Here is a 230,686-nt window from a genome sequence, read left to right on the forward strand (position 1 = left end):
AGCGGAGCTTTTCCAGCTTGTCGTGCTTGAGAAAGAACCGCACGACACCGTTACAGAGGGCGCAGACGCCGTCGTAGAGGACTAATGCCCGGCCTTCGATCTCAATGTGTTCCCGCTCGGTCATGTCTTTATGATAAGCCTCCTATACTTAGGACATGTCACGGATTCGTACTCGCTCGCGTCAGTTGCAGCTTCGTGCTGAGAGATTTTTACCAGGGGGCGTTGATTCGCCGGTGCGGGCGTTCCGTGCGGTGGGGGGTGATCCTCCGTTTGTGACCCATGCGGAGGGCGCTTACCTGTTCGACGCAGACGGGAACAGATATTTGGATTTCTTTGGTTCATGGGGGCCGATGATCCTGGGGCACGCGTTTCCGCCGGTTGTAGACGCGATTCAGCAGGCTGCGGCAAAAGGGGCGAGTTTTGGGGCTTCGACAGCTGCGGAGGCCGATCTGGCAGAGCTGGTTACGCGGTGTTTTGCTTCTGTGGAGAAGCTGCGGTTTGTCAGCTCGGGGACCGAGGCTTGTATGTCAGCGATACGGCTGGCGCGTGGATTTACGGGGCGTAACTTCGTTGTGAAGTTCGAGGGGTGCTATCACGGACACTCGGACGCGATGCTGGTGAAGGCTGGAAGTGGGGTTGCGACGCTGGGAATTCCCGGCTCGGCTGGCGTCCCAGCGGAGACGGCGATGCATACTTTGGCGCTGCCGTACAACGACTTAGAGGCGGTGCGAGCGGTGTTTGAGGCGCGGCCGGATGAGATTGCTTGCGTCATCGTAGAGCCGGTGGTGGGCAATGCCGGGACCATCGCTCCTGGGGCGGGGTATCTGCAGGGGCTGCGGCAGATTACGGCGGAGTTTGGGGCTCTGCTGATTCTGGACGAGGTTATGACCGGTTTTCGGCTGTCGCTGGGCGGGGCGCAGCAGGTATATGGCGTGACGCCGGATTTGACCACGCTTGGGAAGATTATTGGCGGAGGTTTGCCTTGTGGGGCGTTTGGTGGAAGGGCGGATGTGATGGAGTTTTTAGCGCCGCTGGGACCGGTCTATCAGGCGGGGACGCTGAGTGGGAATCCGCTGGCGATGGCGGCTGGTATTGCGACTTTGGGGCATTTGATTCGGCATGAGGAAGAGATTTATCTGGGGCTGGAGAGCACGACTGCGCGGATCGCTGAGGGTGTTGCCGGGGTGGCTCGGGAGGCTGGGGTTTCGGTGACTACGAACCGCGTTGGGTCAATGCTTACGTGGTTTTTTACGGATCATCCCGTTACTGATTTTGCCTCGGCTGCGACGTCAGATACGAGTGCTTTTGGGGGTTTTCACCGGGCGATGATGGACGCGGGGGTTTGGCTGCCTCCGAGTCAGTTTGAGGCGGCGTTCGTCTCTACGGCCCATGGGGAGACCGAGGTTGGAATGGTTCTGGAGGCGGCTCGGACGGCCTTTGCTTCGAGGTAATTTGGGGAGCTTTTCCGGGCTGTTTTCGTGAAAAATGCGCGGATTTTTTTGCGGGTGGCTGGCGGAGGAAGACCTGCGTTTTTGCTGGGCTTTTTGAAGGGGGTTGGCTAAAAGTTGGTGGCAAAACGTGGTGATTTGGTGGTGAATTTGTGGTGAGATGCGTGGTGGATGTGGAGTTTTAGCACCACGCTTTTGGGATTCGAAAAATACGCCAACTTTTCGAGATTTATTTTTGGCTGGCATTGAGATGTGGCTTGGGAGACTTGTCGATGCCAGATTTGTGCTGGCCGCTGAGTGCGAATTCGCCAGGTCGGCCTTCCAGCGTATCTGCGAAAAACCGGTTATGAGGGAGAGGCTTACTTGTGTTCCGGTTCGTAAAGAGAAGATCGTTTTCAGGGCTGATCCTCTGCTCAATCCCGATAATTGCATCGGTTTCCTAAACGATTGCACCACAAACCCTTTTTCTGAGTAGGAGGCCAAGGTGCACCGCCACGGTCGAGTATCCATCCCTGAATACTGCTTTCGTTTCCGCAATCGTCTTCCGATAGAGCCTGCCATCGAAGGATGTCGTACCATTGCTGTCCGAACTGGAGACCGCCGCATTGACAAGAATAACTACTTTTCCGGCTGTTATCTGGCTGCTTGCGGCGGCTCTCACAGGTGCCTTTCTTTGGCAAATGCTTGCGGTCACCAACCGAGAAGTCATTACCAACGATGAAGGTTTTCACACTTATGCAGGCTATCGCTATTGGCAATGCGCTGATTTTGGAGTGAATCCGGAGCATCCCCCGCTCGCGAAGATGGTTGCCGGCTTGGCGCTTCGAATCGCGAAGATTCCGGCTCCGAGTGGGCCTTGTCCGGTAGTCTCGACGGCTAAGGGGGCAGGATATGCAGACTCGGCGGAGTGGCTTTACGGCTCCACGGGTCCGGGAGCGGCAGCGAAGATCGATCGAGTAATTCCACTCGCACGTCGCGGGATGGCGACATTTGCATTGCTTCTGGCGCTAACAGCCTTCTTCTTCACCCGAAGAATGTTGGGTGATGTCACCGCTCTGGTAAGCCTCGCTCTCATCACTTTCGAGCCGACCCTTGTAGCACATGGCTCACTCGTCACCACGGACATGGCGCTTTCAGCTACGAGCCTTCTCGCAGTGACATCATTTTTCTTGTTTCACCGGCGGCGCACTCTTCCGATGCTTCTCCTGGCCGGGCTCTGCTGTGGCTTGGCTCTCTCCGTGAAGCATTCAGGAGTTCTGATCATCCCAACACTTCTGCTCCTGGCCTTCGCGGAGCTCGTGTTTGATTGGAACCGCGGTGAGCAGTCGCGAACCAGCAAAGTATTGAAGGAAGCATCGGCCGTCCTTTTCATTGTTTTTTTAGGTTTCGGAGTTCTTTGGGCAACGTATCACTTCCGCTATGCGGCCAGACCAGATGGGGCGCAGATGACCACGTCCCTGAACGACTTCATCGCCGACACACGAGCTAAGGAAAATCACAGCGTCATCCTGAAGACGATCCCATTTCTTGGGCATCACCACCTACTGCCAGAGGCGTATCTTTACGGCTTCGTTGATGTCCTCAGCATCTCCGATCCTGGCCAATCTGCATTTCTGTTCGGGCATCTGTATCCCCATGGTGTTCCCCAATACTTCCCATCCGTCATCCTGATCAAAACCACACTTGGAATGATCGGCCTCTCTCTCCTTTCGCTTCTTGCGTTCAAAAAACGCAGTTTCGACATACGACCCATTTACTTTCTCGCTCCCAGCCTGGTGTGGCTACTTGCGGGCATGGTGAGCACACTGAACATCGGATATCGCCACATCCTTCCTGTAATCGCGCCAGCTTGTTGTCTGATAGGGGTGGCGACCGTTCACCTTTGGCGAACAAACGGACGCTTCGTGCGTTCCGCTATCGCAATCCTGATGGTGGCGCACGTCACTTCGTCGCTTGCCGCATTTCCAAACGAGCTCGCTTATGGCAACGAAATTTTCGGAGGAGTTTCAAACAGCCACAATCTCCTCACCGATTCAAACAATGATTGGGGGCAGGCTCTCCCACAGGTCGCAACGTGGTTGAAAGACAATCGAGTCTCCGATTGTTCGTTCGCCTACGACGGCTTCGCAAGGCCGGGCCATTCAGGCATCGGTTGCCATCGCATCATCGCCAATCTCTTCGAGCTGAATGGAGATAAGGGCGAAGCGCAGTTGTCCAGGGTCCAGTCCGGAACCTTCATCATCAGTGGGCTCAGCTGGTCCGGCATCGAGTGGGAGCGTCCTGATCTGAACCCATATGAGGTGTTTCAGAAAGCTAAGCCGCGCGCCGTCATTGGTGGTGCTGACATCATCTACACCGGGACATTCGATATGAGCAGAGTGATCGCCATCAACCAACTCGCTGAAGCGATGAGCCTGAATGGCGAGAAACAGTTTTCTCAAGCGCTCGAACCAGCCAGATTCGCAACGCATGAGATGCCCACGAGCGCATTTGCACACCTGGCGCTTGCAAATGCGTTGGCTGGAGTCGGTCTGAATGATCAGGCCCATCAGGAATACCAGGAAGCCGAAACAATCGCGGCTTCCCAACCAGAATGGTATTTCCTTCAGAGAGCCGAGATTCGTGCAGGCCTCGCTGCCAGTGCCCATGCCTCCCGATAACTACCGAATTGTCGGCTTATGGGAATCCTGGTTGTCACCGTTGCCCCTTACACCGGCACTTCTCGATGCCGCACAGCATGGGACAGGCGAGCGAGATCGATTTGTTCATGATCCAAGCAGGGTGATGCAGGTGGTTGCCTTCTCGGCTTCTCGTCTTTCTCGTTCTTCGACTGGCAGATGGGTGATGACAATCTTTTTACAGAATCTGTGAGGAAAGAAGGATCATCCCGTCAGGGAAGAAGCATCCGGATACCGGGCCGTCGATTGCTTGTCGACGTCCAGTGTCGACTCAGGTCGATGCGGAGCATCAGCATCATCTTGTGCGCGCGAAGTCCCGCGCTACCTACTGCCCTATCGGTCCTTACCTCACGACGGGCATCGATCCAATGAACGTCGACTTGTGGACGAAGGTCAACGGCAACTATGAGCAGCAAGGAAATACAAGCGACATGATATTTCCCGTCTACGAGATGCTTGCCTATTTCTCACACCATATGCGATTGCTTCCGGGCGATATTTTGGCGACAGGAACTCCGCCGGGTGTAGGCATGGGCAAAAATCGATTTCTGGCTGACGGCGACATTCTGGAGTGTGGCGTCGACCATCTGGGCGCACAACGTCATGAGATTGTGCCCTGAAGAACCGAAAACAATCGGGGCGCGAGAGGTGGTCGCCGCTATTCATCACCTGATGTTCAGGAAGCCGCGATAGTTGTAGGGTTCGAAATCGTTCCGTAGGGAAGTCATTCCGGTGCGACAGTCTGCCTGAATGGTGAGTTCAGGCGGGCTGTGTGGCTGCGGGCTTTGGTTCCATCCAGAGCTTGCCTACTGCGATGAGGACGATGAGCATTCCGGCGCAGAGGGCGAAGACCTGGCGGACGCCGATGTATCGGCTCAGAAGTCCGGAGAGGACCAGGCCGGAGATCTGGGCGGTGAAGATGATGGACATGAAGGTGGAACCTACGCGGCCCATCAGCTCGGGTGGGGTTGCTTTCTGGAAGAGGGTCTGTGAGGGCACGATGATGCCGGCGACCGAGAAGCCGATGATGAGGTTGCCGAGGATGGTCGACCAGAGATGTGGGAGGAGGGTGAGGATCACGAGACCGACCGCGATGCCGCACAAGCCGGAGTAGACGAGGATAGTGTCTCGCAGCTTCTTGCCAAAGGTGTTGAGGCCGTTGATGCCGACCAGCATGCCGATGCCGATCATCGCTGAGGCGATGGCGAAGGATTTGGTCGATGCGTGGAGCGAGTCGCGTACGTAGATGGCGATGAGCGGGCCGAAGCATCCGAGGACGAACATACCGGCGGCCATCGCGAGGATGACGAAGAGGAGAGCGGCGTGGTGGACGATGAAGTTGATGCCCTGCTTCATGTCGAGCCAGACTTTGGCGATGGCGGAGGCCTCGGTTGAGTCTGGCGTGGGTGAGGCGGCTTTCGGGCCGGGAGCCATGAAGGTGACTGAGGCGATCAGCAGCGCAGAGCCAACGAAGCTTATGGAGTCGAAGGCGTAGCAGCTGCGGGCTCCGAGGTAGGAGACCATGACGCCTGCGAGAGCGGGACCGACGATGCGCATGCCGAACATGACCTGCTGCATGAGCGCGTTTGCAGAGCGAAGGCCATGCAGTGGTACGGCGGAGCGGATGGCGACTCCCTGGGCTGGGCCGAAGAAGCTGGAGATGACGCTAATGGCGGCGAGGATCGCGTAGAAGTGCCAGATCTGCGTGGCGAAGATGAGGAGGAGGCAGAGGGCGGCACGGATGGAGTCGCTTGAGACCATGGTGGGCTTGAGCGGCCAGCGGTCGACGAAGACTCCGGCTAGGATGCCGAGGACTGCGATGGGAAGCATGTAGGCGATCTGGACGCCGGTGACCTGCTGGGCGTTGGCGTGCAGCTTGAAGGTGATGACGTTGATGACGGCGAAGAGAGCGAGGAAATCGCCGAAGACTGAGATGATCTGGGCGTACCAGAGACGGCGCATCATGGGGACGCGGAGGACGTCTCCCATGGATAACGGCGCCGGGAGTTCGGGGTCGATTACGGGTGGCGCGGTCTGCGACGCGGCGGCCGGGTTGGGGGAGGTTGTGCTCATGTGGAGTCTGTCTATGTTACGTGAGGTGGGTGGCAGACGTTCGCTTAAATTGCAGGATTTTTATGGGTACCAACCGATGCTCGATGAAGGAATTGGCGATTGCGCAACGACTGCCCGCTGCCATCTTATTGCGCAGAGCTTTAAGATCGCCTGGTGTCGGAGAAGCTGTTAGCGTCCAGGTACGATTGAACGAGAACGGCACCTTGTGGTCACGATGCATCACGGTTATCCCGCCAGCGCTACGTGGCCTATCGAGGGAGATTTGCGAGGAATGCGTTCATCTCGCTAATCACCTGGCTCTCATTCGATTTGAAGATGAAATGGTCGGCATGGTCAAGCCTGACGACCCTGGCTTGTGGAATGGCGGCCTGAAAGGCGTCAGCCTGAGCAGAAGAAGTTTCTGCCTGGCTTTGTGAATTTCTATAAATAGCTAAAACAGGGACGTGGATGGCTGTGTACTTTTGCGTCCCGTTGACAATTGCCAAAAGGATCGGCGGCGCGGTCGGAGCGTTTGCCGGTCGTGGTGGTGGCGGAGGTTGCAGAGATAGCCTTTTGTTGAGAGCCTTCAGATCGAGGTCGAAGCGAGCAACTGACGCCTCTGCATTAGCAAAATCGGAGGGAGTTTGCAGCGTCGCAGCAAAGAGAAGATCAAGCTGATGCTGAACGTCCTTGGCATCGATGATCATGTCCCCCAGGGCCGGTGAGTAAAGTGCGTGAGAGTATCCGGCTTCTAAATAGATCAAACCCGAAACCTTTTCGGGATAACGGCTGGCAACTGAACTCAACTCCTGGCCTGCTATCGAATGCCCTACAAGTACGGGCCGGATGATCTTCAAAGCGTCAAGAACGGCTAATACGTCATCTCCGAGACGATCGGCGGAGTAATTGTCCTTGGTGGGGATCGGAGCGCTTGAAGCGCCGAAGCCACGTCGGCTGATCGCATAGACGTGGTACGACGGAGAGAACTTCGGCGCAAAGGTCTCGAATTCATGAGCGTCCAAACCCAAGCCAGATAAGAAGACAAGAGATCGGCCAGTGCCTCCCCAATCAAGGACTTCAAGTTTGACGTTAGGCTCGACAGTAACAAGCTGAACTTTGTATTGAGGTGCCTCCGGCTTCGATGCCTGTTGCGCGTGTAGAACCGTGGATAAGAATGCGTTGAAGATCAGGCAGGCTGTCAGTCTTTGCAGCGACTTTCGTTCATGTGCGTTAGACATGCAGGTAGGGTCTCGGCCCCTCATGATCAGGTTTTAGTATTTGGTATTTGACTTTGACTTGTCCGAAAAGTCGCCATCTCGAAAAAAATAACTGCCCCTGCAGCTTTGCCGGATGTTGCGACAGGCGTTCGGTTAAATCGCGGGATTTATGTGCTCGGAGATCTATGAAACGACTTAGTGCAAGTGCAACAGCAGATTCCTTCCCCTTCGGCTTCGCTCAGGGTGCGGAATGACAACAAAAAAGGCAGATGCAAGTGGAGATCTATTTAGAAGAAATGTTCCAGTGGTCGACGGTGACGAATTTTTTTTGGGGTTGGGTTTGGTAGTGGCGGAGTAGAAGGCCGGTGGCTTCGATGGTGGGGAGGCGTGGCTGGCCGAGGCCTGCCTGGCCGCCGTCGTGGAGGACTATGTTGGAGGCACGGTGGTGGCGTTGGGCCTGTTCGATGCCGCGGATGGTGCGGGCGGCGATCTCGCCTGCTCCGATGGGCTTCCAGTCGCCGGGGAGGATATTCCAGTGGACGGTGGTGAGGCCCAGCTCGCGGGCGATGCGAAAGACGACGGGGCGGCGCGCTCCGTGTGGGGGGCGAAGGTAGCGGACGGGAGTGCCGAGGGTGTCTTCGATGGCGGCGTTGCAGCTTTGCAGCTCTTCGCGGATGCGTGAGGCGGATTGCCAGGCGAGCCAGGGGTGCGTCATGGTGTGGTTGCCGATGAGATGGCCGGCGGATGCGATGGCGCGAGCGATGTGAGGGCGTTGGCGGACGTAGTTGCCGATGAGGAAGAAGGTGGCGTGGACGTTGTGCTGGGCGAGGACGTCGAGGAGGCGTTCAGTGGCGAGGTCGTTGGGGCCGTCGTCGTAGGTGAGGGCGATCTCGTCGGGGTTCGATCCGGCGATGAGGAGCTTGCCGAAGAGCTGGGACTGCGCGGAGAGTGCGGCGTAGGTGATGGTGCCGGCTGCTGCGGTCGCGGCGGCGAGGAGAGCGGCGGTCGTTTGTGCTTGATTCATCCTGCCTCCTCCTCCTCTGCTCATTATAGGGAGACGGTAACTGTTGATCGGCCTGAGGTTCTGTTGGAGGCTCCAGTGGAACAGACGAAACGCCCGGAATCGGGCTCGAACGAATATCACTCGATTCGGAAATTGATTGCTTTATGGGGTTGAATTGCCTAGTATTGCGCGCGAATCATTCAGCTTGTTCTGGGTTCCGGGGAGTTCGTTCCCGGGCAGTCATGCTTGAGATTTATTCAGGCATGTTTGTCCGCTTTGCGGCCAACGTTACTCTCGTGAATACGCGAGAGGAGTTCGCTGATCGCTCACCGCCTTCGCTTCTCTCACGTTCGAACTTGAGGAGAAAACTCTATGAAGCTGCCATTCTGTTGTCAGTCTGTTGTGCTCCCTCTGTTGCTTGTTGGTTTGGTAAATGGTGTGACACCGTCTGTCTCGGCACAGGACAAGACGATCGTGAGTCCGAAGATATTGTCGATTACGCGTGAGTTCACCAAGCCGGGCAAGGAGGGTGGGCCGCATGAGAAGACAGAGGGCGATTTTGTTAAGGCGATGTCGCAGGCCAAGGCTACGGACTACTACTACGCTCTGGCGTCGCTTTCGGGGCGGCCACGTGTTCTGTTTCTGAGTGCTTACCCGAGCTTTGCGGAGATGGAGGCGCAACGAAAGAGTGTGAATAGCAATGCTGCTCTTTCCTCTGAGCTGGACAAGGTGAACGAGGCCGACGGCGATCTGCTTGCCGAGACGGATTCGAGTGTGTGGATGCGGCGGGATGATCTCAGTCTGAATCCGGGTTATCGGGTTGGGTCGCGCTATGAGACGATCAGCCAGTTTGTGGTTCGGCCGGGACACTACGATGAGTGGGTGGAGCTGGTGAAGCTGGTGCTCGCCGCTTATAAGAAGGGCGTGCCGGATGCTCACTGGGGGATGTATGAGGAGCTTTATGGAACAGGAGGCAATGCCTTCATTGTGGTTACGACGCTGCACGACGGGGCGGAGATCGACGCGAACTTTGCAAAGGATGAAAAGTTCATCGAGGCGTTGGGGCCGGACGGATTGAAGAAGCTGGAGTCGCTGGAGGCTTCGTGCGTCGAGTCGCGAATTAACAATATCTTCCGAATCGCACCGAAGATAAGCTATCCGACTCCAGCGATGGTGCAGGCTGAGCCGGATTTCTGGACGCCGAAGCCGTAGTTGTTTGTGGTGTGCAAAGGAAGAGCCCTGCGCTGGTTGGCGCAGGGCTCTTTTTGTGCAGGCTATGTTTGGTTTATGGCAATTTCACCCTTGGTGTAGAGACTGCAAACGCAGATTCCCTTCGGGAATGACAAACAAAAGCGAAAGCGGCTCCACACCAGTTGCGGCGTTGCTCTAGTAGAGGATCTTCAGTCCGAATTGGAAGATGCGCGGCTCGAAGGTGCTGGTGATCTGTCCACCGGTGGTGGGGCTGTTGAGTTGAGCTGCAGCGGTTGCGGTGGCTGGTGTGCTGAGAGTGCCGCCGAGACCGCTTGCAGGAAGGTAGAGGTTGGTGTGGTTGAAGATGTTGTAGGCCTCGGTGCGGAACTCGACTTTGAGGCTATCGATTGGGGTGTTGAACTTCTTGTTGAGGGCGAGGTCGGTCTGGTAGAAGGCCGGCGTGCGACCCGGGTTGCGTGAAGCATTGCCGAATGGGCTGGCCATAGCGCCGCTGCTGTTGGTGGTTGCAGGAAGAGTGAACGCGGCAAGGTTGATGTACTGGATGAAGCCGCTGCTCAGCTTGGTCTTCTTGATGGTGGGCTGACCGGCGACGACGTTGGGGCGATACTCGTTGGCTCCCCGGAAGGTTGAGCCGATTTGAGGCGAGACCGCATTGGCTGAGTTGGGAGAGTAGCCGATGTTGAATGGCGTGCCACCCTGCATGGTGTTGATGGCGCTGATCTGCCAGCCACCGAGGACGATGTTGGTGAAGGCGTTGCTGCTGTTGAGGAACTGACGGCCGCGCCCAAAGGGCAGATCGTATACGAGGCTGGTGACGTTCGCGATGGGCAGGTTGTAGTCGGACTGACTGTAGTCGGCGGCGATGTTGTTGGCGTCCTGCGGCGAGGGCGAGTTGCCTTCGAGCGAGGCGCTGGCATTATCGAGCGAGTGCGACCAGGTGAAGGAGTTCAGGAGGCTGAGCCCGGCGACGAAGCGCTGCTCGTAACGAACCTGCAGAGCGTCGTAGTGGGAGTAGAACTCGTTGAGGGCGGTGGTGATGTCGCTGGGCCAGTTGCCGTAAGGGCGGGCGAATCCGTTGGAGGGGTTTTTCTGGTTGCCGTTGAGGAAGCCCTGGAGCTTCGAGCCGTGGTTGCCAACGTAGGCGATGTCGAGGAGCGTGTTCTTGGCGAGCTCTTGCTGCACGCTGAGGAAGTAGCTCTGGACGTAGCTGTCGCGGGTGTTCTTGGGGACCCAGGTGATGTTGTCGGTTGCAGGATTGAAGTTGGTGGCGATTCCGTTGGGGAAGCCCTGGTCGGTGGTGACGTAGCAGCTTGCAGCAGCTCCGCCTACAGGGCAGTGGTTGGCGGCGGTTGGCGCCTTCTGAGTGACGGAGACGAACTGGGCCTGCGGGGCGTTGATGGCGAGGATATCGCCCGAGCCTGCGCGGGTGTAGTGGACATAGCTGGTGCCGTAGCCGCCGCGGATAGAGGTACGCGGTGTGGCGGCGTAGGCAAAGCCGAGGCGGGGAGCGAAGTCGTTGAGGTCAGGGTTGACGAGGGTGTTGCCGTAGACGCCGCCGCCGGAGAATGGAGTGATGCCGTTGCCGGCCACAGCGCCGGGGCTAAGGGTGAGGACGGTCTGAGAGATGGGATCGAAGTTGGAGATGTAGTTATGCTGCTCGGAGTAGGGCGAGCCGTACTCCCAACGGACGCCGAGGTTGAGGGTGAGCTTGTTGCTGGCCTTCCAGTCGTCCTGGGCGTAGACGCTTTGGAGGGTCTGGCGAAGGTGGGCGACGAAGAGGTTTGCGAGGGAGTAGTTGTTGGTGGTGCCGAAGAGGAAGTCGGCCCAGTAGTTGTCCGCTACAGCGCCGCTGATGTTGAGGCAGTTGGGATTGGTTGCGGTCTTTACGCCGTTGACGGTGGTGCTGGGGCAGAGGCTGAAGCCCTGCGCGTAGCTGAAAGAGCCGTAGAGGGGATTGTTGTCGTTGACGGCCATCCAGATGTGCTCGTACTCATAGCCGAATTTGAGGGAGTGTTTGCCTTTGACCCAGGTGAAGTTGACCTTAGGATCGAGCAGGGCGGGGTTCTGCCACTGGGGGTTGGTGCTCTGACGGCCGAACGAGGTGAAGCCGCCGCTGATGCTGGTGGAGGGAAGGCCGCCGGCGACGATGGGGTCGGAGGGAAGGCCAGGAATGGAGATGGCGTTGTCGCCGATGGAGAGAGAGAACTTGCCGGCTTTGGTGCGGGAGAGGCCCACGCGCGCATCGAGGACCTTGTTGGCGCCGATGAGGTGGGTGTAGCCGAGGGCGACCTGCTGGTCGAGGACGCGGATGGTGCCGTTGGTCTGGCCGTCGAGGGGAAGCGGGAAGACGGGGTGGTTGACTCCGGTCTCTTTGCGATCGCTGACGCGGAGGAACCAGGAGTTGTTGGCGTTCTGCTGGTAGTCGAGACGAAGGTCGCCTTTGTCTGAGTTGTCGGTGAAGGGAACCTGCGTTGCGTAGTTGTTCTGGTCAAGGCCGGTGGTGGCGAGACCGGTGCCCTGGGTGGGGATCTGCTTGAAGAAGCCGATGATCTGCTGCGAGACGGGATTGATGGCTGAGGCGGGGATCGGTGAGCCGGCGGGGTAGACCTGGCCGGTGATGGGGTTTTGAACAGCTACGACAAGGTTGCCGTTGAGTTCGTTCGTCGTAGGGACGGTGTTGACGCTGAGTGGCTTGAGTACCTGGCGGAAGCCTTCGTAGTCGACGAAGTAGAAGAGCTTGTCCTTGATGATGGGACCGCCGAAGTTGACGCCGAACTGGTTGCGGTTGAAGGTGGGCTTCTTGAAGGGGACGACGTTTCCGCTGGCGCCGATGAGAGTGGGTTTGAAGTATCCGGCTGCGTTGAGGTCGGTGTTGCGGATGAACTCGTATACGGTGGCGTGGAAGCGATTGGTCCCGCTGTTGGAGGCGACGTTGATGGTGGCGCCGGAGGAGCGGCCGTACTCTGCGCTCTCGTTGTTGGTGACGATCTGGAACTGGGCGACTGAGTCGGGCGGGACGGCGATGATCTGGTTGTCGAAGCCCTGGTTGCTCTCGCCGTAGGCGTTGTTGTCCATACCGTCGAGGAGGAAGTTGTTGAACATGCTGCGCTGGCCGTTGACGTTGTAGGCGCCGGCGCGGACGAGCGAGTTGATGGAGCTGGTGGTGGCGGCGGTGGGGGCCTGGCGGACGCCGGTGACGAGGCCGAGGAGGTCCGAGTAGTTGCGGCTGACGAGTGGGTAAGCGGCGCTCTGATACTGAGTGATGATCTGGCCGCGCTGGCTGGATTCGGTTTCAACCTGAAGGGCGACGTCGCTGACTTCGACGGTGGTCGCGGTGGAACCTAGCTGGAGGCTGAGGTCGATGCGTTCGCGTCCGCCGACGGTGATGGTGATGTTGTTGGCGACGGCGTTTGCAAAACCGCTGGCGCTGGCCGAGATGGTGTAAACGCCGACGTGGAGGGATGGAAACTCGTAGTCGCCTGAGGCGTTGGTTACACCTTTGGCTGCGACGGCGGTGGCGTTGTTGGTGATGGTTACTGCCGCGCCCGGGACTGCGGCACCAGTGGAGTCGTGGATGGTTCCTACGAGACTGCCGTTTTCATATTGAGCGTGGAGGTGGGTGCTCAGGAGCAGGAATAAAATGGCCGCCAGAAGGTTGGAAACGAGTGAGACTTTTTTTTTGTGCATAGCCCTAAGTTTTAGGGCAATCGGTTAATCTCCGATCAAAGGAGTGTTACTGAGATATTACATATCTAAAAAGTGCAGTGAACTCTTACTGCCGTCAACGACAATGTGCGAATAACGGTACCTGCGGCGGTCAGTCGGGTATGTCGAATCCGAGGTCTCGCATCATCTTGTTGGTGACTTCGTAGTCCTGTTCGGGGTCGGGTCTGACGTCTCTGCCGGTGTCGGAGCTGTCGAAGGAGTGGAGATAGAGCCCGGCTTTGAGGAAGGCGCCTTCGAGCTGAACCAGACTGCGGAAGACGGATTTGAGGGGACTGTCTATGTGGGTGATGTCGCCGATGCGCTCGTATTGGAGGATGTATCCGCCTGGGTGGCTGGGGTCGGGATGGAGTTTGAATCGTACCTGGTAGGTGTTCTGCGGCGACATTGCTTCCCTCCGAGGTTGGCTTACGCTTCGATGCCGGTGAGTGTGGCTGAGGGTTATTTCTTTGCGTGCTCTTTGAGGAGGGCGAGGACCTCTTCGGCGTGGCCGGCGGGCTTGACTTCGTCGAAGATGTGGATGAGGCGCTGGTCGGGACCTATGAGGTAGGTGGTTCGCTTGACGCCTTTGACTAGCTTGCCGTACATGTTTTTCGGCTTGACGAGGTCGTAGCGGTTGATGAGCTCCATGTCGGGGTCGGCGAGGAGGTCGTAGGGTAGGTCGTACTTGTCTTTGAATTTTTTCTGGTCTTTGACTGTGTCGCGGGAGATGCCGAGGACGACGATGCCTTTTTTCTGGAACTGCTCGAAGGCGTCGCGGAAGCCGCAGGATTCGATGGTGCAGCCTGGGGTGTCGGCGCGGGGGTAGAAGAAGAGGACTACGGGTTTGTTTTTGAAGTCGGTGAGGGAGACCTCTTTGCCGTCTTGATTTTGGAGGGTGAAGTTTTCTACTTTGTCGTTGATCTGCATGCGGGTCCTCTGTTCATTTCGGGCTCAAACTTTATTGCAAGTATCTCATCTGGCCTGATCAAGTTGTCGGTATTATGGCTACGATGACAACGCAGAACGGTGATTATGCTGGCCGCTGCTTGAGTATGCTGTTCGTACTTACGGTGCTGCTGGGCGTGGGGGCTGTAGAACAGGCTTTCGGACAGGAGACGGGCTCGGTGACGGGCCACTTGTATTGTGCGGATACGCACACCGTCTGCCGGTTCGGCAGTGTGACGATTCAGAGTGTGCCTGCAAAGAAGAAAGATGGCGCACCGCCGGGTGACAAGCATGCCTATTCTTCACCGACGGATATGGACGGGGTCTTTGAGATCGATGGTGCCGCTGCAGGGGAGTATTACATTTTGGGGCGGTGCGCGGGATATGTGACGCCGTACGACGTTCTGGTCGCGGAGACGTCAGGCTCAGTGACGGGTGACAATGAGGGGCTGAAGTATGCATTGAATCTGGTAACGGTGGCTGCGGGGCGAACGACGTCGACTTCCTTGACGATTCAGCGGGGCGCTTCTATCTCTGGCACCGTTCTCTATGACGATGGTTCGCCCGCGGAAAACCTTCCAGTCAAACTGCTTTGGCGAAATGCAAAGCAGACGTGGGTGCGATTCGCAAACAGTGCGAACGATAGCACGACGTCTGTACTAGGACTGGACAGCGTGCAGACGGACGATCGCGGGAGATTTCGAGAGGCGGGTCTACCGCCGGGCACATATTCGGTGATGATTGGTCTGCGCGAAGTGACGTGGAAAGCAAAGCAGATTACCGGTAGTAGTGAGATGGATATGAGGGTGACAAAGGGTGACGGGCTAAAGGTGTACTTTGGCGATAAGTACAGGCTTCGGGAGACTCTTCCGATCGTTCTGCATGACGGCGAGGATCGGACTGGCGTTGATGTGACAATTCCGGCCAATGGACTGCATATCGTTCGAGGACTGGTGAGTGCAAAGGCTGATGGGAGTGTGGTGGAAAAAGGTACGGTGCAGTTACTCGACCCGGAGGACAAGGCGGTTGTGCGCGAGGCAGATATTGCGAACAATGGGACATTCGTCTTTCACTATGTTGTGAATGGCTCCTACGTGGTGAAGGTCAGTGGAGAAGATGGCGGATCGAAGACGGGTGACTTCGATCCGGTTACACGGAATCTGCTGGTGGAGGAAGACGTACTGGATTTGAACTTCGCGCTAAACGCCACAGCCAAGCACTAGCTGGCGGTCAGGGAGGCGAGTGTTTTTTCCAGGGAGGCGGAGTCTTCTACGTGGGAGGTTTTTTGGTTGCGGTCGATTTGGCGCATGAGGCCGGAGAGGACTTTGCCGGGGCCTACTTCGATGAAGTGGGTTGCGCCCTGGGCGATGAGGAGCTGGATGCACTCGACCCAGCGGACGGAGCCGGTGACCTGACGGATGAGGCAGTCGGGGACTTCGGCGCGGCGATGGAGGAGACGGGCGTCGACGTTGGAGGCGACGGGGAAGGCCGGGTCGTGGAAGGTGACGGCTTCGAGGGTGGTGGCGAGGGCGTCCTGCGCGGGCTGCATGAGGTCGCAGTGGAAGGGTGCGCTGACCTGAAGCATGATGGTGCGCTTGGCTCCGGCTTGCTTGCAGAGGTCGGCGGCGAGCTCGACGGCTGCGGTGGCGCCGGAGATGACGGTCTGGTCGGGGGAGTTGAGGTTGGCGGGGGAGACGACGGCGTCGTTGGGGGAGAAGTCTTTTGCGGCGGGAGTGTTGGGGAGCGGGGTGAGGTCGTCGGAGACCTGGGCGCAGATGTCGTTGATGAGGGCGGCGGAGAGGCCAAGGATAGCGGCCATTGCGCCTACGCCCGGGGGGACGGCTTGCTGCATGAACTGGCCGCGGGAACGGACGGTGCGGACGGCTTCGGCGAAGGAGAAGGTTCCGGCGGCGACGTGGGCGGAGTACTCGCCGAGGGAGTGGCCGGCGGCGAAGGTCGGGGTGACGCCTTTCTCGGCAAGAATGCTGGCGGCGGCTACGGAGACGGTGAGGATGGCGGGTTGGGTGTGCTCGGTGAGCTTGAGCTGGTCTTCGGGGCCTTCGAAGATGAGTTTGGAGAGGGGGAAGCCGAGGGCTTCGTCTGCCTCGTCGAAGATGGCGCGGGCGGTGGGGAAGTTGTCGTAGAGATCGCGTCCCATGCCTACGGATTGGGACCCCTGACCGGGGAAGAGGAAGGCTAGTTTCGGTGTACTCATCGATGACGATGGTAAACGATGGAGGGTTTGCGAGGCGACCGTCGATGGTGCGGAGCAGAGTCGAGCTAGATGCCGAGGCCGAAGTCTACGTCCTGCTCGTCGCCGGAGTGGGCGTAGAAGTCATAGGGGGTGCGGCGGTTGAACTTGTAGCGCTGGCGTAGTTCGCGGCCGATGAAGAGGCCAATCGCGACGGCTCCGAGGCCGGCGGAGATCCAGCCTACGGTCTTGATGATGGCCGACTCTTCGTAGTCGCCCTCTTCCTGCTTGAGGCGGGGAAAGGGCAGGGGGTCAGTGACCGGGAGATCCTCGGTGTTGGTGTCGCCGGCCGGAGGCTTGGAACGGAACATCATGCTATGGATGATATCGCAGGTTCGCGAGAGTTTGGGAGAAGTGACGGTTGAGTTGTGCTGCTTCGGTGGCATTGACCTGTTGGACGCGAACTATGCGATAAGGTTGCCGGGCGTGTTGCTTGTTCGGTTCATTGCGGGAATTGCACTCAAGGATAGGACGGCAAGAGCAACCGCAGATCCCCTTCGGGGATGGCAACCAAAAAACGGGCAACGACAACGGCAACAGCAGATTCCTCCGCTGTGCTGCGGAATGACAACAAAGGGGCGAACAGTCTGCCACCACGACCGCTACTGCCACCACGACCGCTACTGCCACCACGACCGCTACTGCCACCACGACCGCTACTGCCACCACGACCGCTACTGCCACCACGACCGCTGCTGCCACCACGACCGCTGCTGCCACCACGACCGGTATTGCAACCACGACCGGTAATGCAACCGCTAATGCTACCGCGGCCGTGACCGCTGCTGCAGCCGCAAGCGCTTAGGTGACGTCGACCTGGTGAAAGCCGAGGCTGTAGAGGAGGGTGGTGACGGTTGCGCGGGCGTTTTTGCGGGCGGTGTCGAGGATGCCGTCGGCGAGGGCGGCTTGCTGGAGCTGCTGCTCGGCCTTGACGCGGGTGTCGGACTCGAGGTTCTGGTCAGCGGGCACGAGGAGGCCAGTGGAGCGGGCGTAGACGCGGGTGTGCTGGTTGTCGAGCGTGGTGACGAAGAGTTGAGAGGCGGGGAGGGTGACGTGGATGGACTGGCCGCCGTCCTTGTTTTCTATGCGGACGTCTTCGGGTTTGAGTTGGCCGAGATCGATTCCGGCGATCGACTGGCCGTGGACGACGAGGAGGAGACGGTCGCCGGCGAGGAGGTCGGGGAGGACGGGGCTGGATTTGGAGCCTTCGACGACGGTGTCGATGGAGTAGACGACGGTTTCGAGGCGGTTGAGACGTTGAATGCGCTGGACGACGGCGGGGACGGATGTGTCGAAGGTGGTGGAGCGACCTGTGATTGCGGTGGCGACACGCGCGAGAATGCCGGTGGTGGCCTGACGGATAAATACTGCGAGCGCGACGGCGCCAAGGATAAGCGAGAGCAGGACGACGAGGAGGGTTCCGGAGGAGCTGCGGCCTGAGGAGTATTGAGTGGTCATGTAATTGGGATGCTACTACCGATGAGCGGCAGGATGGACTGCGATAGTGATGGGTCGATCATTTCGTGCGTATGCGATGTAGCGACGTTGATCGCGATATGCCAGGCCGCTACGTATCTTCTGCGTGGCGGACAGTATTTTTACATCTGAGAGGTCTGAGCAATGACGGACGGTGAAACTTTAATTTTGAGACGCTGTCTATGAATTAATGATGAAGAAATATTTGACGTTTCGGTCTCTACTGCTGTCTTTCTTGTTTTGTTTTATGGCATGGATCGGGGGCTGCACGTCGCAGAGCAACACCGCACCAGCGAGTTCGACGATCGCGGCTGGTCCGCAACCAGCTTCTGCAGTATGGGCGGCGGCCTGGGGCAACTCACCGGAAAATGCTCTCCAGTCAGTTGAAAATCCGGGGGGAAGTGAGCAGAGTTTTCGAATGCTGTTTTATCCGACGCTTGCGGGAACGGAGGAGCGGCTTCATTTCTCGAACTTCTTTGGGACGAGTCCGGTTACGATTGGCGCCGCACGTCTGGCGATCAGCCCCGAGGGTACGGCAGTTGTCGATTCAGGTCATGATGTGGCTGTGACGTTTGGCGGATCCTCGTCGGTAACGATTCCGGCTGGGGCGATCATTATGTCGGATCCGGTGCGGCTGACTTATAGCTTCGGACAGCGGCTTGCCGTTTCCATGTATGTGAAGGGAACCTTCGCTCCCCTGACACAACACGACTCGCAGGTGACGACGAACTATGAGACACCGGTAAACGCAGGGGACACAACAACCGATACAGCGGGAACGTCGTTCAGCAAACCGGTCACTGAGTGGTACCTGCTGAGCGGAATGGATGTGCTTGGGGCGTATCAGGGCACGGTTGTTCTGTTTGGCAGCTCGTCGATTGATGGACACAACTCAAATTACGGAGATACGAACTCGTATCCGACGGCGAACACTGTGGTTTCAGGTCAGGATAACGATCGACCTTCGGACTGGCTGGCACGGCAGTTGCAGGCGGCGGGCTATCAATTAGGTGTGCTGAATGCTGGAGTGCTGAATGATGCGGCTGGACCTACCATTGTTGATACACCTGCGTTGGGTACTCAGGACGGCATCGATCGGATGAATCGGGACGTTTTGCAGCAGACGAATGTGAAAGCCGTGGTGATCTATCTTGGATCGATTGATGTACGGGCGCCCGAATGCAAGTTAGCTCCGGATATAGAGAAGTCGCTGACTCAGCTGATTGCAATGGCGGCGGAAGCAAACGTGCGGGTCGTGATGGCCACGCTGCCGCCGTCGGTCTATTGTCCGAATCCAGCATCACCTAGCTTCGGGCCGATTCCAACAGCAGCTGATCCTTATGGGGGCGAGGGAGATCCACCGACCAATGGAGGGATGGTGACGCGTAACCTTGTGAACGCCTGGATTCGCTCGACTGCTGTGAATTTGCCAGGTGTTGTCGGCGTTGCGGACTTCGACAAGGTGCTGGCCGATCCGGCGCACCCCGACTTTATGATTCCGAATTTAAACTCGGGCGACAACTTTCATCCGAACGGCGTTGGGTATGGGGTGCAGTCCAGCGCAATCCCGTTGAATCTGCTACTCGCACCTGCAAGCAACTAGAAACTTGCAGGTGCGGCGCGCCTGGTGTGTCAGGGTTTGAGGTAGGTTTCGAAGTGCCAGAGGATGCGGGCAAAGAGTTCGTCGCGGGCTGACTGACCTGCGATGGAGTGCGTCTTGCGCGGGAAGAGCTGCAGGTCGTAGGGGATGCCAGCGTCGATGAGGGGCTGGATGAACTGGATGGTGTTTGCCATGTGGACGTTGTCGTCGCCGGTGCCTTGTGCGATGAGGAGACGGCCCTTTAGTTTGGCGGCGTTGGTGATGGGTGAGTCGATGGTGTAGACGTCGTTTGCATCAGGCTTCGCGTCACTTGCATTGGGCTTTGCGGTGTTTGCTTCAGGCTTCGCCGGGGGGATGCCGAGGTAGCGCTCGGTGTAGATGGAGTCGTAGTTGCGCCAGTCGGTGACGGGGGCTACGGCGACGCCGGCGCGGATGCGGTCGGTGTGGGTCATGGCGTAGAGGGTGAAGGTGCCGCCCCAGCTCCATCCCCACCAGCCAATGCGCTTGGGGTCGAGCTGCGGATATTGGGCGAGGACCTGGTCGAGGGCGGCCATCTGGTCGGAGAATTGGACAGGGCCAAAGTTGCGGTAGGCGGCTTGCTGGAAGTCACGTCCGCGTCCGCCGCTTCCGCGAGCGTCGACGTCGAGGACTGCGAAGCCGTGCTGGGCGAGGAGCTCATTGAAGGCCTCACCGCCCCATGAGTTGCGGATGCTGCTCTCGGGCGTTGGGCCGTCGTAGGGATTCAGGATGAGAGGAACAGAGGCCTTGGCGGTGGTGGATGGAGTGGTGAGGCGACCGTAGAGCTTGGTCTTGCCGTCGGCGGCGATGACGGAGACGATGGCGCTGGTGACGCCGCTGGCTTTCACGGTTGGTTTCGACTTCCAATAGGGCGTGCAGGTTTTGCCGACGGTGCAGAGGCTGATGACGGGTGGGGTGGTGGCGTCGCTGTAGTAGTCGTTGAAGTGGGTGCCGTCGGGAGAGGTGCGGGTGCCGTGGGTGCCGCGACCGACGGTGAGCTGCTCTTTGGAGGTGCCGTCGAGCTTGATGGACCAGAGATTGTCTTCGAGAGGGGAGGTTTCGTTGGAGGAGTAGAAGACGGTGTCGGATTTTTCGTCGATGCTGTCGATGGATTCGACTTCGAAGTCACCAGTGGTGAGCTGACGGGTGAGGGTGGCGTCGGCGTCGAGGGGATGGTGTTCGTTGAAGCTGTAGAGGTAGAGGTGAGAGTGTCCGTCGCGCCAGCTCATGATGACGAAGCGGCCGTGGGGGAGGATGTTGAGGTCAGTGCTGAAGTCGAGATATTTGGTGTCGGTGTCGGTGTAGACGAGGCGGGTTTTGCCGGAGTGGGCGTCGGCGAAGTAGAGGTTGAGGTGCTGCTGGTCGCGAGTGAGGACTTCAATGTAGACGGTGGAGGGGTCGACCCAGCCGAAGCGGGGGATGTAGTCGTTGCTGGGGCTGAAGGGGACTTCGATGAACTTCGTCTTGCCGCCTTTGGTGGGGACGATGCCGACGCGGACGGCGGGGTTGGGGTCGCCGGGCTGCGGGTAGCGCTGGTTGTCGATGGTGGCGTGGGTTGGGATCCAGTCGGTGATGGGGTACTGGGGAACTTTGGCTTCGTCCATCTGGAGGTAGGCGATGGATTTGGAGTCGGGTGACCAGAAGTAGTTGCTGCGAACGTCAAGCTCTTCGAGGTAGACCCAATCGACCTCACCGTTGAGGAGGGTGTCGACGGTGTCGTGAGTGAGGGGCGTCTCTTTGCCTGCGGCGACAGGGTGGACGTATAGGTTGTGGTTGTGGAGGTAGGAGACCGATTTCGCGTCGGGAGAGAACTTGGGATCGTCGCCGGAGCCTTCGTGGGTGTCGACGATGAGAGTGCCGGTGCCGGCGGCGATGTCGTAGAGCCAGAGACGGCCGCCGTTGTCGAGGAGAAGATGTTTGGAGTCGGCGGCCCAGATGTAGGCGGACATGCCGTAGCGGGCGCGGTGGTCTGCGTCTTTTTCGTTGACGTCGGCGGAGGTGAGTTTGCTGAGCTGCTCGGCGGTGGCGAGGACGCTGGCGTGGTTAGTGGCGGCGTCGATCTGCACGATGTCGCCGGTTTTGCCGGTCGTGTCGTCTTCGGAGGCGATGTAGGTGAGGAGCTTGCCGTCGGGGCTCCATTCCGTTCCGTGGGGAGGGGTGCCGGTGAGATTTTTGTTGGCGTCGGCGATGGTGCGGATGCCGGAATCGTTCGCGGTTGCGGTTTGGGCGATGGCGGCGGTTGTTGAAAGGCAGAGAAGGAGAGCGGCAGCTTGCATGGGGCTGGACATAGGTTGCACAAGTCTACAAGGAGGTGCGATGCCGCGAAAGCATCCAGCGCTTATTGGGCGGTCGATATTGGGCTTGATCGATTGGGCCGTGGTTCACACGCTGTGAGGCGGAGAGTCTTCAGGAGACCAGTTGTGAGAATGTCGGACACAGATGCGAAGGGACGAGAAACAGCATCTTGTACCAGAGGCTCTCCTCATCCGACGAGGTGAACTCTCGAAAGGCAACCTTCATGGTGGAGCGGTCCCGAGTGTAACCGAAGATTCTGTAGTTCCAATCGGCGCAGAGCTGTCTTGATTGGCCGGTGTAGCCACACTCCGTCAGAATAAGCGGTTGATCGCGGACGACGAGATTTTGCATGCCGCGCAGAATCTCAATGTCGTTCTCCTCGGCGTCAATTTTTACAACCGAGACATCGATCTCTGGCCGCTCGGCGACGAAGGTATCTACGGTAGCGACTTTGACTGACATCGAGGAGGGTAAAGCCTGGTTGGGGACGAGACTGCTGGTCTCTGCGCCACCTCCCTGATGAAGAGTGGCGGTGCCGTCCTTGGAAGAGACGGCAATATCTATTACCTCAACGTTGCCTGCAAGAGAAGCGTTGTTGCGGAGGCTGGGAAGGTTTCTTGGATCGGGTTCAAAGGCATAAACGCGGCGAACGTGGCTTGAAAGATAGGCCGAGTAGTAGCCGATGTGGGCGCCGATGTCGAGAAAATCCTGGTTGGCGTGGGCGAAGCGGGTCAGGAGAGACTCGGACCCCCAATCGATGTCTCCGTTGGTGACATAGGCTTCGGCCGCACTTGCGCTGTGCCTTGGGATGACCATCCAAGTGCCGGTAGGCAGGCGCAGGCGGGAGTCAACTTTGAGCAAGCGTTTGCGAAACTGCAGGCGGGAGTAACGGCTGAACCACTTAAAAGAACCAACGGACCGAATAAAGGCAACGTTTAGCATCGACAAGCTCCATTTAGCTTAGTTGCAGGTTGCTACTCGGCAGAATTGTTTCAATTTTTGAAAGCTACGGCAAAGACACTTCCGTGTTATTCCATCTATGTGTACGAACAGGTTACTCGTTTTTTGCTTATAGTGAGCTGGCACGCGAGGTCGAATTATCTTCGCCGGAGGCGTTCGCGGCGTAACTGGTTTGCTGCCTGTTTCGATAGCTTGCGGCGATGAAGTCGCGGAAGAGTGGGTGCGGCTCGAGCGGCTTGGATTTGAACTCCGGGTGGAACTGGCAGCCGAGGAAGAAGGGGTGCGTCGGGATCTCGACTATTTCGACGTAGGTGGCGTCGGGCGTGGTGCCGGTGAGGCGGAGGCCGCCGCCGGTGAGGATGGCTTCGTACTCGCGGTTAAACTCGTAGCGGTGACGGTGACGTTCGCTGATCTCGGTTTTGCCGTAGGCGTGTGCGGCGAGTGAGTCGGGTTCCATGACACAGTCCCAGGCACCGAGGCGCATGGTTCCACCCATCTCTTCGACGCCAGTGAGCTCGCGGAGTTTGTAGATGATGCGGTAGGGGGTGGCGGGGTCGAACTCGCCAGAGTTGGCGTCCTTGAGGCCGCAGACGTTGCGGGCGTACTCGATGCAGGCGGTCTGCATGCCGAGACAGATGCCGAAGTAGGGGACGGCCTCTTCGCGGGCGTAGCGGATGGCGTTGAGCATGCCCTCGATGCCGCGCTTGCCGAAGCCACCGGGGACGAGGATGCCGTCGAAGTCGGCTAATTGATGGCGATAGTCGAGGGTGGGGCGGCCTTCGGCGTCTTTTGTTTCGAGGCCTTCGGCTTCGATCCAGGTGACGCGAAGTTTGAGGTTGTGGGCTAGGGCGCCGTGGACGAGAGCTTCCTTAAGGGACTTGTAGGAGTCTTCGTACTCGACGTATTTGCCGACGATGGCGATGGAGACCTCGTCTTTGGGGTTGTAGGCGCGGCGGACGATGTCCTGCCACTTGGAGAGATCGGCGGGCTTGGCTTCGATGCGAAGGTACTTGAGGGCCAGGGCGTCTACGCCCTCGGCGGCGAAGGTGAGGGGGACCTCGTAGATGCTGGCTACGTCGCGGGCAGCGATGACGGCTGGCTCTTCGACGTTGCAGAAGAGTGCGATCTTGTTGCGCATCTCGCGGGGTACGGCGCGGTCGGAGCGGCAGAGGAGGATGTCGGGCTGGATACCGATGGAGAGCATCTCTTTGACGGAGTGCTGAGTGGGCTTGGTTTTCAGCTCCTGTGCGGCGGCGATCCAAGGGATGAGGGTGACGTGGACGAAGCAGGTGTTCTCACGGCCGAGATCCTGACGCATCTGGCGGATGGCTTCGAGGAAGGGGAGTGACTCGATGTCGCCTACGGTGCCGCCGATTTCGACGATGGCGACTTCGCAGTCCGCGGCGACCTTGCGCATGGCGTTTTTGATCTCGTTGGTGACGTGGGGGATGACCTGGACGGTCTTGCCGAGGTAGTCGCCGCGACGCTCTTTGGTGATGATCTGCTCGTAGATGCGGCCGGTGGTGAGATTGTTGTCGCGGGTGAGCTTGGCGTGGGTGAAGCGCTCGTAGTGGCCGAGGTCGAGGTCGGTTTCGGCGCCGTCGTCGGTGACGAAGACCTCTCCGTGCTGGAAGGGCGACATGGTGCCGGGGTCGACGTTGAGGTAGGGGTCAAACTTCATGAGGTTGACCTTGATGCCGCGGGCCTCGAGCAGGCAGCCGATAGAGGCTGCGGCGAGACCCTTGCCGAGCGAAGACACGACTCCGCCAGTTACGAAGATGTACTTTGCAGACATGTCCGCGACCTCTTTAGATGTATTTGAAATTTGTGCAGGATGGGCACGGTTAAGTATCGCAGGGTCGGGGCCCGGAAGCAATGGGTTGACTTTTGCGGAATCTTCCGGGTAACAGAGACGACAGCGTGCGGTTTTAGGGGCGGGTGGCGGACGAGGGTACGGCGGGAGGTGGGATGCCGCGGGAGATTTTCTTGATGAGGAACTCCTGGAAGAGACTTCCGATCGCTCCGCCAGCGGTACCGATGAGTGCGTTTCCGATAGTGAGGCCAGCACCGTTTCTGTCCGAGGCGGGATAGTAGATGTTTGAGATTCCGGCGGCGGCGAGGTTGCCCAGGACGTTGGAGTAGTTGGGTTGCCACTTCCCGTTGTCGCCTTTGCAGATGACGACGGTGGAGATGGCATACAGGGCGCGAGAGGTGATGGTACCTGTGCCCTTGTAGAAGTAGCGCGGGTCCTGATGGAAGATGGAGGGGAGGATTGCGCCGCCGATGAAGGTGCCTATGACAGCGTCGCTGTAAGAGGCACCGAAGCGTTTTGCATAACCTTGTGCGCCTTGTCCATATCCGTCGAAGGCATCATCCGCTTGCTCGACTCCTGCGATGACTGCGGAGATGCCAATGGTGACGGGGTCAATGGATGCGCGGGTGGCGAGGCGGAACTTCTGGCCGGCGGAGAGAGGAGCGGCATTCCATGTGTAGGTGACGTAGAAGTTTGGAATGACGCCGAAGACGCGCTGCTTTTCCTCCAGCAGGATCTGCTCTTCTGCAATGTCATGTTGCGTGAAGGTCACTTCTACGTCTGTCTTGGCCGACTCGATTTGCATGGTGACGTCGGGGACTTCATAGGTCTGGCCGGGCAGGAGCGCAGTGTCGCTTGAGACCCAGGTGGCGAATCCTTTTGACATTATTTTGAGCTTGAATGTTCCAGAAGTGACATCCGTGAATTTGTAAAAACCGGTGCTGTCAGTCGTTACCGTTCGCTGAGCCTTAGAGTCGGCTAGTTCCAGCGTTACCAGAGCATTCTCAATTTGTGCTCCGTTGGCGTCCAGCACTGTGCCGCTGACGGTGGCAGATTGTTGGTTTGCGGTTTGTGGGCTGACCGTCTGCAGGCCGGGGGCATCTGGCAGTTCGTCATCGAGAAACTTCATCGCTGCCACTTGTCGTGTGGATTCTTCTGTTGTTACATCGGTGGCTGACTTGCTGGCCGGGGGTGCGGTCGTTTCAGTATGCGATTGCGCGTGTATGTTCGTGCTAAGCATTGCGCTTAGCACGATGGTCAAGATGAACGGGCCCGGGTTGCGCAATCGTTGCATATCAGCTGTATTCCATTTTATTTTCGGCCGGTTCAAAAGATTGACGGATGAGCAGCCGAGTTAGTTGAACTGTTTCATCTTTGCCCGATAGCCGGGGATTGCACAATCACCCGACCGTATCTCTTTGCGAATGATCACAGAGTTAGACGCGATGTTGGCGATCTTGCTTCAAGAGTGGACGAAGAGGCTGCTGATGTCTTTGGATTCGAGTACTGATTTGGGGAAACCGTTTTTTGCGATCAGGAGCATGGCGCGGCCGACTTGCTCGGTCGTGAGAATTTGACGCGGGAAGAGGCTGCGCAAGAGGGGGAGGATCGGCGTCAGGACCTGGTAGAAGATTCGGTACGACTTTGTCTTTGAGACGATTCCGTGGAGAGGCTGGATGAATCCGATACGGAACATGTAGGCGGCTTTGAAGGGGAGTTTGAGGATGTCGTTTTCGGTTCTGCCTTTTACTCGAGCCCACATGATGCGGCCGCTCTCGGTGCTGTCGGTTCCGGAGCCGGAGACATAGACGAATGTCATGGAGGGGTTGAGCTTCGCTAACGTTGTGGCGGCGGCGAGGGTGAAGTCGTGGGTGATGCGAGTGTAATCGGCCTCGGACATGCCGGACGATGCGACGCCAAGACAGAAGAAGCAGGCGTCCAGGCCGGTGAGTTCGGACTCGACCGCGGAGTAGTTGGTGAAATCGGGTAGAACGAGCTCTCGAAGTTTGGGGTTGGTTGGTGTGGTTGCGGTGCGGACGACGGAGATGACGTTATTTACGTCGGGATCGAGCAGGCACTCGCGCAAGGCGCTCTGGCCGACCATTCCGGTTGCTCCGAAGAGAACTACGTTCATCTGCTACCCCTTGTTCGAATGTAACGTGCACGGAGCTATCGCCGCTGATGAAGCGATAGGTCCATGCTACAGGTCTATTCGGAGGGAGTTTGGTGAGATTGCAGAACGGGTGTGGCTGGATTGCGGATGTTGGGGTTGGTTGCGCCTAATTCAACGACTGCCATCTGTCCATCTGTCAGGATCTCGTCTCCGGTTCCGTTGGCGGTCTTCTTTGGAATGTGAGGGCGATCGACCAGAGAGTATGAGGGACGAGGTTCTGAACCCGTTCGGCATGCGTGTCACCTCTGATTTTAGGAGCCCAATTTGGTGCGAAGGGGATGATGCGTTTGGCGATGGCAGCCAGAGCAGACATATCATCCCTGAGATGATGGGTGAACCATATATGACAGATACGGCTGTGGGCAGAGGTTGGATTGATCTTCAGGTGTGGGCGATGCGGAGGATGGACTCGCTGAGCCGTCGCTCTGTTGGACCGCTGCATTTGACGACGGGCGAGCGCGGTGAACGGGAGGCATTGTTTCATCTGCGAAAGATCGGCTATACCGTTGTGGCGAGACGATGGACGAGTGCCAAGTTGCTGGGCGATATCGACCTGGTGGGATGGGATGGGCCGACGTTGTGCTTTGTCGAGGTGAAGACGCGGAGTGGGCGGGATGCGATGCCGGCGGAGTCGGCGGTGGATCGGGATAAGCGTGAGATGCTGCGGAAGATGGCGCGAGCTTATCTGCGGGGATTTCCGGAGAAGCTGAGGGAGGGTGTGCCGGTGCGGTTCGATGTGGTGTCGGTATACTTGCTGCGATCGGGAGTTGAGTTCGACGTATATCGGGGAGCTTTTGGATGGTGAAGTATGCTCAGGAGTCGGATTTGGCGGACCTGAACTCTGCTGAGTTGAGCGAGAGACTGGCGGCGGTGCTGAGGGATGCGATGCCGTGGCTGTTGACGATCTCGGAGGCTGAGGCGAGTGTGCCGGAACGCCCGGGTAAGTGGAGTGGGAAGCAGGTGATGGGGCATCTGACTGACTCGGCTGTGAACAATCTGGCGAGGATTGTTCGGATGCAGATTGAGGCGGAGCCGAAGCTCTCGGGCTATGAGCAGATGGAGTGGGTAGGGCTACAGCACTATGCGGAGCGTGAATGGGCGCAGGTGTTGGCGCTGTGGTTCGCGTTGAATGAGCATGTGGCGTGGGCGATCGCGCATATCGATAAGGCGAGTCTGGGGAGTGTGGGTGTTGTTGAAGGCGATGCTGTGACGCTAGGATTTTTGATTGAGGATTACGTTGCTCACATGCAGCATCATCTGCGGGCGATGCAGGGATGGATGGGGCCGTCGGTGGTCGGGCGGCATCCAAAATTGGTGGTGCAGGTGTCTAATACACTTGATCGACGAGGATAAGGAACAATGACGCTGCTGAACGCACCGGAGTATGACAATCGCCGCGAGACACGGAACCGTAATGTATTAATTGCTGCCGGAGTTCTATTGGCGCTGCTGGTGGTGACGGGTGTCGGCGGATTTTTGTTGGGGCATGGATGGTTCTTCTCCAACCTGCCGATTGAGCATAAGGTCAGTAACTTCTTCAGCGCGCTTGAGGCTCAGGATTACGAAAAAGCGTTTGCGATTTATACGAACGATCCGGAGTGGGCGCAACATCCTGAGAAGCACGCGGACTATCCGTTGAAGCGGTTTACGGAGGACTGGACGAGCGCAAGCCCGGTAGGCGCACCGATTCGGTCGCATCATGTCGATATTTCAAAGACGGATGGGACGGGAGCGTTTGGGAGCGGGGTCATCGTCGCGGTGCGGGTGAATGGCGACCACAAGCTTTTTATGTGGTACGAACGCAAGGACGGGACTTTGACGGAACCGGCTCCGCATATGCTTCAGTACGACTAAGCTGTCAGCCGCCTGGAGCATATGCGGGTTAGTGTGGCCGAGTTACTGTTTATTGTTTTGTGATGAAGTCAGGTAACCGTGTGTAGCTAAATGCTCTCCCATGCTGGCATACATTGCGGGATCACTTGGCTGCCACGTTGCAAGACCGTCGACATAGCGGTTGTACATGCAGAATGCAGCGGCGATCAGGACTGTGTCGTGGATCTCGATGTCGGTCGCACCGAGCTGCTTTGCGTTTTGCACACTTTCGGGCGAGACATGCTTGCCTCCCTTTTGCACTTGGCCGGCGATGACGAGAAGCGCTTTTAATTTCGGAGAGATATCGGCCTGCAGGAAATTATGTTTCACCTGATTTACTGTGTCTGCCTGGTTGCCCAAGTGCGCTGCAGCGGCTGCACCATGACTTGTTTGGCAGAAGAAGCAGTCATTCTGGCTTGAGACGTAGGTCGCAATTAATTCGCGCTCTGCAGGGCTCAATGTATTGGGACCGTGTAGCAGAATATGTGCCAGCTCCCGCATCGGTTTGGCCGTCTCGGGACGAAAAGCAAATCCGCTGCTGATGCCGGGAAGACCTTCGGGTAGAGATATGTGTGGCATTGCCTTGTACTCCTCTGGGTTGTGAGTTGATGGTGAAGAGACCTCGGACCGGTTTTAGCGCGCGGCTGCCGCGGCGAGATACTCTTTGCTTACATCTACGTAACCTCTGCTAGCGACCTGCTTGCCGCGCTCTCGATACCAGGCGTCGTCTCTTGGCTGCAGAGTGTCGAGCCCGTCGACGTAGCGGTTGTACATGCAGAATGCGGCGGCAATCAGAACCGTGTCGTGGATCTCCATATCTGTTGCGCCTGCTTCGCGCGCTTTGGATACTGAGTCTGCCGTTACGTGCTTGCCTCCCTTTTGTACTTGTCCTGCGATGACAAGTAAGGTCTTTAGCTTTTTGGAGATTTCCGCGTTGTGAAAGTCGTGCTTTACATGCTTGACGAGGGCTTCGTCGCCGCCGAGGCTCGCCGCTGCGATAGCACCGTGAATCGTCTGACAGTAGTAACAGTCGTTTTCGGATGAGACGTAGGTTGCAATCAGCTCCCGCTCCCCGGGAGTCAGTGAGTTCGGTGCACGGAGAAGAACTTCGACGAGCTCATTGAGGGGCTTAGCTGTTTCGGGACGGAAAGCCATTGCGCCACGGATGCCGGGTAGACCTTCGGGTAGTTTAATGTGGGCCATTGGGTATTGATCCTTTCAAGAGAGGGTGGTTTCGGAGATGGTCGCCGGAGCGGCCTGTCGGTGAGAGAAAAGGAAGCGGCGGATAGGATCGCCACAAAGAACTGCGGCCAAACCGATGAGTGCCGGGATTGGATCGTGCGCGAGGATAAGGAGATTGATGACTCCGCATCCTAGGAGAAAAAGTATCGGAGCGGCGGGATACCACCATCGTTGGACGGGCTCTCTCAATCGAAAGAGTGAGGCAGCAGAGAGCGCCAGGAAACATATTGCCGAGAAGATGATGAAGGAGAGAATACGGTCGAACGCCCCAAAGCACAGAATGATGAGGGCAAGTCCCGTTTGTAGAAGGACTGCATTGGCCGGGGTGCCGAATCGCGGGTGGAGGCGTCCGAAGACGGAGAAGAACGCACCGTCTCGTGCCATCGCGTAGTAGACGCGAGGAGCGGCCATTGTGAGGGCCATCATGCCTCCCAGCACTGAGAGTACGACGCAGCCGGAGAGCACTCGTCCGCCGATACTGCCGAAGAGCGCTTCGCCGAACTGTGCCACGAATGCAGTGTTGGAGACGATGCGGTCAAGCGGGACGACCGATAGAAATGCGAAGCTGACCAGGAGATAGACTGCTGTCACAATCAGCACTCCTAAGGTGAAGGCGAGTGGCAGATTTCGGCGGGGATTACGGACTTCGCCTGCTATTTTGCCCGCCTCCCACCACCCTCCAAAGCTGAAGAATGCGCTGACTGTGGCTCCAGCGACAGCGGCGAAGATCGGTTCTGATCCTGCGTGTCGGTGTACTAAAGGCAGGATGTTGGCGATAGTCGAATGACCGGAGATCCACGCCCAGGCCACGAGGCAGAACAGAACGCAGATCTTGAGTAGATTCGCAGTGGCCATCGCCTGCCGACTTACTCGCGTTCCTATGTAGTTGATGATCGCCAGTCCCATCAGAATAAGCGCCGGAACCCAGAGTCGAATCTGTTGAGAGATTCCCAGAAGCGAGAAGATGTAGGGAGCGGTGCCCATCGCCAGAGCCGCAGCGAGACCAGGATCCAGTACTGCAGCGGACATCCAGCCATATAGGAATGCTACGCGGCCGCCATATCCTTCGCGCAGGTAGACATATTCGCCACCTGAGTGGGGAAAACGGACGGCCAGTTCTGAGTAACAGAGTGCGCCACACATCGTGATCAGGCCCATGCCGCACCAGACAGCGGCGAGAAGCGCGGGTGACCCGAGCGACTTTGCCATGGCAGCCGGAGTGAGGAAGATACCGAGCGCGATCGATTCGCCCGTTACGACGGCGATCGTTCCCGCCAGCCCCATCTGTCTGTGCTGTTCCATGGAGGCACCATCGTACTTGGCGCGTATGCAGATCTGCATCCATCAAAAGGTTGAGATTGAAGAACGAGCTATGCTGTATTCGTTCCCGCTACTTACTCCGAACGGAGTGCTTCCACTGCATTCACCCGTGCTGCGCGCGCTGCGGGTACGGCCGAGGCGATCACCGCTGCGGCCAGAATGACGAAGGCCGACGCGACAAAGGTCAGCACTCCAGGCAGATGCGCGTCTGCCACGTACCTGCTGACGCCGCGCGCGAAGACAATGCCGAAGACCACGCCCGCGCCCACACCGATCCCGGCAATCGTCAGGCCCTGCAACAGTACATCGTTCAGAATGTTCCGCGGCTGTGCGCCGAGTGCCATCCGAATCCCGAACTCGCGCGTGCGCCCGCTCACAGAAAACGCAAGCACACCAGCTACACCTACCACGGAGATCAGGAGGGCCACCGCGGCGAATCCTCCGAACACAACTGCGTTCAACCGGTCCGGCGTCAGTACCTCCGCACGAATGTCCTTGAGGGTACTTGGCCGCTCCACGGGCTGTTCCGCAGAGATCTCGCGAATTGTGCGCGTAATGGCAGGAGCTAGAGTGTATGGATCCTGCTCCGAGCGCACGAAGAGCCGGCCCTGCCATCCCTCCTGATCGGTTGGCTGGTACACCGTCATGGCCGGCGACGGAATGATGTTCGCATCATCCAGATCGGGCACTACACCAATGATCCGCCGCGGCTCCAGGCTGATGCCGATAAACTTCATCACGCCGTCGGTCCAACGCAGATCGCGGTTCACTGCATCCTGGCCGGGAAATAGCGTCTGTGCGAGGCTCTGGCTCACGATCACGACGCGTTCTGAGCCGTTTTTGTCCGAGTCCCTGAAATCGCGTCCCTCCAGAATCGGCAGGCCGAGGGTTTCGAAGTAGCCAGGCGATACCGACCGGAATTTAGCGCGCCAATCGTCGAGCGCGTTCTTTCGCATCGCTCCCTGAGCTGCAAAGGCGAAGCTGATATCCAGTCCCTGATCGTCGCGCCACGGAACGCTGAAGCCTGTCGACACATGAGCTACTCCAGGCAGAGCGCTTACCTTGCGCTGCACCTCGTGGTAGAAATCCTGGACCTGCTCTGGTGTCCGTCCATACGACATTACGGGCAGATTCACGGCCAGCACGCGCGCGGTGTCGAAGGGTGGCTGCGTCTTCTCGAGCACATACAGGGTTCGCATGAGGACGGCCGCTCCGGTGAGCAACAGGAACGAGGCCGTGATCTGCATGATGGCGAAGATGCGCAGCCGCCTGTTGCTGCTACCTGTCATTCTTGTTCCGCCGATGGTGAGTGCCGAGGCCAACGGCGCGCTGCCCGATGGCAGTCGCGGAATCAGCGCCAGGAACACCGCTGCGGTCAGCGCCAGCGCAACGCCAAACCATACCAGACTGAAGTCAAGCTTCAGCCCCTCAGCCCGCACCGAGAAGCGTGCTGCATAGCGCCCGAGGACTGCCACCATTGGCCACGCGAGAATCAGCGCTGCGATCACACCGCTTCCACACAGGACCAGACTCTCCGCGAGCAGTGAACGCCGCAAAGCTGCGGCATTCGCTCCCAGAGCCGAGCGCACGGCCAGCTCCGACTCGCGGCGAACGGTTCGTGCGAGGACCAGATTGGCCACATTCGAGCATGCGATTACAAACAGCAGCCCCGAGGCGGCAAACAGCACCCACAAGACCGTGTTGGCGCGCGAGTTGATCTGGTCGTGCATCCGCGTCACATCGATCCTGTAGTGGTCGGTTGACTTATAGACCTCCGGATGCGCAGCCAGTATCGCCGCGTGCCGCGTGCTCAGCTCCGATCGTGCGGCCTCGAGAGTGGATCCCGGTGCAAGACGTGCGAAGACCTCCGTCATCCGGTGTTCACGGCCGGCAACCATCGTGGCAGACAGATGGTGTGGGCTGGTCACAACGTTAGAGATAATCTCTGTTGCTACTGGATACGGCACCGACGGTTCCAGAACCCCCACAATCGTCGCCTGACGCGCCCCGGCGATGCTCTCCAGCCGCACCGACTTTCCAATCACGCCTGGATCTGAGTGCAGCGCCGCGTTCCAGAATCGATACGTCAAGACGATTGCGCCCGCCGCATTGGGTCCATCGTCGGAGGACGTCAACAGCCGCCCCAGCACCGGGCGCAGCCCCATCACTTCGAAGTAATGGCCGTCAACCACGCCCGCGGGAATCTCGCGTGGCGTGCCGAGCCCGACGATGGTGAAGTCGATGGAGGAAAATGTCCCCAGATCCGTGATTGTCTTCAGCCCTTTGCCGAAGTCATCAATCTCAGGTACTGAGAACGTTGTGTTCATGACGCCCAGACCGGGAGCGCTCTGTCGCAGGTAGAGCAGGCGATCTTCGTCCCGGTTCGCGAGCGGACGCAGCAACACAGCGCGTATCACGCTAAAGAGGGCGGCGTTGGCGCCGATACCGAGAGCCAGTGTCAGCGCGACGGTAATCCATAGTGCACGAACGCGCCATAGCGATCGCACCGCAATCTTCAAATCATGAAAGAACGACATAGCTGTCCTCCATCGGCCGGTGAGTCTGCCTTCACTGTAACGACGATCGGGGGAAACGGAGTTCGACAAATCGCCAAAAGATTTTAGTTTTCCCATCAGTCAGTGCAGTCATCGCGAACACCTCCTGGGGCTCTTCCATCCTCTTGGCGTTCGCTGTCCCCCCGTCTTGGCCTTGGTACAACTCTGGTAGGCTTGACAATCTACGTTGATATCAACATAGTTGAGTCGATGTCAAGGGAAACCTCAGTTCCGTTTGAAACTACCCTCGGCGTTCGCGACTGTTGCCTCTGTCTTCATGTGCAGCGAGCGGCGCGCGCTTTGGCTCGTCGTTTCGACGATGCACTAAGACCTGTTGGTCTGACCAACGGCCAGTTTTCCCTCCTGATGTCGCTGAACCGCCCTGAACCGCCAGGCATGGCCTCGGTCGCAACTCTCCTCGCCATGGATCGCACCACCCTCACTGCCGCGCTCAAACCGCTCGAGCGGCGCGGACTGGTCACCGTCGCGAAAGATCCCGCTGACCGGCGCGGCCGCCGCCTGAGCCTGACCCCTGAGGGCAGAACTCTGCTGGTTTTCGCCACACCGATCTGGGAGCAGGCCCACCGCGATGTCGAAGCGCTACTCACGGATGTCGATCCTGATCGCCTTAGGAGCAGCCTGCGTGAGCTGTCGTGATCACTATGTGATCTCGTACCTTTGAACGCTTATAGAACAGGGGAGTCGTCGTGGAGCATGGCTTTGCGGACGATTTTAATGGGGGCGAAGCCCTGGCGCATGAAGTCGTCGTGGAAGGTCTGGAGGTTGAAGGCTGCGCCTTGTTTCTTCATCATGTCGGCGCGGAGCTTCATGATTTCGAGCTTGCCTAGCGTGTAGTAGAGATAGGTGGCGTCGGCGGTGCCGCGCTTGGTTTCGACGAGGCCGACGGAGTGAGATTGGTAGCCGTCGGTGACGAAGAATTCGACGGCCTGGTCGAAGGTGAACTGGCCGGTGTGGAGCTTGATGGAGTTGACGAAGCGGGCGTCGCGGAGGAGGGCGTCCTGGATCTGGCCGAGGCGGATGAGCTTGGCTTCGCGCTCGTTCTGGGCTCCGGCGCCGGGTTGGCCGTAGCCCTGGTCAAGCATCATCTGCTCGGTGTAGTGGGCCCAGCCTTCGATGTTGGTGTTGGCTCCGAGCACCTTGCGGATGGTGGAGGGGAACTGCGGGGTCCAAAGGAACTGGACGTAGTGGCCGGGGTAGGCCTCGTGGACGCTAGTGGAGATGATGGTGCCGACGTTGAACTCGGACATGTGTTCGGCGATGTGCTCGGGGGTCCAGGTTTTCTCAGGCAGAGTGACGTTGAAGTAGGCCTTGGTGGAGTGAGTCTCGAAGGGGCCGGGAGGGTCCATGGAGGCAGAGGTGGTGGCGCGCTCGAAGGGTGGAGTCTCTTCGAGGGTGGGTTCGACCTTGGAAGGGATGGTGATGATGTGGTGGGTGTTGATGAAGTCGATGAGGCTGGAGAAGGTGTCGTTGAAGGTGCTGAGGAGCTTGTCGGGTGCGGGGTGGATGGTGGCTAGCTCGGCGAGCACTTGCTGCGGGGTCTTGGTGGGATCGACTTCTTTGGCTACGCGGGCGAACTCGGCTTGATTTTTGTGCAGGTCGGCGTAGGCGATTTCGAGGAGGTGATCGAGGGGGATGTCCACCATCTCGTCGTAGGCGAGTTTTTTGGCGAAGGTGTCGGCGCCGAATTTGTAGTCGCCGTTGGAGCGGGGGAGGAGATCGGATTTGAGCCAGGCCTCGTAGGATTTGAGGGCTTCGATGACGACGGCGTTCGATTTTGCGAAGGCGGCTTTGGTGTCGGCGTCGGTGGCTTCGGTGAAGGCCGAGGGGACGTCGGTCTGGAAGAAGCTGATATCACCGTCGATCTGTTCGAGGGCTATTTCGGTGTAGATGTGGGGTGGGTTCTTTAGATTTTTGCGGGCTTCGAGAAGGGCTTGCGGCATCTGCTTTTCGCGCTCGACCAGGGATTTGAGGCGGGTGTCGGCGGGGGCGTAGGGACGCTCCATGATGACGAAGGCGGAGGCGGTGATGCCGGTGGAGTAGCTGTCGGGATTTTTCTCCCAGGGGCGAATGACTTCGAGGGACAGGAGAGTGCTGCGGATGCTGTTGAGGAGGATGGAGCGGTCGCCGGCTACAGAGGCGTCGAGGGCGGAAGGGTCGATGCCTTCGACCTTCTTCTCGTAGGTGTGGAGGGCGGCGATTTGCTTTTGGATGTTGGCGGCGGAATAGTCCTCGAGCTGAGTGTCGTACTGATGCAGGCCGTTGGCGGTGCCGTTGGTGGGGCTGAAGTGGAAGTAAACGTCCGAGAAGTACTGGTCGGCGAGGTAGTTGAAGGTCTGGACGCCACCGTCGGCGGAGAGGTGCTGTGCGGCGGCGGATGCCAGCATGCAGGGGGCGAGGAGGAGGGTGGCGGGGAGAGAGCGGCTCATTGACATTTGCAATGAGTTTACGGCAGGAGCCGTGATTCGTGGGTGGCTGGGTTAGGTGGTGATGGGGATGACGCCGTACCGCGCCATAACGGTGCTTATTTCGGCGATATCGGGAGGGCCGTCGGGCTGAATGGCGGCGGCTAGCTCGCGAAAGTACTCGGGGCCGACGAGGCCGGGAGTGAGGAGGCACATCATGCGGGCAGTGTCGTTGTGCAGATTGGAGTAGGAGTGCACGGTGCCGCGAGGGATGCCGATCTGCTGGCCGGGGTGGACCTGGATCTGCTTGCCGTTGATGGTCCAGGTGGCGATGCCGTTCATGCCGAGGATGGTTTCGTCGTAGTCGCGATGCAGGTGGGGAACGTTGAGGAAGACGTCGGGAGGGACGATGAGCTCAAAGAGATCGAAGGCGCCGCTGGTTTCGTGCCGGCTTTTGAGAAAGGTGACAGAGATTCTGCCGATTTTTATGGGATGGTGCATGACGCTCTCCCATCGCAGTTAAGACCTACGATGTTAGATAAGACGTCAAACGCCAGGATAAGTTTCTGTGAAAAGATTTGATGTGCAAGGGGCTGGTTACTGCGGTTCGGGGAGAGTGTATTCGAGGGTGTAAGTGTGTTTGCCATCAGCGCGGTCGATGGACATTTTTCCGGAGAGGTTGATGAGCTGGTCGGTGCCGGAGTCAGGGACGATGGTGACGCTGAGCTGAGGAGTGCCGCGCGTCATGGTTCCGGTGTGCTGGAGGACGAAGGTACCGGTGCGACCGTGAAGGGTGCCGGTAACGATCTCAAGGGCGACGTAGCCGGCAGAGCCCTGGACGGCGGTTCCAGCGGCGAGCATGGTGCCTTTGCTGGTGGCTTCGAGGTCGCCGTGGAACTGCTTGTCGAGGAGGAGGCGGCCGAGGGCGTCGCCTCCGGCAGCGGGGTCAGAGGGCTGCGGGAGCGTCTTTACTTCAAAGGCTCCGTTGGCGGTGGTCGGCATATTTGATCCCTTCAAAGATCGCGACTTGACTGTTAGAGGTGTAGTTCTTCGGGTGACATATAATTGGCTGGCTTGCGCAGCCTGCACTCCGATAATTCATTAATTCGTACGCGTTGTACAGGATTTAGATGACAGTTTCGAGGTGATACTCGATGTGCCTTCGTAGGATTATGGTGGTCGTTCTGGCGGCGTTGATGGCTTGCCAGTGGGTCTCAGGTAGCGCAGGTCATGCACAGGCAGTTCCTACGGGAGACCAGTTGAATCAACTGGTGGCGCCGATTGCGCTGTATCCGGATACGCTGCTGGCGCAGATCTGCGCGGCATCGACGGATCCTCAGCAGATTATCGATACGAATAACTGGGTGAAGCAGAATGCGGGGCTTCAGGGGCAGGCGCTGACGAATGCAGCTCAGAGCGCCGGGTTCGATCCGGCGTTTATTTCGCTGGTGACTTTTCCGCAGGTGTTGGACATGATGGCGACGCATATCGATGACTATGCGGCGCTGGGGGCGGCGTTCAAGGCGAACCAGCAGAGCGTGATGTCGGCGATACAGACGTTGCGACAGCAGGCCTATGCTTCGGGTGCGCTGGATAGCAATGAGTATCAGACGGTTTCGGTGCAGCAGGACGGCGGCACGAAGGTTGTGATCGTGCAGCCGGCGAATCCTCAGGTGGTTTATGTTCCGCAGTATCAGCCGCAGCAGGTTTATGTTGCCGCGCCGACTGGTCCGAGCACCGGCGATGTCATCGCGGCATCGTTGTTGAGCTTTGGGGCGGGGATTGCGATTGGGGCGTTGATTAATAACAACCAGCCATATGGTTGGGGTGGATGGGGATGGGGTTGGGGTGGGCGCGGGGTGGTCGTCCATAACAATGTTTGGGTGGTGAACAATCACTACCACAGCCCTTATCCTCCGTATCGTCCGCGGCCTCCGGTTTATGGGCGGCCTGTTTATGCAAGGCCGCCGAATAACTGGAATAATCGGCCTGGATATCGCCCTCCGCCGCCGGGCTATCGGCCGGTTGGGCCGAATAATCCGGGCTATCGTCCGCCACCGAATAATGGTAGTGGTCGTCCGCCGTATCCGGGTAATGGTGGAAGGCCACCCGGGAATGGCAACGGCAATGTAGGGACTCGACCGCCCGGCAATGGAAATGGTGGTGGGACTCGACCTCCGGGTAATGGAAACGGAGGGACTCGACCACCTGGGAATGGGAACGGCGGAGGGACACGTCCTCCCGGAAATGGAGGAGGAACTCCTCCGGGCAATGGTGGTGGAACTCGTCCACCGGGTAATGGCGGCGGAACGCGACCGCCTGGGAACGGAGGAGGTGGCAGGCCGCCAGCTACTACTCGGCCAACAACACCAACGACTCGGCCTGCTCCTACGCCTCGTCCTTCACCTACGCCTCGGCCTGCTACTCGTCCAGCGCCGGGAGGTTCTTTCTCGGGGCATCCGCAAGGAGGAGCGAAGCCGGCGCAACGGCCTCAGCAGCAGACGGGTGCGCGGCCGGGTGGATTTGGCGGCAATAACAATGGCGCAGCGGCACGGCAGGCCAGCAATCGCGGTAAGGCCAGTGCTGGCGGCGGTGGACGTCCGGGAGGCAAACCTCGATGAAACTTTACAGACGTGATTGGGTAGCTCGTTTCATCGTTACGACGCTGCTGAGTTTTGGCGTGGCGTCAGCGTTGGCGCAGGACTCGCCGGTAAAGAGTTTTCCGACGTATCGAGCGGCGGCGGATGCGTTTGTTTCGGCCGTCAAGGCGAATGACAATACTGCGTTGAAGGAGATTCTGGGCGCGCAGGCACAGGATCTGCTCTCGTCCGGTGATGCGGTTGCGGATGAGAATGGCAGAGTCGGCTTCCTGAAGGGGTACGAGAAGGCGCATGCGTTTGTCCACGACTCGGCGGATTCGGTGACGCTGACGATCGGATCGAGCGCGTGGCCGCTGCCGTTTCCTATCGTGAAGGCGGATGGTGCGTGGCACTTCGATGCGTTGAAGGGTGCGCAGGAGCTGGCGTATCGGCGGATCGGGGAGAACGAACTGGCCGCGATCAAGGTGTGTCGGGCATTGCGTGATGCGCAGAAGGTGTATGCCGAGACAGGGCATGACGGGGATCCTCCCGGCGCGTTTGCGCAGAGGATTGTGAGCTCGCCGGGTAAACAGAACGGCCTCTACTGGGAGACGAAGGAAGGTGAGGAAGACAGTCCGGCAGGGGTTCTGATCGCAGGGGCGACCAGTGAAGGATATGACATCCAGCAGGGTGGGAAGCGGACTCCGTTTTATGGCTATTACTATCGCGTACTGAAGGCGCAGGGGGCGCATGCGATCGGCGGCGCGAAGGATTACATCAGGGACGGGAAGATGACGGGTGGATTCGCGATTGTTGCGTGGCCAGCGGAGTATGGACGAAGTGGCAGCGGCGTGATGACGTTTGTGATTGGACGAGGTGGGATGGTGTATCAGAAGGATCTGGGGCAGGATACGGAGGCGGCTGTGAAGGCTATGACCGCGTATGACCCAGATAGCTCGTGGAAGATCGCTCGTTGACTCTTAGGTCGATGGAGTGGTGGCGAGGGAGTCGAGGAGGGCGCGGGTCTCCGAGAGAACGTCTTCGGCTTTGGCGGAAGGGACGGGCCAGCGGAGTGTGCCTTGAGGTGTGAACTGTGCGCCGCGCTTGGCGTTGCGGCTGACTAGCTTCATCAACATGCCGGGGTTGATGGATGATTGCGCCAGCGTGGCTTGGTCGGCGTTGACTGCGGCAAATTTGACGTGAAGCATTTCGACGAAGGTCTTGATGGGAGCCTTCTTGTTGCCGTTTGGATTGGGGAGTTCGACCTGGGTGCGTTTGCGGTCGAGTTGGGAGATGCCTAGCTGCTCGCATTGGAGGCGGATCTCGCCTGCGGCGAGAAGGTTCAGTACAGTTTCGGGTGGGGTGCCGTAGCGGTCTTGCAGTTCGGCGCGGACGTCGCTGAGGTCGGCCTGGGTTTGGGCTCCGGCGATGCGCTTGTACATGCGGAGGCGCTGGTTTTCTTCGGGGATGTAGTCCGAGTCGATGCGGACGGAGATGCCGAGGTTGATGACGGTGTTGGCGTGGGCGGGTTTTTCTTCCTCACCCTTCATCTTGCGGACGGCCTCTTCGAGCATGGTGGTGTACATCTCAAAGCCGATGGCTTCGATGTGGCCGGATTGTTCGCCGCCGAGCATGTTGCCTGCGCCGCGTAGTTCGAGGTCGAGGGCGGCGATCTTGAAGCCTGCACCGAGATCGGAGAACTCTTTGAGTGCGGCGAGGCGGCGACGGGCGATCTCGGTGAGTTGGGTCTCGGGTGGGATTAGTAAGTACGAATAGGCGCGGCGGTTGCTGCGGCCTACGCGGCCACGGAGTTGGTAGAGCTCGCTGAGGCCGTGGCGATCGGCGCGATTGATGATGATGGTGTTGGCGAGAGGGATGTCGAGGCCGTTTTCGATGATGCTGGTCGCGACGAGGACGTCGTACTCGTGGTTCATGAAGGCGAGCATGACGCGCTCGAGTTCGGCTTCGGGGAGTTGGCCGTGGCCGATGACTATGCGTGCCTGTGGGACTAATTCGCGAATCTTTGACGCGAGTTCGTAGATGGTTTCGACGCGGTTATGGACGAAGTAAATCTGGCCGCCGCGCTCCAGCTCCATCTCGACTGCGGTGCGGATGAGCTTTTCGTCGAACTTGGCGACGATGGTCTGGATGGCCATGCGGTCTTTGGGTGGGGTTTCGATGACGGACATATCACGTAACCCAATGAGTGACATATGCAACGTGCGCGGGATGGGCGTTGCGGACATGGAGAGCACGTCGATGGCGGCGCGCATCTGCTTGAGACGCTCTTTGTGGCGGACGCCGAAGCGTTGCTCTTCGTCGACGATGAGGAGGCCGAGGTCCTGGAACTTTAAGTCTTTGGAGAGAACGGCGTGAGTGCCTATGAGGATGTCGATCTTTCCGGCTTCGGCTTTTTCGAGGATCATCTTCTTCTCTTTTGGGGTGCGGAAGCGGGAGATCATCTCGATGTTGACGGGGAAGTTGGCGAAGCGTCTTTTGAAGGACTCGAAGTGCTGGAAGCTGAGGACTGTTGTTGGTGTTAAGACCGCTACTTGTTTGCTGTCTTGTACGGCTTTGAAGGCGGCGCGCATGGCGACTTCGGTTTTGCCGTAGCCGACGTCGCCGCAGAGGAGGCGGTCCATGGGCTGGGTGGACTCCATGTCGCGCTTGATATCCGCGATGGCGGTGAGCTGGTCGTCGGTCTCGTTGAAGTCGAAGGCGTCTTCGAACTCGTGCTGCATGTTGGTGTCGGGTGAGAAGGGCGTGCCGACGGCGGCTTTGCGCTGAGCGTAGAGCTTGAGCAACTCGCCGGTCATGTCGGCCATCGCTTTTTTTACGCGGGCCTTGGTCTTTTGCCAGGCCTGGGTGCCGAGTTTGTTTAATTCGGGCGGTGGGCCGGTTTCGCTTGAGCGGTATTTCTGGATGAGGTCGAGGCGCGTGAGCGGGACGTAGAGTTTTGCTTCGTCGGCGAACTCGAGGATCATGAGTTCGAGTGGTGGCTGGTCGTTCTCTTCAATGACGCGGAGGCCGCAGTACTGTGCGATGCCGTGTTCGACGTGAACGACGTAGTCTCCTACGGCGAGGTCGCGAAAGTCTGAGATGAAGGCGGCGGCTTTGGATTTGCCGCGACGCACGGGGCGGGCGGTGACGTCGGCGTCGTCGATTAAATCCTGCGCGCCAAAGATGACGATCTGGCGGGCGGTGGTTCGGTCGAGGTCGAGGACCTGAACGCCGGTGGCGATGGGGGTTTTGACGATGACGGGCGTGCGGAGGTCGATGGTGTTTCCGCCGAGATAGCTGGACTCGGTGTAGACGGTGGAGCTGCCGGGGGCTTCGTTGCGGGAGCCGAGGCGATAGGGGACCTGATACTCCTGCAAGAGGCCGGCGAGGCGCTCGACTTCGCCTTGATTTGGCGCGGTGAGGAGGATTCGGGCCTCTTGCTTCATGAGCGCGTTGATGGCGTCGATGAGGGCGGGGATGGCGCCGTGAAAGCGCTGCGTGGGGCGAGTGGCGAAGTCGACTTCGGAGAGGTCGCTGCGGTCGGCGTCGAGGACATCGACTGCGCCGAGTTGGTCGAGTTCGATGCCGGAGAATTTGTGGAGGCGGTCGTCGAGGTCCCAGGGGGAGAGGTAGATGTCCTCGGGTCGGACGAGGTTGCCGATGCCGGAGCGCTCGTGGCGCTGCTCGATCTTGTTCCACCAGCGTTCGCCCTGGTTTTTGACCATCGCGGGCTCTTCGATGAAGACGCGTGGTGCAATCGGGCTTGATGCGCTTAGGAGGTCGAGGAGGGTTAGGTTTGCGCCTGCGACGGGAGCGAAGAACTCCCAGCCCGGGAAGATGGTGGCTTCGCCGGTGCGGGTGCTGACGTGGGTTAGGAGCTCGGTGGGCTCTTCGCCGCCTTCGATTGTTGCACCGGCTGTGCCTGCGCGGGTGAGGCGGGCGTTGATGGCGGTGAGGAGTTTTTCGGTGACGGGAGTTTCGGTGAGCGGGAGGAGAAGAGCGCTGTCGAGCGTGGAGGCTGAGCGTTGGGTTTCAGGGTCGAAGCGGCGGATGGATTCGATCTCGTCGCCGAAGAAGTCGATGCGGACGGGACGGTCCATCTCGGGGGAGTAGACGTCGAGGATGCCGCCGCGGAGGGTGACCTGGCCGGGCATTTCGACTACGTCTACTTTGGTGTAGCCGACCGAGAGGAGATGCTCGACCAGCATGTCGGGCATGTACTCTTCGCCGATTTTGAGGTGGAGGGTGAGGGCGCGGTAGTAGTCGCGGGGGAAGAGCTTCATGCAGGCGGCTTCAACGGGTGCGATGACGAGTTTGGCCTGACCGGTAGCGATCTTCCAGAGGGTGGCGGCGCGGGTCTCTTGAATTTCAGGGTGGGGGGAGAGGTTTTCGAAGGGGAGGACGTCGTGGGCGGGGAGTCGCAGGACGGACTCGGCTGGGAGGGCTCCGGTGAGCTCGCAGGCGGCGAGGACCGCGGCCTGGAGGGCTTCGGCGGCTTTGTTGTCGGCAACGATGATGACGGAGGGGGCAGACGCGGCACGGACGAAGAAGGGGAGATAGAGGGCGCGGGCGGTGAAGGTCAGACCAGAGACACGTCTGCGCCCCGTGCCTCCGCTCAGGTGGCGGCGTACACGCTCGAATGCCTCAGAATGCTCCAAGTCTGCGAGGAGCTCGCGGACGAAGGGAAGAACCATGCTGAGAATGATTTTAGTTGATGTCAGGTTTTCAGCATCTCAACAGTTGGAGTAATATCCTGCTCTCGTGGGAATGGTGCCACTGGGCGTTCGCTAGCTGCAGGATCGAGATGACTTATAGAGAAGTTCCGGAGGTTAACGATGGTGAACAAACGGATTTCCTTTGCGCTTTTGGCGGTGGTGCTTCCACTGATGTCGGGATGCAACCGGCATAGCAAGAGCGAACAGTATTATCTGATCGCTACGAACACCGCAGTGCCCTACTGGAAGGCTGGTGCGGCTGGATTTGAGGCGGCGGGCACTGAGTATGGCGTTTCGGTCGATACGCGCGGTCCGGCAGGGTTGAACCCGCAGGCCGAGGTGGATGAGTTCAAGGCGATGGTGGCGAGAAAGCCGGCGGGAATTCTTGTGTCGGTTGCGAACTCGCAGTTGATGACACCTGAGATTGATGCCGCAATTGCGGCGGGCATTCCGGTGATTACGATCGACTCGGATGCGCCGGAGAGCAAGCGGCTTTACTTTATCGGGACCAATAACCTGGAGGCTGGGCGACTCGGCGGAAGGCGTGTAGCGGCGCAGCTGAATGGTAAGGGGAACGTTGTGTTTTTCAGTAATCCAGGGCAGCCGAATCTGGATGAACGGCTGAAAGGCTATGAGGATATCTTTGCCGCTTTCCCGGGGATCAAGGTGGTCGAGGTGTTCGATATCAAGGCTGATCCGGGAACGGCGATGGACCAGGCGGGTGTGTACCTTGCGCGGACGGGCCCGGCCAAAATTGATGCGTTCGTCTGTTTGGATTCGCGGTCGGGTGTGAATGTTGCGGAGGCCTTCAAGAGAAGGAATGCTACAGACCGCTTGCTGGTTGCGATGGATGTGGACTCCGACACGCTGAAGCTTGTGGGGGATGGAACGATCGATTCGACGATCTCTCAGAAGCCGTACACGATGGCGTTTCTAGGGCTGAAGGCGCTCGACGAGATTCATCACTATCCGATAAAGCCGCTTGATGCAGACTTCGCGCTGGACCCCTATTCACCGTTCCCGGCCTTCGTGAATACGGGAGTTGCGCTGGTGGATAAGACAAATCTCGATGCTGTTTTGAAGAAACAGGCCGCGGCGAATAAGTAGGTCTGTTACTCGATAGGTTCCCGAGGAATTCTCCTGCACAGGTGTGCGTTATTCCGCGCATTTGCAGGTTTACGTTTTGATCGCTTGAGTTGTGTTGCTCTACTTCGAATGACTTTTGGTTATTCATCCGGTGCGGCGTTGGGCCAAAGTTTACTCTTCTCAGCAGGTTGGAGTAGTATCTGGCACCCAAAGAAGAAGTTGTGCTTCGGCCCGCTTTTTGACCTGTTTATTGGCCCGCATAGAAAGTTTTTTGCCGGAGGATGAGCATGAGTCTTTTGAAGAGGCAGTTCCTTTTTGCGTTTTTAACAGCGACACTGCTTCCAGTGTTTATCGGATGTAGTCGGCATACTAAGGATGAGCACTACTACCTGATTGCAACGAACATCAACCTGCCATATTGGAAGTCTGCGAATGCGGGCTTTGAGAAGGCTGCTGCAGCGTACGGGGTTTCGTCTGAGATGCGTGGCACGACCACGTTCGACCCGCAGGGTGAGGTGGCTGAGTTTCGTACTGTTGTTGCGCGAAAGCCAGCGGGAATATTGGTTTCGGTAGCGAGCGCGCAGTTAATGACCCCGGAGATCAACGCTGCGATCGGCGCGGGGATACCAGTGATTACGTTGGACTCGGATGCGCCACAGAGTTCGCGGATGTACTTCATTGGGACTAACAATCTGCAGGCTGGACGGTTGGGCGGGCAGCGGGTGGCGGCAAAGCTGAATGGTAAGGGGAATGTGGTCTTCTTTTCGATTCCGGGGCAGCCTAACATTGATGAACGGCTGAAGGGTTATAGAGACGCCTTTGAGAAGTTTCCGGGGATCAAGGTGATTGATGTCTTCGATATGAAGGGAGACTCGGGTCTTGCGATGGACCAGACGAAAGACTATCTATCGCGAACGGGCGCGAACAGGATTGATGCGGTTATTTGTCTGGAGGCGGCGTCCGGGCGGGATGTGGCCGAGGAGTTTCGCCGGTCTGGTGTGAAGGATCGGCTGCTGGTTGCGATGGATGTCGATCAGCCCGTGCTGCAGGGTATTAGGGATGGGACGATCGATTCAACGATTTCGCAAAAACCTTTCACGATGGCGCTGGTGGGATTGAAGGCGCTGGATGATATTCATCACTATCCGGTGAAGCCGCTGGTGCAGGACTATGCGCTGGATTCTTATGCGCCGGTTCCTGCGTTTATCGATACGGGTGTTGCGTTGATTGATAAAAACAATGTCGATACGCTGTTGAACCTGGGCGAAGATAAAGCGCCTCAGTAACGTGTATGTCTTTTTTTGAGTGATGCGGCGCGTTTTTTTTGCGCGTGGTGGAGTGTGGTTTTTGCAGGGGGTTTTGCAGAAAACTGGTGTCCTGGGGTGGTTTTTTGCGTGGTGAAGCGTGGTTGATTGTGGTGAGTTGTGTGGCTGGACGTGGCATAAAATCGGCTGCGAAAAATACGCCAACTTTTTGCTAATTATTTTCTGACTTTTCCCAGATTGGGAAATTTTCTGATGGTGTAGAGATTGCTAACGCAGATTCGCTTCGGGGATGACAACAAAAGCGAAAACAAACTCTACACCATTAGGGATTAGCTACTGGTTCGAACCTCATTACAACTAATGACAGCAAAAAGCGAAGACACACTCTACGCCAACTGTGGCGTTGGCTGATTTCTGGCTACAGGGTTACTACGATCTTGCCGATCTGAGCGTTGGACTCCATGTAGCGATGGGCGTTAACGATGTCGGAGAAGGCAAAGGTCCTGTCGATGAGTGGCTTGAAGTTGCCTGCGACGATGTGGTCGAAGATGTACTTCTTGGCTTTGGGAAATTCGACTGGGTCGGCTGCAACCTCAAAGAGGGTATAGGCCCTGATGGTGAGGAATTTACTGAGCGCGGTGAAGAGTGGGTAGGGAGTCGGCTCCGGAGCGAGGGCACCATACTCGAAGATGATTCCGTTCTTGGAGGCGGCTGCCGCGAGTGATTCGACGATCTTGCCGCCGATGGGATCGAATACGATTCGTGCACCTTTCCCGTCGGTGATTGCTTTGACGCGGACGACGAGGTCTTCTTCATCGGAGACGATGACGTAGTCGGCACCAAGTTTGAGCAGCTCTGCTTTTTTCGCGGCGGTACGGGTGACGGCGATGCTGGTGGCTCCCTCTGCCTTCGCGATTTCAATTGCAGCGATGCCTACACTGCTGCTGGCTGCTGTGATGAGAACGAAGTCTTCTTTTTTGAGATGGCCCAGCATGATGAGACCGCCGTATGCCGTGAGGTACTGCATCCAGATGGAGGTGCCTTCTTCGTAGGAGAGCTTGGCAGGGTATTCGGCGAGTGCTGCGGCGGGAACGATGGCGACTTCGCCATAGACGCCGTGTGCGTTGAGGCTGAAGAGGCCGGGGACGGTGCTTGCAGTCTTGCCGATCCATGCAGGGTCGACGCCGGGGCCGACGGCTTCGATGATGCCGGAGGCCTCGTAGCCGTTCTTCGCTGGGAGGATGGGAGTTTCGAGGTATTGGCCGTTGCGGAACATGACTTCGGCGCGGTTGAGGCCAAGAGCTTTGACGCGGAGACGAACTTCTCCGTGGCTCGGTTCGGGGAGAGGAAGCTCGTCGAACTGAAGGACTTCGGGGCCGCCTGTTTTGTGGAAGCGAACGAACTTTACGGTATTGGACATGCAGGCTCCTGGGATTTGCTAATTGCTTCCCATTGGACGACCGCGGAGGACGGAAGATGCAGGATGTGGCTGAGTGAGACTGATGCCGCCCGATTATTGACAAGAAAATTACAGACTGCCTGCGGTGTTCGTTGATTTGACGGGAGCACTACGCTTTGGCTGATTCTTCTGCTTTCACTTCTTCTTTTATGTGAGGGGCGATGGCTTCGGCGTCGGCGTCGCCACCGTAGATGACCTGGCCGTATTCGAGGAGGGTGACCATGCCTACGCCGCCGCAGATGTTGCCGGCTACGGCAGGGAGAAGCCAGATGGGATAGGTGGACCATGCGGCTTTGCCGATGAGGATGGCGGTGAGGATCTCGCCGCTGGTGGCGATGCAGTGGGCGAAGTTGCCGAGGCCGACGACGAAGGTCAGCATCCAGATGATCATGACGGAGCCGGTGATGGAGTGCGAGCCGGAGACGAGCCACGCTACGGTTGCGATGATCCAGCCGCCCATGACGCCGCTCCAGAAGATGGTGGCGGGCGGGTTGTGAATAGCTTCTAGGCCGAGGCCTGCGAGGGATTGCACGATCTCCGGCTTGAGCGCGGTGGTGAGGGCGGCGATGACGGCGAAGGCGAGGGCTCCGAGGACGTTGGCGGGGAGGACCGTGGCCCAGAGGCGAAGGGTCTTCCAGAAGTGTTTTTTTTCTGCGAGTACGAGGGCTACGGGGTAGAGGGTGTTTTCGGTGAAGAGCTGGGAGCGGCCAAGGATGACCACGATGAAGCCGAGAGGGTAGAACATCTTGCCGATGAAGAAGATTTTGGCGGTGGGTGCGGTGCCGGGGGTGGTGAGGAGGGCGATGGCGATGGCGTTGCCGAGGGCGGAGAGGCCCATGAAGATTCCTCCGGCGAGGCCGGAGATGGCGAGAGAGATGCTGGATCGGCCAAGCTCTTGACGGGCGTTGTTGGCGACTTGTTCGTAGATGTCCTGGGCGCTGGGGCGCTCGAGATTCTTTTGCGCGTCCTGGGCGGCGGCGGCTGCGGGCTGGACTGGGTAGCGGCGGAGTCGAAAGGGCATGGGCATGAGATGCAGAAACGATGGTTGGGGAAGATTGTGTCCTGCCGGACGGGCCCACTACGCGTGGGGCGGTCACTTCGTGACTTGTGTACCGGTCAGGGCTGGTCACTTGCATAGGGCCTCCCGTTGGTCGGCGTAATCTCCCTCCTCGCATCGCGAGGACCACGCGAAGCAATCGTGAGTCACGAAGTGACCGCCCCACGCGCAGTGGGCCCGTCCGACAGGACATGCGCATCTTTATAATTCTGCCTATGCCGTCTGCTCTGACACCCGATCAAGAGATACAGGAGCTGCGCGATCAGCTTCGACACCATGAATATCTGTACTACGTCGACGATGCGCCGGAGCTGACCGATGCGCAGTACGACGCGCTGATGAACCGGCTGAAGAAGCTGGAGGAGAAGCATCCAGAGTTGGTGACGACGGACTCTCCTTCGCAGCGTGTAGGCGGCAAACCGAAGGATGGGTTCGCGAAGATGCCACACTCGCGGCCTATGCTGTCGCTGGACAATGCGTACAACGAAGAAGAGCTGAGGGCGTGGGACCAGAGAGTGCGGGAGGCGCTGCCGAGTTCGGAGGCGGTGCGGTATGTGTGCGAGCTGAAGCTGGATGGGCTGTCGCTGGCGCTGCACTATGTGCCGGGAGCGCACGGTTCGTCACATCTTGAGCGTGGGTTGACGCGCGGGGATGGATCGATCGGCGAGGATGTGACGAGTAATGTGCGGACAATTCGGTCGGTGCCGCTGAGTGTTTCGGCTGCGAAGCTGAAGGCGGTGGGGCTGCCGCAGAGCTTTGAGGTGAGGGGCGAGGTGGTGCTTCCGCAGGCTGCGTTTGTGAAGATGAATGAAGAGCGCGAGGCTGCGGGGATGGCGGCGGCGGCGAATCCGAGGAATGCAGCGGCAGGGACGATTCGTACGCTTGAGCCGAACATCGTGGCGCAGAGGCGGTTGGATTTTTATGCGTATTTTTTGTTGAAGGATGGGGAGTTCTTGCTGCCGCAGCAGTCGACTACGCTGGAGGCGTTGAGGACTTCAGGCTTTCGGGTGAACAAGTATGCGAAGGCGTTGAAGAGTATCGATGAGGTGGTGAAGTTTATTGCGGATGCGGAGCCGCTGCGCGATTCGCTGGGGTATGAGATCGATGGGGTTGTGATCAAGGTTGATGCTACGGCGCAGCAGAAGCGGCTGGGGTTTACCGGGAAGGCTCCGCGGTGGGCGATTGCGTATAAGTTTGCGGCAAGGGCGGGGATTACGAAGCTTGAGGGTGTGTTGTTTCAGGTGGGGCGCACGGGGAAGGTGACTCCGGTGGCGGCGTTGACTCCAGTTTTGATTGGGGGAACGACGGTGTCGCGGGCGACGTTGCACAATGCGGATGAGATTGCGCGGCTGGGTGTTCGCATTGGGGATTTTGTGTCGGTGGAACGTGGTGGGGATGTGATTCCGAAGATCGTTGAGGTGGTGGAGGATAAGACTCATCTGCGTGGGACGAAGGAGATTGTGTTTCCGGAGAACTGCCCGGTTTGTTCCAGCGAGCTGCAGAAGATCGAGGGGGAGGTGGATTGGCGGTGCGTGAATAACTCTTGTCCGGCGCGGGTGCGTGAGGAGTTGCTGCACTGGTCGGCGAGGGGAGTGATGAATATTGAAGGGTTGGGCGATGCGATGGTGGCGCAGTTGCTCGGTCAGAGCGCGGAGCTGGGAGGCGATGCGGAGGTTGTGACGGAGGAGGGTGCTCCGGTTGTGACGCGTAAGGCGCTGATTCGAACGATTGGAGATCTGTATCGGCTGAAGCGGGACGATCTGTTGAGTTTGGAGAGGGTGGGCGAGAAGACGGCGGATGCTTTGTTGGCGGAGATAGAGCGCTCGAAGAGGGCGGGTCTGGCGCGGGTGCTGCTGGGGCTAGGGATTCGCTTTGTGGGTGAGCGGACTGCGCAGTTGCTGGCGGCACACTTCGGCTCGATGGATGAGCTGATGAGTGCGACGGCAGAGCAGTTGGAGGCCGTGAACGAGGTAGGGCCGAAGGTCTCGCAGGCGATCGTGGAGTTTTTTGCAGTGGAGAAGAACGTTGAGCTGGTGAAGGATCTTGCTTCGCAGGGGTTGGAGATGACGGCGGAGAAGCGGGTGACGACTTCGACGCTGGAGGGGCTTACGTTTGTGCTGACAGGGACGCTGCCAAACCTTACGCGGGAGTTGGCTAAGGAGAAGATTGAGTCGGCGGGGGGGCGGGTTTCGGGGAGTGTGAGTAAGAAGACGAACTATCTTGTGGCGGGGGAAGAGGCGGGATCGAAGCTGGATAAGGCGACTTCGCTGGGGGTGGCGGTGCTTGATGAAGCGGGGTTGCTGGAACTGCTGGGGTAGATTGCTGGAGTCGCGCGCTGTGTTTGGCTTGAGTAGTCTTCGGGCTATGTTCGCTTTCGAGCAGCAGGATGGTAAGGCATATCCCAGGGGCTAAAGCCCCGTTGTCGAGTTGGTGAGGCCTAAGGCTAACGCCTTGGGTTACCTAGATACCGAGTCTTGGGTGCCTGGCTGCTGAGGCTTGAGTTGCCTGGATACCGAGTTTTGGGTGCTTCGGTTTAAAACTTCGGTGGGTGGATGCTCAGGCTTGGGTGCCTGATGCAGAGAGTTATCTTCTGCGGCATGGGGCTGGGGCTACATGTTAGGGGGGCGGTTCGTGCTTGGGGTGGCGGGTTGTTGATTTGGGCTGGAGACAGGGCCTGTGTTCTGGGTTGGGGGATTGATTTGGCGGCTGCTGTGGAAGCCGCAGGCTTTCATGGCGGCGACAGGTTCAGGGTTTTGCATGAAGGTGTCCCAGACGAAGGCGGTGCGGAGGTTTTCTGCCATGAGGACGCCGATGCCTAGATCGATGCCGAGCACGTCGGGATCGAACCAGTGGAGGTCGGGGTGGAAGGCGTCGCAGAAACCATAGCGTCCCCAGGCGTCCGCGCCGAAGTTGTCGCGTAGGGCGCGGAGGACGTGGACACATTCGCGGGGAAGAAACGGGAGCGATCCGGCGGCGGCGCAGGGGACGACGGAGCCGTCGACCGGGCCCATGAGCGGAGGGCCGCCCCAGGCGGTGTAGCCGTGCTGCCAGTCGGAGGCGGAGACGCCCCAGTAATCGTCCGTATAGCCGCGCTTGAGGCCGAGGCAGAAGGCTTTGTGAGCGCGGGTGGCAGTGATGGAGTTGGCGAAGTAGTCGGCGTAGGCGTCGCGCTGACGGGCGAAGTCGAACCAGGCGTGGGAGTACTGGTGGATGAAGAGGGGATCGCGTCCGCTGATGTAGGAGTAGGGGCCGAAGGTCATGGGTGGGCGCGTGAAGGCGTTCCATGAGTCGGGCGAGATGGGATGGGTGGGTGAGCCGATGGCGAGGAGGTAGAGCATCATCAGCTCGCTATAGTGATCCCAGCGTGTGGCGATGAAGCCAGTCTCGGGACGCCAGCCCATGGAGAAGGTTTTGCCGCCGTTGAGCATCCAGGGGAAGTCGACGCGGTTGTAGAGTTGCGTGGCAAGGTCTGTGATCTTTGGATCGTGGAAGTAGGCACGGGCGGTGAGGACGCCGCAGAGAAGGATGGCTGTATCGATGGAGGACACTTCGACGTTGATGAGGGGCTTGCCGGTCTTGATGTCGTTGAAGTGGTAGAAGAAGCCATGCTCGTTGGGCATTTTGTTGAGGTGAAAGTCGAGCGTGGCGATGACCTGCTTCTTGACGCGATCGGTGGGCAGGTAACCGCGCTTGTCGGAGATGCAGAGGGCGGTGAGACCGAAGCCAGTGGCGGCGATGCTGGAGGCAAAGTGAGTGTCGAGTTCGCCGGTGGAGGTTTTGTTGGTTGCGCGGTCGAGGACCTGGCCGGATGCGGGATCGGCCTGCTCGGTGAAGTATAGACAGCCGGCGCGCTCCATCTCGTCCAGGAAGGCGAGGTCTTCGTCGCTTAGGAGTCTGGAGTAAGTTGGTGCGGTTGCTGGCTGCTGCCCGAAGAGAGGCGGGGTAATGAGACCGGTAGCGATGGCTCCGCCGAGCAACTGTGTGGCCCTGCGTCTCGTGATTTTAGGCGGAGCCGAAGGGCTGACACTCATTCTCTATCTATCGTACGTTCTTGCCAGTGGAGACTTATCTGACTCTTTTGGTTGATAAAAGGTTTAACTGCACTGCACCTTTGATGCATTCTCTGGTGCTTCCGGCTCTATTGTGGCACGTTCAGGCAATCGTTTGCCTGAACGATGTCGTTTCGTTAGTGAAAAGCAGAGGAAAGGGTTAGCTCCTTATTCTTTTATGATGAGGTTTGTGCCAGACTGCTTGAATGCCTCGAAGTCCGATTATCTCTGAAGCTGCAAAACCGGCATTACCCAGGGCGGAGTCGAAGGCGGCAAATTTAAAGGCCGTCGCCGATCATGTTGGACTATCGGTGGCTGCAATCTCGCGTGTTCTTAGTGGGGCGCCTGCGGCCCGTTCGATTCCGAAGGTCACGCAGGACCGCATCTTTGCCGCGGCGGAGATGTTGAACTACAGGCCGAATCTGTTTGCTCGCTCTCTGCGCAACCGGCGAAGCCAGACGGTCGGCGTGATCGTGCCTGAGGTGAGTGAGGGCTATGCGACGCTTGTCTTGAGTGGAATTGAAGACGCTCTGATGCAGGCGGAGTACTTTTATTTTCTGGTCAGCCATCATCATCGCGAGGAGATGATCGCGAGGAGCGAGCAGTTGTTTCGGGACCGGGCGGTGGAAGGGGTTATTGCTGTGGACACGTTGCTGCGGGATCGATGGGCGATTCCGACTGTTACGGTGTCGGGTCATCATGAGCCTAAGGGCGTTACCAATATTGTGTTGAATCACAGGATGGCGGCGGAGCTTGCGATCGATCATCTGGGTGATCTGGGACACCATCGAGTGGCGTTTATCAAGGGACAGAGATTTAGCTCGGATACGGAGTCGCGCTGGCGCGGGATTCGTCATGCGATGGAGAAGAGGGGTCTGCCGGTCCTGCCGAAGCTTGTTGCCCAACTGGAGGGAGACCTGCCGACGCATGAACCGGGATATCTTGCGACTCGAGCGCTTTTGTCGGAGGGCCAAACGTTTACGGCGTTGTTTGCGTTCAATGATGTATCGGCGATTGGCGCGATCAAAGCCTTGAGAGAGGCTGGTCTGCGCGTACCCCAGGACGTCTCCGTTGTGGGGTTCGACGATGTACAGTCGGCGGCGTTTCAGAATCCGGCGCTGACGACGGTTCGTCAGCCGTTGCGTAGGATGGGGATGTTAGCTGCACAGACGGTTTTGGAACAGATCGGGACCTCTGAGTCGGCGGTGCATGCGCAACAGATCATGGTCGAGCCTGAACTGGTGGTGCGGGAGTCGACAAGTTCTCCGGCCCGGGTTAAGCGATAGGCGCGGAAAGAGATATTTCGTGCGATTCACCTTCGCGGCGGAGATCAATTGACGCATAAATTTCGAGAGGAACGGCGACTGCGTTTGTGATAGCATCCGTGCTCCTTGAGATATAGGCCCGCGAACGGTCTGAACTTGAGGCCAGTGACGGTATCTCTGTTCACAACAGATGCAGTGGAGAAGCTCTCGGGAAGAGCCCTCATCTGTAACTGAGATTGATCCATTCAGATTTTTCTGGAAGGAGTCTGAGTATGAAGATTTACCTGGGCGGCGATATTCGCAACGTGGCCGTGGTTGGTCACGCGCATTGTGGAAAGACAACGCTCATCTGCGCGCTACTGCATGCGGCGAAGATGACCGTGACTCGCGGCCGGGTTGAGGATGGCTCAGCCGTGACGTGTTATGACGAAGAAGACGTCGCGCGCAGGACAACCATGTCGAATGCAGTAGCGTTTGTGGAGTGGAGCGGCGTCAAGATCAACCTGATCGATACTCCTGGTTTTCATATGTTCGTGCATGAGACACGAGCGGCGATGTTGCCGGTGGAGATGGCGCTGGTGCTCGTGAATGCGCAGTGCGGTGCTGAGGCCGTCACAGACAGAGTGTGGAAGTACGCTGCAGAGGTTAGCTTGCCGCGTGTCGTTGTTATCAACCAGGTTGACCATCCTAAGGCCGATAGCAGGGTGGGACGGCAACGAATGATCGAGCTTCTGCAGGAGAAGTGGGGACGACAGATTGTGCCGGTGCAGCTGCCGATCGTTGACCAACACGGGTTTCATGGTGTGGTGGATCTGGTGACGATGAAGGCTTATCTGTACAAGCCGGACGGAGATGGGCGTGGTGAGGTTGGGGCGATTCCTGAGGCGGTGAAGGCTGATGCGAAGGCTGCGCATGAGGCGCTGGTGGAGCTTGTCGCCGAGGGTAAGGATGAGTTGATGGAGGAGTTCTTTCGAGAGGGCACCATTCCCGAACAACACCTCATCGTCGCGCTGCATGAGGCGATTCGTGAGGACCGCATCTTTCCGGTGCTCTATGTGAGCGGATTGAGAAATGTCGGGACCGACCATCTGCTTGATTTTCTGAAGGTGTATGCGCCAGCGCCCACGGAGCGTGAGCCGGTGGCTACGCGAGGGGTGCTGCACTCGACTTCGGTAAACGGCAGCGGCGCAGGTGCGGCCGACGATCAGGATGAGATCGTGATGCGGAAGGTGGATGATAAGGAGCCACTTGCGTTGTATGTGTACAAGACGATGACCGATCCATTTGCGGGACGGATCTCTTTCTTCAAAGTCGTCAGCGGCATGATGACGACGGACAAGACGGTGCAGAATTTCACGCGTCATGAGTCGGAGAGGTTAGCGCATCTGTCGATCATGCAAGGGCGGAAGGCCGTTGAGGTGACTGAGTTGCACGCCGGGGATATTGGCGCTGTCGCGAAACTGCGAGTTACGTTGACGGGCGATACGCTTGGCGATAAGGCGCATGAGGTTTATCTGGAACCCGTGCCAATGCCTGAGCCGGCGATGACGTATGCGATCGAACCGAAGTCGCGCGCGGACGAGGACAAGCTTGCTCCTGCTCTGCATAAGGTGATGGAAGATGATCCGATGGTGAAGTTCTTCCGCGATCCGCAGACGAATGAGTTTCTGGTGGCGGGTGCAGGACAACAGCATATTGAGGCGGTGGTGTCGAAGTTGAAGAGGCGATACCACACGGATGTGACGTTGAAGGCTCCGAAGATTCCGTATCGCGAGACGATCCGCGGCAGGGCTGAGGCGCAGGGTCGATATAAGAAGCAGACTGGTGGGCATGGCCAGTTTGGCGACTGCAAGATTCGTATGGAGGCGCTGCCGCGCGGGGGCGGGGTGGTGTTTGCGAACGAGATATTTGGTGGGTCGATTCCGCGTCAGTATGTTCCTGCGGTAGAGAAGGGCGTTCGCGAGTCGGCGGTGCGTGGCTTTCTGGCGGGATATCCGGTGGTCGATTTGAAGGTGACTGTTTTTGATGGCAGCTACCATGATGTGGACTCGAGTGAGATGTCGTTCAAGATGGCAGCGCGGCTGGCGTTTCGCAAGTGCATGGAGCAGGCGAAACCCGCTCTGCTGGAGCCGGTGATGCGGGTCGAGATTGAGGCGCCGGATGAGTTTGCCGGGGCTTTGCTGGGCGATCTAAACGGGAGACGTGGCCGTGTGCAGGGGATGGAGAGCGGCGGCGCAGGAACTACGGTTCGGGCCGAGGTGCCGATGGCCGAGATGCTGAGTTATGGAACGACGCTTACCTCGATCACGCAGGGGCGAGGGAGTTTCCGGATGGAGATGGACCACTATGATGTGGTGCCACCGCTGCTGGCCGAGAAGATTCTGGCCAGTGCGAAGCAGCCGGTTCATGACGACGCTGAAGAGTAACTCCGGGCGGCTGAGCGCAGGTTGCGGTGCGGTATCGGCGCGCCGGCGTTGCGTGACAACAAAGGGATGCGACGGTAATATCAATATTCGATGAATTGCTTGAACGAGTCGCTATGAGCTCCGGCACTATTGGCGCGATGGATCTTCCGGCGGGGGAACGGTCTGATGCCACGCGTTGGAGACGGCGTACGTTGCTTGATCTGGCCGTTGGATATGGTCTGATTCTGATCGTTATCTGGACGCCGGCGCCGTTGCGGAGTGTGCTGTACTTCGTAGCCGTCGGTTGGGTTGGGTTTGCGACGTGGAGCTCGTTTGATAGTTGGGATGCGATGGGAGTCCGGATGAAGGGCTTCGTTTCGTCGCTGTGGGTGGTGGGGGTGGCGTTCTGTATTTCGGTGGGGGCTGCTCTGTTGGCGAGACGACTGCAGACGCTGCATGCGCCGCACACTCCGTTTCGGTTTGTGGAGAGCTTCTGGGGCTATGCGATCTGGTCGCTTTTTCAGCAATTTTTGTTGCAGGATTTTATGCTGCGCCGTCTGCAGCGGCTGATGCCGGACAGACGGGTGGCAGTGTTGGTGGCGGCTGGTCTGTTTGCGCTGGCGCATCTGCCGAACCCGGTGCTGACGGTGATGACACTGATCTGGGGTGTGGCGGCGTGCATGGTTTTTTTACGTTATCGCAATCTGTTTACGTTGGGGATTGCACACGTGATTCTGGGTGTGTGTGTTGCGATTAGTGTTCCGGCGACGGTGCAGCACAATATGCGGGTGGGGCTTGGTTATCTGAAGTATCGCCCGCATGGGCAGCATCATCTCAACCAGATGGACCATAAGGTGTCGACGGTGGCGTGGGTGACGGCCGAGGCGCCGACACGCCGGTCTTGACGCCAGGCCCGGCCGTAGAAGATTCCGGCGATCGCAGCGAGTAGAACGTAGCGCCAGTTGAAGTGAAGGGCGCGTTTGTTGAAGTGAGACAGGCCGAAGAGGCAGGCTGTCAGAAAAAGTGCTGCACGATGGCCGATGCGTCGCTCGACGAGGTTCTGCATCCAGCCGCGGAAGAATAGCTCCTCGGGGACTGCGATGAAGAAGAACGTGAAGAGGTACGCTTCGACGAATTGCAAGAGGTGTGGCCAGTGTTGGTGAAAGTGCAGGAAGCCGAGACTTAGGCCTAGTAGCAGGGCAATTGGGAGGTAAAAGGCACACTCACGCAGGCCGATGCTGATGTCGCGGAGTTTTAGGCGGAGATCGAAGCCGACGCCCTCGAACTGGCGAATGTAGAGGATGCCGTAGATGCCGGCGTTTAGCAACAGCATCTTGTTGAAGATGGCGAGGTGCGGGGGCCATGCGGATTCGAACCAGCGGAGGTCGACCGCGAGGCCAAGGGTGAGTAGAACCAGAAGGTCACGCCAGTTGCCGGTTTGGTGGGGATCGGCTTGTTTGGCTTGGTGCATGAGCAGTGCAATCGCAACCGGGAGAAGAGCGTAGAGGAAGAGCCAACTCCAACGAAAGTTGCCTGCGGAGAGGGTCACCAACACGTATGGAACGCACAGGATGGCGGGCCACAGCAACCTCACTACTGAAGGCAAGGTTTGTATACGTCGGAGCAGGATTTCGCCGAAGAAAGCCGCAGCCAGGAAGGGGGCGAGGGTCAGTATGGCGGCGACTACGTTGAGCGGAGTGAGCATGGGGCGAGCTTCAGTATAGGTTTGCGATCTAACTTCGTGGAGCGGGTATGGACTGTTAGTGGTAAATCGTATGGAGAAGGTTAGGTGGTAAGCGGGTTAGACTCTCCTTGCATCGGCTAAAGCATCTTTCAAGCGCAAATCTGCTTCAAATCGTTTGGAGAAACCATATGCCACGTCCATATTGGTCAGGCCAGATCCAAATCTCTCTTGTGTCATTTGCGGTCAAATTATTTCCTGCGACCGAGGCGAAGAGCGAGATTCGCTTCCACCAGCTCAGCCGCAAGAGCGGAGAGAGAATCAAGCACCAGAAGGTCTCGGGCGATGAAGAGCCAATCGAGAGTGCGGACATCGTGAAGGGGTACGAGTATCGCAAGGGGGAGTATGTGATGGTTGAGCCGGATGAGATTGAACATCTGCGCATTCCATCGCGACATACGCTTGCGGTGGCGCAGTTCGTGGATGAGGATGAGCTGGACCCTGAGTTCTTTGAGAAGCCCTATTTTGTTGTGCCGGAAGATGATGTGCAGGCTGAGGCTTTCGCAGTGGTTCGGAAGGCATTGCAGACGACGAAGAAAGTCGCTCTGGGCAAGATCGCATTTGGTGGCCGTGAACATCTGGTGGCGATCTCTGCGCCTGGTGATGACAAGCTTGCGGGCATGATGGCCTACACGATGCGCTATGCCGAGGAGCTGCGGGATCCGGCGGAATACTTTGGAGATATTAAGAAGGTTGCAGTGGATGAGGATCAACTTTCTTTGGCCAAGGAGTTGATCAAACGCAAGGCTGCGAAGTTTGCGCCGGAGAAGTTCAAGGATGAGTATGAGGCTGCGCTGCGTGAGCTGGTGAAGGCTAAGATTTCGAACAAGCCGATTCCACGGGATGAGCCCGCCCCGAAGTCAGCCAAGGTGGTGAACCTGATGGATGCGTTGCGGAAGAGCGTGCGTGGTGATGAAGCGCCGGCGGTAAAGAAAAAAGCTGAGACGAAGTCTGCTGCAGCGGCGAAGAAGGGCATTACGCTGGTAAAGCCAGCGGGCACGAAGACGAGTAAGCAAAAGAAGTCAGCATAGAACGCTATGGCTACTAAGAAGACAGCAAAGTCGAAGTTACCGGCGTCTGCTGCGGACGCGGTCGATGAGCAGCTTGGGCTCTACCGCTCGATGCGGGATTTTGAGGTTACTGGTGAGCCTAGCGGGTCAGCGAAGAAGAAGTTTTTTAACGACCAGCCGCTTCCGTTTGTGATTCAGAAGCATGCAGCGACGCGCCTGCACTATGACTTTCGACTTGGTTGGAACGGTGTGCTGAAAAGTTGGGCAGTTGCTAAGGGGCCTAGCTACTTTGTTGGCGATAAACGGCTCGCTGTGCAGGTGGAAGATCATCCGATCGACTATGGCGGTTTTGAGGGGATTATTCCAAAGGGTCAGTATGGAGGCGGCACCGTGATGGTGTGGGACCAGGGGACCTGGGAGCCGCAGGCTGGTCATACCGATGTGGATGCGGGCCTGCGTACGGGTTCGTTGAAGTTCATCATGCATGGCACGAAGATGAAGGGGAAGTGGGCGTTGATTCGCATGGGTGGGAAGGCTGCGAATGAGAGTAAGCCGAATTGGTTGCTGATTAAAGAGCATGACGACTTTGAAAAGACCAAGGACGATCCGGCGATTACGGATGAGTCCCCAAATAGCGTCGTGACGGGGCGAAGCCTCGAAGAGATTGCCAAGAACGAAGATCATGTCTGGAACTCGAAGGAGACGGCGAAGGGCAATGCGTGGTACCGCAACGATGCGAAAGGATCGACACCTAACGGTGGGGCTTCGCGTAAACCTGTGCGTACGATCAAGCTTTCCGTACCGTCTGGGGCGACCAAAGAGAAGTTGCCGCAGTTTGTAACGCCGGAGCTTGCGTTGCAGGCGACGAAAGCACCGGGTGGAGCAGGCTGGTTGCATGAGTTGAAGCTTGACGGCTATCGGATTCAGGCTCGCAAGGACGGCGATCAAGTTCAACTGTTGACACGGACAGGGCTGGACTGGACGCATCGGATGAAGACGATTGCTGCGCTCGTAGGCGGGTTGCAGGCGGAGAGAGCGATTCTGGACGGCGAGGTGGTCGTGCTTGCCGAAAATGGAAACACCAGCTTTGCCGATTTGCAGGCTGCGTTTCAAGAGGGTGTGAAGAAGCCACTGAGCTACTTTGTCTTTGATCTGCTTCACCTGAATGGGCACAACCTGCGGGGGCTGCCGCTGGTTAAACGAAAAGCTCTGCTGGCCACACTGCTTGAAGGCGGTGGCGAATTTTTGCGTCTCAGCGAGCATATCGAGACGAACGGCGAGGTCTTCTTTGCGAAGGCTTGCGAGCTTCATGTTGAAGGGATCATCTCAAAACGTGCGGCCAGCAAGTATTCGAGCGGGCGGGGTGGCGATTGGTTGAAGCTGAAGTGCGTTCACGAGCAGGAGTTTGTTATCGGCGGGTTCACGCTGCCTTCCAATGGGACTCATGGAGTCGGAGCGCTGTTGCTTGGGTACTATGACGCGAAGAAGTTGATCTATGCGGGGCGTACCGGGACGGGTTTTACGCAGAAGACTCATCGTGTGCTTCGTGAGCAGTTGGACAAGTTGCGTCAGACGGCGATGCTGTTTGAGAAGATGCCGGCCGACGCTCGAAAAGGGGCTATCTGGGTGAAGCCGCAACTGGTGGCGCAGGTTAATTTTGCGACATGGACGGCGGATAATCTTGTACGGCAGGCGTCGTTCAAGGGGTTGCGGGAGGACAAGTCGGCGAATGAGGTTCGAAAGGAAGAGCCGACTGTGGTGCCGCGATCTCATAGTACGAAGCACGCTTCATACTCCACTCCCGCTGGTGGTATTGCAGCGAAGGCTGCTCCTGTAGAAGCTGCTCGGGCAAAGGGCGCACCAACTAAGGCTGTGAAGGTGATTACCGCGAAGGCTGCTCCGGTGCGACTGACGCATGCGGAGAAGATTCTTGATGCGGAGACGGAGCTAACCAAGCAGCAACTCGCTGACTACTACTGGACGATTGCGCCCTATATGCTGCCGCATGTTGCAGGGCGTCCTCTGTCGCTTGTTCGTTGCCCTGAGGGTAGCGAGAAGCAGTGCTTTTATCAGAAGCATGTGAACCACTTGATGCCGCCGGGTGTCACTGCGGTCGATGTGCCGGATAAGAAGACTGGGAAGATTGAGCCGTACATTACGTTGTCGAGCGGGGAGGCGTTGGCGGGGCTGGCACAGATGGGTGTGCTGGAGGTGCATCCGTGGGGGTCTCGCAATGATGATTTGGAACATCCTGACCGCATCATTATTGATCTTGATCCTGACCCTACGGTGCCCTGGGCCACGCTCGCAGCGAGTGCCGGTGAAGTTCGTAAGGAGCTTAAGAAGCTTGGGCTGGAGAGCTTTTTGAAGAGTACGGGCGGTAAGGGACTGCATGTGGTGGTGCCGTTTGAATCGGAGCATGATTGGGCGGTGATCAAGCAGTTCGCCCATGCGTTCGTGCTGCAGATGGAGAAGGTCCAGCCTGATTTGTATCTGACGAAGATGAGTAAGGCTGCGCGGAAAGACAAGATCTTTCTCGATTATTTGCGGAATGAACGTGGTGCGACTGCGGTTGCGGCGTTTTCTCCGCGGGCCAGGGCTGGTGCAGCTGTCTCGCTGCCATTGAGCTGGAACGATCTGAAGTTGCAGGAGCGTCCTGTTGTCCGTGTCGCTGACTTTTCCGAGTGGAGGGGGAGGCTGAGTCGTGATCCGTGGAAGAATTTCTTTAAAACGCAGCAGCATATCTCCTCGAAGTTGCTGGATCTATTCAAGATCTCGGCCGGCAAATAGCCTCTGATTCGAAGTGTTCGGTAGTGGACAGTTTGTTTCGTTTGCGGACGGTTTGGGCTGGATGACACCTCTAAGTATATGAAAATGAATGACCGAGATTGGCCACGCGCTTGCAACTTTCTATGGCGCAATGGACATCTCCAGACCGGATATCAAAAAAAAGAAGATGCGTCAGCAGTGGATCGCTGGCGGATGCGCGGTGATTGCTCTTGCGGTGATTGCGTTTTTCGTGACGCGGTTGAAGCCTGCGGCACCTGAGGTAGACCGCGCGACCGTATGGACTGATGGGGTGAAACGGGGGCCACTGTTGAGGCAGGTGCGTGGACCAGGGTCGCTGGTGCCGCGAGAGGACAAGATTCGGTTGATTCCGTCGGAGACCGAGGCTACGGTGGTACGGATTCGTGTGCTGCCGGGCGCCAAGGTTGAGCCGAGCACGGTGTTGATGGATCTCGTGGATCCTCAGCTGCAGCAGGAGTTGCTGGATGCTCAACTGCAGTTGAAGGGCGCTGAGGCGGACTATATCAACACGCGTGCGAAGGTTCAGAGCGATCTGATGGATCAGAAGGCTGCCGCGGCAACGGTAGGGGCAGATCACAGTCAGGCACAATTGCAGGCTCAGACGGATAAATCGTTGTACGACCTGGGTGTGATCAGCGGGCTGACTTATAGCGCCTCGAAGGGCAAAGCTGACGAACTAAGGACGCGCAACGACCTCGAGAAGCAGCGGGTGACATTAAACGAAAAGGCGATTGAAACGCAGCTTGCGGTGCAGCAGACCAAGGTCGATCAGGCAAAGGCGTTGCTGGGATTGAAGCAAAAGCAGTTGGATGCGTTGAGTGTGAAGGCGGGTATCAGTGGTGTTCTGTCGGAGCTGCCGCACCAGGTGGGCGAGCATGTGGCTCCCGGTACGACTCTGGCTAAGGTGGTGCAGCTCGACCAGTTGAAGGCGACGTTGAAGATTGCCGAGACGCAGGCGCGGGATATTCAGATCGGTCAGCCGGCTGAGATCGATACGCATAACGGCGTGATCAACGGCAAGGTTATGAGAATTGATCCTGCGGTATTGAACGGAACTGTGACGGTAGACGTAGAGCTTGCTGGGGCTTTGCCGCAGGGCGCGCGCCCCGACCTGAGTGTGGATGGAACGATCGACCTGGACCGGATGTCCGACGTGTTGTATGTAGGACGGCCGGCGTTTGGAAACGAGAACAGTACGATCAGCCTGTTCAAGCTGGGCACGGAAGGAAAGACAGCGGTGCGGGTTCCGGTGAAGGTTGGCCGCGCATCGGTGAACAGTATTCAGGTGCTTGAGGGACTGCAGGAGGGCGACACCGTCATCCTGTCCGACATGAGCCGCTGGGACAACACAGATAAGATCCGCTTGAATTAGGCACACGCCTGGCGGAAACGACGATAAAGGAGAGCAACGATGGCCGCAGAGACGATGATTCAAATCGAGGACCTGAAGAAGATCTTTTACACGGATGAGATTGAGACGCATGCGTTGTCGGGCGTGCATTTGAATATCAACCGCGGTGAGTATGTGGCGATGTCGGGGCCTTCAGGATGCGGGAAGTCGACGCTGCTGTCGATTATTGGGCTGCTCGATACGCCGACGGCCGGGCGCTATACGCTCAATGGCAAAGAGGTGGCGAACCTGAACTTTGCGGATCGTTCGAGGATTCGTAATCAGGAGATTGGGTTCATCTTCCAGAGTTTCAATCTGATTGGCGACCTTACGGTTGCTGAGAATGTCGAGTTGCCGCTGACGTATCGGGCGGGAATGCCGGCTATGGAGCGGAAGAAGCGCGTGCAGGAGTCGCTTGAGCGGGTGAATATGGCGCATCGTATGCGTCACTATCCGGCGCAGCTCTCGGGTGGTCAACAACAGAGGGTTGCGGTGGCACGAGCACTGGCGGGTTCGCCATCGATCCTGCTGGCGGACGAACCAACGGGAAACCTTGATTCGAAGAATGGCGAAGCCGTGATGAAGCTGCTTCAGGAGCTGCATGCGGAGGGCGCGACGATCTGCATGGTGACGCACGATCCGCGGTTTGCTGCACATGCGGAGCGCCAGGTGCACCTGTTCGATGGCAAGGTTGTGGCGGAGGGCGAACTCAATCAACTGTTAGCGGAGGTAGAAGCATGACGACCTTATTAGAGGACCTGAGAGCGGAGTTGCGGCAGATGTGCCGGGCGATTGGATTGTCAGGAACTGCAGCGACTGTAGTTCCGCTCGTTCTGCTGGGTATCGCTCTCAACGTGGCGGCTCTTAGCGTAGTTGGAGGTGTTCGTCCGGTACATGCCTCGGCGTGCAAGAAGCCGGCGTTGCGTAGTGTGGCTATGACGGAGTTGAAGGTGGCACGAGCGGTGCTGGTTTCGACTCTGAAGACGATTGGTGACGGTCGTCGGAGATGGTGTTCGGCAAGGCAGGGTTTGGGTCAGCAGGTGGAGTCTGCGGGGATGCGTGTCGAGGTTGGCTTTGCGAGGCTGAATATCGCGCCGCGGACGGCGGCCACTAAAGGGTGCAGCAAGAGCTAATCAGAAGCGCAGCCGCAATTACTGAGTGAGTGTGTGAGCGCGTCGCACAGTGAGGAGATCGTTGAACAAATTTATTCAAGACGTGCAGTATGCGCTGCGGCAGTTGCGAAAGGCGCCGGGATTCGCTCTGACGGCGATTGTGACGCTGGCTCTGGGGATCGGTGCGAATGCAGCAATCTTTACGCTGGTGCATGCGGTGCTTCTGCAAAATCTTCCGGTGAGCGATCCGACGACCCTGGTGCGGGTGGGTGACAAAGGCGATTGCTGCGTGCTTGGCGGGCCGCCTGAAAATGATGATTACTCGGTATTTTCTTATGACTTCTATAAACATCTGCGGGATACTACGCCGGAGTTTGAGAACCTTGCTGCGATGCAGGCGGGTAGCGCACCCGGGTCGATTACAGCACGCCGAAGTATAGGCGGTGCGTTGGCAAAGCCGTCGCAAGGCGAGTTTGTTTCGGGGAACTACTTTCAGACTTTTGAACTGCAGCCGTTTGCCGGCCGCATGATGTTGCCCTCCGATGATGTCGAGGGCGCGCCGATGGTAGCGGTGATGTCGTATCAGACATGGCGCCGCGACTATGCGACAGACCCTTCTGTGGTGGGAAGCACGTTCGTTTTGAATACGCATCCGATTACGATCATCGGGATTACACCGCCGTTGTTTTACGGCGACAGGATGAGTGATTCGCCGCCAGATTTTTTTATCCCAATGGTGATGGAGCCGCTGCTCGATTCGGGGGCGTTTTTGCGCCGACCCGAGATTAACTGGATCTATTTGTTGGGACGTGTGAAGCCTGGCGTGGGGCTGGCTCCTTTGCAGGAGAAGATGAGCGCTGGCTTGCGGCAGTGGCTGACGAAGCTGGCGGAATATCAGACAGTAGATGGGAAGAAGGCGCTGGCGAAGACGCACCTGGTACTGACGCCGGGTGGCATGGGGATCGCTAACCTTCAGGAGCAGTATCGGAGCGGACTTAATCTGCTTATGGGGATATCTGCCCTGGTGCTGTTGATCGCGTGTGCGAACATCGCGAATCTGGTGCTGGTACGTGGAATGGCACGTCGCGCGGAGACGTCGCTACGGATGGCACTGGGGGCACAGAGGAAGAGGATTATCCGGCAGATGCTTACCGAGAGCGTCGTACTCGCCTGCCTGGGCGGGTTCGCGGGGCTTGTCGTGGCGTATGGCGGGACGAGGCTGCTGCTGTCACTGGCGTTCCCGGATTCACCCAATCTTCCGATACATGCGAGCCCCTCGCTGACGGTGCTTGGTTTTGCGTTTGCTCTGTCGATGGCGACGGGACTGCTGTTTGGCATAGCGCCGGCGTGGATTACGTCACACTCGCAACCTGCGGAGGCATTGCGCGGATCGAACCGGTCGACTCGGGATGGGTCTTCGCTGCTGCAACGGTCGTTGGTGGTGGTGCAAGCGGCCTTATCGCTGGTGTTGTTGGTGGGCGCGGGTCTGCTAACCCGGAGTTTGAACAAGCTTGAGCATCAGAGCTTCGGTCTTCAGACGGAGAACCGGGTCGTGGTTCACATTAGTCCGGATAACGCAGGATATAAGCCTGATCAATTGCAGTCTATCTACGACCAGATCGAGCAGAGCTTCAGTGCGCTGCCGGGAGTGGAAAGAGTGGGCCTGGCGTCGTATTCGCCGTTGGATGGTGATAACTGGGGTGAGGGCGTGTTTGTGCAAGGCAGGCCAGATCCGGGACCGAATGATCGCATTGGCGCATCATGGGCTCGGGTGAGTCCAGACTTCTTCGACACGATTGGGCAGAAGGTGCTGCGGGGACGAGGTATTGGCCGGCAGGATACGGGGACCTCGACGTTGGTGGCGGTGGTGAACCAGACGTTTGTCAAGAAGTTCTTCCCGACGGGAGGCGATCCGATCGGAACACACTTCGGTTTGGAAGGTGTGAAGAGTTCGGGTGAGATCGAGATCGTTGGCGTCGTGTCGGATGTTAAGTATGTGAGCCCGCGCGCCGATGTGCGGCCGATGTTCTTTCGTCCCCTTTTGCAGCATGCGCCGCTCTCGGACGGGGCTGATGTTCGATCACTCTATGCGGGGTCGATTACGCTGCAGACGAAGGGGCCTTCGGCGGGTCTTGAGTCACAGGTGCGGCAGACGCTTGCGAGCATCAATCCGAATCTGACTGTGGTCAATTTCAGTACGTTCAGCGATCAGATTGATGGTCAGTTCAGCCAGGAGAAGTTGATTGCTCGACTGACGTTGATGTTTGGTGTGCTGGCGCTGGTGTTGGCCTCAGTCGGCTTGTACGGCGTGACGGCATATACGGTTGCGAGGCGAACCTCGGAGATCGGCATACGGATGGCGCTTGGTGCCGGGCGCGGCAGCGTGGTGAGCATGGTGCTTCGCGAGGCAATGCTACAAGCTGGCCTTGGGCTTGCGATTGGTGTTCCGATCGCGATGTTGTGCGTGCGCTTTCTAAAGACGCAGCTCTATGGAACGGCTGTACAGGACCCTGCGGTACTAGTCGGAGCGGCGACGGTGCTTATCGTTTCCGCTTGTGTGGCAGGACTGATACCGGCGCGTCGCGCGGCTTCCACCGATCCGGTGCAGGCGTTGCGGACCGAGTAATGGCAGGCTGCTTGAACTGCCAGGAACGAACGAGCGAGGAGCGATGAATCGTTTGATGCAGGATGTTCGCTTCGCTCTGCGACAGCTAAGCAGGTCGCCTGGGTAGTATGGTCTCAGCTTAAGACGAACTGTAACTCTCGATCCCATGTAGTCATCGCGTTCGCAGTAGCAGTGGGCAATTTCAACGGCTGAAAGCTTAGAAGGGCGGAGTTAGAAATGATTGAATTAAAGCAGTTGGAGCGAAGCTATAGGACGGGGCATACGGAGACGTGGGTGTTGCGGCGTATTAATCTCACAATCCGCGAAGGTGAATTTGTAACCGTAATGGGTCCGTCGGGTGCAGGCAAGTCTTCGCTGTTGAATGTTCTTGCGATGCTGGATGACCAATGGAAGGGTGAGTTTCATTTTGCTGGTGAAGCGGTCCACGCGATGAATCGCAAGCAGCGAGCGGAACTGGCGCGACGGCGGATCGGCATGGTCTTTCAGAGCTATCATCTGCTGGACGATCTAACGGTTGCAGAGAACATCGACCTGCCATTGTCGTACAAAGACATTCCAAAGTTGGAGCGTCAGGCTCTGGTTGCAGATACGCTGGACCGCTTCAATATCGTTGGCAAAAAGGATTTGTTCCCCAACCAGCTCTCAGGTGGGCAGCAACAATTAGTGGGCATCGCCCGGGCGGTTATTCACAGGCCGGATCTTTTGCTGGCTGATGAACCGACGGGGAATCTGCACTCCGAACAGGCGAAGGAGATCATGCAGCTGTTTCGAAAGCTGAACGAGGAGGGCACAACCATAGTGCAGGTGACGCACTCTGAGGCAAACGCGGAGTATGGCACACGGACGATTGAGTTGCGGGATGGCTGGATGTATCGGGATACAGCGGGTCTGGTAGCGGCTGAGGGCACGGGGGTGCGGGCGTGAGAGGAAGTATGTCCCTGCTTCGTAGTTTCGGCCTGGTGGTGTTGATGGAAGTGCCCATGTTGGCACAAGTACAACAAGCGACAGTGGTGCAGACGCCGTCAGCGCCGGCACAACCGGCATTGCGCCTTGACATACCGCATTCAGACAATCCGTTGAATACCTATCGAGCGACGCTGGTGCCACAGCCGAATCTCGCTAACTCATCGCGGATTGATTCTCTGATTAAGGATGGAGTTCTTGAGCTCAGTTTGAAGGATGCGATCGCGCTGGCGCTTGAAAACAATCTCGATATTGCGATCGCGCGGTACAACATCCCAATTGCGGCGGCCGACGTTCTGCGTACGCAGGCTGGTGGATCGTTTCGCGGTGTGAACACAGGCGTGGTGCAGAATACGCCAGGCGGCGGTGTGGGTGGGTTCGGTTCGGGTTCGAGTGGGGCTGGTGCCGGAGGTACGTCGGGCGGTGCGGGCGGTGCGGGTTCAGGTGCGTCGGGCCTCGTTTCGTCGACGCTTGGTGCTGGAACGAACGTTTCCTCTTACGACCCTGCGATATCGGGGACGTTCAACATTGAGCACTATGCGGAGCCGCTGTCGAACACGATCGTCTATGGAGTTCCGCAGTTGCAGCAGAATACGACGACGGGAAACATAGGCTATACGCAGGCGTTTCCAACAGGTACTTCAATTTCGGCAGTCTTCGACAACAATCGAGGAACGACCAACAGCCCGGAGAGCTTTCTCGTTCCGACGCTCAATACGTACTATCACATTGCGCTTCAGCAGCAGTTGCTTGCAGGTTTCGGCCTCGGGCCAAACTTGAGATTTTTGAGGATTGCGAAGAACAATCAGCGGATCTCGGATGAAGCATTCAAGTTGCAGTTGGTGACGACGGTGACGCAGATCGCAAATATGTATTGGGACCTGGTCGCTGCTTATGAAGACGAGGGCGTGAAGAGCCGGTCGCTGGATTTTGCACGTCAGACTCTAGATAGCGGGCGGAAGCAGCTTGCATTGCAGGCGATTCCAGCGATGGACGTGATGAAAGAAGAGGCAGAAGAGGCCAGCCGGGAGCAAGACCTGACGATTGCGAAGACTACGTTGCAGTTTCAAGAGCTGTTGATCAAAAACGCCCTGACGAAGAACCTTGACGACCCGATTTTGGAAGCGATGCCGGTGCGGCCGACGGATAGGAGCACCATGCCGGACACCACAGCTCAAGGGCCGACAGAGGATATGGCGGTGCGAGCACTCAGGGATCGTTTGGAACTGGGTGAGTCCGATATCGATCTTGAAAACCGGCGTTTGAGCCGTGATGCAGCTCGCAATGCTCTTCTGCCTTCAGTTGCGTTGACTGCATACTACGGTGGCTCGGGGCTGGCGGGTTTGCAGAATCCTGAATCGGGGACGATATCGACGTCTCCAACGGATTTTGCTGGATCTCTCCGCACAGCATTTAACAATAGTGCTCCTGACTACTATGTGGGGATAGCGGTCAATGTTCCGATACGAAACCGGGTAGCGAAGTCGGACCAATACCGTGCAGAGTTGGAGACGAGGCAGTCGGAGTTACGAATGCAGCAGTTGAAAAAACAGATTCGCATTGAGGTACGGAACGCTCAATATGCATTGGAGCAAAGCGAGGCGAGGGTGATCTCTGCGCGCAAGGGACGTGATCTGGCGCAGAAGACATTCGATATTACCGCAAAAGAACAAGAGCTTGGTGCGGGGTCAAACTTCCAGACTTTGACGGCGCGACGTGATCTGGCGGAGGCGGAGTCCACCCTTGTTGCAGCGATGACGGCATACCAGAAGGCTAAGATTGAGTTGGATCGTTCGGTCGGTTCCACCCTGGATGCAAACGATATTTCGATAGAATCAGCGAAGACGGGAATAGCGCCGAGTGGTCAATAGCGCGGGAGCAGGTTCACCATGTTGGCGGAGCGGATCGGTAAAGACGCATTAGCTACGGAACAGGCAGAGCCGTCATGCAGGCTTCTGATTGCGGATGACCAGCCGCATATCTTAGAGGCGCTGCGTCTGTTGTTGAAACCGGAGGGTTATCAGCTTGAGATGGTGCGAACGCCGGCGCTGGTGCTCGACGCACTGGCACATGAGAGCTTCGATGGGGTGCTGATCGACCTGAATTACACTCGCGACACAACCTCGGGTCAGGAGGGGTTGGATCTGGTGGCCCGGGTGAAAGAGATAGACGCGCAGCTGCCAGTCGTTGTGATGACTGCCTGGGGCAATATAGATCTTGCTGTAGAAGCGATGCGGCGAGGCGCAGGAGATTTCATCCAGAAGCCATGGGAGAATGCACGGCTTCTCAGTATCCTGCGGACGCAGATGGAGTTGCATCGCAGCCAAAAGAAGATGCAATGGCTGGAGGCAGAGAATCGAATTTTGCGGGCTTCGGGCGCGCCGGACTTTATTGCTTCGGCAGCATCGATGCGCCCGGTGTTGGAGACGATGGCGAGGGTTGGGCCGTCGGATGCGAACGTTTTGATTACCGGTGAGCATGGGACTGGTAAGGAGGTTGTGGCCCAGACGCTTCATCGCTTATCGTCGCGGGCTGAGCGGACGCTCGTGGCCGTGAATACGGGTGCGTTGCCAGAGGGGACCTTCGAGAGCGAGTTGTTTGGGCATGTAAAGGGTGCTTTTACCGATGCGCGTACGGATCGCATCGGACGCTTCGAGCTGGCAAGTGGCGGCACGCTGTTTCTGGATGAGATTGCAAATATTCCAGTGCGTCAACAGGCGAAGCTATTGCGCGTGCTGGAGACGGGTGAGTTGGAACGCGTAGGTTCTTCGAAGACGCAGAAGGTTGATGTGCGAATGCTTTCCGCAACTAACGCGGATCTGCGAGCGGAGGCAGCCGCTGGGCGATTTCGCGAAGATCTTTTGTTCCGGTTGAATACAGTTGAGATATCAATACCTCCACTTCGCGAACGACGAGAGGATATCCCGGCATTAGCGGGCCATTTTCTGGCGCGGTATGCGGCGCGCTATCGCAGGCAGATTGAGGGTCTCGAGCCAGGAGCGCTTCAAATGATGTTGCAGTATGGATGGCCTGGCAATGTGCGTGAGCTTGACCATACGATTGAACGTGCGGTTCTGATGGCGCGAGGACAAAGGATTGAATCGGCGGACTTGGGATTGAATACGCAGCGCGGGACGGCGCAGAGCATGGATGAGATGAGTCTGGAGGCAGTGGAGGCGATTCTGATTCGGAAGGCGCTGGCCCGAGCGGGCGGCAATGTGAGTCACGCTGCCGATGCGCTGGGACTGAGCCGGGGCGCTCTTTACCGCCGCATCGAAAAATATGGCCTCTGAAGATTCAATTGGAACTGAGCCAAGTGGCAGCCCGCCGCGAAGGCGTGTGCCTCTGGGAAGATCCGCACGACGGTTGAGCTTCGAGCGAGGGCTACGCGTCTGGTTGTATCTGCTTGGCCTCCCCATGATCGTCTTGTGCTGGCTTGTGCTGCGACAGCATTCAGTCGAAGCTACGTTGCAGACGATTACCTTGCTTGGCGTGGCTATGGCGTGGATCTTTGCGATCTCTGTGCTGATGGAGCAGATTATTCGCCCTCTCCAGACGCTTGCAAATGTCGTTGCGGCGTTGCGTGAAGACGACTTCTCCTTTCGCGCTCGAGGAGGGCGAAGAAATGATGCGATGGGAGACCTGGCGCTGGAGATTAATCGCCTTGCTGGAACATTGCAGGGACAGCGCGCCAGCGCTCTGGAAGCAATGGCGCTTGTCGAGCGCGTTATGCGGTCGATGCAGTCGCCGGTGCTGGCGTTCGACCCCGGGGGGAGATTGAAACTCCTGAACGCAGCGGCTGAGCGGACGTTTGGATTGCGCGTCCAGATGGCGCTTGGCCATTCAGCAGCACAACTAAAGTTGGAACGGTTGCTTGATGTCGCGGATGACGAGGTGATTTCTCTAGGCAGCGGACAGCAGGCGATTCGGTGCGTGGTCAAAAAAACTAGCTTTCGCCTGCGTGGCATCCCTCACACGCTGCTGGTGCTTTCGGATGTGAGTGCAGCATTGCGTGAGGAGGAGCGACTCGCATGGGAGAGGTTGATTCGAGTGCTGGGACATGAGATCAACAACTCCTTGACGCCTATCAAATCCATCGCAGGGAGTCTTCGAGGGCGACTTGCTGCACTGAACGGAGCGCCCGGTGACAGCGTTGATTTTGAGCGCGGCCTCGAGGTGATTGAAAATCGCTCTGAATCGCTCAATCGTTTTCTACAAGCCTACCGGCAGCTGATGGGTCTACCCGCGCCGAGACTGGCACCGGTGTCTCTGAATGCTCTCGTACAGAGGGTTGCGTTGTTGGAGAGACGAGTTGCGGTCACCTTTGCCGAGACGCCGGACGTGGTGCTACAGGTGGATGCGGATCACATCGAGCAGGCTTTGATTAATTTGATACGCAATGCGGCTGATGCTGCACTTAGTCCGGATGTGATCGATCAGGCTTCGCCCCGAGTGGAGATCGAGTGGGAGACCATCGGTGCCGAAGTGGTTATTGCAGTTCGAGATAATGGTCCCGGGTTAACGAATGCGAGCAACTTGTTCGTGCCGTTCTACACGACCAAGCCCGGTGGGACAGGGATTGGCCTGGTGCTGGCACAGCAGATTGCGCAGGCACATCGGGGCTCAGTGCAACTGTCCAATCGAATGGACGGCCAGACCGGATGTAGAGCTGATTTGCGATTGCCACTTGCTGGATAATTTTGCAGCGGCCTCGCAGAGACTCTGGATCCTCTAATAACTCTAACTCCGCCACTTAGGCGCGGACCGTAGGTTTGAACGCCTTGCGTCAGATCACCCAAAGGTAGATCTATCTTGCAGCCACCAACGATTGTTCACCATACTTCTTTGCAGAAGTTTTTCCCCTATTAACATTTACAGCAAAAGGAAATGTGCCAAATGCACCGTCTACCGTGCAAAATAGTGAAGACTAAGGCGAGGTGAACGATGGCTTGTAAGGCAGAAGAGCTAAGACAAATTCCACTGTTTGCGCTGCTGGATGATGAAGAGACAGCGGTCCTGGCAGAGCAAGTCGAGATCAAGAAATTTGCGCCGCGCCAGCGCATCTACAAGCTCGGTGACCCCTCTGGACATGCCTACGTGATGATGTTGGGCGCGGTGCGTGTGACGACGGTTGACCAGGATCATCAGGAGGTCTTGGTGGATGAGCCACGGGATGGCGAGTTTTTTGGGTTTGCCTCAATGCTTGAGGACACACCGCACCAGACGACGGCCATTGCGATGGAAGAGACAGTGTGTGTTGCAGTAAGCCGGGACGATATTGCAGCGCTATTGCGACAGAAGCCGATGGCGGGAATGGATATGTTGACCTCCGTGAGCCGTCAGTTTCATGCTTCGCAGCAACTGGTACGACTTCGGGCCAGTCGTAACTCTAATGACGTGATCGAAAAAGAGATGAGTTTCGGTGATCGCATTGCTGACTCAGTCGCTCGCTTCGGCGGTTCGTGGACTTTCATCATTCTGTTTGGCGTAGTTCTTGTGGTGTATTCAGGAACGAACATTGTTCTGAAGGGAAGAGCATGGGACCCCTATCCATTTATTCTGCTGAATTTATTTCTGTCGATGCTCGCTGCGATTCAGGCACCTGTAATTATGATGAGTCAGAATCGTCAAGATACAAAGGACCGCGTACGTGGTGAGTTGGACTACGACGTAAACCTTCGAGCCGAGGCGGAGATTCAAACGTTATCTCGCAAACTAAATATGCTTACGGATAAGATTGGCGATGTTGACGATCTTTTGCGGGAGCAGCTAAAGCTGAACGGAGATTCAAGCCACGTTCGGTAGTGGCCTGCGAATTTTTACCAAAAGGTGGGGCCTTTCGCTTTTTTTGCCAGCCTTTGGGAGATACGCAATAGAATCGTTCCAAAAGCACTGAAAGAGGCTATGAGAGTTATCCACCTGTGGTCTGCCTTGATTTCTGTGGCAATCCTGTATTTCGCCATTAAACCCGCCGCAAGCCAGACCGGTTTGAACGAGACCTTTGCCACGGACAGTCATCAGCCCGTCGATCAGGCATACACCGATCACATCCGCAAATATACGACGGATCCCCAGTTTTCCTCGCATCTGGTCGACTACTTGCCTGCCTCGCCCACAGTTCCTGCGCCTTCTAAAGTGCTGGGAGATGTTGCCGGCGCGCCTGACATGCTCCCGTACGCCGAGGACGTCTACAAATATTTTCGTCAACTCCAAGCGGCTTCACCTCGGGTTAAGGTTGTCTCCATCGGGCACTCCGAAGAGGGACGCGAGATGATAGCAGTTGCCATCGCCGACGAATCGCTGCTGAAGACTCAAAGGGAAAACGACGCCCGCCTCGCCAAGCTTGCCGACCCGCGCACGATCGGCCTCGATGACAGCAAAGCTCAGCCGCTCATCGACCAGTCCTACCCTGTGTATTACATTACCGGTACGATCCACTCAACCGAGACCGGCGCTCCAACTGCGTTGATGGAGCTGGCATACCGCCTCGCCGTGGACGACGCCCCCTATATCAAATACATTCGCTCGCACATGATTGTACTGATCACTCCGGTGGTCGAAGTCGATGGCCGCGACCGTATGGTCGATATTTACAGATGGCACAAAGAGCATCCGGGGCAGGATTGGCCGCGCCTTGCTTATTGGGGTCATTACGTCGCACACGATAACAATCGCGACGCCATGGGAATGACCCTAAACCTTACTAGTAACGTGCTCAATACCTATGTTGGCTGGCACGCGCAGGTTCTCCACGACCTCCACGAATCTGTGCCGTTCCTCTACGACAACACCGTCGGCGACGGCCCGTATAACGCCTGGATTGACCCTACACTTGCCGACGAGTGGGCTGAACTCGGTTGGAACAATGTTGCCCAGATGCAGAGCTTTGGCATGCCCGGGGTTTTCACTCACGGGGACTTCGATACCTGGAGCCCTGGATATCTCATGTTTCTCGCTGGTATGCACAATGGCATCAGTCGCCTCTACGAGACCTTCGGCAATGGGGGCGCGGACACCGAAAAACGCATTCTGCAGCCCGAGGACTACTCCCGTACGTGGTACCGCCAAAACCCACCGCTCCCGATTGTTATGTGGTCGCAGCGTGACAACAACAACTACGAGCAGACTGCTCTTCTGTCCACTCTCTCCTACTTCTCCCATAACACCCATCACTTTCTGGAGAATTACTACCTCAAGAGCAAGCGTTCCATTCAAAAGCCAACGCTCGATGGTCCCGCCGCTTACGTCCTGCCAGCTGACTCTGCAGAACTTAATCGACAACTTCAGCTCCTTAATATCCTCAAACTTCAGCATGTTGAGATTCAACAACTGTCCGCTGCCACCAGCAGCGTCATTCCACCTGTTAAGCGAGGCGATAAGCCCACTCGTCAGACCTTCCCGGAGGGTAGCTACATTGTTCGTCTCGACCAACCTTACTCCCGCGTAGCAGATGCGCTGCTCGACAAACAATATTGGGCGCCGGACGACCCACAGAAACATCCCTACGACGATACCGGTTGGTCCTTCAGTCAGCTCTTCAATGTCAAAGCTGTGCGCATTGCCGATCCGACGATTCTTAAATCGCCGATGGCTGTTGCAGCGGATTTCAGTGACGCATCGGGAAAGGTAACCGGTACCGGCACAATCTATGCCATTGCCAACACGGGCCAAACCTCGCTCCTGCCTCTGATCTATACACTCAAGCAAGCGCACATCGAAACGACAGAAAAACCATTCGACGTCGATGGACGACACTACGCTGCGGGTTCTCTGCTCATCACCCAGGCCGACGAAACTTCCCTTATCGCCTCACTCCACAAGTTTTCGCTCGACGCCGTCCGTCTTAGCATCGCACCCGATATCCCCAGGCATGTTGCTCCTGTGCCGCGTGTGGCCTTCATGCACACCTGGCTTGGTACGCAGACTGAAGGCTGGTGGCGCCTCGCGTTCGATAAGGCGGGTGTTCCATACAAGTACATCAGTACGCAGACGGTTGCATCGGAAGACAATCTTCGGAGTAAGTACGACGTCATCATCTTCGCCCCGGTTGGGCACAGTTCATCGCAAGAGATTATCAACGGTATGCCTATGTGGGGTAATGCGCTGCCGTGGCAAAAGACTGACCTTACACCAAACTTAGGTTTGATCGATTCGACTGCTGACATGCGTCCGGGGCTGAGCTATACGGGTCTCGCGCATCTTAAATCCTTCGTCGAAGGCGGGGGCTTGCTGATTACGTGTGAAGACACGGCACAGTTCGCCATCGAGACCGGTCTTGCACCTGGCGTCAGTATCGCGCCACACGATGATGCTCGTGTCGTGGGTAGCATCCTCAATAGCGTCTTTGTTACTCCCACGAGCCCGATTGCAAATGGATATGGTCCCACACTACCCGTGATGAGCGCGAACGGCATGGTCTTCAACGTCAGCAATACGCTCGGTCGTCAGGGCGGCCGCATGCTGATGGACCCCTACGAGCATCGTCCCACCGGGCGTGGTGGCCCCGACGAGAGCGACATCGTGCAAGGTCGTCAGCTCGCGGAGGCAGAGGCCGTGCCGAAGGTACAACCGTGGCAGCCTAAGCCACTCAACGAAGATCAACTTCGTAACAACCTTCAGGCCATTCCTGTTCCACTGCGCCCTGAGGTGATCCTGCGCTTCTCTGATCAAAAGACGTTGCTGCTCTCCGGCCTGCTCGACAAGCCTGCGTCCATTGCGGAGCGTGCCATCGTCGTTAACGCGCATCTCGGCTCGGGAAACGTACTTCTCTTCGCGAATAATCCCGTCTACCGGGGTGAAACAATCGGCAGTTACAACCTTGTCTTCAACGCAATCCTTAGCTTTGACCATCTTCGCCAGTCAAACCCAACTCAACCGGAAGATAAAACCGCCGCAGAAGCGAGATAACTGCGAGGTATTCGACGAAGAGTGACAGTTTGAGTCGACAGTCCGTTCTTAAGTAGGTCTTGGCGAGTCTTTGACTCAACTTTTCGAGGAGCGAGAATGTCTAAAAAGCAGACGTCGCCGGTCAGCGGAGCAGCTCCGTTACAACCTGCCGAAGCGACCAGCTATCGGGCACCGGTCATTGCTGGATTCTCTGGGTGGCTCCTCGACGCCTTCGACTTCTTTCTCGTCACTTTCTGCCTTACGGCTATGGCGAAGGAGTTTCATAAGACCGACGCCCAGATCGCGTTAGTCATTACCATGACTCTACTCTTCCGCCCTGTTGGCGGATTTGTCTTTGGCCTCATGGCAGATCGCTATGGACGTCGTTTGCCGTTGATGATTAACATCGGGTTTTTTGCATTCGCTGAGATTCTTACCGGTCTCGCTCCGAACTACACCGTCCTCCTCATCGTACGTGCACTGTTTGGTGTTGTGATGGGCGGTAACTGGGGCGTTGGCACCTCGCTTGCGATGGAAGGAGCGCCTGTCGGCAAGCGAGGTATGCTATCGGGTCTCCTTCAGGAGGGCTACGCGGCTGGTAATGTCCTCGCTGCTGTTTCGTATTTCTTTCTGTATGGCCGCATCGGTTGGCGTCCCCTCTTTTTTCTCGGCAGCCTGCCTGCAATTCTACTTGTTCTTTTTATTCGATTCCGCGTTGAAGAGTCGAAGGTTTGGCAAAAGACTCGGACCACCAGCTGGGCCGAGCAGGGTCGAGAGATTATCTCTTATTGGAAGCTCTTTCTGTATCTCGTCGCCTTCATGACGATGATGCTGTTTGCCTCGCACGGTACCCAAGACATGTACCCCACCTTCCTGCAGCGGGGGTGGCACTTCACCCCGGCGCATCGCGCAGTCGTCACCGGCATTTCAGGTATCGGAGCAATTCTCGGCGGCATAATCTTCGGCCACTTTTCTGACAGATTGGGTCGTAGGCGAACCATCATTACGGCCTTTATCCTGGGCATCCTTATCGTTCCTCTTTGGGCTTATGCGCCCAATCAAGGGTTGCTGATTACGGGAGCCTTTCTCATGCAGTTTATGGTGCAAGGTGCATGGGGTGTTATTCCAGCCCACCTCGCTGAGCTATCCCCTGACTCCGTTCGTGGCCTGCTCCCCGGCTTCGCTTATCAAACTGCCGGAATCTTCGCAAGCACTGTTGTATATATCGAAGCTGCTTACGCGCAGAAGACCAGTTATGCCAGCGCGATGGCGCTAACAGCCGCCAGCGTCTTCATACTGGCATCTGTCATGGCCGCCGTCGGCCGGGAACGTCGCGGTCATACGTTCGGAGCCTAACTCCTTTCTAATGTCTCTGCAACAGCTCGCTGCGTAGCAAATTGCGGCAGCCATTAGTGGAGTTTTGCATAGAGTCCACGAAGAGATGAATGTGCGACTATGTGGCGGCGATAAGTCGCGGCCTTAGTCGGTTGGAGTCTTGAGGCCCTTACGACTTCTTTATGTCCTTTCTATACATCTTTTATGTACCGGCTGCTTCAATAAGTGAGGACATGTTCAGGAAGAAGTCGCCATAGTACGCGACTTTAGATTTCCGTAAATGCTCGATAGAGACGGAGCGGAATTCGCCTACTGGGCCGGAGGCGAGACTATGTGGGATTTGGGATGTGCGGTTGCGAGCACTTTATTTTTCTTGCTTGCGATCGCGTACACGATGGGCTGCGATCGGTTGGGACCGAAGGAGAAATGATGATCGAGACACTGCTGCTTGGTCTGGTAACCGTTCTATTACTGGTTTATCTGGTGTACGCACTGCTGCGGCCGGAAAAGTTTTAAGAGGAAGTAGTTATCATGACGGCGAACGGTTGGTTTCAAGTTTTTTTCTTTTTTGCACTGGTGCTGATCTGCGCAAAGCCACTGGGTGTGTATATGGCGCGCGTGTTTGAGCGGGAGCGCACCTGGACGGATAGCATCTTCCGTCCCCTTGAGCGGCTTATCTACCGATTGACGGGAATCGACGAGACTCGTGAGATGGCGTGGACCGAGTATGCGATCGTGATGCTTCTCTTCAGCCTTGTCACGATGCTAGCTACTTATGCAATTGAGCGGCTTCAACATCTGCTGCCGCTGAACCCGCAACATCTGGCGGCTGTTGTTCCTGATCTTGCGTTGAACACTGCGGCGTCTTTTACAACAAACACTAACTGGCAGTCGTATACGCCTGAGACGACGATGAGTTATCTGACCCAGATGCTCACCCTCGCATACCATAATTTTTTCTCCGCTGCGGTTGGAATGGCGTTGGCGGTAGCACTTATACGAGGAATCTCGCGGCGTGAGTCGAAGACCCTGGGAAACTTCTGGGTCGACATGACGCGTGCATCCCTGTGGGTGCTGCTGCCTGGCTGTGTCGTTTACGCATTGCTGTTGGTTTCTCAAGGCGTCGTGCAGAACTTCCGTCCGTATGATCAGGCGACGTTGGTTCAGCCGCAAACCATAAGTACGACGGGAGCCGACGGAAAATCTGTTAGTCAGACGGTGACGACGCAAAGCATCGCGCAGGGTCCAGTGGCCTCGCAAGAGGCCATCAAGATGCTGGGTACGAACGGTGGAGGATTCTTCAATGCGAATAGCGCACATCCCTTCGAAAACCCAACGCCACTCTCAAATCTAATGGAGATGTTCTCGATCTTTTTGATCCCGGCGGCGCTGACGGTTACGCTTGGTCGGATGACGCGAGCGCCGAAACATGGCTGGGCTGTTTTTGCTGCGATGGCGACGCTCTTCTTTGTCGGTGTGTTTGTTGCCTACTACGCGGAGGCGCAGCCAAATCCGCTGCTGCATGGCGTCAGCCAACATGTTTCGGAGACGCAAGCCGGCGGCAACATGGAGGGCAAAGAGGTACGATTTGGTATCGCGAACTCTGCGCTCTTTGCCACGGTTACGACCGATGCCAGTTGTGGCGCGGTCAATTCAATGCATGATTCTTTCATGCCGCTTGGCGGCCTAGTTCCACTGGTCAACATCATGTTGGGTGAAGTGATCTTCGGAGGTGTGGGCGCTGGGCTTTACGGCATGTTGATCTTCGTCGTACTCGCGGTCTTTATCGCAGGCCTCATGGTTGGACGGACCCCGGAGTATCTCGGCAAGAAGATCGAGTCGTATGACGTGAAGATGGCAATGTTATATGTGCTCATCTTTCCGCTGTCGATCCTCGGATTCTCGGCCGTGGCATTGATGATGCCGAATCTTGGCCTGTCTTCCTTGGCAAACGGCGGCCCGCATGGGCTTACTGAGATTCTGTACGCGTACACCTCGACAACAGGGAACAACGGGTCCGCGTTCATGGGATTGAATGCGAACACGCACTGGTACAACCTTTCGTTGACCGCAGCAATGCTAATTGGGCGGTTTCTGATGATTGTTCCTATGCTTGCAATTGCGGGTAGCCTGGCTAGAAAAAAGCTTGTACCACCATCGCCCGGGACTTTTCCGGTGCATACGCCTCTATTCACGGTGCTGTTAGTCGGAGTGATCCTTATTGTCGGCGCACTTACCTTCTTCCCAGCGCTTTCGCTCGGTCCCATCCTCGAGCACTTATTGATGCATGCCGGTAAAAGTTTCTAATCAAAAGAAAAGCTGATAAACAAAATGGCAAACACTCGCAAACGCTCCCTATGGGATACAAAGATCGTACGTCGCGCGCTGATTGATGCGCTGATCAAACTGAATCCTCGTACGATGATGAAGAACCCGGTCATGTTCGTAGTTGAAATTGGTAGCGTCATCACTACCATTTATTTGCTTCGCGACGTCTTGTTACATCATGGCTCTTTCCGATTCGACCTGCAGATCACACTGTGGTTGTGGTTCACAGTGCTCTTTGCGAACTTCGCCGAAGCGATGGCGGAGGGCCGCGGCAAGGCGCAGGCGGATGCTCTGCGCCGCGCAAAGTCCGAGACAACTGCGGTACGGCTTCGTATTGATGGAAGCACCGAGGACGTTCCAAGCTCGGATTTGAGGGCAGGCGATGTTGTCTTTGTAATCGCGGGCAACATGATCCCTGGGGATGGTGAGGTGATCGAGGGCGTTGCCTCTGTAGATGAGTCGGCGATTACTGGAGAGTCGGCGCCGGTGATTCGTGAAGCTGGTGGCGACCGGTCAGCGGTGACTGGTGGAACTCGGGTGTTGTCGGATCAGATCAAAGTTCGCATTACATCGAATCCTGGTGAAACTTTTCTGGACCGCATGATTGCTTTGGTTGAAGGCGCAGAGCGGCAGAAGACACCGAACGAGATTGCTCTGAATATTCTGCTCGCAGGATTGACCATCATCTTTTTGCTGGCCGTGGTCACACTGCAGCCGATTGCGCTCTACTCAACTGCGCCCCAATCCGTGTTTGTGTTGATTTCACTGCTTGTATGTTTGATTCCCACGACTATCGGTGGATTGCTGTCGGCGATTGGAATTGCCGGTATGGACCGGTTGGTACAGCACAATGTGCTGGCAATGTCTGGCCGCGCTGTTGAGGCCGCTGGAGACGTCAATACATTGCTGCTTGATAAGACAGGCACAATCACGTTAGGCAATCGCCAAGCGGCGGAGTTCATTCCTGCACCCGGTGTGAGCAAAGACCAGCTTGCGGACGCAGCTCAGTTATCCTCACTTCCAGATGAAACTCCGGAGGGACGCAGTATCGTCGTGTTGGCGAAAGAGATGTATGGTCTTCGCGGACGCGAGTTGAGTGAATTACAGGCGGAGTTCGTTCCCTTCAGTGCTGTGACGCGAATGTCCGGCGTAAATCTCGATGGTCGAGTTATCCGCAAAGGTTCTACCGATGCGATCGCTGCGTTCCTGAAGGAGAACGGTGGCAGTTTGCCAGATGAGGTGCGTGCAGCCGTTGAGACCGTTGCGCGCAGCGGAGGGACTCCTTTGGTAGTGGCTGAGAATCGTCAGGCGCTCGGCGTTATCCACCTGAAAGACATTGTTAAAGGTGGTATGAAGGAACGTTTTGCTCAGCTGCGGTCAATGGGCATCCGGACGATCATGATTACGGGCGACAATCCTCTGACTGCGGCTGCTATTGCTCGAGAGGCGGGAGTCGATGATTTTCTTGCTGAGGCGAAGCCAAAAGACAAGATGGACTTGATCCGCCGTGAGCAGGCTGAAGGTAAGTTGGTCGCGATGACTGGTGATGGAACCAACGACGCTCCAGCGTTGGCGCAGGCCGACGTAGGTGTTGCCATGAACACAGGTACACAAGCTGCGAAGGAAGCCGGGAACATGGTAGATCTCGACTCGAACCCGACCAAGTTGATTGAAATCGTCGAGATTGGGAAGCAGTTGTTGATGACGCGCGGAGCGTTGACGACCTTTTCGATTGCCAATGACGTGGCGAAATACTTCGCAATTATCCCGGCCATGTTCGCAGCGACCTTTCCGGTGCTCAACTCACTCAACATCATGCACCTTCAGACACCGCAGTCGGCAATTCTGTCCGCTGTGATTTTCAACGCGTTGATTATCGTGGGACTAATTCCGTTGGCTCTGCGAGGAGTTGGTTACAAGGCGATGTCGGCTGCTGCGCTGCTACGTCGCAACCTGATTTTGTATGGGTTCGGCGGTATTGTCGCGCCGTTCCTCGGAATCAAGCTTATCGACATTCTTATCACCGCCATTCATTTGGCTTGAGGACTTTATGCGTCGCAATCTAATCACCGCTGTACTCTACACCGTTGTCACTACCATTATTTTTGGCTTAGTCTATCCGTTTGTCGTCACTGGTTTGGCACAGTTGATGTTTCACGATAAGGCAAACGGGCAGCTGCTTCGGAGAAATGGGCAGTTGGTGGGGTCACGCCTTATTGGACAGTCTTTCACGGCTCCTCGATATTTCCATTCGCGTCCGTCGTCGGCAGGCAATGGATACGATGCTGCCAACTCGGGTGGGTCGAACTATGCTCCGACGAACAAAAAGCTAATTGACCGCGTAGCAGGGGACGTTGCTGTGCTTCAGCCCGAGCATCCCGGAAGCGGCGTTCCTGTCGATCTGGTTACTGCTTCCGGATCCGGTCTTGACCCCGACATCTCGCTCGCGGCGGCTGAGTTCCAAGTAGGCCGTGTAGCCGCGCAACGCCACCTTTCGGAGGACGCTGTTCGAAAGCTGATCTCACAACACACCGAAGGAAGGCAGCTTGGCTTCCTAGGGGAGCCTCGCGTCAACGTTCTAATGCTGAATCTCGACCTGGATCGACAAACGGACCTACCATAATGTTTTTTAGACGGGTAAAAGGAGTGGCAGAACGTTAGATGTTCCGTTGCGATATTTCTCATCTGAGATGGGTCAAATTGTTGACTTGCTCCAGCCGAAATTTACCCAGCTAAAGAGACTGAGATCCGCTGTTTCTAGAAGACATCCTTTATGTATGGCTTCCGCCAGTAATCGCAACATCGACACCCGTCATATAACTGGCTGCCGGTGACAGTAGAAATTCGATCATTCCAACCACATCGACTGGCATAGCATTACGTCCTTTTGGGTTTGCCGCTGCACTCAACCTAACTGCCACTTCGCCGATCTCTTCAAGAAATTGGGTCTCAATCATGCTTGGAGATATAGCATTAACGGTAAGACCGGTCACCGCAAATTCTGCCGCGGCCGCCCGCATGAGGCCTAGTTGCGCATACTTCACCACGGTATACATAGCCATAAACTTTGGCGGCAAGTTTCGCGTCACACTCGACACTACAAATACCACCCGTGCCGCGGGGAGCTTCGCCATCTTCGGCGCGAATTTTTTCAATAGAACTACAGCTGCCTCCACTTGGATCGCCATGTCTCTTCGGAATCGCTCCAAGTTAAACTTCGCCAACCGTTCATAGGCCAATCGCAACGCTGGTAGATGCACGATCTGCGTTGGTATTCCAAAACGGTTGCCGATTTCATCGGACATCATTTCGACTGAAGAAATATCCGAAAAGTCAGCCTCTACTGATTGCACGCGTACACCGAATTCCGCTATCAGAGCTTCAATCCGCGCTCCGCCTTTGTAGGAGTGGGCGATGATGGTCATTTCCTCATTCTTCTGAAGCAGTTGCCGTGCGAGGGCAATGCCGAGGTCCGATGACGCTCCCGTAATCAAAACCAGTTCAGGCATGCATTCCCACCCTTATCAAGGCCTTCGAAACCAGTTTCTTGTCTTCCCTTCGAATCGTCGCTTTAATCTCCATGCGTCGAAACGATTCACTCATGAATGTGATCTCTCCTCGTACGGTTAGCTTCTCTCCAGCAAACGCTGGCGAGTTAAAGTCGAGATCGATTCCTTCGAGGAGTGCAAACTTGCCGGGCAGATATACCCCCACCAATCGTGAGTAGAGCGATGATGTCAGCATTCCGAAAAGTACTGGTGCGGAAAACCCTATAGCAGACGCATACTCGCGATCCAGATGGAGTGGGTTTACGTCGCCAGAGATCTCCGCGAACTTGTGCGCCATATCTTCGGTAAAGGTCGCCGAGAAATCATGCTTCATGCCGACGCTCAATTCTTCCCATCGATATGTGTTCATTTCGTTGCGAGCTTCTCTTGAATAAGGTCGATCATGTCACCGACGTTTTTCAACTCTTGCAACTCGCCTAGTGCAAATCGGACTTTGTATTTCTTCTCGATAGCGGTCACCAAGTTTACATGTGCCAGGGAATCCCAATCTTCGACGGTTGAGGCATTTGAGTCGCGCGTAATAACCAAGCTGGTATCGTCGAATATATCGCGAAAGATTTCCTGGATTTCGGGCAAAAGATCATGCATTGGGTGTCTCCAAAATTTTGATGTGACGGCTTTTCGGCGTGTATGTCGTTACGTCAAGCGACCAAACTGTTCCGGTTACGTTGTCCTGCTGAACAAGCAAGAAGCCAAGTTTTTCGTAGTGGTCGGCGACCATCCCGTTTTTTGCTGTTGGGAGGTAGTACCCGACTAGTCTCGTTACACCTTTCTGCCGTGCTCGCTCCGCGAGACTGTCCAGCATTGCGACCTCCATGTCACGCTTCAAAACCCGGCAACTCATCAACCATAAGTCAAGATGTAAGTCAGTCTCGTCCAGGCGTCCAAGCACGATAGAGATGAGCCCGTTATCGCCGAACCGATCCGTCAGCTTACCGTAAATGCCGACATGTTTTCCGTCTGCTGCAGCGGCTTGAATCTCCGCTAGAGTATAACGCCGTGTCGTCAGGTTGAATTGGTTTGTCTTGTTCGTTAGTTGGGCAATACGCTCCATGTAGATTGCGCTGAAGGTGTCGATCTCTGCCGTCATCTCCAAGGAGTCGAGATACTCGCCATAGTTCGCAAATTTTTGCTCGAGCTTTGTCCTTTGTGAGTTTTCGGCATATAACTGCGCACGAGCGATGTCTTCTTTTCCTAAAGATACGGGCTCGAAGAATCGTCCGGCATCCAGGATTGACGGATACTTTGCGACTTCATTGCCTACGTCAGGCACTGCAATGCCCGGGATCTGAGCTTGAACAATGGCTCTTTCTGCTGGATTGTCGTCGACAAACACAAAGCTGTCCGTGCCTAAGTTCAGTTCCCGCGCTATTGCCAGGATGTTATCGTGCTTTGGCTCCCAATTCGCTTTAAACGCCGAAAAATGTTCCAACTTCAAGACAGAGTCCGGGTGCGTAAACCCTGCCTGCGCCATGTCCTTATTGTTTTTCGAGCATACTGCGAGGAGAATTCCACGATCTCGAAGCTTCAGGCAATACTCCTGGAATGCCGTGTATGCCTCCGCCACAGGTGTCTCCCGACCGATCAGTATTCTGTCCACGCCATCGTCTCCGATGACTCCACCCCATAACGTATTGTCTAGATCAAGTACAAGCACTTTGCGACTGCGCCCATATATCGCACCGATTAATGCGGTGAGGGATGTAGCTACTGCAAATGTTCCCTCTACTGAGGTCGCAATCTTATAGCTAAACCATCGTTCCGGATCGGACCACTGGTTCATCCCGATCCTAGCCGCGATCGCATTTAAATCCTGCAGTGTCAGTCGTGGATTCGCTGACGCTTCGGCTGCCATCTGCCTGTTCAGTTCGTTTACAAACCGAGTCGCGCCGCCAGAGCTTACTGCATCCAGATTTCCAAGGACGGCATGAGTCGGCAGTTCGAAGTTATTTTGGATTATCTGGCAACCGATCTTCTCACCTAACGACCGCCACATGATTCGAAACCGAGCCATTTCGGCCTCGACATATTCGGGTAGTTGAGATTCCGTGCAGGAGAGCTGAGGGAAGGTCTGTATGTTCAACGAACATGTATGGACGTATACGATATCCGGCTTGAATGCGATGAGCTCTTCCGGTTGGAGCACAGCGTCCTCATAGTAGCGCCCGAATTCAGACTGGTAAAAAGTAGGTCGAAGGCCACTTTGTAATAGCAAGATTTCGAACAGATCAACTAACTCGTTCGTCGTCGTGCCGCCGAGGATGGCAATTCGTATGTCTTTTAGTCCGTGAAGAGTCAGAAGCTGGCGCCGTAGTCCGCGTCTTTTTATCAAAAGCTCGGTTAGGGAGTAAGTCGGTGAATTCATAATCGAAGTACGTTGGACCTTGAGCAAAATAGATCTGCTGCTTTGATGAATCTGCGCGAAGTCGCGGCTCTATCAAAATAACATCCACGGCACTCGGAGCTAAGGTCATCAGGAAATATCAGCCCACATGGGTGTTGGTATATGACTGTTTGCGATGAAAAGAATACGCGTTTGGCGGCTTGAGAGCTGCGGCCGTTATGGCATACTCAACTGAGTGTACCGAGACCCAAATCTCTTGCAAGAATTCGCGTAACCCAGGACGAGATTCATGGTTGCATCATCTGCTGTTGACGACGGAACCAGGGAGCGCCGCTCTCCACTGCCTCCGGCGACACGCCGTCGTCTCTACCTTTATCTCCTGCCGTTAGTTGGATGTCCCTTTCTGCTTCTGGCGGCGGCCCTCCTTATCCTGCCCTCACAGTGGTTTGCGCTGCGTTCGAAAAATACTTATCTTATCAATGTCGCATACGGAGCCAAACTTTACGGGGCAAACTGCCAAGTTCTTGTGTATGGCGACTCGAGCGCAATGGTTGGCATCGATCCTTCCGTGATTCGCGCACGCACCGGACTCAGCACTTGCAACATTGCCGAGTTTCAACCGATGACCATGTTGAATGGCACAATGCTGCTTGACACATATCTCGAACACAATACGGCTCCGCGCTTTCTTGTTTTTTATTTCGCACCGGAAGATCTCGATCCCCAGAGCCAGCATAACGGACCATTCGAGGCTATCGTGTACCGGATGCGACGACCCCATAAGCTGGCCAGTCTCGTCGATCTAGCATTACATCATCCGAACGAGCTTATAACGTGGGTCGAACAAGGTTTGCGTTTCACTTTGATCAATCTTTTCAATAAACCAGCGTCTCTTGAGGTTCAGCATCTGCGTGATCGTACAAGCGGGCAGCTTCCCATGACTTCCTCGTCGCTCACCGAATGTGACAACCTTGTGCGTGATGCGCCACCCGACAAAGCATGGATCGCTGGTCTGCGCTCGAAATATGGACGTGCCGGTACAACGGTTCTGGTTGATGCTACGCCCCTGGCTACCTGCGATCCCAGCTTGCGTTTTTTCCAGCAGCAACTGCCGGGAGTCATCGACAATCAGCTGGAAACGTTGCCTATATCGGTCTACGTCGTCGATGGACGGTTGCACGTTAACGCCGAGGGGTCGGCGCATCTCTCGAACATGCTTGCGAAGCAGATTGAGGAACACCTAAGCTCAGAGTCGCTCGCAGGAGCCCATTGAAGTCATGCTCTTTTCGTCTAACTATTTCATTCTTCTCTTCCTGCCAGCAAGCCTCCTGGGCTATCAACTCCTTAGCCGCCTAGGTCGAACTGCTCTTCTAACTTGGCTTGCTCTCGTGTCGCTCTTCTTTTACGGCTGGTGGAACCCTAGCTATCTGCTGCTCCTGGTAGCTTCGATCATTCTCAACTTTCTCTTCTCACGCATGGTCGGCCCAAAAAGCAATGCTAACGCCCGCAGCGGGTGGCTTTTCACCGCGATTGCTGCTAACTTGCTGCTCCTGACGTGGTTCAAGTATCTTTTCCCGTTGCTCAACTTCTTTCATCGTCAAGGTCTTATCCGCCACGGTTTCGCGGATGTCCTCCTGCCTTTGGGTATCTCGTTTTTTACATTTACTCAGATTGCTTACCTGATTGACCTCCGACAAGGTATTGCCAAGCAGCAGGGCATTCTCGCATATACCGTCTTTGTCACTTTTTTCCCGCATCTTATTGCCGGTCCTATCATTCACCCGCGCGAGATTATGCCGCAATTGGAGGGGGATCGTCTGGGAAGCTTGCGTTCCGACGATATGGCGCTCGGACTGTCCTGGTTCATTCTAGGTCTTGGGAAAAAAGTTCTTATCGCCGATCGCATTGCGCCACTTGCAGATGTTCTTTACGCACATCCGACCAGCTTTGGCCTTACTGGTACGTGGCTCGGTGTTATCTGCTACAGCATGCAACTTTACTTCGATTTCTCGGGCTACTCGGATATGGCGCTTGGCCTGGCCCGCATGTTCTCGATCGAATTTCCGATCAACTTCGATTCGCCCTACAAAGCGCCAAGCATTATCGAGTTCTGGCAGCGATGGCATATGACCCTATCGCGTTATATTGCGGAGTATCTCTATACCCCCATTCTCCAGATGGTAAATAGCCGCCGCATGGATGCAGGTAAGAAGGTCAGTCGCAAGGCACAGGCAACGCTCGAAGGCTTCGTTCAAATGATCTTCTTTCCGACGATGACTGCCATGTTCATTGCCGGAATCTGGCACGGTGCAGGCGCCCAGTTCCTCATCTTCGGCTTGCTCCATGGCGTCTATCTTGTTGTCAACCATGCCTGGCGCCTACTGACTCCCAAAGGCAGCAGTCTCCACGGAAAACTGCCCGTACCCCTTTCGATCTTAGGTACTTTTTTATGTGTTGTTGTTAGTCTCATCTTCTTTCGTGCCAGCGGCGTTCGTGACGCGGTATACATTCTTGGGACCATGGTCGGCGTGCATGGCGTTGGCCCGGTCTTCAACAGTAATCCTCTGCTACAGGAGATTCCGCGCACGTCGGTCTTTCTCACCAAGATATCAACCGCAACTGTTGCCATCGCCGCTTGCTTCGTCATCGTTTGGGGAATACCCAACACGCAAGAGATTCTTGGCCAGCTTAAAAGGGATACTGTACGGCTATCTAGCCTGCTGCCACGCCTCATGTGGCGGCCGACCGCCGCCTGGAGCTTCGTGCTTATGGTTCTTTTTGGTCTATCTCTCCTGATGCTCGATACAAGCACACGCTTCCTTTACTTTCAGTTCTAACGTTATCGAGGTGCTGGTAGATTCTTAGGCTTGGATCTGGGTGCGCGAGCTCTTTCGACATGAAGAGGTCTCGATTGTTACTGGGTGTACTTTAGAGGTTGTTTAAAAGGTGGGAGACTTGTTTTCTTTCGAGAGGCGTCGAAAGAACCATGCTTGTCGTGGGGTTTCCATAGGGGAGCAGCTTTTCGATCAAATCTTCCAGGTGCGTGATTGAAGGAAGAACTACTTTCAGCAGGAAGGCGTCCCCTCCGGTCAGGTGATGACATTCCTGAACAGGTTGAAGAGTTGGAAGGATCTTCAAAAATTGCCTGTATCGGCTGCCGTCGCAGGTAAGTCGCACGAAGGCAGTAACCGAATAGCCTAATGCCTGCAGGTTTATCTCGGCTCGGTATCCGCGAATAAACTCCCGACTCTCCAATTGGCGGACACGTTCTGCAGCGGCAGAAGGGGATAAACCAACCCTACGGCCAAGTTCCGCGAAAGGAACTCGAGCATCTTCGGCGAGTTTTTGAAGTATTTTCCTATCTATCTGGTCTATTTCTTCGTTGACTGGCATGTGATTAACCTTCCGATACTCGCGACCGACAATTGTTGATAATTAATCCGGATTTCCGTGGATTATCGTTCTATAGCGAATTATAACCGTTGAATTCGTTTATTTTGCGACATATAAGAGCTGATTCTGCATTCCATTTCGCATCGAATTTGCTTAGCATCGGCGACATGATCGATCTCGATGGTTCAAATCTCAAACTTGAAGACGTAGTTGCGGTGGCGAAGGCGGCGGAGCCCGTTCGGATAGCATCCTTAGCGCTAAAAAAGATGAACGACTCACGTCATCGAGTCGAGGAGGCAATGGCTGGCTCAAAACCGGTATACGCCTTGAATACAGGGGTTGGTTTGCTCGCCAATATTCGTCTGGATGAGACCGAAATCGAGGCAATGCAGGTGAACCTGATACGTTCGCACTGTTGCGGCGTAGGCACTCCTCTGGACGTCTCGGTAGTACGAGGCATGATGTTGATTCGTGCGAATGTCCTGGCAAAGGGATTGTCGGGGATTCGGCCCGTCGTAGCGGAACGAATTTGCGATTTGTTGAACCACGGGATTACCCCGATCATTCCTTCACGTGGCAGTGTCGGAGCAAGTGGAGATCTTGCTCCTTTAGCCCATATGGCGCTCGTCCTTATTGGCGAGGGCCGGGCGATGTACGATGGGGAAATATTGCCAGCTTCTGTTTGCTTTTCAAGAGCGGGCCTAACGCCGCTCGTTCTACTGGGAAAAGAGGGAATCTCACTCCTGAACGGCACCCAGGCAATGCTATCGATAGGATGCCTGCGCTTACATGAGCTTGAAGAGTTGTTTTTTTCGGCACAAACGACGTCCGCTCTCAGCATCGAAGCGCTTCGGGGAACGGATGCTGCTTTTGATGCACGTCTCCACGAAGCTCGACCACACCAAGGACAGTTGCTGAGTGCTGCACATCTTTCTGGCCTTCTCCGAGGGAGTTCGATTCCTAGAACTCACGGCGAGGGTAGTCGAATTCAGGACGCTTACTGCCTTCGCTGTATTCCGCAGGTACATGGTGCAGTCTGGGACACGCTGTTACACGCCCGCAAGGTCTTTGAGGTTGAGCTGAACAGCGCAACAGACAACCCGCTGGTATTTGATGGCGCGATTATCTCGGGAGGGAATTTTCATGGCGCGCCGCTTGCTCTGGCATTGGACTTCCTATCGATCGCGTTGTGCCAACTGGCTGGAATATCGGAACGTCGAACAGAGCGGTTGCTCAACCCCAGTCTCAATGAAGGACTTCCTGCCTTTCTGGCATCCAGCCCGGGGCTCGAGTCTGGATTAATGATGGCTCAAGTGACGTCTGCTGCGCTGGTCGCGGAGCTGCGCGTACTTGCTTCGCCCGCATCGACAGGATCAATTCCTACCAGTGGAAATCAGGAAGACTTCGTCAGCATGGGAATGACTGCCGCGCTCAAACTTGAACAGGCTGTCTCACTTACTAGAATGGTGATTGCTATCGAGTTACTTGCGGCCACACGTGCGTTGGATATTCGTGGCGATGTCTCTACAGAAATATTAGAGGAAGCGCGGAGCCGCTTCAGGACTCGTATTCCTGCGTGGCGAGAGGATTGTGTGCTGTCTATCTGGATGGAAGAGTCGGCAAATTTTCTGGCGAATTCTGCCTTTGACATCAAGTTGGAAGACCTTGAAGCAAGGGAGGCTGTTCGGTGATAGAGAGCTACTCTCCAATTCGTGCGCCGCGTGGCAATGTAAAGTCGGCAAAAGGATGGATTCAAGAAGCAGCGAAGCGCATGCTGATGAATAATCTGGATCCGGATGTCGCAGAGAAGCCGGAGGATCTGATCGTCTACGGCGGACGGGGCAAAGCGGCGCGCAATTGGGAGTGTTACCACAAGATTGTTGAGACCCTCGACCGCCTTGAGAATAACCAGACACTCTTGGTGCAATCCGGTAAAGCGGTGGGTGTGCTGGAGACGCATCGTCTTGCTCCTCGTGTTCTTATCGCAAATTCAAACCTTGTTCCTCGTTGGGCGACATGGGAGGAGTTCGATCGTCTCGATGCTGCGGGGCTTATGATGTATGGCCAGATGACAGCAGGTTCGTGGATCTACATTGGCACCCAGGGAATTCTGCAGGGTACCTATGAGACCTTTCGAGGTGCTGCGCAACGTCACTTCAACGATACCCTTGCTGGCACCATCACCGTTACAGCGGGACTTGGCGGTATGGGGGGTGCTCAGCCGCTTGCAATAAAACTTGCTGGAGGTGTGAGCATTTGTATCGAGGTCGACTCCAGCCGTATTCAGAGGCGGATTGAGACACGCTACCTGGACAAAGCGACTGAGTCTCTCGATGAAGCTATTCGATTAGCTCAATCGGCAAAGAGTCGTAGAGAGGCAGTTTCGATCGGACTGCTGGGTAACGCTGCCGAGTTGCTGCCGAAGATGATTCAACTTGGCTTTACCCCTGATCTCATTACGGATCAGACGAGTTCGCACGACCCAATGTGGGGCTACGCTCCTGTAGCTAGCGCGGACGAAGATCTGAATGTTTTGCGCACTCGGCAGCCAGACATCTATAGAGAGCGTGTGCAAGCCTCCATCGCTCAGCATGTCCAGGCGATCATTGAAATGCAGCGACGTGGCGCCGTCGCATTTGATTACGGAAACAACTTGCGTGCTCAAGCGAAGCTCGCTGGCGTGGTAGATGCCTTCTGTTATCCCGGCTTTGTCCCTGCATTCATTCGCGATTCGTTCTGCGAAGGGCGTGGTCCTTTTCGGTGGGTTGCACTCTCTGGAGATCCATCTGATATTGCCGCGACCGACCGCGCATTGTTGGATCTGTTTCCGGAGGACAAGCGCCTCCAGGAATGGCTTACCTTTGCATCGAGCCAAGTGGCATTTCAAGGCCTGCCCGCACGCATTTGCTGGCTTGGATATCGAGAACGCGATCGTGCTGGATTATTGTTCAACCAGATGGTCCGTGAGGGGAAACTCAAAGCGCCAATTGTTATTGGCCGCGATCATCTCGACGCGGGATCGGTTGCGAGTCCCTTCCGCGAGACGGAAGCAATGCTGGATGGCTCCGACGCTGTTTCGGACTGGGCGCTTCTCAACTTTGCAACAGGAATTGCCAGCGGAGCAGCCTGGATGAGTTTTCACCATGGTGGAGGCGTTGGGATGGGTTACAGCCAGCATGCAGGTCTGGTCGCGGTAGCGGACGGAAGCGATGAGGCTCAAGAACGACTGCGACTTTGTCTAAAGAACGATCCCGCCATGGGCGTCATTCGGCATGCAGATGCTGGCTATGATAAGGCGTTGGCTACCGCGCGGGAGCGTGGTCTCGATCTACCGAGCATCCCATGAATGCCGATCTCCTCATTACCGGAATCTCGCAGCTCGCAACAGCCCGAGGGAGCGCCCCGAAGCACGGCGCCGCAATGCGTGAGTTAGAGGTAATGCGAGAAGCCTCAATCGCCATCACTGGCGGTCGTATTACGTGGGTCGGGAGATTCCTCGACTGGGATGGCCAAGCCTCGGCGACGTTCGATGTAGAAGGACGAGCTGTTGTCCCAGCTCTAATCGACCCGCACACTCATGCGGTTTGGGCTGGCGACAGGCTTGCGGATTTCGACGCGAGAACGTCGGGCAAAAGCTACGAAGACATTCTCAGGGCAGGAGGGGGTATTCGAAGTAGCATTCGTGCTACTGCGGCAGCTTCGAAAGAAGATCTGGTGTGTTTGGCTGCGCCACGAATTAATAGGTTGCTCCATTCTGGAGCTACTACGATCGAGATCAAATCTGGCTATGGCTTCACAACAGCGGCTGAGATTGCAATGCTGGAAGCGATTCAGATGCTTCGTGCAGTGACGCCCGCTCGACTTCTATCGACGCTACTTATCCATATCCCCCCCTCTGATCCCGCAGAGCGAGCGCGGTACGTTATCGATACATGCAATGACCTGATTCCAGAAGTGGCAACGCAAAGGCTGGCTTCGGCCGTTGATGTCTTTGTCGAACAGGAAGCGTGGCATATAGAAGAAGCGGCGCAGATTCTTGAGTGTGCGAAGCGGCATGGCATGAAGACTAAGCTTCATACGGAGCAGTTCCAACGCATTGGAGGACTCGAGTTGGGGGTCGGATTGGGAGTATTGAGCGTTGACCATCTCGAAGCCTGCGCGTCAGAGCAACTCGCGTTGCTTGCTTCCAGTTCCACGATCGCGACCATTCTTCCTGGCGTCTCACTGCACCTTGGGATACCAGCCGCACCGGGTAGACAACTTATCGATTCAGGCGTTGCAGTCGCGGTCGGGACTGATCTCAACCCTGGGTCTAGCCCCTTGTTTTCTGCCGTTACTGCTTTGGCTCTGGCAGTTCGTTTGAATGGGCTCACGGCGTCTGAGGCGTTGGTCGCTGGCACAGTGAATGCTGCGTGCGCACTGGACCTCATAGACATCGGCCGGCTTGAGGCGGAGTTATACGCAGACTTTCTTGTTCTTGAAGGAAGCGATTGGCGAGAGCTGGTGTATACCCTCGGTGCTAACCCAGTGCGCGAAGTGTGGGCTCGAGGACAGAGGGTTGCGCCGTGATGGCGTCTTCCGAAAGGTTTCGTCCCAATCGTTGTGTCCTATACGAGTCACAATTGGAGGTCTGGTGAGCACGTTCTATTGTCCGGAGCTGTTGTATCTTGACGGCACGTTTGTGACCGATAAAGGACTTCTTGTCGATGATGCAGGACGAATCGAACGCATAATTGCTAAGCGAGCTAGCGGAAGTTCTACGACTGTCGACTTGCCCCGGAAAGCACTTCTGCCCGGCTTTGTTAATTCACACTCGCACTCCTTTCAGCGGTTGATTCGAGGTAAGGCGGAGTCCAGGGTCGTAAGTGGTCGAGATTTCTGGAGTTGGCGCGGTACGATGTATCACGCTGCTGCCCAACTTACTCCCGAGGAGGTATTCGATGTAGCTCGGATGGCTTTCCTCGAGATGGTCCTCGCCGGGACGACCACAGTAGGAGAGTTTCACTACCTCCACACAGATCCGTCAGGTAGTGCATATGACGACCCAAATCTTCTGAGTAAACAAGTCATTGCCGCAGCTCAGTCAGTTGGCCTTCGTATCGTATTACTTCGAACAGCGTATCTTCGATCTGGATTTGGCCTGCCTCCAGATCCTGGTCAGGCCCGCTTCTTCGAGTCAACGGACGAGTTTCTGAACAATATGAGCGAGCTTGTTTCTCAATATTCGACAAGGTCAAATGAGATCCGCTTCGGCGTTGCTCCGCATAGCATTCGCGCAGTCCCGCTCGATGATCTTTTAGAGATCGCGGCCTGGGCTCATGTCAGGGAGCTTCCTTTGCACATGCATGTTGCCGAGCAGGTTGCTGAGAATGAAGCTTGCGTCCGCGAATATGGACGTACGCCAGTTGAACTGCTAAGCACCGAGCGAATTTTAAGCCCGAGGTTTACTGCCGTTCATTCCATTCACGTCCGGCCTGATGAGGTGGCGGAGCTTGCCCACTCTCAATCAACGATTTGTTCCTGCCCTACGACCGAAAGAAATCTTGGGGATGGGATCTTTGCTGCGGACGAAGTAATGTCCGCCGGTATTCGGGTGGCCCTCGGATCAGACAGCCAAGCGCAAATCGATCCAATTGAAGACGCGCGCGAACTCGACTATCACCTTCGGCTCAGGAACCAGCAACGCGCCATTCTCGATATGATCGACCAGGAAGCAATCGCCGAACGGCTGTTCTCGTGTGCCACTCGCAATGGCGCCGAATCGCTCTCAGTGCCTACGGGCGAGTTCGTTACAGGTTCACTCGCTGATGCCTTCACCGTGGATCTCGACGATATCTCAATTGCAGGTCATTCGAATGAAGACTTGCTTCCGATCCTTGTATTTTCCCTTAACAGATCCGCGATTCGAGACGTGATAGTGAATGGAATATGCATCGTTCGAGACCAAGTGCATCCATTGCACGCGGAGATAGTTGCGCGGTATCGGGAGGTCCATCGTAGGGTTTGGAATGTTGGCCACGCCGTTAGGAACATATTATGAAAACGGTCATCGAATATCTACTGGAACTCATTCGTATTCCATCGGTTTCGTCGATATCGAACCGTCAAGTAGTGAACTATGCTTCCGAGGTCTTTCGAGAAGCGGGATGGGACGCTTCCACGACGGCGCATATTGATACGAATGGCATTGAAAAACTTAATCTAATCACAGCACCCCCCGGCCAAAATCCTAACGATCCTATAGCGGAGCTCGCATTCTTATGCCATACAGATACCGTTCCATTCGCTCCTGAGTGGGATGGCGCACTTAAACCGATTGCGACAGGCGATGTCGTCTATGGTTGCGGCGCGTGCGATGTTAAGGGATTTCTCGCATGTTTGCTGGCTGCTGTTAGCGAAACCGAGACGAAGGATCTCAAGCATGGATTGCGGATCGTTTTGACTGCAGATGAAGAAATAGGATGCCTCGGAGCGAATCGTTTACTTGCTTCCGCTCTTATGAATCCTCGATGTCTTGTTATCGGAGAGCCCACGTCTTTGTATCCTGCACGGGCAGGCAAAGGTTATTGTCTGGCCGAGGTCACTGTGTCTGGTGAGGAGGCCCATAGTGCGCATCCCTTTCAAGGGCGGTCGGCGATCTACGGTGCGGCTCAGATGATTCGTGAAATTGAGATATTTGCTCGACGACTTGCTGAAGAGCGAAACAATTTTTTCGATCCAGCGTTTACGACGCTCAATATTGGAACAATCCACGGAGGCACTGCGAAAAACGTTGTTCCTGGGAGATGTAGCTTTCTGGTCGAGTGGCGGCCAATCCCGGGAAATGCAGACGAAATCGTAGCCGAAGCGATCGTTAAAATAGGGAATCAGATTCTCGAAGTAAATCCTGATTTTCGATTTGATCTGAAGATATTACGTCAACAGTCGGGTTTTGAGACTGCGCCAAAATCGGACCTAGTCCGAACTATGGAGCATCTTACGGGAAGGCAATCCATCTCGATTCCTTTTGGGTCCGAAGCGAATGTATTCGCCAGCCTGGTGAAGGAAATTATTGTTTTTGGGCCTGGAGATATGCGTACTGCCCACAGTCCACGGGAATGTGTTCCAGTATCCGAGTTGACCGAGGCTGTGTCGTACATTAAGAAATTAATGCAGAAGTGTGGGCAGTGAGCAACACATGTCATACTTCGCGCCGTAGCGCATAAATAAGCGGCTCTTTGTTATTTACTTACGCAAGATGGTAGAGCGGAAGCTCAAACCGCCACTACCATCTGACGGCAGCAACCCTTGACTAGGCCAATCATTGTATCCAGATGCACGTTGCCGGGGATGCTTCGATATATATTAGAACCGCTCCGATTGTAATGTGGCAATTGCGAACCAAGCGCGATTCGCGGCGACTGTCCGTACCCTACTAACGAGAACGACAGATCGCTACGGTCGCAAGATTGGATGGATAGCGTGACAGATCTTACCCACGAACCCGGCCATACTCAACATAAGCAAGACCCACGTACAACCTTTTTCGCCACTATCAAACTCCTCTGTCGACCACAAATCGGCAGTCAGTCTTTATTTTTAGCATTCAGTATCATCTTCGTACTTACGATGACTGCGCGGGCTTCCAGCCGCGAAAAGATCGACATTGTCTATATGCAAAACGGAGATAAGATAACCTGCGAAATACGCTCGTTGGAGCAGGGACAACTTACCATCAAGCCTGACTATACAAACTCCACGGTCGTCATCGACTGGAAGAAAGTGGATCATGTCGAAAGTTCACAATCTTTCTTAGTAAGCGAGCCGGATGGAACACTTCATACTGGATCTCTTTCCAGCAATACGGAAGAGCGATCGCTGGTTGTGGAGCACACACCACCTGTTACGCTCCCCTACGATAAGGTCATAGAGATTGAGCCGCTCGGAACGTCCTTCTTCAAACGATTGCGTGGAAATTACGACATGGGACTGAGCCTTGCTCGTTCTAACAGTCAGAAGAACCTCACTGTCCAGGGCGCCCTTACGTATCAATCACAGAAGTACCTGTTCTCTTCAAGCTCAAGCTCCCAGTTTACGAGCCAAGCGAAAACCGATAATACTGAAGAGGCAAGCCTGAAGACTTCACTCTTTCGACAGCTACGAAGATCGAATTGGTATGGTGGAGGAATTGCAAACTTCCTGTCCAGTTCAGAACAACAGGTCAATCTTCGATCCACGTTTGGGGTCGCATTGGCGAAGCGTCTCATTTTTACGAATCGCAGCGACCTAACTGCCATCGGAGGGCTAGCTTATACTCTTGAGCAGGATCAGGCAGGTACGACGAGTAATGCACACCCCAATGAACTTGACTCAGCGTTCGCCGTGCAATATTCAACGTTTCGGTTCGATTCAACGACGTTCGATACTTCTGTCTGGGTATATCCCAGCCTAGTTGCTGCTGGACGGGTACGCATGACCCTGAATCAAGATATTTATTACAAATTTTTGGGTGATTTCTACATTCGTTTTAGTTTTTACGATAACTATGACAACCAACCCGTTATTAAAGCTCCAGTCAATAACCTTGGCGGATCGACGACAATCGGCTGGTCGTTTCATTGAGTTCGTTCCGTCGGTCTCAAGCAACCGCTACTGGGTATTTCCAAGTATCCAGTTGTAATAAGGATTTGTACGATCATGCTGGAGTACTTTTGCGATGGTTACCTGCCACAGATCTCGGTTCCCATCGTAAGCAGCTATGCCTGCATCATAAAAACCGAACAGGCTAGCTTGCTGCTCTTGTATCTCCGAAAGGAAGGCGGAATCGGCGCTATGCACAGGGGGGACGGTGCGATGTGCTAACAACTTCGGAAGAACGGACTTAATTTCTCCAGAGTGCACCGAAGCCGCGTATTCAATACTTGGACTATCGTCTGTCACGGCGGGTGCATCACCAACATAGCGTTTCATGCCATCCTGATCCATCATCCAGGTAGCTAACAGAGCCGCCGGTGATTTAACCCCAACCTCTTGCAGCGATGAGGTAACCGTGGGCTGATTGAATCGCCTCGTGATCTCTTGAGGATTCAATTCAATCGGCGACAGGGAGCCGACAAGCAGCATCTCATGGAGTTCGGTCGACCACAGCGTAGCGTATGGGAAGACATCGAGAAAGCTGCGCATAAGAGAACGTGTGTCTGCATCGTTCTGGGTGGCGAGAGGTAGCCATTGAGCAACAAGGCCGTTGGCTTCGAGACGCTTTGCTGCGAGTTTGTAGAAGTCGCTCGAATAGAGATTCACTACGCCAGCAGCGGACGGCGGAGGTGGCTCCAACGTAATCAGGTCGTATCGTTCTGTGCTTTGGACGAGTTCCTTGCGTCCGTCGCGTACTCGGATTTGCAGTCTCGGATCGGAGGCTGCGCCGAAGTTGCCTTCGAATGACGAGCCAGCCTGCACCACCGCAGGCAGCAACTCTGCACAGACCCTCGTTTGAAGTTGTGGGTACTGGAGCAGACCGCCAGCTGTTATTCCGGTGCCGAATCCAATGACCAGCGCCGAGCGCGGCTCTCCCGTATGAATGATAAGGGGAAGCAGAGCCTGGAGCCGCATGTAGCGCAATGAAGGCATTGCATCGCCTGAGTTTGAAACCCCCTGAATATAGAGTCTTCTGAGAGTGTGGTGGCCACTCGCTTGTTTTAGTACGGCGACGGTAGAACCCGCGCTTTCTTTGTAGAAGGTGAGTCTGCCGCCACCTCGGGTTGATGCCAGTAGACGCCCCATACGGTCGGGTGGTGTGATGACAGCAATTGCTAGTGTTATGAATCCAATCACCAACACCGTCCATCGCATCGAGGGTCTAACCATCGACCCGCGTAAGACTGCGCAGAAGCCCAATGCTGCTGCTGCGATTGCCAGTATCGCAAGGGTCCGTACCAGACCGAACGTGGGTACAAGAAAGAATCCTGTCACCAAGGTTCCGACGATGCCGCCAGCAGTATTTAGAGCGATAACAGCCCCTACATCACGCCCCACCGAGTGTTTCCTCGTTACCAATCGAAGGGCCGCCGGAAAAGCAGCTCCAAGCAGAACAGTCGGTACGAACACGATTCCAACAGCAGCAATAAAAAAGCGAGCGCACATGCTTGCAAACTCGCTTCCAGTAGTTGATAGCGTCATGTTTCCGACGATTGCTTGTACGCGAAGTTGCCATACGCTCAAACTAGCAATTTCTAATAGCGCGATAAAGCCAGCGGCGGAGATCAGGAAGCCGAAGGTTCCCCAGGCGTCGGACAGCCGATCGGCAAAGCGAACATACAACGTGCTTCCAGCGGCGAGACCCGCCAAGTAGGTCGCGAGAACGATCGAAAAGGCAAAGCTTCGCGTGCTAAGAAACTGAACGATGGCTTGCGACCATACGACTTCATAACCAAGCGCAACGCCACCAGCCAATGCATAGAGTGCGAACGCGAAGAGGGCTGGCCTGGTCAGCGCTTGAGAGTCTAATGTCTCAGGCGCATTCTGCTCCTTGTGAGAATGACGATTCAGAGCAATGGCTCCGGCTGCCGCTCCGAGGTTGAGCGCTGCCGCCGCATAGGCCGTACCGTGAACCCCAAAGTGGGGCAAGAAGACAAAAGTGCTCAACAGCGCGCCGGCGATTCCTCCGGCTGTATTCGAAGCGTATACGCTCCCTCCTGCCTCAGCAATGCGTTCTGTCCCAAACATCCACAAACGAATGGCAACCGGCAGCGTTCCTCCCATGAGAAACGCAGGTGCTCCGACAAGGAAGAACGGCAGGCACCATGCCAACAAACCGGCTCGAATTTCTATTACTGCGAAAAGAAAAGAGGAGTGGTACAAAGCAACAGTCGTGGTGACGCCGAGTACAGCGATTCCTGCTTCGAGGTAGGGATAGACCAGGAATGGACGCGTAAGCCGATCTGCCCACCGACCAAAATACAAGCCTCCGAACGCAAGCCCTGCGAAGAATGCGCTTACTGCGATTGTCACGGAATATACTTCTGCCCCCACGACCAGTGAGAGTTGCTTGATCCAAAGCACTTGGTAAATCAGAGAGGCTGCGCCAGACAAGAAGAGCACGAAAGCAAGCAACACGGATCTTGCGTTGAAACTAGTACGATTTCGACGCTCGATCGCGGGAGCGGACTTGGCGCCATTAAGATCTTTTGATTTCTTCTTGGAAGCAGAGCCGGATTTCACAGCCGACATGCGGGACCCCTGTAAAAATGAACCGAGTTCATTCACGATGGATGAACCCGGTTCATTTATTCTGCTCGTCGCTTGTTCTTTCAAACAGATTAACGCATACACCGCTCCCAACTCATTCCTTGGGTTTCGGGGCCATATTCACAAACATCTCCGGGTCGATCGTGAAGCTGGCCGGAGCCTGACTTGGTGGATACTCCTTGAATGACTCGACAAACTGTTGGGCAGAGAGTTGCCCCTGAACCGCCAAGTACACATTATGGACTTGCCAATCGTCATACTGATCCGAAATGAGAGGCGCTTTTTCATAAGGATCCATACGTAAATTTTCAATCAACGGGACCCGAAGACATGTAAAGGGATTCGACCATACCTTGTACCCCCCGATCTCTCGCTGCTCGCAAAAAACAAACTTCCAGTTTTCATGTCGCATAGCTACCAGCAGGCCATCGTCATTGAAGTAGTAAAAATTCTTCCGTGGCGAATGTGCCTCCTGCCCTGTCAGGTAAGGAAGAATGTTGTAGCCATCCAGGTGAACCTTATGCGCCATACCACCCGGACCGGTGCCCTTGAGAAGCTGATCCGTGATGTTGGGATTTCCTGCTACTGCCAGTAACGTCGGAAACCAATCAAGTCCAGAGACGATCTCATTAGACCAGACGTTCTCCCTGATATGCCCGGGCCATCGAATCATCGCAGGTACGCGGTACGCCCCCTCCCAGTTCGAGTTCTTTTCGTTCCGGAACGGAGTCATCGCCGCATCAGGCCACGAAAACATATTGGGTCCGTTATCTGTGGTGTAGATGACGATGGTGTCATTTGCAATTCCAAGGTCGTCTAATTTCTTGAGTAACTTGCCAACGTCCTGATCGTGCTCCCACATGCCATCCATGTACTCATTGCCTGGCATCCCGCTCTTTCCTTTGAACTCCGGCCTCACATGGGTGAAGACGTGCATCCTGGTAAAGTTCATCCAACAGAAGAACGGCTTACCAGCCTTTACCTGCTTGTCCATAAAGTCCATGGCGGCGTTCGATGTCTCGTCGTCGATCGTCTCCATGCGCTTGATGTTTAGCGGTCCGGTGTCCTCGATCTTGCCGTCAGCAAAGGAATGAATAACACCGCGTGGGTTGTACACCTTTAAAAAGATCGGATCGTCCGTGGGCCAGTACGGCATCTCCGGCTCCTGCTCCGCGTTCAGGTGGTACAGGTTGCCAAAGAATTCGTCGAAGCCATGATTCGTCGGCAGATACTCGTCACGGTCTCCCAAGTGGTTCTTGCCGAACTGCCCGGTTGCATATCCGAGCGGCTTGATTGCCTCCGCGATCGTAATATCGCGCTTCTGGATTCCCACCGGAGCGCCTGGAACGCCTACCTTGGTCATTCCCGTTCTCACCGCAACCTGTCCGGTGATAAAGGTCGCTCGCCCTGCTGTGCAGCTATTCTCAGCGTAGTAGTCGGTGAACGTCATTCCGTGTTCGCCGATGCTGTCGATGTTCGGTGTCATCATGCCCATCAGGCCGTGTGTATAGCGGCTGATGTTGCTCTGACCAATGTCATCGCCAAAGATGACCAGGATGTTCGGCTTCTTGGCCTGCCCGAAAGAAGCCTGCGGCGCGAAGAGAACCATTAGCGATAGAGCCGCAAAAAAATATAGGGGCATCCGAAGAACTGCCAACCTTCGGCAGTTCAAATAACGATGAGTTTCTGAGATCATAAGCGCTCCCTTGGAATGAAGGTGCTCAGATGCATAATGCTGAATCGGCAACGTGAATCGACCGGCAGGGATCTACACAGCGGGAACGAAAGATTGAATCACCGGGGAGCGCATCCCACGTGCTTGCTCATCTAACAGTTCGTTTCATCTAATCCAGGTGAAACACTGTTCCCGAAGGCACAACTCAAGTGTTCTGAGCTGCATCGAGATTGTCCTTTGCAAGACTCTCAAAGTCAAGTAGGAATTGAGTCAAATCCCGTCGCTCTAAGGTTTTACTCTCTGCTAATGCGTTCGCACACGGTTTTGACGAGGTAGAGGTATTAGATGGGCGCGCTTTTCCGGAGTAGCTTTCTTGAATATTTAGATGTGCAGTCTGAAAAGTTATCTCAACCAGTGCTGTAAACCGCATCGCGGTTGAACTCCATTTTGTTGACAGTGATGTGGACGAAATATAGGGTGGGAGCAACGAAACCGTCTCTCGCGGCTAAGTTAATGATGGAGGCGGAATTGAGTCTTGGTAAATGGATTAGGACAATTGCTACCGATAGCCACTTCCTGGTTCCTTTTTTTGTATTGCTGGCTGGTGTGGCCCTCTTGGTTGTGTTGCACTGATTACGCGCAAGTTCAAAGGCTGGGGTGTAAGGCCAAAACAGATGGATGGCAGGTGCGGTGCAAACAATAAAGCGTTTTGGAGTGTCGCTGCACGGCCTGGGCGTAATCTGTGGACTGACGGCCGGGGTCTGGCTTGGGGCGGCGGAAGCTCCTACAAAACTTGTGAACTCGGGGTTCTCTCCGTTCGCGATCTCGCTTTGCATGGTGGCAGGAGTTTTTACAGCTCGATGGACCTTTCCTACATTGCTGAAGGGCACAAAATATGTATTTGCCGACCTTGCCAAGAGGAAACATCTGATTGTATGGGCTCTGCTGGCTGGCGCATTGTGGGCGGTCGCAAATACGCTGACCGTCTTTGCGATTCGCGATGTTGGGCTGGCTGTCGCGTTTCCGATGTGGAACGCGAATTCGTTGATTGGACTGTTCTGGGGCCGAGTGCTGTTCCGTGAACTTGAAGGCGCGAGCGGGAAGAACATCGGCAAAGTAGTGATGGGCGCTGTTCTGATCGTAACTGCCGCTGTGATGCTTGGCTTCAGCACCATTCATGGCAGTTCGATGGGACAGCATGCATTTCGCGGCATCGTCGCGGCTCTCGGTGCGAGTCTAATGTGGGGAACGATGTATGTTCCGTACCGCAAAGCATATCTGAGCGGAATGAATCCTCTTTCATTTGTGACGGCGTTCACAGTTGGAGAGTTGGGGACGGTCTTGGGGTTGACGCTATCCCTGGATGGTGGAATCCATTCTTCCGCGTTCCAGTTGTTTCGTATGCCGGGGGTATTGTTCTGGCTCTTCCTCGGAGGCTTTGTTTGGGTGGTTGGTGATCTATTTCAGCAATTCGCGGCTAAGTATTTAGGGATTGGAAGGGGGATACCGCTTTCGAATACCAATCAACTTTGGGGGCTGGCGTGGGGAGCACTTGTGTTTGGCGAACTCGCAACCGCTGACCGACAACACATGTTGCTGGTAGTGGGCGGCTCAGTCCTGATGATCTTTGGCGCCTTGGCAATAAGCACTGCGGTCGCTTCAGCAAAAGAGCAAAGTTCGACAAACGAGGCGGTTCTTCGGGAGTGCAACCGATACGGGTTGGACTATCATCGAGCGATGATGGCTCAAGCAGGGATTGAGAGCGGCGGAGAAGATGAACGGAGACGCTGGTGGGATTACGCGATCGTCCTAATAGCGACAGGAAGTTTTATCGCTTTAGGCGTCCGAGCGATAGTGCCGCCCCTAGCGATGAACCTTAAGTGGGTCGCCGTGATGGCAATTCTCCTGGCGGTTAGCTTAGCCGTAGGTGGTTTGAGCCTGTGGCGCCGGACGCGGTTTTCTTAGGCCGAATCTTTTGTGCGATAGTCAGTTTTGCGTGTCTCAACGAAACTTGTTGAATCGCCAATCGCAGAGCACGGCTGATTTGCCATTCACCTCTTCTGCTCTTATAGTTTGGGTAACGTAGATTTAGTCGAACCAGCCGGAGGATGTTTCATGGGTGCCCATTCAATTTCTACTGATGCTCCTCTGAAAGATATGGATGAGTGGGATGACTTTCTCACCGGTCGATATCAAGAGGGGAAGAGCGAAGATGAATTCCGTCAATATGACGAAAAAGCTACTCCGGGTGTAGCTGAGTTCTATCGGCTCAATCATCAACATCAGACTTTTGACTACGTGATAGCGAAAGAGAAGGAGTATTTTGGGCTCAACAAGGGCGAGAAAAGTATTTGGGAGGCTGCAGAGTTTCTCAACACGCTAGTTGACGATAGCGATCCCGATACTGATCTCACCCAAATCGAGCATTTGCTGCAAACCTCAGAGGCTATTCGAAAGGACGGACATCCGCGATGGTTCGTATTGACCGGATTTATCCATGACTTGGGCAAAGTTCTTTGCCTCTGGGGTGAGCCGCAGTGGGGCGTCGTAGGCGATACTTTTCCTGTGGGCTGCGCCTATTCGAAGAACATTGTTTTTCCGGAATACTTTGCAGCAAACCCCGACATCAAGAACCCGCTTTATCAGACTAAATATGGTATCTACCAGCCAAACTGCGGACTTGAAAACGTACACCTTTCGTTTGGTCACGATGGATATATTGGCGAAGTAATGAAGAATTACATGCCGGAAGAGTCTTTATATATGCTGCGCTATCACTCCTTTTATGCAGCGCATCGGCACGGTGCATACCGCCACCTGATGAATGATCATGATACAGAGATGTTGGAGTGGGTGAACAAGTTCAACGTCTATGACCTGTATTCCAAGGGACACACAAAGCCGGATTTAAAAAATCTCAAGCCATACTACGACGATTTATTTGGTGAATTCTTTCCCCCGAAGATCAGCTGGTAAGAGTTCGATTTATCCGTCAACGATCTGAGGTGCTTTGTTTGCGTTCGCACCTGCTTGAGTTGATTTTTGTCTCTGGCTCAAATCACCACGTCGAATCAGTATCTTCTGGACGCATTGCTTCTGTGAGTACACGTCCCACAGCCGCACTTGGACGATTGATACGGAGCAGTGAAGCAAGTGTTGCCGCGATGTCCACTGGCACCACCACACCGTGGTAAGTCCCCGGCACAAATGCCGCTCCAAAGAGCTCCAGCGGAACATGCCTGTCATAGCTGTTTGCAGAGAATGCGTTGTTCCTGAACCACTCCACGGGAACTGGTACGGGTCGAAGTTTAGATGAAGAGCCCAGCCAACATAGGGTGAGTAAGTTGTCGATATGTCATCGATATCGCGGACGTTGGGGCTCCATTTACAGTAGTTGTATGACGAAATTGTCGAAAGTCGACCTGGTCGGTGTTGGGCTGAACGCCACTGATACGGTTATCCCGCTCTCAAAGTATCCGTCACGAGGCTCTAAGGTTGAGTACCGGAATGCAACTGTCTTACCTGGAGGCCAAGTCGCATCAACTGTTGTTGCGTGTCAGCAATGGGGTCTTCAGACACGCTACGTGGGGAAGCTTGGTGACGATGACGCTGCAAGACTGCATCGAGAGGCCTTTGCTCATGCAGGTGTGGAAACGAAGCTTGTCACCGTTCCAGGAGGCGCCAGCCCGCAGTCGCTGATACTCGTTGATGATGAGGGCGAACGGACTGTGCTTTGTAGGCGGGATGAAAGGCTTATTCTTCGACCCACAGAACTCGAGCGTGAATGGATCGTCAACGCCCGTGCTCTTCACATCGATGGTTACGATACCGCTGCGGCAACGATAGCTTCGCACTGGGCTCGCGCTGCGGGAATCCCGGTAATCGCGGATTTAGATGAGATCTATCCGGGCGTGGAAGATTTACTCGCGAACATTGACTATCTCATTGTGAGTCGGGATTTCCCATGTCGGCTTATGGCGGAAACCAGCTTGGAAGAAGCGCTGCGGCGGATGCAAGGCCGTTACGGATGTCTTCTCGCCGCTGCGACGTTGGGAGAGGACGGAGTGCTGGCCTGGAATGGTAAACAGTTCCACCACACTCCTGCCTATCATGTTCCTGTAGTCGACACGACCGGGGCCGGGGATATCTTTCACGCAGGATTTATCTATGGACTACTTCAAGATTGGTCGCTGGAGCGACAACTTGATTTTGCATGTGCTGCGGCAGCTTTGAATTGCATGGCAGTGGGTGCCAGAGGCGGTATCCAGTCTATCGAGGTAGTTGAGAATTTAATAGCAACCGGCTCTCGACATCATTCCACCTATTGCGCCGCGAACACAGACTGTTTACTGAGCTAACTCAAAAGAGTATGGATGTTGCATAGTGAGTGTTGTTGGCAAGTAAGATGGCCTCCTCGCTAAATTATGTCCTCATGGCGTAGCTTTCTGCCTAAGAGCGATTCTTTGTGCTGTTCGGCACTTCTTCGCCATATCTTCTCGCAAAATCTGCTCTCTCCGACCGGTCGAGTTGTTTAGCTACTCGTGATGCCTTAACGAATCTCGGGCTGCTATCGTTCGCAATTTGACCTTTCAACTCTCATTCCTACCATCAAGTGTTTCCCCTCACACTTCAGTGGCATTTTCAAGATAGAAGCTCTGTGTCTGACGCAAAAAATCGCCCCAGTTCAGGGGATTCCGCTGACACCTTAGGACTATGGCCGGGTAACGACAACTAGGGGATTCTTGTAACTGTCGAAGCAATTGAGACTTCCTTCCATCCATTCTTAGTCGGCGACCGCGCAGGCCCTAAGAACCGGCTCGTTTAGTTACGCAAAGAAACACCAAGAGCTTTCCAAATGCGCGGTTCGCCACCTGAAGGCTCCTCTATCGGGCTATTCGAAGTTACGGAGATGTATATGTCGTCCTGCTGTGTCACTGTGAAAAGCCGGTTTGGATATGTAGCGTCTGGCTACGGGGCCTTTTCAAAGATCGTTTTTGCTTTGACGGTTCTTATGATTGCGATGTCGTGTGCTGTGGCCGAATCGCAAACTGCAACGATCACTACACTCGCGGTGAATCCAGCGAGCGCAGCCAATGGCTCCGTATTCGGTATGACGGCAACAGTGAATGCAGGTGCGACGTCACTTGCGGGCGGCACAGTTACTTTCCGAGATACTTACAACGGCATCACACAGGTGCTTGGTACCGTTCAGGTCCAATCAGCCCACGGCACCAAAGGCAATGCAGTTCTCCAGCAACCATTGGGCGGAATTGGCACGCACTCTGTTGTAGCAACTTTTAATGCGCCAAAGAATTTTTCAGGTAGCTTCTCTAGTCCCGCAGCTGTAGCTACCGTTACCGGTTTATACCCAACGACGGCTAGCCTTCTTAACTCCGGAGGGTCAGCAGGCAACTGGTCACTCACTACGACGATCTTGGGAATTGGCACCACAACTCTGTCACCGACTGGAACTGTATCTCTTCTGGACACGAGCAATGCGAATCTACTCGTAGGTTCAGGCGGACTTGGCACAGGTACCGTCGGGCATCAGACGATCGTGGGCGGAAATTCTCCGATTCCTGTTGGGAACAAGCCACAAAGTGTAGTTGCGGGCGACTTCAACGGCGACGGGTTCATTGATCTTGCTGTTCTCAATGCAAGCGACACGAACATAAGCATCTTGATTGGAAATGGTGCGGGCAAATTTACCGCCACCGCAACAAAATACGCGACTGGTACCGGTCCAGTTGCCATTGTCACAGCAGACTTTAATGGCGATGGCAAACTCGATCTCGCAGTGGCAAACTCCAGCGCTGGTACGGCTGGTATCCTCATCGGAAACGGTGATGGCACGTTCAACACGCAGACCCCATATGCCGTTACTCCGCTCACAAGCTCCACATCGCTTGCAGTAGGCGATTTCGATGGGGATGGCATTCCCGATCTCGCAGTTGCAGGTAACCCCGCGACCGGTGGTGCAGTGGTCATCTTGAAGGGCGATGGAAATGGCGGCTTTACTGATCTCACGTCATCGGGAGTCGTTGTTGGCAACGCACCGTCTTCCATCGCAGTAGGAGACTTCAACAGAGATGGAAACTTAGACTTCGCGGTTGCAAACAAAAATGACAATTCGGTCAGCATCATGCGTGGTGACGGAAGCGGAACAAACTTTACTGACTTCACCTTCGGCCTCCCCAGTGGAGCTAGCCCAACTGTGATCACCGCAGTGGATCTCAATGCGGATGGAAACCTTGATCTTGTAGTCGCCGACAGCAATAACAGCAAAATTGATATTTACAAGGGAAGCGGGTCAGGCACCTTCACACTGCAGGGAACCGCTGCCACTGGCCGTACTCCCATGTCCATCACGGCGGGGGACTTCAACGCGGATGGCAAGATCGACCTTGCAGTAGCAAATTACAACTCCGCAACCGCCAGCGTGCTGCTTGGCAATGGCGATTTAACCTTTCAGCCTCAAGCAACACCAGCGGTCGGAACAAATCCCTTCTCGATAACGACAGGAGACTTCAACGGAGATGGAAGTGCAGATCTTGCAGTTGCAAATAACACTAGCAACAACGTAAGCATTCTTCTAAACGAGATCACGGATACCGCAAGTGTATTGATCACCGGAGTATCAATTCCTGGCGGTGGCAACCATAATGTCGAGGCGTCCTATCCGGGAGATTCCAGCTTCAACGCAAGCATCTCTAACACTGTGTCGCTGGCCGCGACGAAGGTAGCGACGACAGAACTCTTGAGCGCAAGCACGACCACACCTACGTATGGGCAGCAGGTGGTCCTTACGGCAACGCTGCAGAACACTCCTCTGCAGGTTGGTGCCCTGATACCAACGGGCACAGTCACATTCAAAGACGGTGGCACAACGCTCGGCTCTCCAGTGACGATCTCGGGAGGTGTGGCAACCCTTAACACGACAAGCCTCACGATAAATAGCAACAGCATTACCGCGACCTATTCCGGTGATGCTAACTTCGCAGCGAGTCCCGCATCCGCTGCGCTAAACATCACTGTGAGCCAGGCGACTCCGACCATCGCTTTCACGGTGGCGAATAAGACCTACGGGGCTGCCTCCTTCACGGTTGCTGCTACTTCAAACTCGACCGGGGCCTTTACCTACTTGGTGGTCTCGGGGCCGGCAACGATCTCTGGATCCACAGTGACCCTGACGGCGGCAGGCACGGTAGTGCTGAAAGCCTCCGAGGCTGCGGACAGCAACTATGTGGCAGCTACCCAGACGGCGACCTTCAGCGTGGCCCAAGGTACCCCGACGATTGCTTTCACGGTATCGAGCCAGACTTATGGGACTCCCTTCACGGTGGCTGCTACATCGAACTCAACCGGTGCCTTTACCTATTCGGTGGTTTCGGGACTGGCGACGGTCTCTGGTAACACGGTGACGCCGACGGGTGTAGGTACGGTGGTATTGCAGGCGTCTGAGGTTGCGGACAGCAACTATATCGCCGGTAGCAAGAACGCCACCTTCACCGTAGGCAAGGGAACGCCAACGATCACCTTCTCGGTATCAAACCAGATCTACGGTGTTACTCCCTTCACGGTTGCTGCGACTTCGAACTCGAGCGGTGCCTTCACCTACTCGGTAGTCTCGGGACCGGCTACGGTCTCTGGTTCCACTGTCACCTTGACGGGTGCAGGCACGGTGGTCTTGAAGGCCTCTGAGGCTACCAGCACCAACTACATTGCCTCAACCCAGACCGCTACCTTCACTGTGGGACAAGGTACCCCGACGATCGCCTGGGCCAACCCGGCACCAATCAGCTACGGGATGCTCCTATGGGGTGCACAACTAAATGCGTCATCATCTGTCGCAGGAACTTACTCCTACAGTCCGTCCGCCTTAACGTTACTTACACCCGGCTCTCACACTCTTAACGTCGTCTTTACCCCCACAAGCAGCAACTACACGACTGCAAGCGCCAGTGCCACACTCGTTGTAAATCTCGCAACTCCGCAGATAAGCTGGGCGACCCCAGCGCCAATCACTTACGGCACGGCATTGAGTGGAATACAACTCGATGCCACCGTAGGCATCTACAACATGGTCCCCCTGGCCTCGTTCTATAACGTCAGCGGAATTTACACCGACGGGTTGAGCTTTAACTCGGGAGGATTTGATGGAGGAGGTAGCGCCTATTCAGCCAATCTGTTGGGAACTTCTGTCACTTGGAACAACATAACCTTTCCGTTAGGTCCCGCAAATGCGCCTGATGCGGTTAGTAATACGACGGTCAGTCTCCCTCCCGGTCACTACAGCTCTCTTGCAATGCTTGGCGCGCTCGTAAATAACGCGATACCACCCTCCGGCACCTTTGTTGTCACATATACCGATGGGACAACTTCCTCAACAACTCAAAGCTTGAGCGACTGGGTTTATCCGCTGAATTATGCTGGCGAGACTAACGTAACGTGTGTTCCTTATCGCAATACGTCCGGCGGCGGCCAAGACGGGCATCTCACATGCGTCTACGGCTACCAGATTCCGCTCGACAACACGAGAATAGTTCAAAGCCTCACGCTTCCGGCTACGCGAAATATAGTAATGCTCGCCATGGCGCTTGTTGCTCCAGCTCCAGGCACTCCGCCACCTGCATTGGTGTACACGCCTTCGTTGGGCGCTATCCTGCCCACCGGAGAAAATACTCTTTCAGCCACATTCACTCCCCTTCCAGCAGACCAGCCGAACTACACGTCTGCGACCGGGAGCGTAAATCTGCTTGTAAATCCGGCAAACGCGACGACTCTCAACTGGCCCACGCCCGCACCTATCACGTATGGGACCGCCCTCAGCACCACACAACTCAACGCAGTTGCGTACACGATTCCGGGAACGACATCTGTTTCGCTCTCGTCCTACTACCGCGTGAATGCCTTTCAAACCGACGGATCGACCTTCTCGACTGGAGGCTTCGATAATAGCGGAAATGCGTACTCGTCTAACCTCGTCGGCTCTTCTATCGTCTGGCAAGGGCAAACATATTCACTTGGACCTGCGAACCTTCCGGACGCAGTCACCAGTACAACGATTGCACTTCCACAAGGAAATTTTGCTCTACTGTCAGTGATTGGTGCGTCGACTACGACTGGCCAGACCGCGCAAGCCTTAACGGTTACCTACACCGATGGCACCTCCTCAATTTTCCATATCAACCTTAGTTGCTGGACACAATCCGAGAACTATGTGGCCGAGACCATCGTTTCGACGACTGCCTATCGAAATACCGGTAGCGGAGGTCGAACAACCGGCACTGCCAATCTGTACGGATTCCAACTACCTCTCGATAACACCAAGGTGGTGCAGAGCGTCACGCTCCCGAATAATCGCAACATCGTAGTTGTGGCGATGGCGCTCAGCACGTCGTCTACTCCAACTGTAGTGCCTGGTACCTATGTCTACACTCCGCCGTCCGGAACTGTCCCCGCCGCCGGCACCGTTCCACTTAGCGTCGTCTTTACCCCTTCGAGTACGAGCTACGGGGGAGCCACAAAGACCGTGCAGCTTCAAGTCAATAAAGCCCCTCTCACGGTCACATCCAATAATGAGTCTGTTGTTTACGGCAACGCTGTACCTGCTTACACCTCTTCAATTACCGGCTTCGTGAACGGGGATACTCAGTCGAGCTCTGTTACAGGATCCCCAATCTTAACCACAACTCCGGCAGCGCCTGCTGCGGCGGGAATTTACCCGATCACGGCAACGCTCGGCTCTCTTGCCTCCAGTAACTACAGCTTTACCTTCCCACCGCCACCGCCGGGCAGCCTCACCATTACCCAGAGCAGTGCGTACACCATCACCTGGAACTCCGCGACCGTTACTTATGGGGCCGCCACTATTGGGTCAGGTTCGCTCAAAGCTACGGCAAGTATCCCAGGCACCTTTACGTACAGTCCGGCAGCAGGGACAGTGCTTCCGGCCAGCGCCACTCCGGTGGTCGTGACCGCGACCTTCACCCCAACCGACACGGTCGACTACGCGGGCCAGAGCGCAACGGCCAGCATCACCGTGACCCCTGCGGTCCTGACGGTCAAGGCAAACAGTTTCTCCCGTGCGTATAACACTCCGAACCCGACCTTTACCGGTAGCATTACCGGTGCCGTCAATAGCGATACCTTCACCGAGAGCTTCTCAACGACCGCGGTACTCACTTCGGCTGCAGGCCCGTATCCCATCACTCCTACCGCTGCTGGCGCCAACCTCAGCAACTACACCATTACGAACAGCCCTGGTACCCTGACGATTACCCAGAGCAGCGCCTACACCATCACCTGGCCGAGCCAGTCGATCGTCTACGGGACCGCGATCGGCGGAGCGACCGGGATCAAGGCGACGGCCTCGATCGGGGGCAGCTTCACCTACAGCCCGGCCGCAGGCACGGTGCTCCCAGTGAGCGCGACCCCGGTAGTCGTGACCGCCACCTTCACCCCAACCGACACGGTCGACTACGCGGGCCAGAGCGCGACCGCGAACATCACCGTGACCCCTGCGGTGCTGACGGTCAAGGCCGTGGATGCGACCCGCCCCTACGGCGCCGCTGACCCAACCTTCACCGACACCATCACGGGCTACGTCAACGGCGACACGTCCTCCGTAGTCACGGGCACAGCAGCTCTCACCTCGACCGACACCGCGACCTCGCCGGTCGGGAGCTACCCGATCACGGCCGCAGTGGGGACGCTGACCGCCAAGAACTACAGCTTCGTCTTCACCCCCGGGACCCTGACGGTGACCCAGGCCACCGCCAGCGCGTACACCATCACCTGGCCAAGCCAGTCGATCGTCTACGGGACTGCGATCGGCGGCGCCACCGGGATCAAGGCGACGGCCTCGATCGGGGGCAGCTTCACCTACAGCCCTGCCGCAGGCACGGTGCTCCCGGTCAGCGCGACCCCAGTGGTGGTGACCGCCACCTTCACCCCAACCGACACCACCGACTACGCGGGCCAGGTCGCGACGGCCAGCATCACCGTGACCCCGGCGGTGCTGACGGTCAAGGCCGTGGATGCGACCCGCCCCTACGGCGCAGCTGACCCAACCTTCACCGACACCATCACGGGCTACGTCAACGGCGACACGTCCTCCGTAGTCACGGGCACAGCAGCTCTCACCTCGACCGACACCGCGACCTCGCCGGTCGGGAGCTACCCGATCACGGCCGCAGTGGGGACGCTGACCGCCAAGAACTACAGCTTCGTCTTCACCCCCGGGACCCTGACGGTGACCCAGGCCACCGCCAGCGCGTACACCATCACCTGGCCAAGCCAGTCGATCGTCTACGGGACTGCGATCGGCGGCGCCACCGGGATCAAGGCGACGGCCTCGATCGGGGGCAGCTTCACCTACAGCCCTGCCGCAGGCACGGTGCTCCCGGTCAGCGCGACTCCAGTGGTGGTGACCGCCACCTTCACCCCAACCGACACCACCGACTACGCGGGCCAGGTCGCGACGGCCAGCATCACCGTGACCCCGGCGGTGCTGACGGTCAAGGCCGTGGATGCGACCCGCCCCTACGGCGCAGCTGATCCAACCTTCACCGACACCATCACGGGCTACGTCAACGGCGACACGCCCTCCGTAGTCACGGGCACAGCAGCTCTCACCTCGACCGACACCGCGACCTCGCCGGTCGGGAGCTACCCGATCACGGCCGCAGTGGGGACGCTGACCGCCAAGAACTACAGCTTCGTCTTCACCCCCGGGACCCTGAGCATCACCCAGGCCACCGCCAGCGCCTACACCATCACCTGGCCGAGCCAGTCGATCGTCTACGGGACTGCGATCGGCGGCACCACGGGGATCAAGGCGACGGCCTCGATCGCGGGCAGCTTCACCTACAGCCCGGCCGCAGGCACGGTGCTCCCAGTCAGCGCCACCCCGGTAGTCGTGACCGCCACCTTCACCCCAACCGACACGGTCGACTACGCGGGCCAGAGCGCAACGGCCAGCATCACCGTGACCCCTGCGGTGCTGACGGTCAAGGCCGCGGATGCGACCCGACCCTACGGCGCAGCCGACCCGACCTTCACCGACACCATCACGGGCTACGTCAACGGCGACACGCCCTCCGTAGTCACGGGCACAGCAGCTCTCACCTCGACCGACACCGCGACCTCGCCGGTCGGGAGCTACCCGATCACGGCCGCAGTGGGGACGCTGACCGCCAAGAACTACAGCTTCGTCTTCACCCCCGGGACCCTGAGCATCACCCAGGCCACCGCCAGCGCCTACACCATCACCTGGCCGAGCCAGTCGATCGTCTACGGGACCGCGATCGGCGGCGCCACGGGCATCAAGGCGACCGCCTCGATCGCGGGCAGCTTCACCTACAGCCCGGCCGCAGGCACGGTGCTCCCGGTGAGCGCCACTCCGGTAGTCGTGACCGCCACCTTCACCCCAACCGACACGGTCGACTACGCGGGCCAGGTCGCGACGGCCAGCATCACCGTGACCCCTGCGGTGCTGACGGTCAAGGCCGCGGATGCGACCCGACCCTACGGCGCAGCTGACCCAACCTTCACCGACACCATCACGGGCTACGTCAACGGCGACACGTCCTCCGTAGTCACGGGCACAGCAAGCTCTCACCTCGACCGACACCGCGACCTCGCCGGTCGGGAGCTACCCGATCACGGCCGCAGTGGGGACGCTGACCGCCAAGAACTACAGCTTCGTCTTCACCCCCGGGACCCTGACGGTGACCCAGGCCACCGCCAGCGCGTACACCATCACCTGGCCAAGCCAGTCGATCGTCTACGGGACTGCGATCGGCGGCGCCACCGGGATCAAGGCGACGGCCTCGATCGGGGGCAGCTTCACCTACAGCCCGGCCGCAGGCACGGTGCTCCCGGTCAGCGCGACTCCAGTGGTGGTGACCGCCACCTTCACCCCAACCGACACCACCGACTACGCGGGCCAGGCCGCGACGGCCAGCATCACCGTGACCCCGGCGGTGCTGACGGTCAAGGCCGTGGATGCGACCCGCCCCTACGGCGCAGCTGATCCAACCTTCACCGACACCATCACGGGCTACGTCAACGGCGACACGCCCTCCGTAGTCACGGGCACAGCAGCTCTCACCTCGACCGACACCGCGACCTCGCCGGTCGGGAGCTACCCGATCACGGCCGCAGTGGGGACGCTGACCGCCAAGAACTACAGCTTCGTCTTCACCCCCGGGACCCTGAGCATCACCCAGGCCACCGCCAGCGCCTACACCATCACCTGGCCGAGCCAGTCGATCGTCTACGGGACTGCGATCGGCGGCGCCACGGGCATCAAGGCGACGGCCTCGATCGCGGGCAGCTTCACCTACAGCCCGGCCGCAGGCACGGTGCTCCCAGTCAGCGCCACCCCGGTAGTCGTGACCGCCACCTTCACCCCAACCGACACGGTCGACTACGCGGGCCAGAGCGCAACGGCCAGCATCACCGTGACCCCTGCGGTGCTGACGGTCAAGGCCGCGGATGCGACCCGACCCTACGGCGCAGCCGACCCGACCTTCACCGACACCATCACGGGCTACGTCAACGGCGACACGCCCTCCGTAGTCACGGGCACAGCAGCTCTCACCTCGACCGACACCGCGACCTCGCCGGTCGGGAGCTACCCGATCACGGCCGCAGTGGGGACGCTGACCGCCAAGAACTACAGCTTCGTCTTCACCCCCGGGACCCTGAGCATCACCCAGGCCACCGCCAGCGCCTACACCATCACCTGGCCGAGCCAGTCGATCGTCTACGGGACCGCGATCGGCGGCGCCACGGGCATCAAGGCGACCGCCTCGATCGCGGGCAGCTTCACCTACAGCCCGGCCGCAGGCACGGTGCTCCCGGTGAGCGCCACTCCGGTAGTCGTGACCGCCACCTTCACCCCAACCGACACGGTCGACTACGCGGGCCAGGTCGCGACGGCCAGCATCACCGTGACCCCTGCGGTGCTGACGGTCAAGGCCGCGGATGCGACCCGACCCTACGGCGCAGCCGACCCGACCTTCACCGACACCATCACGGGCTACGTCAACGGCGACACGTCCTCCGTAGTCACGGGCACAGCAGCTCTCACCTCGACCGACACCGCCACCTCGCCGGTCGGGAGCTACCCGATCACGGCCGCAGTGGGGACGCTGACCGCCAAGAACTACAGCTTCGTCTTCACCCCCGGGACCCTGAGCATCACCCAGGCCACCGCCAGCGCGTACACCATCACCTGGCCGAGCCAGTCGATCGTCTACGGGACCGCGATCGGCGGCACCACCGGGATCAAGGCAACGGCCTCGATCGCGGGCAGCTTCACCTACAGCCCTGCCGCAGGCACGGTGCTCCCGGTCAGCGCGACCCCGGTAGTCGTGACCGCCACCTTCACCCCAACCGACACGGTCGACTACGCGGGCCAGAGCGCGACGGCCAGCATCACGGTGACCCCGACGGTGCTGACGGTCAAGGCCGTGGATGCGACCCGCCCCTACGGCGCCGCTGACCCAACCTTCACCGACACCATCACGGGCTACGTCAACGGCGACACGTCCTCCGTAGTCACGGGCACAGCAGCTCTCACCTCGACCGACACCGCGACCTCGCCGGTCGGGAGCTACCCGATCACGGCCGCAGTGGGGACCCTGACCGCCAAGAACTACAGCTTCGTCTTCACCCCCGGGACCCTGACGGTGACCCAGGCCACCGCCAGCGCCTACACCATCACCTGGCCGAGCCAGTCGATCGTCTACGGGACTGCGATCGGCGGCACCACGGGCATCAAGGCGACGGCCTCGATCGGGGGCAGCTTCACCTACAGCCCTGCCGCAGGCACGGTGCTCCCGGTGAGCGCGACCCCAGTGGTGGTGACCGCCACCTTCACCCCAACCGACACCACCGACTACGCGGGCCAGGTCGCGACCGCCAGCATCACCGTGACCCCTGCGGTGCTGACGGTCAAGGCCGTGGATGCGACCCGACCCTACGGCGCAGCTGACCCAACCTTCACCGACACCATCACGGGCTACGTCAACGGCGACACGTCCTCCGTAGTCACGGGCACAGCAGCTCTCACCTCGACCGACACCGCGACCTCGCCGGTCGGGAGCTACCCGATCACGGCCGCAGTGGGGACGCTGACCGCCAAGAACTACAGCTTCGTCTTCACCCCCGGGACCCTGAGCATCACCCAGGCCACCGCCAGCGCCTACACCATCACCTGGCCAAGCCAGTCGATCGTCTACGGGACTGCGATCGGCGGCACCACGGGGATCAAGGCGACGGCCTCGATCGCGGGCAGCTTCACCTACAGCCCGGCCGCAGGCACGGTGCTCCCAGTCAGCGCCACCCCGGTAGTCGTGACCGCCACCTTCACCCCAACCGACACGGTCGACTACGCGGGCCAGAGCGCAACGGCCAGCATCACCGTGACCCCTGCGGTGCTGACGGTCAAGGCCGTGGATGCGACCCGCCCCTACGGCGCAGCCGACCCGACCTTCACCGACACCATCACGGGCTACGTCAACGGCGACACGTCCTCCGTAGTCACGGGCACAGCAGCTCTCACCTCGACCGACACCGCGACCTCGCCGGTCGGGAGCTACCCGATCACGGCCGCAGTGGGAAGCCTGACGGCCAAGAACTACAGCTTCGTCTTCACCCCCGGGACCCTGAGCATCACCCAGGCCACCGCCAGCGCCTACACCATCACCTGGCCGAGCCAGTCGATCGTCTACGGGACTGCGATCGGCGGCGCCACGGGCATCAAGGCGACCGCCTCGATCGCGGGCAGCTTCACCTACAGCCCGGCCGCAGGCACGGTGCTCCCAGTCAGCGCCACCCCGGTAGTCGTGACCGCCACCTTCACCCCAACCGACACGGTCGACTACGCGGGCCAGGTCGCGACGGCCAGCATCACCGTGACCCCGGCGGTGCTGACGGTCAAGGCCGTGGATGCGACCCGCCCCTACGGCGCCGCTGACCCAACCTTCACCGACACCATCACGGGCTACGTCAACGGCGACACGTCCTCCGTAGTCACGGGCACAGCAGCTCTCACCTCGACCGACACCGCGACCTCGCCGGTCGGGAGCTACCCGATCACGGCCGCAGTGGGGACGCTGACCGCCAAGAACTACAGCTTCGTCTTCACCCCCGGGACCCTGAGCATCACCCAGGCCACCGCCAGCGCCTACACCATCACCTGGCCGAGCCAGTCGATCGTCTACGGGACTGCGATCGGCGGCGCCACGGGCATCAAGGCGACGGCCTCGATCGGGGGCAGCTTCACCTACAGCCCGGCAGCCGGCACGGTGCTCCCAGTGAGCGCGACTCCAGTGGTGGTGACCGCCACCTTCACCCCAACCGACACGGTCGACTACGCGGGCCAGAGCGCGACGGCCAGCATCACGGTGACCCCGGCGGTGCTGACGGTCAAGGCCGTGGATGCGACCCGACCCTACGGCGCAGCTGACCCAACCTTCACCGACACCATCACGGGCTACGTCAACGGCGACACGTCCTCCGTAGTCACGGGCACAGCAGCTCTCACCTCGACCGACACCGCGACCTCGCCGGTCGGGAGCTACCCGATCACGGCCGCAGTGGGGACGCTGACCGCCAAGAACTACAGCTTCGTCTTCACCCCCGGGACCCTGAGCATCACCCAGGCCACCGCCAGCGCCTACACCATCACCTGGCCGAGCCAGTCGATCGTCTACGGGACCGCGATCGGCGGCGCCACGGGCATCAAGGCGACCGCCTCGATCGCGGGCAGCTTCACCTACAGCCCGGCCGCAGGCACGGTGCTCCCGGTCAGCGCGACCCCGGTAGTCGTGACCGCCACCTTCACCCCAACCGACACGGTCGACTACGCGGGCCAGAGCGCGACGGCCAGCATCACCGTGACCCCGGCGGTGCTGACGGTCAAGGCCGTGGATGCGACCCGCCCCTACGGCGCCGCTGACCCAACCTTCACCGACACCATCACGGGCTACGTCAACGGCGACACGTCCTCCGTAGTCACGGGCACAGCAGCTCTCACCTCGACCGACACCGCGACCTCGCCGGTCGGGAGCTACCCGATCACGGCCGCAGTGGGGACGCTGACCGCCAAGAACTACAGCTTCGTCTTCACCCCCGGGACCCTGAGCATCACCCAGGCCACCGCCAGCGCCTACACCATCACCTGGCCGAGCCAGTCGATCGTCTACGGGACCGCGATCGGCGGCGCCACGGGCATCAAGGCGACCGCCTCGATCGCGGGCAGCTTCACCTACAGCCCGGCCGCAGGCACGGTGCTCCCGGTGAGCGCCACTCCGGTAGTCGTGACCGCCACCTTCACCCCAACCGACACGGTCGACTACGCGGGCCAGGTCGCGACGGCCAGCATCACCGTGACCCCTGCGGTGCTGACGGTCAAGGCCGCGGATGCGACCCGACCCTACGGCGCAGCCGACCCGACCTTCACCGACACCATCACGGGCTACGTCAACGGCGACACGTCCTCCGTAGTCACGGGCACAGCAGCTCTCACCTCGACCGACACCGCCACCTCGCCGGTCGGGAGCTACCCGATCACGGCCGCAGTGGGGACGCTGACCGCCAAGAACTACAGCTTCGTCTTCACCCCCGGGACCCTGAGCATCACCCAGGCCACCGCCAGCGCGTACACCATCACCTGGCCGAGCCAGTCGATCGTCTACGGGACCGCGATCGGCGGCACCACCGGGATCAAGGCAACGGCCTCGATCGCGGGCAGCTTCACCTACAGCCCGGCCGCAGGCACGGTGCTCCCGGTCAGCGCGACTCCAGTGGTGGTGACCGCCACCTTCACCCCAACCGACACGGTCGACTACGCGGGCCAGAGCGCGACGGCCAGCATCACCGTGACCCCGGCGGTGCTGACGGTCAAGGCCGTGGATGCGACCCGACCCTACGGCGCAGCTGATCCGACCTTCACCGACACCATCACGGGCTACGTCAACGGCGACACGTCCTCCGTAGTCACGGGCACAGCAGCTCTCACCTCGACCGACACCGCCACCTCGCCGGTCGGGAGCTACCCGATCACGGCCGCAGTGGGGACGCTGACCGCCAAGAACTACAGCTTCGTCTTCACCCCCGGGACCCTGAGCATCACCCAGGCCACCGCCAGCGCCTACACCATCACCTGGCCGAGCCAGTCGATCGTCTACGGGACCGCGATCGGCGGCGCCACGGGCATCAAGGCGACCGCCTCGATCGCGGGCAGCTTCACCTACAGCCCGGCCGCAGGCACGGTGCTCCCGGTGAGCGCCACCCCGGTAGTCGTGACCGCCACCTTCACCCCAACCGACACGGTCGACTACGCGGGCCAGAGCGCGACGGCCAGCATCACGGTGACCCCGGCGGTGCTGACGGTCAAGGCCGTGGATGCGACCCGCCCCTACGGCGCCGCTGACCCAACCTTCACCGACACCATCACGGGCTACGTCAACGGCGACACGTCCTCCGTAGTCACGGGCACAGCAAGCTCTCACCTCGACCGACACCGCGACCTCGCCGGTCGGGAGCTACCCGATCACGGCCGCAGTGGGGACGCTGACCGCCAAGAACTACAGCTTCGTCTTCACCCCCGGGACCCTGAGCATCACCCAGGCCACCGCCAGCGCCTACACCATCACCTGGCCGAGCCAGTCGATCGTCTACGGGACCGCGATCGGCGGCGCCACGGGCATCAAGGCGACCGCCTCGATCGCGGGCAGCTTCACCTACAGCCCGGCCGCAGGCACGGTGCTCCCAGTGAGCGCGACCCCGGTAGTCGTGACCGCCACCTTCACCCCAACCGACACGGTCGACTACGCGGGCCAGAGCGCGACCGCGAACATCACCGTGACCCCTGCGGTGCTGACGGTCAAGGCCGTGGATGCGACCCGCCCCTACGGCGCCGCTGACCCAACCTTCACCGACACCATCACGGGCTACGTCAACGGCGACACGTCCTCCGTAGTCACGGGCACAGCAGCTCTCACCTCGACCGACACCGCGACCTCGCCGGTCGGGAGCTACCCGATCACGGCCGCAGTGGGGACGCTGACCGCCAAGAACTACAGCTTCGTCTTCACCCCCGGGACCCTGAGCATCACCCAGGCCACCGCCAGCGCCTACACCATCACCTGGCCGAGCCAGTCGATCGTCTACGGGACTGCGATCGGCGGCACCACGGGCATCAAGGCGACGGCCTCGATCGCGGGCAGCTTCACCTACAGCCCGGCCGCAGGCACGGTGCTCCCAGTCAGCGCGACTCCAGTGGTGGTGACCGCCACCTTCACCCCAACCGACACCACCGACTACGCGGGCCAGGTCGCGACCGCCAGCATCACCGTGACCCCTGCGGTGCTGACGGTCAAGGCCGTGGATGCGACCCGACCCTACGGCGCAGCTGACCCAACCTTCACCGACACCATCACGGGCTACGTCAACGGCGACACGTCCTCCGTAGTCACGGGCACAGCAGCTCTCACCTCGACCGACACCGCCACCTCGCCGGTCGGGAGCTACCCGATCACGGCCGCAGTGGGGACGCTGACCGCCAAGAACTACAGCTTCGTCTTCACCCCCGGGACCCTGAGCATCACCCAGGCCACCGCCAGCGCCTACACCATCACCTGGCCAAGCCAGTCGATCGTCTACGGGACCGCGATCGGCGGCGCCACGGGCATCAAGGCGACGGCCTCGATCGCGGGCAGCTTCACCTACAGCCCGGCCGCAGGCACGGTGCTTCCGGTCAGCGCGACTCCAGTGGTGGTGACCGCCACCTTCACCCCAACCGACACGGTCGACTACGCGGGCCAGAGCGCGACGGCCAGCATCACCGTGACCTCTGCGGTGCTGACGGTCAAGGCCGTGGATGCAACCCGCCCCTACGGCGCCGCTGATCCGACCTTCACCGACACCATCACGGGCTACGTCAACGGCGACACGTCCTCCGTAGTCACGGGCACAGCAGCTCTCACCTCGACCGACACCGCGACCTCGCCGGTCGGGAGCTACCCGATCACGGCCGCAGTGGGGACGCTGACCGCCAAGAACTACAGCTTCGTCTTCACCCCCGGGACCCTGAGCATCACCCAGGCCACCGCCAGCGCGTACACCATCACCTGGCCGAGCCAGTCGATCGTCTACGGGACCGCGATCGGCGGCACGACGGGCATCAAGGCGACGGCCTCGATCGCGGGCAGCTTCACCTACAGCCCGGCCGCAGGCACGGTGCTCCCGGTCAGCGCGACTCCAGTGGTGGTGACCGCCACCTTCACCCCAACCGACACGGTCGACTACGCGGGCCAGGTCGCGACGGCCAGCATCACCGTGAACCCTGCGGTGCTGACGGTCAAGGCCGTGGATGCGACCCGCCCCTACGGCGCAGCTGATCCGACCTTCACCGACACCATCACGGGCTACGTCAACGGCGACACGTCCTCCGTAGTCACGGGCACAGCAGCTCTCACCTCGACCGACACCGCGACCTCGCCGGTCGGGAGCTACCCGATCACGGCCGCAGTGGGGACCCTGACCGCCAAGAACTACAGCTTCGTCTTCACCCCCGGGACCCTGAGCATCACCCAGGCCACCGCCAGCGCGTACACCATCACCTGGCCAAGCCAGTCGATCGTCTACGGGACCGCGATCGGCGGCGCCACGGGCATCAAGGCGACCGCCTCGATCGCGGGCAGCTTCACCTACAGCCCGGCCGCCGGCACGGTGCTCCCAGTGAGCGCGACCCCGGTAGTCGTGACCGCCACCTTCACCCCAACCGACACGGTCGACTACGCGGGCCAGGTCGCGACCGCGAACATCACCGTGACCCCTGCGGTGCTGACGGTCAAGGCCGTGGATGCAACCCGACCCTACGGCGCAGCTGATCCAACCTTCACCGACACCATCACGGGCTACGTCAACGGCGACACGTCCTCCGTAGTCACGGGCACAGCAGCTCTCACCTCGACCGACACCGCCACCTCGCCGGTCGGGAGCTACCCGATCACGGCCGCAGTGGGGACGCTGACCGCCAAGAACTACAGCTTCGTCTTCACCCCCGGGACCCTGACGGTGACCCAGGCCACCGCCAGCGCGTACACCATCACCTGGCCGAGCCAGTCGATCGTCTACGGGACCGCGATCGGCGGCACCACGGGCATCAAGGCGACCGCCTCGATCGCGGGCAGCTTCACCTACAGCCCGGCCGCCGGGACGGTGCTTCCGGTCAGCGCGACTCCAGTGGTGGTGACCGCCACCTTCACCCCAACCGACACCACCGACTACGCGGGCCAGAGCGCGACGGCCAACATCACCGTGACCCCTGCGGTGCTGACGGTCAAGGCCGTGGATGCGACCCGCCCCTACGGCGCAGCTGATCCGACCTTCACCGACACCATCACGGGCTACGTCAACGGCGACACGTCCTCCGTAGTCACGGGCACAGCAGCTCTCACCTCGACCGACACCGCGACCTCGCCGGTCGGGAGCTACCCGATCACGGCCGCAGTGGGGACCCTGACCGCCAAGAACTACAGCTTCGTCTTCACCCCCGGGACCCTGACGGTGACCCAGGCCACCGCCAGCGCCTACACCATCACCTGGCCGAGCCAGTCGATCGTCTACGGGACCGCGATCGGCGGCGCCACGGGCATCAAGGCAACGGCCTCGATCGGGGGCAGCTTCACCTACAGCCCGGCCGCAGGCACGGTGCTCCCGGTCAGCGCGACTCCAGTGGTGGTGACCGCCACCTTCACCCCAACCGACACGGTCGACTACGCGGGCCAGAGCGCGACGGCCAGCATCACGGTGACCCCGGCGGTGCTGACGGTCAAGGCCGTGGATGCGACCCGCCCCTACGGCGCCGCTGACCCAACCTTCACCGACACCATCACGGGCTACGTCAACGGCGACACGTCCTCCGTAGTCACGGGCACAGCAGCTCTCACCTCGACCGACACCGCGACCTCGCCGGTCGGGAGCTACCCGATCACGGCCGCAGTGGGGACGCTGACCGCCAAGAACTACAGCTTCGTCTTCACCCCCGGGACCCTGAGCATCACCCAGGCCACCGCCAGCGCCTACACCATCACCTGGCCGAGCCAGTCGATCGTCTACGGGACTGCGATCGGCGGCGCCACGGGCATCAAGGCGACCGCCTCGATCGCGGGCAGCTTCACCTACAGCCCGGCCGCAGGCACGGTGCTCCCGGTGAGCGCCACCCCGGTAGTCGTGACCGCCACCTTCACCCCAACCGACACGGTCGACTACGCGGGCCAGAGCGCGACGGCCAGCATCACCGTGACCCCGGCGGTGCTGACGGTCAAGGCCGTGGATGCGACCCGCCCCTACGGCGCCGCTGACCCAACCTTCACCGACACCATCACGGGCTACGTCAACGGCGACACGTCCTCCGTAGTCACGGGCACAGCAGCTCTCACCTCGACCGACACCGCGACCTCGCCGGTCGGGAGCTACCCGATCACGGCCGCAGTGGGGACGCTGACCGCCAAGAACTACAGCTTCGTCTTCACCCCCGGGACCCTGAGCATCACCCAGGCCACCGCCAGCGCGTACACCATCACCTGGCCGAGCCAGTCGATCGTCTACGGGACCGCGATCGGCGGCGCCACGGGCATCAAGGCGACCGCCTCGATCGCGGGCAGCTTCACCTACAGCCCGGCCGCAGGCACGGTGCTCCCGGTGAGCGCCACCCCGGTAGTCGTGACCGCCACCTTCACCCCAACCGACACGGTCGACTACGCGGGCCAAGGTCGCGACGGCCAGCATCACCGTGACCCCTGCGGTGCTGACGGTCAAGGCCGTGGATGCGACCCGACCCTACGGCGCCGCTGACCCAACCTTCACCGACACCATCACGGGCTACGTCAACGGCGACACGTCCTCCGTAGTCACGGGCACAGCAGCTCTCACCTCGACCGACACCGCCACCTCGCCGGTCGGGAGCTACCCGATCACGGCCGCAGTGGGGACGCTGACCGCCAAGAACTACAGCTTCGTCTTCACCCCCGGGACCCTGAGCATCACCCAGGCCACCGCCAGCGCCTACACCATCACCTGGCCAAGCCAGTCGATCGTCTACGGGACCGCGATCGGCGGCGCCACGGGCATCAAGGCGACGGCCTCGATCGCGGGCAGCTTCACCTACAGCCCGGCCGCAGGCACGGTGCTTCCGGTCAGCGCGACTCCAGTGGTGGTGACCGCCACCTTCACCCCAACCGACACGGTCGACTACGCGGGCCAGAGCGCGACGGCCAGCATCACCGTGACCTCTGCGGTGCTGACGGTCAAGGCCGTGGATGCAACCCGCCCCTACGGCGCCGCTGATCCGACCTTCACCGACACCATCACGGGCTACGTCAACGGCGACACGTCCTCCGTAGTCACGGGCACAGCAGCTCTCACCTCGACCGACACCGCGACCTCGCCGGTCGGGAGCTACCCGATCACGGCCGCAGTGGGGACGCTGACCGCCAAGAACTACAGCTTCGTCTTCACCCCCGGGACCCTGAGCATCACCCAGGCCACCGCCAGCGCGTACACCATCACCTGGCCGAGCCAGTCGATCGTCTACGGGACCGCGATCGGCGGCACGACGGGCATCAAGGCGACGGCCTCGATCGCGGGCAGCTTCACCTACAGCCCGGCCGCAGGCACGGTGCTCCCGGTGAGCGCCACCCCGGTAGTCGTGACCGCCACCTTCACCCCAACCGACACGGTCGACTACGCGGGCCAGGTCGCGACGGCCAGCATCACCGTGAACCCTGCGGTGCTGACGGTCAAGGCCGTGGATGCGACCCGCCCCTACGGCGCAGCTGATCCGACCTTCACCGACACCATCACGGGCTACGTCAACGGCGACACGTCCTCCGTAGTCACGGGCACAGCAGCTCTCACCTCGACCGACACCGCGACCTCGCCGGTCGGGAGCTACCCGATCACGGCCGCAGTGGGGACCCTGACCGCCAAGAACTACAGCTTCGTCTTCACCCCCGGGACCCTGAGCATCACCCAGGCCACCGCCAGCGCGTACACCATCACCTGGCCAAGCCAGTCGATCGTCTACGGGACCGCGATCGGCGGCGCCACGGGCATCAAGGCGACCGCCTCGATCGCGGGCAGCTTCACCTACAGCCCGGCCGCCGGCACGGTGCTCCCAGTGAGCGCGACCCCGGTAGTCGTGACCGCCACCTTCACCCCAACCGACACGGTCGACTACGCGGGCCAGGTCGCGACCGCGAACATCACCGTGACCCCTGCGGTGCTGACGGTCAAGGCCGTGGATGCAACCCGACCCTACGGCGCAGCTGATCCAACCTTCACCGACACCATCACGGGCTACGTCAACGGCGACACGTCCTCCGTAGTCACGGGCACAGCAGCTCTCACCTCGACCGACACCGCCACCTCGCCGGTCGGGAGCTACCCGATCACGGCCGCAGTGGGGACGCTGACCGCCAAGAACTACAGCTTCGTCTTCACCCCCGGGACCCTGACGGTGACCCAGGCCACCGCCAGCGCGTACACCATCACCTGGCCGAGCCAGTCGATCGTCTACGGGACCGCGATCGGCGGCACCACGGGCATCAAGGCGACCGCCTCGATCGCGGGCAGCTTCACCTACAGCCCGGCCGCCGGGACGGTGCTTCCGGTCAGCGCGACTCCAGTGGTGGTGACCGCCACCTTCACCCCAACCGACACCACCGACTACGCGGGCCAGAGCGCGACGGCCAACATCACCGTGACCCCTGCGGTGCTGACGGTCAAGGCCGTGGATGCGACCCGCCCCTACGGCGCAGCTGATCCGACCTTCACCGACACCATCACGGGCTACGTCAACGGCGACACGTCCTCCGTAGTCACGGGCACAGCAGCTCTCACCTCGACCGACACCGCGACCTCGCCGGTCGGGAGCTACCCGATCACGGCCGCAGTGGGGACCCTGACCGCCAAGAACTACAGCTTCGTCTTCACCCCCGGGACCCTGACGGTGACCCAGGCCACCGCCAGCGCCTACACCATCACCTGGCCGAGCCAGTCGATCGTCTACGGGACCGCGATCGGCGGCGCCACGGGCATCAAGGCAACGGCCTCGATCGGGGGCAGCTTCACCTACAGCCCGGCAGCCGGCACGGTGCTCCCGGTGAGCGCGACCCCGGTAGTCGTGACCGCCACCTTCACCCCAACCGACACGGTCGACTACGCGGGCCAGAGCGCGACGGCCAGCATCACGGTGACCCCTGCGGTGCTGACGGTCAAGGCCGTGGATGCGACCCGACCCTACGGCGCAGCTGACCCAACCTTCACCGACACCATCACGGGCTACGTCAACGGCGACACGTCCTCCGTAGTCACGGGCACAGCAGCTCTCACCTCGACCGACACCGCGACCTCGCCGGTCGGGAGCTACCCGATCACGGCCGCAGTGGGGACGCTGACCGCCAAGAACTACAGCTTCGTCTTCACCCCCGGGACCCTGAGCATCACCCAGGCCACCGCCAGCGCCTACACCATCACCTGGCCGAGCCAGTCGATCGTCTACGGGACTGCGATCGGCGGCGCCACGGGCATCAAGGCGACCGCCTCGATCGCGGGCAGCTTCACCTACAGCCCGGCCGCAGGCACGGTGCTCCCGGTGAGCGCCACCCCGGTAGTCGTGACCGCCACCTTCACCCCAACCGACACGGTCGACTACGCGGGCCAGAGCGCGACGGCCAGCATCACCGTGACCCCGGCGGTGCTGACGGTCAAGGCCGTGGATGCGACCCGCCCCTACGGCGCCGCTGACCCAACCTTCACCGACACCATCACGGGCTACGTCAACGGCGACACGTCCTCCGTAGTCACGGGCACAGCAGCTCTCACCTCGACCGACACCGCGACCTCGCCGGTCGGGAGCTACCCGATCACGGCCGCAGTGGGGACGCTGACCGCCAAGAACTACAGCTTCGTCTTCACCCCCGGGACCCTGAGCATCACCCAGGCCACCGCCACGATCACTTGGGTGCCTGCCACCGCTACTTATGGAACCGCCATAGGTTCAAACCCGCTGGCCGCAACCAGCTCTGTCGCCGGCAGCTTCACCTATAGTCCCGCAGCGGGGACCGTAATGAATGTGGGTTCCACCTCTGTCACCGCGACCTTTACGCCAACCGACACCAAGGATTACACCCCACAGACCGTTACCGCTACGATAACCATTACGCCCGCGATCCTCACCCTTACCGCCAACAGCGTCACCCGCGCATATAACACCCCCAATCCCACCTTCACTGGCACTATCACCGGCGCGGTCAACAGCGACACCTTCACCGAAAGTTTCTCCACGACCGCCGTCCTCACTTCGTCTGTCGGCCCCTACCCGATCACTCCCACTGCCACTGGCACCAACCTCAGCAACTACACTCTCGCTCCCACTCCGGGCACTCTCACCATCGCCGCGGCAAACGCAAATATCACCTGGGCTCCCGCCCCCGTCACCTATGGATCTGCTACTGTCGGCGCAGGTTCGCTGGTCGCTACCAGTTCTGTCGGTGGCACCTTCACCTACAACCCCGTAGCCGGAACAGTATTGAACGCCGGCTCCACATCAGTGACCGCGACCTTTACCCCAACTGACACCAAGAACTACACCACTCAGACCGTCACAGCCACTGTCGTCGTCAATCCCGCGACACTAACTCTCACCGCCGCTAACGCCACCCGCGCTTATAACACTCCCAACCCACCCTTTACTGGCACCATCACCGGAGCGGTCAACGGCGACAGCTTCACCGAAAGTTTCTCGACGACCGCTGTCCTCACCTCGACCGTCGGCCCTTACCCGATCACTCCCACTGCCACTGGCACCAACATCGGTAACTACACTCTCGCAACCACCCCGGGCACCCTTACTATCACCCAAGCCGCCGCTGCTATCACCTGGCCACCTTCTACAGTGCCTTACGGAGCCTCCACTGTCGGCGCTGGCTCACTGATCGCGACCAGCTCTGTCGGCGGCACCTTCACCTATAGTCCGGCGGCCGGAACAGTATTAAATGTCGGCGCCACCCAAGTCACCGCAACCTTCACCCCGACCGACACGAAGGACTACACCACCCAGACCACCACCGCAACGATCACAGTTACGCCCGCTACTCTTACCATTACCGCCGCCAACGCCAGCCGCTCATATGGTGCGACGAATCCAGCCTTCACCGCCTCTTCAACCGGAGCAGTCAATGGAGATACATTTACCTACAGCGAGACCACACCTGCAACCGCTACTTCGCCGATAGGCACCTACCCCATCGTTCCGGTCGCTACTGGAACGCACCTCAGCAACTACACTGTGGTCTATGTCAACGGCACCCTTACCATCGGCCAGGCTGCACTCACGGTCACTGCTGCGGACGCCAACCGTAACTACGGAGTCGCTAACCCCGCCTTCACTGCCACTGCCTCGGGCGCTGTCAATGGTGACACCTTCACCTACACTGAAACCACCCCAGCTACTATCACCTCATCTGTAGGCAGCTACCCCATCGTCCCGGTTGCCACCGGAACCAATCTGTCCAACTACACTGTGGTCTACGTCAACGGTACCCTCACCGTAAACCAGGCCACACTGACCGTCACCGCTGCCAACGCCACTCGCACCTATGGCGCAACGAACCCCGCCTTCTCTGCCAGTGCAGTGGGCGTAGTGAACGGTGACACGTTCACCTACACCGAAACAACTCCGGCGACAACCACATCGTCCGTGGGCACGTACCCGATTATCCCTGTTGCCGTTGGTACAAATCTCGCCGACTACAACGTCGTCTACAACAACGGAACCCTGACCGTGACCCAGGCCACACTCACAGTAACGGCGGGCGATTCCAACCGCACTTACGGAGCGGCTAACCCCACCTTCACAGCAACAGAAGTCGGTGCCGTCAACGGCGACACCTTCACTTACACGGAGACAACCACCGCGACTGCCAGCTCCCCAGTTGGAACTTACCCCATCGTGCCCGTTGCTACCGGCACCAACCTCGCTGACTACACCGTTGTCTACAACAATGGAACACTTACCGTCGGCAAAGCTGCTCTTACTGTCACTGCAACCGACGCCAATCGCGTGTATGGATCGCAAAACCCGGCCTTCTCGGCCACGGCGTCTGGTACGGAAAATAGCGACATCTTCACCTTTACCGAAACGACTGTCGCTACGCCCGCCTCACCCGTTGGCGCCTACCCCATCGTCCCCGTCGCAACAGGAGCAAATCTTAGTAACTACACCGTCACTTACGTCAACGGTACCCTCACCGTCGGTCAAGCTACTCTGACCGTCACGGCAGGCAGCGCTACTCGTATCTACGGCTCAACAAACCCAACCTTCTCTGCATCTGCTATCGGCGCAGCCAACGGCGATACTTTCGCCTTCACCGAAACCACGCCGGCCACCTCGGCATCTCCGGTCGGTATCTACCCAATCACACCCGTCGCAACCGGAATGAACTTGACCGATTACAACGTCGTCTATATCAACGGCACCCTCACTGTCGGTCAGGCCACCCTGACAGTGACAGCTGCTAACGCGGGCCGCGAGTATGGTATCGACAATCCACCTTTCACCGCCACTTCGACCGGATCGGTCAACGGCGATACCTTTACCCTTACTGAGACCACCCCGGCCACCATTGCATCTTCTGTCGGCACGTACCCAATCGTTCCCGTCGCAACCGGAACGAACTTGACCGACTACAACGTCATCTACGTCAACGGAACCCTCACCATTGGTCAAGCTACGTTGACTGTAACGGCTAACAACTTCACGAAGCTCTACGGCACTCCAAACCCGCCCTTCACTGGAAGCATCACCGGCGCTCTGGATGGCGATACCTTTACTGAAATCTTCTCTAACTCTGCCAGCATTCCCTCTCAGCCAGGACAATATCCGATCATCCCCGCTGCAACCGGAACCAATGTCAACGACTACATTCAGGTCGTGCAAAACGGAATGCTGACGGTCACCAAAGCACCCGCCATCACGACGTTGAGCCTCAGCACCACTAACATTGCCTACGATCTCCCCGTAACCTTTACCGCGAACGTTGCCTCCACAACCAGCGGCCAGCCAACTGGCACCGTCAGCCTCTTTGATAACGGTAACGCTCTTGCAACGGCAACCCTCACAAATGGAGTTGCAAGCTACTCCACCACAGCGCTCTCTGTGGGCACCCACGTCATCACTGCCGTCTACAGCGGAGACGTCGACTTCAACTCAAGCACGGCCTCCGCAACCTCCGGAGCGAACACCATCACCATTACGCCGCTGGACTTCACCATTACGCTTACCAGCGCCGCGACCGTCGAAGGAACATACGGCACCACACGGCAATACACCTTCCACATCACCCCCATCGGAGGCACCTACCCCGGCACCGTTCAGCTCTCCGCCAGCCCCACCGGTCCAATCCTTGCCACCTATACCTTCTCTCCTGCGGAGATCGCAAAGATGGCTGGCCCAACCGATATCACCCTCACCGTAGCAACCCGAAAGCTCGCATCCCTCGATTCACCGAAAGACCTATCCAGCAGATTCTCTCGCGTTGCGCTTGGCCTGTTCCTCTTGCCGCTTCTCGGCCTTCGCTACTCTCGTCGTTCGGGTCGGAAGCTGGCTCGGATGATCACCTATTCCATCCTGATCCTATCGTCCCTCGGAGCTATCGGAACGCTCACAGGTTGCGGTAGCGGATACTTCGACCGCACTTATCCCATCACCGTCACCGCTGTCAGCAATGGGATCCAGCACACAGTAAGTGTCGACTTCCATATCGATCAGTCACCCCAGTAGAAGCCGCAGCTTCAGGAAAGACCATCAGCATGATGAAACATAAGGTCACAACAAAAACAAAGGTCGTAGACGGTATCTTGATGCGGATAAAGATCCTGCTCTTGACCTGTCTCGTCGGCCTTTTAGGAACTCGCCTTCATGCCCAGGCGGTTCCTACAGCAACTGCCGCCGGAATTCTGCAGGTAGGCGGTATGTTTAACATTGCAGACTCTGACTATGTCCCGCAAAAGATCAAAGGCGGTGGTTTCTATACAACCTTTGACTTTCAATATCACTTCGGAATCGAGGGAGAGTTTCATCAAATCAACGACTCAAATCCAACGACGGCCATCTACGAACGCACTTATGAGATTGGACCTCGATATGTTCGTCGCTATGGTCGGTTCGCTCCTTATGCCAAGCTCATGTATGGTCGCGGAGTGTTCAACTATCCTCCCGTATTTGGCGATCCACAGGGTGGCGCAGCAGCAAATCTGGCATACAACCTGGTAGCTGGCGGTGTTGGAGCGGACTATCGCTTGTTACGCTTCATGAACGTCAGAGGGGAGTACGAGTTTCAGCGATGGTTCGGCTTCCCACCGAGTGGTCTAACCCCAGGCATTCTGAGTATTGGCGTTGCGTATCAATTTCATTGAGGTCTAGGTTGCCCCGCTGAGGTAGTTGATGGGTGTATGTGGGCGTTAATTTGTCAGATTTAAAGTCTGTCGCGACCGGGATGGATGTCCTTGAATCTGGTCTCGAGACCATTGCTTTCCGGGAACTTGGAGTTTTCTGTGACAGCAATTCGCTATTTCGCAAGTTTTCCGCGTCGACCACATAATATTTACCGGGAACTCTGATGATTGCGGTCGATAGATCAAAGCAGCATCCGGGAAGGTGAACTGGTTGTACGTCACGAGGCCAGCTTCTGGCAGTCAAGTCGGGTGGGCATACCCAAAGAGTATGCATTCGCCTCTTGCGGGCTGCCAAACTACATATTAGTAATTTGATCCTAAAGTGGTGGCCAGAGACGGGATCGGTCTCTCTTTCTACTAGTAGAATCTGTAACTTGCAGATTCTACTAGGGGCAGAAAGAGCGAAAAGTTCCAGAATGCCCAAACGTTCTTGCAAATCTCTTGCAAATTCTCATTAGGGAAAGTCCCGATTTACGTCAGACCGACGGCGCTAGCTGTTCCCTTAAGCGGAGGCGTTGTACCTAAAGCCGAGCAGTTCCTCTGCCTCCGTGAGCTCGGCGGTTCCGGTGCAAATAGCGACCGCGGATCAGCTGGTCGGCGCGGAGCGGTGCTCCTGACGCTTACCCAGCCAGCACTGCATTCCAGATCGTAGGCGCGGCTTGGCCTTTGAGCCGCAGCCGGTTCAGGGCAAACTGGTTCTTGTGAATACGACGGAGCAGTTCAATGCCGGCTATGGTGATGGCGGCGGATTTGTAATTTTTGAAGCCAAGCATCGGTCTGATTCTGAACTTGATCCCACGATGGTCCTGTTCGATAAGGTTGTTGAGATATTTGGAAGATCGCAGCTTCGTGCGCCTGGATAGCAGTCCGTCCTCTCGCATCTCGCGTACTGCGCGGTGCGAGGCTGCGTAGCCGTCCAAGGTGATCGTGTGCGGCGGCCGGCCCTCGTGTCGGATCGCCTTGAGGAAGAAAGCCTTCGCGGCCGCCACATCCCGTCTACTGCTGAGCCGGAAATCAACAGTCTGCCCAGCCTTGTCCACCGCTCGATAGAGATAGGTCCACTCGCCGCGTATCTTGATATAGGTCTCATCGACTCGCCAGGAGCGACCAGTGGGCCTGCCAAAGCGATTCCAGCGTTTGATGAACTCTGGCGCATACCTGCGGACCCAACGCAGAATCGTCGTATGGGCGACCTGTAACCCGCGTTCGGATATCATCTCGACCAGATCACGAAAGCTGAGTTTATAGCGTAGGTACCAGCGCACGCACAGTATGATGACTTCGCGATCAAAGTGCCGCCCTGCAAACAACTCCTCGATGTTCCTCAGCTTGCCCAAAGTCCATCCTCAACTTCCTAAGGACCACTGTACCGGCAGTACGCCTCTATTTGCACCAGAGCCGCTTTGGGGTGCATGCGCACAGTGAACCAGTAATAGCGAAACCTCTCGGTGGTGTACCAGCCTGATTGAACCGGCTCGCGTGTGTTCCCTCCATTGCAAATTAGCAAGCACTTCTGACATCTGAGAAACTCCTCTTCTCACTGTTAGTCTTCACTTTCGGAATATACTTCAGATCCTGCTGGGCCTTGATGAACGGGAGTGCATGACCGAGGCGCTTGTTCTCAACGATGGCCGTATGGTTTACTCGCCGATCTTTATCGAAGACGCGGTAGGGAAGAACCTGTCCGTTCCAGCGGACCTCCAGTCTTCCATCCGCGAAGTCATAGAGATCCACGCACTGGCCGCCTAGTTCTTCGGACACGGCACTGCGGTCGAGGATGAGTTGCTTGCGGTCGTAGGCGAGTGTCAGCTGCTGCCCAACATGACGTTGTTCGCGATGGCACAGGATATCACTGAGCCGGTCAGGTCTCACCATAAGCTGGCGATGCAGATCCTCAGACTTCGCGAGCCTCCAACAGATCGACCCTACCTTAGGCTCCCAATAGTCTCGGTAAAATTTCTGGAACTGCATACACTATAGGCAGTCATGCCGCGACCGAAGACTGGAGACAAGCGTGCTGCCATCCTCCGTGCAGCCACCAAGACGATTGCTGAAGATGGCATTGGCGCGTCCACTGCTAATGTTGCGAAGGCTGCGGCCGTTGCGGAGGGATCGCTGTTCCGGTACTTCCCGGATAAGGATACGCTGCTCAACGAGCTCTACCGCGAGCTAAAACTAGACATGCGAAGCGCTATGATTGCGGGCTTTCCCTTGACCGGCTCACTCCGGAAGCGAGTACAACATATCTGGAACGCCTACGTCACCTGGGGTATGGAGTCGCCGGCGAAGCGTAAGGCGATGATGCAGCTTACCGTTTCTGAGCGCATCACCGACCAAAGCAGACGGGAGGGGCAGGCGGGCTTCGAAGACGCTACCGAAGCCATGCAGCAGTTTGTCGCGCAGGGCAAATTGAGCGGTCTACCTGCAGCTTTTGCGTCGGACCTGCTGCTCGCGATGGCTGAGACGACCATGGCGTCCATGGTGGCCAATCCAGCCAAAGCGGAGCACTACCGAAGCGCAGGTTTCGAGGCCTTTTGGAGCGCGGCAGGCAAAAAGTAGCCAGGCAGGAATTTCCCATTAGATTAATGAGTATTCACTCCGCTATGCTGCATCCAATAGGCAGAACGGAGGTTCTGATGTCCAAAGTATGGTTGGTAACAGGTAGTGCAAGTGGTTTGGGTCGCGATATCGCGGAGGCAGTTCTTGCTTCGGGCGATCGCCTCCTGGCGACGGCTCGGGATCCACACCGGTTGAACGATTTGGTGGAGCGATATGGCGAGCAGGTGCATACCGCGCCCCTCGATGTGGCAGATGAAGCAGCGGCAAAGGCCGCGGTCGAAAAGGCTCTTGAGGTCTTCGGACGGCTGGATGTTGTCGTCAATAATGCGGGCTACGGAGATGTTGCCCCTTTTGAGCAGCTCAGTTCAGAGAGCTTTCGCGCTTTAGTCGACACGAACTTCTTCGGCGTCGTCTATATGACGCGAGCGGCGATCCCGGTCATGCGGAAGCAGAGGAGTGGTTGCATCCTTCAGATCTCTTCCGTCGGCGGCAGGTTGGGGGTTCCTGGAAACGCAGCCTATCACGCGGCAAAATGGGCTGTAGGCGGCTTCACCGAAGCCGTTGCCCCAGAGCTGGCGCCCTTCGGCGTTAAGGTGTGCGCACTCGAGCCAGGGGGAATACGGACCAACTGGGGCAAGCGGGCAACCGCTGGCATACCGGATCTTTTACCCGACTATGAGGCCTCTGTAGGCACGTTTATCAAGATGTTGCAGGGGCACTGGGGGCATGAGATGAGCGCTCCAGCAAAGGTCGCACAAGTCATTCTGCAACTAACCTCTAAGGAGCAGCTCCCTGCACACCTCTTGCTCGGCAGCGATGCCGTGCAGTATGCCCGATTTGCCGAGGAAAAGCGGGAATCCGACGCCAAGGCATGGCACAACATCAGCGTCTCAACCGACGCGGAGGATGTAAAAGGGTTGCCCGATTTGAAGTTCTGAAATTGGCGCTGGCGTGGCTGTGGAGATCCGTGGCACGCCAGCATTCTATCGATAGATGTCACACGTAATTCCCGTAAGGTACAACCTCGTTCTTGGTAATTTCGAGAACCTCGACTGAGCGTTTTCCCTTTGGGGTATCGACCTGCAATGTTTCACCAACGACAATCGGGTGCTCTCTCTCATAGTGGGCCGTGTGAAAGGGAAAGCTGCCGTTGAGATCATTGAAGGTCACCATGGTTTTTCACGTCTTGCCTGCGGGTCGACACGGTGGAGAATCTGCAGCGTGATTGCCGGGGATGCCGACCCGAGCGAGAAGGCCACTGGAATGTTGGAGGCGGCGTCCAGTAGTTGATTGGGACCAACGGAAGGTAGAACGCTTACGCTCCGCAACGCCCCCTCAACGTCGTTCCGATTTGTGAAGAGCCGGGACGTGCTGAGCCAACCCATTAGCGTCTCCAGAGATCGCGCAATTCAGCTCGTATTGAAAAGGCGGTGTAGGGGCCGAGAGGGTTCCTAATATTCTCCAGCGCAGCGATCGCCTCTCAGGTATGACCTGATTTGCTTTCTTCAAGGGTTGCCGCGACGCACGCGCTTACACCTCAAAACCCAGCGCCGCTCACCTTATTTGCACTGCCACAACCCGCACTGCGTACATGACAGTAAATCCGACCAGTCCCCCGAGGATGACGTGCGAAGCCCGCTCTGCGGCCATCCCGGAGGAGTGGCCTGCAAACATCAAGGCAAGCGCGACGCACGTACAACGCAGACCGAAGGCGAGCACATACGGGCGCACCGCGACCAATGTCAGCACGGCGACCAACAAGGCGAGGTCGTATGCAAAGGTGCTGTGCGGAAGGAAAATTCCTGTCCCAATTCCGGCCGGAACACCCACGAGCGCACCGACCGTCCTGTCCCGCAGCTTTTGGCGTCCGCTGGTGAGGTCGCCGGTAATCACACTCGCGGCTGACCAGATCATCCATTGCCCTTGATCCAGCCGCCACACCATCACCGTGTGCGCGACCAGGCCAACCGCCAGCGCCGTCGCCACCAGCGCCTCGATATACGGTATGGACTCATTCCGCTCAGCCCAGCACAACACCGCTCTGAAATGTCGAAGCCGGCTGACATGCAACGGACGAGTGTTCCGGTGCTCCAATGCTGACATCACCAGAACCGGAAGGATGGCCAACATCATGGCGGGAAGAAAGTGAATTCCGCGATGCAGTTGATTGCCCGGCCCTCGCCACTCCTCAGTCTCGCACGCAAGGTAGAGAGCCGGAATAAAGGTGAAATTGCCAAGCGATCGCAACCTCGCATCCCATCCGCTAAAGAGGATAGAGGCCGCCGCAAGCATAGCGCAGCCCGCGACGAACAAGGGCTCGGCGGTCTGTGTTGCCAGCAGCGCCAGATAGGAGACGATGATCGCTGCTCCATGCAGCAGCGTTCCGAGCGGCGCCAGCCCGGAGCGCTCCATGGCGATAAAGGTCGAGATGGTGACCAGAGCCGCGCGCAACCAGATGTCATCCCCCATGATCATGGCCAGCAGAACGAGTGGCGTGAGCACGATCACGGCACGTGTCGCTGCGACGTGATCGAGATCGATCGCGTCACCCCAGGCAGAGATCACGAAATCCCCACCAGATCCTCCACCCGGATCACCCTGGCGATCGAGCCCAGCAACTCCATGGAGGATTGATGCACCGGTTCGTTCCCAGCGGCGCAGGCGTCTTCCAACACATATACCTCGTAATCGCGGTCGTGCGCGTCGCGCACTGTGCTCTGCACCGCCCATGCCGTGCTCACTCCCGCGATAATCAGCCGGTTAACCTTGCGCGCCCGTAGAGCTGCATCCAGTTGTGTGCCGTAAAAGGCGCTGATGCGCGGTTTGACAATCACCAGATCCGCAAGCTCTGCCTTGAGCTCCGGGTGAAAGTCCATACCTGAAGATTCCGCCTCGAGCGCTCCAATCTCGTGGAGACGTCCAAAGAACGGCGATTGCTTTGGCTGATCTGTATAGCCTTTGGCAAAGCCAACTTTCACCAGAATTGTTAACCATCCCTTTTCACGCGCAGTTGCCAGAGCGTGATTCACCTTCTCGATGACGCCACGCTCTGCGGCAAGGTCAGCAGTGTGCGAGATCTTGCCCTCCGGATGAACGATGTCATTGATGAAATCTAGACCAATAAATGCTGTTGCCATCTCTGTTCCTTTCAGATTGTTTGACCACGGACTTTTAGGTCCGAACCTCACTGCTGGCTCTGCTCCCACTACTTCCCCTTCTCCTGAGCGAACAATTCATCCAGCTTTCGCTCGAATGCGTAATAACCAAGGTAGTCATACAACTCAGCGCGGGTCTGCATTGTATCGAGCACGTTCTTTTGCGTGCCGTCCTGTCGTATGGACTTATAAACCTTCAAAGCTGCGGCGTTCATCGCCCGAAATGCCGACAGAGGATACAGCGCGATGGCTACGTCCACACTGCGCAGTTCGTCGAGAGAGAACAACGGCGTTGATCCGAATTCGGTGATGTTAGCGAGGATTGGAACATGAGAGCGGTCGGCGAATGCCTTATATTGGCTTAATTCCGTTCCGGCTTCAGGGAAGACCATATCCGCGCCAGCCTCCACGTATGCAGCCGCGCGGTCGAGAGCTGCACTCAAGCCTTCATTGGCCAAGGCGTCGGTGCGCGCCATGAGAACGAAATCGGCGTCTGTCCTTGCATCGACGGCGGCCTTGATGCGGTCAACCATCTCTTCGCTCGGAACGATCGCCTTGCCTGGCCTGTGACCGCAGCGCTTGGCCTGCACCTGATCTTCAATGTGACACCCCGCAGCACCTGCGCAAATCAGTGAACGTATGGATCGTGCGATATTGAGGGCGCCCCCGAAGCCGGTATCAATATCTACCAGCAGCGGGAGCGTGCACACACCTGTAATGCGCCGAACGTCCACCAACACGTCTTCTAGCCCCGAGATGCCAAGGTCCGGTACTCCGAGCGAACCCGCCGCCACTCCGCCGCCCGAAAGATAAAGGGCGCGATAACCAACTCGTTCCGCCATGCGGGCGTGATAGGCATTGATGGCGCCGATCATCTGTAGTGGCCGCTCTGCGCTCACGGCGGCCCGCAAACTGGCTCCGGCGGACCTTTCATGCGCGGTCGCCAGAGCGTGATTCGCCTTCTCGATGACGCCGCGCTCTGCGGCAGGATCAGCGGTGTGCGAAACCTTGCCCTCCGGGTGGACGATGGCATGGATGAAATCAAGACCGGTAAATGTTTTTGATTGGTGTGGCCTATTAATAGTTACTCCATCAGTTATTTCCCTGTTATTCATGCGGATTCCTCTTTTCTGCGGCAGCCTCAAGCGGAGCTTACAAATAGATAGAGTAGGATTTTGTCCATTCGAAGCACGCTTTGTTTCGAACGCAGCGTTCGCTTTTCTCGATAGGAGTCAGGATATGGAACTGCGGCATCTCCGCTACTTCTGTGCCGTAGCAGACTGGAATGGATTTAATCGCGCCGCCCGCGCGCTCCATACTTCACAATCCTCTATCAGTGCGCAGATTCGTGATCTGGAGCAAGAGATCGGCGTGAAGCTACTCAATCGCACGCAGTCGCAAGTATCTCTGACGAGCGCGGGTGAGAGGTTTCTGGAGGAATCGCGCAAGGTGGTCGCAGCTGCGGATCGCGCGGTCGACATCGCGCAACGGACGGCACGAGGCGAGACCGGATCGCTCACGATTGGCTTTTTGATTTGGGGAACCGGCGCATTCTTTCCGGGAATCATCCGCGGCTTTCGTCAACTCCACCCGGGTGTGCAGCTCTCGCTGATGGAAATGCTCTCGCGAGCGCAGCCGGAGGCTTTGCTCAACGGTTCGATTGACATCGGCTTCACGCGGCCGCTTGAGCCTCCTTACGATTCCCAGCTCCGCTCCGAACTGTTGTATACGGACCCGGTGGTGGCCGTACTTCCCGTAGATCACCGGTTGGCGAGCGGACCGCTGCGGCTTCATGATCTGGCCAACGAACGCTTCGTGGTATGCGACAGAAACATCGCGTCCACCTTCTTCGATAAGATCACTTCACTCTGTGCACAGGCGGGTTTTTCGCCGAACATTGTTCAAACATCGAATCTTGTTTCCAGCGTGCTTACCTTGGTGGAGGCAGGCGAAGGCATAACGCTGCTGCCTTCCGGTCTTCAACATAGCCGGTTCCACGATCTCTCCTTCTGCCCGCTCATCGATCCGGGGGGCGGCATCGATTTGGTCATGGCGTGGTCTCCGAATCGCGAAGGAGAAACGCACAAATCCTTTCTTGATTTCATGCGCAGCAAGAAGAAATTCATCCGAAGCTCACTCAAAATCGGATAGTGTGTTCATGGTTCTTGTTCGCCACTGCTTGAGACAATGCAGCATATGCCTGATTTTGTTCTGGCACGAGAATGAAGAGATGGTTGCAGAGTAGACAGGCCAACTGCCTTCCAAAGTAGATCGCAGCAGACATAAAGAGGAAAAACACGTCGCCGCATTTTCACTTGGTACCAAGTCGCCAACACTCTCAACGCGCCGCCTGCGGGGAGGTTTTGGGCTTAGAGGTCTGTGCGGATGATTGGATATATGGACGTGATCCATGTGGACGTATATGTATGGTCCGCCGTCCGGCTGCAAGGAAAAAGCTAGAAACGAGAAGATAAGTCTGCGCAAATGTATCCGAAGCGACGGCCGCCCCAATTAGGAGGATTGAAGTTTCAGACCGTACTTGCTGATTCCCAAGCGTCTGATTTTCGATTCAAGCGTTTGTCGCGGAATCCCCAGTTTGGCAGCCGCGCCTGAAGGTCCGGAAATGCGTCCATGACAGTCAGCCAGTGCAGCTTCGATCATCTCTACGTCACGATCGGCCAGCGTCGAAAGGCGCGTAGACGCGACAGTGATCGAGGTTGTACTTTGCGAGTTCCACCGCTGCGGCCCGAGCATCGCGTTGCAAAGTGAGGGGATCGAGAATTCTGACTTCATGGCCGCGCTGCTCGACCTGCGCTTGATTTTCTCCGACCTGCGCAACAGATTGAACCTGTGCCGCAACCGCAGCTTTAAGGGAAGCCTGTTTGAGCCCAAGCTGTGCCTGTGCTTGACGAAGTTGCTCGGCGCGCGCCTCTGTGTTCGAGCGCAGTTGGTCCACTTGGTCTGCAGTTACAAATTTTCTGGTCAGCAAGGGCTCGATACGCTTCAGGTTGCTTGCTGCGTCGTCGTATTCCGCCTGCGCCTGTCTGACCGCGGCTTCCGCATGTACCACATCGGCTGTCGCCTCGTCGATCTGCGCTGCGGCACGGTGCATTGCGGCTTCCGAAGCATTCTGCGCAGCCTGCTGGCAACGACCGCACTCGTTTGACCGGCAATCTGACGCGACTGATCACGGATATTCCCTTCGAGAGCGGCCTGCTCCGAAAGCGCCTGCTGGAGAGCATAGCGATAAGGCAGATCATCGATCTCATACAGCAGCTCGCCCTTGTGGACGAATTGATTGTCTTGCACAGCTAAACGAACAACAGGACCTTCCACGACGGGCGCGATTCCGATGAAGTTTGCTAAAACGGTCGCGTCGTCTGTACGGGGGTGGATCGCCGTCAGCCAGATAACCAGGGCGAGGCTGAGGACTGCGCTCGCAATGACAATAATCGAGACGATTCGGCCCAACAGATACGTCTCAGGTTGCCGATCATTTGAGTCGTCCATAACGCGCCGGCCTTCCTAGTAGAAGAGAATTAACCACAACAGGCATGTGAGTGTTATCGAAAGTGAGATGAACACGAGGCCGAGTGACCCAGATGCAGCCCATAGTCCAGCTGTCTGAGCACAAGATGTGCCGCCACGGTGAGCGCAATGCCCAATGCAAGGCAAATGAGCCATCCGGGAAAATAAGAGCCGTAGATGCCGATCGACGGAGCCCGGCGGCAGCCGCTCGCTAGCGACTGAGACAGAAGCATCATCCAAACCGCAGGCCGATGCAGTTTTCGGAAACCTTTGCCTGCGTGCGTTTTTCATATGAAGAGAGTGGTCTCTCACGGTGCCGGTCTCCTGGCAGTGGTCTTTAGTAAGTCTCCAGTGCTGTAGGCAAACGCGGCGAGGGAGTTAAGCACCCCTACATTTTCCGCACGACCACTCTCCCACGGACGGTCAGGAACCGAGGGCGCACGCTGCGCATAGGTGTTGAACGGGAGTAGAGTGCAGGCACACACGATGCTCCACACTCTGCTCCCCTTCGTTGGGAGTACTCCTTGTGTTTTCATCTCCCAGACTTTCTGTGCTCGCACGCATATTTTGGAAAACTCCCTATCTTCCTCTCTCAACGAAAGAAATTCGTTCTGGCGAGGTCGATGATCTCGTCTCCTCGACCGTTCATCACGGCGCGGATCATATAAAGGCCGAAACCCAATGCCTGCTCCGCACTGATCGTGGGAGGCATCGAGAGTTCCTGCCGGTTCACGATCACCTCAACCAGAGCCGGTCCGTTATGTGCAAAGGCGCGTTCGAGAGCCGGTGTCAAATCCTCCGGCAATTCCACACGGACGCCAAGTATGTCTGCCGACTCGGCCAGCTTCGCGAAATTGGGATTCACGAGGCTTGTGCCATAGTCAATAAGGCCGGCGGCCTTCATTTCAAGCTCTACGAAACCCAGTGTGCTGTTGTTGAATACCACCAGCTTCACTGGAAGATTCAATTGCTTGAGGGTCAATATGTCTCCGAGCAGCATCGCCAACCCACCATCGCCAGAAAGGCTGATCACTTGCCGGCCGGGATATGCCGCCTGTGCGCCGATCGCCTGCGGCAGGGCATTTGCCATCGAGCCGTGAATCAAAGAACCGAGAAGCCTTCGTTTGCCGTTCATTCGCAGATAACGAGCGGCCCAGATCGTCGGCGTGCCCACATCGCAAGTGAAGACTGCGTCCTCGCTGGCAATTTCGTCAACGATCTTAGCGACGTACTGCGGATGAATCGGAGTTCGTCCAGGCTCTCCCATCGCGAGACCGTCCAGTCCCCGGCGTGCCTGGCGATAATGGCTGATGCATTTATCCAGATAAGACGTATCGATATTCTCTTCGAGCAGAGGAATGAGCGCTTCCAGGGTGTCCTTGACCTTGCCGATCAACCCAAGGCTGACAGGTGTGCGTCGCCCGATCTGCTCGCCCCGGATGTCAACCTGAATAATTGCTGCTTTTGTTGGATAAAACTGGCGATAGGGAAAATCAGTGCCGAGCATGAGCAGGGCATCGCAGTTCATCATGGCGTGGTAGCCGGAGGAAAATCCGAGGAGTCCTGTCATTCCTACATCTAATGGATTGTCATACTCGATGAACTCCTTTCCGCGCATCGCATGCACAATGGGCGCTTTCAGACGCTGAGCAACAGCGACCAGCTCATCATGCGCCCCTTCGCATCCTGCTCCGCCGAGGATCGTAATCTTCTTGGCTCTATTTAAAATCTCCGCCGCCTTCTGCAATTCGCCTTCCGAGGGACGGATTGTCGATGCCGATTCCAGAATTCCCAAAGAGATGGCCGGCGCAGGGCATTCACGCAATGCGATATCTCCGGGGATCACCACAACAGCTACGCCGCGTCTCGCGATGGCTGTCTGCATGGCAATGGCCAGGATGCGCGGCATCTGCTCAGGCTGTGACACCAGTTCGCAGTAATAGCTGCAGTCCTTGAACAAGTGTTCCGGATGGGTCTCCTGAAAATACCCACCACCGATCTCGTGACTCGGAATCTGTGCCGCGATTGCAAGAACAGGAACTCGGCTGCGATGGCAATCAAAGAGCCCGTTAATAAGGTGGAGGTTTCCAGGACCACAACTGCCGGCACAGACAGCTATCTCGTTCGTGAGATGTGCCTCGGCCCCTGCCGCAAAGGCGGCCACTTCCTCATGGCGCACGTGTAACCACTCAATCTTGTCGCTCTTGCGGATCGTATCCGTCATGCCGTTTAATGAATCGCCGGCGACTCCATAGACCCGCTTGACACCGGCTTTTATCAACGTCTGAACCAGTACTTCTGCCACCTTTGCCATTGCTCTACTCCTTGAGTTCCCATCGATGCTTGCCCACGATTTCGCACCCAATTTACCCGGTTACTGCAAACGTGCCTTCGATCTGCGCGATTTCTCAGGCGGTGTTCGATGACGCGAGTGCCGTGTGGCCTACCTTGACGGCGCCGAGCAGTTCCATCAGGTCCCGGACCTGGATGGTTTCGACCGAATGTACGGCATCCTTGATCTCACGCGATAGCCCCTCGCTGATGCGACCAGCAACGAGCGTGTCGTACTTCTGGACGGCATCCTCCCAGGTGAATGGATGGGAAGCGAGACCCGGGTAGTCCTGGACACTGTGTTCGATCACTTTCCCGCCGTGTAACGTGATGGCGATCTTAACGGGCATTTTCCCCGGGTATAGTTCCGTGTATTCATGGCTCGGCCGGACCGAGACCTTCTTTAGTAACGCCTGCACGTCGGGCTTGATGATGCGTTCCGGCTCAAATTGCGCCGGCATCACGTCGCCGTCAAGGAGGGCCACCGCAAGCAAGTACGGCAGACTGTGATCCGCCTGTTCCTTGGTACGGATCACCTTGTCCACGCCATAGAGGCCGCCACCTGCGAAGTCAAACGCGAGTTGGAACACCTCTGCTTCGATCGAGACAATCTTGTCGAAATCAATTTTGTTCCGGCTCGCAAGTTCGACCATGCAATGGACCGCGGACTGGGTGTGGATCATAGAGTTGTACTTTTTGATGGTGCTCCTCACGACGCCCTCGTACCCCTGTTTCTCCCAGTCGATGTTGATCTTCATCCTCAGGAGGTGATCGATGCCCAGGGGGCCCTCAATAACTTGCAGAGGACCCTGCACTCCGCGACGGGCGAGGAACAACGCGTTCATGGCGCCGAGCGCCGACTGCGCCGAGGCCAGACCCTTCCACTGCGACAGTGGCTTCGCCCGAACGACAGCGAAGGACGCATCACTGACCGCGGCCATCGCGATCGCATGTCCAATCCGCTGCTCGCTTAGACCGAGTAGCCGGCCGGCAGCGGCGTTGTGCGAGAAGGCCAGTTGCGCGGTGTGGTCGAAGCCGCTGCTCATGAAGTTGGCGTGATCAACAAAACGTGACTGCACCGTGTAGCCCAATGCCACCGCGAGCATCAAATCGCGTCCACTGCCGCCTACGTAGTCGGCGATGGTAAGCGCCACGCCGAAATTATCCGCGGTATGGCAGGTTTCGGTTTGAGCCAGGAAGTTGTCCATAAAATCGACGTAGCGTACGAGTGCGGTATGCCAGAACGCTGCGTAGATGGGGTTCGCCTGCCCACCGCCGATCAACGTGCAGGGGCTGGTGCCCCCGAACTCCGCGACTTGCTCGTGGCAAGCCTTGATCGGGGCGGCGCCCAGTGCGGCGATGCAGCAAGCCAGCGAGTCTAGAATGTGGATTGGTAACTGCCTGCGTGATTCGGCCGAAAGGTCGTCGAAGGAAGCGCGGGCAGCATATTTTGCGAGAGCTTCAACTTGAGTCATGATTTGGATTCTCCGTTTCTAGTTGTTAAGGTCATTTTGTTTAGTGCGTTAAAGCGATGAAGACTCCCATCGTGACGATCGAGCCCATTACGCTGAGGAACACAGAGGATGCTGCCTCCTCCTGTGCGACGCGGTACTGTAAAGCAAGCATGAGCACAATAGGCATGGCTGGAATGGCCGTAGTCAGCACGGCCTCACTGACTACAGGATTGCCATAGCCCATCCATCGCAAACCACCCAGAACCAGGGCGGGCTGAATGATGTTTTTCAGGAATACTAAGAGCAAAACGTACCGGTTGACTTTGATCTTGTCGGATGCAAGCACGATCCCGCAGGCAAAGAGCGCGACTCCTCCGGATGCGTGGCCAAGCAGGGTAAGCGAGTGGACGATGAGTTGAGGAATGCGGAGGCCGCTCAACACGATAACGAAAGCGAGGACCGGTGCCCAAACGATCGGCTCTTTGACGGTTTCCACGAGTTTGCCAGTGAACACCGAGACGTATGATTTAGGGGTCGATAGCGAATCCATTCCTGTCTGCAGAACAGAATTTTTGTTCTGTGAGTCTCTGCCTGTCGAATCCAATGCGAGAAACAGAATCGTGATTGGCACGACCGTGAGATTGATGACCAGGCTGGCTATTGCGATCGGAATGGCGCTGAGCCCTCCTAATAGATCGCCGAGCACGGCTGGGCCAACGAAAGGCACTGCTGGCGCGGAAGCCGTCAGCGCGGCCAGCGCGCTATTGCTCACTTTCATATGAAGAAACAGTCGTGAAAACAGAAACACCACACAGTAGAAGCCAATGATGCCAACGCACAAGGTAATCACTAGCGGCAGGTCCTGACTGAGTGCCTTGCGCGACGTCATGACGGTTCCGGCAAAAAGCGCCAGCGGTACTGCGTATTGAAGCACCATCCGATTCAGGGTCGAGGCATCCTTTGAACCAAAATCGTGTCGCCATGCCGCCACGAAACCGAGCGAGAAGGTGACGACCATTGGAAGGAGTGCACTCAGAATGGTATCTAGCATGTCTGTTGGCCCCGTTGCCCTGAACTTCTCAAATCAGGTGCATGCCTTTGGCCGCCGCCGTGAGCTCACCTTGGAATTCGAGGTGCGCCAGGGCGATCAACGCTTTGGCGCGCTCTGTCGATGACTTACCTTTGAGGTCTGTCCAACCGAATTCTGTGACGACGAACTGCGTGTCGGTGCGTGGAGTGGTCACCGGGCCATCCAATCGAGCCACGATTCGCGACACCTTGCCTTTGGCCGCAGTCGAATGGCAGGCGATGATCGACTTGCCACCGCGGGAAGCGTAAGCGCCACGCACGAAGTCGAGTTGGCCTCCCGTGGCGCTGTACTGATGACCGAGCAGATGTTCAGCGTTGACTGCTCCAGTCAAGTCGACTTGCAAGGCGGCATTGACCGAGATGACGTTATCGTTTTGGGCGATGACGTACGGGTCATTGACATAATCCACCGGGTGGCTCTCGACGGACGGGTTGTCGTCTAGGAAGTCATACATAGCCTTTTGCCCTATTGCGAAGGTGAAGACGGTCTTTCCCGTGTTGAGACGCTTGCGCCGGTTGGTCACCACACCGGCTTCGATCAGGTCGATCATCCCAGGGCAGAGCGCTTCCGTGTGGATCCCGAGATCCTTCCGGCCACTGAGTTGCGAGCAGACTATGTTTGGTAACGCACCGACGCCCATCTGCAGGCATGCACCATCCGGCACCATCTCGGCGATGATCCTACCAATCGTGGCGTCCTCAGGTGACGAGTCAGGAACGGGCAACTCCAGTAACGGTACGTTGTTCTCGACGATGACCTCGACTTCTGACACATGTAGTTGTGCCAGAGAACCATAGACCCGCGGCATCTGATCGTTCACCTCCACGATCAGGTGTTTGGCCGCACGAGCTACCTTGCTGGAGTAGTCATTCCCCGTACCGAAAGTAAAGTACCCGTGGCAATCCATGGGCGACACGGTGACGAGAAAGGTGTCGATGCCGATGTGTTCCATCAAGAGCCGGGGCGACTGATGGAAGTTGCTTGGAACGTAGGTGAGTGTCTTGTTGCCCCCGTCCTGCATCCCTTTTTTGATCAGTGCACGCTCGACTCCCGTGACGAACATGCAATAGGGATGAATGCGGTCGGCCAGCTCGTAACGCAGAATAGTCTCGCCAGCGATACGCGTAGACTCGAAGTAATAAATCTTTAGATCATCGACTTTGCCTGCGGCGGCACGGTCCGCCAATGCCTTGAGTAACGCTGGAGGCTCTGTCATGGCCATGCCCATAGACAGGGTGGCTCCGGAGGCAATCATCGCGACCGCGTCTGCGGGTGTAGTGAGCTTCGATCGATAAAGCGATTTGGGTTCCAACATGGTTTTTCCTCGGATTCGATCCGTTTTGACGATTCGTGCGTAACGCGGGCTTGTGAGAGATTTAGTAGTTTGCGGAGTCCGGTTGATGATCCCGCTTGTAAATCAGCATCGTGCGCTCGAAGCTCATCACTTCCTTGCCATCCTGATTCAGCCCGCGTGTGGAAACCGTCACGATCCCTTGCGTGGGGCGACTCTTTGATTCGCGCTTGAATAAAACCGTCGATTCCGCGTACAGTGTGTCACCGGCGAAAACCGGGTGCGTCGCCTTGACCTTGTCCCATCCCAGATTGGCAACGACCTTGGCACTGATGGTTCGGACGCTCATGCCAGTAACGAGTGCGAGGGTGAACGTGCTGTCCACCAGCATCTTCTTCCACTCTGTCTGCGAGGCGTAGGCGGCATCGAAATGGACAGGTTGCACATTCAGGGTCAGCAACGTCATCCAGATGTTGTCTACATCTGTGATCGTCCTTCCCGGACGGTGCTCGAATACGTCCCCAACTTCGAAATCCTCGTAGTAAAGGCCAGATGTCTCGCGATAGTGCTTCGGGCCTAGCTCCCGGTATGCCGATAGTGTCTTCTCCATGTCCTCTCCTTCTCGTTGCGTTTCTTTCGTTAATTTCCGCTCCAGATGGCAAGACTTATTTCTCAACAGCGATTCCAGCTCGTTCAAGGACGAGTCTCGCCTTGCGCGCAACGGCTTCATCCACCATCTGGTGATCCACAGAACCTACACCCTTCTGGTTCACGACAAGAATCTGGCGTGCCTCGGCTACTTGTTGTTCGCTCGGGGTTAAGACCTCATTGATGATTGCAATTTGTGCCGGGTGGATTGCACATTTGCCGTGAAATCCCAGACTCTCCGAGGCTTTCGTCTCCTGCTTGAGGCCTTCTGTGTCCCCAATATTGAAATAGGGCGAATCCAAGAGCGCCATCCCGGTTGATGCAGCAGATTGAACGACGCGCGACCGTACCCAAAGCAGGGGCTCCCACGCAGTTTCCGCCCCAAGATCCGCGGCCATGTCCGCCGCGCCGAAGAGCAAGGCAGCTGGCTTGGCGTCTCCTCGGACTATCTCATCAAGAGCCCCCACACCCTTGGCGCTCTCGATAAGCGCAATAATCTGCGCCGTCTTGCCCGACTCTCGCAGCAGATTTCCTACCAAGCCAATGAGAGCGGACGATCCGCATTTCGGTAAGATCAGATAATCAGGATCGGCCGGAGAGCTTAATAGAGCCTGCAGGTCATCGAACCCGAACATCGTGTCCGGGGAATTAATTCTCAGCGCACAAGGGAGATGGTCTGCGGGAGTCACTGCAAGGTAGCGAAGTGCTGCCTCGCGCGCTTCTTTCTTTGCGGAAGGCGCCACTGCGTCTTCAAGATCAACGATCAGGGCGTCGGCGTGTGCCTCGGCTGCACGGGCAAATCTGTCAGATTTGGTCGCTGGTGTGAACAGCCAACTCTTCAGCGAAAGAATCGATTGTTGCAACTTCGGAAGCGTCATCACGGCTCCTTCAAGCGTTCTCAACTGATCTCAACGCCGATCAATAACGGTCGACCGTCATTCCGTCTGGTCGGTATTGGAGGCGGCAGAAATGGGAGATCATCGCAGCCGATCATGCAATCGGATTCTCCTCGAACAACCGGGCGACCATCGCCGAGTCGAGGTAGGCACGAACTCGCACGATCAATCCCTCTCGGAAATAAACTACCCAGCAGTAGCGATTGTCGAAGCGCATGCCGTTCGTCGCCGTCGCCAGAGAATGAAGTTCAACGACCGCCTCGTCGTCTTTTACGATCAAATCCTCCACATGGAGCTGCGCGCCGTGTGGGAGAACCTGGCTCAACTTGGAGAAGGTGCCCTCCGTGAAAGCCTTCTTGCTACGGTAGTGACCGGCGAGGGGGTGGGTGCCCATCACTGTCCAGTCGACGTCGTCAGCTACCCGTTCGAAGAACGCAGCGCCGTCGCCGTTCTCAAGTCCCTTGAAGATCTCGCGAACACTGTCTGATGTAATTGCCATTTGAATCTCTCCTTGTCGTTTGCTATCAGTCTTCTGCGCTTTCGCAATTAGATAAAGCAGGTATCCTGCCATTTGCTAAGGTGCTGAGAAGAGACAGCGTCATCATCAGAGTCATGCTGCACGCTCAGCAAAATGACGAGCGCTCAGCAGAACGTGCTGAAATCAAAAACTGAATCAGCAACGGATGGACTAACCTTTCGAGGGCGCTTGGTCTGGGCAGACGAAAAGGGAATGTGATGGCAGGAGCCGCTCGTCGGAAACGAGAGCCGTCCCATTGGAAGGATTGAGGTTTCAGACTGTACTTGTTGATTCACAGACGTCTGATTGTCGATTCAACCGTTTGTCGGGGAATCCCAAGTTTTTCGCAGCCGCGCCTGACGGGCCGGAAATGCGCACGCGCCAGGGCAAAGATGGTTGGCGAATAAACATCGGTGATCGCGCAGATTCCGCTCATCTTCCTGCAGTTTCTGCTCGGCGTATCCGGTAATCGATATCGGCGTTGATTCCATACGAGCGGACGACGTTGCCTTGTTCAATTGCCCGGACGACACGAACGAATCAGATGTCATCCGAAACCTGCGGCTGTGCCCCTTCGGCCCGCTCGCGAAGAATCCACTCGCGCACATAAAGAGGACAATGAACCAATGCAATCCCCCCGTCCTCGCAGTCACGCAAGAATCGTACAACCTCAACGTCCACAAGAGTGACCTCACCCAAGTCCAGGAGTATGTGAACGTTGTGATCGTCCATTTGAGCCCGTATGTTGCCGATATTGGCCGATTGAATTCGGCCACTGAGCCGCAGGCTCGTAGTGTCTCCGTCCGACTCCTTTTCAATCCTCAACATTGGTTGACCATTCCTTTCGGGCGCGGTCGCGGGATACCGATACGAGATCATGGCCCCGCCTGGCGAAGCGGTCGGCATAGACAACGCCAATCCCATTGAAAGCGCGAGTAATCCGGATGGAAGGTGAAGAAGTCATTAGTTTGCTCCTCTTTATCAACTCATCATCGGTAAGGGATTCGCGAATCCACGTTCCTGCAGTATCCGGATATGCATGGCGGGGGCCATTCGTAAACAACTGAAGCAAAATGGACGACATCGATTCTTGGTGCTGCGTTTTCGGCAAAATGACGAAGACTCAGCCAGTTGCCTGGCTCGCTGAACCTCAGGCTAGCTGTTGATACGCGTATGTGGACGACGCGCCCGTCAAGCAGGTAAGTTCCGCAAAGGCGACCTCTAACACGTCGTGCATGGTGCGCTGGCCGACGTCTACTTTATGTCGAAACCGAGCGGGATGCACATCTGATTTCATAGACATTTGTGTCTCGCCGCGAAACAAGATGTGACGGTATTCCCGTTCGTGCGATTATCTTTGGCAGATGGGGACCCGATCGCGATGCCACTGAAGAAGTGGTGAGAACGTCCGTTGCCGAGGCTGCAAGTTGAATAAGCTGTTATCAATTCCGTTCTGCTTGCTGTTGCTCATGACTGGAGAGTCATGTCTCGCAGTCGATCCCAGCAAGCAGGTGACCCAATATGCACATGCCGCCTGGAGAATCCAGGACGGATTTTTCAACGGCGTGCCAACCGCAATTGCTCAGACTACCGATGGTTATCTATGGATTGGAACGCTGGCTGGCCTCTTGCGTTTCGATGGCGTCCGATTTGTTCCATGGAAACCGACGAGTGGGAAAGAGTTGTCGTCATCCCACATTAGCGCACTCCTGGGCGCTCGCGATGGGAGCCTATGGATCGGAACGGACTCGGGCTTGAGCCATTTGCTCGATGGCAAACTGATCCAATATCCTGACCGGGCAGGAGGAGTAGCTTCAATTATGCAGCGCGCCGATGGAGATATTTGGTTCTCGTACATTCAACCCATCGATAGCGCATGGGGGATTTGTAAAGTCACCGGAACACAAACGCAATGCTATTACGGGAAGAACAATGGTATCCCGCTGGTCGAAGATCGTTCTGGATTTCTGTGGACTGGCTACGGGGCAACTCTCAAGCGCTGGAACCCGGGTTTATCCACTACTTACGCTCAGCAGGGGCTGAGACTGGTGGGGGCGACGGGTATAGCTTATCTCGCTCTAGCAAGAGATGGTTCGATGTGGGTCGGAATGACTTCTGGTGGGCACGGCGCAGGCTTGCAACAATTCACAAATGGCGCATGGAAGCCGTTTATTGCCCAGCTTTTCGACAGTAGTTCATTGACGCTTACCGCATTGTTGTTAGACCGGGAGAATACGTTGTGGGTCGGTACCGCAAGCCAAGGACTCTACCGTATTCGCGGCCGGCGTGTGGATCACTTTGGGAGTTCAGACGGTCTGTCCAGTGACTCTGTGAGTGAGACGGGGCTGTATGAGGATCGTGAAGGCAACATGTGGGTTGCCACGCCCCACGGCCTCGACTGTTTTAGCGATCTACCTGTCACGACCTACACAATCCGCGAGGGGCTCCCATCGGGGGAAGTCGATTCGATTCTCGCCTCGCGCGTTGGCACGATATGGTCAGGCACTGCTCAATCGCTAGTCGCAGTCCGACAGGAACGAACTCCCGTCATTGAGGCGCATCGGGCGCCCGGGAATCAGGTTACGTCGCTCCTGGAAGATCATGCCGGTCAACTATGGGTGGGTGTCGATGATTTCTTGACGATATATAAGAACGGAACGTTCCGTAGGATAGACAGGCCTGACGGTAAGCCAATTGGGTTCGTTGTTGGAATGACCGAAGATGTGGATCACAATATCTGGGCCGAAACCAGAGATGCGCCGAAGACACTTTTTCGCATTCAGGACTTCAAGATCCAGAAAGGGTTTCCGGCACCTCAGATGCCTGCTGCTCGGAGGATTGCGCCTGCCCCGGGGGGCGGCATCTGGTTGGGTCTCCTTCAAGGCAATCTGGCCCGATACAAAAACGACAAGCTCGAGATATTTCCCTTTAAGCACAGCGGAGTTCCCGGCTTCGATACTGAAGTAAATCAATTGCTCGTGACTTCCGATGACGCTGTATTGGGCGCTACACATTTTGGAGTCATCGCGTGGAGAAACGGAACTCAACAAACCCTCACCGCCCGGAACGGCCTTCCCTGTGATGGAGTCGATGCGCTTATTTCCGACAATCAGGGAGATCTCTGGCTGTACTTGCAATGTGGCCTAGTTGAGGTCCCGAAGGCGGAGATACAGAAGTGGTGGCAAAAACCTGACGCCATCGTGCATTTCCGTATGCTGGATGCTCGTGACGGAGTTCATCCAGGACAGGCCGCTTTTGATGCGGCGGCGCGATCTCCCGATGGGCGGTTATGGTTCGTCAACGGATATGAATTGCAGGTAGTTGACCCGACCCACCTGTCAATGAACCCCATTCCGCCGCCAGTCCATATCGAAGAAATCATCGCAGATCGCAGGACCTATGTCGTAGCACGCCATCTTCGTCTTCCGCCGATCACTCGAGATTTGGAAATCGACTACACAGCATTGAGCTTCATGGCGCCACAGAAGGTACGCTTTCGCTACAAACTTGAGGGCCACGATACGGAATGGCAGGAGCCCGGGACTCGGCGACAGGCATTCTATAACGATCTTGGGCCAGGAGAATATAAGTTTCGCGTGATCGCCTGTAACAACGACGGCGTCTGGAACGAAGCAGGAGCAACCCTAGACTTCAGGATCGCGCCGGCCTGGTACCAGACGATCTGGTTCCGCGCCTCGTGTGTGGGAGGTTTTGTATTATTGCTGTGGACGCTCTATCAACTCCGTCTTCAACAGCTACGATGGCAGTTCAACATGACTTTGGAAACACGAGTCGACGAGCGGACGAGCATCGCGCGGGAACTGCACGATACCCTACTGCAAAGCTTCCAGGGATTGATGCTCCGCTTTCAAACCGTAGACGAAATGCTTCCAGCACGCCCAATGGACGCGAAAAAGACACTCGAAAGCGCTCTCGATCGGGGGGATCAAGCAATCAGCGAAGTAAGAGATGCTATAACGCACATACGTGCTCCCGCGTTGGCAAGTCACGACCTAGCGAAATCGATCATCGCGCTGATGACTACTTTGAATGAAGAGCTTGCGGCAGGCAACAGGGGCTCAGTAACGTTTCGTATGCTTGTAGAAGGCGCGCCGCGAACTGTGCGTCCGACTCTCCAAGGCGAGATATATCGCATTGCTCGGGAGTCGTTAGGAAATGCCTTCCGCCACGCACAGGCCCGGCAAATCGAAACGGAAATCACCTATGGCGAATCTCTTCGTCTACGCTTCCGCGACGATGGAAAGGGCATCGACCCAGGTATCGTTGAACACGGCGGACGTCCGGGGCACTGGGGCTTGCCAGGAATCCGAGAACGAGCTAGGCAGATCGGAGCGCAATTGGAGGTCTGGAGTGAACTCGGAGCCGGCACAGAGGTAGAGTTGAGCATTCCAGGGTCGATCGCTTATGAGGTATTCCCGACCAAGACGCGTTTCCGCGCTTTCCGTAAGAGGAAGAGAATGGAACAAGATCATGAGCACCGGTCCTAGCTTAATCCGGATTCTCGCGGTTGACGACCATCCGATGCTGCTTGAAGGCATTGCATCCCTGGTCGGTAGTCAACCGGACATGAAGTTGATCGCCGAGGCTTCTACAGGACGTGAGGCACTCGAGCAGTTCCGAAAGCACCGGCCAGACCTCACATTGATGGATCTGCAGATGCCAGACATGGACGGTGTTGAGGCGATGGTCGCCATCTGCGGCGAATTTCCGGACGCCCGGATCATTGTCTTGACAACCTACAAGGGAGACGTCAAGGTTCTACGCGCTCTCAAAGCCGGCGCGCGGGCCTTCTTGTTAAAAGGCCTCTTGCGGAAGGAACTCCTCGAGACGATTCGCGCTGTACATGCCGGTCAAAAGCGCATTCCTCCTGAGGTCGCTGCTGAACTCGCAGACCACGCGATCGATGATGCCCTGACCACACGAGAAATCGATGTGCTGCGCTTAATTGCCGGCGGGAATACAAATAAGCTGATTGCCGATCATCTCTCGATTACCGAGGAAACAGTCAAGGGCTACGTCAAGAACATCCTTTCCAAACTTGGCGCAAGCGACCGAACGCACGCCGTAACAATCGCGCTGAAGCGTGGATTCATTGACTTGTAACCCCCACGATAGAGGGGGCGGCTATCCCCCCAGATTTGGAGTGTCGAATCGTCGTTGACGCGGACTACTCTGTTGATGTTTGACATAAGGGGGTTTCCTGCAACGCCTTTTTCCCATGTTTCCTTACGGCTGGCCCGGCAGGGGGCTTCTCATAGTACGGCTCGTTGTCGGACTAATTTTGATTCACGATGGCATCGGCGCATTGATGGGGGTGCCACAACGTGAATCGATTGCGCTGCAGGAAATCGCTGCCATCCCAGGAATTTTTCTACTCGTCGGTTTGTGGACACCAATAGCCGGCGCGATTGTTGCACTGTGTGAAATCGGGATCGTTCTCACAGGCACTGACCACCCGCGAGGCACGATCTTGATGGCAACGCTGGGTATCGCCTTCGCATTCCTGGGACCTGGCGCTCTGTCGATCGACGCTCGCCTTTTTGGCAGGAAGCGGTTCGAGATTTGAGTTCGCGGGAGTTGTCCCCTCCGCGGAGTGGGTGGCCTGGCCCCCATTTGAGGTTGTTTGCATGACGGGTTTTGTTCCAAACCGCAACTTAAGGACTTACAGAGCTTCACTAATAATGAAAACTCTGTACCTAGTTCGCTCAGTGGCGTCCGCGGACTCCACGGTTCATCAAAGGACTCAACTTACGCTGGGATCAACATGACTACCTTGCCGCTTGAAACTCCATTCTCGCAGGACGCGCCGAGTCCGGGCGCTGCAGCCGTGGCGACGAGGGTATCTTTTGGGACAGATCCTTCTGCGAACGAGGCTTTCCTGGCCGTAGCGCAGAGCCTAAGCCACACCGGCAGTTTTGGCTGGAGTGTTGCCAGCGGAGAACTCGACTGGTCAGCGGAAACCTTCAATATCTTTGAACACGATCGAGCAATAAAGCCTACGCTGGAGATGATACTGTCGCGGATTCATCCCGACGACAGAGATCTCGTGCAGCAGACCCTCGATCGGGTGATTGAGACAAAAGACGATTTTGATCTTGAGCACCGTTTGCTGATGCCGGACGGTTCAGTCAAACATCTCCACGTCTTAGCTCGCGCGTTAGCGACGCCTTCCGGGAACCTTGAATTCGTGGGGGCTGTGACGGACGTCACCAAACAGGTGCAGACAGAGACGACGCTCGAGAAAGCTCTGCAAGAAATCAAGCGGCGGAATGAGGCACTACGGGCAAGCGAACACAATCTTGACCTGATCATCAACACGATTCCCGCGCTGGCATGGTCGGCGCGTCCGGACGGCTCGGCCGAATTCTTCAACCAGCATTACCTTGAATATGTAGGTCTCTCCGCGGAACAGGTGAAAGATTGGGGGTGGACGGTTGCGGTTCATCCGGACGACCTTAATGGTCTGGCTGGTTCGTGGCGATCCATTATGGCTTCTGGCGAACGAGGCGAGAGCGAAGCGCGCCTGCGCCGCTTCGACGGCGAGTATCGATGGTTTCTGTTCCGCGCTAACCCGTTACGCAATGAATCCGGCAACATCGTCAAATGGTTCGGGATAAACACTGACATAGAGGACCGGGAACGCGCAGAGGAGAAACTGCGACGCAGTGAAGCATATTTGCTTGAGGCGCAGAGAATAAGCCAAACAGGTAGCTGGAAACTTGATCTTGCATCGGGTACAGTCACAGCCTCACCGCAAATGTTTCGAACATACGGCGTTGAGCCTGATGAGGACAAGTCGATCTTTGAATTGTGGTTTAGCAGGAGTCATCCCGAGGATCAGAAGCGCATGCTGGAGCTCTTCGAAAGATCCAAAATTCAGAAAACGAGCTATGCAGCGGACTACCGCATCGTTCTTCCCGATGGAGCTATAAAGCACATTCATACCACCGGGCATCCTGTCTTGAACGAGTTGGGCGATGTCGTCGAATTTGTTGGGACCAATATAGATATCACGGAGCGCAAACAGGCAGAGGAGAAGAATCGGCAAGATGAGCACGAACTTCGCCGGATTACCGATGCTATCCCGCATATCATCGTCGTTCTGAATACCGATGGTCGACCGATCTATGTAAATCGAGTGGGACTCGAGTACACCGGTTTGTCGGTTGAGGAGATGCAGGCGGAAGGTTCCCCCTATCGCGTCATTCATCCTGACGACATTGAGAGGTTCAGAGAAGTAAGGCATCACGCGATCTTAAATGGTGTTCCGTTTGGGGGCGAACAGCGGATTCTCGGAAAAGACGGCAAGTATCGTTGGTACCTCCTTCGTTATAATCCCTTCCGCGACGAACAGGGACACCTCGTGCGCTGGTATGCGACGGGAACAGACATCGAGGATCGCAAAGTAGCTGAGCGGCACCTCCAAAACGAGAACGTTGCGTTGCGCGAAGAAATCGATCACTTCTCGATGTTTGAGGAGATTGTCGGTTCTTGCGAACCCATGCGACAGGTGTTGAAGCAGGTGGCGAAAGTTGCGCCGTCGAATTCGACGGTTCTCATCCTTGGCGAAACCGGAACGGGTAAAGAACTGATCGCGCGCGCGCTTCATCGGAGATCGAACCGCGCAACGAGAGCCTTCGTCCGCGTGAACTGCGCCGCCATCCCTCAATCGCTGATTGCCTCTGAGCTCTTCGGGCACGAGAAAGGCGCCTTCACGGGCGCCCTGCAGAGACGTGTGGGGAGGTTTGAATCCGCTGACGGCGGGACGCTCTTCCTCGATGAAATCGGCGATCTCCCTATGGACACTCAAGTCGCACTGCTGCGCGTGCTGCAGGAGCGCGAGTTTGAGCGAGTGGGAAGTAATCATCCGATCTCAGTAGACGTCCGACTAATAGCAGCCACAAATGCAGATCTACCTGCTGCCGTTGCTGCCGGAACCTTCCGCCGGGATCTTTTCTACAGACTCAATGTTGTTCCGCTTGTCGCTCCACCGCTTCGGGAGCGAACGGCGGATATTCCATTGCTCGTCGAATATTTTCTTGGGCGTTACGCCAAGGCAGCCGGCAAGACGATCCTACACATCTGTAGGCAAACGCTGGCGCGGTTAACGGCCTACAACTGGCCGGGGAATATCCGTGAATTACAAAATGTCGTGGAACGGGCGGTCATTCTCAGTGAAACGGACACATTCTTCGTTGATGAGAGCTGGCTTAAATTGGAATCGCCAGAGTCTCGGCAGCCACGCGAAGGGATTTCGACGCTGTCAGATCGTGAAGTAGAGTTGATCGAAGCTGCTCTTGCTGAGTGCCATGGCCGTATCTCCGGACCTTCAGGCGCGGCTGCAAAACTCGGAATTCCGCGGCAGACGCTCGAATCGAAGATCAGGCGTTTCAGAATCAACAAGTACGGGGAACGTCAAACCTTCTAAGCGGGCCGGCTCTCGCTTACGACGAGCGCCTCCTGCCATCGGATTCTCTTTCCCTTCTTAGACCAGACCACTTCGAAATGTAAGGCCACCCTTCGCCGGTCAGTCTTCGTTTCCAGTACGTTCTGCCGGACGCTCGTCATTTTGCTGTGCGTGAAGCATGAGTCTGATGGTGACGCTGTCTCTTTTCAATATCTTAGCAATTGGCATGACGCCTGCATATTCAAAGGCGAAAGCGCAGGAGAAAGTGGCCAAACGTAAGGAGCGATTCAGATGGAAATTACATCAGACAGCGTCCGCGAGATCTTCAAGGGGTTGAGAGCGACCATGAAGTTCCGTTTAGCGATGGGGGAAGGCATCAGTCGAACTCGCTGGACGAAAGCCTCACCGCAAGGACAGTTCCCCGGGATTTTGAAACGCTCTGCAAAGCTGAACAGAAAAGGACATCGGAAATAGGTATGGTCAATAAATGTGCAGTGTTCGCGACGATGTTGTGTGCTGCGGCATTATCGAGCACACCACACTTACAAGCTCAGCAGTCAGCAGTGAAAAATATCGTCCTCGTTCACGGCGCCTGGGCGGACGGTTCGGGCTGGGAAGACGTCTATAACATTCTTGTCAAGGACAGCTTCAATGTGAGCATCGTCCAAGAGCCGGAGACGTCCTTCCAAGATGATGTGACCGCGGTGAAGCGGATTCTCGCGCTGCAAGACGGACCGAGCATTCTTGTCGCCCACAGCTATGGGGGATCTGTGATCACGGAAGCAGGCACGGATCCATCAGTTGCCGGATTGGTTTACATTGCAGCGCACATGCCAGACGCTGGGGAAAACGAAGGAGACGACGGGAAGCGCTTTCCGAGTGACCTCGGGAAATCTGGTGCGCTGAAAAAGACGGCAGATGGTTTCACGTACCTCGATCCTGTGCAGTTTCATGAGTACTTTGCTGCCGATCTTTCTGGGGAGCAGGCCGCTTTCATGGCGCGCTCGCAGGTCCTCAACTTTGCGAGCAATTTCTCAGCGACCATCACTACGGCCGCCTGGAGAACTAAACCGAGCTGGATGCTCGTGGCGGGAAGCGATCGGACCATCAACCCTGACCTTGAACGCTGGTACGCCAAGCGAGCTCATAGCCACATGCTCGAAGTCGCAGGGGCCAGTCATTGCGTTTATGTATCGCACCCCAAGGAAGTTGCAGATGTAATCGAGAGTGCGGCCCGTGCGGTCTCGAAGTAGTTGGGCTTCCGCAAGAGACTCCACACACCCAGCTCGTGCATATTCAGCAAGGGGAAAGGTAACCATGAAAACAGATGTGAAGTTTGTATCCGGCAGCAACATTCAACTTGCGGGTATTCTTTACTCTCCCGATTCCAAGAAGAGCACGCGTGTGCCCGCTATCGTAATTAGTCATCCAGGAAGCGGCGTGAAAGAGCAAACGGCGGGGCTCTACGCAAAGCACATGGCGGATGCAGGATTTATCGCCTTGGCCTTCGATGCAGCCTATCAGGGTGAGAGTGGCGGCGAGCCTCGGGGACTTGAAGACCCAGCCCAACGTGTTGAGGACATCAAGGCCGCTGTTTCGTACTTGGAGACTCGTCCCGATGTGGATGGCGACCATATCGGTGCGCTCGGGATATGCGCCTCTGGTGGCTATGCCGTGGCGGCAGCAGCCGCCGATCACAGAATCAAAGCAATTGCCACGGTAAGCGGGGTAGATATTGCGGCGCAGTTCCGCTGTGGAGCGGAGGGCAGCCAGCCTCCCGCCGTCTTTCAAGGGATGCTGGATGCTGCAGCGAAGGCCCGTACTGCTGAAGCCAAGGGAGGAGAGATACAGAGGTTTGAGCTTTTCCGAGTACCGAAGCGCAGGCGCGAGCAGGGGGGCAGCACTTATTTGACGGCTGGGAATACTACATCAGCCCGCGCGCGCAACATCCGCGTTTGATGAAAGCCATGACTTGGAACAGCGTCGACAAGATGGCTACATTCGACGCTTTCCGGTTTATCGATATGATCTCGCCTCGCCCATTGTTGTCTATTCTCGGCACGAAAGCTGTGACGAAATGGATGGGGACAGAATCGTTCGAACGCGCCAAAGAACCCAAAGAGCTAGTTTGGATCGAGGGCGCGAGCCACGTTGACCTCTATGACAAGCCCGAATATGTGGTCCCAGCCGTTGCTAAGCTTTCCGACTTCTTTCAAAAGACGCTTGCTTAGTTCGTGGTGTGGATCATAGCCATTACGCCAGATGTGGCCATCTGCGCTACATCTGGATCCAATGAGGAGTAAAACGATGGAATCCACACACAATGAGGCTGTCGTCGCTGGAACCGGACTGTCGCGTATAGGCCGGGAAGTAGGCTTTGAACCATGCTCGCAATCTCCTGCCTCATCAGCTATTGGCTCATCACGAACATCCTTGCGCGCGAGTATTCTGTATCTCGCGAGAATGACCTGCTTGGAGGCATGTGGGCAGTGATCGCGACGATCTTTGTGTTTCGATACAGAATTCTCCAGAGCGGTAGCGCGGCGATATCGCGGACGCTGGCGATATTCCTTAGTTTCGCACTCTGCTTCTTATACTTTCTCATTTTCCCGTTCAATGTCTTCGGGATGGTCGCGCTCATCTGGATCGGCACCGTCATTTTGTGTCTGATTGGCCATTCCCATTACGACCGCTGTGGTGTTCGTTGTAGCCGGAATAAGTCCGGGACCAGCCTGGATACAGCCCATTCTGCGACTTGCCGACACTGCCGTTGGCATCATGGTCGGGCTTCTTGCTTCACGGGTGGGAATTGCCCTTCTCAGTCGGGAAGGAGAATGGAACTGACCTCTCCGATCTCAGACAAACGTTGTTCACAATTGAAGGTAGGTGGCTAAAATTCTCAAGGTCTTTGTCCGCTATCGTTGCGCGGCGTTTGTCGCAAACAACTTATAAGCTTCATCCATACGAAAGGAACTATGAACACGCGATTACTCGCACCAAAGGCCTTCAAGAGCTCACCCTCCCTGCGAAACTCGAGTTGGTACAAGGGAATCTTAATTAGTCAACTTGCAGGGCAGCAGGACACAGGCGGAGATTACGATTTGGTGATCACGCAGGCGCGAAAAGGAACCGAGCCACCTCCGCATGTTCACTCTCGTGAAAACGAGTTTTTCTATGTTCTTGAAGGAGAGCTCACCGGCTATGTCGGAACTGAGGTCTTTGAAGTGGAAACCGGCGCGGGGTTGTTTTTGCCCAAGGGCGTACCCCATGCGGTCCATTTCAAATCTCCCGTGGCCAAAGTGCTAGTGCTCATTACGCCAGGCGGCTTTTACAGTGCCGTGAACGAAATGAACGCCCCGGCACAAAAGATGGAGATTCCAGCCGATGAAGTCTTCACCTATGCAACCATGGACCTCACGAAAACCATAGAGATCTTCGAGAAGTATGGAATCCACATTCTCTCCTCGGAGGAGATCGTGCAACAGATGCCACAGTTCCCCCTCCCCGCTCAATGAGGCTGACACGGCGCCGATCTGGAGCCTGATAAGACAATGCTGCAAATTAGACACGCTGCAAGCTGTACTCAGGAACAGTTCTAATGCTTTTGGCGCGCCGTCCGATGGTAGATCGGCGGACGGTGCCCATTACAGAGCAGGTTAGCGCAAGGCGTGACGAAATTTCCGAATTCCAGCTACGCTTTAAGCTCATGGACGCCCAATACACGAACGACATAAAGCAATTGATTGCCATCGAGGAATCAGGTCAGTTTTTCGTATTGCGCGAGCCAAGGGCTTCCCACACTTTACATTTGGGTAGATCAACCCTTTGCTGATGGCGTAAAGCAGGCCTTGAATGCTACCGTCCAGGTCGTCAAGCGTAATGACTCCACACCTTCGCTGTAATCCCAAAACGCTGGGTGGTCGAACGCTCCTTCGCTTGGCTGGAAAAGAACCGAAGACTGTGGAAAAACTGCGAACGAAGGCTCAATACCAGCTTGCAGTTCGTTCACCTCGCCTTCCTAGTCCTACTTCTCAAAACATCGTGAACAGGCTCTCAGCGACAAACGGTTCGACTCAGAAAAGACTAAGAGTGCGACTCGATGAAACGGCATTCGGATGCTTCATGATGGGGCCATCGGCCACCGCCGATGTTGAGGCCACTCTGGTGCACGGTGCCCAAGGGACTCGTTCCTTGAACCTATTCTTTTTGCCGCCAGTGCAGTCGGCTGGCAGAAGTACTGGTTCAGACGCTGATAGAAGCCGGTGTCAAGCGGGTCTATGGAGTCGCCGGCAATTCATTAAACGGCATGACGGATACGATCCGCAAGAGCGACAAGATTGAATGGTTACACGTGCGCCATGAGGAAGTGGCCGCCTTTGCGGCAGGGGCCGAGGCACATCTTACGAACGAGATAGCTGTCTGTGCCGGCAGTTGTGGTCCTGGAATCCTCCACCTTATTAACGGACTCTTTGATTGCCATTCGCAGCCAGGGCGCCCTCAATATTGCACGATCCATACGTTCACTGATTCGCGCAGGCGCTGCGGGGTGTCACATTGAAGATCAGGTGCAGGCCAAGCGCTGCGGTCAAAGGCAGGCAAGGCGATCGTTCCGAGCGAAGAGATGGTTGTCCGCCCTTCGCCTCACGGTTCTGCCGGAAGACTGTGTGTTTATCGGAGTAGAACGCAACAGGAGCACCGTGCGCTTCCAGATATCCACGCAGCGCGTAGAAGTAGGAATCCATGCTTTCGCTCAGAACGAACTTCAGCTGCATCAGGCGGCTAGTCGCATCGTCGATGAAGACCAAGAGCGTGCACGGCTCACAGTCCCCACTCGTGGCGGACAATCCGTCACGATGACTATCTCTCTCCAAATTGGCGGTTCTCTTGGTGCCGATTGGATCTACGCGTCGGCCTTCGCACACGAAGGGCTCAATAGCTTTCTAGCTAGCTATAGCGGCCGGGTTCTCGAAGTCGATCCACGCGGGCGTCCAGTGCGTGTTTACGATTGGAACTGTGCCAAAGCAAATTTCTGAGACACCTACGAACCTATACATTCTGACTGCGACGCGTCTATACGTTCTGAGTGGCGACAGGTTGCAGGCACTCGTTGATGTATTCGACCAAGGAAAGCTAGTGATCGCCCATAAAGGCTTTGGCTTACTGCAGCCGAAATCATTGCGATGGTTTACGCCAGACGGCCGCGAACTTGGCGAGGTCCGGACCAAAGATCCGATCCGGCGGGTGTTTTATGGAAATCAAGGACTCGTAGTTGAAACCCGCTCTCATCGTGCACTGGTTGAGGGCGCCACACCTTGGTGGTAAGAAGACTCATTCGGCTTCGCGCCTGTGACCCTCCCATACGCCGCGTGGGGATTATAGGGTAGAGCACGCTTGTCCCACCTCCTATTGCAGCTCAGGACAACCTTCTAATCCCATCCATATTAGTTCACCGCCGGTGCAATTTCGTGTAAAAGGTAGCTGCGCAATTCCTTTAGAAGGCTAGAAAATCCCGGCACGGCGCGTTCACAACGGCTGAAGTTGGCGACAAATCACAAAGGACTGGAGAACAATATTTCAGGTGAACTCTAATGCCATGCACGAGGATTCGTTTTGGGCTCCGCGGAGATATTCGACGTTGCCATGCGTTCTCCGGATGTTTCTTGAACGGACAGTGCAGGAAAGGCTAAAAGAGATTCAAGGTCAAGTTTGCCACCGGGCTGAAATCGGTCCAACAAAGATTGTTCGGTCGACCATCGGCCCAAGCTGGATACTACTGCTGGTTGCAATGAAATGCTGCCACTGAATGCAGCGTTATGCTGCCACTGGCTGCATTCCCGATGCACTACTATCCTGCCACCCATACGATGAAATCCTGCCGTCCGGTACAACCCAATCTTGCCACTTGAATGGAAGTGGTCTCGATCGCCAAATCCAGCGCTCCTCGAGCGTATGCGACTCCGGTCGGAGCAACAGGCAGTAAGGTGCGGTTTGCCCGTAATCCGCCTAGAACCCAGAATCTGGAAAGTCTGGTGTCCGCACTGTTTGTGAATGAGTTGGAGATTATGCATCAAATGACGCCGACTGGGCCCGCGTACCCACTCTGCGGAATGCCTAATCATGCTGCATCCACGGGAGGGTTTGTTTCCGCGGGAGCCGTTGGCAAGGTGAAGTGGAAAGTCGCGCCACGCCCGCTGTTGGCCCAAATCCGGCCGCCATGCGATTCGACGATCGACTTACTGATTGCCAAGCCCATGCCGCTGCCTTGCGGCTTCGTCGTAAAGAATGCGTCAAATATCTGGTCGGCCTTGCCCACGGGCAGCCCGGGCCCTGTGTCATGAATAGAAATTTGGATCTGGCCGTCCTCACCCAATTGCGACTTCACCGTAAGCACGCCGCCCGTATCCTTCATCGCCTCGTTACCATTCAGCATGAGGTTCATCAGTACCTGCTGCAGTTGTACGCGGTCCGCCGTGATTTTGGGAAGATCGGCGGCAAGGTCCGTACGAATCGAAACGCCATTCCCGTTGGCTTCGCCCCGCAGCATCTTGGCCATTTCGCCGATGACCTCATTTATCGCGACCAACTCCCGTTTGAGAGGGGACTTTTGGTACAACGATCGCAGACGGTTGATGATCTCCGAGGCAAAGGTACCCGCCTCGATGATTCTTTCCGTCCCTTTGCGAACTTGCGTCAGATCGGGCGGGTCGCGCTGGAGCCAATTCAAAGATGCTTTGGCATTATTGGTTGTGGCCGTGATGGGCTGTGCGAGATCGTGCGAGATGGAGGCGACCAGTTCTCCGAGTAGGGTGACCCGATTGGTGTGTGCAAGGTCTGCCTGCAGCTCTTCCGCACGCTTGCGATCTTGAATGTCGGTCGCCGCACCGTACCATCTCACGACCTTTCCTCGCTTGTCCCGCAGCGGCACGAGGCGGCTCAAAAACCACCGATACTCCCCGTCGGTGCGGCGGAAGCGCAACTCCTCCTCGACCGGCTCACCACTGGCAATGCTCGCGGCCAGTCGTCGCTCAATTCGATCCAGATCGTCGGCATGAATAGCATTTTTCCTGATTTCCGTCGGATTTTCCAACTGCGACAACCCGGTGTACTCAACCCAGCGTCTATTCAAAAATTGAATGACATCATCGGGTCCACCGATCCACGCCATCGCCGGAATGGTTTCAAAGGCTTCGCGAAAGTTTCTTTCCTCCCGCCGCAATTGTTGCACTCGGAGTTGATGCAGCCCCAACAGGAACGCCAGAAACGCAGCCACGCACAACAAGCGGAACCAGGTCGTCTGATAGTAGGCGGGACCGATGTTGAAATCGAGTTCAGCCCCTGCTTCATTCCAGACACCAGAATTATTGGAGGCCATCACATGGAACCGGTAGTTGCCGGGCCGCAGATTACTGTAAAAAGCCTGGCGCCTGGTTTGAGGTTCCTGCCACTCTCGATCATGGCCATCCAGTTTGTACCGGAACTGCACCTTCTGAGGAACGACAAAGCTCAGGGCCGTATAGTCGATCTCGAGATCACGCGTCAGGGCCGGGAGACGAAGGCCGTCTTGAGACGGATAACTCTTTCGATCAGCAATCACTGCTTCGATATGAACTGGCGGCGGGATGGAGTTTCTAAACAACCGGTCCGGATCAATCATCTGAGCCACAGTTCCATTCGCGAACCACAAGCGCCCGTCGTTTGATCGTGTTGCACGTGGCTTAAAATCAGCGAGATAGGGCTGGGCGCCGTCGTACGCATCGAACAAATCGAACCTTACCTTTAGGTCGTGGTGTCTACGCCACTGTTGCAGGTCGTCCGATTTGATCAATATCAGACCGCACTCGGTATACAGCCAAAGATTGGAGTATTTGTCTGTAACCAACGCGTAGGTTCGGTCACAGGGCAGGCCGTTATGGTGGTCGAGCGTGTACTGAATTTCACCGCGCCGTTCGACAAGGCCATCGGTGGTTGCTGCCAGCACGGAACCATCCGAGTTTGCCAGTACCTGTAAAACTTGAGCATTTGTGTTCTCGAGGGGAAAGATCTGCAGTTGGCCATTCCGATACCGGGCCAGGCCGCCTTTTAGCAATCCCAACCAGAGGCCGCCTTCGGGATCGCCCGCCAGCGAAGTTGGAATACCCAGCCTCTCATCTGCAATTTCGGTGGCGAATCTGCCATCTTGAATTTGGACCAGTCCTCCTGGATTTCCGGGGCCAGTGCGAACGACTACGGCCCAAATGCAGCTATCCACGTCCTCGATCATCCTCAAAACGACCCCAATGGTACCTCCGTCGCGACGCCGGATGGGTCTAAACCTGCCGCGCTCGTAAACAAACAATCCATTATCCAACCCGACCCAAAGCCGTCCAGCATGGTCTTCGAGAAGCGACGTCACACGGCTGCCCGGCAATCCATTCTTTGGACCGATGGATGAAACGACGTCCCCACGCAAATAATCCAAACCTGAATGGTTCCCGATCCAGATGGTCCCATTCCGAGCCGCAAGGATGGAATCGACCATGTCACCAGTAAGTCCCTCGTGCACAGAGAAGTTGACAACTGGAATGTCCCGGAAACAGTCGACGCCCTCGGGCGTGGTCACCCACAAATTACCTTCCCGGTCCTCAAAAAAACTTTCGGCGGTCTCGCTTGATAAACCATCTGCGCTTCGAAAACGTTCTACCTTGCCGTCGTGGACCCGGTAGATGCCGTTTCGTTCAGTTCCAATCCACAATGCGTTATGCCGGTCCAACCCCAAGGCGATGACTTTCAACGTGCTGCCGTCGAGTGCCGTTGTGATCAGGGTTCTCAATGTACCGTTTACCCAATGTTGCAGACCAAGCCCATGGCCGGAATTCAAGATCCCCGCCCAGACAGACCCATCAGGAGCGGCAGCGAGAGCGGTTATACCAGCAAGCGCTGCGTTGGACTTGAGTCCGGGTAACTCGTACGAAGTAGATGAACCAGGTTTCCATCGGACAAGCGCGGTGCTGGTTCCAATCCAAAGATATCCGGAGTTGTCGCCGGTCAATGTCCCGGCATAGGGTGGAACTCCGTCTTCGGGCGCGTAGCATTTGGCCACAGATAGTGTGACCTTACAAACAGCTCCAGCCCGCGTTCGCGATCGCACCATCCAAATCGTGCCCTCACGGTCCTCGTAGATCGAGTTCACGCGGCCCGCTGTTTCTGGGAAATTTAACAAATTTCCGTTCTTCCACTGGGCCAAGCCAGCGGCTGTTCCAATCCACAGGCTCCCGTCGGCGGCTCCCAGGAGTGAGATCACCGTCGTGGGAAGATGTTCTCCGGTGGGTGGAGTCCAGCGGACGAAACGAACGCCGTCGAAGCGCAACAGCCCACCTAACGTCCCAATCCACACATATCCATCTGTAGTTTGGGTGATCGAGGTGGGTGCTCCTGCGAAGACTCCGTCACGCACGCGCCAAGCAGTGTGCGCGTACTGAGAGATCCGCCGGTCCGGATCAAGCGCGAGCGCACGGGGAAACGCTACCAGCGACAAGTAAGCCAACACGGTGCCCAACACGAAAACGCGTCGTGCCCGTATTCGGACGACCACCGCCTTGCCCCACATTGTTCGTAGAACCGTCATCACCCGCCCACTCCCAGGCGATTGAACTCGCTTGCCCAATAATCCCGACAGGCGGTGGGCGTTGTCTTTTTGCCGTCAGTACCACGACATTAGAAAAGCCTATTTTTCAGCATTAGAGCGACTCGTCCGGGTCTGGCATGGTCTATCGTATGGAGGTAAAAAACAAGTCGCTATTACATGTTCCTAGTAGCACAAGTCTGGCAAGAAACGAAGCCACTCATGTATTGCATTCAATGAATGAACAATCGTGTTGCTTCCTAGGAGACTAATCGAACGACACCCCCAGGAGGTCGAGAAGTGGTTTACCGATCTACCAAGAACGCGAATCGCGATGGAGACGGGAACGCACTCGATATGGATCAGCGAGCAGCGCGTGCGCTGGCTCCAGGCACGGGAGCAGGAACTGCTGCCCACCCGCTACGTAGACCTCGTCTTCACGCTGCCCCGTGAGCTCTCCCCTCGCTCTCCAGAACAAGCGCTGATCTACGACCTGCTGTTCCATACAAGTGTCGCAACCCTGCTGGAGTTCGCTCGCGATCCCCGACACCTGGGCGCGGAGATCGGCTTCTTCAGCGTGCTCCACACCTGGAACCAGCGGCTCCAACATCATCCCCACGTCCACTGCGTCGCCGCCGCGGGCGGCCTCGCTCCCGACCACATGCATTGGATCCCATCAGGCCACACCTTCTTCCTCCCGGTCAAGGCACTCAGCCGGGTCTTTCGCGGCAAGTTCAACGACGAACTGAAGGCCGCCTTCAGCCACAACAAGCTCGAGTTCCATGGAGACCTCGCCCCAATTGCGGCGCCACGAGCCTTCGCTCGATGGCGCCGATCCCTCTTCCGCCACGACTGGGTCGTCTACGCCAAGCCGCCCTTCGGTGGACCGGAACACGCGCTGCGCTATCTCAGCGGCTACACTGACCGCATCGCCATCTCCAACCGCAGACTGGTCGCCCTCGAACAGGGCAACGTCACCTTCCGCTGGCGAGACTCCGCCCACGCCAACAAGCAGCGGCTGTTGACTCTGCCGGTCGACGAGTTTCTGCGCCGCTTCCTGCTCCATCTGCTACCGCGCGGATTCGTGCGCATCCGCAACTTCGGCTTCCTCGCCAACCGACGACGCGCTGCACTGCTGCCACTCTGCTTCCAGTCGCTCGCGCGTGCTGCCGACATCCCGGCTCGAACGCCATCGTCCGCTGCAGATCACCCCTGCTCGTCCATTTACTGGAACTATCCCGTCTGCGGAGGCTCCATGCATGTCATCGAACGGCTTTCCGCAACTCAACTGCTGCCGCGTTCTCCACCCCTCACCCATTTATGTGCCGCATGAGACAACAACTCGAGACTCGATCTCTCCCCATGCCCTGGCGCCGATACCCCGCTTGCGACCTGAGCGGCTCTCACCGCCTCCGGCTCTTCCGTCTTCCACGCTCAAGCGACAGGCCGAAGCTCGTTCGCTGCTCCCAACTCCGCATTTCAGACCCCTCTGCATGCCGCAACCCACCATCCTCACTCCCCCGGAACCAGCCCCACCCTATTCAATACCCATAGATCAGAGGCCCCGGACACAGCGGCTTCCTTCAAGTCGCTGTATCCGAATCGCCCGCACCCAGCTGCGCCGCTGCCGCCAGCAGTCGAACGCGGGCGATCCAGATACAGCACTAAGACTTTGCAGGCACAACGGGATAGTTTCCGGATAGCCCGTCATCCGTCCCGAACTCGCAAACGTGGGATTTCTCGGCCCGCGCAGCTCAATGAGTTCTATAAAAAGGGATGTCAAGAAAAAAGTTTCCCCCTCGACCGGACAGCGAGAAGATTTTTGTCTCGAGATCCAGCCCACTGCCTGTGAGTGTGCCCCTCGATTCGCTCGAGAGGTTCCTTTGTGGCTTGTTTGCATATCCGTGGCTTTCATCTTCCAGTGGTGACGACGCCGATCGAGTCTTAGACTTCGCAAGCGGGCCTTGGTATTTGGGTGTCAACCATGGTTCTATTAGAGGCTCGTGGCCTATCGCTATTTCTGGTTATCCGAGGAGGCATAGCGTGACTCAGTGACTCGGTGCCGAAGCACACAGGGCCAAACTCATTGACTGATACTCACCTCGAACCGAGCGTCTCGAGAACCCGACTGACCACCACCAGAGAGAATCGCCGGAGATGGAAAGGCCTCTTCATCAGAGACGCTCAAGCTTCTTGCCGATGCAATTGTGTGGCGTCGAAATCCGCTCCTTTCTTCCAAATCGTCAGAGTGATGCTGGCAATCTTTCGTGCCAGGGTGAGACGCGCCATCGTCGGTCGTATCCCTTTCTCAAGAAGAGCAATATAGAAATCGTACAGAGGGCCAGGGTGAGTGCTAGCGGAGATCGCAGCCCCTTTGAAGAGATTCTTCACCTCGGGATTGTGGTTGTTATTTAGGCCGCGCACGGTCATGCGCTCCTGGTTTCGTTGCAGTTTCCCTCTGACATAGCGGTACTCACCGCTGTCGTGGGTTTTCAGCGCGAAACCACTGTAAGCCCACAGCTGACGCTTGGTACGGAAACGGTGTGGCGTCTGCAGCTGCGCAACCAGCAAGGCTGCACGAATCGGACCGATCGAAGGAATCTGGCGAAGCAATTTCACGGCATGATGCTTGCGGCTCTCGGTCAGCAAGTCGCGTCGCGCTTGCTGACGCACCGGCTGCAGCAGATCCAGTTGCTGATAGAGCCGTTCGGCCCGGAGACGAACTCCGGGTTCCGGGATCTTGCCTAACCATTCTGCGCGATGCCGCGGTGCATAGACGCTGGTACCGCTGCAGGCAATGGCCCAGCTTCGGTAGAGTGCTTTGATTCGACTCATGACCCGGACAAGATCCTGCGTAATGGTCACGTAGCTGCGACCTAGTTCCTTTAAGGTGCGCATCCCGTGCTCGCCGTGGTAAACCGGCGTGAGTTGGTTGCCACGCAGCAGCTCTGCCAGCTTTCGCGCATCGATTCGGTCACTCTTGCTGCCGTCTTTCAACAGGGCGTTCTTGCGCGGATCGCAGACCACGAGACGGGTGACGTGAGGTTTCAGCAGGTCATGTAACCAGGCCGCAGAGGTCCCTTCTTCGAAGGTCACCGATAAACTTCCGTGCAGCCCCTGGAGGAACTCAAGGATCGTGGCCGCTTTCGTCTCCAGAATACTTTCCATGATCAACTTGCCCCGGGAATCCGTGACTGCAACCGAGATCGTTGCTTGGTGGACGTCCATGCCGATATATTTCTCTTGGCTCATAACGGCGCTCCTTTCGGTAGGTGGTGATACGAATAACCACAACCTACAGCAAAGTGGGCGCCTTTTATATTGCGTGACTCGGCGATAATGCACTCACCGACAACGCAGTCTAGTGCGAGCGCGCGGTACAGAAGCTCTCGCCAGTGCCCTGCGAGCGTAGGCGGAGCTTAGAAATGCTTCGGCTTTCACTCGTAAACGGTATCCAGAACATCTCACGTCAACGGGGACCCGGAGCAGGCGCTGGACCAGGCCATGCATGTGTTTTGGGAGAAGGGATACGAGGGCGCTTCACTGCACGACCTGACGGCGGCGATGAGGATTCAGCCGGCAAGTCTGTACAAGGCTTTCGGCAACAAGCGGAATCTATTCGAACAAGCCTTGGCGCGCTACCTTGCCGGCCCGGTTGCCTTCATTCGCGGCGCGCAAAGCGAGCCAACAGCCTACGCCGTAGCCGAGCGGACGCTCTGCGACTCGGCGGAGTTCCTCGCCAACCAGCACACCCGCTGCGGCTGCATGACCATTCAGGCAGCGCTGGTCGGCGGCAAGGAGTCCCAACCCGTGCGCGAGGAGTTGATTGCTCTCAGGCTGCGAGGGCAGGAGGCGCTTCGCCAGCGCTTTGAACGAGCCCAGGAAGAGGGAGACTTAGCTAAGACGGGAGACGCCAGCGATCTGGCACGATTCGTCACAGCCATTTTTCAAGGCATGGCAGTCCAGGCCATCAATGGCGCCAGCCGCGAAGAGTGCTTCGCCTCGCGAAGACGGCTCTGCGCGCGTGGCCAAGATCGAAGTTAGGCTGAAATCGTAAGCCAGGCGAAAGCTTCTTCTTGCGAGTGTTTGGCCAGAAGTAGACGTTCCATGCGCCTAAAGCGAACGCCGCCGATCGACTCATCACGGTCGCGTCGCCCACGTAAGACCGTCCGGTCCGCCGCCCACATCCAGATGGCTCGTCACCGTCAGCGTCTTCAGATCCACCACTGCAACGTAGTTCGCTGCGGTGCAGCCCACGAACGCGCGCGAACCGTCCGGATCCATGAGGATGCCGGCGCACCCTTGGCCTAGGCTCACCCGCTTGACCTCTTTGCGCGAAGCCACGTCGTACACAAACAAATCGCCTGTCGAAAGGATAGAGATTAACACGCGTTTGCCATCGGGCGTGAATTTCAGGCGATTGGCGCCGTTCAGCTTTGCATCGATCGTTGCAGCCACCTTTCGCTGCGCAGTATCGATGATCCAGAGCTTGCCATCGCTCGCCGCAGCGGTCCAAAACTCCTTCCAGTCGGGCGACAGGTCGAAGCCCTCCGTGCCCAATGAAGTCGGAATTGTAGTCACGAGCCAGTCACGCTGCGCCGGTCCGAGCGGAGCAGGATGCCTTGGTTCAGGCGGCATCTCGCGATTCTCGATGATGCTGACGCTCGCTGAATGCGCGTTCGAGACGAAGATTGTTCGACCGTTCGGCATCACGCGGATCAGATGTGTGAAGTCCTGCCCGGTTCCCATGATCCACTCCGTCTTACCGGTCGCCGGATCCAGTCGGCCAATTGCCTTCGCTCCCTGCGCCGTAAACCAGACCTTACCGCCCTGGAAGTCCAGACCATGCAAACCGACCATGGGCGCTGTATCAATGCTCGGCAGCGCCTTGTGATTCACCAGGTCCAGCACGTCCAACTCGTGTCCCTGGCTGTTCAGCATGTTAGAGACCCACGCGCGCGTTCCGTCCGCTGACGCGATCACCTCGTGCGGATCCGGACCAACCGGCATCTTCGCAATGATCTTCAGCGTCACTGGGTCTACGATCGAGAGCGTGTGATCGGTCTTCGAGAGCGCCAGCAACACAGGGTGCTCTCCAACCTGACCCCAGTTTCCCGGCACAGCAAACACCGCAACTCCCAACGCAACACCCGCCAACACAAAACGGGACATCCTTGAATGCATCGGTCAATTCTCCTCAACCTTTTTGACGCCTGCTCTCGTCATCCCTGGCACGCCATCAGACCTATGCCAAGGCTTCCCGATTCATAACGACCAACACCATCCCGCAGTGGACAGTTGGCCAATCTTATCTTAGGAGCCTTTTCATTTGCCGGATGCCCAGCCTTACCTGCTTATGTAACTATGTAGCTCATCGGTTTATCAGGGGTTAGCAGTAGCGGAGCCTTGAACCGACCGGGAGTGTGCATGAAGGATTTTTCGCGGCGGAATCTATTGAAGACCGGGCTGATCGCTCCGGCGGTAGTGGCTACTCACGCATTGGGACCATTAGGGATCGTGGCGGCTGCTACAAGCCAGCCTGCTGAAGGCTCGGAAGTTCGATTTCGCACGGCGGGGGCAGCGGCGTGGGATCAGTCGGCGGCAAACCCCTCGAAGGGAGTGGCACGAGAGCGGTTGCTCCTGGACTTTGGCTGGCGGTTTCATCTCGGCAACGCCAACGACCCGGCGAAGGACTTCGGGTTTGGTACGGAGCGTATAGGAAACTTCCAGAAGACTGGAAATTTTCTGCCTGAGGGTTCGATTGCATTTGATGACGGCGAGTGGGAGGCGGTGAATCTGCCGCATGACTGGGCGATCGAGCTGCCTTTCACAGATGACCCATCGCTCGCGAGCAAAGGATTTTATCCTTTGGGGCGGAAGTATCCAGAGACGAGCGTCGGCTGGTACCGGCGGGTGTTCGAGTTGCCCGCCGAAGATGCGGGAAAGCTGCTTACGCTCGAGTTCGACGGCGCGTACCGCGAGACCACCGTGATCTTCAATAATTTCTACATCGGAACTCACAAGGGCGGGTATGACCCATTCAGCTTCGATGTGACCACGTTCGCCAATCCCGGCGGCCGGAATGTGTTGATGGTGCGGGTGGAAGCCACTTCCAGCGACGGATGGTTTTATGAAGGCGCCGGTATCTACCGGCATCTTTGGCTGGTGAAGACGAGCTCGGTTCACGTGAAGCAGTGGGGAACCTTCGTATCGGCCAAAGTCAGTGGCGAGTCTGCCACGCTTTCGATTCGTACCGAGATCGCGAACCGTGACAAGGAGACGCGGACGGTGCGCGCCGTTGCATCGATACTCGATCCTGAAGGAAAGGTTGTTGGAAGATCGCGCTCGGACGCGCTGTCGATTGCCGGGTTTGAAGAGCGGGAGTGCGCCCAGCAGATCGTGGTGAAGCAGCCGTTGCTCTGGTCGCTCGAGCAAAGACATCTTTACCGTATGGTGACGGAACTGGAGACCGACGGAGCAACGATCGATCGCTACGAGACTCGGTTTGGCATTCGAACAATACACTTCGATGCGGAAAAGGGTTTCTTTCTGAATGGCGAGCCGGTGAAGCTGAAGGGCACCTGCAATCACCAGGACCATGCCGGGGTGGGTGTAGCGGTGCCGGATGCTGTTCAGTACTACCGGGTTCGCAGGCTGCAGGAGATGGGCTGCAACGCTCTGCGGACTTCGCATAATCCGCCGACACCGGAGTTTCTGGATGCGTGCGACGAGCTGGGCATGCTGGTCTTCGATGAGACGCGCATGATGTCTTCGAATGATGAAGGGTTGAGGCAGCTCGGCGACTTGGTGAGGCGGGACAGGAACCAGCCCAGCGTCTTCATGTGGTCGATGGGGAACGAAGAGGGGATGGCGAACAACGAACGCGGCGTTCTCATTCTTTCCGCGATGAAGGCGCTCGTGCAGGAGCTGGATGGGACGCGTCCGGTTTCGATTGCACCGACGGGCGCAATAGGCAAGGGAGGCCTCGCGGTGCTGGATGTGATCGGGTACAACTACATGGACCCGCAGGCCGAGGCATATCACAGGGAACATCCCGACCGGCCAGTGATTGGAACGGAGACCGTAAGCGCAGTCGGCACGCGCGGGATCTATGTGACGGATAAGGCGAAGGGATTCGTCTCCTCCTACGATCCGTATACGACGACGGGCCGGGCTTCGGCCGAGGGATGGTGGCGCTTCTGCAACTCGAGGCCATGGGTTTCAGGCGGGTTTGTCTGGACCGGATTCGACTATCGCGGGGAGCCGTCGCCGAATGGATGGCCCAATATCAGTTCGCAGTACGGGATCATCGATACCTGCGGCTTTGCGAAAGATTCGTTTTACTATTACCAGTCCTGGTGGACTTCAAAGCCGGTGCTGCACCTGTTTCCGCACTGGAACTGGCCGAGCTACGAGGGGAAGAAGATCTCTGTCTGGGTGTACTCGAACCTGGATAAAGTGGAACTGCTGGTGAACGGGAAGAGCCTTGGCACGAAGAATGTCCCGCGCGATGGTCACGTGGACTGGACGGCGGAATATGCCGCGGGAGCCATCGAGGCTCGTGGTTACAAGGGCGAAGTGGTAGCGCTGACGACGAAGCGCGAGACTACGGGAGTCGCAACGAAGCTGATGGTGACAGCAGACCGGCAGACGCTGAAAGCCGACGGGGAGGACGTCGCGATGTTTGCCGTGGAGGTGCACGACGCGGAAGGCCGTGTGGTTCCGGTCACTGAGAACGATGTGATGTTTAAGGTAGCTGGAGCGGGGCGGCTGATCGGCACTGGTAATGGCGATCCAACCAATCAACAACCGGACAAAGGCAGCGCACGGAAGGCGTTTGGCGGCTATTGTATGGGCCTCGTGCAGACCGAGAAGAAAGCCGCAAGCATCACGGTGGAGGTGAGTTCACCCGGGCTTGCTTCTGCGGAGGTGACGGTTGAGGCAGTCGCTGGGGAGCTGCGTCCCCACGTGCCGGTGTGGGAGCGCAGCGTTCCGGAAGGGCAAGGGATCACCGGGCTGTGGAGGCCAGCGCCGGGAGCGCCGCCGCCAGGCATGTTGGCATTCCTGGTAGGCAATAACGCTTCGGTGTTCACGCTGTTGCAGAAAGGCAATATCCTAACCGGGCAAATGGAAGGCGGCGGTGGCGGGTTTGGAGACGGTGGTTCATCCGGCGGTCCTGTCACCGATGGCAAGGTAGATGGGGATAGAGTGTCGTTCAAATCGGGCAACGGGACTTACGTGGGGACAATCAAGGGAGATCGGATGGAGTTGCAGAAGACGATCGATCTCGGCTGGCTGGGCGACCTGCTGTCGAAGAAGACAGAGACCGGCGGCGAGAGACCAGCAATCGGGCCAGCGCCGAACGGGTCGGATCCCTCGATTGACGTGCCGCCGATGACCGGGCCACCGGTAGTTCCAGTGGTACTTCTGCGGTCGCCGCGGTGATGCTGCCAACGGGCGCTGAGATAATCGAGGTCGCATCTTAAAACAAGATGCTTTGATCGCATCCTTCAGCGAATTGGCATGGCACTTATTGTGGCTTTCATGCTCGGTCGACAGTTATGAAAAGTACACGGACGCATATTAGGCGAGAGCTGGAGTCGCCCCATCTATCGTTGCTTACAAGATCGGTACTGATGACGCATCTTATGTATAGTCGCTAACGAGGCTCGGGAGACTGCACTTCAGATGTCTGGAGGCATCGAGCCGCGGCAGTGTCCTCTCCAAACGAATCTGTAGATTCAGTGGGAATGGCAAACGTTCTAGCACTCTCGGCATCCCATGAGGATCGCGCGCGGATCGCCTCGAACCGGGGAGTTAGATAGTGGCAGAGCGTTCATTGGGCTTACTGCGAGGAGTGCTACGACTCACAAGACCGAATGAGCGACTGCTTTGGAATCTATCGATCTACCAAGCAGGTTTCGATATCTGTTTGCATCCCGAAGCCGCCAATATAGACGTAACAGAGTGAAGGAATCAGAAAGCCATTTGAAGACCGACTCTGTCGGCGAGGCTCCCAGTGGCTAGAAGGATTATGGCTCCGCCCACGACTACCCGAGGCGAGATCTTCATGAAGCTGAAGATATACAGTCTTAGTCCTATAGTAGCCGCCGATTGATAAATTGGCGTCTCAATGGACACATGATTAAAATACCTCCTACCCTGCGTGATTTCGTCCGCATACTCTCCGTCTCGGCGGTGCTGGCTGTTCCATGCTTAGCTCAGCAGCCGGTTGATTTAGCGGTGCAGTCGGCGGACAAGTTTCTGTCGACTCTCAGCGAAGCGCAGCGCGCCAAGGTTTTGTACGACTTCCACGACAATACGCAGCGTGCGCGGTGGTCGAACTTTCCCACCGGCTTTGTCCCGCGCGGTGGCATTAACCTCAAGCAAATGAGCGCAGTGCAGAAGACGGCGGCACTCGATCTGATGAAGACGGTTTTGAGTTCGCGCGGCTATGAGAAGGTCAGCCAGATCCGGATGGCGGACGACGACTTCAAGACGAACGGCTCAAAGCGTGGTCCGCGCGGTAATGGTTCCGCGCCGGGAGGCGGCCCTCCGCCGAATAGGCAAGGATCACCTCCGTTGGGAGCGGGTGGTCCTCCAAGGAAGGGTGGACCCGGCGGCGGACCACCGCAGTTCGACAGCGACAACATGTTCGGAGGCGATCTGTATTACATCTCGTTCCTCGGTAAGCCCTCGACGACATCTCCGTGGATGCTGCAGTTCGGTGGCCATCATCTTGCACTGAACATCACGATCGTTGGGAGTAAGGGCATCATGACGCCCTCACTGACGGGAGCACAGCCGGCAGTCTTCAAGGTCGATGGCAAAACCATTCGACCGCTTGGCCGCGAGAGCGACGAGGCACTTACTCTGCTGGAGTCGCTCGATGCAAAGCAACGGTCGCAGGCCGTGCTCAGCTATAAGGTGGTCGACCTCGTCCTGGGCCCCGGCCAAGACGGAAAACAGATGAGCCCTGAGGGACTCAGAGTCTCCGCGATGAACGACAGGCAAAAGGTTCTGCTCCTTCAGGTGATCGCGGAATGGGCCGGAATTATGAACGACTCGATGGCTTCGGCCCGTATTGCGCAACTCAAGTCCGAACTTAACGACACCTGGTTTGCATGGAGCGGCCCGACAGATCTTCAGGTGGGAACCAATATCAACGCCTACTACCGCATTCAAGGGCCACATCTAGTCATCGAATATGCCCCGCAGAGCGACGAACCGACCAATCACGTTCACACGATCTACCGCGATCCGACGAATGACTATGGTCAGGGTGTTATCGGAAAGTGAATAGGCGGCTCATATCGCTCGCGCTGCTGGGGATGGTGTCACTGCCTGCGCGGGCGCATAGGATCGACGAATACCTTCAGGCCACGATCTTCTCGATTGAGTCGGGAAGCCTGAAGACAACGATGCGCCTTGTTCCGGGTGTTGCAGTCGCACGCGATGTGATCGCGACGATCGACAGCAATCACGACGGCGTGCTGTCGAATGAGGAGCAGCATCGCTATGCGCAGCGCGTCTTGACGGATCTACAGGTGGAGGAAGACGACAGGAGGCTGCCACTGTACTTGCTTTCGGCTACGTTTCCGTCCGTCGACCTGATGAAGCAAGGAACCGGCGAGATCGAGCTTACGTTTTCGTCTGAACTATCGGTTTCCCGGGGTGAGCATCTACTCAAGTTTGCGAACCATCACAGGAGTGACATCTCCGTCTATCTGGTCAACAGCCTCGTTCCTCAAGATAAAGACCTTGTGCTAGGAACGCAGAGCCGCAATCAGAGCCAGTCGTTCTACCAAGTCACCTTTACACAAGCCACCGGCGCACGCTCGAAAGGCTCTATCTGGAGCGGATTCGGCGGCGCCTTCAGGCTCGGCGCACGCCACATCGCCGAGGGAACAGATCATCTACTATTTCTTCTTACACTGTTGCTGCCAGCGCCCCTGCTGGCGTTCCGGGGCCGATGGAGCGGACACACAACGATCGGCCGCAGCCTGACCCACATTCTAGGTATCGTGACGGCGTTCACTCTGGGACACTCCCTGACGCTGGCTCTCTCGGGTCTGGGTTTGGTTCATCTTTCCAGTCGGCCAGTTGAGGTACTAATCGCCATTTCGATCCTAGTCTCCGCGATTCACGCGATGCGGCCAATCTTTCCCGGACGCGAATCCATCATTGCAGGATTCTTTGGACTCATCCACGGGCTCGCCTTCGCATCCGCACTGAATGAGCTTGGCGTCACTAGGTTATATCGGCTGGTCAGCCTACTTGGTTTTAACGTTGGCATAGAAGCCATGCAGCTTGCCGTGATCACCATGACGCTCCCGGCGTTGCTGGTATTGAGCCGCACGGAACGCTACGCGGCGTTTCGGTTGACCGGCGCCGCCTTTGCGAGTGTCGCGTCCTGTGCTTGGATTGCCGAACGGGTCGTCGACCAGCCGAACTCGATCGGTTACGGCATCGAAACGCTTGCGCACCACGGCGTGCTCTTGTATGCCGGACTATGGGTTTGCAGCGTCGTCGCGTGGTTGAGTCATCAGCACGTTCGATCCGGTCCAAACGAGTCCGTTACCGCTGTGAAATCCATGGATAGATAACGGGAAGTCGGCTTATGTTCACTGACGAACGCGATCGTTCAGCCCTCAGTTGGCGATAACAGTCAGTATGGAGCCGCGCAGGGCGGTTGTCGCCGTTCCCGATACCAGAAACTGGGTTCGAAGCCTTAACGCATCAGATAGATTTGACGGCTCGGCAAGCTATGACCGTGGTCTCTCTGGAGCTTCGTGCCCGTTATGGAGCGTGGTTCCGGCGTGCTGGCGATTCGTGATTTGGTGGCAGCTGGTGACAGCTTGATCCCGTTGGAGAGTTTACTAAACCGATGGCACCCGGGCCGAGTCCGTCAACTTCTAAGACGGAGGCAGTTCGATGGCAAAAGCAAGAGACAGGCGCAGAACATTGGATGGATTTGCGGAGATCAATCACGATGCTGCCGGCATCGATGTCGGCAACGCACAGCACTGGGTAGCTGTGCCGGCAGGACGGGATGGGGAGTCCGTAAGGATGTTCGGCTGTTTCACGGCAGATTTGCATGCGCTTGCAAATTGGTTGGAGCGTTGCGGGATCAAGACTGTAGCGTTGGAGTCCACAGGCGTTTATTGGATCGCCCTCTACGAAGTTTTAGAGAGCAGGGGGTTCAAGGTCTGCGTCGTAAACGCTCGTCAAGCCAAGAACCTGCCAGGACGCAAGACGGATGTAAAGGACTGTCAGTGGTTGCAACAGTTGCATACCTACGGGTTATTAACCGCATCGTTCCGGCCACAGGGGGAGATCATCATCCTGCGTCGTTATCTCCGACATCGTGAAACACTGGTGCAGGAAGCAGCAACCTGCATCCAGCGCATTCAGAAGGCACTCACGGAGATGAATCTACAGCTGGCCAACGTGATCAGCGATATCAGCGGTACAACCGGATTAAGAATCCTACGCGCGATCGTGGAGGGGGAACGGGATCCGCAGCGACTGGCTGCGATGCGAGACTGGCGCATCAAGGCCACACCAGATGAGGTCGCCAAGAGCTTGCTGGGAAATTGGCGGGACGAGCTGATCTTTGTCGTGGGAGAGAATCTTGCGCTCTATGAGGTCTATCAACAGAAGGTCGAGCGTTGCGACTATCGAATTGAGCAACATCTGAAAAACATGTCCGCCCAGGTCGACAACAACACCAACCCTCTGCCGAAACCCCGAAAGGGAAAACGGCCCCATGGCAACGCTCCATCATTCGACCTGCGAAGCGAGCTTTATCGTGTGACTGGAACTGATCTGACGCAAATTGATGGTATCAACGTCGTGACTGCACAGGCGATTCTGGCAGACACAGGGACCGACATGAGTGCTTGGAGAACGGAAAAGCACTTTGTGTCCTGGCTTGGCCTATGTCCCGATCATCGAATCAGCGGCGGGAAGGTGCTTCAGCGAGGAACACGAAAAGTGATCAGCAGAGCAGCAACAGCGTTCCGGCTTTCGGCGAGCGCATTGCGCCGAAGTCAGAGTGCGTTAGGGGCCAAATACCGGCGCTTACAGGGCCGTCTGGGAGCACCCAAGGCAATCACCGCAATGGCTCATCACCTCGCGCGATTGTTTTACCGCATGATTAAGTACGGCTCAAAATATGTCGATCATGGCGCAGCAGCATACGAGGCAAAGTTCAAAGAGCAACAGGTGAGATGGCTTTCGAGAAAAGCCGCTGAACTCCATCTCTGCTTGGCACCCCTTCCGAATTCAGCCGTCTAGTTTCTGGAGAGTGACCGGCGCCGATGCGCTGACCGTGGGTTAAGCTGTGAGCGTCCGAAGGACGCGCAGTTCAGAGCCACAAGCGGAAGGGAGCCGGTCATGAAGGAGAAGTTACGATTTTTGGGTTTGGATGTCCATGCTGAGACGATCGCCGTCGCGGTTGCGGAGTCGGAAGGTGAAGTGCGGAGCTTGGGAACGATTCCGAACCGCGCTGAGTCTATCCGCAAGCTGATCAAGAAGCTTGGTCCGGCAGCCAAGTTGAGAGCATGTTACGAAGCCGGACCGACGGGCTATGTCGTGTACTGGCAGCTGGCGGAGCTAGGGGTCGAGTGCGAGGTTGTAGCACCCACGTTGGTGCCTGTGAAGGCAGGTGATCGGGTAAAGACAGATCGGCGGGATGCAGAGAAGCTGGCACGTTGCTATCGATCCGGAGATCTAACGGCGGTGTGGGTTCCCGATGCGGGTTCCGAAGCGTTGCGCGATCTGGTGCGTGCCCGCGAAGCAGCCAAGCAGGATCAGACACGAGCACGGCATCGATTGAGCAAGTTCCTTCTGCGTTCCGGTCAGCGTCCACCGACCGGAGTCAGGTCATGGACGCGCCCTTACCTGATCTGGGTCGCGCAGCTACGGTTCACTCAGATAGCTCAGGAGTCCACGCGCCAGGACTATCTACATGAAGTCGAGCACATGCGGGGACGTGTAGAGCGTCTGGAGCAAGCCATCACGGAAGCGGTGAAGGTGGCCTCGCCCGCACTGCAACAGGTCATTAACGATCTACAGGCGCTGCGCGGTATCGCAGATATCTCGGCGGTGACCATTGCGGCCGAATTAGGCCAAGTATCCCGCTTCGACAGTGCCCGGCAACTGATGGGTTATTGCGGCGCAGTGCCCAGCGAAGATTCCAGTGGCAAGCGAACCAGACGAGGAGGCATCACTAAGACTGGCAACGCGCACCTGCGGCGCATCGTTGTTGAAACCGCATGGAGCTATCGTCGTCCACCAGGTATCTGGTACGGACTGCGTCGAAGACAGGAGACCATCTCGGAAGAGGCCAAGGAGATTGCGTGGAAAGCGCAACACAGGCTGCATAAGCGGTATATGAGATTAGGCGCAGCCGGCAAGGACCAGAGGAAGATCGTCACAGCAGTAGCTCGAGAACTGCTGGGGTTTATCTGGGCTATCGGAACCAGAGCCGAGACTGTCTCCAAGCAGCAAGTTGCAGCCTGACAACAGCCAAAACAAAAACCTCTTAAAAGGGAAAAGCTAAGAACGCCTAATCGATGAACGCTGACAACCATCTCGAACACAGAGCCGGCAGCAGACAGGGCAAGCACGAAGGAGAACCCTCGCTCGGCCTATGCGACAGGCTCAACCTGACTCGCGATAACAGTCAGAGGCAGCTCCCGACGGATCATGATTATGCGGTTCCGACCCGCGAATATCAGACTGATCAATCGTCGCTCACAACTGCTCCGACTGCTGCTCGCTCTGTCTTCGGGAAAATACAAAAGCAACGACAACGACAAAAACAACCCCACGGATTTCGCCGCGTTGACACGGTCACTCCATATCAGGCCTTAGCACTCATCGAGTGCGCGGCGTTGCAGGATTCCAGACGGACTGTCGGCAAACAGGAAGTTATGCCGGGACGGGGGTAACTTCCGAGTTGCCCGTGACTCAGGAGTTACGCTCTGCACGGTCATCTGTCCGACAAGCCTACTCTAAGTCCATGTGCCAACTTCCGAGTTCCCCTTCACCCGCGAATACCTCAACACTCATAGTGCGATGTCGAGAACCGGCCTGCCTTATCGTCGGCTTTCTTTTGAAGGCCGCTCGTCCGCGGACAAAACGCTTCCCAGGTACAGCGTCAAGGCCTTCTTATATTCTGCGATGATCAGAGGCTTCTCCCTCGGACCTGCTTCTGCGTAGAGCGTTGTCATGCCTTTGACCATCTGGAGAGTGATGTTTGCGGTCAACATAGCCTTTTCGTTAGTGAGCGATGGGTCCTTCGCTCTAAAGGCGTTCGCGATAGCAACGCGCAAAGCCCTGCGCGCAGCCGGATCACGGGAAAGCCGGATCGGCGCGGCATGTAACTGCAGGTAAGCGGGACGTTCCCTTAGGAATTCGATGACGCGTTCCATGAACGTCTCCGCAAATGCGGTGTGGGACAGTGTCTCCGCCTGTTCTATCAAAGGCTTCCAATAAGCCTCGACCTTCTGTGTGTATTGGTTAAAAGAGCTAAGGCCATGGATTGCTTGTCTGGGAAATAGTGATAAAGCGTGCCAATCCCGGAACCGCTACGCTCGGCGATAGCAGTCATCGTTGTGGCCTCATACCCGATCTCTGCGAAGAGCACCGCTGCAACATCCAGAAAGTTCGCAAGCCGCCGTGTTGCACGCTCCTGCTGCGGCTCCACTCGGGCAGAATTTGACACAGTGGATAGCATCCTCGCATTTTATGCGAATAAAACCGCAAATCTCCGCCGTCAGTTCAACATCATGCGTGACATAAATATGTAATAGATCGAGGGTCGCCAAGTGACATATTGTCTATGTTCATAACGTCGAGTACTTAATCGCCTCGTGGAGCGCATTCAACTCATTGGATCTCGGACCGAAGAAAATCACAACACATCCAACGAGCGGCCCAAAATGCCTCCTCCGCGTTAGTGGTTCTTCTCTGAAGCGAATCCGCCAACGCCACTCGAAAAGTGGATAGGAAATAGGGCGGACGTTATGAACACAAGTCGCCTGAAAATGAGACCGTTCGGTGAACTGCTACTAATCATGCTCTTGGCAGCAACTCTCGGCTGGTTTGTCCAGGCGATTGGAATCGTTGCTGTTCTCTTCATCGTGGTTCTTGTCAAGCGTTTCGGCAAATTCGAAGCGCAGCTAGCAGCTACTACCTTTACCGTTGTGTCAGCTCTCTGTGCACTCGCACCTCACCCTCAGTTCAAAGTCGGTGGGGGCCTCCTGGAAACTGGCCTGTGCATCGCTTCTGTTTGGATCACCATTGCTGTCGCAAGTAACCGCAACAGTGACGAAGAGGCCATTCGCCGGAGCGAGAAAGAGCTGCGCGAGGTAATGGACACCATTCCGGCAATGGTATGCATCGCGCTTCCCGACGGCTCGGTTGTATCTCTAAACAGGCGTTGGATTGAGTATGTGGGTCGCTCCCCGATCGGTTTGAACTGGCAGGCCGCAGTTCACCCCGACGATCTCGAACAGCATTTTGAGGCTTTTCGCAAGTGCTCGACAGCAGGTATGCCCTTTGAGGATGAGGTGCGGCTCCGTCGCGCCGACGGGGAATTCCGCTGGTTTGTTGTTGCTGCCGAGCCATTCCGGGATAAGCAGGGACGGATTCTGAAGTGGTACGGTATTGGCACCGACATCGAAGATCGCAAACGGGCCGAAGAGGCTTTGCAGGTTGCGGAGCATGAGGCGCGAGAATTGCTGGAACGTGTGCCTGCAATGATTTCTCTTCGAACTGTGGAGGGTATTGCCTACACAAATCAACGGATTCACAACTACGTCGGTGTCGAACAGCAAGAATTACACGGTGGGGGCTGGCAGAAATATATCCATCCTGATGATCAAAAACGTGCATTGGCAAATCAGGCACAGTCAACAGAACAAATTGAACCCATGGATCACCTGTTCCGACTCCGTGGAGCGGATGGGGCATATCGCTGGTTCCGAACGATCGCAGAACCATATCCGAGCGTAGATGGAAGGTCCTATTGCTGGTATGGTGTCGCGACAGACATCGATGAACTCTACCGCTCCAGAGAGTTGCTCAGGGAGAGAGAGCTGCAACTGAATCTTCTTACCGAGAATCTCCCCGCTGTTCTGTTCAAGGCCGCACCAGACGGGGCGATCGTCTACATCAATCAAAAGGGGATCGAGTACAGCGGAAGAGCAGCTGAGGATCTAGAGCAGACGGGTTGGACCGATATGATCCACCCAGATGATTTCGAGGAAACCTCAAACCATTGGAATCGGTTGCTCACAGAAAGTGTCGGATATGACACCGTCAATCGCTTTATGTGCGCTGACGGGCAATACCGATGGTTTCACACCAGCGTTGCCCCTTACCGCGATGACACCGGAAAGACCATCGCGTTTCACGGAATCATGCTCGATACAACTACCCAGAAGGCTGCGGAACGCGCTCTCCAACAATCTGACCATCAGATGCAGAGAATGATGGACGCGGTTCCTTCGAGCTTGTATTCGACGGGGCCTGATGGAAAGTATACGTTCGTCAACAAGAAGGCACGTGACTACCTTGGAATGACCCTGGATCAGATCCAAGGCTGGGGATGGGTTGAAGCCACTCACCCTGAAGAGCAGGAATACGTCGTCAAAGAATTCAAGAAGGCTCTTGGGACCGGAAGTTCCTACATCAACGAACATCGCATCCGACGAGCAGACGGGGTTTATCGTTGGCATCTGAGTCGCGCAGAGCCCCTGCGAGACGAAGACGAGCAGATCGTCCAGTGGTTTGGGGTCGCCATCGATATCGATGAGCGAAAGCGAGCAGAGGACCATTTACGGGAAACCCGCGTCAAACTGGCGCGAGCATCTCGAATCGCCACGGTAGCTGAGTTATCCGCATCGATCGCACACGAATTAAACCAGCCTCTCACTGCTGTCATGGCAAATGGTCAGGCCGCTCGGCGCTGGCTATCAAACAGTCCACCGAATTTTAGTGAAGCACTGACTTCGATAGAGCGACTGCTACGCGACGGGGGCGTTGCTGACGAGAGGATGAAGCATATTCGGGCGTTGTTTAAACAGCAACCGCTCAGGAAGAAGCACGCCTGGCCGTCGCAGATCATTCGCGAGGCGATACGATTTGTTCATGAAGACGCGAAGAGAGATGGAATTCCCATTGATGTACAAATTGCGGGTGATCTTCCGCCAATCGTAGTTGAACAAATTCAAATTCAGGAAGTATTGATCAACCTGATCTCGAACGGAATCGAGGCGATGGAAGGCAACGCTCGGCCGCCTCATCTGATCATCAAGGCCGCTTTCGTCAATGAGAGTGACCTTCTAGTTGAAGTTATAGACAATGGACCAGGCCTGAAGGATACCCAGAGTATTTTTGACGCCTTCGTAACAACCAAAGAAAAAGGTATGGGGATAGGTCTGGCCGTTTCCCGGTCTATCATTGAAGCTCACGATGGACAATTATGGGCTGAGAACAATCCAGACTATGGAGCTAAGTTCAGCGTCAAGCTTCCCTGCGGCGCGCGACGAGTGCACGTCTTGAGAGCTGACAAGTAGTTGAGAGCCGAGATCTCCCTGGCTCGACGATGGCAGTCCTTGTTGCGGCTTCATAGCCGATCTCTGCTAAGAGTTCCGCGCTGAAGCATCGGCGAAATTCGCCGTCCCGCGCGCTCCTGCTGCGGTTTCACCCGGGCGGAATTTGACCGATTACGGCTTCGTCAGTATGAACGCTGGTTTGTAACCGAGGTGAGGTTTACTCCCAAGCTCTTCGCAAGGGTTATCCGTGCCATCGAGCAGGTTGGGTCCGGCCCGCAACATGAATCCGCAGGAAACGGCTGCAGCGGGGCGAACCCGGGTGGGCAGATTTGCGGCGTCAGCGGCGCGCGCCTGTTAGATGAAGCGGGGGAAATAACAGAAAGGAAGCCCACATGTACAATTCGGGACTGCGTATGAACATAAAGATTGAGGGATCTGAAAATGGCTGAAAAGACAATAGTGGAGAAGGCCGGCGAGGCTGTTGGTTTCGGAATTGCGATGGCAGAAGATCTGGCAGGCGCGGTCAAAACCGCAGTCGGTGCAGCCGTAACCACGGTGACAGAAGTTTTGAAGACGGGACCTGCCAAGAGCGTCGTGGCAGACAAGTCAGTCCAAAAAGCACCTGCCAAGAAAGCAGCTAAAGACGTGACGAAAAATGCGCCGAAGAAGGCATCTCCGACAAACGCCGCCAAGAAAACCATGGCAAAGAAAGCTGAGAATAAGGCACCTGCGAAGAAGGTTGCCAAAAAGGTTGCAGTCAAGAAAGCTCCGGCTAAGAAAACTGCGAAGAAATCCGTAAAGAAGGCTGCCCGACGGCGGTAAAGAATGTGAGGGAAAATGACGAACGATAAAGCGAGGAAGAAGGCGGCTGAAAAAGTTGAAAAAGCGGTCAGGAAAGCCGTCAAGAAGGGTCTTACTGAAGACGCGGTAGGCAAAGCCGTCTCGCAGGGAATGGCTAAGGCCGCTCTCAAGAAGCCGGTCCGTAAGGCTGCCGCGAAGGCTGATGAACGCGAAGCCAAGACCGCTTGAGAAGACGGTCTATGGCTGTGATGTAATCGATTCTTATGGACTCGATAACGCAAGATGTTGCCGGTAATGCAACCCGGGCAGCCGCGATGGCTGTCGATCGAGTCGTCGTTCCCCACAAGATCAAGATCGTTTCTCAGAGGCGTTAAGAGTTCTCAGTGATCCGCTGCCATTGGACCTAAGGGTTCTCTAGCGTGCGGCGCCCGTGGAGTGGGGTGAATCGAAAGTGAAAGGGCGGCCTATCTGGGACGTGCTCGCAACAGCGAGCTCCTGCACGTTCATTGGCCCTGCGAGGAAGGCGCTGCGGCCTCCCCTGATAGCTGTGGCAAAGGCACTCGCCATTCGAACCGGCTCAAGAGCACGCGATACAGCTGTGTTTAGCAGTACGCCGTCGAATCCCCACTCCATCACCTGACACGCGTGAGACGGAAGACCGATACCCGCGTCTACGATAAGTGTGATCTGTGGGGCGCGTTCACGCAACTCCCGTAAAGCGCGCGGATTGCGTGGTCCTTGACCGGTCCCGATGGGAGCGGCCCAGGGCATTAGCACCATACATCCAGCATCGATGAGGCGTCTGCAAAGAACCCAGTCTTCGGTGCAGTAGGGCAGAACGTGGAAGCCAAGTTTTACAAGTTCGTCCGCAGCCTCGACCAAACCGAATGGGTCTGGTTGCAGGTTGAGTTCGTCTCCAATCACTTCGAGTTTTATGAAGTTGGTCTCAAACAACTCGCGTGCCATGCAGGCGGTCTTTACGGCCTCGCGAGCACTGAAACACCCTGCAGTATTTGGGAGAATTGTCCGCTGGCTCTCCCGAAGCAAGTTCCAAAATGCTTGACCAGACTCCTTCGCGCCGGAGATTTGGCGACGGAGAGACACTGTAAGCATCGCTGGGTCCGCGGCTGAGATTGCATCGGCCAACAGCGAGGGAGAATCATATCGGGCAGTTCCTAGAAGGAGACGGCTCGAAAAACTCTGTCCATACAAATTCAGCTGATCTTCCATTTGTTGTCCATTCATCTCAACCTCCGGCTGTAGGGTGAACGATATCGATCCTGTCTCCAGTGGAAATAACGCACTCTTCGTAGGTTCCCCGCGGAACAAGCTCTTCATTGCACGCGACTACGAACGGAACCGCTGGCGAGAGAAACCTCAGTAACGCATCGAGGGTTCGAAGTTCAGGCAAAAGGCAGGTTTTGCCGTTTACGATGACAAGCATGTCTGCATCTCACGTGAATGATTCCAAGGTCCAAACACAGCCGCAGAGCAGTTCACATCCAGACAGGGCCAGCGTCCGCTTGCCCGCCCGGACAGTAGGCCCAATACCTCCTCGACGATAGTTGGAGTCAATAAGAAACCATGACGATAAAGCCCGTTGATACGCAGAATCTTCTGTTCACGATCGAACTGAATCGCCGGCAGGTTGTTTGGCAGGGCGGGCCGGACCTGGGTGTTGAATTCGAGGATGCGCGCTTCTGCCAGAGCCGGGAGGATCGAATAGGCAGAAGTCAGAAGCTCGAGAACCCCGCGAACGGAGGCGGGCGAGCGATCTTCGGACTCAATGGCGGTGGCACCGACAACTAGTTTTCCGTCTGCGCGCGGAACGATGTATACGGGGTAGCGCGGGTGTAAGAGCCGCAACATGTGATTGAGTTCGACCTCGGGTGCGTGCAGACGCACTATCTCGCCACGCACACCTCGAAGATTGCGGAAATCGCCCTTGGCACCCATGCCGCGGCAATCCACAATAATTCCCGAGTCGGGAAGATTGCCCTCTTCAAGGGTAGTCTCCCAGTGACACTCAATGGCCGCCTCGTCAAGCGCGAGGCCAACCGCTTTCAATAGATCGCGATTGTCAATTTGCGCTTCGCCGGGGACGTACAGCGCTTGGGAAAATCGTGTTCCGAGCTCGGGTTCTACTCGAGCGATTTGCGAACTTTCGAGGCTTTGGACGCACGACTGCGCTTGGCGTGCGGCGAGCATGCTCTGAGCACGGGCGGCTTCTCCCGCGTCCTCGCGGTTCCAAAGCAGAAGAGTTCCAGCATCACGATAGAAGACAGGGATAGGCAGCTCAGATAACCATTGCGGCCATAGCCTAAGACTGTTATTCCCCATTGACGCGATTTGTGCGTCTGCGTCGATGGCTTCCGTCGTCGGAGCGATCATTCCTGCCGCCACCCAAGCTGATGAGTTTATCCCTCGACTACTGGCCGAATCATAGAGGACGACACGCGCACCAGAAAGGGACGCACGCCAGGCCAAACAACGTCCAAGCAGGCCGCCCCCCACGATTGCTACGTCCGGTCGATTCACCGGTAAACCTCGCCACCGAGTTCGGCAAACTCCCGCGACTTTTCCTCCATGCCGGCTTCTGCGTCTCCTTGATATTTCTCGCGAATCTCCTCAGAAATCTTCATCGAGCAGAACTTCGGCCCGCACATCGAGCAGAAATGCGCGGTTTTGGCGCCGTCGTGGGGCAAGGTTTCATCGTGAAACTCACGAGCACGGGCGGGGTCAAGGCTCAGGTTGAACTGATCCTCCCAACGGAACTCGAAGCGCGCCTTGGAGAGGGCATTGTCCCGAATTTGTGCTTCGGGCCATCCCTTGGCTAAGTCTGCTGCATGTGCAGCGAGTTTGTAGCTGATGATGCCCGTACGGACGTCATCTCTATTTGGAAGACCAAGGTGTTCTTTGGGAGTTACGTAGCAGAGCATCGCAGTCCCGTACCAGCCGATCTGTGCCGCGCCTATCGCGCTGGTGATGTGATCGTAACCGGGAGCGACGTCGGTCACGAGCGGCCCCAGCGTGTAGAAAGGTGCTTCGAAGCACTGCCGCAACTCTTCATCCATGTTTTCGCGAATGCGCTGCATCGGTACATGACCAGGGCCTTCGATCATTACCTGGACATCGTGCTTCCACGCACGTTCTGTCAGTGCTCCGAGCGTTCGCAATTCCGCGAACTGCGCCTCGTCGTTGGCGTCGTAAATAGACCCGGGACGAAGGCCATCTCCCAAGCTGAAGGACACATCGTACGCCTTCATGATTTCGCAAATCTCATCGAAATGCGTGTACAGAAAATTCTCCTGGTGGTGTGCAAGGCACCACTTCGCCATGATGGAACCGCCGCGCGACACGATTCCCGTCAGGCGCTTCGCCGTAAGCGGAATCCACGGCAGCCGAACTCCGGCATGCAGCGTGAAATAATCCACACCCTGCTCGGCTTGCTCGATGAGCGTGTCCCGCATCAACTCCCAGGTGAGTTCTTCGGCGCGGCCACCCACTTTTTCAAGAGCTTGATAGATTGGAACGGTGCCGATCGGTACCGGCGAGTTGCGAAGAATCCATTCCCGGAGTTCGTGAATATGTTCCCCCGTGGACAAATCCATGATGGTGTCGGCGCCCCAATAGGCAGCCCAGATCATCTTGTCCACCTCCTCCGCAGGCGAGGACGTGACTGCGGAGTTGCCGATGTTGGCGTTGATTTTGACTCTGAAATTCCTGCCTATAATCATCGGTTCCAGTTCGATATGGTTAATATTGGCGGGAATGATTGCGCGGCCGGCGGCCACCTCTTCGCGGACAAATTCGGGCGTTATCCGAGGGGGAAGATGCGCGCCGAAAGACTGACCGCGATGTTGCGAGAGAAGCGCGCGGTAAGCCGGGTCTTCTGACAACTCATGCAAGTGCATCGATTCACGCAGGGCAACGAATTCCATCTCCGGCGTTATGATCCCCTTACGCGCATAGTGCATCTGGCTGAGGTTTTGACCCTTTCGCGCACGCCGAGAGATGGGCGGAGAAGGGAAGCGCAAGTTGTATGTCAGTAGATCCCTTTCGCGCTCGCGCGCATACTCAGAGCTGGGCGCGGCAAGAATCTCGGTATTGTCACGCTGCTCGATCCAGTCGGCGCGAAGACCGGGCAGTCCGCGAGACAGGTCGATCCGCACGTCGCCGTCGGTGTATGGCCCGGAAGTGTCGTAAACCGGTAATGGAGGGTTCTCTTCTATGCGATCACGATGGCTCGTGGGGGACAGAGCGATCTCCCGGTAAGGTACACGCAAGTCCCCGCAATTGCCTTGAAGGTAACGCTTGTGCGATGCAGGATAGGAGGAAGGTGTACGTATTGTCGAAAACGTTGGCGATTGTTTCAAAATTTGATCCTCTCTGCGCAGCAGATACCACTCACAACCGAACGACCTTCCTCACCATGTCAAACTCGTGCGAAGGAGAAATACGTCGGCGTGGTGTTCATTGTTCGCCACCCCAGCGGCCATCGGGTTCCAAATGTGCTGATAACTTGGGATCAGCCTGATCGCCGGAATGATCGCGAAATCGTAGGAGACCTCGAGCCCATTCTCGTTTTTCACATTGGCTGGGGCTGCGGTGAGTTGCTTGAAGTCGTCTTTCAAAGGCTGACTGATTCCATTGTGATAGATTCCCAATCCAAAACTGTCATTGGGCCGGTGATCGGAGAGGCCATAGGCAAACAACGCTACGCTCCCATCCCGCGTGATGGTGTTGGTGTCCTCTGGGGCATATCCGATGCGTCCTATCAGACCAATTCCTCTGAGCGACTGGCCACTCCCGAGTTTCGCAGCGACCGCCTCGGGGCTATCTTTCACAAAGAGATACTGCGAAAAGTTTCCGATCGTAACCCAACTCTTACTCTTATAGTTGGTGGGCAAAGCCTGAGTCGAAGGAGTCCCCAAAAGAACTCCGACAGCCTGCGGAACCTCCGACGGTGACAACTGCCCAAAGGGTGACGTCAAATCGATCTTCGGCTTGTTCGTCCAGTTGGCCTGGCCCCAGTATTGGCCCGGCAAGTTGCGGATCTTATAGGAAAAGATGGTAATGCCGTAGATGTTTACCCGATTGAAAGCGTTCGTGGCGAAATTATTTGCCTCGCTATTCGGATCGTACACACCAGCAGAAGCGGTTAGCCATTTTGACGGCGTCCACACCCCAATCCCTACCCACGAAGTGGTGTTGTAAAAATTGAGAGCCATCGGATTTTTGTTGAAGTTCAGGTTTGCGAAGTCGTACTTGTAGCTGTTGCCGAAAAGGGTTTGGTCGGCGTGGGTGAGCACGTTGACCTTTCCCAGGATGACGGAGAATTTCGGCGTCAGAGACTGCAATAAGAGATACTCCGTGGGGAGGACATCATGGACGAAGAAGGGACCCGGGAAGGCCAGCCCGGTGTACTGAGGCACGGTGGCGCCCACGGTAAAAGTATTTTGCGCTGAAGAGCTTCCATTCCTGGCTTCCAAAGTGATGTGGACTATGCCGCCCGGCCAGAGTCCGGCGCGCCCGGTATCCAAATTCATCGAAAGCTGAGTGTTTTGAATGAAGGAGCCCCCGGTTTTGAGGCCACCTGACGCTACATCTTGATATGCACTAATTGAGTAAAGATCCAAGAAGAATCCATGACGCGCTAGATCTGTTCGCAGCCCGCCCCAATCGCCACTCAATTGAGTGCGATAGTGGAAATCTTTCGAGTCGGTTCCTGGCAACCCGAACACGGGTCCGTTGTTGAGGTATGGCAGGAGGTAGGGTGCCAAATTAGCAATAGAAGCTTTTTTTGTTAGAACTGGGCCCCAGGAGTCAGCTGCATTCGCGTGTGAAGGAGTAGTTGTTTCTTTGATCGGATCATTGTCATGAGTTGGGTTGGTGACCTCGTTCTGACCTACATCCGCATCTGGCGTCATGGGCGCGCCGAACCTATTGTGTGGTGAGGGTACGACATTCGCTGATGATTCAAAGAAATTAGCCAACTGGCCGTCTATGTTAGGGGCTTGACCAAACAGCTTGTTTTGGGCGCACGGCGCCAGAAGTGCGACTGTGAAAAGCACAGTTCTTCCGGCGCCGTTTTTAAACATCTTGATAGACATCGTTTGTTCCTATTGAGTTGAAGCTAGCCCACGTCGGGTACCAGCGGCCGGAGTTGATGCGCGACGCGAATGGCGATTACCGTTGGCCCGTCGGCAGCGAGAGCTGTTTTGAAAGCCTCCTTGATCTCTTCCGTAGTATTGGCGGCCACTCCGATACAGCCAAAGGCCTTGGCGGTTGCGACAATATTGAGTCCGGGCAGATCAAGCGCGGGCACGTTGGGAGTTTTTTCAAGCAACGCAAACTCTTTGAGAATCGCGTACTCGTCGTTGCAGGGGACGATGTAGATGAGCTTGAGTTTCTGTTGAGCCGCGGTATAGAGGCTCTGGATCGAATACTGGAGAGCTCCATCCCCAATGGCAGCGATGACCGGGCGCCCGGTCCCCAGCTTTTTCTGGGCAATCGCAACGCCCACCGCCGCCGGTTCTCCCCATCCAAGTCCACCACTCGCAAAGGTGTAGTAGGAACCGGGCTCGTTGATTGGCCAATACTGCGCGAGATCCCCGAAATTAGAAGCTGTTTCGTTCACCAGAATGGCATTTTCTGGCCGCAACTCGCTCAATGCGGCGAATGCCTCAAGGGCCGTTAAAGGGCTATTCGGTGGCGCTGGAAGTTTTCGTTCGATGTGTGGTGCCGCAGGAGCGGGCCGCGACGTCACTTCCGGAATTGCCTCGTTCAATGCCTCCAGAGCCAGCTTTGCGTCTGCCAACAGGCTGTCCCCGACGATTGCGGCGGCCGCATCGTAAGGGTCACTGGTGATCTGCAGGAGTTCAGCACCTTCGGGAAGGTAGTCGCCTGCAACGTAGGGGTAATACCGGAAGACCTGGGCTCCAACCACGATGATGAGGTCATGGCCGCGAAGCTTTTTGCTCAGTGGCCCAATCGCAAACGGGGCCATACCTCGAAACTGCGGGTGAGTTTGAGGGAAGGACGCTTTATCAGATAGCGGCGACATATACACCGGAGCTCTCAAGCGCTCCGCAAATTTGATGCCGGCATCCCAACCGCCTGCGCGCTCGATCTCAGGCCCGTAAAGCAAAACTGGATTCTTGCTCTTCCGAATCTTTTCGGCGAACTGAGCAAGCCGCTCGGGGTCTGGAGAGTACCGCGAGCTCGCAGTTCGAACGACCGCCTCTCCCAGGGCCGGCTGATCCCAGTCGTCGAGCGGAATCGATAGGAATACCGGGCCTGCAGGCGGTTGCATAGCAACCGTATAGGCCCTCATGATTGCTCCGGGGACGTCTTGTGCCCTTACTGGTTGATATGCCCACTTAACCCATGGCTTCGGTAGGTTCGTCTCTTCGCGGTTCGTAAGATATGGATCGCAAAGGATCATCTCGCGTGTCTGTTGACCCGCCGTGATGATGAGGGGCGTTTTGTTCTGAAAGGCCGTCATGATGTTGCCCATGCCGTGCCCGGTCCCCGCAGACGTATGCAGATTCAGCAGCGCTGGCTTTCCAGTAGCTTGAGCAAAGCCGTCTGCCATCGCTACCGCAGTCGCCTCCTGCAGACAAAGTACATATTCAAAGTCCTTCGGGAAGTTCTTAAGAAACGGCTGCTCTGTCGACCCCGGGTTTCCGAAAAACGTTGTCAATCCTAGCTTCCGTAAGAGGTCATACGTAACATCCCAGACTGTCGGCTGAGTTTCGCGTCGCTCATCTTTGAGCGCCTCTAGGACTGCGGTTTGGCTGTTTCTGCTCATTTCCAAATCTCCTAATGCGGTGTCCGGCTCTTCGGCGTTGGATCGTCACGAAGTGCTACTGTAGTCCTGAACAAATGGTGACAAGTTCCCGAAAGCTTGAGAACCTGCGCAATGGGTAGTTCATGGTGACGGGCCTCACAATGTCGTTGGTCTGCGCATTGGACTCGTCACCATATGTCGGAAGCATCCCACATCTGATAGCCAGGCGAAACTACATGAATCTAGTAGCTCTAACGTTCGATGGTTGGGTTTATTGCGATCACGAAGCGTGAGCACAGAAGACAATCGCCCGTCGACGGCGGCCCTTTGCGCGTCGCTGATGTCTAAACCTTGGCCAATGACGGCGCCGGCCTGCCATTCAGCACAGCATCAATGTTGTCGAGTGCAACCATGCCCATCTTCGTCCTGCTCTCGATGGTTGCAGTGCCGATATGCGGCAGCAAAAAGACATTCTTGAGTTCGAGATAGCCGGAATTGAGCTTTGGTTCTCCCTCAAACACATCGAGACCGGCCGCAGCAAGGTGGCCGCTCTTGAGAGCAGCAATCAAATCTTCATCAACGATCAAGCCACCCCGGGCAGTGTTCACTACAATCGCACCTCGCGGAAGGAGGGCAATCGTTCTTGCATTAAGGAAGTGATGGGTCTCCTCCGTCTCCGGGGTATTCAGGCTGAGGAACTGACTCACACCGAGAAGCTCCGATGGATCGGAATGAAAGACAGCTTCGCTCGCCTTTTCCCCTGGAAGCGGCTGCGGATTTGAGTAATGAATATTCATGCCGAATGCCCGGGCGCGTTTCGCAACCGCCTGACCAATTCGTCCCATACCCAGAATTCCGAGGGTCTTTCCCGTCACCTGCCAGCCCAAAAGTGCGGCCGCGCGAGAAACCGTCCATTCACCGCTTCTAATCAGATCCTGTGCCTCGAATGCTCTGCGACTAGCGCCAAGCAGCAGCAACATGGCTACGTCCGCCGTTGCGTCGGTTACTTCGGCGGGGGTGTATCCAATTGCGATATTTCGTTCCGCCGCGGCATGCATATCGATTTGGTCTACGCCAACGGAATGCGTTGAGATCACCTTGACGGAGGGTGAGACTCGTCTGAAGAAATCCGCATCGAGCCTGTCGAATGGCGTGATCAGAATTGCGTCTGCGCCATCTGCCGCGGCGAGGAACTCTTCCCGTGTAAAGGCTGTTCCGTCTTCTTTGCGCCGGACATCGTATTCGCTATTGATCCGCGTCTCAACTGGCTTGATGAAATGCGACGTCACTACCAAGACCGGTTTCTTCATGAATTCTGTTCTCCCCAAAAGGTGCGTTCTTTCAACAAGAAGAGCTAGTCGCCGCTGACGGCACGGGGTTAGGAAGTGGGCGTCATTCGAGGATCTCAGGTCCCCCTATGGATTCGAACCTAGACCGCTTTCATCTCCTACCCCTTCTTCGGGAAAAGGAGCTGCACCTGAAACCTTGCGGACCAGTTCGTGGTGCCCTGCGGACGCTCGACATTGCTAAAGAATTGGGTGTACATGTTCACGGGCACGACACCGATCCGCACGATCTTCCCAGCTCCGCCGCCCACAGGAACTAGCCATCGTTGGGCTCGTTGTTTCTCCCAGTCTGCGGTGACGACCGGTGAGGATGTGAGATACCACCCGTGACGAAAGTTGTAATTTACGAATGGCTGCATCACCATCTGATTGACGTCCGGTCGTGCCGATGGTCCTGCCACGGAGAATACGTTGTTTACCAGCGTTCCAAATAGCCAGTGTCCTTGGCTTCTGAGAACAACAGCAGTGGGGCCTACACTGAGTTTCTTTGTTCCGAGTATGTTTTCTGAGGCGGTAGGAATGGAAACTATTGGTCCTACACCCCAAATGATGTGGCTGGACTTTGTTGGGGACAGAAACAACGATAGGCTGACGTCACCTATCCCGCTCACACCGCCTATGCTAGGGGTGAGGTCGGGCACCTGAATTACCGGAATAATGGTTCGGGTAATTAGATTCCAATCATTCGACAACTTGAAGGGGACGACAGGCTTCATCTGCAGGACGTAGCTGTCGTCCTTCTTGATTCCTGTTTGAGGGTTGAAATCATTCTCGAACGGCACTGAAATTAGGCGCGCGATCGGATTCTGAGCTTGCTTAGCGATATCCGAATTCTGAGCGAATGTTGGTGAGCTTCCGCCCCCGAATATAGCAACCATCCCCACCACGATCGAGACGATTCCAGCGCGAACTTTACTACGTGACACGATCCAATCAGAAGCAGTAACAAATCGAACATTGCAACTCATGCTTGTTTATCCTTGCCGGGCGGACTTGCTCGTCTTCAACCAAATGCTTCCGAAGTAAGACAGGCTGAGAGTAGCAACTGAAATAGAAGCGAACAATTACATGTTTCTGGGGTATGCATTAAGAGATTCCATCCTCACGGCACAGGTCCGCTACTTGACATCTCCTCTTTCAGATAACTCGACAAAAACCGCACGTTGATCCAAGATCCAAACTCTCTTTCCAGGGCATACAACATCGTCGTGCGTTGACCAAAGCTGAGGAAACGTCGCCGTCGCGCTTCGCTGTAAACCATGTCTTCGATCTGTTTTGTAACGGAAGTGCTAAGTACGCTCAGTCTGTATGTCTCTCTTGGAGTGGGCGCGGCTTCGGTTCTCCTGTAGAGAGAAGGATCAGAGCCATGCAGACAGTCAGATCATTTGTTGGGATGGATGTCCACAAGGAGATCATCTAGATCAGCATTGCGGAAGACGGGCGGAACGGCCCGGTGCGGTTCCTGGGAGTGATTCCGAACGCGGCAGACGATGTAGCCATTATGCCCAAGCGACGCTCGAAGCATGGGGAGCTCGACTTCTGCTATGAAGCGAGTGGTTGTGGTTACGGCATCCATCGCCAGCTCACTGCGCTTGGGCACAAGTGCATTGTGGTCGCGCCGTCGATGATCCCGCGCAAGCCTGGCGAGCGGATCAAGACCGACAGGCGCGATTCGGAGAAGCTGGCGATCTTGCACAGGCCCGGCGACCTAACGCCCGTCTGGGTTCCAGACACCACGCACGAAGCACTTCGCGACCTGGTCAGAGCCCGAGTGGATGCATCGATGCACCTGATGCGTGCGCGCCAGCAGTTGCTCGCATTCCTGCTTAGACATGGCCGTAGCCAGCGACGTCGGTACTGTTCACAAGGTCTGTGCCAATCCCACCTGCCCGGTCCATCATCCGAAACAGGAGACGAACCGGGACGATTCCAAGTGGAAGGCAGAACAGGAGAAGCAACGCAAGGAGCAAGTCATCGCCAATACCACGAGCATTCGCGTCTTGAAGGCCATCGGCGACGCAGTTCCGGGTGCGTCTGATGAAGCGCGATTTGTTATTTGTCCTGATACAGACGCGTTCCCGCTCTTGAATGAGTGGCAGCTACAAACACTGGCCCGGCAGCACGGTATCCGCAAAGATCGGGAAACCGACATGCTGGACAAGTTGTTTGCCGCCTTCCTACGCCGCGCTGCTGAGGGGACACTCTCTCGCCTTCTTGTCGAGGTTAGTGTTGTGATTGCTACAGGACGAAGCAACGGAACGAATGCTCTCCGCGAGGCAGCGGCCATTTACAAGGTGGACACCGATGCGATAGCTCTCAAAGTAAAACAGGAGTTCGCCGCCAAGGCGAAGACCAAAAAGGAAACCAAGCCGGTAACTTCAGGCACGGGCAAGAGTCGCAAGGCAGCCTAGACAGCGTTGGGAGTCGCGAGGCCCCCACTTTTTTGCATAACCGGCTCCGCGCCGCGCGGCAGGACGACGTCTCCCCTTCCTGCACCTTTCCCTTTTCTGTCTGCGGCGCCAAGCACACTAAAAGCGAGTGTCTAGCGGACCAATCCCCCCTTCACGAGTAGAAGTACCTCCGCACGCAGTTGGACATCATTGCGTAGCAATTGCATCTTTATGTCATTTTCGTAGAGAGTTGTGCGGGATCGTTTCTTTCTGCGATTCGCGACTGGGCGCAACGGTGGCATGTTACAGGAACATGTGATTGTTTCGACGTGAAGCGATTGCTAACCTTTGGCTTGAAGTTTGGTATTCCGGCGTTCACGGTTCCTGGCTGCGAAGCCAGAGGTTCAGCGTCTTTCTGCAATGGGTGTGGACTTATCTGAGCAGCAAGCGCGGCCTTGGCTGATTATCAGTCAGCAGTCTGGCAGGTGAGTCAAGTTGTACTACCAATCAAAAAGGGAATTCTATGTCAATCGAGAAGGTAATTTACACCGCCAGGGCAAAGGCCATGGGCGGGCGAGTTGGGACCGCGAAATCAGATGATGGACAAATTGATCTGAAACTTGACCGTCCAGTTGAAATGAGCGGTAAAGGGAATGGAACCAACCCGGAGCAACTATTTGCGGTAGGCTATGCAGCCTGTTTCATCGGCGCCCTGAGAGTTGTTGCGGGAAAGCGCCACATCCGGATACCGGAGGATGTAGCGATTGACTCAGCGGTCTCCTTTGGCCCATTGAAGGGAGAAGCTGAAGGATTTGGAATTGCCGTGGCTATGACAATTCATCTACCCGGCATTGAAAGAGCCATTGCAGAGGAACTGGTGCATCACGCCCATCAGGTATGCCCGTATTCCAACGCGACCCGAGGCAATCTCGACGTACTACTGACTGTTGCCTAGAAGCAGTGGCGCCACCATGAATCTACTCCTGGCTGGCGCCTGACCCTTTGAGCAGCAGGCTGAAAGTAGCTCCGCCACCCGAATTATCTGTAGCCCAGAGCTCTCCGTCGTGGGCTTCGACGATGGAACGTGAGATGGCGAGTCCAATGCCCATCCCGTTCTCTTTGGTTGATACGAATGCGTCGAATATATTGTTAGCTCCATCATCCGGTAGCCCGCGGCCGTTGTCTATAAACTCCGTCAATACTCGGCCGCCTTCGGCCTTCCGAATTCGAATACGCAGGAGTGGCTGCCGGTCTATGTCCTGCAGGGCGTCAATCGCGTTGCTGACCAGATTGATGATGATTTGCTGAATCTGATATCGATCCACGAGAACTTCAAGGACAGGTTCTTCGAATTCGTACTCGACCGGCGTGGATCTCCGACTGGCGTCTTCCTTCAAGAGCCCAATTACCTCCCCAAGAAGCTCCACCATGCTGAATGAAGCTTTAGCCGTGGGTTGTTGCTTGTAGAGAGAACGGATGTTGCGTATCGCCGCATCTATCGCACGGCCATCACGGACGACACGCTCGATTGAGGTGACAGCGTTCTCAATGTTCGGGGTTGGGGCGTTCAGCCACCGGAAACATGCCTGCGCGTTCGCGAGCAACGATGACAACGGCTGATTCAATTCGTGCGCGATCGATGCGGAGATCTCCCATACAAGCGACGTCCGTGACGTCCGGGAGAGATTCGCCCTCAGGTCACGAAGTTTACCCTCCGCAACTTTCCGTTCGTGGATGTCGATGGTGACTCCAAACCATCTAACTATGTTGCCGGCCTCATCCTTCGACGGCTCTGCGCGGCTCAAGACCCAACGCCAGGTGCCATCCTTTATTTGAAGTCGATATTCAGCGCTGTATGAGTTTCCAGTCGCCAACGTCTTAGCAAATTCCCGCGATACTGAATCGCGATCCTCGGGATGCGAATACTCTATCCACTTTCCGTTTTGGATATCCTCGAGTGATGCTCAGGTAAGCTCGCGTGCAACCTTGTTTGTGAAAACAGTATTGCCGTCGGGAGACGTAGACCAAATAATCGTGGGCACAGTGTCCATGAGCCTCTGCATCTCCTGCTCCGACTGCTGTAGCGCCATCTCCACGGCTTTTAAGGGCGTAGTGTCCAGCATGACCCCATGAAACGCGATTCTGTTACCAGCGTCATCCCGAATTACATCTGCCGAAGTGTGAAACCACCGATACTGTCTATCAGCACACATGAAGCGGTTAACGACGTCGTACCCCTCGCCCTCAGCAAGCAGCTCATTCCATACCGCCACCATTTCGGGTACATCATCGGGGTGGATAAGATCTATCTAGCCTTTCTCCTGTATCTCCTTAAGAGTACGGCCGCTGTATTCGACAACCCTCTTATTGATATAGGTGATTTGCCCATTCAGATCGGCTTTCCACAGAATCGCTGGCAGGGTCTCAGTGAGGAGATTTAGCTGAAGCTCCCGCTCCCTGAGCAACTCTCTTGAGCGGTAGAGATCGTCGATGTTGCTGTTCAAGGCGTACCAGCGGTATATGCTGCCATCTTCGTTGAAGTGTGGTTCCGCGCGGGTATGAAACCAGCAATATATCCCGTTCTTCCCGCGAAGGCGGTAAATGATTTCAATTGGTCCCTGATTCAGCGACGTAATGTACTCCGCGACCACCGTATCACGGTCGTCTGGATGGATGCAGTCCAGAAAGGTCCCGTCCCGGAGATCTGTTATGACAGCTCCGACGTAATCGGACAGGCGGTTGTTGGTGTACGCAACGCCTTCCTCTGTCCGTATAGAAATCATCGGCCGGAACACGGTCCAGAATCTCCCGGGCCTCACTCTCGCTCGCCTGCAGTGCCTCCCGTGCCCTGAATTGCTCGTCAACGTCCACCCGAGCAGGTACCAACAGGCGTCGTCGCTTTCCTCATGGGATGAGGGTTCGGCTCTGAGGTGCTGCCATCTATACGTGCCATCGTGGACGCGAAATCGCCACGTCACATCCAAATGAACTTGCATTCGAATGCAGTCATACCACTTCGCCCTCGCTTCCTCGCGGAATGCAGGCTCCACGCTCTCAAGCCACCCCTCTCCAAGAAGCTCCTCCAGAGAGCGGCCAAGCGCAGCAACAAACCTTTTGTTCGCGTATAGGGCTTTGCCATCAGCATCCGCAACCAGGATGCAGCCAGGGACGGTATCCGCGACTCGGCGGAAGTCCAAACCCTGTTTGTCACCATCAGATCGCAAACCATTTGAAACGTAGCCGACTGACTTTGTCAGGCCTTCCACAATGTTCTCCGAGCGATTTGGATGTTTGTCTTAAACCTTCGGTTCAATAATCTTCCTCTTCTCAATCCAGTCCACGAGGAGTCTTCGTTGTGCGAAATACCAGGCATCACCGATCTTCGTGAACCTGTCGAGATAGCGTAGGGAAGCGATCATGAGGCTGCGCTCGCTTCCATGTACGGATACATGATGCGCTAGACAATAGCTGACGCCAGTCGCTTCAGTCCCATCCAATACGATCGTGCTCTGGCCGTTGAAATGAGTCGTGGCCTGGTATTGGTTCAGGTTATCGAAGACGGGTGCGAGTGCATCGCGGCCTTGTAATTCCTGGGATGGAACATCGCTTTTGGCATCCATGTACACAACGAAACGCGTGTCGTCGGTGAACAGAGCCATTTGGCCTTTTGCGTCTCTGCGGTCGGCGCAATGGGCATACGCGTCCACTAACTCTCTGAGCGCTAGGCGATCTGCAGCTTCTTCAGGGGAAATGCTTCTATGGATTGCCATTCAATGAGGATAAAGAAGGCGAGACTGGAATGAGAGCGTTCCCCGTATACATATTTATGTAGTTGACTTCGGCTGGAACTCGACCCCATTGCAGCTCATTAGTCGGTGAGCACAGAAGCCCCTTTGCTTCAAGCGATCTTAGGCCGCCGCGCCGTCCACGTAAGAGGAGAGACTTGTTGCTACAACCAAAAGTTTTAAGGCGTCAGCAGCCTCCCGGATTTCATTTCGAGTATGCGTCCTGGTTCTCCTTCGCTCCATTTTCAGCCCCGATAGATAGCACCAGCTTCCCAGTGGATTTGCGACTCTCGAGCTCTCTGTGGGCTTCCGCGGCGTCCTTGAGCGCGTACGGTGGTCTATTAGAACTTCAAGTTTTTTAGCTAGGTACATCTTGAAGACGGCGTCCATGATGGTTGTCAGATCCTCACGAGTTGGGACATAGTCCTTCGTTATTGGCCGTGTGATGTAGAGGGATCCCATCTGCGCCAGGCGTCCGAGCTCGAAGGGGGGCACTGGCCCACTCGCAGCTCCATATAAAGCTAGAAGGCCTCGGGGCTTGAGAGATTTGAGCGATTGCTCAAATGTTGCTCGGCCCACGCCGTCGTAGACGACATCGACTCGTCTGCCATCCGTGCGACGGATGATCTCTTCGTCGAAGTTCGTTTGGGTATAGATGATGATTTCATCGGCGCCGGCTCGCCGAGCCAACTCGGCTTTTTCTTCTGTTGAAACAGTTGCAAATACTCTGGCGCCACACAGCTTCGCCATCTGCGTTAGAAGGAATCCAACACCTCCCGCTGCGGCGTGAATGAGAGCCGTATCGCCGCGCTTAAGGGGGTAAGTGAGGTGGCTCAGGCAATATGCTGTCGCTCCCTGCACCATGAGAGCTGCCGCGGTTTCCATGTCCATGCCTGAGGGAACCCGCACGATTTTGTCGGCCGGGACAACGGCTTGTTGGGCGTAACTGCCCAGAGGGCCGAACCACGCTACAGGGTCACCCACCTCGAATCCCGAAACGTCTGTTCCGAGAGCCGCGATGTACCCCGATCCCTCTCCTCCGAGAACCAACGGCAATGGAGCCTTGTAATGACCATCTCTGAAGTACACGTCGATGAAGTTGACGCCTGATGTATGGACCTGAATGAGGACTTCGTCGCGTTTCGGAATCGGGTCGGAGATCGTGCGATATTCAAGAACCTCAGGACCACCAGTCGAAGTGATCTGAATCGCTTTCATGGAACAATTTCCTCTCTGCCCGTGACCGGGACTATCGTTTGTGGACATCGAGCAGATCCTGCTTGACTTAGTTGAGTAGTCCTCGTGCGCCTTTTCGGACAGCTTGTGGGACTCTGTGAGGTTCCCGGAGCACACCGCAAATACTATCTCCGTGTCTTTACTCGCAAAATTACATGTTCCTAGTACGCATCGCGGAGCCGTTGTGTCGAGGCTCTTCCATCAAGTATGTGGGGTTAGAGGACTACGAACCGATCATCTCTATAAGGGCATGGGGGATCGGATTTGGCAGCTTGCCCGCCCGATTGTTAAAGTTCACGAGGGCCGAGAAAAAGCCTGAGTTTCGACACGCGATTCAATCTCAGTCTGCCCTGGCAAAAAATACCTGTTCAACCCTCCCTAAGAGAACACAGTGCGATCCGTGCCGCGCGGCCATCGCCTACAAGGAATATGTAATTTATCGAACTCTGCCGGATTGCTACTATCGCTGTTCACCTGCTGGAATGTTTCATTCCGGTGCGTGCAATTCAACGTTCTTGACGATGCATGCCGCGAGATGCGGTGTGGTGGTCCACTTTTACGCCAATCGCAGAGGAGCTCAACGTGTCATATAGCAGCGTAAATCCAGCTACTGGAGAAGTCCTTAAGACCTTCATCGAGCACACCGATCAGGAAATGATGGATGCCCTGGCTACCGCGGACAAGGCTTTCGTGTCCTGGGCGGCACGTCCAATCGAGGAACGCGCAAAGATTATTTCCCGCGCCGCCCAGCTTCTGCTCGAACGGAAGAGCGAGCTGGCTAAGCTTGCCACCCTTGAAATGGGCAAGCGAATTGCGGAAAGCCACGGCGAAGTCGAGTTAAGCGCCGCGATCCTTCAATATTTCGCAGACCACGCCGGAGGGTTCCTTGCACCGAAGCCCTTTAAGTCCGCGATGGGAGACGCCCATCTTGAGTTTTCTCCCTTGGGCGTTCTGTTAAGCATTCAGCCGTGGAACTATCCTTATTACCAGTTGGCCCGCTTCGTCGGCCCGCACCTCATGTCGGGCAACGTAATGCTGTTGAAGCACGCGCCGGGTGTGCCCCAATGCGCAGTTGCGTTTGACAAGGCTCTCAAGGACGCTGGGGTACCGGTTGGTGTCTACACCAATCTATTCCTCAGTAACGACCAATCCGGCGCATTGATCGACGATCCTCGAGTCAAGGCGATTGCACTCACTGGCTCAGAGCGAGCTGGAACCGCCTTGGCGTCCAGGGCTGGCAAAAATCTCAAAAAGTCCACAATGGAATTGGGTGGAAGTGACGCGTTTATCGTTCTCGATGACGCCGACCTCGACCACACCGTTGCCATGGCTATTCTCGGTCGATTCGGTAACAACGGGCAAACCTGCATTGGCGCAAAGCGGTTCATCGTAGTCGAATCGATCCTCGATAAATTCCTTCCGCGGTTCGTCGCTGCCGCCAAGGAATTGAAACTCGGAGACCCTCTCGACGAGAGCGTGACGCTCGGACCGCTATCATCGGACGCAGCATTGCAGTTGATACTTCGTCAAATCAATGACGCAACGAGTCATGGCGCCAAAGTTCTGCTTGGCGGACATCGTGCAGGAACAGTGGGAGCGTTTCTGGAACCTACCATTCTTACAGGCCTCACGCCTGACAACCCAGCGTACAGGCAGGAATTTTTTGGTCCTGTTGCGCTTATCTTTCCCGCTAAAGATGAAGCTGAAGCTATCGCGATTGCTAACGATTCGCCATTTGGACTCGGAGGGTCGGTCTACTCGAAAGATATCGAGAGGGCCAAGCGTGTCGCCAGCCGTGTCGAGACGGGGATGGTCTTCATCAACTATCCGGATGTGAGCTGGCCTGATCTTCCGTTCGGCGGTATCAAGAGGTCCGGATACGGGAAGGAACTCTCCAATTTGGGGCTTGAGGAGTTTGTGAACAAAAAGCTCGTCCTTGTCCCCAACATTCCTGCATAAAACCACGAGCCTATAGAAACCCAAACTGCCAGATTCATGTGATAGGCCGTTTGTAAGCCGATAACTAATATCTATCACGACAAGTTTGCACGGGGTTTGAAATCGCCGATCTTCGTGATTGGAGGAACCCTCTCTCATTCCCATGGCAGACCCGATAGGAGTCATACAAATGCCGCTCTACACCGCGATTACTCAAGAGGGTATTGTCTCTGTTGAGACCGAGGCGAAAATTGCAGAAGAGATCACCCGAATCCACACTTCTGTGATGAAGGTGCCGAAGAACTTTGTGCGCGTTGTCTTCCTCTCGTATCCGAAGGGGTCTGGATTTACCGGTGGAGAAAAAGCTCCTACCGCCGCGCTCAATTGTGTGCTGCGAAGCGGGCATACCGCGGAAGAGAAGACAGACATGCTGCAGCAGCTTTGGACGATGTTTCAGGGACTAACCGGGATTGCTACCGATCACCTCGCCCTATCGCTTCAGGAAATTCCATCGAGCAATGCCATGGAGATGGGCCAGATCATGCAAGCGGTCGGACACGAATAGAGGTTGCTCAAACTGATGGCTGTAAATGAAAAGGAGAAATGATGAAGGTACCAACGATTGCAGTGATTCCCGCATTGCTGGTTCTCTGCGCGGGTATGGCGATTGGCCAAGATGCTGCACACGACGCGGACAAAGCTGCAACCAAGACCGGTCATGCCGTCAAGCACGCGACTAAGAAAATCGGCAACGCCACGAAGACTGGCGCCAAGGACATTGGCCACGGAGCCGAGGTCACGGCCAAAGATGCCGGAAAAGGTGTCAAGACCGGTACAGAAAAGACCGGCGATGGCGTTAAGGATGCGGTTAACAAGTAGTCAAAGATTTGATCGCTAGCAACCCGTCGAGAGCATCATGGCTCGCCGAGATTTTATTGTGGGTTCAAAGGGCGAAGATCGTTCAACGAGAAGTTAGCAAACCTCACGTTTTTGACGACGCGGGCAAGGCGACATTTAAAGTGGCGCCGTGGTCAGGATTGTTCTCCGCCCAGAGCCGTCCGCCATGGGCTTCTACGATAGATCTTGAGACGGCCAGGCCAATGCCCATGCCCTTTTCCTTGGTTGTCATAAAGGCATCGAATATCTTTTCGGTATCTTCGAGTCCCGTGCCATTATCGATCACCTGGACGATGACCTCGTGCTCCTGTGTAACAAAAGCTCTCAGCAGAATCTTGGCTGTATTTGCACTCCCGTCGGTCGCTTCAATTGCGTTCGAAATCAGGTTGATAAATACTTGCTGGGTTTGAATGCGGTCGACACAAATTGGGGGTAGGCTACCTTCGATGGACCATTCAATTCGAACCTTGCGCTTTTTAGGGTCTTCATGGACGAAACGTAGGGACTCCCGAAGGATGTCCAGAACATTCTCGTCATTCTTCTCGTATGGTTCGCTCTTAAAAAGAGCACGAATGCGCTGCATGGTCTCATCAGCTAAACGAATATCTCTCAAGATCCGCTCAATTGAGGAGTTTGTTTCGGATAGATCGGGCGGAGTGGCTGCCAACCAACGCTTGGCGGCTTGAGCATTTCCAAGCACAGCCATAAGCGGCTGGTTGAGTTCATGAGCGATCGATGCTGATAACTCTGCCACCGTTGCGATTCTCGATGCTCTGCCGAGCTTGATGCGCGTATCCCGAAGGTGGTCTTCCGCCCGTTTCCTTCCATCGATGTCAATCGATAGGCCATACCACTCAATAATCTTCCCCTGGGGACCACGCAGAGGTTCAGCCATCGCATGATGCCAGCGGTACTCTCCATCCGCGCGTCGCAAGCGGTGAATTGCGCTGAATGATTCTCCAGTTTCGATTGCATGGCCGAATACTTTCGTGAGCTCGCCTCGATCATCGGGATGTATGAGGCTCGGCCATCCCCGATGAGCTAATTCTTCGGAGGAAACCCCAAGATATTCAAGGAGTCTTTGAGAGAGATGATTTGGTTCTCCGCTCGGCCACAATGACCAAAGCATTGAGGGAATGGTTTCGATAATGCCAATGAGCTGATGCTCTCTCGTTTGAAGGGCGCTTTCAGTCTCCTTCAATGCGTTGATGTCGAATAGAATCCCGTACCACTTGATGACGCTTCCATCTTCATCCCGAAGAGGTATGTTGCGGTTCAAAAACCAGCGGTAGATTCCATCAACGTTTCTGAATCGCCCCTCTTGTTCTAAAGGCTCTCCGGCGGCCAATGCCGTGCGCCAGTTAGCCATTTGTCGGTCGACGTCGTCGGGGTGAATTGCACCTGCCCAGCCCCACCCCATAGCCTCTTCTCTGGTCTGGCCGGAGTAGTCCAACCAACTCTGGCTCAGAAAATCAACAGTTCCGTCAGGCAGGGCGGTCCCCACATAGGCGGGGATCGCCTCAACGAGAGTCCGAAGCTCTCTCTCGCTGAGTCGGATTTTCTCTTCTGCCCGTTTTGCCTCGTTAATCGCCCGTATCGCCTCGGTAATATCGATGACCGCCCCAGCGAACTCGAGGTCATCGGAAACGGTTCTCAGCGGCCTCGTCAGAACTCGAACATACTTGACGCGATCGTCGGGAAAGAGCAAACGATACTCGCAATCGATGGCGCCGCCGCTGGTAGAAGCCCGTTCTATGAGTTCAAGCACCAAATTACGATCCTCGGGATGAACGCGTTCCACGATCATGTCAAGCGTGACCGTGGTCGCCGGATCGTATTCGAAGATACGATAGGTTTCATCCGACCAGACATGCTCTCCGCTGCCCGGTCGCCAGCCAAAACTGCCCGTGTGACTCAACCTTTGGGCTTCCGCCAAATAGGCTTCACGACGCCGGAGCTCCCGCGTCAGCAACTCGTGCTCTGTAACATCGACGCCTACGCCAATTCGCTTCAGACTACCCGTTTTAGAGGCTGCCGACCCCACACAACGGACGTATCGCAGTTGGCCGTCAGGACGTACGATGCGTTTCGTGACGTCAAACCCGAAAGCTTCTCTAAGCATTTGATCCATGGTCGAAGCCATGAATTCACGATCTTCGGGGTGGACGAGCGCCAAATATACTTCGGAGGTTGGAGCCTCCGGAGTGGGTTCAAGGCCGTGGATCTGAAAAAGTTCGGGTGACCAATGATCAAAACCTTTCGCTGGGTCAAAGGACCAACTGCCCAACTGTCCCAGACGCTGCGCTTCTGCCAAGAGATACTTATTTGTTTGCAGTTCGTCGACGCTTTTCCGAAGGCTGTCCTCCGCCTGTTTTCGGGCCTCAATATTAAGGCTTGTCCCGTGCCACTGAATGATTGTTCCATCCGCGTCGCGTTGTGCGATTTTCTGATGAAGCATCCAACAAAACTCACCGTCAGCCCGACGTACTCTAGCTTCTGTCTCTAATGGATTTCCCGTGGCGATTGACTCTCGCCATTTCTCGAGCAGCACTCCGATATCGTCCGGATGAACGCAGGAGATCCATTCCCACCCGTAGAGTTCTTCCACAGGTTTTCCAACAAATTTGCACCAGGTGCGATTGAAGAAATCGAGAGAGCCGTCTGGCGTCCCTGTGTGGATCAGGGCAGGGGACGAATCAAGAATCTGCCGAAGACGCAGAGTCTGATCATCGACGGAACTAGGCTCAGCCGCTTCCATGGTGCCGATGGTACACCCAGAGCAGTCAGCCCATAAAGGCACAATGAATATCGGGCTTTTCAACAGCCACGTCTGATAGCGCCAATTGAGAATAGCCACGCCTCAGTGGCTCAATTTAGAATCGAGACCAAGTATGATTCCCTCTGGATGAACGGGGCTATGCATCCTTACCGAAGCAGAGGTCCCATTTGTGAAGCAGAGTTTCGCAGCAATTATGCTTGGTGGTACCGGGCAAGTCGGTGGTGCAGCCGTTGCGGAACTGCTGGCAACTTCGGAATGCCGGGAAGTGGTGATGGTTACCAGAAAGCCCATTGCGCCGCGATCGCGGGTGCGTAACGTCGTTCTTGATACCGGCGCTGCGGACTTTGCCGAGCGCACTGCCGCCCTTGCCCGCGAAGTCCTAAGCCAAGGCCCCGTCAGCGCCGTGAGCTGTGTGGGTGTCGGTTCTGGATCGATGCGCTGGAGCGAAGAAGAATTGCAACGACTTGAGCTCGGCGTTGTCGGCGCCTTTGCGGGTGGCTGCCATGACGCCGGAATCGCCCAGTTTTGCCTGCTTTCTGCGGCAGGAAGCACAGCTCGCAGCCGGTTTCGCTATGTGCGAATAATGGGCATGAAGGAAGACACCGTGCGTAACGTTGGTTTTGCCCGCCTCGCCATATTTCGACCCGGCATCATTGTCGGCAAACGCTCATACGCCGGTCTGGGTCGGTTGGTTGGGAAACCTCGTGCCTGGCTCGTTTGGGAATATTGATCAGTCAATTCTCGGTCGCTCAATCGCCGCAGAGATAGCTTTGCACAGTCGAGAGACTGGCGAAGTTACCCGTGAAAATGCAGCAATGAAAAAACTCGCTGCGGAGTTCAATAGCGAGCCTTAGGAATTTTTGCGTGGAACGCATCAGCCTGTTAGCAACAGTTGAACGATAGGTCACTTGTTTGTATGGATAAGTCGTTGGGCTGAGGAGCACTTGGTGTACAAGGGCTGAACTCAGCGGAAGCGGCTGATTCAGAGACATCCAAGGAGGCTCCTCGTGACCAGTATGAACTTCATCGGGTTGGACATCCACAAGAAGACGATCAGTTATTGCGTGAAGGACATCAGTGGCAAGGTGCAGTCGGAGGGCAAGATACCGGCGACGCGGCAGGGCCTGCGGGAGTGGGTTGGGACGCTGGCGAAGCCCTGGACGGTGGCGATGGAAGCGACCATGTTTACGGGCTGGATCTACGACTACCTTCGACCGCACGCGGCAGCGGTGAAGGTGGCTCATCCGCTGATGCTGCGTGCCATTGCCGTGGCGAAGAAGAAGAACGATCGCATCGATGCAGGCAAGATCGCCGACTGCCTGCGCTGTGACTTCCTGCCGGAGTGCTACATGGCACCGATGGAGATCCGGCAGCGCCGGCGCACCCTGCGCTACCGGAAGCTGCTGGTCCGGCAGAACGTCCAGTTGAAGAACAAGATCGCGCAGCTGCTGATGGAGTCCGGCGTCAGCTACAACAAGGAGAAGCTGCATCAGCAAGGATATTTCCACCAGGTTCTACCCGCGAACCCGGAGATCGACCCCTCGCTGTGGCCACTGCTGAAGCTCACGCGCGAGATGATCGAGCGCACCCAGAAGACGGAACGAGCTCTGCTGCGTTCGCTCGAAGCCGACCCACTGCTGGCAACGCGAGTCGAGCGGCTGATGACGATCCCTGCCGTCGGCCACGTCACGGCGCTGACCTGGGTGCTCGAAGTCGGCGAGGTCGAGCGGTTCCATTCCGTCAAGCAGGTCATCAGCTACCGCGGCCTGTGCAGCGGAGAGAAGACCTCGGCTGACAGTTCCAGGCGCATGCCCATCTCCAAGCAGCGCAATCGACACTTGCAGACGGTGCTGTTGGAAGCCGCGCATCTGGCTCCGAGACTCAACCCGGAGCTGGCCGTTCTCTACGAGCGCGAAGCCGCGCAGAGCAACCACAACCAGGCCACCATCGCCGTCGCCCGCAAGCTGGCAGCGTACCTTCTGGCCATCGATCGAGGAGAACGTGCCTTCGTAACTCACCAGGTTCACAGCAGCGTCGCAGCATAACTGCTGCTGCCATATTCAGGGCTTTTCAAGCGCACTCTGCCAGGTCTCACAACTTTTCGGCTGAGCGACGGAGCATCCGCTCCCAAGGCTCCAACTCACTTGTTTCGAGACTGGCAGAGAACCTCAACTCAAACATCTGTGACGGCTACGGCCCGAGACAGCAAATGGATGTCTGGTTCTGCGTTCCACCGCAGGAACCAAAAACAAAAGCGCTATGAAAGGAACTGCAAAACATACATCATCCCGCGCCCTCCGAGCGCGGCACGAAGATTCTCGCTTTTCCCTTGACTTTACTTATCATGGATGTCCGGAAAGGCGACTATTCGGCCAAGTAGATAAGTCCCGATTAGCTTACGATTCGAAAGTTTCGCTAGTCGATTTAGATTCTCTTCACTCGACGTCTTATTTTGGGAACTACCCAGCGCTAGGCTCGTACCCAACCCGGCGTAGAGATAATGATCGCGGAACGCCTTCTGGAGCGCTGTGAAAGCAGGCTCGCCGGTGCAGTGGCCGGGTGCCACGAACTCCACTCGAAACGTGTCATGCAGGGTCGCAACAATTTTCTCGATGTCCGAATCGCTTGCAACTACGAGGTGAAACCCGCCTGCGACCATGTGGATGCGCGGGTTGATCGTGCTGGCCTCTTCGACGATCTTGTCGATGCCCGGATGCGAACACCCAACTACGATCACCATGCCTTCGGGCGTCTTGATGGCTAGCGAGAGCTCGCGCATCTCCAGCGTGCCTGGCTTATCCGAAATCAGAGAGATCAGGTAAATGTTGGGGGCGATCTCACCCGTCTTGTCCACGAGTTGGATATTCGCGCCCGGCCAGGCAGATCCAAACCGTATGACCTCTGGCGGCGCGCCGCTGTAATAGCGCTGTTCTGGCGGCAGAGAAGGATCCTTGCGGTAGAAACTGCTTGGCCAGTCCGTGCCATAGACGCCGCCTAGTCCATCCTTCGGCGCATAGATCTTCATCGTAGGGTTCACCTTCAACAGATAGGCCAGGCCCCCCATGTGATCGCCGTGGCGGTGCGACATGACAACAAAATCCAACTTTGACAGGTCGATGTTTTTAGCTTTTGTGTTCTGCGCAAGGATGTCGGGATTGTTACCGCTGTCGAACAGAATTCGCTTCCCGCCGTATTCGATCAGGGCAGCGTAACCCCAATCCTTCTGCATAGCAGACGGTTTGCCGAACGCGTCATAGAGGATAGTGATCTGTGCCTTGGCAGCTTCGGCTGTTGCCGGAGCGGCAGGAGTTGTAGTAGCGCAACCCACAACAAGCAGAAGCGTTGCAGACCACGAAATTACCCGCGACCCAGTAGTCATTGCGATCTCCCTGCCTTCGATTGGGACCATTGGACGGCTTGCGAGACGCGAAGAATTCGAAAACTCAGCCCGAACGTTCCGGTCAAGGCCGCCAAACAACAAGTTACACTCTTTCCAGTCCGGTCGGAGATGCACCATTCTGATGGGTCGGAGAATGGTTCGCAGTTGACGGGCAAACCGGAAGTTTTGTCACTTGATTTCATAACACTGTCTGCTCCATTGAGGGCCGGTTAGACTCTGGAGCATCGACGACCGAAGGTTCGGGAGAAGGAGCCGAACATGATCATCATAGGAGTGGATTATCACCCAAGCGTTCAGCAGATAGCGTATGTCGATACAGAGACAGGCGAGACTTGTGAACGGCGATTGAACCACAGCGATGGAGAGGCAGAGCATTTCTACCGCGCTCTTGAACGAAGACAGGTCAGCGTGCGGGTAGGGATCGAGGCTACCGGACATGCACGCTGGTTTGAGCGGTTACTGGCGGAGTTGAAGTTCGAGCTATGGATTGGGGATCCGGCCAGGATCAAGGCTGCCCGGGTACGCAAGCAGAAGACGGATCGGCAGGACGCCCTGTTGTTGCTCAAGCTGCTGGTGGAGGATCGCTTTCCGCGCCTCTGGGTCCCGAGTCCGGAGAACCGTGATCTACGCCAGTTGATCTGGCATCGGCATCGCCTGGTGCAGATGCGCACGCGGGCCATGAACCAGATCCAGGCCACGGCCATGAACGAGGGTGTACGACGCAAGAAGGTGCTGTGGAGCAAGTCCGGACGTCAGCAACTGGAGTCATTGCTGCTGGCTCCATGGGCCACCCGCCGCCGCCAGGACCTGCTGGAACTGGTGGATCGATTGAACGGGACCATTGCTGAACTCACCACCGCCATCGAGCGGGAGGCACACAAACGACCCGAGGTCCTGCGGCTGATGACCCATCCCGGGGTCGGACCGATTACAGCACTGGCCCTCGTGCTGGTCATCGGGTCTCCCGATCGCTTCGCCTGCGGCAAGCAGATCGGGAGCTATCTCGGTCTCATTCCGTGTGAAGACTCCAGCGCCAACCGTCAGCGACTGGGGCATATCACCAAGCAAGGCAGTTCGCTGGTACGTTACCTGCTGGCTGAGTCAGCCCAGGCTGCCGTACGCTGGGACTCCGACTGGCGACGTCGCTACGTCCATCTGAGCATGCGACGCGACCGGCGCATCGCCAAGGTGGCGATGGCCCGCAGGCTAGCCATCAGCCTCTACTGGATGTGGAGGAAGGGATATGACTATCAACAGAGTTTGAAGTTCGGTTCGCACGCGGGAGAGCCTGGCTACGTCCATGGTGTGAAGTAAATCACCGCCCACTTGATTGGGCATCCCGCTCCCTATCCAGGGAGTTCGAAGTAGTAATCATGGTCGAACGTGCGATCGGAGAGATGGTTGGGTCGGACCGAGTTTCGCCCGACAGATTACATGCGAGCCTTCGTTATCGATGATGAGTTCTTCAACCAAAGCGCTATCGAAGCAACTCCTCGGAGTTCGTGCCGCCCTGCGCTCGAAAAACGCCTTGACACCGCAGACATTGTTAGAGATGGACGTAAAACCAGCTATCCGGACATTGCCCGAGAGCGCGTAAACTAACTCCTGGGTTGTCGGCTATCCGCACCTTACACTCTCCTGGACATCGTCCTGATCGAACCGCAACTGCGGCACGCCGTCGGCGTGGATGATATTTTGCACATCAGGTGGCAGCGTAACGTTGCACTCAGTGGCAGAATTGATTGCATTCAGCACTGCACTAGAAGATTGAACATGTATCGCTACCCATTGAAGTATAGAGACTGGGACATGACACATCGGCAAAGATGTCGCGTGACTCAAACGGCGACGCGGACAACGCGGTACTGAGCAACGGTGCCGCTTGTTGCAAGCGATGGATCGAAGAGAAACTCCCAACCGGGATAACCAGATCCGGCTGGAGCAGGAATGAGCCCGTTCTTCGTTCTTGAATCAAGAACGAAGAACGGGTAAGATGTTTTCATGCTCCGCTCCTTCGACATTGCGGTATTGCTGAAACTTACGCTTCCAGGAGCTGCAGAGTCTTCATTCCAGAAACTTGCTTCCGATCTTCATGTCGCCAGCTCCGAGGTGCACGGGGCCATTAAGAGGACGCGGCTATCTGGGCTGATGCAACATGATGGGCCAAAAAGGGTTAATCGGTCCGCGCTTTTGGACCTACTGGGACATGGAATGAGGTACGTGTATCCGCCTGTACGGGGAGAGCAGACCAGGGGAGTGCCAACTTCTTTCGCAGCTGAGCCATTGCGTAGCGTCATTCACGAGAGTGGATCGGAAGTACCTGTGTGGCCTTATGTGTTAGGAAAGGTGCGCGGTTATTCGTTTGAGCCTCTCTATAAACACGCTGCAGAGGCGGCTCTAGCGGATTCTGCGTTTTACGAGCTCCTCAGCCTTGTCGACGCACTGCGGGATGGACGAGTCCGCGAACGAAAGATTGCCCTAGAGATAATAGGCAAGAGGTTACTTGCAAATGGCTAGCAATTTGCCGCTGCTTGAGGATGCAGCAGCGAAGTTGAAGCATTTGCTTCCCGAGCTCGTCTTCGTGGGTGGATCAACGCTCGATCTGATCGTGACTGATCAGGCCTCGGCCCCAATTCGATCAACATACGATGTAGACGTGATCGTGGCAGCAGACTACGCCGATTACTCGACGTTCTGTGATCGGCTGCGAGACATCGGCTTCGTAAACGACACAAGTCCGGATGCTCCGATGTGCCGTTTTCTGAACGATGGCTTGAAGCTCGACGTCATGTCAACCCAGAAAGGTGTACTAGGCTTCTCAAACCGCTGGTACGAGGGAGCGATCCAGACAGCGAAGCTGGCATCCTTGCCAAGCGGCAAGACAATCAGGTTGATCACAGCTCCCTTCTTCCTTGGGACCAAAATGGAAGCGTTTTACGATCGTGGCGAGAACGACTACTACATGAGTCACGACCTGGAAGACTTCATTGCCGTCGTAGAGGGGAGAGAGCAATTGCTCGAAGAGCTTGCCGAAGTTCCAACAGATCTCCGCAAATATCTGGGGGAAGCAACCGGGAAGCTTTTAGGGGACGAGCGGTTTCTGGATGCACTGCCTGGATATGTTTCGGGCGACGCGATCAGCCAACTCAGGGTATCGCTAATTATTGAGCGCCTAAAGAACATGGCCAAGCTCTAACGCGCTAAAAGCCTAGGACCTAAATGCTAGTGGCCCGCTCGCGCGTAAAATCCTGCGAAGCCATTGGGATGTAAAACTCTTCCCCAATCAAGACATGGGATGCAAAAAATAACATCACTGTGGCATCGGGAACATCAGGCACGTCTGTAACCTAGCAGCACAGCCGCTTGCTGTCTTGGAGAGAAACATGCTTCGCCACTTCCCGAAACTCCTCGCCAGCTTCTTGCTCATCGCGGGTCTCACCGCCCCGGCCCAGATCATCCGGCTCGGCACGCCGAAGAAGAGCTCCGCCGGCGTCGGAGTTAACACCGTCGAGGCTCCCGTTCCAACCCCGCTGATCAACGGGAAGAAGGCCTTCATCTCCTACGAACTCGGCAACGGCGAAGGATCGGGAGATCGAACGGGGGCTGTTGACCATCTGCGCGACCTTCTCTTGGAGTTTGCCCGCGGCTTCTCCTTCGTCGGGAGTCAGGTAATGTGCCCGGTCACCAGCCAGTCGAAGAGCATCCGGATCGCGGCGAGATGTTGTTTGACGGTCGGCCTCGAGTGCGTATGACCGAGTTGCTCGACATACGCCGCGACGTGCATTGGAGTTAGCCCGGACAGCGGCTCCAGTCCCTTAGACGCGGCCTTGCTCGTGGACCCGGCGGTGTTTGGTTCGGGGTTCTTGCTCCCTTCGCTCCCACTGTTGTTGATCCCGTCGCACCTCACATAGAACCTCTTCACGAACGCTACTGGAGAGCGGCACAAAATCACCGGGTAGCTCAGACGGATAGAGCCCCACAAGCAGCAGCAGCCAGGTCTCCCCGCGAAGGAATAACCTGGCCACTGTCGAGTTGGGGGTCGGAGGTTCGAATCCTCCCCCCGGTGTCCTCCTTAATCATACCCTTTGCACCACTGCGCTACAGGTATCGCGAATGCGAGCCTGCGCTTGCCGGTTTGCAATACTTCTGTAGCTGGGTATGTTGGTCTGTGGTCAGAGCGAGAAAGACGCCGCCCCGTCCGGTTGCGATCGCCAGATCGAGCGCATGTCGGCCCGCCAGGTTCGACAATCCGCCACCCCGGTCCGCTAACGCTATCACCTCCTCAGCTGTCGCCAGGTTCAACGTTCGAGGTAATCGTGTTTGGAGATCCTTTTCTAAAAAATTGCACCGCCATCGGTCGCGGTGAAATTGAAAGGACATGTAAATAACAACACGATGCCGAGGGTCTGACGGACAAGCCTGGGCGACGAAGGGGAGAAGTTTGGCATAGGACAATCCCGGCGGGCGAGCCGTGGTTGAAGCCTCCTGCGAGAGGGAGTTCGGAAAAGCCAGTACCTTGCCTGATGATTGTTCCTCCAATCCTGTAAATGCGGAATCGATCAGCCACTGCGGTGCGGCTGCGATCGACCATCTGGATCCAGATAAGCGTGGGAGACCGAGGGCGGAACCAGCACACAATCCCTTTCCCCGCGTATTCTTAGCCCTGGCGCTGGGTCGGAGCGGCGCATGGCTCGGCCTGCCGGCCAGCGAAAGAATGCGTATATCCCCCTTCAAGAGGACCGGCTGTTGGATACGCAATTCGTTCGGATCGGGATCGATACTTTTGATTCCCATTCCAATCTCTGCAGGAATGTGATCGAACCACTCGCCATGCAGGGTTAGAGTGCCAGAGTCTCCCATGGCCACCTTAAGAGGCACCCCCGGCATCAAGATCACGTCGCGCTCAGGTAGCTTGGCAAGATCGCTCGTGTTTACCTTTGTAATTGGGCCAGCGTAGGACTTTACCAAAAGCCGTACGCCGCCCTCGACACGGCCTGCAAGCTTGAGTGAGATGGCTGCTGCTAGATCCTTTTTGGAATCAAGAACTCCACCCATAGCCATACTGTCTTTGCTGGAATCGACCAGTGAGAGCGCACAGGAGGAGAAGACACTCTGGTCCTCGCGATCGACGGTTACCAGCACGACCGAGCCGGAGCTTTCAGCACCCACGCGGGCTCTTTTCCATTCAGCTGCCACCGTAAGCAGGGCCACTAGAACCAAAGCCACAAAGGCTAAACGAGGAACTCGCATCGTCTCCCATCCTTTCCGCCAGAGGCGGGTGAATATCCCAGTTCTTTTCTCCCAGCGCGGGGTGGAGGGCAACGTGCCCAGGGCCAGACTGGCCTCGCGGCGCAACGTCGCGCCCAGGGTGGTGTACTGCTCCATGAGCTCTGCACATGCGTCGCAAGTGCGGATGTGCGCTGCGGCCTCATGCGTAATAATTTCGCCATCGCAAAGTGCCGAGACGGACTCGGCAGCTTCATCACATCTCATTACGTTCTCCCTTCCCGCCGCCAAACCAGATGCGCCGCAGCGCCTCGCGCGCCGTGAATAGCCGTGAACGAACCATGCCCAGAGGTATATCGAGCGCTTCGGCGAGCTCGTCGTACGATAAGCCCTCAGCCTCGCGCAGCCAGAGCAGCGTGCGCTGCTCGGTGGGAAGGCGGTCGAGGGTATCGAGAAGTATCGTCTGCCTTTCGACGCGAGCCTCGGCGGCGGCCTCGACGACCTCTTCCATCACTGGACCGCGCCGCCGCCACCACTCCTGGGCGCGCTTGCGGCCTGCGCCGAAAAGGTAGCCGCGCGCCGAGCCGCACTCGGGACGGTAGCTGCCTGGATGCCGCCAGATGCCGGCATAAGTCTCCTGAGCCACATCTTCGGCGGCCTCGCGGCTGCCGACCATGCGTTGCAAAAAAGCCAACAATCGGGGAGCCGTCGCCTGATAGAAGGCTGTGAACGCCTGTGCGTCACCCGCAATAATCCGCGTCCACTGTTCCTGTTCGTTCACTCATGCTCCTCAATGATTGATTCGGAGCTTTTGGAAGTTTAGTTCGCTGAAACGAAAAGTATTTGCAGAAAAGTAGCTGTCGGGCAGTGGACGAGGGTGCGCCCGGCCCGATTGCTACATCATTCCCTAACCATCATCCAACATTCGGTGGGTTCGTTTCTGCACTTTGAGTTCATAAACCAAAGGATAGGGAAAGCGTAACCCTCTGAACGTTCGTTTCAGGAGTAACAAGCCAAAGCCGACCTATCACCGGCTGAATGAGTCGGATTGTAGACTGTGGGATGCCAGTGCAGGGTATTTGCAAGCTATGTGGGAACTTCGGGAATCTCGTTGAGTCGCACCTGGAGCTGCCAAAATTTGTCTATAAGCGGTTGCGGACAGATGCGGCCAAGAATCCACACCCCGTACAGATAAGCTCCGGTGGCGGCCTGAAACAAACTGCAGCCCAACAACGGTTGTCCCTACTATGCTCCGATTGCGACGGGGGACGCTTCGGAAAATTAGGAGAACGATAGGTTGCGGGAGCCTGCCTGCAGGCCGACAGCACCTTTCCTCTTAGAGATTTGTGCTTTCGGCTCCATTTGAGACGGACGGCATCAGCACAGCGTTTTTTCGCACGGCCAGGTCCCTGGCCTGAACCACGCGGCACTTGAGTATTTCGCTGCCTCGATGATCTGGCGGGCGCAGTTCTTACCTCGAAACCCGATCTCTCTAGAGCCGTACGATTCTCAATTCAGAGACTACCTTCTCGGCGTAGGAGCATTCCCGAAGGATGCCACGCTCGTAGTCGCAATTCGCCATCGCTCCAACCTGACCCAAGTCAGCCATTTTGTCCAAGAGCTGCGATAGAAGATCGCCAATCCTTCAGTTTCTACATTCCGGGGCTTTTCTTTAGCCTGATTTTAGAAAGCCTTCCCGCGCCGTCATTGCAGCGGCTTGCGTGCTTCGTCCATGCTCCTGATCGCATCATCCTTGATCTGACGTGGTGGATCAGGGACTTCACGAACGAATAACGCAGGTGACCTTAGCTGCTAAAAATGCAGGTAAACGCTGGCGAATAACGGATGACTCAACGCCGCATCATCTTCTAAAAAACAGGCCAAGCAGTGTTAAGAGAGAGATCCCATGAGAGGATGATGGGCATGACGACCGTGATGTTAACGGACCACGCTGAATGGCAAGGCGAGAGGTTCGATTTCAAAATAGGAGAATGGGCGGGAGGCATCGGCTTGATGATGCGCCGCACGGGTCACGGCAGCCCGAAGGAGACTGGCGCGGGCATATGGCCATCCGTTGAAAAGGCGCAAGCGATCGCCGATCAAACCGTAAAACGCTTATTGAGCCCTGAATGCGCCATTAGCTGATGCGCTCTCAAGCTGAAGCGGGGTGAAACGGTCGTTTCAGTGAGTACAAACGCTCAGCGCTATTAGTTAGTACGGCTCTCCAAGCCAGTGCCACTAGCCTTCTCTCTGCGGGGATGCTCTTTCGCTCATCCCCGGCCGGGTTTACGATGGATCGGTGTGGAGACCAACATGCTTAACAACACCGAACGAAATAGATTGCGTCACGCTGGGCGAATTCCTCAAGAGACGCTGGATTATTTAACTTCGAAGAGACGGTGGGATAGCAGGCTGCGGTGGTGGGAACTCCCTATTTTACTTATCGTGGCTGTCTCACTAATTTTGCTGATCATGCTGCTCTTTCGAAGCAACACGCTCAGTGATTCGTTCCACATCTGCGTGTTGATCTTCGTGCTGGCGACCACGGTACTACTCAGAATTCGAAGCTGCCTTGTTTGAATCGCGCCCACGTAGCCACGACAACTCCGGTTGTCATGGGTGATTTCCGAAAACCCCGGCGGCCTCAACCGGTCGGTGCAACACCATCTGATTTAGATGATTTCTGAGAGGTGGTGTGTATGAGGCAAGGAAGACGGCATGGTCTTTCTGCGGAGCAGAAGGCTGATATATGGCGACTTTGGAAGGCTGGAGAGTGGTTGCATGCGATTGGTCGTGCCTTCGACAAGGACCATGGCTCGATTCAGTTCCTGTTATCGCAGCACGGCGGGATCAAGCTCTTTTATCCTTCGGTTATCCAATAGTCTGATTGGATGACGAAGCCAGTGCAGAATCCTTAACGAGCTAATCAGATGAGGGCAACGTCGGCTTCGAACGCAGCAGCGTTCGATGGCGGCGCATCAGCAGCACCAGTGCGCGTCGAATATATGAGGCGAGCAGGGGCAACGCGATGGCAGCGACAACGACCCAGACGATCAGCGCATGCCATTCCCACTGCCAGATGTCGCGAATCAAGCGCCAGGGATGATGGCTCAGATGCTCAAGCTGCTGGCGGCTCAGCGGGAGGCGGCGAGTGTGAAAAAGATGTACGCCCAATTCAATAAATGGAAGAAACAGAAGCAAGTGGAGCGGCGTCATCGCATGGGCACCAATCTGCGATGCGATTTGGTTTAGACCGAACGCCCAGGCGAGAAAAATGACTAGAAACGTGGTGATACCCACTGACGGGTTGATCCCGATGACAATTCCCAACGCTAAACTCCACGCCAGGCGCCGCGGCGTCACCCCGCCACGGAGCAGACGCAACAGTGGATGAAGTATTCTGCGGCGAAGAAACTCACGTATTGACTCGGGAACTAACACATCATCATCCGATGCCATGAGGGTGCTCCTCGGTTGCGGAGTAATAGCTCAGGAGATAACATGTCACTTTCGTATGGCTGGAGGCTAGCTCTAACTAGTAGGGCAATTCAGCGGCCACGTGGGGCGCGTTGCTTCGAAAACACAGCCTTGTCCAATCGATCTGCGAAAAGAGTAAAGACTGGCGTTGGACCCTTCCAAAGCAGTTCGTCAACGGTTGCGAAGAGCGGAAGGTCAGTTCGAAGCGTAGCAATGTCCCGGAATAAAAACGCCAGATCTCGTTTCCTCTTTAGGACCTCGGAGAGGCCAGTCGGATTGGAGACGTTCACGTGCCAATCGCGTGCGTCGGCTGGGATCGCTTCCAGTCTGCCAAAACGTGACAGAACGGCAGAAGCAGACTTTGCACCCCACCCTGGGAGACCTGGATAGCCGTCTGCCGCATCACCGACCAGGGCAAGGTAATCCGGAATGGAGCTCGGTTTGACTCCGAACTTCTGTATGACTCCCTGTTCATCGCGTTCGAGACGCCTGCGCCGATCTAGTTGCACCACGCGCGTGCCGTGAACGCACTGAGCAAGATCCTTGTCCGGGGTGCTGATGACCACGCGCTCAACGCGAATATCTTTCTCTGCGAGAAAAGCCGCCGACGCCAGCGCATCGTCTGCCTCGTACTCCTCCATCGCCCACACTACAACTCCGAGTGCACGGAGCGCCTCCTCCAGCAATGGAAACTGAGCTAGAAGGTCGGGTTCCACACCTTCGCCGGTCTTATATTCAGGCCACATTCGGTTCCGAAAGGACTCAATTACGTGGTCGGTGGCCACCCCAATGTAAGTTTTACCGGCCTGCATCATGCCTAAAAGTGAACCGAGAACGCCACGTACCGCGGCCACCTCTCGCCCTTCACTGTCTTTGGCTGCAGGAAGTGCATAAAAATGCCTGAAGAGTTCATAAGTCCCATCAATCACGTGCACTTCCATAATTTCACCCCCAACGGGTACTTTTTAGTGGAGCAGGATCGGTTCATCCGCCACAGTCTCAACGGGCTCTTTGATGAGCTTTCGGCCAACAAGGAGCGATGCCAGTGCGAGCAGAGCCGTAATCCAGAGAAGTGGGATAACCGTCCGCGAGCCGAGAACCCCAATGCTCAATGAGATCAGTGCTCCTGTTCCCGTTTGAAGAAAACCGAGCAGCGCGGAGGCACGGCCCGCGTCCCGCGAAAACGAAGCGAGGCCGAGCGCGGCCCCATTCGGATAGGTAAGTCCGATGCAGGAGAGGAAGACGAAGAACAAGACGAGAGTGGCTGCCAGACCTATTCTGTGACTCAGCATTCCTGCGAGGAAGATAATGCCAATTACGGCCTGTATGCAAAGGGCTACGAAGAAGATCTGCTGGCTGGTAAACCGACGCAGCATCAAGACATTCAATTGATTGCCACCAATAAATCCCATCACCAGAGTCGCGAAGACAATGCCGAAGTCCTTGGTGCTTAAGTGAAATCCATCCATGAAGATGATGGGCGATCCAGCAACATAGGTGAAGAGACCGGCAAATGAGAAGGCACCAGCCACCGTATAGGTCAGAAACTGCGGGTCACGAAGAATCTTCCAGAATCCTGCCAAGATTGGCCTGGGGCTCAGAACGACGGAGTGGTCTGGCTTGTGTCCTTCAGGTAATAGGAATATCGTGAGCGCCAGAATTAGCGTGGCGATCGCCGCCAGTATGACGAAGATCCATCGCCAGCCTAGGCTGGTCATAATGAGACTGCCGACTGTCGGCGCAAGGAGCGGCGACACACCAATCATGAGGAAGAGTAGTGAGAATACCTTCGCGCTCTCCTTTACGGGAAAGAAGTCGCGCACCATGGCAATGGCACCCACCTGCGCGACACATCCGCCTAAGGCTTCGAGGAAGCGCAAAGCTACAAAGGTCTGGAGGTCAGGCGCGGTGATGCAGCCAATAGAGCACACAATGTACATCGAGAGACCGACATATAGGGGTCGTTTTCTACCAAAGCGATCGAGCAGTGGACCGTAAATAATCTGTCCTAGCGCGAAGCCCACGAAATAGGTCGACAGCGAAAGCGAGATCTCAGGAGTCGATCGATGGAAGTCCGCAGCGATGCGGGAGAAGGCAGGAAGATACATATCGATCGCGAACGGAGTCACGACACAGAGCGACCCAAGCAAAAGAAGTATCCATAAATTGCTGCGATTGTGAGTGACCATGGCTACTTCAATCTTATCCGGGCGTTTTCGCTACCGAAGGATCGTCTGCACTCCGCCTCGGGTCAACGACACTCTTACATATTCTGAAATATTAGGAATACCTGTGATCGATCCACGTCCCACTCATGCGATTAGACGGTATGAATGGGGCATTCAGAACGTCGGTTGATTAGTGTATTCGCCGCCCTGCATTCCGATCTGTTCTGAGCGTCAATTCGTGGAATCATGCCAGGAAGATTGGCCGTGATTACGTGGATAACGGACCTGCGGGCGCGCACTAAAACCACAACTACTTAGCACGCGCCCACACCCTCCGATATAGCGTTGTTCGGTTCGAACCCCGTCGTCCCCGCCATTCCTTTCAATAAATTGCTATCCTCGGCAGTGCCTTGATTCCGCGCATCACAAGCCAGGGATCAGACGGGAAAGAAATGGCGCCGGCTGCGTTCTCGATGAACTGAAGCTCGGCTATTCTCTGGGAGAAGGGAAGTGGGGGAGGGGAGAGGAGGGGATGAGGAAGGGAATCCCGGCGGCGAACCACGACCCGTTTGCAGTGACCCGGATGAGGAGCACCGGACTAGTGCAAGTATTCGGCGGCGCAGGCGAGAGCGAGTCCTGAATACGGAAATCACCATTTACCTGAAGCGGGACGCCTGCAAGATTTGAGCTGTGTGCGACATTCCCGTCATTTGTGCAGAACAGCGTCGCAAATACGCTCGCGCCGGCGTTGCTTCCGACGCCATTGCCTGCGCCCAGAAGGAGACCCCGGCCGTCGACCTGGATGCCCCCGCCCATCCTCACTTCGGCTGTAAGGTCTCGGATCACCCAGATCTGGCCAGCGGCTGGGACGCCTAGCACGGTGGTATCTGTTGAACCAGTGGTAATATCGCCGATCCCTCCACTGAACGCGACCAACTTCTGAGCGAGGGCCGATTGAGCCATGGCTCCGAGGACGGAAACTACGGCGATTAACATACTGATCTTTTTCACGATGATGCTCCTTTTCTGATAGCAGGGTTGTAGTTGTAGGTGATCAGTTCTGCGTAGTGATGCGGAACTGCTCGCGAGCCGACGAGCGACTTTTCTGAGCTTATTTTCCGGACCTCGCTTATCCGCATCCGCTGATCACCCAATACCCAAGGACAGAACAGAGAAAACCGCAACTTTTGAAACCGCGAAAGACGAAGTGCTAGGCTCTTGCGTAGCGCGAACTCTAAGCAGCAGGCGGGGAGGAACTGCGCTTGGAAATCCTCAGCAAGCGTAGTAAGGTCAGCGCATATTGGTGTCACGACTATGTCAGTGTCTTGTCATCAGTTGTGAAAAGTTAAGATGGGCGATTTGGTTGCTTCGAGACTGTTGCAGTTTGAAGAATTTCGTGGACAGTAGCCTAAGTGGGGTCTGCGAACTACAAAAGGTGTCATGTCAATAAACGGACAATAGAGCACGCTAAAGGGTGTGTCGAGGCAGGATGAGAACAAATCCGAGGGACCAAGCATGGTTAGTGACGGGACATAGGATGACCTTGACCGCGATATGACCGAATCCAGTGAGTCCAACGATACCGCCTTCTGGCCGGGACCACCTTCCAGTGCGTGATCGGCGAATAGGTTGTGATGTCAGCGCGCAGGAGCGGTGCGACGGCTACGGGATGAAGCAGTTCGTTGCCGTGGCTCAGACACTGGCGCGAAAACACCGGGCAAATTTTTACAATCATTCCGTTTTGTGTATTTCGCTCGAAAGCGGATACAGATTTCTGATTTTTAAATTGATGGATAAATATGCGATCCAGAAGGGTGGATTTATACAGAACCTGGCCGGATTAGGCGATTAGCGGACAATCCAAAACTTAAATTTTGTGATGTCTGATATCTGATGTTTGACATAGAAACTTTCTATTTTTTTTTGTGTCATCAGGCGGACGCGGACGGTCTTCGAAGAGACCCGGTCGGGCCGAAAAGGATATTTTGATTTTTGTATTTTCGTCAAAAGCACTTTGGGCAGCTCATGTGGCCGTCGTATCGCAGGCCACACATACCTTATGGGCTTGGAACTTAAGTTATAGAAAGGCCTGAAGTGGCAATTGAATTGCGTTGCCGGAAATATGAAACTTCTACATGGGCCCGCAATGTTTCTAGGTATGGCGCTGACAGTATCGGGCGCCATTTGTTTTTTTCACCCCCCAGCTGTTTTATATGCTCAATCGACTACATCAGGTGATATTGCAGGCCTTGTGACGGACGCAACAGGCGCAGCTATCCCGAATGCAAAGATCGTGGTGACGAACAACGATACCGGCTTTACGCAGACTTTAACCTCCGGTGCCAACGGCAGCTACCGAGCTCCATTGCTCAAACCCGGCAACTATAAGATTGAGGTGTCGGCTGCGGGATTCGAAAGAACCTCAACGAATGCGACCGTATCTATCGGCCAGGTTGCTTCAGGCGATATCAAACTCACGATCGGCTCAAACAGTGTCATGGTCGAAGTATCGAGCGACGATGTTTCGCTGCTTCATACCGATAACGCCGATCTTTCTACTTCGATCTCGCAGACACAGGTCGCGAATCTGCCCAATCCAGGAAACGATCTGACCTATGTGGCGCAGGTCTCTCCTGGTGCAGTCATGAATACGTCGGGCGGCGACGGAAACTTCTCGGTCTTCGGCCTGCCAGCCACCTCAAATACCTTCACCTTAAATGGCTCGTATGAGAACGACCCATTCCTGAATCTTAATAACTCCGGAGCAACCAATCTGCTGCTGGGCAATAATGAGGTCTCCGAGGTCAGCGTGACCTCGAACGCTTACGGTGCTCAGTTTGGCGGCCTCGGCGGCGCCCAGGTCAATGAGATCACAATCTCAGGAACGAACAAGTTCCACGGTAATGCCCTTTATCAATGGAACGGGAGGGTTCTGAATGCGAACAGCTACTTCCGTAATCAGACTCCGGATTTGACGCCACGGTCCTTCGATAACGTAAACCAGTTTGGTGGGAGAATCGGCGGCCCAATTTTGAAAGCTCGCCTGTTCTTCTTTGTCGATTATGAAGGTCTGCGTGTGGTGCTGCCGACCTCTACCACGGTGTTTGCACCCAACGCGAAGTACATTGCCAACGCGATCGCTGGTGCTCCAGCGGCCGACAAAGCATTTTACCAGCAACTATTCAGCGTCTATCAGAATGCTCCTGGCTATGCGACCGCGACACCGTCTCCCGACCCAAATGCGGTGACGTATACAGCCACGGCCGGGAACTTCACGCACGAGTTCCTGCTTACCTCTCGTGTGGACTTGAAACTTACCGATAAGGACACGGCCTTCGGCCACTTTAAGTGGGACAAGGGCGTACAAGCAACCTACACCGATCCTATCAATCCGATCTTCAATGCGGACAGCCCTCAGCCAGCGTTTGAGGGGACCCTTGGAGAGACACACGTCATCAGCTCAAATATCAGCAACCAGTTTCTGTTCGGCGTGATCTGGTACAGCTCGGTCTTTACGAACACCAATCTTGCCGCAGCCAACGCGCTTGTTCCTTACGCGCTCACCTTTACAAACGGTAGTTTTACCGGCCTCGGCGGCGAGGATAACGATTGGCCCGAAGGCCGTAACGTAACGAACTATCAGTTCAGTGACGACGTGAGCATCTCACACGGCCGTCATACCTTCCAGTTCGGCGCCTACTTCCGGCGTGACGATGTAACGGACTACAGCCCCTCTATTAATACGACTCCTTCAGTCCAAGCTGATGAGATCGGGACATTCCGAATGGGAATGGGGCTATCACTATACTCTCAGCAGTTTCCGCTCCGGGACACCCAGCCGGTTGCTCTCTATAATCTTGCAGGCTATGGCCAGGACACTTGGAAGCTCCGCCAGAATTTGACCTTGACCGCTGGGGTCCGCCTGGAGCACGATTCCAATCCGACTTGCGGCACAAACTGCTATGCCTATACGAACGGTGCCTTCAATTCTCTGAATACCAACCCTGCAACCGCTTATACGACTCTGTTGACGACTGGCCAGCACCAGGCGTTCCCTGGCTTCCAGGCGATAGCGGTGAATCCGCGTGTCGGCTTCTCCTGGTCGCCGTTCGGCTCGGACAGCAGCACGGTTGTCCGCGGCGGTTTTGGTTTGTTCACAGACGTATTTCCGGCGACTGTGGCGGACAGCTTCCTGAATAACGCACCGACCAATGTTGGGTTCACGCTGTTTGGACCTGATGCTAACCCCGGAAGCAATCCCATTAGTGCGAATCCCGCAAATCCTTCGAGCGGCCAGAGCGTGGCTAGCACCTCCAACGCAGCCTTTCAGGCTGGGTTCAAGAATGGTGCGAGCTTCAACACGCTCACAAACACCGTTGCAAACTTTGCTGCCCCCACAATCATAACCGCCGCCGGTAAGCTGCACTACCCAACCTATGAGGAGTATAGCTTCCAGGTGGAGCAGGCACTCGATGCCAAGAAGCAGACAGTGGTCTCGCTCGCGTACGTCGGCAACCATGGATATCATGAGCCGGTTCAAAACGCGGGTGTGAACGGATTCGGGGTCACAAACAATGGAACTCCGATCAACTTTGCCGGACTTCCGACGACCGCACCGAACCAGTCGTTCGGCGCGGCAACTGAGGTTGGGAATGGTGCGGTCTCGAACTACAATGGCTTCCTAGTCGGCGTCTCTCGCCACACGAAATCACTGACGCTTAATTTCAACTACACCTGGAGTCATGCGCTGGACGAGATTTCGAACGGCGGCATTCTGGGCTTTGGCCAGTTCGGCGCAAACTACCTGACTCCTGTGGACCCAAACAACCTGAAACAGAACTACGGGAATGCAGACTACGATACGCGCCAGAACATCACCGCGTCGTACGTCTATATGCTGCCTTACTTCGGTGGCCCGAAGCTGCTGACAGACGGCTGGCAGGTGAGCGGTACGGTCTTCCACCACACCGGTTTCCCGTTCTCTGTGGTCGACACCGCTTTGCTGGCTTCCAACTACGGCGGTTCGGGTTTCCCAGGTTTCCTGGCAGCTCAGGTCAACGGCGTCAAGAACTGCGGCGGCAGCGCAGTTGCCTTCAAGGGCGTAGCGGCAAATCCGTGTGCGATTGCGAACCTTGGCAACTACGTCGATCCCACAGGATTCGGACAGCAGCGGCGTAACCAGACGGTTGCACCTTCCTACACGGATACCGACTTCAGCATCCTGAAGGGTTTCAAGATGCCTATTCCTCACTCGGACACTGGCCGCTTTCAGGTAGGAGCCCAGTTCTTCAACCTCTTCAATCACCCAAACTTCGGTGCCCCAATCAACGATCTCGCTAATCCGAACTTCGGTGCGATCACGACCACTGTCAGCACACCGACTTCGATTCTCGGCTCGTTCCTAGGTGGTGACGCTTCTCCTCGCCTCATTCAATTGAAGGGCACCATTACCTTCTAACGAAACTGTATTAGGTTTCTATGGGGGCCGGTCTACCGGCTCCCTTTTTTCTCGCCTGATGGCCGAAGTGGGTTTCATTCGAGAAGCTGAGTTTGCCAGCCCGCCAACGACTCAGGCAAATCCCCCGGCATAGGCCCCTTGGTTGCGACAGGTAGCCGCTCTTCACAGTGTCGTAGCCGTTATCGACCATGAACTGATATGCCGGACTCATGAAGCGTTCGTAGTTCCGGGTGGAACCGGAGGTTTCGTGATGCATGATGAGCCTCACGCCCTTTGACGCAGCATACTCGTGCAAGCCTTTCACATCGAAATCCGGATAGGGCGTGAGGAAATCGAGGACATAGTCTTTTTCATGTCCGAACTAGTCTTCCCACCCCACGTTCCAGCCTTCGACTAGGGCGGCACTAATCCCGTTCGCGGCGGCAATGTCGATGTATCTTTTAACATTCTGAGTATTTGCACCATGCCGGCCATTGGGCTTCAACTTGGTGTAGTCGGTCACGCCGAGTTGGATGTTGTCTGTGTCGGAGTAGGCCCAGGTGCCTCATGACGCGAGTAGCAAAAGCCAGCTCAGAAACTAGAAGAGTCATCCCCACAAGCAGGAGGAAGAATGACAAGGGCAAATGCAGCATCGATGCTCATCGTTCGGCCCATCTCCTCGCCTTCGCCATGGTTCTCCGGATGTAGGCAGCACGCCTGGAAGTGCTGGGATCGCGGGAGAGGTATTCGTCTTCAAGGGCACATCCGATCCTGTCTTCGGTTATGCCATTGGCAATGCCGCAACACAGAAGGCTATATCGGCTGCGGCGGGACGGTCCCGGTACCTGGTCGAGCTTCGGAATCGC

At 56.7% G+C, this 230,686-nt stretch carries 164 protein-coding genes, 1 tRNA gene and 8 pseudogenes (1 of these 173 only partly in view); 90 read left to right on the top strand and 83 right to left on the bottom strand.

Going from position 1 to position 230,686, the window contains the following annotated elements; translation table 11 throughout:
- A protein-coding gene (locus RBB82_RS12330) for a thiol-disulfide oxidoreductase DCC family protein (RefSeq protein ID WP_433970783.1) crosses the window boundary here: on the bottom strand, window positions 1–124 show its start. It extends 326 nt beyond the left edge of the window; the window shows 124 of its 450 coding nt (coding positions 1–124); its start codon is at window positions 122–124; the stop codon falls past the left edge of the window.
- Between the two features lie 31 nt (window positions 125–155).
- Between RBB82_RS12330 and hemL the strand changes: the two genes are divergently transcribed.
- The 3 genes from hemL (at window position 156) to RBB82_RS12345 (ending at window position 4,746) form a co-directional block, all read left to right on the top strand.
- Window positions 156–1,451 carry a glutamate-1-semialdehyde 2,1-aminomutase gene (gene hemL / locus RBB82_RS12335; protein WP_433970785.1) on the top strand — a complete coding sequence of 432 codons (1,296 nt, stop codon included), beginning with the start codon at window positions 156–158 and terminating at the stop codon, window positions 1,449–1,451.
- Between the two features lie 602 nt (window positions 1,452–2,053).
- A complete protein-coding gene (locus RBB82_RS12340) occupies window positions 2,054–4,108 on the top strand; it encodes a phospholipid carrier-dependent glycosyltransferase (protein ID WP_433970786.1) in 2,055 nt (684 codons plus the stop codon).
- 281 nt (window positions 4,109–4,389) lie between these two features.
- Window positions 4,390–4,746 carry a fumarylacetoacetate hydrolase family protein gene (locus RBB82_RS12345; protein WP_433970788.1) on the top strand — a complete coding sequence of 119 codons (357 nt, stop codon included), beginning with the start codon at window positions 4,390–4,392 and terminating at the stop codon, window positions 4,744–4,746.
- A 139-nt stretch (window positions 4,747–4,885) separates the two neighbouring features.
- Here the strand turns inward: RBB82_RS12345 and RBB82_RS12350 are convergent, their stop codons facing one another.
- From RBB82_RS12350 to RBB82_RS12360, 3 genes are all read right to left on the bottom strand, one after another.
- Window positions 4,886–6,199, bottom strand: a complete 1,314-nt coding sequence (locus RBB82_RS12350; protein ID WP_433970790.1) for an MFS transporter — start codon at window positions 6,197–6,199, stop codon at window positions 4,886–4,888.
- A 248-nt stretch (window positions 6,200–6,447) separates the two neighbouring features.
- A complete protein-coding gene (locus RBB82_RS12355; protein ID WP_433970792.1) occupies window positions 6,448–7,416 on the bottom strand; it encodes an alpha/beta fold hydrolase in 969 nt (322 codons plus the stop codon).
- Between the two features lie 262 nt (window positions 7,417–7,678).
- Complete coding sequence (locus tag RBB82_RS12360; RefSeq protein ID WP_433970794.1) at window positions 7,679–8,419, bottom strand: polysaccharide deacetylase family protein; 741 nt, start codon at window positions 8,417–8,419, stop codon at window positions 7,679–7,681.
- A 351-nt stretch (window positions 8,420–8,770) separates the two neighbouring features.
- Here RBB82_RS12360 and RBB82_RS12365 point away from each other — a divergent pair, with 351 nt between their 5' ends.
- Window positions 8,771–9,610: a hypothetical protein gene (locus RBB82_RS12365; RefSeq protein WP_433970795.1), complete on the top strand. Its 840-nt coding sequence runs from the start codon at window positions 8,771–8,773 to the stop codon at window positions 9,608–9,610.
- 174 nt (window positions 9,611–9,784) lie between these two features.
- Here RBB82_RS12365 and RBB82_RS12370 read toward each other — a convergent pair whose 3' ends face one another.
- From RBB82_RS12370 to bcp, 3 genes are all read right to left on the bottom strand, one after another.
- On the bottom strand, window positions 9,785–13,297 hold the full coding sequence (locus tag RBB82_RS12370) for a TonB-dependent receptor domain-containing protein (protein WP_433970796.1): 3,513 nt from the start codon (window positions 13,295–13,297) through the stop codon (window positions 9,785–9,787).
- A 130-nt stretch (window positions 13,298–13,427) separates the two neighbouring features.
- On the bottom strand, window positions 13,428–13,721 hold the full coding sequence (locus RBB82_RS12375) for a hypothetical protein (protein WP_433970797.1): 294 nt from the start codon (window positions 13,719–13,721) through the stop codon (window positions 13,428–13,430).
- Between the two features lie 53 nt (window positions 13,722–13,774).
- Entirely contained in the window at window positions 13,775–14,242 is a 468-nt protein-coding gene (gene bcp / locus RBB82_RS12380) for a thioredoxin-dependent thiol peroxidase (RefSeq protein ID WP_433970798.1), read from the bottom strand.
- 74 nt (window positions 14,243–14,316) lie between these two features.
- Between bcp and RBB82_RS12385 the strand changes: the two genes are divergently transcribed.
- Window positions 14,317–15,483: a carboxypeptidase-like regulatory domain-containing protein gene (locus RBB82_RS12385; RefSeq protein ID WP_433970799.1), complete on the top strand. Its 1,167-nt coding sequence runs from the start codon at window positions 14,317–14,319 to the stop codon at window positions 15,481–15,483.
- Here the strand turns inward: RBB82_RS12385 and fabD are convergent.
- Together fabD and RBB82_RS12395 are read right to left on the bottom strand one after the other, a co-directional pair.
- Complete coding sequence (gene fabD, locus RBB82_RS12390; RefSeq protein WP_433970801.1) at window positions 15,480–16,475, bottom strand: ACP S-malonyltransferase; 996 nt, start codon at window positions 16,473–16,475, stop codon at window positions 15,480–15,482. The two genes, RBB82_RS12385 and fabD, sit on opposite strands and share 4 nt — an antisense overlap.
- A gap of 65 nt (window positions 16,476–16,540) precedes the next feature.
- Window positions 16,541–16,825, bottom strand: a complete 285-nt coding sequence (locus tag RBB82_RS12395; RefSeq protein ID WP_433970803.1) for a hypothetical protein — start codon at window positions 16,823–16,825, stop codon at window positions 16,541–16,543.
- Between RBB82_RS12395 and RBB82_RS12400 the strand changes: the two genes are divergently transcribed.
- A complete protein-coding gene (locus tag RBB82_RS12400) occupies window positions 16,824–17,261 on the top strand; it encodes a hypothetical protein (RefSeq protein ID WP_433970804.1) in 438 nt (145 codons plus the stop codon). The two genes, RBB82_RS12395 and RBB82_RS12400, sit on opposite strands and share 2 nt — an antisense overlap.
- Window positions 17,262–17,312: 51 nt before the next feature.
- Here the strand turns inward: RBB82_RS12400 and RBB82_RS12405 are convergent, their stop codons facing one another.
- A complete protein-coding gene (locus RBB82_RS12405) occupies window positions 17,313–17,969 on the bottom strand; it encodes a DUF4230 domain-containing protein (protein ID WP_433970806.1) in 657 nt (218 codons plus the stop codon).
- A gap of 265 nt (window positions 17,970–18,234) precedes the next feature.
- Between RBB82_RS12405 and RBB82_RS12410 the strand changes: the two genes are divergently transcribed.
- Complete coding sequence (locus RBB82_RS12410; protein WP_433970808.1) at window positions 18,235–19,590, top strand: GDSL-type esterase/lipase family protein; 1,356 nt, start codon at window positions 18,235–18,237, stop codon at window positions 19,588–19,590.
- 29 nt (window positions 19,591–19,619) lie between these two features.
- Here RBB82_RS12410 and RBB82_RS12415 read toward each other — a convergent pair whose 3' ends face one another.
- The 5 genes from RBB82_RS12415 to RBB82_RS12435 form a co-directional block, all read right to left on the bottom strand.
- Window positions 19,620–21,893, bottom strand: coding sequence for an alpha/beta fold hydrolase (locus tag RBB82_RS12415; protein WP_433970809.1), 2,274 nt, complete (start codon window positions 21,891–21,893; stop codon window positions 19,620–19,622).
- Window positions 21,894–22,011: 118 nt separating this feature from the next.
- A complete protein-coding gene (locus RBB82_RS12420; RefSeq protein WP_433970810.1) occupies window positions 22,012–22,842 on the bottom strand; it encodes an FkbM family methyltransferase in 831 nt (276 codons plus the stop codon).
- 127 nt (window positions 22,843–22,969) lie between these two features.
- Entirely contained in the window at window positions 22,970–24,655 is a 1,686-nt protein-coding gene (locus RBB82_RS12425) for a CTP synthase (RefSeq protein ID WP_433970812.1), read from the bottom strand.
- Between the two features lie 133 nt (window positions 24,656–24,788).
- Complete coding sequence (locus tag RBB82_RS12430) at window positions 24,789–25,802, bottom strand: carboxypeptidase-like regulatory domain-containing protein (protein ID WP_433970813.1); 1,014 nt, start codon at window positions 25,800–25,802, stop codon at window positions 24,789–24,791.
- A gap of 333 nt (window positions 25,803–26,135) precedes the next feature.
- Window positions 26,136–26,807: an epimerase gene (locus RBB82_RS12435; RefSeq protein WP_433970815.1), complete on the bottom strand. Its 672-nt coding sequence runs from the start codon at window positions 26,805–26,807 to the stop codon at window positions 26,136–26,138.
- Window positions 26,808–27,189: 382 nt separating this feature from the next.
- Between RBB82_RS12435 and RBB82_RS12440 the strand changes: the two genes are divergently transcribed.
- From RBB82_RS12440 to RBB82_RS12450, 3 genes are read left to right on the top strand one after another with little or no spacing between them, the layout of a single operon-like run.
- Window positions 27,190–27,651, top strand: a complete 462-nt coding sequence (locus tag RBB82_RS12440) for a YraN family protein (RefSeq protein WP_433970817.1) — start codon at window positions 27,190–27,192, stop codon at window positions 27,649–27,651.
- The gene (locus tag RBB82_RS12445) at window positions 27,645–28,199 is read left to right on the top strand and encodes a DinB family protein (RefSeq protein WP_433970818.1); all 555 of its coding nucleotides are present in this window, start codon (window positions 27,645–27,647) and stop codon (window positions 28,197–28,199) included. The genes RBB82_RS12440 and RBB82_RS12445 overlap by 7 nt, the downstream gene beginning before the upstream one ends.
- A 6-nt stretch (window positions 28,200–28,205) precedes the next feature.
- A complete protein-coding gene (locus RBB82_RS12450) occupies window positions 28,206–28,700 on the top strand; it encodes a hypothetical protein (protein WP_433970820.1) in 495 nt (164 codons plus the stop codon).
- Window positions 28,701–28,742: 42 nt separating this feature from the next.
- Here RBB82_RS12450 and RBB82_RS12455 read toward each other — a convergent pair whose 3' ends face one another.
- The 4 genes from RBB82_RS12455 to RBB82_RS12470 all read right to left on the bottom strand — a co-directional run bounded on the left by RBB82_RS12455 (window position 28,743) and on the right by RBB82_RS12470 (window position 33,817).
- Window positions 28,743–29,297, bottom strand: coding sequence for a carboxymuconolactone decarboxylase family protein (locus RBB82_RS12455; RefSeq protein WP_433970821.1), 555 nt, complete (start codon window positions 29,295–29,297; stop codon window positions 28,743–28,745).
- A gap of 54 nt (window positions 29,298–29,351) precedes the next feature.
- Window positions 29,352–29,921 (bottom strand): carboxymuconolactone decarboxylase family protein, encoded by a 570-nt coding sequence (locus RBB82_RS12460; RefSeq protein WP_433970822.1) that lies wholly within the window; start codon window positions 29,919–29,921, stop codon window positions 29,352–29,354.
- A gap of 15 nt (window positions 29,922–29,936) precedes the next feature.
- Window positions 29,937–31,262 (bottom strand): APC family permease, encoded by a 1,326-nt coding sequence (locus tag RBB82_RS12465; RefSeq protein WP_433970824.1) that lies wholly within the window; start codon window positions 31,260–31,262, stop codon window positions 29,937–29,939.
- Window positions 31,263–31,354: 92 nt separating this feature from the next.
- Window positions 31,355–33,817 (bottom strand): ADOP family duplicated permease, encoded by a 2,463-nt coding sequence (locus RBB82_RS12470; RefSeq protein ID WP_433970826.1) that lies wholly within the window; start codon window positions 33,815–33,817, stop codon window positions 31,355–31,357.
- A gap of 228 nt (window positions 33,818–34,045) precedes the next feature.
- On the opposite strand from RBB82_RS12470, the gene RBB82_RS12475 reads away from it, so the two are divergent.
- Window positions 34,046–34,492, top strand: coding sequence for a MarR family winged helix-turn-helix transcriptional regulator (locus tag RBB82_RS12475; protein WP_433970828.1), 447 nt, complete (start codon window positions 34,046–34,048; stop codon window positions 34,490–34,492).
- Window positions 34,493–34,521: 29 nt separating this feature from the next.
- On the opposite strand, the gene RBB82_RS12480 is transcribed toward RBB82_RS12475, so the two are convergent.
- From RBB82_RS12480 to RBB82_RS12490, 3 genes are all read right to left on the bottom strand, one after another.
- Window positions 34,522–36,282: a DUF885 domain-containing protein gene (locus tag RBB82_RS12480; protein WP_433970830.1), complete on the bottom strand. Its 1,761-nt coding sequence runs from the start codon at window positions 36,280–36,282 to the stop codon at window positions 34,522–34,524.
- A 51-nt stretch (window positions 36,283–36,333) separates the two neighbouring features.
- A complete protein-coding gene (locus RBB82_RS12485; RefSeq protein WP_433970832.1) occupies window positions 36,334–36,759 on the bottom strand; it encodes a cupin domain-containing protein in 426 nt (141 codons plus the stop codon).
- Window positions 36,760–36,855: 96 nt separating this feature from the next.
- Entirely contained in the window at window positions 36,856–37,260 is a 405-nt protein-coding gene (locus RBB82_RS12490) for a DUF3224 domain-containing protein (protein WP_433970833.1), read from the bottom strand.
- Between the two features lie 152 nt (window positions 37,261–37,412).
- On the opposite strand from RBB82_RS12490, the gene RBB82_RS12495 reads away from it, so the two are divergent.
- Together RBB82_RS12495 and RBB82_RS12500 are read left to right on the top strand one after the other, a co-directional pair.
- Window positions 37,413–38,879, top strand: coding sequence for a DUF3300 domain-containing protein (locus tag RBB82_RS12495; protein ID WP_433970835.1), 1,467 nt, complete (start codon window positions 37,413–37,415; stop codon window positions 38,877–38,879).
- The gene (locus RBB82_RS12500) at window positions 38,876–39,814 is read left to right on the top strand and encodes a DUF2950 domain-containing protein (protein ID WP_433970837.1); all 939 of its coding nucleotides are present in this window, start codon (window positions 38,876–38,878) and stop codon (window positions 39,812–39,814) included. The genes RBB82_RS12495 and RBB82_RS12500 overlap by 4 nt, the downstream gene beginning before the upstream one ends.
- Before the next feature lie 3 nt (window positions 39,815–39,817).
- On the opposite strand, the gene mfd is transcribed toward RBB82_RS12500, so the two are convergent.
- On the bottom strand, window positions 39,818–43,531 hold the full coding sequence (gene mfd, locus RBB82_RS12505) for a transcription-repair coupling factor (RefSeq protein ID WP_433970838.1): 3,714 nt from the start codon (window positions 43,529–43,531) through the stop codon (window positions 39,818–39,820).
- Between the two features lie 141 nt (window positions 43,532–43,672).
- Between mfd and RBB82_RS12510 the strand changes: the two genes are divergently transcribed.
- Together RBB82_RS12510 and RBB82_RS12515 are read left to right on the top strand one after the other, a co-directional pair.
- A complete protein-coding gene (locus RBB82_RS12510) occupies window positions 43,673–44,659 on the top strand; it encodes a substrate-binding domain-containing protein (RefSeq protein WP_433970840.1) in 987 nt (328 codons plus the stop codon).
- 266 nt (window positions 44,660–44,925) lie between these two features.
- Window positions 44,926–45,924: a substrate-binding domain-containing protein gene (locus RBB82_RS12515; protein WP_433970841.1), complete on the top strand. Its 999-nt coding sequence runs from the start codon at window positions 44,926–44,928 to the stop codon at window positions 45,922–45,924.
- Window positions 45,925–46,321: 397 nt separating this feature from the next.
- Here RBB82_RS12515 and RBB82_RS12520 read toward each other — a convergent pair whose 3' ends face one another.
- Both RBB82_RS12520 and RBB82_RS12525 read right to left on the bottom strand, forming a co-directional pair.
- The gene (locus RBB82_RS12520; RefSeq protein WP_433970843.1) at window positions 46,322–47,323 is read right to left on the bottom strand and encodes a zinc-dependent alcohol dehydrogenase family protein; all 1,002 of its coding nucleotides are present in this window, start codon (window positions 47,321–47,323) and stop codon (window positions 46,322–46,324) included.
- A 148-nt stretch (window positions 47,324–47,471) separates the two neighbouring features.
- Window positions 47,472–48,383, bottom strand: coding sequence for a formate/nitrite transporter family protein (locus tag RBB82_RS12525; RefSeq protein WP_433970844.1), 912 nt, complete (start codon window positions 48,381–48,383; stop codon window positions 47,472–47,474).
- A 227-nt stretch (window positions 48,384–48,610) separates the two neighbouring features.
- Here RBB82_RS12525 and ligA point away from each other — a divergent pair, with 227 nt between their 5' ends.
- Complete coding sequence (ligA, locus tag RBB82_RS12530; protein WP_433970846.1) at window positions 48,611–50,737, top strand: NAD-dependent DNA ligase LigA; 2,127 nt, start codon at window positions 48,611–48,613, stop codon at window positions 50,735–50,737.
- Window positions 50,738–51,028: 291 nt separating this feature from the next.
- On the opposite strand, the gene RBB82_RS12535 is transcribed toward ligA, so the two are convergent.
- Window positions 51,029–52,450: a glucoamylase family protein gene (locus RBB82_RS12535; protein WP_433970847.1), complete on the bottom strand. Its 1,422-nt coding sequence runs from the start codon at window positions 52,448–52,450 to the stop codon at window positions 51,029–51,031.
- 224 nt (window positions 52,451–52,674) lie between these two features.
- Here RBB82_RS12535 and RBB82_RS12540 point away from each other — a divergent pair, with 224 nt between their 5' ends.
- The 3 genes from RBB82_RS12540 to RBB82_RS12550 all read left to right on the top strand — a co-directional run bounded on the left by RBB82_RS12540 (window position 52,675) and on the right by RBB82_RS12550 (window position 57,043).
- Window positions 52,675–53,754: a LacI family DNA-binding transcriptional regulator gene (locus RBB82_RS12540; protein ID WP_433970849.1), complete on the top strand. Its 1,080-nt coding sequence runs from the start codon at window positions 52,675–52,677 to the stop codon at window positions 53,752–53,754.
- A gap of 251 nt (window positions 53,755–54,005) precedes the next feature.
- Window positions 54,006–56,159, top strand: coding sequence for an elongation factor G (fusA, locus tag RBB82_RS12545; protein ID WP_433970851.1), 2,154 nt, complete (start codon window positions 54,006–54,008; stop codon window positions 56,157–56,159).
- A 113-nt stretch (window positions 56,160–56,272) separates the two neighbouring features.
- Entirely contained in the window at window positions 56,273–57,043 is a 771-nt protein-coding gene (locus tag RBB82_RS12550) for a lysostaphin resistance A-like protein (RefSeq protein WP_433970853.1), read from the top strand.
- On the opposite strand, the gene RBB82_RS12555 is transcribed toward RBB82_RS12550, so the two are convergent.
- On the bottom strand, window positions 56,968–57,843 hold the full coding sequence (locus RBB82_RS12555) for a lysostaphin resistance A-like protein (protein ID WP_433970854.1): 876 nt from the start codon (window positions 57,841–57,843) through the stop codon (window positions 56,968–56,970). The two genes, RBB82_RS12550 and RBB82_RS12555, sit on opposite strands and share 76 nt — an antisense overlap.
- Window positions 57,844–58,010: 167 nt before the next feature.
- On the opposite strand from RBB82_RS12555, the gene RBB82_RS12560 reads away from it, so the two are divergent.
- The 17 genes from RBB82_RS12560 to kdpC all read left to right on the top strand — a co-directional run bounded on the left by RBB82_RS12560 (window position 58,011) and on the right by kdpC (window position 82,960).
- Window positions 58,011–58,910, top strand: a complete 900-nt coding sequence (locus RBB82_RS12560; protein ID WP_433970856.1) for a Ku protein — start codon at window positions 58,011–58,013, stop codon at window positions 58,908–58,910.
- A 6-nt stretch (window positions 58,911–58,916) separates the two neighbouring features.
- A complete protein-coding gene (gene ligD, locus RBB82_RS12565; RefSeq protein ID WP_433970857.1) occupies window positions 58,917–61,679 on the top strand; it encodes a DNA ligase D in 2,763 nt (920 codons plus the stop codon).
- Between the two features lie 130 nt (window positions 61,680–61,809).
- Complete coding sequence (locus tag RBB82_RS12570) at window positions 61,810–63,069, top strand: efflux RND transporter periplasmic adaptor subunit (RefSeq protein WP_433975371.1); 1,260 nt, start codon at window positions 61,810–61,812, stop codon at window positions 63,067–63,069.
- Between the two features lie 39 nt (window positions 63,070–63,108).
- The gene (locus RBB82_RS12575) at window positions 63,109–63,828 is read left to right on the top strand and encodes an ABC transporter ATP-binding protein (protein ID WP_433970858.1); all 720 of its coding nucleotides are present in this window, start codon (window positions 63,109–63,111) and stop codon (window positions 63,826–63,828) included.
- The gene (locus RBB82_RS12580; RefSeq protein ID WP_433970860.1) at window positions 63,825–64,220 is read left to right on the top strand and encodes a hypothetical protein; all 396 of its coding nucleotides are present in this window, start codon (window positions 63,825–63,827) and stop codon (window positions 64,218–64,220) included. The genes RBB82_RS12575 and RBB82_RS12580 overlap by 4 nt, the downstream gene beginning before the upstream one ends.
- A gap of 61 nt (window positions 64,221–64,281) precedes the next feature.
- Window positions 64,282–66,825: an ABC transporter permease gene (locus RBB82_RS12585; RefSeq protein WP_433970861.1), complete on the top strand. Its 2,544-nt coding sequence runs from the start codon at window positions 64,282–64,284 to the stop codon at window positions 66,823–66,825.
- A 216-nt stretch (window positions 66,826–67,041) separates the two neighbouring features.
- Window positions 67,042–67,749 (top strand): ABC transporter ATP-binding protein, encoded by a 708-nt coding sequence (locus tag RBB82_RS12590; protein ID WP_433970863.1) that lies wholly within the window; start codon window positions 67,042–67,044, stop codon window positions 67,747–67,749.
- 8 nt (window positions 67,750–67,757) lie between these two features.
- A complete protein-coding gene (locus RBB82_RS12595) occupies window positions 67,758–69,659 on the top strand; it encodes a TolC family protein (RefSeq protein WP_433970865.1) in 1,902 nt (633 codons plus the stop codon).
- Window positions 69,660–69,677: 18 nt separating this feature from the next.
- Window positions 69,678–71,081 carry a sigma-54-dependent transcriptional regulator gene (locus RBB82_RS12600; RefSeq protein ID WP_433970866.1) on the top strand — a complete coding sequence of 468 codons (1,404 nt, stop codon included), beginning with the start codon at window positions 69,678–69,680 and terminating at the stop codon, window positions 71,079–71,081.
- A 46-nt stretch (window positions 71,082–71,127) separates the two neighbouring features.
- Window positions 71,128–72,486, top strand: a complete 1,359-nt coding sequence (locus RBB82_RS12605; RefSeq protein ID WP_433970867.1) for a sensor histidine kinase — start codon at window positions 71,128–71,130, stop codon at window positions 72,484–72,486.
- Window positions 72,487–72,732: 246 nt separating this feature from the next.
- On the top strand, window positions 72,733–73,593 hold the full coding sequence (locus RBB82_RS12610) for a DUF1003 domain-containing protein (protein ID WP_433970868.1): 861 nt from the start codon (window positions 72,733–72,735) through the stop codon (window positions 73,591–73,593).
- Window positions 73,594–73,728: 135 nt separating this feature from the next.
- On the top strand, window positions 73,729–76,695 hold the full coding sequence (locus tag RBB82_RS12615; RefSeq protein ID WP_433970869.1) for a M14 family zinc carboxypeptidase: 2,967 nt from the start codon (window positions 73,729–73,731) through the stop codon (window positions 76,693–76,695).
- A 96-nt stretch (window positions 76,696–76,791) separates the two neighbouring features.
- Window positions 76,792–78,030, top strand: a complete 1,239-nt coding sequence (locus tag RBB82_RS12620) for an MFS transporter (RefSeq protein WP_433970871.1) — start codon at window positions 76,792–76,794, stop codon at window positions 78,028–78,030.
- Window positions 78,031–78,435: 405 nt separating this feature from the next.
- Complete coding sequence (kdpF, locus tag RBB82_RS12625) at window positions 78,436–78,525, top strand: K(+)-transporting ATPase subunit F (protein WP_433970873.1); 90 nt, start codon at window positions 78,436–78,438, stop codon at window positions 78,523–78,525.
- A 15-nt stretch (window positions 78,526–78,540) separates the two neighbouring features.
- Window positions 78,541–80,316, top strand: a complete 1,776-nt coding sequence (kdpA, locus tag RBB82_RS12630; RefSeq protein WP_433970874.1) for a potassium-transporting ATPase subunit KdpA — start codon at window positions 78,541–78,543, stop codon at window positions 80,314–80,316.
- A gap of 24 nt (window positions 80,317–80,340) precedes the next feature.
- The gene (gene kdpB, locus RBB82_RS12635) at window positions 80,341–82,380 is read left to right on the top strand and encodes a potassium-transporting ATPase subunit KdpB (protein WP_433970876.1); all 2,040 of its coding nucleotides are present in this window, start codon (window positions 80,341–80,343) and stop codon (window positions 82,378–82,380) included.
- A gap of 7 nt (window positions 82,381–82,387) precedes the next feature.
- Window positions 82,388–82,960 (top strand): potassium-transporting ATPase subunit KdpC, encoded by a 573-nt coding sequence (gene kdpC / locus RBB82_RS12640; protein ID WP_433970878.1) that lies wholly within the window; start codon window positions 82,388–82,390, stop codon window positions 82,958–82,960.
- A 148-nt stretch (window positions 82,961–83,108) separates the two neighbouring features.
- Here the strand turns inward: kdpC and RBB82_RS12645 are convergent, their stop codons facing one another.
- Genes RBB82_RS12645 through RBB82_RS12660 form a run of 4 tightly spaced genes read right to left on the bottom strand, consistent with a single transcriptional unit; the run spans window position 83,109 to window position 86,052 of the window.
- On the bottom strand, window positions 83,109–83,846 hold the full coding sequence (locus tag RBB82_RS12645; RefSeq protein WP_433970879.1) for an SDR family oxidoreductase: 738 nt from the start codon (window positions 83,844–83,846) through the stop codon (window positions 83,109–83,111).
- Window positions 83,839–84,255: a MaoC/PaaZ C-terminal domain-containing protein gene (locus RBB82_RS12650; protein WP_433970880.1), complete on the bottom strand. Its 417-nt coding sequence runs from the start codon at window positions 84,253–84,255 to the stop codon at window positions 83,839–83,841. Before RBB82_RS12650 ends, RBB82_RS12645 begins: the two co-directional genes overlap by 8 nt.
- A complete protein-coding gene (locus tag RBB82_RS12655) occupies window positions 84,252–84,494 on the bottom strand; it encodes an acyl carrier protein (RefSeq protein WP_433970882.1) in 243 nt (80 codons plus the stop codon). Before RBB82_RS12655 ends, RBB82_RS12650 begins: the two co-directional genes overlap by 4 nt.
- Window positions 84,487–86,052 (bottom strand): HAD-IIIC family phosphatase, encoded by a 1,566-nt coding sequence (locus RBB82_RS12660; RefSeq protein WP_433970883.1) that lies wholly within the window; start codon window positions 86,050–86,052, stop codon window positions 84,487–84,489. Before RBB82_RS12660 ends, RBB82_RS12655 begins: the two co-directional genes overlap by 8 nt.
- A 487-nt stretch (window positions 86,053–86,539) precedes the next feature.
- On the opposite strand from RBB82_RS12660, the gene RBB82_RS12665 reads away from it, so the two are divergent.
- The gene (locus RBB82_RS12665) at window positions 86,540–87,523 is read left to right on the top strand and encodes a hypothetical protein (RefSeq protein ID WP_433970885.1); all 984 of its coding nucleotides are present in this window, start codon (window positions 86,540–86,542) and stop codon (window positions 87,521–87,523) included.
- Window positions 87,524–87,527: 4 nt separating this feature from the next.
- A complete protein-coding gene (locus tag RBB82_RS12670; RefSeq protein WP_433970886.1) occupies window positions 87,528–89,087 on the top strand; it encodes an MBOAT family O-acyltransferase in 1,560 nt (519 codons plus the stop codon).
- Window positions 89,088–89,178: 91 nt separating this feature from the next.
- Here the strand turns inward: RBB82_RS12670 and RBB82_RS12675 are convergent, their stop codons facing one another.
- The gene (locus RBB82_RS12675) at window positions 89,179–89,643 is read right to left on the bottom strand and encodes an Lrp/AsnC family transcriptional regulator (RefSeq protein WP_433970888.1); all 465 of its coding nucleotides are present in this window, start codon (window positions 89,641–89,643) and stop codon (window positions 89,179–89,181) included.
- A 167-nt stretch (window positions 89,644–89,810) separates the two neighbouring features.
- Between RBB82_RS12675 and hutH the strand changes: the two genes are divergently transcribed.
- From hutH to RBB82_RS12705, 6 genes are all read left to right on the top strand, one after another.
- Complete coding sequence (gene hutH, locus RBB82_RS12680; RefSeq protein ID WP_433970889.1) at window positions 89,811–91,334, top strand: histidine ammonia-lyase; 1,524 nt, start codon at window positions 89,811–89,813, stop codon at window positions 91,332–91,334.
- Window positions 91,331–92,989, top strand: coding sequence for a urocanate hydratase (gene hutU, locus RBB82_RS12685; RefSeq protein WP_433970891.1), 1,659 nt, complete (start codon window positions 91,331–91,333; stop codon window positions 92,987–92,989). The genes hutH and hutU overlap by 4 nt, the downstream gene beginning before the upstream one ends.
- Window positions 92,986–94,212 (top strand): imidazolonepropionase, encoded by a 1,227-nt coding sequence (hutI, locus tag RBB82_RS12690; protein WP_433970892.1) that lies wholly within the window; start codon window positions 92,986–92,988, stop codon window positions 94,210–94,212. Before hutU ends, hutI begins: the two co-directional genes overlap by 4 nt.
- Window positions 94,213–94,276: 64 nt before the next feature.
- Window positions 94,277–95,683 (top strand): formimidoylglutamate deiminase, encoded by a 1,407-nt coding sequence (locus RBB82_RS12695; RefSeq protein ID WP_433970893.1) that lies wholly within the window; start codon window positions 94,277–94,279, stop codon window positions 95,681–95,683.
- The gene (argE, locus tag RBB82_RS12700; RefSeq protein ID WP_433970894.1) at window positions 95,680–96,813 is read left to right on the top strand and encodes an acetylornithine deacetylase; all 1,134 of its coding nucleotides are present in this window, start codon (window positions 95,680–95,682) and stop codon (window positions 96,811–96,813) included. Before RBB82_RS12695 ends, argE begins: the two co-directional genes overlap by 4 nt.
- Window positions 96,814–97,104: 291 nt before the next feature.
- Window positions 97,105–98,244: a DUF481 domain-containing protein gene (locus tag RBB82_RS12705; protein WP_433970896.1), complete on the top strand. Its 1,140-nt coding sequence runs from the start codon at window positions 97,105–97,107 to the stop codon at window positions 98,242–98,244.
- Between the two features lie 27 nt (window positions 98,245–98,271).
- Here the strand turns inward: RBB82_RS12705 and RBB82_RS12710 are convergent, their stop codons facing one another.
- On the bottom strand, window positions 98,272–100,629 hold the full coding sequence (locus RBB82_RS12710; protein ID WP_433970897.1) for a fused MFS/spermidine synthase: 2,358 nt from the start codon (window positions 100,627–100,629) through the stop codon (window positions 98,272–98,274).
- Window positions 100,630–100,960: 331 nt separating this feature from the next.
- Window positions 100,961–102,562: an arylsulfatase gene (locus RBB82_RS12715; RefSeq protein ID WP_433970899.1), complete on the bottom strand. Its 1,602-nt coding sequence runs from the start codon at window positions 102,560–102,562 to the stop codon at window positions 100,961–100,963.
- Window positions 102,563–103,231: 669 nt separating this feature from the next.
- Here RBB82_RS12715 and RBB82_RS12720 point away from each other — a divergent pair.
- The 8 genes and pseudogenes from RBB82_RS12720 to RBB82_RS12755 all read left to right on the top strand — a co-directional run bounded on the left by RBB82_RS12720 (window position 103,232) and on the right by RBB82_RS12755 (window position 133,042).
- A complete protein-coding gene (locus tag RBB82_RS12720; protein ID WP_433970901.1) occupies window positions 103,232–104,506 on the top strand; it encodes a GRP family sugar transporter in 1,275 nt (424 codons plus the stop codon).
- A 150-nt stretch (window positions 104,507–104,656) separates the two neighbouring features.
- Window positions 104,657–105,517 (top strand): inositol oxygenase family protein, encoded by an 861-nt coding sequence (locus RBB82_RS12725; RefSeq protein WP_433970902.1) that lies wholly within the window; start codon window positions 104,657–104,659, stop codon window positions 105,515–105,517.
- Window positions 105,518–105,939: 422 nt separating this feature from the next.
- The gene (locus tag RBB82_RS12730; RefSeq protein WP_433970904.1) at window positions 105,940–106,899 is read left to right on the top strand and encodes a carbohydrate kinase family protein; all 960 of its coding nucleotides are present in this window, start codon (window positions 105,940–105,942) and stop codon (window positions 106,897–106,899) included.
- Window positions 106,900–107,651: 752 nt separating this feature from the next.
- A pseudogene (locus tag RBB82_RS12735) lies at window positions 107,652–115,133 on the top strand (MBG domain-containing protein); the annotation flags it as partial.
- 70 nt (window positions 115,134–115,203) lie between these two features.
- Window positions 115,204–121,038, top strand: a pseudogene (locus RBB82_RS12740) (MBG domain-containing protein); the annotation flags it as partial.
- A 283-nt stretch (window positions 121,039–121,321) separates the two neighbouring features.
- Window positions 121,322–125,419 carry a beta strand repeat-containing protein gene (locus tag RBB82_RS12745; RefSeq protein WP_433970905.1) on the top strand — a complete coding sequence of 1,366 codons (4,098 nt, stop codon included), beginning with the start codon at window positions 121,322–121,324 and terminating at the stop codon, window positions 125,417–125,419.
- On the top strand, window positions 125,358–132,407 hold the full coding sequence (locus tag RBB82_RS12750) for an MBG domain-containing protein (RefSeq protein ID WP_433970906.1): 7,050 nt from the start codon (window positions 125,358–125,360) through the stop codon (window positions 132,405–132,407). The genes RBB82_RS12745 and RBB82_RS12750 overlap by 62 nt, the downstream gene beginning before the upstream one ends.
- Window positions 132,408–132,436: 29 nt before the next feature.
- Window positions 132,437–133,042 carry an outer membrane beta-barrel protein gene (locus RBB82_RS12755; RefSeq protein WP_433970907.1) on the top strand — a complete coding sequence of 202 codons (606 nt, stop codon included), beginning with the start codon at window positions 132,437–132,439 and terminating at the stop codon, window positions 133,040–133,042.
- A gap of 659 nt (window positions 133,043–133,701) precedes the next feature.
- On the opposite strand, the gene RBB82_RS12760 is transcribed toward RBB82_RS12755, so the two are convergent.
- Together RBB82_RS12760 and RBB82_RS12765 are read right to left on the bottom strand one after the other, a co-directional pair.
- On the bottom strand, window positions 133,702–134,409 hold the full coding sequence (locus tag RBB82_RS12760; protein WP_433975372.1) for an IS6 family transposase: 708 nt from the start codon (window positions 134,407–134,409) through the stop codon (window positions 133,702–133,704).
- 172 nt (window positions 134,410–134,581) lie between these two features.
- The gene (locus RBB82_RS12765) at window positions 134,582–134,956 is read right to left on the bottom strand and encodes a hypothetical protein (protein ID WP_433970909.1); all 375 of its coding nucleotides are present in this window, start codon (window positions 134,954–134,956) and stop codon (window positions 134,582–134,584) included.
- A 111-nt stretch (window positions 134,957–135,067) separates the two neighbouring features.
- Between RBB82_RS12765 and RBB82_RS12770 the strand changes: the two genes are divergently transcribed.
- Together RBB82_RS12770 and RBB82_RS12775 are read left to right on the top strand one after the other, a co-directional pair.
- Complete coding sequence (locus RBB82_RS12770) at window positions 135,068–135,640, top strand: TetR/AcrR family transcriptional regulator (RefSeq protein WP_433970910.1); 573 nt, start codon at window positions 135,068–135,070, stop codon at window positions 135,638–135,640.
- A 77-nt stretch (window positions 135,641–135,717) separates the two neighbouring features.
- On the top strand, window positions 135,718–136,578 hold the full coding sequence (locus RBB82_RS12775) for an SDR family NAD(P)-dependent oxidoreductase (RefSeq protein ID WP_433970911.1): 861 nt from the start codon (window positions 135,718–135,720) through the stop codon (window positions 136,576–136,578).
- Between the two features lie 228 nt (window positions 136,579–136,806).
- Here the strand turns inward: RBB82_RS12775 and RBB82_RS12780 are convergent, their stop codons facing one another.
- From RBB82_RS12780 to prpB, 4 genes are all read right to left on the bottom strand, one after another.
- Entirely contained in the window at window positions 136,807–137,025 is a 219-nt protein-coding gene (locus RBB82_RS12780; RefSeq protein WP_433970912.1) for a hypothetical protein, read from the bottom strand.
- A gap of 169 nt (window positions 137,026–137,194) precedes the next feature.
- The gene (locus RBB82_RS12785) at window positions 137,195–138,205 is read right to left on the bottom strand and encodes an FUSC family protein (RefSeq protein ID WP_433970914.1); all 1,011 of its coding nucleotides are present in this window, start codon (window positions 138,203–138,205) and stop codon (window positions 137,195–137,197) included.
- Complete coding sequence (locus tag RBB82_RS12790) at window positions 138,202–138,777, bottom strand: cysteine hydrolase family protein (protein ID WP_433970916.1); 576 nt, start codon at window positions 138,775–138,777, stop codon at window positions 138,202–138,204. The genes RBB82_RS12785 and RBB82_RS12790 overlap by 4 nt, the downstream gene beginning before the upstream one ends.
- 68 nt (window positions 138,778–138,845) lie before the next feature.
- Window positions 138,846–139,910 carry a methylisocitrate lyase gene (gene prpB / locus RBB82_RS12795; protein WP_433970917.1) on the bottom strand — a complete coding sequence of 355 codons (1,065 nt, stop codon included), beginning with the start codon at window positions 139,908–139,910 and terminating at the stop codon, window positions 138,846–138,848.
- 124 nt (window positions 139,911–140,034) lie between these two features.
- Here prpB and RBB82_RS12800 point away from each other — a divergent pair, with 124 nt between their 5' ends.
- Complete coding sequence (locus RBB82_RS12800) at window positions 140,035–140,946, top strand: LysR substrate-binding domain-containing protein (protein WP_433970918.1); 912 nt, start codon at window positions 140,035–140,037, stop codon at window positions 140,944–140,946.
- A gap of 360 nt (window positions 140,947–141,306) precedes the next feature.
- On the opposite strand, the gene RBB82_RS12805 is transcribed toward RBB82_RS12800, so the two are convergent.
- The 13 genes from RBB82_RS12805 to RBB82_RS12865 form a co-directional block, all read right to left on the bottom strand.
- On the bottom strand, window positions 141,307–141,549 hold the full coding sequence (locus tag RBB82_RS12805) for a helix-turn-helix domain-containing protein (RefSeq protein WP_433975373.1): 243 nt from the start codon (window positions 141,547–141,549) through the stop codon (window positions 141,307–141,309).
- Window positions 141,464–141,751 carry a hypothetical protein gene (locus tag RBB82_RS12810; protein ID WP_433975464.1) on the bottom strand — a complete coding sequence of 96 codons (288 nt, stop codon included), beginning with the start codon at window positions 141,749–141,751 and terminating at the stop codon, window positions 141,464–141,466. Before RBB82_RS12810 ends, RBB82_RS12805 begins: the two co-directional genes overlap by 86 nt.
- Before the next feature lie 47 nt (window positions 141,752–141,798).
- Complete coding sequence (locus RBB82_RS12815) at window positions 141,799–142,305, bottom strand: biotin/lipoyl-binding protein (RefSeq protein ID WP_433970920.1); 507 nt, start codon at window positions 142,303–142,305, stop codon at window positions 141,799–141,801.
- 53 nt (window positions 142,306–142,358) lie between these two features.
- A complete protein-coding gene (locus tag RBB82_RS12820) occupies window positions 142,359–142,559 on the bottom strand; it encodes a YtcA family lipoprotein (RefSeq protein WP_433970922.1) in 201 nt (66 codons plus the stop codon).
- A gap of 356 nt (window positions 142,560–142,915) precedes the next feature.
- Entirely contained in the window at window positions 142,916–144,637 is a 1,722-nt protein-coding gene (gene poxB / locus RBB82_RS12825; RefSeq protein ID WP_433970924.1) for a ubiquinone-dependent pyruvate dehydrogenase, read from the bottom strand.
- Window positions 144,638–144,731: 94 nt separating this feature from the next.
- Window positions 144,732–146,129 carry an MmgE/PrpD family protein gene (locus RBB82_RS12830; protein ID WP_433970925.1) on the bottom strand — a complete coding sequence of 466 codons (1,398 nt, stop codon included), beginning with the start codon at window positions 146,127–146,129 and terminating at the stop codon, window positions 144,732–144,734.
- Window positions 146,130–146,169: 40 nt separating this feature from the next.
- On the bottom strand, window positions 146,170–147,159 hold the full coding sequence (locus RBB82_RS12835; RefSeq protein ID WP_433970927.1) for an AEC family transporter: 990 nt from the start codon (window positions 147,157–147,159) through the stop codon (window positions 146,170–146,172).
- A gap of 28 nt (window positions 147,160–147,187) precedes the next feature.
- Window positions 147,188–148,513, bottom strand: a complete 1,326-nt coding sequence (locus RBB82_RS12840; protein WP_433970928.1) for an acetyl-CoA hydrolase/transferase family protein — start codon at window positions 148,511–148,513, stop codon at window positions 147,188–147,190.
- A 61-nt stretch (window positions 148,514–148,574) separates the two neighbouring features.
- On the bottom strand, window positions 148,575–149,099 hold the full coding sequence (ripB, locus tag RBB82_RS12845) for a (R)-specific enoyl-CoA hydratase RipB/Ich (RefSeq protein WP_433970929.1): 525 nt from the start codon (window positions 149,097–149,099) through the stop codon (window positions 148,575–148,577).
- Window positions 149,100–149,154: 55 nt separating this feature from the next.
- A complete protein-coding gene (gene ripC / locus RBB82_RS12850; RefSeq protein WP_433970931.1) occupies window positions 149,155–150,015 on the bottom strand; it encodes an itaconate degradation C-C-lyase RipC in 861 nt (286 codons plus the stop codon).
- Between the two features lie 112 nt (window positions 150,016–150,127).
- Window positions 150,128–150,532, bottom strand: coding sequence for a nuclear transport factor 2 family protein (locus RBB82_RS12855; protein ID WP_433970932.1), 405 nt, complete (start codon window positions 150,530–150,532; stop codon window positions 150,128–150,130).
- 558 nt (window positions 150,533–151,090) lie between these two features.
- The gene (locus RBB82_RS12860) at window positions 151,091–151,456 is read right to left on the bottom strand and encodes a hypothetical protein (protein ID WP_433970934.1); all 366 of its coding nucleotides are present in this window, start codon (window positions 151,454–151,456) and stop codon (window positions 151,091–151,093) included.
- A gap of 244 nt (window positions 151,457–151,700) precedes the next feature.
- Entirely contained in the window at window positions 151,701–151,853 is a 153-nt protein-coding gene (locus RBB82_RS12865) for a hypothetical protein (RefSeq protein WP_433970936.1), read from the bottom strand.
- A 124-nt stretch (window positions 151,854–151,977) separates the two neighbouring features.
- Here RBB82_RS12865 and RBB82_RS12870 point away from each other — a divergent pair, with 124 nt between their 5' ends.
- The 7 genes from RBB82_RS12870 to RBB82_RS12900 all read left to right on the top strand — a co-directional run bounded on the left by RBB82_RS12870 (window position 151,978) and on the right by RBB82_RS12900 (window position 161,209).
- On the top strand, window positions 151,978–155,058 hold the full coding sequence (locus tag RBB82_RS12870) for a sensor histidine kinase (protein WP_433970938.1): 3,081 nt from the start codon (window positions 151,978–151,980) through the stop codon (window positions 155,056–155,058).
- Window positions 155,042–155,674: a response regulator gene (locus tag RBB82_RS12875; RefSeq protein ID WP_433970940.1), complete on the top strand. Its 633-nt coding sequence runs from the start codon at window positions 155,042–155,044 to the stop codon at window positions 155,672–155,674. The genes RBB82_RS12870 and RBB82_RS12875 overlap by 17 nt, the downstream gene beginning before the upstream one ends.
- A gap of 661 nt (window positions 155,675–156,335) precedes the next feature.
- Window positions 156,336–158,999: a sigma 54-interacting transcriptional regulator gene (locus RBB82_RS12880; RefSeq protein WP_433970942.1), complete on the top strand. Its 2,664-nt coding sequence runs from the start codon at window positions 156,336–156,338 to the stop codon at window positions 158,997–158,999.
- 270 nt (window positions 159,000–159,269) lie between these two features.
- Window positions 159,270–159,452, top strand: a complete 183-nt coding sequence (locus tag RBB82_RS12885) for a hypothetical protein (protein ID WP_433970943.1) — start codon at window positions 159,270–159,272, stop codon at window positions 159,450–159,452.
- 20 nt (window positions 159,453–159,472) lie between these two features.
- Window positions 159,473–160,231, top strand: a complete 759-nt coding sequence (locus RBB82_RS12890) for an alpha/beta hydrolase (RefSeq protein ID WP_433970944.1) — start codon at window positions 159,473–159,475, stop codon at window positions 160,229–160,231.
- A 64-nt stretch (window positions 160,232–160,295) separates the two neighbouring features.
- Window positions 160,296–160,937, top strand: a complete 642-nt coding sequence (locus tag RBB82_RS12895; protein ID WP_433970946.1) for an alpha/beta hydrolase — start codon at window positions 160,296–160,298, stop codon at window positions 160,935–160,937.
- A 32-nt stretch (window positions 160,938–160,969) separates the two neighbouring features.
- The gene (locus RBB82_RS12900; protein ID WP_433970947.1) at window positions 160,970–161,209 is read left to right on the top strand and encodes an alpha/beta hydrolase; all 240 of its coding nucleotides are present in this window, start codon (window positions 160,970–160,972) and stop codon (window positions 161,207–161,209) included.
- 360 nt (window positions 161,210–161,569) lie between these two features.
- On the opposite strand, the gene RBB82_RS12905 is transcribed toward RBB82_RS12900, so the two are convergent.
- Window positions 161,570–161,758: a hypothetical protein gene (locus tag RBB82_RS12905; protein WP_433970949.1), complete on the bottom strand. Its 189-nt coding sequence runs from the start codon at window positions 161,756–161,758 to the stop codon at window positions 161,570–161,572.
- Window positions 161,759–162,082: 324 nt separating this feature from the next.
- Here RBB82_RS12905 and RBB82_RS12910 point away from each other — a divergent pair, with 324 nt between their 5' ends.
- From RBB82_RS12910 to RBB82_RS12920, 3 genes and pseudogenes are all read left to right on the top strand, one after another.
- Window positions 162,083–162,493, top strand: a complete 411-nt coding sequence (locus tag RBB82_RS12910) for a cupin domain-containing protein (RefSeq protein WP_433975374.1) — start codon at window positions 162,083–162,085, stop codon at window positions 162,491–162,493.
- A 294-nt stretch (window positions 162,494–162,787) separates the two neighbouring features.
- A pseudogene (locus tag RBB82_RS12915) lies at window positions 162,788–163,023 on the top strand (transposase); the annotation flags it as partial.
- Between the two features lie 207 nt (window positions 163,024–163,230).
- On the top strand, window positions 163,231–163,536 hold the full coding sequence (locus RBB82_RS12920; RefSeq protein ID WP_433975375.1) for a thiamine pyrophosphate-binding protein: 306 nt from the start codon (window positions 163,231–163,233) through the stop codon (window positions 163,534–163,536).
- 70 nt (window positions 163,537–163,606) lie between these two features.
- Here the strand turns inward: RBB82_RS12920 and RBB82_RS12925 are convergent.
- Together RBB82_RS12925 and RBB82_RS12930 are read right to left on the bottom strand one after the other, a co-directional pair.
- Window positions 163,607–163,792: pseudogene (locus tag RBB82_RS12925) on the bottom strand (ISNCY family transposase); the annotation flags it as partial.
- Window positions 163,793–165,093: 1,301 nt separating this feature from the next.
- Complete coding sequence (locus tag RBB82_RS12930) at window positions 165,094–168,582, bottom strand: two-component regulator propeller domain-containing protein (protein WP_433970951.1); 3,489 nt, start codon at window positions 168,580–168,582, stop codon at window positions 165,094–165,096.
- 370 nt (window positions 168,583–168,952) lie between these two features.
- Between RBB82_RS12930 and RBB82_RS12935 the strand changes: the two are divergent.
- Window positions 168,953–169,912, top strand: a pseudogene (locus tag RBB82_RS12935) (IS91 family transposase); the annotation flags it as partial.
- 851 nt (window positions 169,913–170,763) lie between these two features.
- Here RBB82_RS12935 and RBB82_RS12940 read toward each other — a convergent pair.
- On the bottom strand, window positions 170,764–171,831 hold the full coding sequence (locus RBB82_RS12940) for an IS110 family transposase (RefSeq protein WP_433970952.1): 1,068 nt from the start codon (window positions 171,829–171,831) through the stop codon (window positions 170,764–170,766).
- Window positions 171,832–172,083: 252 nt separating this feature from the next.
- Between RBB82_RS12940 and RBB82_RS12945 the strand changes: the two genes are divergently transcribed.
- Window positions 172,084–172,623, top strand: coding sequence for a TetR/AcrR family transcriptional regulator (locus RBB82_RS12945; protein ID WP_433970953.1), 540 nt, complete (start codon window positions 172,084–172,086; stop codon window positions 172,621–172,623).
- A gap of 96 nt (window positions 172,624–172,719) precedes the next feature.
- On the opposite strand, the gene RBB82_RS12950 is transcribed toward RBB82_RS12945, so the two are convergent.
- Window positions 172,720–173,763, bottom strand: coding sequence for a YncE family protein (locus tag RBB82_RS12950; protein ID WP_433970954.1), 1,044 nt, complete (start codon window positions 173,761–173,763; stop codon window positions 172,720–172,722).
- A gap of 243 nt (window positions 173,764–174,006) precedes the next feature.
- Between RBB82_RS12950 and galA the strand changes: the two genes are divergently transcribed.
- From galA to RBB82_RS12975, 5 genes are all read left to right on the top strand, one after another.
- The gene (galA, locus tag RBB82_RS12955; RefSeq protein WP_433970956.1) at window positions 174,007–177,024 is read left to right on the top strand and encodes a beta-galactosidase GalA; all 3,018 of its coding nucleotides are present in this window, start codon (window positions 174,007–174,009) and stop codon (window positions 177,022–177,024) included.
- A 696-nt stretch (window positions 177,025–177,720) separates the two neighbouring features.
- Window positions 177,721–178,878, top strand: coding sequence for a DUF3500 domain-containing protein (locus RBB82_RS12960; RefSeq protein WP_433970957.1), 1,158 nt, complete (start codon window positions 177,721–177,723; stop codon window positions 178,876–178,878).
- The gene (locus tag RBB82_RS12965; RefSeq protein ID WP_433970959.1) at window positions 178,875–180,185 is read left to right on the top strand and encodes a HupE/UreJ family protein; all 1,311 of its coding nucleotides are present in this window, start codon (window positions 178,875–178,877) and stop codon (window positions 180,183–180,185) included. Before RBB82_RS12960 ends, RBB82_RS12965 begins: the two co-directional genes overlap by 4 nt.
- Before the next feature lie 328 nt (window positions 180,186–180,513).
- On the top strand, window positions 180,514–181,878 hold the full coding sequence (locus RBB82_RS12970; RefSeq protein WP_433970960.1) for an IS110 family transposase: 1,365 nt from the start codon (window positions 180,514–180,516) through the stop codon (window positions 181,876–181,878).
- A gap of 99 nt (window positions 181,879–181,977) precedes the next feature.
- Window positions 181,978–183,105 (top strand): IS110 family transposase, encoded by a 1,128-nt coding sequence (locus RBB82_RS12975; RefSeq protein ID WP_433970961.1) that lies wholly within the window; start codon window positions 181,978–181,980, stop codon window positions 183,103–183,105.
- A 578-nt stretch (window positions 183,106–183,683) separates the two neighbouring features.
- Here the strand turns inward: RBB82_RS12975 and RBB82_RS12980 are convergent.
- Both RBB82_RS12980 and RBB82_RS12985 read right to left on the bottom strand, forming a co-directional pair.
- Complete coding sequence (locus tag RBB82_RS12980; RefSeq protein WP_433970962.1) at window positions 183,684–184,019, bottom strand: hypothetical protein; 336 nt, start codon at window positions 184,017–184,019, stop codon at window positions 183,684–183,686.
- Between the two features lie 47 nt (window positions 184,020–184,066).
- Window positions 184,067–184,324 (bottom strand): helix-turn-helix domain-containing protein, encoded by a 258-nt coding sequence (locus tag RBB82_RS12985; protein WP_433970964.1) that lies wholly within the window; start codon window positions 184,322–184,324, stop codon window positions 184,067–184,069.
- 289 nt (window positions 184,325–184,613) lie between these two features.
- Here RBB82_RS12985 and RBB82_RS12990 point away from each other — a divergent pair, with 289 nt between their 5' ends.
- The 3 genes from RBB82_RS12990 (at window position 184,614) to RBB82_RS13000 (ending at window position 188,177) form a co-directional block, all read left to right on the top strand.
- A complete protein-coding gene (locus RBB82_RS12990; RefSeq protein ID WP_433970966.1) occupies window positions 184,614–187,169 on the top strand; it encodes a PAS domain-containing protein in 2,556 nt (851 codons plus the stop codon).
- 420 nt (window positions 187,170–187,589) lie between these two features.
- Window positions 187,590–187,970 (top strand): hypothetical protein, encoded by a 381-nt coding sequence (locus RBB82_RS12995; protein ID WP_433970968.1) that lies wholly within the window; start codon window positions 187,590–187,592, stop codon window positions 187,968–187,970.
- A gap of 15 nt (window positions 187,971–187,985) precedes the next feature.
- The gene (locus RBB82_RS13000; protein ID WP_433970969.1) at window positions 187,986–188,177 is read left to right on the top strand and encodes a hypothetical protein; all 192 of its coding nucleotides are present in this window, start codon (window positions 187,986–187,988) and stop codon (window positions 188,175–188,177) included.
- A gap of 186 nt (window positions 188,178–188,363) precedes the next feature.
- On the opposite strand, the gene RBB82_RS13005 is transcribed toward RBB82_RS13000, so the two are convergent.
- The 8 genes from RBB82_RS13005 to RBB82_RS13040 all read right to left on the bottom strand — a co-directional run bounded on the left by RBB82_RS13005 (window position 188,364) and on the right by RBB82_RS13040 (window position 198,055).
- Entirely contained in the window at window positions 188,364–189,194 is an 831-nt protein-coding gene (locus RBB82_RS13005) for a thiazole synthase (RefSeq protein WP_433970971.1), read from the bottom strand.
- Between the two features lies 1 nt (window position 189,195).
- Complete coding sequence (thiS, locus tag RBB82_RS13010; RefSeq protein ID WP_433970972.1) at window positions 189,196–189,393, bottom strand: sulfur carrier protein ThiS; 198 nt, start codon at window positions 189,391–189,393, stop codon at window positions 189,196–189,198.
- Window positions 189,378–190,487 (bottom strand): glycine oxidase ThiO, encoded by a 1,110-nt coding sequence (thiO, locus tag RBB82_RS13015; protein WP_433970973.1) that lies wholly within the window; start codon window positions 190,485–190,487, stop codon window positions 189,378–189,380. Before thiO ends, thiS begins: the two co-directional genes overlap by 16 nt.
- Window positions 190,484–192,325, bottom strand: a complete 1,842-nt coding sequence (gene thiC / locus RBB82_RS13020; RefSeq protein WP_433970975.1) for a phosphomethylpyrimidine synthase ThiC — start codon at window positions 192,323–192,325, stop codon at window positions 190,484–190,486. Before thiC ends, thiO begins: the two co-directional genes overlap by 4 nt.
- A 51-nt stretch (window positions 192,326–192,376) precedes the next feature.
- Window positions 192,377–193,879, bottom strand: coding sequence for a carbohydrate porin (locus tag RBB82_RS13025; RefSeq protein WP_433970976.1), 1,503 nt, complete (start codon window positions 193,877–193,879; stop codon window positions 192,377–192,379).
- A gap of 206 nt (window positions 193,880–194,085) precedes the next feature.
- Window positions 194,086–195,762 carry a benzoylformate decarboxylase gene (gene mdlC / locus RBB82_RS13030; RefSeq protein ID WP_433970977.1) on the bottom strand — a complete coding sequence of 559 codons (1,677 nt, stop codon included), beginning with the start codon at window positions 195,760–195,762 and terminating at the stop codon, window positions 194,086–194,088.
- 323 nt (window positions 195,763–196,085) lie between these two features.
- Window positions 196,086–197,051, bottom strand: a complete 966-nt coding sequence (locus RBB82_RS13035; protein ID WP_433970979.1) for a 2-hydroxyacid dehydrogenase — start codon at window positions 197,049–197,051, stop codon at window positions 196,086–196,088.
- Window positions 197,052–197,188: 137 nt separating this feature from the next.
- Window positions 197,189–198,055 carry a neuromedin U gene (locus tag RBB82_RS13040; RefSeq protein WP_433970981.1) on the bottom strand — a complete coding sequence of 289 codons (867 nt, stop codon included), beginning with the start codon at window positions 198,053–198,055 and terminating at the stop codon, window positions 197,189–197,191.
- A 533-nt stretch (window positions 198,056–198,588) separates the two neighbouring features.
- Here RBB82_RS13040 and RBB82_RS13045 point away from each other — a divergent pair.
- The 3 genes and pseudogenes from RBB82_RS13045 to RBB82_RS13055 form a co-directional block, all read left to right on the top strand.
- Window positions 198,589–198,855 (top strand): annotated as a pseudogene (locus tag RBB82_RS13045) (IS110 family transposase); the annotation flags it as partial.
- A gap of 64 nt (window positions 198,856–198,919) precedes the next feature.
- Window positions 198,920–199,498, top strand: a complete 579-nt coding sequence (locus tag RBB82_RS13050) for a hypothetical protein (RefSeq protein WP_433975465.1) — start codon at window positions 198,920–198,922, stop codon at window positions 199,496–199,498.
- Between the two features lie 502 nt (window positions 199,499–200,000).
- On the top strand, window positions 200,001–200,432 hold the full coding sequence (locus tag RBB82_RS13055; protein WP_433970983.1) for an organic hydroperoxide resistance protein: 432 nt from the start codon (window positions 200,001–200,003) through the stop codon (window positions 200,430–200,432).
- A gap of 22 nt (window positions 200,433–200,454) precedes the next feature.
- On the opposite strand, the gene RBB82_RS13060 is transcribed toward RBB82_RS13055, so the two are convergent.
- The 5 genes from RBB82_RS13060 to RBB82_RS13080 all read right to left on the bottom strand — a co-directional run bounded on the left by RBB82_RS13060 (window position 200,455) and on the right by RBB82_RS13080 (window position 204,480).
- Window positions 200,455–201,426, bottom strand: a complete 972-nt coding sequence (locus RBB82_RS13060) for an ATP-binding protein (protein WP_433975376.1) — start codon at window positions 201,424–201,426, stop codon at window positions 200,455–200,457.
- 15 nt (window positions 201,427–201,441) lie between these two features.
- Entirely contained in the window at window positions 201,442–201,786 is a 345-nt protein-coding gene (locus RBB82_RS13065) for a PAS domain-containing protein (protein WP_433975377.1), read from the bottom strand.
- The gene (locus tag RBB82_RS13070) at window positions 201,787–202,743 is read right to left on the bottom strand and encodes a PAS domain-containing protein (protein WP_433970985.1); all 957 of its coding nucleotides are present in this window, start codon (window positions 202,741–202,743) and stop codon (window positions 201,787–201,789) included.
- 30 nt (window positions 202,744–202,773) lie between these two features.
- Window positions 202,774–203,247 (bottom strand): nuclear transport factor 2 family protein, encoded by a 474-nt coding sequence (locus RBB82_RS13075; protein WP_433970987.1) that lies wholly within the window; start codon window positions 203,245–203,247, stop codon window positions 202,774–202,776.
- Window positions 203,248–203,385: 138 nt separating this feature from the next.
- A complete protein-coding gene (locus RBB82_RS13080; RefSeq protein WP_433970988.1) occupies window positions 203,386–204,480 on the bottom strand; it encodes a quinone oxidoreductase family protein in 1,095 nt (364 codons plus the stop codon).
- Between the two features lie 600 nt (window positions 204,481–205,080).
- On the opposite strand from RBB82_RS13080, the gene RBB82_RS13085 reads away from it, so the two are divergent.
- From RBB82_RS13085 to RBB82_RS13095, 3 genes are all read left to right on the top strand, one after another.
- On the top strand, window positions 205,081–206,457 hold the full coding sequence (locus RBB82_RS13085; protein ID WP_433970989.1) for an NAD-dependent succinate-semialdehyde dehydrogenase: 1,377 nt from the start codon (window positions 205,081–205,083) through the stop codon (window positions 206,455–206,457).
- Between the two features lie 169 nt (window positions 206,458–206,626).
- The gene (locus RBB82_RS13090; protein ID WP_433970991.1) at window positions 206,627–207,001 is read left to right on the top strand and encodes a tautomerase family protein; all 375 of its coding nucleotides are present in this window, start codon (window positions 206,627–206,629) and stop codon (window positions 206,999–207,001) included.
- A 38-nt stretch (window positions 207,002–207,039) separates the two neighbouring features.
- Complete coding sequence (locus RBB82_RS13095; RefSeq protein WP_433970992.1) at window positions 207,040–207,315, top strand: hypothetical protein; 276 nt, start codon at window positions 207,040–207,042, stop codon at window positions 207,313–207,315.
- Between the two features lie 103 nt (window positions 207,316–207,418).
- Here RBB82_RS13095 and RBB82_RS13100 read toward each other — a convergent pair whose 3' ends face one another.
- Window positions 207,419–210,190 carry a PAS domain-containing protein gene (locus RBB82_RS13100; RefSeq protein WP_433970994.1) on the bottom strand — a complete coding sequence of 924 codons (2,772 nt, stop codon included), beginning with the start codon at window positions 210,188–210,190 and terminating at the stop codon, window positions 207,419–207,421.
- A 91-nt stretch (window positions 210,191–210,281) separates the two neighbouring features.
- Here RBB82_RS13100 and RBB82_RS13105 point away from each other — a divergent pair, with 91 nt between their 5' ends.
- Together RBB82_RS13105 and RBB82_RS13110 are read left to right on the top strand one after the other, a co-directional pair.
- Window positions 210,282–210,842 (top strand): hypothetical protein, encoded by a 561-nt coding sequence (locus tag RBB82_RS13105; protein WP_433970995.1) that lies wholly within the window; start codon window positions 210,282–210,284, stop codon window positions 210,840–210,842.
- A gap of 286 nt (window positions 210,843–211,128) precedes the next feature.
- Window positions 211,129–212,157, top strand: coding sequence for an IS110 family transposase (locus RBB82_RS13110; protein WP_433975378.1), 1,029 nt, complete (start codon window positions 211,129–211,131; stop codon window positions 212,155–212,157).
- A 290-nt stretch (window positions 212,158–212,447) separates the two neighbouring features.
- Here RBB82_RS13110 and RBB82_RS13115 read toward each other — a convergent pair whose 3' ends face one another.
- A complete protein-coding gene (locus RBB82_RS13115) occupies window positions 212,448–213,491 on the bottom strand; it encodes an MBL fold metallo-hydrolase (protein WP_433970997.1) in 1,044 nt (347 codons plus the stop codon).
- Between the two features lie 279 nt (window positions 213,492–213,770).
- Here RBB82_RS13115 and RBB82_RS13120 point away from each other — a divergent pair, with 279 nt between their 5' ends.
- Window positions 213,771–214,826, top strand: coding sequence for an IS110 family transposase (locus tag RBB82_RS13120; protein WP_433970998.1), 1,056 nt, complete (start codon window positions 213,771–213,773; stop codon window positions 214,824–214,826).
- A gap of 524 nt (window positions 214,827–215,350) precedes the next feature.
- Here the strand turns inward: RBB82_RS13120 and RBB82_RS13125 are convergent.
- Window positions 215,351–215,515, bottom strand: coding sequence for a hypothetical protein (locus RBB82_RS13125; RefSeq protein ID WP_433970999.1), 165 nt, complete (start codon window positions 215,513–215,515; stop codon window positions 215,351–215,353).
- Between the two features lie 506 nt (window positions 215,516–216,021).
- Here RBB82_RS13125 and RBB82_RS13130 point away from each other — a divergent pair.
- The 3 genes from RBB82_RS13130 to RBB82_RS13140 all read left to right on the top strand — a co-directional run bounded on the left by RBB82_RS13130 (window position 216,022) and on the right by RBB82_RS13140 (window position 217,579).
- Window positions 216,022–216,708, top strand: coding sequence for a hypothetical protein (locus tag RBB82_RS13130; protein ID WP_433971000.1), 687 nt, complete (start codon window positions 216,022–216,024; stop codon window positions 216,706–216,708).
- A 187-nt stretch (window positions 216,709–216,895) separates the two neighbouring features.
- Window positions 216,896–217,264 carry a hypothetical protein gene (locus RBB82_RS13135; RefSeq protein WP_433971001.1) on the top strand — a complete coding sequence of 123 codons (369 nt, stop codon included), beginning with the start codon at window positions 216,896–216,898 and terminating at the stop codon, window positions 217,262–217,264.
- A gap of 197 nt (window positions 217,265–217,461) precedes the next feature.
- Window positions 217,462–217,579, top strand: a tRNA-OTHER gene (locus tag RBB82_RS13140).
- Window positions 217,580–217,610: 31 nt separating this feature from the next.
- Here the strand turns inward: RBB82_RS13140 and RBB82_RS13145 are convergent.
- Entirely contained in the window at window positions 217,611–219,005 is a 1,395-nt protein-coding gene (locus tag RBB82_RS13145) for a hypothetical protein (RefSeq protein ID WP_433971003.1), read from the bottom strand.
- Window positions 218,995–219,519 carry an RNA polymerase sigma factor gene (locus tag RBB82_RS13150; protein WP_433971004.1) on the bottom strand — a complete coding sequence of 175 codons (525 nt, stop codon included), beginning with the start codon at window positions 219,517–219,519 and terminating at the stop codon, window positions 218,995–218,997. The genes RBB82_RS13145 and RBB82_RS13150 overlap by 11 nt, the downstream gene beginning before the upstream one ends.
- Before the next feature lie 1,142 nt (window positions 219,520–220,661).
- Here RBB82_RS13150 and RBB82_RS13155 point away from each other — a divergent pair.
- Both RBB82_RS13155 and RBB82_RS13160 read left to right on the top strand, forming a co-directional pair.
- Complete coding sequence (locus tag RBB82_RS13155) at window positions 220,662–220,883, top strand: hypothetical protein (RefSeq protein WP_433971005.1); 222 nt, start codon at window positions 220,662–220,664, stop codon at window positions 220,881–220,883.
- Window positions 220,884–221,437: 554 nt separating this feature from the next.
- A pseudogene (locus RBB82_RS13160) lies at window positions 221,438–221,590 on the top strand (IS30 family transposase); the annotation flags it as partial.
- A 70-nt stretch (window positions 221,591–221,660) separates the two neighbouring features.
- Here the strand turns inward: RBB82_RS13160 and RBB82_RS13165 are convergent.
- The 4 genes from RBB82_RS13165 to RBB82_RS13180 all read right to left on the bottom strand — a co-directional run bounded on the left by RBB82_RS13165 (window position 221,661) and on the right by RBB82_RS13180 (window position 225,394).
- Window positions 221,661–222,197 (bottom strand): DUF2062 domain-containing protein, encoded by a 537-nt coding sequence (locus tag RBB82_RS13165; protein ID WP_433971007.1) that lies wholly within the window; start codon window positions 222,195–222,197, stop codon window positions 221,661–221,663.
- A gap of 89 nt (window positions 222,198–222,286) precedes the next feature.
- Window positions 222,287–223,156 (bottom strand): 5'-3' exonuclease, encoded by an 870-nt coding sequence (locus tag RBB82_RS13170; protein ID WP_433971008.1) that lies wholly within the window; start codon window positions 223,154–223,156, stop codon window positions 222,287–222,289.
- A gap of 24 nt (window positions 223,157–223,180) precedes the next feature.
- Complete coding sequence (locus tag RBB82_RS13175) at window positions 223,181–224,404, bottom strand: multidrug effflux MFS transporter (protein ID WP_433971009.1); 1,224 nt, start codon at window positions 224,402–224,404, stop codon at window positions 223,181–223,183.
- 468 nt (window positions 224,405–224,872) lie between these two features.
- On the bottom strand, window positions 224,873–225,394 hold the full coding sequence (locus RBB82_RS13180; RefSeq protein WP_433971010.1) for a hypothetical protein: 522 nt from the start codon (window positions 225,392–225,394) through the stop codon (window positions 224,873–224,875).
- A gap of 1,240 nt (window positions 225,395–226,634) precedes the next feature.
- Between RBB82_RS13180 and RBB82_RS13185 the strand changes: the two genes are divergently transcribed.
- Window positions 226,635–229,841, top strand: coding sequence for a carboxypeptidase regulatory-like domain-containing protein (locus RBB82_RS13185; RefSeq protein WP_433971012.1), 3,207 nt, complete (start codon window positions 226,635–226,637; stop codon window positions 229,839–229,841).
- Between the two features lie 10 nt (window positions 229,842–229,851).
- Here RBB82_RS13185 and RBB82_RS13190 read toward each other — a convergent pair.
- A pseudogene (locus RBB82_RS13190) lies at window positions 229,852–230,343 on the bottom strand (glycoside hydrolase family 97 catalytic domain-containing protein).
- Window positions 230,344–230,686 lie beyond the last annotated feature (343 nt).

The sequence above is a fragment of the Tunturiibacter lichenicola genome (genome assembly GCF_051013355.1).
GTDB lineage: Bacteria > Acidobacteriota > Terriglobia > Terriglobales > Acidobacteriaceae > Edaphobacter > Edaphobacter lichenicola_F.

Excerpts from the sequence above, each read along its gene's own strand:
- kdpB (WP_433970876.1), top strand. The coding sequence starts at position 80,341 with ATGGCAAACACTCGCAAACGCTCCCTATGGGATACAAAGATCGTACGT.
- RBB82_RS12995 (WP_433970968.1), top strand. The coding sequence starts at position 187,590 with ATGGCTGAAAAGACAATAGTGGAGAAGGCCGGCGAGGCTGTTGGTTTC.
- RBB82_RS12515 (WP_433970841.1), top strand. The coding sequence starts at position 44,926 with ATGAGTCTTTTGAAGAGGCAGTTCCTTTTTGCGTTTTTAACAGCGACA.
- RBB82_RS13075 (WP_433970987.1), bottom strand. The coding sequence starts at position 203,247 with ATGGCAATCCATAGAAGCATTTCCCCTGAAGAAGCTGCAGATCGCCTA.
- RBB82_RS13115 (WP_433970997.1), bottom strand. The coding sequence starts at position 213,491 with ATGACTACTGGGTCGCGGGTAATTTCGTGGTCTGCAACGCTTCTGCTT.
- ripC (WP_433970931.1), bottom strand. The coding sequence starts at position 150,015 with ATGACGCTTCCGAAGTTGCAACAATCGATTCTTTCGCTGAAGAGTTGG.
- RBB82_RS12550 (WP_433970853.1), top strand. The coding sequence starts at position 56,273 with ATGAGCTCCGGCACTATTGGCGCGATGGATCTTCCGGCGGGGGAACGG.
- RBB82_RS12600 (WP_433970866.1), top strand. The coding sequence starts at position 69,678 with ATGTTGGCGGAGCGGATCGGTAAAGACGCATTAGCTACGGAACAGGCA.
- RBB82_RS12645 (WP_433970879.1), bottom strand. The coding sequence starts at position 83,846 with ATGCCTGAACTGGTTTTGATTACGGGAGCGTCATCGGACCTCGGCATT.
- RBB82_RS13135 (WP_433971001.1), top strand. The coding sequence starts at position 216,896 with ATGCTTCGCCACTTCCCGAAACTCCTCGCCAGCTTCTTGCTCATCGCG.
- RBB82_RS12900 (WP_433970947.1), top strand. The coding sequence starts at position 160,970 with ATGGCTACATTCGACGCTTTCCGGTTTATCGATATGATCTCGCCTCGC.
- prpB (WP_433970917.1), bottom strand. The coding sequence starts at position 139,910 with ATGAATAACAGGGAAATAACTGATGGAGTAACTATTAATAGGCCACAC.
- RBB82_RS12655 (WP_433970882.1), bottom strand. The coding sequence starts at position 84,494 with ATGCATGATCTTTTGCCCGAAATCCAGGAAATCTTTCGCGATATATTC.
- RBB82_RS13125 (WP_433970999.1), bottom strand. The coding sequence starts at position 215,515 with ATGAAAACATCTTACCCGTTCTTCGTTCTTGATTCAAGAACGAAGAAC.
- RBB82_RS12840 (WP_433970928.1), bottom strand. The coding sequence starts at position 148,513 with ATGTTGGAACCCAAATCGCTTTATCGATCGAAGCTCACTACACCCGCA.
- RBB82_RS13090 (WP_433970991.1), top strand. The coding sequence starts at position 206,627 with ATGCCGCTCTACACCGCGATTACTCAAGAGGGTATTGTCTCTGTTGAG.
- RBB82_RS13110 (WP_433975378.1), top strand. The coding sequence starts at position 211,129 with ATGAACTTCATCGGGTTGGACATCCACAAGAAGACGATCAGTTATTGC.
- RBB82_RS12460 (WP_433970822.1), bottom strand. The coding sequence starts at position 29,921 with ATGGCCCACATTAAACTACCCGAAGGTCTACCCGGCATCCGTGGCGCA.
- RBB82_RS13095 (WP_433970992.1), top strand. The coding sequence starts at position 207,040 with ATGATGAAGGTACCAACGATTGCAGTGATTCCCGCATTGCTGGTTCTC.
- RBB82_RS12990 (WP_433970966.1), top strand. The coding sequence starts at position 184,614 with ATGAACACAAGTCGCCTGAAAATGAGACCGTTCGGTGAACTGCTACTA.
- RBB82_RS12470 (WP_433970826.1), bottom strand. The coding sequence starts at position 33,817 with ATGTCGTTCTTTCATGATTTGAAGATTGCGGTGCGATCGCTATGGCGC.
- RBB82_RS12465 (WP_433970824.1), bottom strand. The coding sequence starts at position 31,262 with ATGGAACAGCACAGACAGATGGGGCTGGCGGGAACGATCGCCGTCGTA.
- RBB82_RS12765 (WP_433970909.1), bottom strand. The coding sequence starts at position 134,956 with ATGGTGAGACCTGACCGGCTCAGTGATATCCTGTGCCATCGCGAACAA.
- RBB82_RS12525 (WP_433970844.1), bottom strand. The coding sequence starts at position 48,383 with ATGCCCTTTCGACTCCGCCGCTACCCAGTCCAGCCCGCAGCCGCCGCC.
- RBB82_RS12395 (WP_433970803.1), bottom strand. The coding sequence starts at position 16,825 with ATGATGTTCCGTTCCAAGCCTCCGGCCGGCGACACCAACACCGAGGAT.
- RBB82_RS12960 (WP_433970957.1), top strand. The coding sequence starts at position 177,721 with ATGATTAAAATACCTCCTACCCTGCGTGATTTCGTCCGCATACTCTCC.
- RBB82_RS12360 (WP_433970794.1), bottom strand. The coding sequence starts at position 8,419 with ATGAATCAAGCACAAACGACCGCCGCTCTCCTCGCCGCCGCGACCGCA.
- RBB82_RS12860 (WP_433970934.1), bottom strand. The coding sequence starts at position 151,456 with ATGCCGACCGCTTCGCCAGGCGGGGCCATGATCTCGTATCGGTATCCC.
- RBB82_RS12385 (WP_433970799.1), top strand. The coding sequence starts at position 14,317 with ATGGCTACGATGACAACGCAGAACGGTGATTATGCTGGCCGCTGCTTG.
- RBB82_RS12365 (WP_433970795.1), top strand. The coding sequence starts at position 8,771 with ATGAAGCTGCCATTCTGTTGTCAGTCTGTTGTGCTCCCTCTGTTGCTT.
- RBB82_RS12555 (WP_433970854.1), bottom strand. The coding sequence starts at position 57,843 with ATGCTCACTCCGCTCAACGTAGTCGCCGCCATACTGACCCTCGCCCCC.
- RBB82_RS13005 (WP_433970971.1), bottom strand. The coding sequence starts at position 189,194 with ATGAATGGACAACAAATGGAAGATCAGCTGAATTTGTATGGACAGAGT.
- RBB82_RS12420 (WP_433970810.1), bottom strand. The coding sequence starts at position 22,842 with ATGCTAAACGTTGCCTTTATTCGGTCCGTTGGTTCTTTTAAGTGGTTC.
- RBB82_RS12495 (WP_433970835.1), top strand. The coding sequence starts at position 37,413 with ATGTGCCTTCGTAGGATTATGGTGGTCGTTCTGGCGGCGTTGATGGCT.
- RBB82_RS12375 (WP_433970797.1), bottom strand. The coding sequence starts at position 13,721 with ATGTCGCCGCAGAACACCTACCAGGTACGATTCAAACTCCATCCCGAC.
- RBB82_RS13035 (WP_433970979.1), bottom strand. The coding sequence starts at position 197,051 with ATGAAGAAACCGGTCTTGGTAGTGACGTCGCATTTCATCAAGCCAGTT.
- RBB82_RS12610 (WP_433970868.1), top strand. The coding sequence starts at position 72,733 with ATGGCTTGTAAGGCAGAAGAGCTAAGACAAATTCCACTGTTTGCGCTG.
- RBB82_RS12520 (WP_433970843.1), bottom strand. The coding sequence starts at position 47,323 with ATGTCCAATACCGTAAAGTTCGTTCGCTTCCACAAAACAGGCGGCCCC.
- RBB82_RS12865 (WP_433970936.1), bottom strand. The coding sequence starts at position 151,853 with ATGTCTATGAAATCAGATGTGCATCCCGCTCGGTTTCGACATAAAGTA.
- fabD (WP_433970801.1), bottom strand. The coding sequence starts at position 16,475 with ATGAGTACACCGAAACTAGCCTTCCTCTTCCCCGGTCAGGGGTCCCAA.
- ripB (WP_433970929.1), bottom strand. The coding sequence starts at position 149,099 with ATGGAGAAGACACTATCGGCATACCGGGAGCTAGGCCCGAAGCACTAT.
- RBB82_RS12770 (WP_433970910.1), top strand. The coding sequence starts at position 135,068 with ATGCCGCGACCGAAGACTGGAGACAAGCGTGCTGCCATCCTCCGTGCA.
- RBB82_RS12800 (WP_433970918.1), top strand. The coding sequence starts at position 140,035 with ATGGAACTGCGGCATCTCCGCTACTTCTGTGCCGTAGCAGACTGGAAT.
- bcp (WP_433970798.1), bottom strand. The coding sequence starts at position 14,242 with ATGCAGATCAACGACAAAGTAGAAAACTTCACCCTCCAAAATCAAGAC.
- RBB82_RS12805 (WP_433975373.1), bottom strand. The coding sequence starts at position 141,549 with ATGCTCGGGCCGCAGCGGTGGAACTCGCAAAGTACAACCTCGATCACT.
- RBB82_RS13025 (WP_433970976.1), bottom strand. The coding sequence starts at position 193,879 with ATGACGCCAGATGCGGATGTAGGTCAGAACGAGGTCACCAACCCAACT.
- RBB82_RS12970 (WP_433970960.1), top strand. The coding sequence starts at position 180,514 with ATGGCAAAAGCAAGAGACAGGCGCAGAACATTGGATGGATTTGCGGAG.
- RBB82_RS12405 (WP_433970806.1), bottom strand. The coding sequence starts at position 17,969 with ATGACCACTCAATACTCCTCAGGCCGCAGCTCCTCCGGAACCCTCCTC.
- hutH (WP_433970889.1), top strand. The coding sequence starts at position 89,811 with ATGATCGATCTCGATGGTTCAAATCTCAAACTTGAAGACGTAGTTGCG.
- RBB82_RS12880 (WP_433970942.1), top strand. The coding sequence starts at position 156,336 with ATGACTACCTTGCCGCTTGAAACTCCATTCTCGCAGGACGCGCCGAGT.
- fusA (WP_433970851.1), top strand. The coding sequence starts at position 54,006 with ATGAAGATTTACCTGGGCGGCGATATTCGCAACGTGGCCGTGGTTGGT.
- RBB82_RS12755 (WP_433970907.1), top strand. The coding sequence starts at position 132,437 with ATGATGAAACATAAGGTCACAACAAAAACAAAGGTCGTAGACGGTATC.
- RBB82_RS12455 (WP_433970821.1), bottom strand. The coding sequence starts at position 29,297 with ATGCCACACATATCTCTACCCGAAGGTCTTCCCGGCATCAGCAGCGGA.
- RBB82_RS13055 (WP_433970983.1), top strand. The coding sequence starts at position 200,001 with ATGTCAATCGAGAAGGTAATTTACACCGCCAGGGCAAAGGCCATGGGC.
- RBB82_RS13040 (WP_433970981.1), bottom strand. The coding sequence starts at position 198,055 with ATGAGTTGCAATGTTCGATTTGTTACTGCTTCTGATTGGATCGTGTCA.
- RBB82_RS12415 (WP_433970809.1), bottom strand. The coding sequence starts at position 21,893 with ATGTCCAGCCCCATGCAAGCTGCCGCTCTCCTTCTCTGCCTTTCAACA.
- RBB82_RS13165 (WP_433971007.1), bottom strand. The coding sequence starts at position 222,197 with ATGGCATCGGATGATGATGTGTTAGTTCCCGAGTCAATACGTGAGTTT.
- kdpC (WP_433970878.1), top strand. The coding sequence starts at position 82,388 with ATGCGTCGCAATCTAATCACCGCTGTACTCTACACCGTTGTCACTACC.
- RBB82_RS12895 (WP_433970946.1), top strand. The coding sequence starts at position 160,296 with ATGAAAACAGATGTGAAGTTTGTATCCGGCAGCAACATTCAACTTGCG.
- RBB82_RS13050 (WP_433975465.1), top strand. The coding sequence starts at position 198,920 with ATGGCCGTAGCCAGCGACGTCGGTACTGTTCACAAGGTCTGTGCCAAT.
- RBB82_RS12675 (WP_433970888.1), bottom strand. The coding sequence starts at position 89,643 with ATGCCAGTCAACGAAGAAATAGACCAGATAGATAGGAAAATACTTCAA.
- RBB82_RS12980 (WP_433970962.1), bottom strand. The coding sequence starts at position 184,019 with ATGGAACGCGTCATCGAATTCCTAAGGGAACGTCCCGCTTACCTGCAG.
- RBB82_RS12540 (WP_433970849.1), top strand. The coding sequence starts at position 52,675 with ATGCCTCGAAGTCCGATTATCTCTGAAGCTGCAAAACCGGCATTACCC.
- RBB82_RS12665 (WP_433970885.1), top strand. The coding sequence starts at position 86,540 with ATGGTTGCATCATCTGCTGTTGACGACGGAACCAGGGAGCGCCGCTCT.
- RBB82_RS12775 (WP_433970911.1), top strand. The coding sequence starts at position 135,718 with ATGTCCAAAGTATGGTTGGTAACAGGTAGTGCAAGTGGTTTGGGTCGC.
- RBB82_RS12730 (WP_433970904.1), top strand. The coding sequence starts at position 105,940 with ATGACGAAATTGTCGAAAGTCGACCTGGTCGGTGTTGGGCTGAACGCC.
- RBB82_RS12950 (WP_433970954.1), bottom strand. The coding sequence starts at position 173,763 with ATGCATTCAAGGATGTCCCGTTTTGTGTTGGCGGGTGTTGCGTTGGGA.
- RBB82_RS12985 (WP_433970964.1), bottom strand. The coding sequence starts at position 184,324 with ATGCTATCCACTGTGTCAAATTCTGCCCGAGTGGAGCCGCAGCAGGAG.
- thiS (WP_433970972.1), bottom strand. The coding sequence starts at position 189,393 with ATGCTTGTCATCGTAAACGGCAAAACCTGCCTTTTGCCTGAACTTCGA.
- RBB82_RS12590 (WP_433970863.1), top strand. The coding sequence starts at position 67,042 with ATGATTGAATTAAAGCAGTTGGAGCGAAGCTATAGGACGGGGCATACG.
- RBB82_RS12790 (WP_433970916.1), bottom strand. The coding sequence starts at position 138,777 with ATGGCAACAGCATTTATTGGTCTAGATTTCATCAATGACATCGTTCAT.
- RBB82_RS13000 (WP_433970969.1), top strand. The coding sequence starts at position 187,986 with ATGACGAACGATAAAGCGAGGAAGAAGGCGGCTGAAAAAGTTGAAAAA.
- RBB82_RS12575 (WP_433970858.1), top strand. The coding sequence starts at position 63,109 with ATGGCCGCAGAGACGATGATTCAAATCGAGGACCTGAAGAAGATCTTT.
- RBB82_RS12570 (WP_433975371.1), top strand. The coding sequence starts at position 61,810 with ATGGACATCTCCAGACCGGATATCAAAAAAAAGAAGATGCGTCAGCAG.
- poxB (WP_433970924.1), bottom strand. The coding sequence starts at position 144,637 with ATGGCAAAGGTGGCAGAAGTACTGGTTCAGACGTTGATAAAAGCCGGT.
- RBB82_RS13120 (WP_433970998.1), top strand. The coding sequence starts at position 213,771 with ATGATCATCATAGGAGTGGATTATCACCCAAGCGTTCAGCAGATAGCG.
- RBB82_RS12485 (WP_433970832.1), bottom strand. The coding sequence starts at position 36,759 with ATGCACCATCCCATAAAAATCGGCAGAATCTCTGTCACCTTTCTCAAA.
- RBB82_RS12425 (WP_433970812.1), bottom strand. The coding sequence starts at position 24,655 with ATGTCTGCAAAGTACATCTTCGTAACTGGCGGAGTCGTGTCTTCGCTC.
- RBB82_RS13170 (WP_433971008.1), bottom strand. The coding sequence starts at position 223,156 with ATGGAAGTGCACGTGATTGATGGGACTTATGAACTCTTCAGGCATTTT.
- RBB82_RS12355 (WP_433970792.1), bottom strand. The coding sequence starts at position 7,416 with ATGTCTAACGCACATGAACGAAAGTCGCTGCAAAGACTGACAGCCTGC.
- RBB82_RS12370 (WP_433970796.1), bottom strand. The coding sequence starts at position 13,297 with ATGCACAAAAAAAAAGTCTCACTCGTTTCCAACCTTCTGGCGGCCATT.
- RBB82_RS12930 (WP_433970951.1), bottom strand. The coding sequence starts at position 168,582 with ATGACGGTTCTACGAACAATGTGGGGCAAGGCGGTGGTCGTCCGAATA.
- argE (WP_433970894.1), top strand. The coding sequence starts at position 95,680 with ATGAAAACGGTCATCGAATATCTACTGGAACTCATTCGTATTCCATCG.
- RBB82_RS13145 (WP_433971003.1), bottom strand. The coding sequence starts at position 219,005 with ATGAGATGTGATGAAGCTGCCGAGTCCGTCTCGGCACTTTGCGATGGC.
- RBB82_RS12445 (WP_433970818.1), top strand. The coding sequence starts at position 27,645 with ATGGTGAAGTATGCTCAGGAGTCGGATTTGGCGGACCTGAACTCTGCT.
- mdlC (WP_433970977.1), bottom strand. The coding sequence starts at position 195,762 with ATGAGCAGAAACAGCCAAACCGCAGTCCTAGAGGCGCTCAAAGATGAG.
- RBB82_RS12595 (WP_433970865.1), top strand. The coding sequence starts at position 67,758 with ATGTCCCTGCTTCGTAGTTTCGGCCTGGTGGTGTTGATGGAAGTGCCC.
- galA (WP_433970956.1), top strand. The coding sequence starts at position 174,007 with ATGAAGGATTTTTCGCGGCGGAATCTATTGAAGACCGGGCTGATCGCT.
- RBB82_RS12480 (WP_433970830.1), bottom strand. The coding sequence starts at position 36,282 with ATGAGCCGCTCTCTCCCCGCCACCCTCCTCCTCGCCCCCTGCATGCTG.
- RBB82_RS13175 (WP_433971009.1), bottom strand. The coding sequence starts at position 224,404 with ATGGTCACTCACAATCGCAGCAATTTATGGATACTTCTTTTGCTTGGG.
- RBB82_RS12820 (WP_433970922.1), bottom strand. The coding sequence starts at position 142,559 with ATGATGCTTCTGTCTCAGTCGCTAGCGAGCGGCTGCCGCCGGGCTCCG.
- RBB82_RS12620 (WP_433970871.1), top strand. The coding sequence starts at position 76,792 with ATGTCTAAAAAGCAGACGTCGCCGGTCAGCGGAGCAGCTCCGTTACAA.
- RBB82_RS12535 (WP_433970847.1), bottom strand. The coding sequence starts at position 52,450 with ATGAGTGTCAGCCCTTCGGCTCCGCCTAAAATCACGAGACGCAGGGCC.
- RBB82_RS12580 (WP_433970860.1), top strand. The coding sequence starts at position 63,825 with ATGACGACCTTATTAGAGGACCTGAGAGCGGAGTTGCGGCAGATGTGC.
- hutI (WP_433970892.1), top strand. The coding sequence starts at position 92,986 with ATGAATGCCGATCTCCTCATTACCGGAATCTCGCAGCTCGCAACAGCC.
- RBB82_RS12650 (WP_433970880.1), bottom strand. The coding sequence starts at position 84,255 with ATGAACACATATCGATGGGAAGAATTGAGCGTCGGCATGAAGCATGAT.
- ligA (WP_433970846.1), top strand. The coding sequence starts at position 48,611 with ATGCGCATCTTTATAATTCTGCCTATGCCGTCTGCTCTGACACCCGAT.
- mfd (WP_433970838.1), bottom strand. The coding sequence starts at position 43,531 with ATGGTTCTTCCCTTCGTCCGCGAGCTCCTCGCAGACTTGGAGCATTCT.
- RBB82_RS12410 (WP_433970808.1), top strand. The coding sequence starts at position 18,235 with ATGGCATGGATCGGGGGCTGCACGTCGCAGAGCAACACCGCACCAGCG.
- RBB82_RS12725 (WP_433970902.1), top strand. The coding sequence starts at position 104,657 with ATGGGTGCCCATTCAATTTCTACTGATGCTCCTCTGAAAGATATGGAT.
- RBB82_RS12475 (WP_433970828.1), top strand. The coding sequence starts at position 34,046 with ATGTCAAGGGAAACCTCAGTTCCGTTTGAAACTACCCTCGGCGTTCGC.
- RBB82_RS12830 (WP_433970925.1), bottom strand. The coding sequence starts at position 146,129 with ATGACTCAAGTTGAAGCTCTCGCAAAATATGCTGCCCGCGCTTCCTTC.
- RBB82_RS12780 (WP_433970912.1), bottom strand. The coding sequence starts at position 137,025 with ATGGGTTGGCTCAGCACGTCCCGGCTCTTCACAAATCGGAACGACGTT.
- RBB82_RS12905 (WP_433970949.1), bottom strand. The coding sequence starts at position 161,758 with ATGATGCCAACGGCAGTGTCGGCAAGTCGCAGAATGGGCTGTATCCAG.
- RBB82_RS13080 (WP_433970988.1), bottom strand. The coding sequence starts at position 204,480 with ATGAAAGCGATTCAGATCACTTCGACTGGTGGTCCTGAGGTTCTTGAA.
- RBB82_RS12510 (WP_433970840.1), top strand. The coding sequence starts at position 43,673 with ATGGTGAACAAACGGATTTCCTTTGCGCTTTTGGCGGTGGTGCTTCCA.
- RBB82_RS12945 (WP_433970953.1), top strand. The coding sequence starts at position 172,084 with ATGCATGTGTTTTGGGAGAAGGGATACGAGGGCGCTTCACTGCACGAC.
- RBB82_RS12490 (WP_433970833.1), bottom strand. The coding sequence starts at position 37,260 with ATGCCGACCACCGCCAACGGAGCCTTTGAAGTAAAGACGCTCCCGCAG.
- RBB82_RS12670 (WP_433970886.1), top strand. The coding sequence starts at position 87,528 with ATGCTCTTTTCGTCTAACTATTTCATTCTTCTCTTCCTGCCAGCAAGC.
- RBB82_RS12430 (WP_433970813.1), bottom strand. The coding sequence starts at position 25,802 with ATGAAGTTTCTCGATGACGAACTGCCAGATGCCCCCGGCCTGCAGACG.
- RBB82_RS12440 (WP_433970817.1), top strand. The coding sequence starts at position 27,190 with ATGACAGATACGGCTGTGGGCAGAGGTTGGATTGATCTTCAGGTGTGG.
- RBB82_RS12815 (WP_433970920.1), bottom strand. The coding sequence starts at position 142,305 with ATGGACGACTCAAATGATCGGCAACCTGAGACGTATCTGTTGGGCCGA.
- RBB82_RS12855 (WP_433970932.1), bottom strand. The coding sequence starts at position 150,532 with ATGGCAATTACATCAGACAGTGTTCGCGAGATCTTCAAGGGACTTGAG.
- kdpF (WP_433970873.1), top strand. The coding sequence starts at position 78,436 with ATGATGATCGAGACACTGCTGCTTGGTCTGGTAACCGTTCTATTACTG.
- RBB82_RS12715 (WP_433970899.1), bottom strand. The coding sequence starts at position 102,562 with ATGATCTCAGAAACTCATCGTTATTTGAACTGCCGAAGGTTGGCAGTT.
- RBB82_RS12350 (WP_433970790.1), bottom strand. The coding sequence starts at position 6,199 with ATGAGCACAACCTCCCCCAACCCGGCCGCCGCGTCGCAGACCGCGCCA.
- RBB82_RS12940 (WP_433970952.1), bottom strand. The coding sequence starts at position 171,831 with ATGAGCCAAGAGAAATATATCGGCATGGACGTCCACCAAGCAACGATC.
- RBB82_RS12975 (WP_433970961.1), top strand. The coding sequence starts at position 181,978 with ATGAAGGAGAAGTTACGATTTTTGGGTTTGGATGTCCATGCTGAGACG.
- RBB82_RS12400 (WP_433970804.1), top strand. The coding sequence starts at position 16,824 with ATGCTATGGATGATATCGCAGGTTCGCGAGAGTTTGGGAGAAGTGACG.
- RBB82_RS12435 (WP_433970815.1), bottom strand. The coding sequence starts at position 26,807 with ATGAACGTAGTTCTCTTCGGAGCAACCGGAATGGTCGGCCAGAGCGCC.
- kdpA (WP_433970874.1), top strand. The coding sequence starts at position 78,541 with ATGACGGCGAACGGTTGGTTTCAAGTTTTTTTCTTTTTTGCACTGGTG.
- ligD (WP_433970857.1), top strand. The coding sequence starts at position 58,917 with ATGGCTACTAAGAAGACAGCAAAGTCGAAGTTACCGGCGTCTGCTGCG.
- RBB82_RS12500 (WP_433970837.1), top strand. The coding sequence starts at position 38,876 with ATGAAACTTTACAGACGTGATTGGGTAGCTCGTTTCATCGTTACGACG.
- RBB82_RS12875 (WP_433970940.1), top strand. The coding sequence starts at position 155,042 with ATGAGCACCGGTCCTAGCTTAATCCGGATTCTCGCGGTTGACGACCAT.
- RBB82_RS12835 (WP_433970927.1), bottom strand. The coding sequence starts at position 147,159 with ATGCTAGATACCATTCTGAGTGCACTCCTTCCAATGGTCGTCACCTTC.
- RBB82_RS13130 (WP_433971000.1), top strand. The coding sequence starts at position 216,022 with ATGGCTAGCAATTTGCCGCTGCTTGAGGATGCAGCAGCGAAGTTGAAG.
- hemL (WP_433970785.1), top strand. The coding sequence starts at position 156 with ATGTCACGGATTCGTACTCGCTCGCGTCAGTTGCAGCTTCGTGCTGAG.
- RBB82_RS12450 (WP_433970820.1), top strand. The coding sequence starts at position 28,206 with ATGACGCTGCTGAACGCACCGGAGTATGACAATCGCCGCGAGACACGG.
- RBB82_RS12560 (WP_433970856.1), top strand. The coding sequence starts at position 58,011 with ATGCCACGTCCATATTGGTCAGGCCAGATCCAAATCTCTCTTGTGTCA.
- RBB82_RS13155 (WP_433971005.1), top strand. The coding sequence starts at position 220,662 with ATGACGACCGTGATGTTAACGGACCACGCTGAATGGCAAGGCGAGAGG.
- RBB82_RS12885 (WP_433970943.1), top strand. The coding sequence starts at position 159,270 with ATGGAAATTACATCAGACAGCGTCCGCGAGATCTTCAAGGGGTTGAGA.